This is a genomic window from Mycobacterium sp. M26, from assembly GCF_001494595.1.
In the GTDB taxonomy this organism is placed as follows: Bacteria; Actinomycetota; Actinomycetes; order Mycobacteriales; family Mycobacteriaceae; genus Mycobacterium.
Genome location: NZ_LN929908.1, coordinates 922,529 through 1,153,214 on the forward strand (window position 1 = coordinate 922,529; position 230,686 = coordinate 1,153,214).

The window sequence follows — 230,686 nt, forward strand, 5'->3', positions numbered from 1 at the left end:
GGTCGGTGTCGAGGTTGCCCAGCACGAACGCCCCGGAGTGGCAGTAGATCACCGCCGGTGCCGGTGGCGCAGCGCCGCGGTAGACCCGGACGGGCACCGGCGGTCCGTCGGCACGCTCGACGGTCACGTCGCTGATTTGCACGCCGCGGGTGTCGACGGCCGCGGCGGTTTCGCGTCGGCGTTCGTCGAGTGAAACCCGCACGGCGGCAAGGACGTCCGGCGACAGATCGGTACGGGCGGTGGCGACGGCGTGCAGTGCGGGGTCGAGTCTGCGGAGCAGCTCGGGATCGGCCTGCTGGGTCAGCCGATCTGCAGGCATTGACCACCGTCGACGACGAGCTCGGATCCGGTGATGAACGCGGCAGCCTCGGACACCAGGAACGCCACCGCATCGGCGATCTCGGTGGGCTTGCCCAGCCGTCCGGTGTAGGCGCGGGCCGCTAACCGGTCCCGGGCGGTCTCGTCGAGCATGGGTGTCTCGATGGGCCCGGGGAACACCGCGTTGACCCGGATTCCGTCGCGGGCCAACTCGGCTGCGGCTATCTGGGTCAGGCCGCGCAGCGCCCACTTGGAGGAGCCGTAGGCGGCGTGAAACGGGAACGGCCGGATCGCGCCGGTGCTGCAGGTGTTGACGATCGCGGCGCCCTCGGCGCGGCGCAGCTGCTCCAGGCAGGCCGTCATGCCTAGGAACGGGCCCAATGTGTTGATGCGCCAGGCACGTTCGAAACCCTCGGCGGTCTCCTCGCCCAGCGGGGCGCGGTGCAGCGCACCGGCATTGTTGACCAGTACGTCGAGCCTGCCGAACCGCTCGACCACAGCGGCGACGGCGGCGGTCCACTGCGCCTCGGAGGTCACGTCCAGTGTGAGGGGCAGGACGTCGGAGTCGGTGATCGCGAGCAGGTCGGCGGCAGCCACCTGGAAACCGTCCGCGCGCAGCCGCGCTGCGATCGCGGCCCCCTGGCCGCGGGCCGCCCCGGTGACAAGCGCCACCCGGCTCACTGCGCACCTTCGGCGTCAGCGAGATGGGCGGCGGCGCCGCGTCGCAGGGCCTGCGATTCAGCGGCCAAGGTGATCATCTGAAAGCCCAACGCAGCCAGTTCCTTTCCGACTTTTCCGGACCCGGCGTGCACACCGGCCACCACACCCGCACTGGTCGCCGTCTGCGCCACCCGCACCATGGCGTCGCGCACCCGCGGGTCGGCGGTGGCGCCGGCCGCGTCGGCACCCAGGGCGAGGGCCAGGTCCGCGGGACCGACGTAGACGCCGGTCAGTCCCGGCACCGCGCAGATGTCGGCGACGGCCGCCAGGCCACGGGCGGTCTCGATCATGGCGAACACGCTGACCCGGTCCTGCAGAGCGGCCGGGTCGTGGCCGAGGCTGGCGCGCAACGGACCGAAACTACGTACCCCGTCGGGGGTGTAGCGGGTGGCGGCCACCGCGTCAGCGGCCTGCTGCGGATCGTCGACCATCGCGACAATGATGGCGTCGGCCCCGGCGTCGAGCACTCGGCCGATCGGCGCGGGATCTTCCGACGGCACTCGGACCGCGGTGGCGATCGGCACGTGCTCGGTCCGGCGCAGGGCCACCGCCACGTCGGCGTCGTCGAGATAGCCGTGCTGGATGTCGAAACCGATGTAGTCGTAACCGGCGCGGGCGAATTCGTCGGGACCGAGGAACGACGGCCCGGTGATCCAGCCGCCCCACACCTGATCCTTGCCGGCCAGCGCCTGCTGCAGCCTGCTGGCCGTCATCGGTCCACGATCGCGATCTTCACCCGGCCCGGTGTTGGGCGGCAGGCGAATTCGAAGGCGTCCTGCACCTCGTCGACACCGAAGGTGTGAGTGACGTACATGCTCAGCAGGTCGGGATGCTCGCGGGCGAAGGCGTCGGCGGCATCGAGGACCCGGCGGCGTTCCAGCGTCACACCGGATTTCAGGGTCAGGTTGTTGCGCAGCATGGTGCGCATGCTGATCGGATAGCTGTCGTCGTCGGGCACCCCGAAGTAGAACACCGTGCCGCCGAACGCGGCGGCCTCCACGGCATTGTTCAGGGTGGCCACCTGGTGGCCGACCGCCTCGATGACGACGTCGGGCCGGTCGTGCGGTGAGAGGTTGCGCACCCAGCGGTCGCTGGTGGAACGCACCACGGTGTCCACGCCGAACTTCGCGGCGATGTCGTCGCGGTAGATCGGGTCGACGCCGGTGACCCGCGCGGCCCCGAAGGCCTTGGCCACGTAGGAGAACAGCAGGCCGATCGAGCCCTGGCCGATGACGGCGACATGCTGACCGCTCAGCGCCGGAAGTTGTTCGACCGCATACAGAATGCAGGCCAGCGGTTGCAGGCCGACGGCCTCGGCGGGGGACAGCGCCGGATCGTAGGGCGCCAGCCCGGCACCGTCGGAGACCACGTACTCCATCAGTCCGTTGAAGCCGGATGCCCAGCCGACGACCTGATCACCCGGGCGGTGCTGCGGGTGGGCTGAGGCGATGACCTCGCCGGCGATCTCGTGGATCGGGAAACCGGCCATCTCGGCGGCCAGCGCACCGGTGTCGCCGGGCAGTCGGCCCTGCACACCCTTGAAGCCGGGCAGGTCGCTGCCGCAGATACCGGCGGCCCGGAACTTCAGCAGCACCTGGCCGTCCTGCAGCGCGTCGGGATCCGGTGCGGGGAGGGTGACCTTCTCGAAGGTGTACGGCGCGACGAGGCGATAACACCACGTTGACAATGCCACGCCAGCAGCGTGACACTCGTGCGGTGTTTTGTAAAGGCGCACGATGAGTGTCCTGGAGTCCGGTCCGGCCCGGACGGCGCTGCTGGCCGATGGCTTCTGTTTCGGTGAGGGCCCGCGCTGGTTCGAGGGACTGCTGTGGTTCTCCGACATGCTGGGTGAGGCGGTCCACACCGTCAGCCTCGACGGCTCGGTCACCACGGTCCCGCTGCCCGGCCATGCCCCGTCGGGGCTGGGTTTCCGGCCGGACGGCACCCTGCTGATCGTCTCGACCGAACGCCGGATGGTGCTGGCCTACGACGGTGAGAGCGTCACCGAGGTGGCCGATCTGTCGGCGGTCACGCCGGCCGACCTCGGTGACATGGTGGTCGACGCGCGGGGCCGGGCCTACGTCGGCTCGCAGGCGCGGGCCGGTGGAGTCATCGTGCGGCTGGACCCCGACAACTCGGTGCGTGTGGTGGCCGACGATCTGGACTTTCCGAACGGGATGGCGATCACTCCCGACGGGGGCACCCTGATCGTGGCCGAGTCGATCGGCAGGCGGCTGAGCAGTTTCGCCATCGCCATCGACGGCGGTTTGTCGGGGCGGCAGGTGTTCGCCGATGGACTGGACGGCCCACCGGACGGGATCGCGCTGGACGCCGAGGGCGGGGTGTGGACGTCGATGACGCTGGCCCACCAGTTCGAACGTGTGCTGCCCGGCGGTAGCGTGACCGACCGGATCGACGTCGGTTCGCGTGCGGCGATCGCCTGCATGCTGGGCGGCCCGGACCGGCGCACGCTGTTCCTGCTGTCGAGTGCGGACGCCTATCCCGCGCGGATGGCCGGTACCCGGACATCGTGGGTGCAGACCGTGCGGGTCGACGTGCCCGGAATCGAGAGGTGAGCATGACCGACAGCTACTACGAACTCGTCGACCCGGCCGATCCGCTCGGGGAGAAGTTCCGGGCCACCGACATGGTTCGCAGTACCTGGTCGTCGCACATCCAGCACGGTGGGCCGGTGTCGGCGCTGCTGGTACGGGCGATGGAGCACTGCCAGCCGCGTCCCGATGCCCGGCTGAGCCGGGTGGTCGTCGACCTGCTGGGCGGGGTGCCCGCCGACGGGGATCTGTGGGTCAGCGCCACCATCGAGCGCGGCGGCAGGCAGATCGAGTTGGTCAGCGCGGTGATGCTCGGGCAGGGGCCGGACGGCGCGCCCCGGCCGGTGGCCAAGGCCAGCGGCTGGCGGTTTCAGACCGTGCCCACTGCGGACCTGCTCAGCGCGCCGGTGCCGCCGCTGCCGCCGCGCGAGCAGGGGATCAACCGCAATCTGGCCGAGAAGTTCGACCCGAACTATGTGCACAGCACCGAATGGCTCTGGCTGACCAAACCGATGGCCGCCGGCCAGGGTGAGTCATGGATCCGGCCGCGGGTCGATCTGGTGCACGGCGAGGCGATGTCGCCGCTGGAACGGTTGTTCGCGATCGCCGATAGTGCCAACGGGATCGGCACCAAGATCGACATCACCAAGTACACGTTCCTCAACACCGATATCGCGGTGCATGTGCATCGGGTGCCTGCCGGGGAATGGGTCGGGATCCGCTCGGAGACGATGTACGGCCCGGACGGGGTGGGCACGACCGTCGGCACCTTGTTCGACGATGACGGTGCGGTCGGCAGCATCGCGCAGTCGGTGCTGGTTCGCCCGCGGACGTAGCATCAGTGCCCGCCTCCGAGCGACTATCGCGACGGTGGGCGAGCACTCACGCGGTCGACAGCCGCCGGAGTCGCTCAGAGCCGGGCACGCACGGTGGGTCCCCGCCGCCGGGTACGGATGGGGCTGCTGTGATCGGCGAGGACACCGCCCGCGCGCCGACAGTAACGTGGCGGCGGTCGGACGCTCGCTTTCCCGCCGTGAGGTTACTGTCGCGGATCAGTCGAACAGGACGGCCGGGTTGAGGTAACCGGTCGGATCGAAGGCGGCCTTGATGGTGCGCATCGCGGCGATGTCGGCCGGCTCCCGCGACATCCCGAGATAGGCGCGCTTGCGGCTGCCGATGCCGTGCTCCGAGCTGACGTTACCGCCATGGGCGGCAATGAGTTTCATCATCGCGGCATACAAGTGGCTCTCCTGCTCGGCGCCGCAGCGCAGCACGTTCAGATGAAGATTGCCCTCACCGATGTGGCCGAACAGGATCGGGATGGCATCCGGGGCGTGCTCGGCCACCAGCGCAGCCGAATCCGCCGCGAACGCCGCGATCGCCGATAACGGCAGCGACACATCGAATTTCAGCGGCGGCCCAAACAGTCCGACGATCTCGGCGGTGGACTCCCGCACCTGCCACAGCCGCTGCTGTGATCCCGCGTCGATGCCGACGGCTGGTTCACCGGCCAGCTCAGCATCCTCCAGCGCATCGGCCAGCCGCTCGGTCAGGTCGATCTCACCGGCCAGTTCGACCAGCAGCAGCCAGTCACCGTCGACCGGCACCGGCACGTCGAGGTGTTCGGCAGCCAGTGCGGCCGCACGGGCGTCCAGCATCTCCAATGCCGCCACCGACTCGGTGTCGCGCAACACCCGGCCGGTGGCCACCAGTGCGTCGAGGTCGGCGAACCCGCATACCGCGGTCACCCGGTGCGCCGGCACCGGATGCAGTCGCAGGTCCAGCGCAGTGATCACGCCCAGCGTGCCTTCCGCGCCGACGAACAGGGCCGCCAGGTCGTAGCCGGTGTTATCGGCACGGACGTGACTGTGCCGGTGGACCACCGACCCGTCGGGTAGCGCGACGTCCAGGCCGATCACCTGTTCGCCCATATTGCCGTAGCGCACCGTGCGCAGGCCGCCGGCATTCGTCGAGGCCATCCCGCCGACGGTCGCCGAGTCGCGGGCCGCCAGGTCCACCCCGAACAGCAGACCCGCCCCGGCGGCGGCGCGCTGCAGGTCGGCCAGCGTCACCCCGGAGCCCACCCGGACCCGACGCTCCGTCACGTCGATCTCGCCGATCTCGGTCAGCCGCTCGGTGGACAGCAGTACGTCATCGTGTTCGGGCACGGTGCCCGCGACCAGCGAGGTGCGACCGCCCTGCACCGTCACCGACACCCCGGCGTCGCGGCATTCCCGCAGGACCGCGGCCACGTCGTCGGCCGACGCGGGCCGGACCAGGGCACTGGCCCGACCCCGGTAGCGGCCGGTGTAGTCGACGCTGCGGCCGGCCAGGACGTCGGCGTCGGTGACGACGTGCGCACTGCCCACGATGGCCGCCAGCCGGTGCGTCAGCGTTGTGCTCATGGCGAGGGTCTATCACACATGGCCAGGAACGCACCCAACTCCACCAAACCGTCGGGGGTGGACGGCAGATAGTCGGTCAGCATCGCCGAGCGCACCACCACCGCCGCGTACTTGGCCCGGCTCACTGCGACGTTGAGCCGATTCCGGTTGAGCAGGAACGAGATTCCCCTCGGCACATCGGCGATCGAGGACGCCACCAGCGAGACGAACACCAGCGGGGCCTGACGGCCCTGGAACTTGTCGACGGTCCCGGCCTGGACGTCGTCCAGTCCCGCCTCATCGAGCAGCCGGCGCAACAGCACCACCTGGGCGTTGTAGGGCGTCACGATCAGCACGTCGGAGGCGGTCAGCGGCCGGGTGCCGTGCTCGTCGGTCCACGCCCGGTCCAGCATCCCGGTGATCGCGGCGAGGATCGCCGCCGCCTCCTCGGGACTCTCGGTCGAGTTGCCGTCGTGGTTGATCGCCAGCGTGTGCACGCCCGGCTCGATCCCGTCGAACCGGCGGGCCGCGGTGGTGTCCTCGACCGACTGCAGCCGCCCGTCGTAGCTCAGGCGCGACACCGCCGCGCAGACCGCGGGGTGCATCCGGTAGGAGCGGTCCAGGAAGTACCCGAGGTCTTCGGGCAGCGTGTGCCGGCCGTCGACCAGCCAGCCCAGCGCGGAGGCGTCCACCGGCTCGGGGTGGGTGCCCTGGCTGACCTGGGGCAGCTGCTGCGGATCGCCGAGCAGCAGCAGGTTACGGGCCGCAGGGGCGACGGCGATGGTGTTGGCCAGGCAGAACTGGCCGGCTTCCTCGACGACCAGCAGGTCCAGGCTGGCCGCGGGCACCCGGTTGCGGTTCGCGAAATCCCATGCGGTGCCGCCGATCACGCAGCCGGCGTGGTCGGCGATGAATACCGGATAGGCGCCCTCGTCGAGTTCCGTCCACGGTCCGGTGCCGTTCGGCTTCTTGGCGACGACCGTCGGGTCGACCCCGGCGCCGATGATGTCCCGGAACAGGTTCTCCACCACCGCGTGGGACTGTGCCACCACGCCGATGCGCCAGTGGTGCTCGTTGACCAGGGCGGCGATCACCCGGGCGGCGGTGTGTGTCTTCCCGGTACCCGGCGGGCCGTGCACCGCCACGTACGAGGAGTCCAGGGACAGTAGCGCCGCGGTGATATCGGCGATGCAGTCACCGGTGCGGGGCAGCGGGCCGCCGGTGCGCGGCGACCGGCGTAGCAGTAGATCGAGAACCGCCGAATCCGGCAGCGCGGGAAGGCTATTGGCGATGTCGGTGGCCGCCGTCTCGAGTGACTCGCGCAGCGCCTTGGTGGAGAACGGCGGTCCCGGGGTCAGCGCGAACGGCAGCCGGTCGTAGGGGCCGCCGGTCTTCGGCTCGCGCTCGAACAGCAGAACCTCGGTGGGAGCGGCGGGGTCGTCGCACTCCAGGACGGTCACCGAGGCGTACGCGCGGCGTTCCGGATCATCGGACAGGCCGGCCGGGGTCGGCGGGTCGTAGAGCGCATACATGTCGCGGCTGAGTTCACCCGCGGCCATCGAGCCGGTCAGCCTCAGGCGCCGCTGCGGCTTGCGGGCCCGCGGCGGCACATGCCAGTCGGTGTCGATCTGCGGATCCTCGACCAGGAAAACCCCTGCGGTGTCCGACCATTCGTCGAGCGGACTGTTCAGCCGGTCGAAGTGCCCCCACCAGAACGGCTTGTCCTCGCGTCGGTGATAGCCCCGCGCCGCGGCGATCATCGCGACGGCCCGCTGCTCGGGGGTGCGCGCGCTGACGTCGTCACCGACGAATCGGGCCATCCGCTTGGCCACGTCGTCATCGACCTCCACCTGCCCGCTGTCGCGGACCGGCTGCGGGCCCAGCGGCGGCACACCGGACTCGAAAGCCCGCTGCAGCAACCAGTCCCTCAGCTTGCGGGTGGACCGGCAGTCGTAGAGGTTGTAGTCCTCGATCTCCTTCAGCACGGTGGCGGCCTCGTCGTCGCGGCCCTCGGCGCGCAATTCGCAGTAGCGCGCGTACATGGTGATCGAATCCGTCGCGGTGGTGACATCCCCGGTGCGCAACTCCGCACCCATGTACAGCGGCTCCAGTGACTTCAGGCTGTAGTTGCCGGTACCGACCCGAATGCTCTTGCGCACCAGGGGATACAGATCCACCAGCACACCGTTGCGCAGCAGGTCGTCGACCTCGTCCTCACCCTCGCCGTACCGGCCGGCCAGCCGCAGCAGCGCGGTCTTCTCATACGGCGCGTAGTGGTAGATGTGCATCTTCGGGTAGCGCTTGCGCCGTTTGCGCACCATGGTCAGGAAGTCACGCAGCGCTTTGCGTTCGGCGCCGCGGTCATGCGCCCACAGCGGCCGGAACTCCTCTTCTGCTCCGAGCACCCCGAACAAGTACTCCAAGCCCCAGTCGCGCCCGTCGGCCGTCCACAGGGGATCGCCCTCGAAGTCGAAGAACAGGTCGCCCTTGTCGTGATCGGGCAGCAGCATCAACGGCTGCGGGTCGACGACCTCATACGGCGGCTTGCCGTCCTCCCGCGGGGCGATCTGCAGGCGGGCCTGGCTGCCCAGTGCCGTCACAGTGCGGGCGGGCAGACCCGGCACCGGGCCCTGGTGGGCGGCCAGCTCGGTCCTGGTGGTGATACCCGCATCGATCAGCCGGGCCCGCTGGCTGACCCGCATCCCCGCGACCAGCAGCAGGTCATCGGTGGCGCGGACCTGCTCCTCGCACTCCGGGCAACGCATACAGGCCCGGACGCGGTCATCGGCCCAGTCGACCGCAACACCGCCCGCGTAGTGCCGATCCAGCAATTCCTGCAGTTCGGCCCGCCGCGAGCGGTAGACCGGCAGCAGCTCGTCGACCCGGAAACTCATCGTGGTCTGGTTTCCGAGGACCAGCTCCACCTCGTCATGCACCGGCACCCCGTCGGCGCTCAGCGTCTCGGCGTAGGCGGCCAGCTGGAGCAGCGCCTCGACCTTCACCGAGCGGGCCAGTTTGGTGTCCCGAAGCCGGTAGCGGTCTCCGTCGAGCACCAGGAAGTCGGCGAAGCCGACGAAGCGCCCGTCGAACATCGCGGCCTGGTAGATCACCGGCGCGCGCTGCTCGACGGCGCGACGCGTGGCGTCGGCGGCGGCGCTCAGCCCGGCCAGTGAGTAGGCAGGCCTGCCGATGACCACCACGTCACTGCGTTCCCGCAGCGCGTCGAGGTGCCGCTGCTCGTGGGCGTCACCGAGGTCGGCGGTGCGGGCCAGCAGCTCGTCGACCGTCGAGACTGCCGGGGCGCGGCCCAGTTTCGCGTCGAACGAGCGCAGCAGCGCATACTCGCAGCGGGCAGCCGCGGCGAGGTCAGAGGCGCTGTAGACCACCCGGTCGTCGATGACGAGCACAGCCCCACTCTAGGCGGGGACCCCGACATCTCAGATCGACGAAATCGCGGGTCGGGGATCCAGCAGTGCTTCGAGTTCCTCGGCGGCCAGCGGCGGCGAGAAGTAGTTGCCCTGACAGAAGCTGCAGCCCAGCGACCGTAGCCGGGCGATCTCGTCGGCGTTCTCGGCGCCCTCGGCGATCACCTCCATACCGAGGCTGCGGGCCAGCACCACGATCGTCTTGACGATCTGCAGGCTCTCCATGTTCGTCTCCATCCGGGAGATGAACGAGCGGTCGATCTTGAGCACCTGCAGCGGGAACCGGTGCAGGTAGCTCAGGCAGGAAAAGCCGGTGCCGAAATCGTCCATGCTCAGCTGAATTCCCAGCGCCCGCAACCGGTTCAACACGTCCGCGGCGTACTCGGCGTCATCCATCGTCATGGTTTCGGTGATCTCCAGTCGCAGCTGCGAGGGCTGCACACCGGTCTCGGCGAGGATGGCACTGACCCGCTCGACCAGGTCGGGCTGGGCGAACTGGCGTGGCGACAGGTTGACCCCGACCGTCAGCGGCGGCCGGTTCCCGCGGGCGGCGTTCCACCGGCGTGCCGCCAGACACGCCTGGCGCAGCACCCACATGCCCAGCGGGACGATCAGCCCGGTCTCCTCAGCGGTGTGGATGAACTCGTCGGGGTAGCGCAGCGTGGTTGGCGACGTCCGCCACCGCACCAGCGCCTCCACTCCGACGATCTGGTCGTCGGCCAGCGACACCACCGGCTGGTAGTGCAGCTCGAACGATTCGTCCCGCACCGCCGCGCGCAGTTCGCTCTGCAGATCCAGGCGGCGGGTCGCCGAAGTCTGCATCCCGTCGTCGTACAACTCGGTGCGGCCCTTGCCGCGCGACTTCGCCTCGTACATCGCCATATCCGCGTGCCGCACCAGTTCGTCGGCCGAACAATGCTCGGCCGAACTCATCGCGATGCCGATGCTCGCGCTGGTGACCACCTCATGGCCCTCGACGCGGAACGGGTTGCCCAGCACCGCGTGGATCCGGTCGGCGATCGCGACGGCATCCTCCTTGTTGCCCACCCCGCGCACCAGAATGGTGAACTCGTCACCGCCCATCCGGGCCAGCAGCGTTCCCGGCGCTGACTCAGCGGCCAGGCCGGTGAAGTCGTGGGCACGCACCGAGGCCATCAGCCGCGCGCCGACCTGGGTGATCAGCGCGTCGCCTGCCGCATGGCCCAGGCTGTCGTTGACCAGCTTGAACCGCTCGAGGTCGATGAACATCACGCAGAATCCGGCGTGCCGGTCCAGGGAGAACTCGCGGAACGCCTCGTCCACCTCGCGCAGGAAGTGCGGCCGGTTGGGCAGCCCGGTGAGCGCGTCGTGCAGGGCGTCGTGCATCCGGTCGTTGGCGCGGTCACGTTCGATGACGCGGCCCAACTGGGTGCCGGCCTGCCGGATCATCCGGGTCAGCGCCGGATCCTCCGGCATCGGGTTGGGGCCGAAGAACTCCAGCGCCGCCACCACGTCGGGCCCGATCAGCAGCGGCACACCGAAGCCGGCGCGCAACCCCGACCGCAGCGCCGCCTCGCGACGCGCGAATCCCGACGTCACGAAGTCGTCGAGCCACACCGGGGCCGCCGACGCCCAGACCCGCCCCGGCAGACCCTCGCCCTCGGCGAAAACCGCTCCTGCCGTGGCAGTTTGGAACTCCGACAGGTCGAGTCCGGGTGCGCCGTACCAGATGTTCGACGGCCACATCCGCAAGGTCGGGCCGTCCCCGGCGACGATGTAGGCGTGTCCCGCCGACCAGCCGGTGAACTGGCACATGTACTCCAGCGCGGACTTCAGCACCTCCTGCGCCGAGCCGCCCTGGTTGGCCATGATCGTGATCTGCGAGAGGAATTCGAGCTCACGCTGTTTCTGGTACAGATCCCGCAGGCCCTGCTCGGCGATGTCCTCGGCGGTGCGCCGGATCTTGGATTCGCGGTCCAACCGCCGCCGCAGCCGCGCGTTCTCCTCGGCCAGCGCCTTGAGTTCTTCTGTGCCCCCGATGTTCACGATCCGCCCCTATGCCGCCGCGACCTCGACCAGACAGCGAGTGGACCCGTCGTGCATGCACTCCACGTGCTGCACGGTCAGGGACTCGCCGTAGTGGTCGGCGGCACCGAGGATGAAGCCGTGGGCCAATCCGCACAGCCGGCGCGGGGAGCGGTATCCGATCAGCAGTGATCCGTTCGCCGGGGAGGTGAAGTCGAAATGCGGGCAGTAGGCGCCCGCGTAAAGCTTGCGGACCTCGGGGTGAATGACGTCATTGAGGCTGCGCAGGAAGGGGACGGTCTGCTCGTGAGCGGTGAAGTAGTCCGGCCACCGTTTGACCATGTGGGGAATGGCTTGCCGGCCGAACCAGCGCAGCACTTCGTCGTCGGGCAGCGTCAGCGCCGCTCCCGCGGCGGAGACCAATCGCGTCATATCGTCATCGTCGTAGCTGCCCAGCGACGTGTAGACACCGTCGAGACCGGCGGCATCCAGCAGTTCATCCCAGGTCTGGTCGCCGTAGTTGGCGACCACCACCTCTTCCAGCAAATTGAAGAACGCGCCCTTCACGGCACCCTCCGATAACCGGGCTGCTTCCTTAACCCGCCAGTCAATCTACGCCACGAAAACTGTTTGCCACAGTTTTTGTTTCAAACCGAAGAACCAGGAAAAACCGGCAAACAGTCAGATATCGGGGAGTGCTGGCGCTAGCCGGTGTTGCCGATCAGTTCCACCCCGGCGCCGTTCCAGCGGAATTTCACCACGCTCTGCAGGCCGAGCGGGTTGAGGTAGACCAGCGCGACGGTGTCACCGGTGCTCTGTGCGGGGTCGACGGCGTTGAAGCCGAACGTGTCGGGCACCCCGGTCGGGATGTACTTACCGAGGTGGAACATCACCGCGCGGGTGTTCGGGTTCTCGGCGTTGGTGTTGGCCTTGACGATCACCGCCGACAGTTGCGCGCACTCGTTGAAGTTGCCCGCGATGGGCTCGGGGTTCCAGCCCTGACCACTGCGCGGATCGCGGGGCAGTTCGGATACGGCCTGCGCGATCGCGGGTGCGCCCAGGTTGACCGCACACGGGTCGGGTGGTGGGGGTGTGGCCGGTGCCGACGATGAGGCGGCTGAGGTGGTCGGGGCGGCCTCCGGAGTCTTGGCCACCGTGGAGTCGCCGGAGCCGCAGCCGGCCAGGACGAGGGCCGCCGCAGCTACCGCCAACCGATGCCACACACCCGCCGACGGTACCGGCCTGCGCTGCATGAAGGGGGTTACGGCGCGCTCGGGCATTAGACTGCAGGTCAATGACACTCCCGGAAGACGACGGACCCGACGCCGCCGTTAGCTCCCCCCAGACTTTCGCCGACCTGCAGATTCACCCCGCCGTCCTGCAGGCCGTCTCCGACGTCGGTTACGAGACACCATCGGCCATCCAGGCAGAAACCATCCCGGCGCTGCTGGCCGGCTCTGACGTCGTCGGCCTGGCCCAGACCGGCACCGGCAAGACGGCGGCGTTCGCCATCCCGATCCTGTCCAAGCTGGACACCGACAGCCGCCACACCCAGGCGCTGGTGCTGGCCCCCACCCGTGAGCTGGCCCTGCAGGTCGCCGAGGCGTTCAGTCGCTACGGCGCGCACCTGAAGGTCAACGTGCTGCCGATCTACGGCGGCTCGTCCTATGTGCCGCAGCTGGCCGGCCTCAAGCGCGGCGCGCAGGTCGTCGTCGGCACCCCCGGGCGCGTCATCGACCACCTGGAGAAGGGCAGCCTGGACCTGTCGCACCTGGACTACCTGGTGCTCGACGAGGCCGACGAGATGCTGCAGATGGGTTTCGCCGAGGACGTCGAACGCATCCTGGCCGACACCCCGGAGTACAAGCAGGTCGCGCTGTTCTCGGCGACGATGCCGCCCGGCATCAAGAAGATCACCACCAAGTACCTGCACGATCCGGTCGAGGTGACGGTCAAGTCGAAGACCCAGACCGCCGAGAACATCACGCAGCGCTACTTCCTGGTGTCCTACCCGCGCAAGATGGACGCGCTGACCCGGCTGCTCGAGGTGGAGCAGGGCGACGCGATGATTGTGTTCGTCCGCACCAAGCAGGCCACCGAGGAGGTCGCCGAGAAGCTGCGGGCGCGCGGGTTCGCCGCGGCGGCCATCAACGGCGACATCCCGCAGGCGGTGCGCGAGCGCACCATCAGCCAGCTCAAGGACGGCTCGATCGACATCCTGGTCGCCACCGACGTCGCCGCCCGCGGCCTGGACGTCGAGCGCATCTCGCACGTGGTGAACTTCGACATCCCGCACGACCCGGAGTCCTACGTGCACCGCATCGGCCGGACCGGCCGGGCCGGACGGTCGGGCACCGCGCTGCTGTTCGTCACCCCGCGCGAGCGGCACCTGCTCAACTCGATCGAGCGGGTCACCCGGCAGAAGCTCATCGAGGACCAGCTGCCCAGTGTTGAGGACGTCAACGCCCAGCGGGTGCAGAAGTTCCGCGACTCGATCTCCGAGGCGCTCAACGCACCCGGCTTCGACATGTTCCGCCGGCTGATCGAGGACTACGAGCGCGACAACGATGTGCCGATGGCCGATATCGCCGCGGCCCTGGCGTTGCAGTCGCGCGACGGCGCGGAGTTCCTGATGACCGAGCCGCCGCCGGAGAAGCGCCGCGAACGCCCGGAGCGTCCGGAGCGTGAGCGCGGGCCGCGCAAGACCCGCGACGACCTGGCCACCTATCGCATCGCGGTGGGCAAGCGGCACAAGGTGATGCCGGGAGCGATCGTCGGCGCCATCGCGAACGAGGGCGGCCTGCACCGCAGCGACTTCGGCCACATCAGCATCAAGGTCGACCACTCGCTCGTCGAACTGCCCGCCAGGCTCCCCAAGGAGACCTGGAAGAAGTTGGAGAACACCCGCATTCAGGGTGTGCTGATTGATCTCAAGCCCGACCGCGGCGGGCATTCGCACGATTCGCGTCCCTCCGGCGGGAAGCCCCGGCGCAAGCACTCATGACCGCCTCGCGCGAGGTCGATCAAGGGGGGCTGGAGGCGGTCTCGACCGTCGACCGGGTCGCCTCGCTGACCGGTGTGCGTGCGGTGGCGGCGCTGCTGGTGCTGGGCACTCACGCCGCCTACACCACCGGCAAGTACACGCATGGCTTTGTGGGACTGGTGTATTCGCGGATGGAGATCGGCGTGCCGATCTTCTTCGTGCTGTCCGGTTTCCTGCTGTTCGGCCCGTGGGTGAAGGCGGCGGCCAACGGGACCGATGCGCCATCGGTCGGGCGCTACGCCTGGCACCGGGTGCGGCGCATCATGCCCGCCTACGTCGTCACCGTCGTCGTGGCGTTCCTGATCTACCACTTTCGCACTGCCGGGCCCAATCCCGGGCACAGCTGGATGGGGTTGTTCCGCAACCTGACGCTGACCCAGATCTACACCGACAACTACATGTTTTCCTATCTGCACCAAGGGCTTACGCAGATGTGGAGCCTGGCTGTCGAGGTGGCGTTCTATGTGGCGCTGCCGGTGCTGGCCTGGTTGCTGCTGGTGGTGCTGTGCCGGCGGCACTGGCGGCCGTGGCTGCTGCTGACCGGGCTGGGCGCGCTGGCGTTGATCAGCCCGCTGTGGATGATCCTGGTGCACACCACGCACTTCCTGCCCGACGGTGCCCGGCTGTGGCTACCGGGCTACCTGGCCTGGTTCGTCGGCGGGATGCTGCTGGCGGTGCTGTCCGCCATGGGGATTCGCGTGTACGGCTTCGTCGCGGTGCCGCTGGCGGTGATCTGCTACCTGATCGCCTCGACGCCGATCGCGGGGGAGCCGACGACGTCGCCGACGGGGCTGGGCGAGGCGTTGGTGAAGACGGGTTTCTACGCCGTGATCGCGACCTTGGTGGTGGCGCCGCTGGCGCTGGGCAACCGCGGCTGGTACGCCCGGCTGCTGGCCACCCGGCCGATGGTGTGGCTGGGGGAGATCTCCTACGAGATCTTCCTGGTGCACCTGGTCGTCATGGAGATCGCGATGGTCAACGTCCTGCACTGGCCGGTGTACACCGGGTCGGCGCCGGTGCTGTTCGTCGTCACCCTGGTGTTGACGATCCCGGTGGCGTGGCTGCTGCACCGGCTCACTCGGGTGCGCACCTAGGAGTCGCCAAAGCCCTGCGGTGTGCGCCTGCCGGGGTGACAATTCCCTCAGCATCAATGACAGGCGGCGCCGGTGATCACCGAGGAAAACAACGTTCCCTGGACGCGCAAGCACGACGACCCGCGTACTCCGCTGATCCCTGATGCCGCCCGTGTCCTGTACCCCCGAAACCTGCATGAGCTGATCGACATCTGCGAAGCCGGTGGTGCACTGAAAGTGGCGGGCCGGCACTGGGGGTTGTCCACCGCGGCGCTGTCGGACCACACCTTCATCGAAACCAACGACCCCGACGGCACCCACCCAACGTTGAGCAGAACCCTGCACGATGTGGTGCCGGCCTGCCTCAATCCCAACTACCTGAAGTACATGGCCGATGCCGAGGACAGCTGGTATTTGATTCACGTCGAGGCCGGAAAGCGGGTGTGCCAGCTCTACGCCGAGCTCGACCAGCCGGTCGACGTCACCGATGAGACCACCCTCGGCGGTTACATCAAGAAGCACATCCGCAACACCGACAAGTTCGCCCGCCGTTGGGGTTTCGCGACCCTGGGCGGTGCTGGGGGCCAAACTATCGTCGGCGCGTTCAGCACCGGAACCCACGGCGGCGACTTCGACCGGCCTCCCATCGCCGACTCGGTGCTGGCGATTCACCTCGTCGCCGACGGCGGCCAGCAGTACTGGATCGAGCCTGACACCCACGGTGTGCCGGCCCTCGTGGACGACGCGGCACTGGAGGCGCACTACGGACCGGCCTCGGGATACCGGCCGATCAAAATCCTGCGGAGTAATAAGGTCTTCCGGGCCGCGCTGATGTCGGTGGGGCGGTTGGGGGCGATCTATTCGGTGATCCTGCGGGCGGTGCCGCAGTACTCGCTCTACGAGCGGCGGCGTCTCGACGAGTGGCAGCGGGTCAAGTCGGCGATCACCGCGCGCTCCGCCGACCTGTTCGACGCGCCCGCGCTGGTTCCGTTCGGATTCCGTCCGGTCGCTGATGTGTCTGGGCCACAACGCTTTCTGCAGATCGCGGTATGCCTGGTTCCGCTGAACAACGGGCGACGGAATCAGGTAGGCATCACGTGGCGCTGGCCGCTGGAGTTGCTCGACAACCCACCGGGGCGCGCCGAACGGGTCGGCGATATTCTCAATCCCGCCGACCTGGGTCACGCCGATCCGATCTTCTCCCGGGTCGGGCAAGGCCCGGGATTCACCCCCGACCCGAATGACCCCGGGATCGGGCGTGAACCGAGCATGCTCGAGATCGCTTGCTCCAATGGGAGTTTCTTCCGCGGGATCATCGACGGCGCGATCACCCAGATCAAGAACTTCGTGGCCTCGCACGGCGTCCAGGTTGGTGGCGGGATCGCGGCCACCGCGGCAGCCGGTGGCACTGGTCTGTTGGCGTTGCTGCCGCAACTCGCCGCGATCGCACTGCTGCTGGAGGCGTTCCTGAGCCTCATCCACGACGACACCCGATTCTCCGAGGTGCTCAACGGGTTGAGAGGGCAACTGCTCGACCCGTCGGCATCACCTGAACGCCAGGCCGCGGGGGTGTTCGTCTGGCGGATGATCTACAACGAGGTCTTCACCGGCCAGCAGAGCAACGCCGACTTCGAGGCGATCAGCTACGCGGTGATGGACAAACACCACTACGGCAATACCTGCGAGGTCAACGTCGACTCCGTCGAGGTGTTCTTCGATGCGACCGATACCCGGGTGATCGCCTATGTCGACGCGCTGATCGCCTACGAGCGATCCCAGGAGTATGACGGGAAGTCGATGGTGGGCTACGTATCGCTGCGCTTCACCGAGAGCAGCGCGGCACTCCTGGCGCCCGAGCAGTTTCCGGCCACCTGCGTGGTGGAGGTGGCAACGTTGCTCGACGTCAAGGGTGGCAAAGATCTGCTCGACTACGCGGTGGGCCTGGCGCTCAACCCGAACATGGGGGCGATCCTGCACTGGGGCCAGCGCAACGATGCGACCCGGGACGATATCGATAGGCAATTCGGCCCGCCCAGCGGTGCCGACCGGATCGGTGCTTGGCGTGACGTGCTGGACATGATGACCGACGGCGGGTCCAACAACGCCTTCTCCAGCGGCTTCACCCGCACCATCGGGTTGGAGCTCTGATGGCGTTCGATCAGCACCGCCTGCGCTTCTATGGTGACTGGCAGCTGCACACCGGTGTGATCGACGAAACCTACGGGGCAGAAAGCTCCTTCACCATCTCCGGCTCGGATGGTCAGGACGGCACCTACTATCCGCGGGCCGCTGACCCGCCCTTGACATTGACGGTGACCGGTGCGGCGTGGCTCATGTGGTTTGGGCGGCGGCGCTACGGCCTGAAGATCTGGGTCGCCGTGTCCGCCCAGCGCCTGACCACCTTTGACCCGGTCGACGGCATCAAGGTGGAGCTGGATACCCGCAATCCGTACAGCAGCGGGACGGGAACCCTGCCGGGCATGCAGATGTGGGGCACGTTGTGGGATCCGTCCACCCAGGTGCCCAATCCGCCCCCGTTCGATTTCACCTATCCCGAGTAGCGTTAGCCGCCCACGGCTTTCGGGTCGGGGCAGACCAGCGGGACGACGAATTCCTCCAGCATGGCCTGCTCGTCGTCGGGATCGTGGCCGGGGAAGATCAGCAGCGAGGTCAGCACCCGCACCAGCCAGCGGGCGCGGCGGTGCACCACGTCGGGCTCATCGGGTCGCAATGACAGCAGGAACGCCGAACTCAGCGCCTGGATGACCTCGGACTGTTCGGCCATCTCCGCCCCGATCGGCGAGTCGTTGGTCGCGAACCACGATGACAATGCCGGACTTTCGCGCACCAGCCGCAGCGCGGCGGTCAGCCCCGAGACCAAGCGCTCCCGCGGGTCTTCGATACCGTCGATGAGCTCACTGACCTGTTGGTAGAGCCGGTAGGACTCACGGTGCACGTACGCGGTGTGCAGCGCCTCCCGGTTCTCGAAGTAGCGATACAGCGTCGCCCTGGAGCACCCTGCGGCACGGGCGATCTCGTTCATCCCGACACTGGACACGTCGGCTCCGGCGAACAGCTCACCGGCGGCGTCGAGAATCCGGTCGGCGGCCACCTCCGCGCGCCGGGAGCCCAACCAGTCGGCCATCAGCGCGTCACCCGGAACGGCACCGACAGCGGCCGGCGCACGTAGCTGCCGCCGGCCCACACCACACCGGCGGTGTCGATCTCGTAATCCGGGCAGCGGGAGAGCAGTTCGGTCAGCGTCACCCGGGCCTGCATCCGCGCGGCCGCCGCACCCAGGCAGTGATGCGCGCCGTGGCTGAAGGTCAGGATGTTGCGCGGCCGACGCGCCACGTCGAGTTCACCGGCATCCTCGCCGTACTGGCGCTCGTCGCGGTTGGCCGACCCGTACAGCAGCAGCACCTTGCGCCCGGCCGGGATGGTCCTGCCGTGCAGTTCGACGTCGCGGGTGACGGTGCGGGCCAGACCCTGCACCGGTGAGGTCAGCCGCAGGAACTCGTCGACGGCGTCTCCGATGAGGTCGGGCTGCTCGACGAGCAGGCGGCGCTGATCGGGCCGCTGATCGAGCAATTGCACTGCACCACCGAGCATTCCGGTGGTGGTGTCATTGCCGCCGGTGACCATGGTGAAGGTGAAGGCCAGCACCGACAGTGTCCCGGCGATATCGCCGTCGGCGCCCACCCCGGCGGCCACCAGATGGGAGACGGTGTCGTCACCGGGCTCGCGGCGACGACGGTCGATGAGTTCGGTGAAGTAGCCCATCATCGAGCCGACGGCATCACCGACGGTCGCAAGCGCTCCGCCGATCCCGTCGGCGGAGGTGTTGGCCGCCACGATGGCGTCGGTCCAGCCGTCGAACTGGGCACGGTCCTCGTCGGGTACCCCGAGGTAGTGCGCGACGACCATCGACGGCAGTGGCTTGAAGAGTTCGGCGACGATGTCACCGCCGCCGGCGGCCCGCAGCGCCTCGATGCGTTCGACGACGAACTCGCGGACTTTCGGTTCGACGGCTTCGACCTGGCGCGGAGTGAACCCGCGCGACACCAGCTTGCGAAATTCGGTGTGTACCGGCGGGTCTTGCATGACCATCGGTGGATTGTCTTGCAGTCCAATCAGTTCCAGCTCGCCGTAGTTGACGGTCAGGCCCTGCGCGGAGGAGAACGTCTGGTGGTCGCGCGCCGCGGTCCAGATGTCCTCGTGCCGGGAGAGCACCCAGTAGTCCTGGTCGGGGTTGTTCGGGACGACGTGGTGGACCGGATCGCGGTCGCGCAGCGCGCGGTACATCGGCCACGGGTCGGCCCAGGTCTCGGCGGTGGCCAGTTCGAAGCGGGCATCCGCCTCGTGAGACACAACAGCGGTCATGTCTTATGATTACGACAGCTTTGGGGGTGTGTCAAGATTCGGCCGGTGCCGACAGTAACCTCACTGTGGCAATCGGGTCCGAAAACCGCCGTCAGGTTACTGTCGGCGCGCCAGCGCTGCAGCGGCCCAGACCTCAGACCACCGCACCCGGGTTGAGGATGTTCTGCGGGTCCAGCGCCGCCTTGATCCGGCGATTGAGTTCCATGGCTTCGGGGCCGAGCTGGCCGGCCAGCCACGGTTTCTTCAGCCGTCCCACCCCGTGCTCGCCGGTGATCGTGCCGCCCAGCGACACCGCCAGGTCCATGATCTCGCCGAAGGCGAGGTGCGCGCGTTCGGTCATCGCGGCGTCGTTGGGGTTGTAGACGATCAGCGGGTGGGTGTTGCCGTCACCGGCGTGTGCGATCACCGAGATCGTCAGGTCCCGGTCGGCGGCGATCTTGGCCACCCCGCCCACCAGTTCGGCCAGTGCGGGCAACGGGACGCCGACGTCCTCGAGGAGCAGCGGCCCCTTGGCTTCCACCGCGGGGATGGCGAAGCGGCGCGCGGCGACGAACGCCTCACCCTCGGCCGGGTCGGACGTCGAAAAGCATTCGGTGGCACCGGCTTCGGTGAACACCCGGGCCATGAACTCGGCGTCCTCGGCACCGGCCGCGCCGCGGTCGTCGGAGGCGGCGACCATCATTGCGGCCGCCGAACGGTCCAGGCCCATCTTCAGTTTGTCCTCGACGGCGTTGATCGCCACCGAATCCATGAACTCCAGCATCGAGGGCCGGATCGTGCCGGTGATCGTCACGACGGCGTCGGCCGCGGCCTCCACGGAATCGAACGTCGCCACCACGGTGCACGCCGAGGGCTGCGGCGGCAGCAGGCGCAACGTCACCTCGGTGACCACCCCCAGGGTGCCCTCGCTGCCGACGAACAACTTGGTCAGCGACAGCCCCGCGACATCCTTGAGCCGGGGGCCGCCGAGTCGCACCGCAGTACCGTCGGCCAGCACGACCTGCAGCCCGAGAACGTAATCAGTGGTGACGCCGTACTTGACGCAACATAGCCCGCCGGCGTTGGTGGCGATGTTGCCGCCGATGCTGCAGATCTCGTAGGACGACGGATCCGGCGGGTACCACAGGCCGTGCTCGGCGACGGCCTTCTTCACCTCGGCATTGAGCAGCCCGGGCTGGACCACCGCGGTGCGGGTCACCGGATCGACGGTGATGTCGCGCATCTTCTCGGTGGACAGCACGATCCCGCCATCGAGTGCGGTGGCGCCGCCGGAGAGCCCGGTGCCCGCGCCGCGCGGAACCACCGCGACGCCGTGCGCGCTGGCCCAGCGCAGCACCGTCTGGACCTCTTCGGTGCGGGTGGGCCGCACAACGGCCAGCGGGGTGCCCGCCGACGGGTCGGCGGCCCGATCGTGGCGGTAGGAGCCCAGGATGTCGGGATCGGTGACGACCATGCCGTCGGGCAGTTGCGCGGCCAGATCGGCCAGAGGGCTAGCCATTACGCCATCCTAGGTGCGAGCGCGGGCGACTCAGAGAACCTCGAACACTCGGTATTGCACTTCAGACAGTGACATCCGGTTGATCGCGACGGTGTGTACCGCGTTGATCCAGCGGTAGCGCTCGTCATCGGTGTCGAACAGCGGGCTGGACCGGGCATAGACCTCGTCGTGGCCGACCAGTTCACCGGCGCTGTAGCGGGCGGTGGCCTCCGGCCCCATCAGCACCCGGCCGCTCACCGTGACGTGGATGAGGGCACCGTCGTCAGTGCGGAGCGTGGCGCGCACATCGAGCCGGGCCACCCCGTCGCTGCCGAGTACCACCCAGTCGCCGCCGCCGGGCAGCAGGTCGCCGGCGATGCGGTCGCCCTCGACGCGACCCCGGGCGATCACGAATGTCATCCGCGTCCCGGTGGGGGTGGGAAAGATCTGCGAGGAGTCGAACTCGACGCGCATGTCGAGCAGATGCCGAAATCCCGGTTCGGCGTCGATGTCGATCAGCGTCATGGTGCGAGCTTAGGTCGGCCCGGCTCGTCGTCGAGTTCCTTGAGCGCGGGTACCCAGGGGCAGGCCAATCCGACGATCAGGATCGGTACCGCCAGCGCCAGGAAGGTGACTTTCAGGCCGAACGCGTCGACCAGCGGACCGGCCAGCATGAAGCCGACCGGGCCTGCGGCGTACGCCATCGACGTCATCACCCCGACCACCCGACCGCGCATGTTCTCCGGGGTCCGGGTCTGCATCACCGAGTTGTAGATCGGCCCGATCGGCCCGTACACCAGGCCGATCAGGGCGGCGAGCAACAGGATCACCGGCAGCGGCGGCAGGAACGCGATCCCGATGCTGGCCGCCCCCAGGGTCAGCACCGCGACCAGAACGGTCGTGCGCCTGCTCGCCACGCGGGAGAGCACCGTCCAGCTCAGCGCCCCGACCAGTCCGCCGATCGACAGCGCCATCAACACCCAGCCCAGCTGCGCGGGTTCGTTGCGGTCGGTGAAGTACTTCGGGAACAGCACGCTCTCCATCGGCAGGTACAACCCGGTGACGGCCAGCGACACCAGCGCCAGGGTGCGCAACACCCGCTCGTGCCACACGAAGCGCAACCCCTCGACGATCCCGGACACCACGCCGTCGGGGCGCTTGTCGCGGTCAGGACGGCCCGCCCCCTCCAGTCGCAGCACCGCGGCGGCGGCGATCGAGAGGCCGAAGATCGCGGCGGTCACCCACATCGTGTTCACCCCGCCGATGGTCGCGATGAGCAGACCACCGATACCCGGGCCGGTGATGTAGGCGAGGTTGAACACCGCCTCGTAGATGCTGTTCGTGTGGTCCAGCGACCAGCCGGCCCGTCGGCCCGCCTCAGGCAGCATCGACTCGCGGGCCGTTACCCCGGCGGGGTCGAAGAACGCTCCGAGGGCGGCCAGTCCGGCCAGTACGACGGTCGACAGAACCTGGGTGCCGAACGCCAGCGCGAGCACGGGGATCGCGGCCACCGAGATCGCCGACAACGCGTCGGCCAGCATCGCCACCCGCCGCCGGCCGATGAAGTCGACAGCGGTGCCGGCCACCAGGGTGGCCGCCAGTAGCGGCAGCGTCGCCGCCCCGGCCACGATCGAGGCGTCCACCGCGCTGCCGGTGCGCTGCAGCACCAGCCACGGGAACGCCACCATCGAGATGCCGTTGGCGCCCGCGGCCAGGAACGCCGACGTCAGGATCAGCAGCGCGGGAATGCGCTTGGTGCTCACCGGCGAAGCTTAAGCGTGCACAGTGGACTGGTGACTGCACACGCTCATCCGCGCACCGGTGTGCCGTTCGAATCGCCGGTGCCGCCCGGAACGGGCTGGCCGGGGGACCCGGCGGTGCCCGAGACGCCGGTGGCGACGACGCCGCGGCGGGTGGCGACGCTGGCCGCCCGGATCGCCGACGTCGACGAACTCGACGCGCTGGTCAGCGTGTGCCGGGCCTGCCCACGCCTGGTGGCCTGGCGTGAGGAGGTGGCGGTGGCCAAACGCCGCGCCTTCGCCGTGGAGCCGTACTGGGGGCGCCCGATCACCGGCTGGGGGTCGGCGACGCCGCGGATCCTGGTGCTGGGCCTGGCGCCGGCTGCGCACGGCGGCAACCGCACCGGCCGGGTGTTCACCGGTGACCGGTCGGGGGATCAGTTGTTCGCGGCGCTCTACCGCGCCGGTCTGGTCAACTCACCGTTGAGCGTGGATGCGGCAGACGGGTTGAGCACCAACGAGATTCGCATCGCAGCGGCAGTCCGGTGTGCGCCGCCGGCCAATGCGCCGACCCCGCAGGAGCGGTCGACCTGCGAGCCGTGGCTGGACGCCGAGTGGCGGCTGATCGGTCCGCATGTGCGGGTGGTCGTGGCGCTCGGCGGGTTCGCGTGGCAGGCCGCGCTGCGGCTGCTGGGTGCGCAACTGGCCGGGCTGCCCAAACCGAAGTTCGGCCATGGCGCGGTCGCTGAACTGCCGTCGGGTCTGGTGTTGATCGGCTGCTATCACCCCAGCCAGCAGAACATGTTCACCGGGCGGCTCACCCCGGCGATGCTCGACGACGTGTTCGCCGAGGCTTCCCGGCGGGCGGGTCTGACCGGCGGGGAAGCTCCCCGCGACCGGAGGCGTTGACCCAGTCATGCGCCTTTCCGTCCTCGATCTCGTTCCCGTTCGTACCGATCAGAGCACCGGCGACGCGCTGGCGGCCACGGTGCGGCTGGCGCAGACCGCCGACCGGCTCGGTTTCACCCGCTACTGGCTGGCCGAGCATCACAACATGCCGGCCGTCGCGGCCACCAGCCCGCCGGTGCTGATCGCCTACCTCGCCGCCCAGACCACGCAGATCCGGCTGGGATCCGGCGGGGTGATGCTGCCCAACCATGCGCCGCTGGCCGTCGCCGAGCAGTTCGCGCTGCTGGAGGCTGCCGCTCCCGGCCGGATCGACCTGGGTCTGGGCCGGGCACCGGGCAGCGACCCGGTGACCTCGATCCTGTTGCGCGGTACCCGCGACGACTCGGACGTGGAGAACTTCCCGCAATACCTCGACGAGGTAGCGGCGATGATGAGTGCGCGCGGGGTGCGGGTACCGATCCGCGGTCAGGACTACATCCTCAAGGCCACCCCCGGTGCGCTCAGCGAGCCACGGCTGTGGCTGCTCGGCTCGTCGATGTATTCGGCGCACCTGGCGGCGGCCAAGGGCCTGCCGTATGTGTTCGCCCACCACTTCGCCGGGCAGGGCACCGCCGAGGCACTGGCGATCTACCGCAGCGAGTTCCGGCCCTCGGCGGTGGCCGCCGAACCGGTCACGTTGATGACGGTCAACGCCGTGGTGGCGCCGACCCGGGACGAGGCCGAGGCGCTGCTGCTGCCCAACCTGCAGATGATGGCCCGGCTGCGCACCGGCCAGCCGCTGGGGGCGCTGGATCTGGTCGAGGACGCCGCGGGTCTGTCGATGCATCCGCAGGCCGAGGCCGTGATTGCCGCTGGCCGGGCCAAGGCGGTCGTCGGGGCGCCGGCCGAGGCCGCTGATCAGGTTCGCGCGCTGGCCGCCGAGTTCGGGGTCGATGAGGTCATGGTGAACCCGGTGGCATCGGCCCACCGCGGCACTGACCCGGGCGCCGCGCCGGCGCGGGAGGCGACGCTGGAGCTGCTGGCCAAGGAGCTGTTCTAGACCCTGTGCGCCGAGATTGACGTCACGCAGACGTCCACTCGAACTTTTCCTGCGCAAGTTCAATCTCGCCGGGGGCTGGCGTGACTAGCGAACCAGCCGGACCACCGGGATCGGCCGGGTCGTCAGCTTCTGGTAGGCGCTGTAGCGTCCGCCGTTCTGGTCATCGCAGATCTTCCACAACCGCGCATAGTCCGGGTCATCCGGCAGCAGCACGTGCGCGGTGACGGGCACCCGGCGCGGTCCGAGGTTGATCTCGACGTGCGGGTTGGCCCGCAGATTGTGGTACCAACCCGGGCTGCGTGGCGCTCCGCCATTGGAGGCGACGATCAGATAGTCAGCGCCATCGCGGTAGTAGGCCAGCGAATTCGCCCGCTCCGCACCGGTTTTCGCACCGACCGTGTGCAGCAGCAGCATCCGTGGCGCAAACGGCAACCGGTGCCCGATCCATCCGCCCGACCGCTTGTACAGGGTGTCGTGCACGGTCAGGAACTTCAGCATGAACTTGTCGACCGCTGATGTCATGGGATCAACTCCAGAGCCTCGCGCAGGATCCGGCCGGTGGCCTCGCGATCGGGGTCGCGGCGGATCAGCATGCCCTTGGCGAAGGACAGCTTGTCGCCGTCGCGGCGCGGGATCACGTGCAGATGGATGTGGAACACCGTCTGCATCGCCGACTTCCCGTCATTGATCGCGATGTTGTTGCCCGTGGCGCCCAGCCCCGATACCCGCGTTGCCTGGGCGATCCGCTGACCGACCGCCAGCATGCCGCCCAGCGTCTCGGCCGGAGTGTCGGTCAGGTCGACGGTGTGGCGCTTGGGCACCACCAGCGTGTGGCCGCGGGTGAACGGGCGAATGTCGAGGAAGCCCAGATGGTCGTCGTCCTCGTAGACGCGGATGGCCGGCGCGGTGCCGGCGACGATCTCGCAGAACACACATGACATTCCGCCACCGTAGCGGGTCGGATGATCACTGCCAGTCGTGGAAGGCGCCGACGAGCTGCTTGCGGAACTCCGGGTCCAGGTCGTCGGGCCGCAGCCGCCCCACGATCGCCACCGTGGTCCGAAGCTGGGCGAGGTAGCCGCGGCAGCCCTTGCAGATCAGCAGATGCAGGCGCACGCGCGCCGCCGTCGGGGCGTCCAACGCACCCGAGTAGTAGTCGCTGAGCAGCTCCACGAGGGCCGCGCAGGTCATCGGTTTCGGCATTGAAGGGGCAGTGTCGGTCGAAGCCCGATCCGTTACGGCGATACGCTGCCGGGCGTGGACCTCACCGACATCGCGTTCGCCGGCGCCGCGGAGCAGGCCCGCATGCTGGTCGCCGGCAGCATCACCGCGCCTGCGCTGCTGGACCTCTATCTCGACCGGATCGCCCGGGTGGACCGGGAGGTCCGCGCCTACCGGGTGGTGCTCACCGAACGCGCCCGCAAGGAGGCCGCGGCCGCCCAGCAGCGCCTGGACGCCGGGGAGCGCCTGCCGCTGCTCGGTGTGCCGATCGCCATCAAGGACGACGTCGACGTCGCCGACGAGTTCACCTGCTACGGCAGCAGCGCGCACGGCCTGCCGCCGACGCAGGATGCCGAGGTGGTGCGGCGGCTGCGCGAGGCGGGCGCGGTGATCCTGGGCAAGACCGCCGTGCCGGAGATGATGCTCTGGCCGTTCACCGAGACGGTGGCCTTCGGCTCCACCCACAATCCGTGGGACCTGGCGCGTGCGCCCGGCGGCAGCAGCGGTGGCAGCGGTGCGGCGGTGGCCGCCGGGCTGGCGCCGATGGCGCTGGGATCCGACGGTGCCGGGTCCATCCGCATCCCGGCCACCTGGTGCGGACTCTTCGGGATCAAACCGCAGCGCGACCGTGTCCCGATCGGTCCACACGACGATGCCTGGCAGGGACTGAGCGTCAACGGCCCGATCACCCGCACGGTCGAGGACGCCGCGTTGTTCCTTGACGTCACCAATTCCGCACGCGCACCCCGCGGCGGGTTCGTGGCGGCCGCGGCGCGCAAACCGAAGAGACTGCGAATCGCGTTGAGCGCCAAGATTCCGCCCACCATCGTGGGCAGGGTCGGCCGGGCCCAGCAGAAGGCGCTCGACGGTGTCGAGTCGCTGCTGCGCGAGCTGGGCCACGAGGTCATCTGGCGTGACCCGGACTATCCGGCGTGGGCGGTCTACGGGCACGTGCTGCCCCGGATGTGGCGCGGCATCTACGACGACGTCCAGCAGCTGCCCCATCCCGAGCGCCTCGAACCGCGCACCAAGACGCTGGCCCGGCTGGGCGGGCTGATCTCCGATCAGCAGATCGCCAAGATCCGGGCCGCCGAGGCCACACTGGCCGCCCGGGTCGGGTCGATCTTCGACGACGTCGACGTGCTCATCACGCCGGGAACGGCCACCGGTCCGTCGCGCGTCGGGCAGTACCAGCACCGCGGCGGGGTGGGCACCCTGGCGATGGTCGCCTCCCGGGTTCCGTTCCATGCGATCTTCAATGCGACGGGCCAGCCCGCCGCCGTCGTGCCGTGGAGCCTTGACGGAGAAGGGATTCCGGTCTCGGTGCAACTCGTCGGCCGCCCCTCCGACGAGGCAACACTGCTGTCGCTGAGCCACCAGATCGAAACGGCCCGGCCGTGGGCCAACCGGCGGCCGCCGGTGTCATGACCCGGCGATCACCCGCCACGCGCTGAGCTTGTCGGCGTAGCGCATGGTCTGCGCCGGACTGGTCGACGGCAGCCGCGCGAACACCACGTCGGCGTCGACGCGCACCAGCCTTGCGAAATTGCGCTCGGCGGCCGCGCCGTTGAAGTACACCCGCTCAACGTGGCGGTGCGCGGCGAAGAACGCCGGGAAATCGTTGGCCACCATGCTGTCCGGTTCGACCGCCGAATCGAGGCTGCCGATACGGCGGCAGTGTTGGAGAACGTCCCACACCGCGATTCCGCGGCGGCGCAGGGCCGCGGCGCGGTCGGGATAAGGATCGTCGGCGGCGAAGCCGAACAGCTCAGCGGTGATGCGCCAGAACGCATTTCGCGGATTGCCGTAGTACTCGCCGGCGGCCAGCGACATCACGCTGGGCATATTGCCCAGCACCAGCACGCGGGCGTGCCGGTCGGCGATCGGCGGCAGTCCCTCCAGCAGCGGAGATGAAGACATTGCATCCGACCGTATACGTTGAACCGGTGAGCGATGACGGCGACATCGAAGCGTCCGGGCTGCTCGACGGTCTGAGCGGCGACCTGCGCGCGGAGCGGGCCGAACTGATCCCGTGGCTGCTCGATCAGGGCATCACCGTCGAGGAGATCCGGGCCTCGTTCGCCCCGATGCTGCTGCCCGCCCGCCGCGCACTCGGCGACGACGGGACCTACGTCTCCGCGCGCGAGATCGCCGAACAGACCGGCCTGGACGTCGACGTGCTGACCCGTTTCCAGCGGGCCAGCGGCCTGCCGCACGTCGAAGACCCCGACGCCGCGGTGTTCATGCGTCTCGACGGCGCCACCGCTGTGCACATCAAGCGGTTCATCGACCATGGCATCGACCCCGACCTGATGCTGACGGTGGTTCGCGTTCTGGCCGATGGACTTTCGCATGCCGCCGAGGTCATGCGCACCACCGCGCTGGCCACCGTCATGCATCCCGGCGCCAGCGAGCTCGACGTCGCGAAGTCGGCGCAGGCACTGGTGGGGGAGATGGCCCCGCTGCTGGGCCCGATGATCCAGGACATGCTCATGCTCCAGCTGCGGCACGCCCTGGAGACCGAGGCCGTCAACGCCAACGAGCGCGCGGCCGGTGCGCCGATGCCCGGGGCCCGGCTGGTCGCGGTCGCCTTCGGTGATCTGGTCGGCTTCACCCGGCTCGGCGAGACGGTGCCACCCGAGGAGCTCGAGCAGCTGGCCAACAAGCTCGCCGATGCTGCCCGCGATGTGGCGATTCCGCCGGTTCGGTTCATCAAGACCATCGGCGACGCGGTGATGCTGGTGTCGAAGGACACCACCGCGCTGCTGGAGGCCATGCTGCGTCTGAGCGAGGCCATCGAGTCCGACGGTGATCTGCCGCAGCTGCGGGTGGGGGTGGCCTACGGTCCGGCGGTCAGCCGCGCCGGCGACTGGTTCGGCAGCCCGGTGAACCTGGCCAGCCGGGTGACCTCCGCGGCGCGGCCGGGGTCGGTGCTGGTGGCCGAGGCGGCCCGGGAGCAGATCGCCGACGATGCCCCGTTCAGCTGGTCGTTCGCCAAGGCCCGCCACCTCAAGGGCATCAAGGACGAGGTCAAGCTGTTCCGCGCCCGCCGGGCCGGGGAGTAACGGTCGTGCCCTCGTTTCGCCGGGAGAGAAACCCTGGCACCAGTGGTGTAACGATGTAATCATGTAATTCATGAAGCACCAACACACACATCCCCGTTCCGGCCGGCCCGGCCGCCCCGGTGGCTGGCAGCAGGCCGACCAGCCCGATGCCGGCGATGCCGGCGAATGGTTCGCCGGGCGGCTGCCCGACACCTGGTTCGACGGCGACCCCACTGTCATCGTCGACCGCGAAGAGATCACCGTCGTCGGCCGGCTGCCCGACCCTGCTGACGGCCCCGAATCAGAAGCCCGCGCGTCCGGACGGGCATCCCGGTTCCGGGAGGACACCCGCTCCGAACGGATGCGGATCGCCGACGAGGCGCAGGACAAGTACGGCCGCAAGGTGTCCTGGGGCGTGGAGGTCGGCGGTGAGCGAATCCTGTTCACCCACATCGCCGTTCCGGTCATGACCCGGCTCAAGCAGCCGGAACGCCAGGTGCTCGACACCCTGGTCGACGCGGGCGTGGCCCGCTCCCGCTCGGATGCCCTGGCGTGGAGTGTGCGGCTGGTCGGCGAGCACGCCGAGGAGTGGCTGTCCAAGCTGCGTACGGCGATGGCTGAGGTTGACGAACTGCGCGCCGAAGGCCCCGGCCTCTAGGCCTGTGTCATCGCGAAGTAGGCACCCCGCCGGGCCAACAGCTCGGTGTGGGTGCCCTTTTCGACGATCCGGCCGCCCTGCATCACCAGGATCATGTCGGCGTCCCGGATCGTCGAGAGCCGGTGGGCGATGATGAAACTCGTGCGCTCCCGGCGCAGTTCGGTCATCGCGTGCTGCACCAGCAGCTCGGTTCGGGTGTCCACCGAACTGGTCGCCTCGTCGAGGATCAGCAACTGCGGGCGGGCCAGGAACGCCCGGGCGATGGTGATCAACTGCTTCTCGCCGGCGCTGATGTTGCCGCCGTCGTCGCTGACGCGGGTCTGATACCCGTCCGGAAGGGTCTGCACGAACCGGTCCACGTAGGCCGCGCGGGCCGCCGCCAGCACCTCGTCCTCGGTCGCATCCGGCCGGCCGTAGGCGATGTTCTCGGCGATCGTGCCGGCGAACAACCAGGTGTCCTGCAGCACCATCCCGATCCGGGAGCGCAGCGATTCGCGGCTGATGTCGCGGATGTCGGTGTGGTCCAGCAGGATCCGGCCGGAGTCGACGTCGTAGAACCGCATCAGCAGGTTCACCAGGGTGGTCTTGCCCGCCCCGGTGGGCCCGACGATCGCCACCGTGCTGCCCGGCTCGGCCACCAGCGACAGGTCCTCGATCACCGGGGTGCCCTCCCGGTAGCCGAACCAGACGTTCTCGAACTCCACCCGGCCACCGCCGCTGCGCGGCAACACTTCTGCCGCATCGGGGGATTCTTCCGGCTCGTCGAGGAAGTCGAAAACCCGCTCGGCGCTGGCCACCCCGGACTGCAGCGTGTTGTACATCCCGGCCACCTGGGTCAGCGGCTGGTTGAACTGACGCACGTACTGGATGAACGCCTGGATGCTGCCCAGCGTGATCTGACCGGTCGCCACCTGGTAGCCGCCGACGACCGCGACGGCCACATAGCTGAGGTTGCCGATGAAGTTCGTCGCCGGCGCCACCAGCCCGGAGAAGAACTGGGCGCCGAAGCTGGCCTGGTACACGTCGTCGTTGCAGTCGCGGAACTTCTCCTGCGCAGCCGCGCGGTGCCCGAACGTCTTGACCACGGTGAAACCGCTGTAGGTCTCTTCGATGTGGGCGTTGAGCCGGCCGGTGTTGGTCCACTGCGCGATGAACATCTTCTGCGAGCGGCGGGCGATCGCCCGAGTCACCCACAGCGACAACGGAACCGTGATCACCGTGATCAGGGTCAGCAGCGGCGAGATGGTCAGCATCATGGCCAGCACCGCGAACACCGTCAGCACCGAGGTCAGCAGCTGGCTGATCGTCATCGACACCGACTGCTGGATGTTGTCCACGTCATTGGTCACCCGGCTGAGCAGCTCACCGCGCTGCCGGGAGTCGAAGTAGGACAACGGCAACCGGTGCACCTTGGCCTCGACATCGGCGCGCAGGGCCCGCACCGTGCGCTGCACGATCACGTTGAGCAGCCGGGCCTGTACCCAGACGAACAGTGCGGCAAACAGATACAGCACCAACGCCAGCAGTAGGGTGCGGCCCACCGCGCCGAAGTCCACGCCCTGGCCGGGCACCACGTTCATCCCGGACAGCAGGTCGGCGAAGGTGTTGTCGCCACGCGCCCGCGCCGCGGCGATGGCCTGCTCCTTGGTGATGCCGGCGGGCAGCTGACGGCCGATCACCCCGTTGAACAACAGGTCGGTGGCGTGGCCGAGGATGCGCGGGCCGGCCACGCCGAGCGCGATCCCGGCCACCGTCAGCACCAGGACGGCCACCGCGGGCCAGCGTTGCGGGGTCAGCCTCGCCAGCAGCCGCAGCGCCGAGCCCTTGAAATCCCGGGAGCGGGCCTGACGGGGGTCCTGGTTGAGCATGCGCATCCCGCCGCCGCGCATTCCGGCCCCGGTCATGACGCGCCCCCGACGCCGGCGCCCAGGGACTGGGAGTCGACGAATTCCGCATAGGTGGGGCAGCTGGTCAGTAACTCGTCGTGGGTGCCCGCCCCGACCACCCGGCCGCCGTCGACGACGACGATGTGGTCGGCCTGCATCACCGTCGAAATCCGTTGCGACACAATGATCACCGTCGAACCCGCCGACACCTCCCGCAGGGCGGCGCGCACCCGGGCGTCGGTGTGCACGTCCAGGGCGGAGAAGGCGTCGTCGAACAGGTAGATCGCGGGCCGGCGGATCACCGCCCGGGCGATCGCCAGGCGCTGACGTTGCCCGCCGGAGAAGTTGATCCCGCCCTGGGCCACCCGCATCCCCAGGCCCTCGGGATGGGCGGCCACGAAGTCGTCGGCCGCGGCGACCCGCAGTGCCGCCCACATCTCGTCCTCGCTGGCGTCACTCTTGCCGTAGCGCAGGTTGTCGGCGACGGTGCCGGAGAACAGGTAACCGCGCTGCGGCACCAGGCCGAGTGCGGACCACAGGTTCTCGGTGTCGTAGTCGCGCACGTCGATCCCGTCGACGCGCACCGCGCCGCCGGTCACGTCGTAGAGCCGGCAGATCAGCGAGATGAGCGTCGACTTGCCCGAACCGGTGCAGCCCACGATCGCCGTCGTCATCCCGGTTCGCGCGGTCAGCGAAACATCCTCCAGCACAGGCCGTTCGGCGCCCGGGTAGCTGAATGTCGCACCGTCGAGCGTGACCTCGCCGCGGATGCCGCCTGCCGGACGGGCCGGATCGGCCGGGCTGGTGATGGCGGTCTGGGTGGACAGCACCTCGGTGATCCGCTCGGCACACACCGAGGCCCGCGGCAGGATCAGCAGCAGCAGGGTGGCCATCAGCACGGCCATCAGAATCTGCATGAAGTACGACAGGAACGCGATGAGCGAGCCCACCTGCATCTGCCCGGCGTCGATGCGCAGGCCGCCGAACCAGATCAGCGCGACGCTGGAGATGTTGATGGTGAGCGTGGTCAGCGGCAGCATCAGCGCCTGCCAGCGCCCGGCGGCCAGTGCGGTGTCGGAGACCGCGGCGTTGGCGACGGCGAACCGGTCCCGTTCGAAGGACTCGCGGGCGAACGCGCGGATCACCCGGATACCGGAGAGTTGCTCGCGCATCACCCGGTTGATGCCGTCGATCAGGCGCTGCATGCTGCGGAAGATCGGCAGCATGTGCGACACCACCCAGTAGTTCGACACCGCGAGCACCGGCACGCTCACCAGCAGCAGCCAGGACAGCCCGGCGTCCTGGTGGATCGCCATCACGATGCCGCCGACGCACATGATCGGGGCGGTCACCAGCACGGTGGCCGTCATCTGGACCAGCACCTGGATCTGCTGGACGTCGTTGGTGGTCCGGGTCAGCAGCGAGGGCGCGCCGAAGCGGGACGTCTCGCGTTCGGAGAACGTGATGACGTGGTGGAACATCGCCGAGCGCAGGTCGCGGCCGAACCCCATTCCGGTGCGCGACCCGAAGTACACCGCGCCTACCGCGCACACGCCCTGCAGCGCGGTCACCGCGAGCATCAGCAGCCCGAGCCGGGTGATCAGCCCGGTGTCGCCTTTGGCCACGCCGTCGTCGATGATCGCGGCATTGATCGTGGGCAGATACAGCGAAGCCAGCGTGCTGATGACCTGCAGCACCATCACGGCCGCGACCAGCCACCGGTACGGCCGGACATACTGTCTCAGCAGCGCCAGGAGCATGCCGTTACTGTCGCACACCGCCTTCGCGGCGGAGTGCGAACCCTGTCGCGCGGCAACCTTGGAATCACCGACAAACCGGCAGGTCAAGCGGCATGTCGGTGGTTGGCTGCAGGGGTGCCCGCTACAGTGCATGCTGTGACTCGCAGCAGGTGCGCATGACAGCGGCGCGCAAACTGGCCGTGGCGGCGTTGGCCGTCGCGGCAGTGGTGGTGAGCGGATGCTCCTCGTCGGACTCCAGCGGCCCGGGCTCGCCGTCGTCGGCGCCCAACACTCCGTCGCCGGTCAACGCCAAGCACGGCCCGACCTTCCCGGAGTGTGGTGGCATCAGCGACCAGACGATGGCCGAGCAGACCCGGGTGACCGGTCTGGTGAACACCGCCAAGAACTCCGTCGGCTGCCAGTGGCTGGCCGGCGGCGGCATCCTCGGCCCGCACTTCTCCTTCACCTGGTTCCGCGGCAGCCCGATCGGGCGTGAGCGCAAGACCGAGGAGCTTTCGCGCACCAGCGTCGAGGACATCAACATCGAAGGCCACAGCGGATTCATCGCGATCGGCACTGATCCGACGCTGGGGGACAACCTGTGCGAAATCGGCATCCAGTTCAACGACGACTTCATCGAGTGGTCGGTCAGCTTCGCCGAGAAGCCCTTCCCGCCGGCGTGCGACGTCGCCAAGGAACTGACCCGGCAATCGATTGTGAACGCGAAATGAGCGCGGCGATGTGGCGGCGTCCGCTCGTCGGCGCGGTCGCGGTCCTGTCGGTGTTCGCCGCCGTCACCGGCTGCGCGCGCACCGTCGACGGCACCGCCGCCAAGTCCGGGTCCGGCCCGGTGGAGCGCAACGACAATTCCGCGCAGCAGTACCCGAACCTGCTCAAGGAATGCGACGTGCTGACCACCGACATCCTGGCCAAGACCGTCGGTGCCGACCCGCTGGACATCCAGAGCACCTTCGTCGGCGCGGTGTGCCGTTGGCAGGCCGCCAATCCGGCCGGTCTGGTGGACATCACCCGGTTCTGGTTCGAGCAGGGCAGCCTGGACAACGAGAAGAAGATCGCGGACTTCCTCAAGTACCAGGTGGAGAACCGCTCGATCGCAGGGGTGCGGTCCATCGTGATGCGCACCAACGACCCCAACGGGGGTTGCGGCGTGGCCAGTGACGCCGGCGGCGTGGTGGGTTGGTGGATCAACCCGCAGGCACCCGGGATCGACGCGTGCGGTCAGGCCATCAAGCTGATGGAACTGACGCTGGCCACCAACTCCTAGCGGGTCCTAACGGGGCACGTGGAAGGTCACCAGGCCCGCGCCGCTGAGTTGCAGCGCTGACCAGCCGACCGGTACCCGCAGCACGGCGATGGCCGAGGTGGGGAACTTCATGGAGATCTGAGCGGCCGCCTCATGGTCGGAGTCCTGCGGGTCGGCCAGGCCCAGGCTGACCTGGGACACCGTCGGTTCGTGCCCGACCACCAGCAGTGTGCTGACGTCGTCGAGCACCTGGTTGATCTCATCGATCATGGTGCCCGGGGTGGCGCCGTAGAGGCGGTCGGAGAAGTCGACAGGAGCGCTGATGCCGGTGCGTTCCAGGGTCTGTCGGGTCCTGGTCGCCGAGGAGCAGAGCACCTTCTCGATCGGCGGCAGGTTGCCGCGCAGCCAGTCCCCGGCCAGTCCCGCCTCCCGGATTCCGCGCGGGGCCAGCGGCCGCTGATGATCGCCGACGCCGCTGGGATAGTCGGACTTGGCGTGGCGCATGACGACCAGGGTGCGGGTGCTCACGCAGACAGGCTAAAGCGTGGACCGCACATGCCGGTCGAGGTCCCCGGACTTGTCGGCGGGCCGCCATACACTGCGGCCCATGCGATTCCTGCACACCGCCGACTGGCAGCTCGGCATGACGCGGCACTTCCTGGAGGGGGAGGCCCAGCCGCGTTATTCGGCTGCCCGGCGGGAGGCGGTGTCCGGCCTCGGTGCGCTGGCCGCCGAGACGGGCGCGGAGTTCGTCGTCGTCGCCGGTGACGTGTTCGAGTCCAACCAGCTCGCCCCCAAGGTCGTCAGCCAGTCACTGGAGGCCATGCGCGCCATCGGCGTTCCGGTCTACCTGCTGCCCGGCAACCACGACCCGCTCGATGCGTCCTCGGTGTACACCAGCGCGCTGTTCACCGCCGAACGCCCCGACAATGTGATCGTCCTGGACCGGGCCGGAGTGTGGCAGGTGCGCCCGGGCGTGGAACTCGTCGCCGCCCCCTGGCGGTCCAAGGCGCCGACCACCGACCTGGCCGCCGCGGCGCTGGCCGACGTGCCGGCCGACGGGACCACCCGCATCCTGCTCGCCCACGGCGGGGTCGACGTCCTGGACCCGGACCCCACCAAGCCCTCCCTGATCCGGCTGGCCGGCTTGGCCGATGCCCTCCAGCGCGGCGCGGTGCACTATGTCGCGTTGGGGGACAAGCACTCTCGCACCTGCGTCGGGGACAGCGGTCGCATCTGGTACTCCGGGTCGCCGGAGGTCACCAACTTCGACCATGTCGAGGCCGACCCAGGCCACGTCCTGGTGGTCGATGTGGACACCGACGATCCGGCACACCCGGTCACCGTGGCGTCCCGGCATGTGGGGCGCTGGCGCTTCATCACCCTGCGCCGCCCGGTCGACAACAGCCGCGATATCGCCGATCTCGACATCAATCTGGGTGAGCTGCCCGACAAGGACCGCACCGTGGTCAAGCACGCACTGGTCGGCACGCTGACGGTCACCGATCGTGCAGCGCTGGACGCCTGCCTGGACCGGCACGCCCGCCTGTTCGCCGCGCTGTACTCGTGGGAGCGGCACACCGACATCGCGGTGATGCCGGCCGACGGCGAGTTCGACGATCTCGGCATCGGCGGATTCGCCTCCGACGCAGTCGCCGAACTGGTGGAGACCGCGCGTTCCGGCGGGTCCGACGCCGGTGCAGCCCGCGCTGCGCTCGGGCTGCTGCTGCGGTTGCGAGAGGGGAGTGCGGCGTGATCCTGCACCGGCTGCGCCTGACCAACTTCCGCGGTGTGGCTGACCGCGAGATCGTGTTCCCCGATCAGGGTGTGGTGGTGGTGTGCGGTCCCAACGAGGTCGGCAAGTCCTCGATGCTCGAGGCGCTCGACCTGCTGCTGACCTACCGCGACCGTTCGGGACATCGGGACGTCAAGGCGGTCAAGCCCGCCAATGCCGATGTCGGCTCGGAGGTCGAAGCCGAGATCAGCACCGGGCCTTACCGTTTCGTCTATCGCAAGCGGTTCCACAAGAAGGCCGGCACCGAGCTCGACATCATCGCTCCCAAGCGTGAGCACGTCTCCGGCGACGAGGCCCACGACCGGGTGGAAGCGATGCTCGCCGAGACGCTGGACACCAAGCTGTGGGACGCCCAGCGGGTACTGCAGTCCGCGGCCACCGACGCGGTCAACCTGTCCGGCTCGGACTCGCTGGCCCGCGCCCTGGACGCCGCGGCGGGCGAGACCGATACCGCACCATCCGGTGACGACTCCCTGCTGATCGATCTCATCGACGCCGAGTATCTGAAGTACTTCACCGGAACCGGCCGGCCCACCGGGGCGTGGAAGGCGATCGCCGAACGCGTCAAGACGGCCGAGGCGGACGCGAATCGGTGCCTGCTCGCCGTGGAGGAAGTCAACGACCGGGTGTCTCGGCACGAGACGCTGACCGAGACGGTGCAGACGATCGACGAGTCGCTGGCGCCCGCGGGCGCGCGGCTGACCGCGGCCCGGATCACGCATGACGCCCTCACCGAGTTGCGTGACCAGTTGCGCCAGGCCCGCCAGGTGGCCGCCACGCTGACGGCGGCCAGCACCAACTCCGCGCTGGCCGACACCCAGCGCCGGCAGCTGGTCACCGACTGCCAACGGCGCGCGGAAACCCTTGTCGCACTGCAGAACCAGCTTGCTGTGGCCGAGCAGGAGGAAGCTGCCGCCCAGCAGGTGGCGCAGGCCGCGGGGACGGCGGCCGAGCAGGCCGGCACCGCACTCGACGGAGCCCGGCAGCGCTTCGATGCCGCACGGGCCGCGGCCCAGGCGTGTGTGGCCCGCGACGAAGCCGACCGGCTCGCCGCCCGGGTGACGAGCATCGATCAGGTCGAACGTGAGCTCGCCGAGGTGGCCGGGCAGCTGAGCGTCATCACGCTCACCGCCGCGATGCTGGCCGGCATCGAACAACACTGGGCCGCCGTACAACGGATCGAAGCACAGCTGCAGGCTGATGCCACCACCGTCGCGTTCACCGCACCGACTGATCTCGACATCACGGTCGACGGCCAGCCACGCACCCTGGCCGCCGGGGAAAGTTGGACGCAGCCGGCCTCGGCGGCAGTGGTCGTGGAGGTGCCAGGCGTGCTCGCCGTCCGCATCGACCCCGGTGCGAGTGCGGTCAAGCTGCACGCCGATCTCGCTGCCGCACAACAGCTTCTGGACCGTGCACTGGATGAGGCAGGTGTCGCCGACGTCGAGGCAGCACGTGCGCTGGACGCACGGCGCCGCGCACTCACCGAGAGCAGCACCACGCATATCGCCAAGCTGGAGGGTCTGTGCGCGAACGAGGACGCCGCCGTCCTGCGCGAGCGGCTGGCCGAGCTACGCGCCGCGGCATCCGACGGCGACCAGCTCGACGCCGAGACGGTGGCCGCCGAGCTGGCGGCAGCTGATGACGCGCTCCGGGCGGCTCGTACCGTCGCCGAGGCCAAGCAGAAGGCATCGGCCGAGGCGACGGCAGCCCACGCCGGAAAGTCCACGCAGGCAACGGTTCTGCGGACCCAGCACGCCGCCGCCGAGGCGGAGTCGGCCACTGTCCACGAGCAGCTGGCGACCGTGCGCGCCGCGCTCAGCGACGAGGCCGTCGCCGCCCAGGCCGCCGCGGACGCCGAGGAGCAGCGGAAGGCCGACGCGGTCGTCGCCGCCCTTGCCGAGCGGTACGGAGCCGCCGACCCGGCTGCGGTCGACGCGGAGCTCGCTGCCGCGGCGCAGGCCGTCGACGCACTGACTGCCCAGCGTGAGGCCGCCAAGCTGGAGTTGCACACCGTCACCGCCGAGTTGGGAGTCATCGGCAATGAGGGCAGGCAGAGCCAGCTCGATGACGCCCAGGCCGAGCTGAAACGGGCGCGCGCCGAGCATGCCCGCATCCAGGACCGGGCTCAGGCCGCCGCGCTGCTGCGCAACACCATGATCCGGCACCGCGACAACACCAGGCAGCGCTATGTGCAGCCGTATCGCGCCGAGCTGGAACGCCTGGGCCGCACGGTCTTCGGCCCCACCTTCGAGGTGGACGTCGATACCGAGCTCACCATCCGCACGCGCACGCTCAACGGCTGCACCGTGCCCTACGAGTCGCTGTCCGGCGGGGCCAAGGAGCAGCTGGGCATCCTGGCGCGGCTGGCCGGCGCGGCGCTGGTGGCCAAGGAGGACACCGTGCCGGTCATCATCGATGATGCGCTGGGCTTCACCGATCCCGAGCGGCTGACGAAGATGGGCACCGTCTTCGACACCGTCGGCAGCCACGGTCAGGTGATCGTGCTGACCTGCAGCCCGACCCGCTACCTCGGGGTCGAGGACGCCCACGTCATCGAACTGAGTGCCTGAGCGCTAGTCCGCGAGCGCCAGCACCTCGTCGAACCCCGCCACCAGGCAGTCGACGAACTCGTCGAAGTCCGGGATCGCCCCGGTGTCCACGTCGATTCCCAGCGAGCAGGTGTCGCAGTAGGTCAGCAACGTCACGTTGACCGCCGACCCGATGGTCGGGCCGAACGCGTACTGCATCAGCACCTTCGCGCCGCCGAGGTAGACCTGCACCGGAACCCCCGGCACGTCGCTGCACAGGAAATCGACGTGACGCAGCACCGAGCCGATGTACCAGCGCGGCATCAGGTTCAGTGCACCGGCGATCAGCTGGGTGTACGGCAGCGACTTCTCCGTGCGCACCTTCACCGTGCGTTCCCGGATCTCACTGATCCGCTGCGCGGGGTCGGCCACCCCGGCCGGAATATCGAAGCGCATCAACCCGATTCGGTTGCCGCCCATGCTGTCGCCGTCGGTGCGCAGGTTGATCGGCATCGTCAGGTGCAGATCGCCGACAGGCGCCCCGTGCTTCTCGTGATAGCGGCGCAGCCCGCCGGCCACCCCGGCCACAAACGCGTCGTTGAGTGAGCCGCCGCTGCGGTGAGCGGCCTCCCGCAGCGCAGCCAGCGGCACCTCGTGTACACCGAGGCGGCGCACCAGGGTGCGTTCGGTCATCAGCGGGGAGCCTGGCCGGCTCACCGGCCGCACGGTCCGGTACACCGACGCGGCGAGCTCGCTGGCCGCGGTCGCGGTCTGCAGTGGCCGCCGAATGGTGTTGAACAGCAACTTCGGAACGGTCTTGACAGTCTCGGTGACGGCCTTGCCGAGCAGGCCGGCGTCGTAGCGCACCGCGTCGCGGTAGCCGTCGAGCGGTTGCGCGGTGGTCACCGCCGGTTCGTCAGGCACCGCATCGATGGTCCGCGGTTCCTCGGTGAGATCGAACAGCGTCATCGCGATCTGCACGCCACCCACGCCGTCGGTCAGGGCGTGGTGGAACTTGCACAACACCGCCGCGCCGCCGTCGTCGAGCCCGTCGATCAGGGTGGCCTCCCACATCGGCCGGGCCCGGTCAAAGTCATCCATCGCGGCCAGCCGGGCCATCTCCAGCACGCCGTCGAGGTTGCCCGGCTGCGGTGCCGTCACCCGGCGCATGTGGAAGTCCAGATCGAAGTCCGGGGCCCACTCCCAGCGCGGCGGCGCCGGCGGCAGGGTCTCGACCACCCGCTGCCGGAACATCGGCAACTCCCGGCTGACGATGTCGAAGCGCTCCCGGATCAGTTCCCAGTCCGGTGAGCGGTCCAGCAGAATCACCGTCACCACGGTCGATCTCAGCCGCGGGTCGGATTCCATCGACCAGGTGAACGCGTCGGTATTACGCATGAATTCAGTCATCGTGTGCTCCGCCACAAACGTACGACGGCAGTGACACCCGACAGAAGATCACGCAGGCAACTCGGGACTTTCTCCCCTAACGGAGGTGTCCGATGACTCGGGTCATCACCCCGCGGCGTGCAGGCGGCGGCCCACGTTGGACTCCTCGGCACTGCCCAGCCCGAGGTGATCGCGCAGCGTGGTGCCGGTGTACTCGGTGCGGAACAACCCCCGCCGCTGCAGCACCGGCACCACCGCGTCGACGAAGTCGTTGAACGTGCCCGGCGTCGAGGCCGACGACACCATGAACCCGTCGGCCTCCCCGGCCAGGATCGACTCCTCGATCTGGTCGGCCACCTGCTCGGCGGTCCCGACGAACTGCGGCAGCAGCACACCCTGGGCATACCAGGCGCCGACATCGCGCAGCGTCAGACTGTCCCGGTTGGCCACCCGGCGCACCGCGTCGAAAAGCCCTTGCGTTCCGCTGACTTGGACGTCCTCGACCGGTGCGTCGAGGTCGTAGCCGGAGAAGTCGTGGTCGGTGTGCACCGACAGCGTGATCAGTCCGGAGATCGGGTCGGCCAGCTCGTTGTGATAGGCCTGCTTCTCCCGTGCGATCGACTCCGTCTCGCCGATGAACGGGATGAACGCCGGGAAGATCAGCACCGTGTCGGGGTTGCGGCCGAAGTTCACCGCCCGCGACTTGATGTCGTCGTAGTAGGCGCGCCGGCCCTCCGGGGTGGGGTCGATCTCGAAGATCGCCTCGGCCCACCGGGCGGCAAAGTCCCGGCCGGTGTTCGACGAACCGGCCTGGATCAGCACCGGCCGGCCCTGCGGCGAGTGCGGCACGTTCAGCGGTCCGCGGCTGCGGAAGTACTGCCCGTCGTGGTCGACGTGCCGGATGCGGTCCGGGTCGGCGAACACCCCGGACTGCTTGTCCTGCACCAGCGCGTCCGGCGCCCAGCTCGACCACAGTTCGAGTGCGGTGCGGACGAACTCATCGGCCCGCTCGTAGCGGAACTCGTGATCCAGATGGTTGTCGTGGCCGAAGTTCTGCGCCTCGCTCTGGGTCAGCGAGGTCACGATGTTCCACGCCACCCGGCCCCGGGTGATGTGGTCCAGGCTGGCGAAGATGCGGGCCAGCTCGTAGGGGTGAAAATAAGTGGCGGACTTGGTGATTGCCAACCCCAGATGGCGGGTAACGGCCGCGATGCTGGCCGCCACAATGGACGGGTCCAGCGTGGCGGTGGCCTGCGTGCCACGGCGCAGCGGCTCGGCGATCCCGTCGCCATAGCGGACCGGTGCGGCCAGCAGATCGGCGAAGAACAGGAAGTCGAACTTCCCGCGTTCCAGGATGCGCCCGATCCGGTGGTAGTACTCCGGGGTCAGGAAGGCCGGGTCGCTGGCGGGATGCCGCCAGGCCGCGTGCGAGTGGGTGACCTGCGAGGCGATCTGGAATCCGCCCAGGTGCAGCTGTCGGGTCATGGGGTGGTCCAATCTCGATTTGGGCGCGGTTGACGTCGCTCAGCGACGCCAACCGCGCCGAAATCGCACGAGGGTCAGAAGTAGGCGTTGGCCGGAATGGGCGTGCCGTGCAACAGGTTCTGGCCGATCACCCGCGCCTTGTAGGCCACCGGGTTGTGCAGCGTGATGGTGCGCACGTTGCGCCAGTGCCGGTCGAGATTGCGCTGACGGCTCGAGGCGCTGGCCCCGCCCAGCTCCAGCAGCCGGGTGGCCGCCACCGGGGCTACGTCGTCGAGGTGCACCTTGACCTTGGCCACCTTCAACTGGGCTTCGGTGGCCAGGTCGGCATCGGGCACGCCGTCGCGGACCGAGTCGGTGGCCGCCTCGACGGCCGCCGCCGCGTCCAGCACCGCGGCCTTGGCGACGTAGGCGGTGCTGGCCAGCTCGCCCAGCAGCCGCTGGTAGAGCGGGTCGTCCACCGGCGCTTCGGACAGCGCGTGGCTGAAGCTGCGGGTGCGCGAACGCAGCAGCTCCACTCCGTCATCGACCACGGTCTGCAGCACACCGGCCACCACCGCGTGGATGTAGAGCTGCAGCGAGGCGTACTGCACGGTCGGTTCGGGCTCGGCGTCATACGGGGAGTCCGACAGGATCTCGTCTTCGGAGACGTCGACGCTGGTCAGGATGGTGGTGCCGGTGCCGGTGCGGCGCTGCCCGAAACCGTCCCAGTCGTCGACCAGCCGCACGCCCTCCCGGTCGGCGGGGATGACGACGGTGGCCACCGAGTCGTGGTCGGTGGTGGCCGTGACGGTCAGGTAGTCGGCGAACAGCGTGCCGGTGCTGTAGTACTTCTCGCCGGTCAGCCGGTAGCCGCCGGGAACCGGCAGGAGCCGGGTGTTGAACACCAGGCTGCCCACGGCGTTGGAGCCCTTCTCGCTGAACGCGTTGCCGACGATCTTGCCCTCGGCGACCTTGGCCAGCCACTGCCGCGACCGCGCGTCGCTCAGCAAGCGCAGCCGCTCCTCGACGAACCAGAAATGCGTCCGGAAGATATGCGCCACAATGGGATCAGCGGCGGCGACGTCGATGATGGTGGAAAACAATTGACGCACAGTAAAATCCGATCCGCCGAGATCGGCGGGCAGGCGAAGCGTGCCGAAGCCGGCCCGTTTCAGCGCGTTGACTTGGTCAAAAGGGTTCTCGTCGTTGAGATCTCGATCTTTGGCGCCGGATCGGATTCTGGCGAGCAGGTCGGTGAACTCCGGCGTACCGGGCAGCAGGCGGTTGATGGGTTCGACTGTGGTCATGTCCCCGTTGTACCGACGGCACGATCGGGGGGCACTGCTTTGGATCACCCCGAACCGAACCGCGCATTCCATTCCCCGGCAACGCAGGGCAGAATCGAGTCATGGGAGACCGGCGCGGATGACGCTCAACGACAAGCGCCGTCGTGCCCATGAGAAGCTCGCCGCCCTGCCCGGGGTACGTCCGGTGCGCCGCCCGATGACCCCCGGTAGCGCCGACGAGTTCGACCTCTACTACGTCCGCTGCGGCCGCAAGACCAAGCACCCGGTCGTCATCATCCCTGGTGGGCCGGGGGTTGCCTCGATCGCGCTGTACCGCGGGCTGCGCAGGCGGGCGGCCGCCGAGGGCCTCGACGTGATCATGATCGAGCACCGCGGGGTCGGCATGTCCCGGCACGACGACCACGGTGCCGACCTGCCGCCCGAGGCGCTCACCGTCGCCCAGGTGGTCGACGACGTCGCCGCCGTGCTCGACGACGCGCAGGTCGACAGCGCCACCATCTACGGGACGTCGTACGGCACCTACATCGCCGCCGGGGTTGGGGTGCGCCACCCGAATCGGGTGCACGCGATGGTCCTGGACTCGCCGTTGCTGACCGCCGACGACATCGAGGTGGTCCGCACCGCCCTGCGCGACGTGCTCTGGCACGGGGAGGACCCGGAGACCGCGGACCTGGCCGACAAGGTCCGCCGGCTGTTCGACGACGGGGTGATGACCCCGGCCGCCGCCCAGCTGGCCGCGGCGGTGTACGGCTTCGGCGGGGTGCCGCTACTGGATCGCCAGCTCGACCTTCTGCTGCAGGGCCGGCATCTGCTGTGGACCGGCATGGGCATGGTGGCCGACCTGATGGTGGGGCGAAAAGCGCCATACCGCAACGAAACCGACCTGGTGGGCCGGATCGCCTACCGTGAGCTCAACTATGCGGGCACCCCCGACGGGCTGCCGCTGGACCCGGCGGTGGCGATGCGCGATTTTGCCCCCGGCGACACCCGGTTCGAGGCCGAACCCTTCGACCTGGTGGCCGAGATGCCGAAGTTCAGCTGGCCCACTGTCGTCATCTCCGGCGGCCGGGACCTGACCACCCCGCCGGAGGTCGCCGACCGGGTGGCCGAGTTGATCCCCGGTTCGGTGCTGGTCCGGCTGGACACCACCGGGCACAGCGTGCTCGACAGCAGGGAGCGGGCCGCGCTGCGGATCGCCTCGGCGGTGGCAGCCGGGCGCGCGGCCAGCCTGCCCGCCCAGGCCTCGGCGCTGGACGCCATGCCGGCCCCGCCTGCCCTGCGGCTGATGGTGTCGGCCATCGGCACGGCCGCTCGGGTCGAGGCGGCGCTACCCGAGGTGGTGCCGAAGCTGGTGGGCCGGGTGCAGCGCCGGCCGGCTACTTCGTGAAGCCGATCGCGCTGTAGTTCAGGTCGCCCAAGCCGGCGGGCCCGAAGTTGGCCAGATTGCTGCGGACCGCGACATTGCCGGGCGATTGGAACAGCGGCAGGCTGAACACCTCGCCCCAGATCAGCTTGTCCACCTCGTTGGCCAGTGTGCGGGCCTTCTCCGGATCCAGTTCGTCGAGCACCTCTTCCACCTTGGCGTCGATCTCCGGGCTGCTGATCTTGCCGAAGTTGCTCTCGGCGCCGGTGGTGTAGATCTGGTTGAGGCAGCACAGCGCGAATGCGTCTGCCACCCAGGAGAACTGGGTGATGTCGAAGTCGCCGACGTTGACGTAGTTGGTGAAGAAGCCGTTTCCGGGTTTGGCGTCGATCTCGAGCTTGACCCCGATCTGGGCCAGGCTGTTCTGCGCCACCAGCGCCACCTGGCGCGTGGTCTGCGCGTCGTAGAGGACGTCGCGGATCACCAGTTGCTTACCGTCCTTCTCCCGGAACTGGCCGTTGAGCTTCCAGCCCAGCGCGTCCAGTTCGGCCTTGGCCTTCTCCGGGTCGTAGGCCACCACAGCGCTGTTGTCCTGGTAGCCCTTCTGGCCTGCGACGAAGATGTGGTTGTTCAGCGGTACCGGCTTGTCCACCAGGCCGCGCTGGGTGACGTCGACGATGGCTTGGCGGTCGATGCCCTTGGCGACGGCCAGTCGCAGCGCCTTGTCCGAGAGGATCGAGCCGGGTGCGCCGTTGAAGGTGAAGTGATACCAGCTCAGGCCCGGGGTGCGCCGGATCGAGATTCCTGCGGTGCGCCGCGCGATGGTCAACTCGTCGAGCGAGGACAGCCCGGTGGCGTCGATGGTGTTGTTCTGCAGTGCCGGAATGCGCGCGGCGTCGTCGAGCACCAGGTAGGTGATCGAGTCCAGCAGCGGCGGCGTGCCCCACCACTTGGGGTTGCGGGTCAACACGATTCGCTGTGCGGTGCGGTCGATCGTGGAGATCAGGAACGGGCCCGCCGACGGGCCGGGGTTGGTGAGCTGACCTTTGTTGAACACCTCGGGGTTGGCGGTCATCGACTTCGGCAGCAGCATCGTGTTGCCGGCAAACATGCCGCGCCACTCAGCGTAGGGCTTGGCGAAGGTGACGACGGCCTGCCGGTCGTCGACGCCGCGGGTGACCGAGCCGACCCGGTCGCTGCCGTTCGGTGCGGCGATCGCGAAGGCCTTGTCCTTGCCGCTGGTGGCATTGATCTGCGAGGCGATGTCCTCCCAGGTGATCGGTGTGCCGTCGGACCAGGTGGCTTTCGGGTTGATCGTGTAGGTCACCACCTGCGGGCTGGTCGACGTCAGCTCGACGTTGGTGAAGTAGTCGTTGTTCACCTTCATCGACCCGTCGGCGGCGATGATGAACGCGCGCGGCATGGTGGGCTTGAGCATCGCGCCGGTGTCGGCCTCGTTGCCGTCGATGTTGAGGGTGTTGAAGTTCGCCGGGAACGACGACAGCGCCAGGCGAAGGTTGCCACCGTTACGCAGCGTGGACGGGTCCTGCGGGTTGATATCGCTGGTGGTGCCCACCTCGGCATTGCCGCCCGCCGAGGGCACCTCCTGCTTGCCCGAGGAACAGCCGGATAGAACCACCACGACCGCGGTTCCGGCCGCGAGCAGACGCATAATCGCGTTGCGAGGGCCTGATGAGTGCGATTTTGCGTCTGCTCGCCAGAAAGTCACGGAAACGATGCTAGCGGCGGGTCGGATCTGGTTGCGGAATAGCGGCCAGCAACTTTCTGGTGTATTCGTGCTGCGGGTTGCCGAAGATGTCGTCGGCGTCGCCGTACTCGACGATCGCGCCGCGGTACATCACCGCTACCCGGTGCGCCAGCACCTTGACCACCGACAGGTCGTGCGACACGAATAGATACGACAGGTCGAACTGGCGCTGCAGATCCAGCAGCAGGTTGATGATGCCGGCCTGGATCGACACGTCGAGCGCTGACACCGGTTCGTCGAGGGCCAATATCTTCGGCTGCAGCGCCAAGGCTCGTGCGATCCCGATCCGCTGCTTCTGGCCGCCGGAGAATTCGCCCGGATAGCGGCTGGCGTCGCTGCGGCCCAGTCCGACGATCTCCAGCAGTTCGGCCACCCGGTCGTCGATCCGGGTCTTGTCGAAACCGTTGGCCTGCAAGGGTTCTGCCAGTAGGTCGAAGACCGGCAGCCGCGGGTCCAGGGAGGCAACTGGATCCTGGAACACCACCTGCAGATCGCGGCGCAACTCACGGCGGCGGGCCGCACTCAACTCGGCGACGTTCTCACCGAGCACCGTGATGGTCCCGGCCTGCGGTGCGCGCAGTTCCAGAATCTCGTGCAGCGTGGTTGATTTCCCCGATCCGGACTCGCCGACGATGCCCACGGTGCGGCCGCGCTGCAGGTCGAAACTGATCCCGTCGACTGCCCGGACCTCACCGATCGTGCGGCGGAACACCACACCCTTGGTCAGCCGGTAGGTCTTGGACAGGTCCCGCACGCTGACCACGACCTCCGGGTCGGCGTCGTCGTCGGCGACCACCGGCTGGGTGGACACCGCGTAGATGTCGGCGGCGTTGCGGCCTGCGACGAGTTCGGTGCGGATACATGCCGCGCTGTGTCCCTCGCCGACCGACTCCAGGGCCGGTTCGGCGGTGCGGCAGTCGTCAACGGCGAGCGGGCAACGCGGGGCGAACGGGCAGCCCGGCGGTAGGTTCACCAGTGACGGAGGGGCGCCGGGGATCGGCACCAGGCGCGAGCCCTGCGGGGAGTTCAGCCGCGGCACCGAACCCAAAAGGCCTGCGGTATAGGGCATTCGGCGGTCCCGATAGAGCACGTCGACGTCGGCCACCTCGACGGCCCGCCCGGCGTACATCACCAGGGCGCGGTCGGCGAACTCGGCCACCACACCCAGGTCGTGGGTGATGATCAGCACCCCGGCGCCGGTCACGTCACGAGCGGTCTTGAGCACCTCGAGAATCTGGGCCTGCACGGTGACGTCCAGTGCGGTGGTGGGCTCGTCGCAGATCAGCAGATCCGGGTCGTTGGCGATCGCGATCGCGATGACGACGCGCTGGCGTTCGCCGCCGGACAGCTCGTGCGGGAAGGCCCGGGCGCGGCGGTCGGGCTGGGCGATGCCCACCAGCTCCAGCAGTTCCACCGCGCGGGCGCGGGCCGCCTGCTTGGACACGTCGTCGTGGTGCACCCGGATCGCCTCGGCGATCTGGTCGCCGACGGTGTAGACAGGGGTCAGGGCCGACATCGGGTCCTGGAAGACGGTGCCGATCCGCTTACCGCGGATCTGCGACATCTCCGCGTCAGACAGTCCGAGCAGTTCCCGGCCGCCCAGGCGTACCGACCCCGTCACCTCCGCGTACTCGGGCAGCAGCCCGATGACGGCCATCGCGGCCGCGGACTTGCCCGACCCGGATTCGCCGACCATCGCCACCACCTCGCGGGGCGCCACCTGGTAGCTCAGGCCGCGGACGGCCCGCAGATCGTCGGCGTCGGTGGGGAAGCCCACGGTCAGGCCGCGGACCTCCAGCAGGGGCTCGGTCATGAGCGCTTCTTCTTCCGGCGCCGCAGGTTCGCACTGCCCGGGTCCAGGGCGTCGCGCAGTCCGTCACCGGTGAGGTTGGCGCACACCAGGATCAGCACCAGCACCCCGGCCGGGAACAGGAACACCCATGGGAACGTCGTCGCCGATTTGGTGCCGTCGGCGATCAGCGTGCCCAGCGACACGTCCGGCGGCTGGACACCGAATCCCAGGAAACTCAAACCGGTTTCGGCCAGGATCGCCACGCCGACGTTGAGCGCGGTGTCGATGATCAGGATCGAGGCCACGTTGGGCACGATATGTCGGGTGATGATCCGCCAGCTCGGCACACCCATATACCGTGCCGCCTGGACGAATTCGCGCTCCCGCAGGCTCATCGTCAAACCGCGCACCATCCGCGAGCTGACCATCCAGCTGAAGCCGGCCAGCAGCACGATCAGCAGCGCGATATTGGCGGAGTTCTTGGTGCGCGGGGTGATGATCGCGATCAGGATGAAGCTGGGCACCACCAGCAACAGGTCGACGAACCACATCAGCGCCCGGTCGCGCCAGCCGCCGAAGTACCCGGCGATCGAGCCGACCGTGGCGGCGATGGCCGTGGAGATCACCGCCACGCACAGGCCGATCAGCATCGACTTCTGCATCCCGCGCAGGATCTGGGCCAGCAGGTCCTGGCCCAGGGCGTTGGTGCCGAACCAATGCTCCGGGCTGGGTGGGGACTGCAGGTTGTAGAAGTCCAGATCGGTGTAGGACCACGGCAGCAGCGGCGGCAGGGCGTAGCAGCCGATGAAGAGCAGCACCAGCACCACCAGCGAGCCCATCGCCAGCCGGTTGCGGGCGAACCGGCGCAGCACCAGGGTGCGCCGCGAGGCGAACTCCTCGGGTTTGACCCCCGAGCGGGCCGAGGTGTCGGTCATGTCACCCGCACCCGCGGGTCCAGGATCGCGTAGATCACGTCAGAGAGCAGACCGGCCAGCAGCACCACCGCACCGGAGAACAGGGTGATGGCCGCGACGATGTTGGTGTCCTGGGTGGCGATGCCCTGTACCACCCATTCGCCCATGCCGTGCCAGCCGAAGATCTTCTCGACGAACACTGCGCCGGTCACCAGACCGGCGACGCCGTAGGCGAACAGGGTGGCCATCGGGATCAGCGCGGTGCGCAGGCCGTGCTTGAACAACGCCTGGCGGCGGGTCAGGCCCTTGGCCCGGGCGGTGCGGATGAAGTCCTGGCCCAGCACATCGAGCATCGCATTGCGTTGGTAGCGGCTGTATCCCGCGATCGCCGCCAGCGCCAGCGTGGTAGTCGGCAGGATCAAATGCTGCAGCCGGTCGACGAACTGATTGAGCGGGCCACCGATGGCGTCCGGTGAGGTCTCCCCGGTGTACTCGAAAAGGCGAACGCCGAGAACGGTGTTCACGTTGAGCGCGGCCAGGATCAACAGGTTCGCGATCACGAACGTCGGAGTACTGATCACCAGTAGCGACAGGAAGGTGATGACGCGGTCGGATAATCGGTACTGCCGGATCGCGCCCCACGCCCCGACCACCACGCCGATCACGGTGCCCAGCACCGAGCCGATCACCAGCAGCCGCAGGCTCACCCCGATCCGCCGCCACAACTCGTCGGCGACGGGCTGGCCGTTGACGGTGGTGCCGAAGTCACCGCGCACCGCGCCGGCCACCCAGTGCCCGTAGCGCAGCGGGATCGGCTTGTCGAGGTCCAGCTCGGCGGCCTTGGCGTCGATGACGGCCTGCGGCGGGCGCGGATTGCGCTGTAGCAGGCTGTTGAGCGGGGCGAACGTCAGCGAGGTCAGGCTGAACGTCAGGAACGACGCCAGCGCCAGCAGAACCAGGTAGTTCAGCAGACGGCGCGCCAGAAATCGCGTCATGCGCGCCTGCCTGGCACTTGGTGCATGGAGCACAGGGTAGGAGATGGCGGCGGCGAACGACGGCAGGAGGGCGGTGGGTTTATCGCGTCGGCGCTCGGGTAGGCCCCGGGGCGTGAAGCACATCACCCATCGACTGCTCGGGGTTCTGCTGGCTGCATTGGCTCTGGGGCCGCTGGCGGCCTGCGCCGACAACGGTCAGACCGGCACCGACACGACAACCAGCCCCAGCCCCACCACCACGCACACCTCGCCGCCCGGGGCGTTGACTACCGGGCCGGCGACCTCGGAGAGTCCAGAGCCCAGCAGCACCTTCACCAGCGACCCCAGCATCACACCGCGCTCGGCTTCCCCAAGTTCGCGTCCGCCGACGGGGGCACCGTCGGGGCAGCAGCAAGTCCCCACCGGCGACGTCGACCCGCCGGGCGGACCGCCCGGGCTGCCCGGCGGTGACAACTGAGGGTACGGATAGCGCAGGTTTGCGGTCACCGGCTCGCGGTTAACCGACCAGTATGAAACCGAAGAAGCCCACACCGCATTCGCGGGTCAAGGCCTTGTCGGCGGTCATCGGGGGTAGTGCCATCGTCGCCATGGGGGCATTGACCACCGCAGTCGCCGACGAGCCTGGCGGCACCATCGTGTCGGACCCCGGGACGTTCACCTCACCGGTCACCTCGGAGATGACGACGGGGGAGACCACGTCGTCGGCGACCGATGAGCCGACGAGAGCTCCGGAGGTGGCGACGCCACCGGTGACCGCGACGACACCCGAAGCGCCGTAACGCCTCAGCTGCTCCACGATTCGGTGAACGCCGCCACCGACGTCGCCACGCGGCTGCGCACGGTGTCGAGGTCCAGCGGTGTCGGCGCGTCGGCGAACGTCACGGCAAGGCCGTCGACCGCACGGTCGGCCAGCGGCCGCCAGGCGTTCGCCCAGCCCTCGATCACCGCGCGGTTGTCCGGGTTCTGCGCGATCGCGTAGCGGGCCAGTGCCGCACTCCAGGCCTGGCTGCGGGTGGTGTCCACCCGCGACTCCTGCAGCAGGGCCGCGGTCAGGCCGTCGCCGTTGGTGCTGGCGAGGTCGACGAACGCCTCCTTGAACAGGGCATCCAGGGTTGGCTTGACCACCAGGTTCAGCGCGGTGAACGCCTCACCCCAGTCGTAGGCCAGCAGCAGCCGCTCGAGCGCCTCGCGGGCGGGCTGCCAGGCGTCGTCGAGTTCCCAGATGCGGCGGGTGGCCTCGGTGTTGGCCAGCTGGGTGCCGTGGGTCAGCGACAGCGACTTGGCGCGGTAGGCGATCCACTGCAGAGCCCGCAACTCGTCGGCGGCGCCGAAGAAGGCCGCGTTGGTGATGTAGGCGCTCGGCCCGAGCTGGCCGAGGTAGAGCGAGGTGATCTGGAGGACGTGGAAGGCGAATCTGGCTGGGAGATAGACCCGTTCGAGTACGGCCACCCACGCCGGATCCAGATTCTCGTCGTGGTTCAGCGCCTCGTAGTGGTCGACGACCCCTTCGGCGTAGACCTCGCGGTCATGCTGCAGCGCGATGTAGCGGCGGTAGTTCAGCGCGGCCGGGTCGCGGAAGCCTTCCCAGTCCGGTGCCTGCAGCGGGGATCCCTCGCGATGCTTGATATACCACTGGTTGATGTCGCTGTTCGGGTCCAGGTCGAACGGCGCCGGGGTGCGGTTGAAGTGGTAGTGGAACTTGCCGGTGACGGCCTCATACTCGGTGGGCTTGCGGCGGGTGTCGCCGATGACGCTCCAGGTCTTGAGCCGGCGGGGTGCGGCTGCGGTCATGTCAGTCCTCTCGTTCCAGGAACCAGTGCAGTTCGTCGTCGCCGACGTAACGCATCCGGCCCGCGAATCCGGCGATCGCCGGCTCTAGTGATGCCAGCGGAATAGGCTGTCCCGCTGCGTCTTCCAAGCTTGCCCGGGTGACCCGCAGGAACCACGGCGCGTGAATGCGGACGTAGCCGGCATGGTCGTCGATGGTGATCTCGGCCTCGGGGTTGTCCACCGTGATCGCTTCGGTGAGGGCGTCGACCACGTCCGGGTCGAAGCCGCGCACGATCGGCCCGACGAGTTTGGGTTCGATGCTGGTCATGTGTTGTCTCCGTTCAGCAGGACCGTGATCTGGTCGCCGTCGCGGCGCACCGGGTAGCTGCGCAGCCGGCAGCCCGGTGGGTTGACCCCGTCGCCGGTGGTCAAATCGAACTCCCAGCTGTGCGCCGAACAGGTCAGCACATCGTCGACCACCTCGCCGTCACCGAGCGGGAAACCGGCGTGCGGGCAGGTGCCCTCGTAGGCGCGGATCTCCCCGGTGCGTAAGTGCGCCAACAGGATCGGCTGATCACCCACGTAGAACTCGGCGACCTCGCCTTCCCACAGGTCGTCAACGGTGGCCACCGGGGCCCACGCCAGCGTCTCACTCATAGAACGCCTCGACGTGGTCCACAGGGCCGACGCCGGCTGCGCCGATCGGCACTGCGGGATCCAGCACGGAACCGTTGTGGCGCAGCCGGATCGGGGCGTCTCTGCGGGCCACCCGTCGGCCCACCACGTGGTGGGCGATCTGCTGGCCCACCGAGTCGACGGTGTCGCCGTCGTCGACCGGGATGAGCAATTCCAGGATGTCGCCCTCGAATAGGGCGGTCAGCGGAAGCAGTGCCATGGTGCCCTCCTACTTCTTCGCCCAGGCGTAGTCGTCGGCGTCGCGGCCCTGTTCATCAGGCGACAGGCCGAAGTACTCCAGCACGGTGCCCAGATCGGGAGGGCTGATCTCCCCGGAGAGCACCCGGTCGATCAGCGACTGGTGGCCGGCGAACCGCTCCGGACGCTGGGTGAAGATCCAGCGGCACGGTTCCGAGCAGAACAGGTACTTCCGCCCGTCGTGCACGTGGGTCAGCGGCGCGGGATCGGTGTGGGCGCCCACGAGCACCCCCGCAGACCGCACGATCGGGAGCTGGCACAGGTTGCAGGTTATGGGCAGCGTCTCGGGCAGGGTGGCGGCGATGTCGCCGGCGCGCACGTTCTCGGTGATGACGTCCCAATGCTTACCGAAGGTGCGGTTCCAGCCCGGGTACTTCTCCTCGAGCCACAGTCGTTCCTCGGCCGACACCCCGGCGTCGGGGTTCCACCACACCGTCGGGCGGTAGTTCCACACCCCGAGGTGGATGGCGTGGTGATACCAGGTCAGCTCGTCGATGAATTCCTGCCAGTACCAGGGGTATTCGAGGCCGAAATCGCGGAACTGGTCGGCGAACTGCTTGACCACCCAGTCCTCGATGAACTCCTTGAAGCTCATCCGCCGGCTCTCCAGCGGGGTGTAGTAGTCCATCGACAACCCGGTGAGCAGCGCGAAGATTCGCCACGACCGCCAGAACATGTGGTCGATCAGGAACTGGCCCCACTCCTTCTCGCCGTTGTCGATGAGCACCTTGATCGTCGGCTCGCCCTGTTGGGCGTGGCGGGCCTCGTCGGTCTGGATCGAGGAGATCAGCGCGCCGAACTCCAAATCGCCCACGTCGATCGCGTCGGCGGCCATCCCGAGGAACTGCAGATTGGTGAACCCGGTCTCCAGGGTGAACGTCAGCTGCAGCGCGATCGAGGTGGCGTCGTTGGCCACGAACATGTCGTCGAACAGGTAGCGCACCGCCAGCACGATCCAGTCGTTGGTGTGGAACGCCTTGAGTGCCCAGTCTCCGCGCGGTTCCTTGTCGAGCAGGCCGTAGGGGAAGAAGGCCTGGATCTGGCCGTGCCGGATCTCGTCGAGGGTGCCGAACGTCGCGGTGTTGCGCCACGCCGCGGCGCGGCCGAACCGGCCCATCCGCGCCTCGCCGATGGAGGCCAGGTACTCGGGCATGGTGATCGCCCCGTAGTGGGCGACGATCACCGATTTCCAGCCGGGGTCGAGTGCGTCGAACAGCTTGGAGCGTCCGATCGCGTTCTTCAGGGAGTAGGTGGTGGTGTCCTTGGTGACCTGGTTATGGACGTATTCGCGGTAGCCGATCTTGTAGGGCTCGTCCCACTTCAGCCAGCCCTCCGCGGACACGCGATGCGAGCCGGAGAGTGCCTCGGGGAACGCTTCCTCCTCGGTGACGTAGCGGAACGTCCAGTTGGTGTCGCGAGCCAGGTCGTACCAGTCGCTGCGGGAAAGTTTGGGCATGGGACGTAGGCTGCGCCAGATGCCGAGGAATCCTAACTATTGAAATCGGGATGATTCTCACTGGTGATCTGGGCCGGTGTGCGGCCTTACGATCCACCCGGAATGTTGTGTGTCAGCCGAATCAGGAGGAACCAGTGACCGTCACCGACGACTACCTGGCCAACAACGTCGAGTATGCCAAGACCTTTTCCGGCCCGCTGCCGCTGCCGCCGAGCAAGCATGTTGCCGTGGTTGCGTGCATGGACGCGCGGCTCGATGTCTACCGCATCCTGGGGCTCAAAGATGGTGAGGCGCATGTGATCCGCAATGCCGGCGGGGTGGTCACCGATGACGAGATCCGCTCGCTGGCCATCAGCCAGCGGCTGCTGGGCACCAAGGAGATCATCCTCATCCACCACACCGACTGCGGCATGCTGACCTTTACCGACGACGCGTTCAAGCGCGATCTGCAGGACGAGACGGGCATCAAGCCGGAGTGGGCGGCCGAGGCGTTTCCTGACGTGGAAGAGGACGTCCGCCAGTCGCTGCGCCGCATCGAGCTCAGCCCGTTCGTCACCAAGCACGAATCGCTGCGCGGGTTCGTCTTCGACGTGGCGACCGGCAAGCTCAACGAGGTCGTTCTCTGAGGCACGGCGAAGAACGTCACCGGAGCCTCGACTCGAAAATCGTCGGGGCGCTGGACCGCATCGGGGACGCACTGCACGTGCTGGCCCGGCGCGCGGCCGAGGCCCACGACCTGTCGAGCACCCAGCTTCGGGTGCTCAGCTGGTTGTACGTCGGCCCGCCGCCGGCCGCACGCAGCACCACACTGGCGCGCGAACTCAACGTCTCCGATCCCACGGTCAGCGATGCCATCGGCACACTGACCCGCAAGGGGCTGATCACTCGCCGTCGCGATCCTTCGGACCGGCGCAGTCACGAACTGATCCTGACTGCGGCCGGCCGCAAGGTCGCCGCCTCGGTGCACCGCTGGACCGCCCCGGCCGAGATCGCCACGTCCAAGCTGGACCGCGCTGAGAGTGAGCAGCTGCTTGACAGCCTGATCGTGGTGCTCGGGCAGTTGCACGACGCAGGCCTGCTGCCGGTGAGCCGGGCCTGCAGCACGTGCACCCATCTCGGGGTGGAGCAGGGGCGGCCGCGCAGCTACCGCTGCCTGTTCTACGACACCCCGATGGCCGTCTCCGACCTCCGGGTGGACTGCGCCGACCACGTCGCCGTGGGCTGATCGTCCATCGAGTCTGCGCACAGCGCGCGAATCACGCCGATGTCGCGAGCTGTGCGCAGGCTCGGTGCGCTCTGCGCAGTCTCGACGCATGAACACAAACCTTGACTTCGTCCACCTTGCTCGCTAGATTCCCGACTAGCTTTGTAATTCTGGTCAAACCTACCAACTTTACGAGGAAACTATGGCGAGTCCGGCTGTCGAACGCCCCCTTCCGGGGCAGTACGAGCTGAGCCACCTGCGGTCCCTGGAGGCCGAGGCGATCCACATCATCCGCGAGGTCGCGGCCGAGTTCGAGCGGCCGGTGCTGCTGTTCTCCGGCGGCAAGGACTCCATCGTGATGCTGCATCTGGCCAGCAAGGCGTTCGCGCCGGGTCGGCTGCCGTTCCCGGTGATGCACGTCGACACCGGCCACAACTTCGACGAGGTGATCTCCACCCGCGACGAGCTGGTCGAGCGGTACGGCGTGCGCCTGGTGGTGGCCAGCGTGGAGGAGGACATCGAGGCCGGCCGGGTGGTCGACAACGGACCCTCCCGCAACCCGCTGCAGACCGTGACGCTGCTGCGTGCCATCCGGGAGAACAAGTTCGACGCCGCGTTCGGCGGAGCCCGCCGTGACGAGGAGAAGGCCCGCGCGAAGGAGCGGGTGTTCAGCTTCCGCGACGAGTTCGGCCAGTGGGACCCGAAGGCCCAGCGGCCCGAACTGTGGAACCTCTACAACGGCCGGCACCGCAAGGGGGAGCACATCCGCGTCTTCCCGCTGTCGAACTGGACCGAGTACGACATCTGGGCCTACATCGGCGCCGAGGAGATCCCGCTCCCGGCCATCTACTACGCGCACACCCGCCCGGTGTTCCAGCGCGACGGCATGCTGTTGGCCGTCCACGAGTACATGCAGCCCAACGCTGACGAGCCGGTCTTCGAGACCTCGGTGCGATTCCGCACTGTCGGCGACGTGACGTGCACCGGCTGTGTGGAGTCGACGGCCGCGACCGTCGAGGACGTGATCGCCGAGACCGCCGTGTCGCGGCTGACCGAACGTGGCGCGACCCGCGCCGATGACCGTATCTCCGAGGCCGGTATGGAAGACCGCAAGCGAGAGGGCTACTTCTGATGGCAACGCTTTTGAGGATCGCCACCGCCGGTTCGGTCGACGACGGCAAGTCCACCCTGATCGGCCGGCTGCTCTATGACTCGAAAGCGGTCATGGAGGATCAGTTGGCCGCCGTCGAGCGCACCTCGCGGGAACGCGGTAACGACTACACCGACCTCGCCCTCGTGACCGACGGCCTGCGCTCCGAGCGCGAGCAGGGCATCACCATCGACGTCGCCTACCGCTACTTCGCCACGCCCAAGCGGAAATTCATCATCGCCGACACCCCGGGCCACATCCAGTACACCCGCAACATGGTCACCGGCACGTCGACCGCCCAGCTGGTGATCGTGCTCGTCGACGCCCGCCACGGTCTGCTCGAGCAGTCCCGCAGGCATGCCTTCCTGGCCTCGCTGCTCGGTGTGCAGCACGTGGTGCTCGCCGTCAACAAGATGGACCTGATCGATTGGGACCGTGAGCGTTTCGAGTGGATCCGCGACGAGTTCCACGCCTTTGCCGCCCGGCTGGACATCCAGGATGTCACCACCATCCCGATGTCCGCACTCAACGGCGACAACGTGGTCACCAAGTCCGACAAGGCGCCGTGGTACGACGGGCCGCCGCTGCTCAGCCACCTCGAGGACGTCTACATCGCCGGTGACCGCAACCTGGTCGACGTCCGCTTCCCGGTGCAGTACGTGATCCGTCCGCAGACCGTCGAACATGCCGACCACCGCAGCTACGCGGGCACGGTGGCCAGTGGTGTGCTGCGTCCGGGCGACGAGATCGTGGTGCTCCCGAGCGGAAAAACCAGCCGTATCACCACTATTGACGGACCCAGCGGACCCGTCGAGGAAGCCTTCCCCCCGATGGCGGTGTCGATCAGCCTGGCCGACGACATCGACATCTCCCGCGGTGACCTGCTGGCCCGGCCGCAGAACCAGCCGACCGCGACGAACGAGTTCGACGCGACGGTGTGCTGGATGGCCGATGATGCCGCCCTGGAACCGGGCCGCGACTACATCATCAAGCAGACCACCCGCACCACGCGCGCCCGGGTGGCCGGCCTGGACTACCGCCTCGACGTCAACACCCTGCACCGTGACAAGAGCGCAACGGCGTTGAAGCTCAACGAACTCGGCCGTGTCACGCTGCGCACCCAGGTGCCACTGCTGCTCGACGAGTACTCGCGCAACTCGGCAACCGGGTCCTTCATCCTGATCGACCCCGACACCAATGTGACGGTGGCCGCGGGCATGGTCCGTGATACCGCGCCCGCCGCCACCCGCAGTGCCACGCCGAACACGGTGCGCCACCAGTCGCTGGTGAGCGCCGGTGACCGGCTGACCAAGGGTCGCACCCTGTGGTTCACCGGCCTGTCCGGCTCGGGCAAGTCGTCGGTTGCGGTGCTGGTGGAGCAGAAGCTGCTCGAACACGGTTGCCCCGCTTACATTCTCGACGGTGACAACCTGCGCCACGGACTCAATGCCGACCTTGGCTTCACCATGGCCGACCGGGCGGAGAACCTGCGCCGGCTCGCCCATATCGCCACCCTGATGGCCGACGCCGGCCTGACCGTGCTGGTGCCGGCGATCAGCCCGCTCGAGGAACACCGGGAACTGGCTCGCACGGTGCATGCCGATCAGGGGGTGGAGTTCCTCGAGATCTTCGTTGACACCCCGCTGGAGGACTGCGAGAAGCGTGACCCGAAGGGCTTGTACGCCAAGGCGCGGGCCGGGGAGATCACCCACTTCACCGGTATCGACAGCCCGTATCAGCGGCCCAAGAACCCTGACCTGCGGCTGACGCCGGACCACAGCCCGGACGAGCTGGCCGACCAGGTAATCGAGCTGCTGGAAGCTCCGCGATGACCGATCACGACCTGGCCGCCACGCTGGCCGCCGAGGCCGGCGAGTTGCTGCTCGGCGTCCGTGCCGAGCTGGCTGATGCCCCTGCCGCCGAACGAAAAGCAGCCGGCGACAAGCGCTCTCACGATTATCTGATGGAGGCGCTGGCCAAGGCGCGTCCCGGCGACGCGGTGCTCTCCGAGGAGGGTGCCGACAATCCGGTGCGGCTGAGCAGTCAGCGGGTGTGGATCGTCGACCCGCTCGACGGCACCCGGGAGTTCTCCGAACTGGACCGGGACGACTGGGCGGTGCACGTTGCGCTGTGGCAGGACGGTGAGCTGATCGCCGGTGCGGTGGCCCTGCCCGCCCAGGGCGTCACGCTGGCCACTCCGACCGTCGCCGCCCCGCCGGCCTGGCCGCAGGCCCCACGCGTGGTGGTCTCGCGAACCCGACCGCCCGCGGTCGCACTCGAAGTCCGCGACGCACTGGGCGGCACCCTGGTCGAAATGGGTTCGGCCGGAGCGAAGGTCGCCGCCGTCGTGCAGGGCCGCGCAGATGTCTACGTGCACGCCGGTGGACAGTACGAGTGGGATTCGGCGGCACCGGTGGCGGTGGCGCGGGCCGCGGGGTTGCACACCTCGCGGATCGACGGGTCGCCACTGCTGTACAACCGGCCCGATCCGCTACTGCCCGACCTGGTGGTGTGCCGGCCCGAGTATGCCGAGGCGGTGCTGGCCGTCACGAAGTAGCGTGACGACCATGAGCGATCCCACCACCCTTCGTGCGCTGGCCGGCCTGCCCCTGGAGCCGGTCAGCCTGGCCGACTCGACGCTGATCCTGATCGACTGCCAGAACACCTATACCGAGGGTGTGATGGAACTCGAGGGGGTGCAGGCCGCACTCGACGAGACGGCGGCCTTGCTGGACCGGGCCCGCTCGGCGGGCATCCCGATCATCCATATCCAGCATGACGACGGACCCGGCTCGCTCTACGACATCACCGGGCACAGCGGTGCCATCGTGGACCGGGTCGCACCGCGGGAGGGTGAACCGGTGGTGGTGAAGAACTACCCCAACTCCTTCGTCGAGACGGACCTCGATGCCCGGCTCAAGGTGGTCGGTGCGGAAAACCTGGTGATCGCCGGGTTCATGACGCATATGTGCGTGAACTCGACCGCCAGGGGAGCGTTCAATCTCGGCTACGCCCCGACCGTGGTCGCCGCGGCGACCGCCACCCGCGCGCTGCCGGGTGTGACCGGTGAGCCGGTGCCGGCCCACAGTCTGCAGGTGACGAGCCTGGCGGCGCTGGCCGATCTGTTCGCCGTCGTGGTTGCGGACGCGAGCTCGATCCCCAGCTGACGACGGCAGCTCAGACAAGGTGTGAGTCACCTGTGAGGCGGCCTCAGATTTCCCGAGAAACCTGAGAAAACCGACCTTCGGTCCGAACGGTTCAGGCTGGGACCTTGGTCCTTAAACATGGTGACCGTGGGACAAGAGTTAGCTGTGATGCGCATCACCTTGCGATTTACCAGGGTGAATGTGGTTTTTTGCTTTACGTGTAGTTAACCGAAAATTGTGTCTATGGGAAAATAAAAAGAATTTCCCTAAAAAACGTCAATATTGGGTTCCACTTAGGTTCTTCTCAGGTAGCTTGTCCCTTGACAGTGCAGTCACCAACGGGAGGAAATCATGCAAATCTCACTTCGATCACATCTGATCGCGGGTACTGCCGCGGTCGTAGGGGCGAGCGCCATCGCGATGACCCCCGTCGTTGCGCAGCACGATCTCGCGCTGCCGGCAATCCAGGCTCCGGCCGCCTCGGCCTCGGTTCAGCTGGCCGGCTTCGACAGCCCCATCACCGAACTGCTGGGCAGCATCTTCCTGGCCAACGAGTACCTGACCGATCCCAGCACGATGGTGCCGCTGCCGGCGCCGTGGACAGGTACGGTCTCGGCCTTCGGCCTGTTGCCGCAGATCATCACCGACGCGCTGCCGATCATCCGGCAGCTGGGCCTCAACGGCTCGGATAACCTCTACTACGGCGTGGGTGGCTTGCTCGACTCCGCCTCCACCGTCAGTGAGGGCGCCTGGAACGCCATCGGTGATCTCGCTTCGCTCGATGTCCAGGGTGCCATCACCACGCTGGTGACGGCGGTTCAGACGGCTGGCGCCCAGGCGCTGGCCGCCGGCAACTACGTGCTGCAGGGCGTCATCGCCCGGGCGACCGCGGTGGTGAACAACGTCGTGCCGATCCTCGGTGCGCTGCCGCAGATCATCATCAACCAGGGCCTGGTCGCCGTGGGGAGCGTCGTCAAGATCGTCACCGACGCTGTGGATGCGCTGAGCCAGGCAAACCCGGTCGAGGGTGTCTGGAACGCGGTGGTCGACGGTCTGCTCGGTCAGGGCGGCGTCCCCGGCGCCTTGCTGTCGCTGACGATTGGCGTGGGCGTCCCGGCGCCGGCTCCCATCAGCGCCTTCGTGCCCAGCATCCGCACGGTGGCTTCGAGCCTGGTGCAGGCCGTCGCCAGCGGTCTGGCCACGCCGAACCCGGCTCCGACGCCGTTCGCGGCCGTCGCCGCCGCCAAGTCGGCTGCTCCTGAAGCTCCGACGGCCGCCTCGCTGCGGTCCGCCGCCGCGGAGGAGGAGTCGACCCCGGCTGCCGACAACTCCAAGTCGGACGAGGGCTCGACCGGTGGCAGCAGCGCCACCGCGGGTGACAACAACAACAGCGGTTCGGCCAGCTCCGATGAGGGCGGGTCGAAGGGCGGCGGCAAGAGCACCGGTGGCTCGAAGCGCGCCCACAAGGCCAAGTCCGCTGACTAACTCACTGGGCTGACAGGTGCCCCTCCTTCCCCGGAAGGAGGGGCACCTCTCTGTCTGGCGCACACACTCAACGCGGGGACCTAGGTCCCGGAATTCCGTGCCACCGCACAAAAGTCATTGACTCCGAAACGTCAATAACCCCTGTCTTCTCAGGCTCATCTCAGGTAGTTTCCGTGGCTGACGATGTCGTCAAAACAAGGGGGACCCTCATGGATATTTCGTTGCGCTCGCATCTGACCGCGGGAGCTGCGCTGCTCGCAGCCACCGCGATCGCAGTCACGCCGATCACCCAGCCCAGCCTGGTGTCGTCGGCCGACCGCGCCGCAACGCAGGCGGTGCGGCTGGCGTCGGTCGCCAGTCCGATCAACGCGATCGCCGAGGTCATCGAGGACGTCAACACCAACGTCTTCTACAACGGGGCCTGGGACGCGCCGTGGAACACGCTGCCCGACCTCGGCGACTACGCCTACGCCGGCTACCAGGGCATCCTGCCCGACATCGCGTTTTGGCCGCTGCCGCTGGCCCAGACTGTCATCACCAATGTGTCCGGGTACGCCTGGGCCGGGATCCGCGGTGTCGGCGACCTGGCTAACAAGACCCTGCAAGCGGTGTGGAATACCCCGTTCGCCGTGGTCGACGCCGCACAGTTTCTGATCGCCGGCGACCCCACCGCCGCGCTGGCCGTGCTGCAGAACCAGATCGTCCTTCCGCTGGAGAAGGGCATCAACTCGGCGCTGAACTCGGCCAACTACATCGTCAGCAACCTCATCGAGAACGTCGGCATCGTGGCTTCGGCCCTCCCGACCCTGGTCACCAATCTGGTGGGCGTGACGGTCGGCGGCACCTCCTACATCCTCAACCAGGCGATCGCGACCCTGACCACCGCATTCGGCCAGCTGACCAGCGGCCAGTTCGAAGCCGCCTGGAACACCGCGGTCAACGGTTTCCTGGGTCGCAACGGCACCCTGGGCTATCTGGAGAAGCTGACGATCGGGCCGGGTGTGGTCACCGCCGACCCGACCAACCCGGTGATCCCGAGTCTGCGGGCCGTCGTCACACAGGGCACCCGCCAGCTGGCGGACAGCTTCTATAACGCGCCCTACGACCCCGCGGCCGGCCCGTTCCAGCCCGCAGCGGCGGCGAAATCGGCGGCGCCGTCCACGGTCTCGGCGCTGCGGGCGTCCGCGGAAGCTACGACCACGGACGCCACCCCGGCCGCCGATGAGGCGACGTCCACCGGCGTGACGCCGGGCGACAACGGCAGCGCCGGGCCGTCCTCGTCGGACAACGGCTCGTCGAAGAGTGCCGGAAAAAGCACCGGCGGCTCCAAGCGGGCCCACACGGCCAGTGCCGGAAAGTCCTCCGAGTAATCCCACGGATCGTCAGGTGCCCCTCCTTCTCGAAGGGGGGGCACCTTGCTGTGGACGGCAGGTGTTTGCGTTTTGCACAGGAAGAGGCCGATGCGTGATTGGTTTCTCAGTTTCCTCTCAGGTATTGTTAAGGCTTCAAATCGGCAACAAGGCGGTGACTTCAGTGCGGCGGGGTATCGGTACGGTCCTCACCACCGGTGTGGTGCTCGTGGGCGCCACCGTCGTCGTCGCTAATCCCGTTCTGGTTCCCCAGTCCGACGTCCGGGTGCCTGCCGTCGAACTGTCGGCCGGCAGCGCCGGCTCGGGTGGCATGTTCGATCAGGCGCTGATCGAGGCCATCGCCCTGCAACCCACCGACTCCGCGCCGGTAAGTGCGCTCAAGCGGATGCTGGCCGAACTGGTCGCCAACGCCACCCTGCTCGGCGGTAAGGCCGTCGAAGAAGTCTTCGACGCCCACACCGCGATCTCGGCATCCGCTCCGACGCCGGCGCTCACTGCTGTCTCGCTGCCCTATCTCCCCGTCCAAGCGGTGCCGGCCGGACTGCTCGACGAGGTCGGCCCCATCGCCGTGCCTGCGATACCCGATGCGGTCCGCGATGTCGACCCGGTGCTGCGTCAGGCGCTGACCACGCTGGCCGATGACGTGGGCTACGTCGGTGGCCAGGTCGTGGTCGCCGCCGTGACCGCCGGGGCGCTGGTGTCCTCGGAACCCAAGCTCATCGTCGACACGATCGCCGCGCTGGCAGCCGGGGACCTGCGGACCGCGGTCGTCACCGCCATCACCGCGGTGTCGGCGCCGATCGTCGCGCCGCTGATCGTCGCCGACGCGGTCAACACCGTGGTGCGCAAGCGCTTCATCGACGTGCCGGCCGCCCAGCCCGCTGCTGCCGAGGATGCCCCGGCTCCGCGTGCGGCGACCGCGGCCGGTGTGCGACGCCACTCGGCGGCCGAGGTCAAGGCCGCTGCCAGCGCCGCGGCCGTCAGCCCGAACGGTGCCACGGACGTGACTGACGGCAACAAGGCCCGGCCGCGGGCCGGTGCCAAGGCGGGGGAGTTGCGGGCCAAGGCCAGCGCGGCCATCGAGTCCGCGCATGCCGCGGCGGACCGATTCGGTGACGCGGTGCGTACCGCACTGGGCCCGCGGGCCAAGACCGATTCGGCCACGTCGGCCGACAACTGAGCACCTGCGGCGATTGTCAGCGCCGCGGTGGCAGAATTCGCGGCATGCGAATGTCGGCGAAAGCGGAGTACGCCGTTCGCGCCATGACCCAACTCGCGTCGGTGGACGGCGGAGTGCTGGTCACGACCGAGGACCTCGCCAAGGCCCAGGGCATCCCGGCACAGTTCCTCGTCGACATCCTGTCCGCGCTGCGCACCGATCGGCTGGTGCGCAGTCACCGCGGCCGCGACGGGGGCTATGAATTGGCCCGCCCGGCAGCCGAGATCAGTGTGGCCGACGTCCTGCGTTGTATCGACGGACCGCTGGCCAGTGTGCGTGACATCGGGCTGGGCGATCTGCCCTACACCGGGCCCACGAAAGCACTGACGGACGTCTGGCGTGCCCTGCGCGCCAGCATGCGCTCCGTGCTCGAGGAGACCAGCCTCGCCGATGTGGCCAGCGGCAGCCTGCCTGACCACGTCGCCGCAATGGCCCGCGACTACCTCAAGCAGGAGAACCGCCGGGGCCACAACGCCGGGGCTTCGTAGCTGCGATGGCGACGCACTCACACGAAGTGTTGGGAAACATCGGACCCAACTGGTTCGCCTCGGTCATGGGCACCGGCATCGTGGCAACCGCGGGTGCCACGCTGCCGATCCAGTTCCGCGGCCTGCAGACCTTCACCCAGGTGGTCTGGGTAATCGCGGCCGTGCTGCTCGTCGTGCTCCTGGTCGTGGTGGGCGGGCACTGGCTGCGGCATCCCACCACCGCGCGCAGCCACGCCCGCAACCCGCAGATGGCGCACTTCTACGGGGCGGCCCCGATGGCGATGATGACCGTCGGGTCCGGGGCGCTGCTGGTCGGCCAGGCCGTGATCGGAGCGCGGTTCGCCGTGGACCTGGCCTGGGTGTTGTGGACCGCGGGCACCATCAGTGGTCTGTTCACCGCGGTGAGCATCCCGTTCCTGATGTTCACCCAGCACCATGTGGAACCCGACGCCGCCTTCGGCGGTTGGCTGATGCCGGTGGTGCCGCCGATGGTGTCGGCCGCCACCGGTGCGCTGTTGCTTCCGCACATGGCGCCGGGTACCGGCCGCACCACGATGTTCTACGGCCTGTATGCGATGTTCGGCCTGTCGCTGGTTGCGGCGCTGATCATCATCTCGATGATCTGGAGCCGGTTGGCGCTGTACGGCACCTCGGGTACCGCACGAGTGCCGACCCTGTGGATCGTGCTCGGTCCACTGGGCCAATCCATCACGGCGGCTGGGCTTTTGGGCCTGAATGCGCACCTGGCGGTGGCACCGGCGCTGGCCGAGAATTTCAATGCGCTGGCCATTCTGTTCGGGGTGCCGGTGTGGGGTTTCGCGGTGCTCTGGATCGCGCTGGCCACCTCGTTGACGGTGCGTACGCTGCGCCGCGGTATGGCGTTCGCGCTGACGTGGTGGAGCCTGACGTTCCCGGTAGGAACGTTCGTCACGGGCACCACGCAGCTTGCCGTGCACACGTCGCTGCCGGCGTTCAAGATAGCCGCCACGGTGGCCTATCTCGGGCTGCTGTGCACCTGGCTGCTGGTGGCGGTGCGCACCACCCGCGGCAGCGTGCGCGGCAACCTGTTCGCCCCGCCGCCGAACGCTGGACCCGTCCGGGCCAGCAAGGACCCCGTCACCTGACCCCCGTTGCGCCGAAACCGACACATGGGCGGGAAAGTACGGGTGGGACACGCCAAAACGTCGACCTCGGCGGCGTGCCAGAATCGCGAACGTGCAGATTGGCATGACGTTGCCGGTAATGGAGCCGGACATCGACGCGGACGTCTTGAAGCGCTGGGCCCGAGCGGTCGACGAGGGCCCGTTCTCCTCGTTGTGCTGGGGTGAACGCATCGCATTCGGTAATCCCGACTCGCTGACCCTGCTGGGCGCGCTCTCGGCGTGGACCGACCGGGTGCCGCTGGTGACCACCGTCGTGGTGCCGCAACTGCACGACCCGGTGATGCTGGCTAAGGCGCTGGCCACCGGCGACATGCTCTGCGGCGGACGACTCGTGGTGGGTATCGGTGTGGGCGGACGCCACGAGGACTACCGCGCGGTGGGGGCCGACCCCAAAACCCAGACCATGCGGGAGATGGCCGAGCGGGTAGCGGTCATGCAGCGCATCTGGTCCGGGGAGAAGATCACCGAATCCGTGCTACCGGTCGGGCCGCGGCCCGCCCAGCACGGCGGCCCGCGCCTGCTGGTCGGCACGATCGGACCCAAGACCATCCGCAGCGCGGCCCCGTGGGCCGAGGGCCTGGCCGGGATCACCCTCGATCTGGACCTGGACAAGCAGAACGAACTGTTCGACGTCGCCCGCACCGCCTGGAAGCAGGAAGGCAAGGCCGATCCCCATCTGGCGACGTCGTTCTGGTTCGCACTCGGGCAGGGGGATGCCCCGCGCGCCCAGGTACACCAGCATCTGCGCCACTACATGAACTGGATCCCCGGCGAGATCGTCGACGCGATGGCGCCCACCACAGGCTGGGCCGGAACCGACGAGGAACTCGTGGCCACCCTGCGCGGGTTCGCCGAGATCGGCACCACCGAGGTGCACCTGATCCCCACCAGCACCGACATCGACCAGTTACGCCGGGTGGCCGACCTGGTCGCCGAGGTCGCCTGAAACGAGGTACCCGCGATGACGCAGCCGTACGGCAACTACCAGATCGAGATCTACTTCCAGGGCCTCACCGGTGTGCTGCCGAGCCTGCCGATGACCTTTGCCGAGCTCGAATCGCGCGCTGCCCAAGCACTTTCCCCCTCGGTGTGGTCCTATGTCGCCGGCGGCGCCGGGGATGAGCGCACCCAGAACGTCAACGCCACCGCGTTCAACCAGTGGGGTGTGATCCCGCGGATGCTCGTCGGTGCCACCGAGCGCGATCTGTCGGTGGAGCTGTGGGGCAGGCGCTGGCCGACCCCGCTGTTCATGGCGCCGATCGGTGTCATCGGGCTGTGTACCCAGGACCAGCACGGTGACCTCGCCGCCGCCCGGGCCGCCGCCCGCACCGGTGTCCCGCTGTGCGTGTCGACGCTGACCATGGACCCACTCGAAGACGTCGCGGCCGAATTCGGCGACACCCCAGGGCTTTTCCAGCTTTACACACCGACGGACCGGGACTTGGCCGAAAGTTTCGTGCACCGCGCCGAGGCGGCCGGCTACGCGGGCATCGTGGTGACCCTGGACACCTGGATTCCCGGCTGGCGCCCGCGTGACCTGGCCACCGCCAACTTTCCCCAGCTGCGTGGCAAGTGCCTGTCTAACTACATCAGCGACCCGAACTTCCGCGCCAAGGTTGACGCGGACATCGACGCCGACCCGCGCAACGCCGTCATGCAGTGGATCAGCGTGTTCGGAAACTCGTTGACCTGGAACGACTTACCGTGGCTACGATCGCTGACGAAGCTGCCGCTGATCCTCAAGGGGATCTGCCATCCCGACGATGCCCGGCGGGCTATCGACGCCGGGGTGGACGGTATCTACTGCTCCAACCACGGCGGCCGGCAGGCCAACGGCGGGGTGCCGGCCATCGATTGCCTGCCTGACGTGGTGGCCGCCGCCGGTGACGTGCCGGTGATCTTCGACTCCGGGGTGCGCTCGGGGGCCGACGTGATCAAGGCCCTGGCCCTGGGTGCCAAGGCCGTCGGTATCGGCAGGCCCTACGCCTATGGGGCGGCGCTGGCCGGCAGCGACGGGATTGTGCACGTGTTGCGCTCGATGCTGGCCGAGGCCGACCTCATCATGGCCATCGACGGTTACCCGACATTGGCCGACCTGACGCCCGCGGCGTTGCGCGCCGTGCGACAGTAGGGGCATGTCGCACCCCTCCACCCGCGTCAGCCGCCTGGCCGAAAAGCAGAACACCTCCCGCGACCGCCTCGACGAGCTGCTCGACGTCACCCCACTGGCCACCATCGCACTGATCCGCGACGGCCACCCGGTGATCTTCCCGATCGGCTGTGCCCGCATCGACGACGAGCTGGTGATCCACGGCTCGACCGGCTCACCCTGGCTGCGCCAGCTCGCCGGCGGCGCGCAGGCGGCGATCTCGGTGACGGCACTGGACGGAGTCCTGGTGGCGCGCAGCGGGTTCGAATCGTCCTTCCAGTTCCGCAGCGCCGTGCTGTTCGGCACTTTCGAAGTGGTGCCGGATGCCGACAAGCTGGCGTATCTGGAGACCCTGACCGATACGTTCATCCCCGGACGGGTCGCCGAGTTGCGGCCCAGTAACCGCAAGGAACTCGCCGCCACCCTGGTGCTGCGAATGGCAATCACACCCGAGAACTGGTCACTGAAGATCGGCGACGGTTGGCCGGAGGATCCCGACGAGGACGTCGCTGCCGGAGCCTGGGCCGGAATCGTCCCGCTGACAACGGTTTACGGGGAGCCGCGCCGCGCCCCGGACTGTGCTGACGACATCCCGGTCCCGCCGTCGGTCAATGCGATGACGGGGGAGCTGTCGAACCGGCGGCGGCCGCCGACCCCCTAGACGCCGCCGTCGGGCGCAGCAGCATGCTGAACACCAGGGCCACCACCCCGATACCGACGCAGGTCCAGAACGCGGCCTGGAACGTCGACGGCGTGCCGGACCCGATCATCGGGCCGGCCCAGGCGAACCCGAGTGAGAAGCCGATCCCGTAGCTGGCGTTGGCGATACCGGGCAGCGCACCAGGTTCCTCCTCGGAGGCCTGCAACACGCCCAACGAACCCAGGGGTGTCAATATCACTGCGGTGCAGGTGAATCCGAACACCACCATCAGCGCGGCAATCGCGTACTTGTGCTCGGCGAACACCGCCATCAACGCCACCACCACGATCGATGACGCCACCCCGGCACGCAGCATCGTGACGAAGCCGACCCGCACCGAGAGCCGGCCGATGAACGGCGCGGTGAGCACCTGCACGATCGCGCCGGGAGTCAGGAACAGCAGGGCCGTCGTCGTCGCATTCAGGCCGAAACCGGAATCGGGGTCCTCGGCCAGACTCGGCACGATGAACCCGTTGATCACCATGAACGAGCCCATCACCAGGACGGTGACCACCAGCAGGGGCCACGCTTCGCGCGTGCGCAGGAACGCGATCTCCACGACCGGGTCGTCGGTACGGCGCGTCGAGATCAGCAGGCCGACGAAGGCCACCGCGGTGGTGGCCAGCCACACCAGGGCGGGGGTGGAGTCCCAGCCCTCGTGTCCACCGTTGGACAGGAACAGCGTGATCCCGGCGACGGTCGTCGCGATCAGCGCCCCGCCGATCCAGTCCATCCGGCCCGACTTGCGGTCATCGGAGGCGTCGCCGGGCACCGCCTTCCACACCAGAACCAGCGCGATCACACCGACCGCCAGAATCAGGACGAACAGCGAGCGGTAGCCCCACAGGTCGGTCATCACGCCGCCCAGGAACGCATCCCCGCCGGCCACACCTCCATTGATCGAGGCCATTACCCCGCAGCAGATGCCGAAGGTCGTCCCGCTGACCCGCGCCCGCAGGATCAGGAATGCCAGGCCGTAGGAGATGTTGGAGGCGCCCTGCAGGAACCGGCCGACGACGACCAATGGCAGCGAGGTGCTCAGGCACAGCACCGTGCCGATGCACAGGATCACCAGGATGCCGAGCAGGACTCGCTTGCGGCCGATGTAGTCGCTCCACCGGATCAGCACCACATTGGCGATCGCCCCGGCCAGATAGAACGGTGTGGAGATGGCGGCGAAGGCGCCGGGTCCCAGTGTTTCGTTGATGTCGCGGACGGCCGGGGCGATCATGGTGGCGTTCAGCGAGAACGACATGAGCGCGAAAACCAGTGCCGTAACCAGGAATACGATCTGGCGACGGCTCAGCGTGTCGGTCTCGGAGGACGCCGCGGCGGATGGCTGGCTCACGGCTTGCTCCTCAGGCTTGGACGCACTCGATCCAGCAACTGGGGGAATAGTAGGGGATCAGCGCCTATTCCACGGCGCAAGCAGCGTTCGCATGAGTTTCCGGAAACTCTCCGGGAACACCACGTCCTCGCCGCGTTCGGCCTCGGCGCGAGCCTTTTCCCGCTCCTCGAAGCTCTTGTTCGCCTCATCGTCGTCGGACACAAGACTCCTAGTTAACGACGGCCGGGTCCGAAGGGTCCCGGACCGATCGGGCCAGGGCCGACGGGACCGGGTCCGATCGGTCCAGGGCCGACCGGGCCAGGGCCAGCGGGCCCGACGTAGCAGCACGGATTGATGTAGACAGTCACGTCGTCGTAGTACTCACATTGGTTGGTTTCCCAGTTGAAGTACATCCCGGCGCCGCACCCGTCTTCGGCATGGCCGACGGCGGGAGTCGAGATCGCTACGACCGGAACGGATGCCAGCGCGAAGACACACCCCAGCCATTGACGTCGCCCACGCTGCATACCCCGCCCCCTTCACCGCCGTGTTCGTACGCTATCGGACACGGCGACCGGCCGGGGCGACTCCGGAAAGCTCAGGCGTGCAGGCGGGTGCTCGGGTGCCGCGACACCGCCGACAGCCACTCCGTGGTTACTCGTACGTCGTCGAGCTGGCGGTCGGTGCCGTCGAGCCGCTCGGATAACTCCCGTAGTTGCCGGGACAGCTCGGCGCGCTGCATGACCAGCCGCACCCGCATCCGTTCCAGTGCGGTCAACAAGATCCGAGCCTCGCAGCGGTCGGGGATGTGCGGTCCTGGCGCGACCATGGCGTAACTCCTTACCTCCGAGTACTTCCAGGTTGCGCCTGTCGGCAATCGGAAAGCTCGTCGTTTGGCACACCCGCAGCGGGTTGGCAGGAGGTGAGGAGATTCACCAGGTGACGGCGAGCGGCACCAGTCCGTGTGAGAGCGAATGGAAACCGGCGCCCAGGCTGGCGATCTCACCGCTCAGTTGCATCTGTGGAAACCGCGGAAGTAATTGGGAGAATACGATTTTGAGTTCCATCCGGGCCAGCGCCGCACCCAGACAGTACCGCATGCCATAGCCGAACCCGACGTGCGCGGCCCCGGTCCGGTTCAGATCGGTGCGGTAGGGGTCGGGGAAGGCCGCCGGGTCGTGGTTGGCCGATCCCGGGTCGAGGAGTACCAGATCGCCGGCCCGGATCGTCACCGGGCCGACCTCGATGTCCTCGCGGGCATACCGCGGGACGCCGATGCCGCCGGGCATCCCCACCCGCAGCAGTTCCTCGATGGCCTTGGGGATGAGCTGCGGGGACTCCAGCAGCGCCTGCCACTGGTCGCGGTGGGTGAGCAGCAGCAGGGACTGCAGCCAGATCTGCATCATCGTGGTCTCGTGTCCGGCGAACAACAGCTGCATGCCCAGCGTCGCGACCTCGAGGTCGGACAGGTCGGGCTCGTCGCACAGCCGGGAGATCACGTCGCCGGGGTCGGCGCGTTTGGCGCTCACCAGTTCCATGCCGTAGCCCAGCAGGGACACCAGCCCGTTCTCCGACTCGGAGTCGTCGGGGGCGAACGCGGCCTGCTCCACCCACACCCGGAACCGGTCCCGGTCGGAGTAGGGCACGCCCAGCAGATCGCAGATCACCAGCACCGGGAAGGGCTGCGCCAGGCTGGTCAGCAGATCGGCGGGCGGACCCGTGCGCTCCATCTCGTCGAGTAGCGCGCTGCACTGGGCCTCGAGCTTGGGCGCCAGCTCCCGCATGTGTTTGGGGGAGAAGTGCGGCTGTAGCAGCTGACGCATCCGGGCGTGGTCGGCCAACTCGGTGTCGAAGTCGCCGATCGGGCCGCCGAACAACGCCGAGGTCCGGCTGCGCGGGGCGTTGGCCGGGTCGCGGTGGGTGCGGCCCAGTCGTTCGTCGTCCATCAGGCGCCGCACCTCTGCGTAGCCCGTTACCAGCCAGGCCTCGTGACCGACGGCAGTCAGCACCTGGTGAATCGGACCGCTCGATTGCAGCGCCTGCAACTCCTCCGATGATCGCAACGGGTGGTCCTGGCGGAAGGGCAGCTGCACGGAAGCGGTCATGGGGTTCCTTCGATGCGGACGTCAGGGGATCCGTCTCGACGGTAGAACGCCAGCAGCATTTTTGGAACTACCAGTCTTGTTTGTTAGTGAGCGGTCAAATCTGTCGGTCGCGCCATTTTCGGCCCGAAAATTCGCTGCGATGGTTGACTGGCGCGCATCCGTCCCACCGCACGGGTGGGTCCCAGGGAAGGTCGCGTCTCGATGACATCTGCACGTTGGTGGCGAAGTGCCGTCGTTGCCGGAGGCCTCGTCGTGGCGGCCCCGCTGTCGCTGGCCGGCCCCGCCTCGGCCGACCCGATCACCGACGCGCTTGCTACTACACCGTGTAGCTACGCCCAGGTCTCCGCCGCCCTGAAGGCGCAGGCGCCGGCGCTGAGTCTGCAGCTGGCCTACCGGCCGGATATGCAGGCCAACCTCCAGCAGTTCCTGGCTCTGCCGGTGGACCAGCGTCAGGCCCAGATCGCCCAGCAGCAGTCGGCGATGGACCCCCAGACCGAGGCCATGCTGGCGGCTGCAGTGGGACCTGCGGTCACCAAGGTCGCCAATACCTGCATGAACTACTGAACCCGGTTTCCTGAGAGTGCCGCGGGGCGAAATTCTTACGAAATCACCCCGACATGCGGTTTCAGCAACGGAAAGCTTCGGTTACGGGATATCCTCCTTCACAGGGTTACCGGCTGGTAGGGGGGCCGGTATAAGAACGTGTTCTAAAACGGCCTCACGCCCGCGTCAATTGGTTAAAGTGCGACACCATGCGTGCGTCCTTGGCTAACTCGCGTCCTACGGACGGCGCGGCTGGTTCTTTGCTCGATCGGCACGACGTCGTCGATGCACTCACCGAAATCCGCAGACCGGTTGCCGTGGTCTCGTCGGCCCAGGGTCCCCGGCCGATCGTCCTCGATGACGCGGGACTGCTGACGCCCGACATCATGGGCCAGGACGTGCTGGCGGTGCTGCCCCCGATCTACCCCGAATGGCTCGGTGAGCGAAGCTTCACCGCCACCCACGGGGTGCGCTTTCCCTATGTGATCGGCGAGATGGCCCGCGGTATCGCGACCCCGCAGATGACGATCGCGGGTGTGCGGGCCGGCGTGATGGCCTTTTACGGCAGCGCGGGTCTGGATCTGGCGACCATCGAAGCCGGGGTCCGTGAGATTCAGGCCGCCCTGGGCCCCGATGCCGGTGGCTGGGGCGCGAACCTGATCCACAACCTGCACAACGACGCCGTGGAGATGGCCACCGTCGATCTGTTCCACCGGCTCGGCGTTCGCTACGTGTCCGCCTCGGCCTTCATGCGGCTGACCCCCGCGATCGTCTACTACGCGGCGAAGGGTCTTCGTCGTGGCCCGGACGGCCAGATCGTGCGGGCCGGAAACATCTTCGGCAAGGTCTCCCGCGAGGAGGTCGCGCGCCAGTTCCTCTCGCCGGCTCCGGAAGCCATGCTCAGCGCGCTGGTTGCCGAGGGCCGGCTGACCGCCGAGGAGGCCCAGCTCGCCGCGGGCATCCCGGTGGCCGAGGACATCACCGCCGAAGCGGACTCCGGCGGGCACACCGACAATCGTGCGCTCACCGTGCTGCTGCCCGGTCTGATCGCGCTGCGCGACGAGATCGCCGCCGCCCATGGCTACACCGTGCTGCCCCGGGTGGGTGCGGCCGGCGGCCTGGGCACACCGGCCTCGGTGGCCGCCGCGTTCGCGGCCGGGGCGGCCTACGTGCTGACCGGGTCGGTGAACCAGTCCGCGGTGGAAAGCGGGCTGGCCCCCGACGCCCGTAGCCTGCTGGCGCTGGCCCAGGCCACCGACGTGACGATGGCGCCCGCCTCAGACATGTTCGAAATGGGGGTGACGGTGCAGGTGCTCAAGCGCGGCACCATGTTCGCCCAGCGCGGCCAGCGCCTGTCGGACTTCTACCGCCGGTACAACTCCTTCGAGGAGGCCCCGGCCGAAGAGGTCCGCAACCTCGAGACCACGGTGCTCGGCCGCACCGTCGACGACATCTGGCAGGAGACCGAGGCCTTCTTCGCCAGAAGCGACCCGCGGCAGGCCGAACGCGGGCGGACCGACCCCAAGCACCGGATGGCCCTGGTGTTCCGCTGGTATCTGTTCATGGGCTCGCAGTGGGCCCGCGACGGCATCTCCGAGCGGCGCGCCGACTACCAGATCTGGTGCGGCCCGGCCATGGGCGGCTTCAACGACTGGGTACGGGGCAGTTTCCTTGAGCCGGTGGGCTCACGCACCGTCCGCCAGATCGCGCTCAACCTCCTCGAAGGCGCGGCCACCGTCACCCGGGCCGGCCAATTGCGCACCGCAGGCGTCGAAATGCCAGCGTCCGCGTTCGATTTCCGTCCCCGTCCCCTCGGATAGCTCATTCACCCGGTTCAGTAAGTCCACCTCCCCCGGATCAAAGGTGTCATGACAGACCAGAAGCAGCACCCCCTCGCCACGCCCATCGCCGTCGTAGGAATGACAGCCATCTATCCGGGTGAGCCGGGGCTGGAAGGTTTCTGGCGCACCATTACCACCGGACGGGACGCCATCGGGGACGTGCCGCCGTCACACTGGCTGATCGAGGACTATTACGACCCCGACCCCAAGGCCACCGACCGGACCTATTGCAAGCGTGGCGGATTCATCGAGCCGGTGCCGTTCGACCCGGTGAAGTTCGGCCTGCCGCCCAACGCATTGCCATCCACCGACTCAGCGCAGCTGCTCGCCCTCATCGCCGCCCGCAAGGTGCTGGACCAGGCCACCCGTTCGGGTGCGGAGGTCGACCTCGACCGCGTCGACATCGTGCTCGGCGTCGCCTCGACGACCGAACTTGTGGTGCAGATGGGCTCCCGGATGCAGCGTCCGGTGTGGCGTAAGGCGCTGCTGGAGAACGGGCTGACCGAAGCGGAGGCCGACGAGATCTGCCGCGATATCGCCGAGTCCTACCCCGGTTGGCAGGAGAGCACGTTCCCGGGCCTGCTGGGCAACGTGGTCGCGGGCCGGGTGGCCAACCGTCTTGATCTGGGTGGCAGCAATTTCGTGGTCGACGCCGCCTGCGCCAGTTCGCTCGCGGGAGTGCAAGCCGCACTGCACCGGCTGTACCTGCACGAGTCGGATCTGGTGCTGACCGGCGGTGTGGACGCGCTGAACGACGTGATGATGTACATGTGCTTCTCCAAGACGCCGGCGTTCTCGGCCACCGGGGACTGCCGGCCCTTCTCGGACTCCGCCGACGGCACCATCATCGGCGAGGGTGTCGGGATGCTGGCACTCAAGCGCCTCGAGGACGCCGAGCGGGACGGCAACGAGATCCACGCGGTGATCCGCGGGCTGGGCTCGTCCTCAGACGGGCGCGCGTCCAGCGTGTACGCCCCGCGCTCCGAAGGTCAGGCCAAGGCCCTGCGCAGGGCCTACGAGCGGGCCGGCTACGAGCCCGAGACCGTCGAACTCGTCGAAGCGCACGGCACCGCCACCAAGGCCGGTGACGTCGCCGAGTTCGCCGGCCTCAAGCAGGTGTTCACCGATCAATCCGCGCGCATCGCCTTGGGTTCGGTCAAGTCCCAGATCGGCCACACCAAGGCGGCGGCGGGCGCGGCCGGTCTCATCAAAGCCGTACTGGCGCTGCAGCATTCGACGCTGCCCGGCACGCTGAAGGTGGATCGCCCGAACCCGGCGATGCACCTGGAGGAGACGCCCTTCTACGTCAACGCGCAGACCCGGCCGTGGGTGCGCCCTGGCGATCAGCCCCGTCGTGCGGCCGTCAGCTCCTTCGGCTTCGGCGGCAGCAACTTCCACGTGACGATCGAGGAGTACACCGGCCCGCAGCGTGCCAAGCGGCTGCGCGCCCTGCCCAGCGAACTGGTGGTGCTCAGCGCGCCGTCGGAGGCGGAGCTGGCCAGCCGAGCCGCCGAGCTGGTGGCCGCCGCGGGCTCCGGGGAAACCCTGGCCCGGATCGCCTACGAGTCGGCCCGCACATTCGACGCCTCGCAGACCGCCCGCGCCGGCCTGGTGGCCACCGATGTGGCCGCGCTGCAGACGCTGGCCGAGAAGCTGCGCAAGGCGCTCGCCGACGGCACCGTCGCCCAGCTCAAAGACGCCAACATCGCGGTCGGCGTCGGTCCGGCCCGGGACGGCAAGACCGCGTTCCTGTTCCCCGGCCAGGGCAGCCAGTACGTCGGCATGGGTGCCGATCTGGCGCTAGCCTTCCCGCAGGCGGTCGCGGTGTGGGATTCGCTCGGCGGTGACCTGGCCGAGTTGCACCGGGTGGTGTTCCCGGAGCCGGCCTTCGACACCGAGACCGCCGACGCCCAGCGCGCCACGCTGACCGCGATGCAGAACGCCCAGCCGGCGATCGCCGCCACCAGCCTCTCGCAGCTCGTGCTGCTCGATGTGCTCGGTGTGCACGCCGACGCCGCGGCCGGCCACAGCTTCGGCGAGGTGTCCGCGCTGGCGGCCGCCGGTGTGCTGCCGCTGCAGCGACTGGTCGATACCGCCCGCACCCGCGGCGTGCTGATGGCCGAGGCGGGCCAGGGCCGCGACGGCGCGATGCTCGCGGTCACCGCCAGTGCCGCCGATGTGCGTGCCCTGCTCGACGCCGAGCCGCAGGCCGCGGCCGCGCTGGTGATCGCCAACGACAACGCCCCCGGCCAGGTGGTGCTGGCCGGACCGGCCGCCGACATCGAGTGGGCGGCCACCGCGGCCAAGGCGGCCGGCTGGACCTCGGTCCGGCTGCCGGTGGCCTCGGCGTTCCACTCGCCGATCGTGGCCGCGGCCTCCGAGCCGCTGACCGCCTACCTCAAGACCATGGAGTTCGGGTCCGCCCAGTTCCCGGTGTACGCCAATGCCACCGCGCAGACCTACGGTGACGGGATCGCCGAGCAGCTCGGCGACCAGGTGCGCCAGCCGGTGCGGTTCCGCGAGATGGTCGAGGCGATGGCCCGCGACGGCGTCACCCGCTTCATCGAGGTCGGGCCCAGCCGGGTGCTGACCAAACTCGTCGACCAGATCCTCGACGGCACACCGCATCTGGCGGTGGCGCTCGACGACCCGAAGGCCGGCGGACTGCGCGGCTGGCATCGCGGCCTGGCGGCTCTGGCCGCCGACGGCGTGCCGCTGAACCTGGCCGCCCTGTACGACAACTACGAAGAGCCGGCCCAGCATGTGCCGGCACCCAAGCACGCGGTTCTGGTAGGAGGAGCCAACGTTGGAAAGCCTTACCCGCCTGCGGACGGCCGCGGCTGCCGCGGTGCAGACGCTTCCCGCTGCGGCGCCGGTGTTGCCGCGCAACGGCGTTCCGGCCGCTGCACCCGCCGCGCAGGCTGCCCCTCCACCCGCGCCGGTGTTGCCGCGCAACGGCGTCCCGGCACCGGCGGTCGCACAGGCGCCGCTGTCCACCGACGCGTGGAGCATCATCGACCGCATCCAGAAGGAGACTGCGCAGCAGCACGAGCGCTATCTCGGTGCGGTGGCCGACACCCACAAGGCGTTCCTGGAGATGTCGGCCCAGATGATGGCCGAGATCGTCGGTGAGCACTCCGCTGCGCCCCAAGCGCTGGCGCCGGCACCTGCCGTGGTGGTCCACACCCCGGACGCGGTGGTGCACACCGTGCACACCGTGGCTGAGCCGGTTGCCCCCGCGCCCGCACCGGTTGCGGTCGCTCCGGTAGCACCCGCTCCGGTGGCAGCTCCTTCCCCCGCGCCGGCTCCGGCCCCCGCGCCAGTGGCTGCGCCCCCGGCTGTGGCTGCGGTGAATGCGGGTGAGGTGGTGTTGGCGATCGTCTCGGAGAAGACGGGGTATCCGGCCGACATGCTTGGGCTGGATATGGAGATGGAGTCTGAGCTGGGTATTGACTCCATCAAGCAGGTGGAGATTCTGGCGGCGTTGCAGGCGAAGTTCCCTGGGGCTCCGGAGATTCCGGCTTCGGAGTTGTCGAATCTGCGCACCTTGCAGGATGTGGTGGATTCGGTGGCCGACTTTGCCTCGGCGGGTGCGCCCGCTGCTGCTGCGCCGGCACCCGCTGCGGCTGTGCCTGCGGTGAATGCGGGTGAGGTGGTGTTGGCGATCGTCTCGGAGAAGACGGGGTATCCGGCCGACATGCTTGGGCTGGATATGGAGATGGAGTCCGAGCTGGGTATTGACTCCATCAAGCAGGTGGAGATTTTGGCGGCGTTGCAGGCGAAGTTCCCTGGGGCTCCGGAGATTCCGGCCTCGGAGTTGTCGAATCTGCGCACCTTGCAGGATGTGGTGGATTCGGTGGCCGACTTTGCCTCGGCAGGTGCGCCCGCTGCTGCTGCGCCGGCACCCGCTGCGGCTGTGCCTGCGGTGAATGCGGGTGAGGTGGTGTTGGCGATCGTCTCGGAGAAGACGGGGTATCCGGCCGACATGCTTGGGCTGGATATGGAGATGGAGTCCGAGCTGGGTATTGACTCCATCAAGCAGGTGGAGATTTTGGCGGCGTTGCAGGCGAAGTTCCCTGGGGCTCCGGAGATTCCGGCCTCGGAGTTGTCGAATCTGCGCACCCTGCAGGACGTCGTCGACTCCATCGCCGGATTCGCCTCCGGCGGCGCGCCGGCCCCGGCCGCCCCCGCGCCTGCGGCACCGGCCGCACCCGCACCTGCGGCACCGGCCGCCGATGCCGGTGAGGTGGTGCTGGCGATCGTCTCGGAGAAGACCGGGTATCCGGCCGACATGCTCGGGCTGGATATGGAGATGGAATCCGAGCTGGGTATCGACTCCATCAAGCAGGTCGAGATCCTGGCGGCGTTGCAGGCGAAGTTCCCTGGGACGCGCGAGATTCCGGCCTCCGAGCTGGCCAACCTGCGCACCCTGCAGGACGTTGTCGACTCCGTGTCGGGTGCAACGTCCGGTGGCGGATCCGAACCCGCCGCACCGGCACCGCAGACCGTGACGGCCACCGCGCCCTCCGGCGGTCTGGAATGCACCGAGGCGGCGATGCGGGAAGTCCCGCCGAGCGGCTTCGCCATGGCCGGTCTGCGTGACGGTGAAGTGCTCATCACCCGGGAGAACGCCGCCTTCGCCGAAGACCTCGAGCGCGTCATGATCAGCCACGGCATCAAGGCCCGCGCGGTTGACGTGGTGCCGCACGAGGCAGCTGCGGTGATCAGCCTGGCCGCTCTCGGCCCGGCTCACTCGACGCAGGACTGTGTGGACATTCACCTGCGTGCCTTCCATGCTGCTCGCAGCGTGGCCAAGAGTTCCTCGCGCTCAAGGCTTTTCGTGACCGTGCAGTCCACCGGCGCCCGGTTCGCCGAAGCCGACACCCCGATCGGGGTGGCCAGCGTGGCCAAGACGGCCGCCTGGGAATGGCCGAATGCCTCGGTCCGCGCCATCGACATCGAGACCTTGGACCCCGAACGCCTGACCGCCGAGCTGCTCGCCGGTGGCAGCGGCGTCGAGGTCGCGCTGCGCAGCGACGGCACCCGACTGGTGGTGGTCGACGATGTCGACGCCGCGCCCACCGGTCAGGAGATCAGCGTTCCCTCCGACGGCGTCGTCGTGGTCACCGGCGGCGCGCGCGGGGTGACCGCCCAGTCGGCGCTGGCTCTGGCCCGTCGCCACGGTCTGCGGCTGGCCCTGCTGGGCCGCACCGCGCTGCGGGAGGCCACCGCCGACGAGCCGACCGGCACTACCTCCACCGAGATCGCCACGGCACTGGCCGCATCGGCCCGCGCCCGCGGCGAGACGCTGACGCTGCCGCAGGCCCGCGCACAGGCTGAACGCCTGCTGGCCGAACGGGAGGTGCGTGCCACCCTGGCCGCGGCCGAGGCGCAGGGCACCCCGGCCCGCTACTTCGCCGCCGACATCAACGATGCCCAGTCGTTGCGCACCGTCCTCGACGAGGTGCGGGCTACTGTCGGGCCGATTGTCGGTGTGGTGCACGGCGCCGGTGTGCTGGCCGACCGTCGGCTGGAGGACCTCGACGACGATCAGTTCGTCCGGGTGTTCAGCACCAAAGTGATTGGTGCCGAGGCGCTTCTGGAGGCGACGTCGGCCGACGATCTGCGCTTCATCTCGCTGTTCTCCTCGATCGCCGCGCGTGCCGGTAACCCCGGCCAGTGCGCGTATGCGGCCGCCAACGCGGTGCTGGAGTCCATCGCGGCCCGTGAGGCCGCGCGCCGCGGCGAGAACTGCGTGGTGCGGGCGTTCGGCTGGGGACCGTGGGACGGCGGGATGGTCGACGCCACCCTCAAGAGCCGGTTCCTGGAATCCGGTGTCGGCGTGATCCCGATCGACGAAGGGGCACAGTTCTTCGCCGAGCATGCGCTGCGGCGCGATCCGGTCACCGCGATCGTGGTCGCCGCACCGGCCGAGGGTCGCCTGCGGGCAGCCCGGGTGGATTGGGATGTGTCTACTGAGAACCTGCCGGTGCTGGCGGACCATCAGGTCCGTGGCCGGGTGGTGGTGCCGGTGGTGATCGTGCTCGATGCCATGCTGCGCGCCGTGCGTGGCCTGGTGCCCGATGCCACCCCGGTGATCCGCGACTTCCAGGTGCTCTCCGGTGTCACGTTCGCCGAATGCGAGCAGCAGGCACTCACTCTGGATTTCGAGCCCACCGGCTCGGCCTACACCGTGAGCGTCCAGGATCCCGAGGGCCGCAAGCGCTACCGAGCGGTGCTGGAGACCGAAGCCCAGGCCGCACACAGCATTTCGGTGCCCGCGGTCACCGGCGGCCAGTGGCCGTTCGGGGTCGGGGAGATCTACGGCGGTCCGCTGTTCCACGGTCCGCGGTTCGCGGCCATCGAGCACCTCGAGGCGGTCGGTGCCGGCGGTGGCAGTGCCAGCCTGAAGGGCCTGGCTGAACTCGGCTGGCCGGACGGCGACTGGGCGATCGACCCGGTCAGCGTCGACGGCGGTCTGCAACTGGGCATCCTGTGGGCCAGTGCGCACGGACGGCCGCTGGTGCTGCCGGTGCGGATCGGGCGGGCGGTCTTCCACCAGCCGTCCGGTGACGGCGGCAGCCTGCGCTGCCGGGTGGCGGCCAAGCCGGTCAACGACAAGCGCGTCGACTTCGACATCGCTCTGGAGACCGCCGACGGCCGACTGGTCGCCGAACTGGAAGGCGTGGAGTTCTACGTGGCCGGCACTGGGGCGGATACGACGGCGTGAGTGGTTTCGAACCTGTCGCCATCGTCGGGCGCAGTTGTATCCTGCCCGGCGCGGCCACGCCGGAGGCACTGTTCGACGCGACGCTGAACGGACGCTGCCTGCTCACCCCCACCCGGCCCGAACACTGGCGGGGCGTGGACCCGGCGGCGCTACTGGCCAGTGACAAGCAGGGCCTGCGGGTGTCCTCGGCCACCGGCGGATACATCGACACCGCACCGGATCTCGGGGCGCTGCGCACTGCGATCAGCGAGTTCGACCGGCTGGACCCGATCAGCCACTGGCTGGCTTACTGCGCCCAGCAGGCCCTCGGCGGACCGGCCGCGGCGGCCCGGACCGGGCTGATCGTCGGCAACCTGTCCTACCCGTCGACCGGCAACACCGAGTTCGTCGAAGGGGTCTGGAACGGCACCGGTCATGCCGATCCGCGCAACCGCTTCTGCTCCGGTCTGCCGGTGCACCTGGTGGCCGGTGCGATGGGGATGACCGGACCGGCGTTCGCGTTGGACGCGGCGTGCGCGTCGTCGCTGTACGCCATCAAGCTGGCCTGCGACGCCCTGCACGACGGTGAGGCCGACGTGATGCTGGCCGGTGGCGTCAACGGCGCCGACGACCTGTTCCTGCACCTGGGTTTCACTGCGCTGCAAGCACTCAGCCCGTCGGGGCGGTCACGGCCGTTCCACACCGATGCCGACGGACTGGTGCCATCGGCGGGTGCGGCGCTGGTGGCGCTCAAGCGTTTGGCGGACGCCGAGCGCGACGGCGATCGAATTCTCGGGGTGATCCTCGGTGTCGGGCTGTCCAACGACGGACGCCAGAGTGGCTTCCTGGCGCCGGCAGTCGGCGGCCAGACCCGCGCCATGCTGGACGCGCTGGACCAAGCCGGGCTCAATCCCGCCGATATCAACTATCTGGACTGCCACGCCACCGGAACACCGCTGGGCGATGCGACCGAGCTGCAGAGCATCCTCGCCGCTTACGGCGAGGTACCGCTGCGCCTCGGCGCGCTCAAGGGCAACCTCGGGCACACCATCACCGTCTCCGGTGCGGCCAGCCTGATCAACGTGCTCTCGGCCATGCAGGCCTCCACCATCGCACCCGCGCTGTGCGAGAAACCGACAGCCGCACTGGGGGATACGTCCTTCACCTTGGCGACCACCCCCACCGCTTGGGATGGTGACATCAAGCGGGCCGCGGTCAGCAACTTCGGGTTCGGCGGCAACAACGCCCACCTGATCGTGGAGAACTACGTGCCCGGCCGCCGTCGCTCGGCGGCGCCGGTCGCCCCCTCCGGTGACATCGTCATCTGCGCACTGGGTGTGGTGACCGGTGATGCGCGCGACGTCGAATCGTTCCGCCGCCGCGCGCTTGGTCCTGAGGCGGCCCCGACGCCACTGGACACCGTCGAACTCGACCTTGTCCGCCTTGGCTTTCCGCCCAGTGAGCTCAAGTCCAGCCTCAGCCAGCAGACCACCATGCTGGCTGCCGCCGGGCAGGCGCTCGACCAGGTCGGCACCGACCCCGAGCGCACCGGCGTCATTGTCGGAATGGGCTGCGATGCCACCATCGCCCGCCAGCGCCTGCGGGTCCTGCACGCCGACGACGAGGCATGGCTGAGCACCAACAGTGAGGCCGCGCCGAAGCTGACCGCCGACGGTGTGGTCGGCACCATGCCGAACATCCCGGCCAATCGCATTCACGCGCAACGGGATTTCCGCGGCTGGGGCTTCACCGTGTCCAGTGAGGAACTGTCCGCGATCACCGCACTGCGTCTGGCGGTGCGCGCCCTGCGGCGTAGCGAGCTCGACGCCGTGGTCGCCGGTGCGGTCGACATGTGCTGTGAACCGGCCCATGAACGCGCCGCCGACGCCGTCGGTGCCGGGGGATGGGAGCCGCACGGCGACGCCGCGGTGGCCTTCGTCCTCAAGCGGCGGGCCGACGCCGAGGCCGCCGGTGACGACATCGTCGCCGTGGTGGACCCGGACGGAACCGTCAGCGCACCGGATCCGAATATCGGCGCCGAGCGGTTTGGCCGCACCCATGCCGCCGGTGCGGCGATCGAAATCGCCGCGCGTGCTGAGGCATTGCGTGCCAGGGTCCGGGTGGATGGAAACGGGGCACAGCCCACGCCCGGTGAGACACAGACCTCGATCTGGCTGGAGTCACTGGGCGGACGGGCCGACGGGGTCACTCTCTCGGCAGTGGGGCACCGGCCCCGCCCGCTGGCGCTGGGCGCGGTCCCGATCTGCGAGCGCTATGCCGGTGCGAGCCGTGACGAGGTGCTGGCCCGAATGAAGCGCCGCGAGCCCGGCGGTGCAGGCCCGGTGCGCTGCTCGGTGGTCTCCGACAGCGACGCCTCGCTGGAGACGTTGCGCACGGCGGCGATCGAGCGCCTGGACCGCGGTGAGGTTCCGGTGATCCCCGGTGTCGCGTTCGCCGACGGACCGACCGACGGAGAACTGGCCTTCATGTTCACCGGGGCGGCGGCGGCCTACCCGGGGGCGGGACGCGATCTGTTCCTGGCCTGGCCCGAACTCGGTGATGCACTGGCCTGCCGGCTCTCCGGTGTCGGTGCGCTGGCCCGTCCGCTCTACGGCGCGGGCATCACCACCCTGGATCCGCGCACTCAGCTCACCGGCTGCGCCCTGGTATGCCAGGCGCATGCAGAGTTCTCCCGCACCGTTCTCGGCCTCGCGCCGACCGCGTCGATCGGGCTGTCGTCGGGGGAGACGAATTCGCTTCTGGCGTTTGGTGTCTGGCGCGATCTGGAGGAGATGCTCGAGGAGATCGAGGCCTCCGGCATGTACGGCGAACAGCTCACCGGCAGCTGCCGGGTGGCGGCCACCGACTGGGGTCTGGGTGATCAGGCCGCGCCGTGGGAATGCTGGCGTGTGACCGCGCCGCGCACCGAGATCGAGGCCGCGCTGGCCCGCGAACCGCATGCCTATATGACGATCGTGCAGGCCCCCGACGACTGTGTGATCGGCGGTGATCCGGCCGCCTGCAAGAGGGTGATCGACTCCGTCGAGGGTGCGGCCGCGATCCCGCTGGGCCTGGACATGGTGATCCACTGCAGCGCCATGGATCCGTTCGCCGACACCTGGCGGGCCATCCACACCCGGCAGGCGCACGTCGCCCCGGGGGTGCGGTTCTACACCAACGCCGGCAACCGGGCCTACGTGCCGACCAGTGAGGCTGCGGCAGCGGCCATTACGCAGCAGGCCGTCGAGCCGATCGACTTCCCGGCCACGATCCTGCAGGCCTACGACGACGGTGTCCGGGTCTTCGTCGAGCACGGACCGCGCGCCATCCTGACCGGGTCGATCCCGAAAATCCTCGGGGACCGCCCGCACGTGGCGGTGGCCCTGGACCCGCAGGAGCGCCGCGGGCTACGGGCATTGGCCGAGTCGGTGTCCAAGCTCTGGGTACACGGTCTGCCGGTGCGGGTGGATGCCTTCGACGCCCGCCTCGATCAGCTGCGCCGACAGTCCACGCCGGCGTCGGCCGACACCCCCCGCAAGGTCACCCTGCCCGCCCACTGGCCCGACGTCGTCGCGGTGTCGCAGCCCGAGCCGGCGGCCCACCACGCGTCCGAGAATGGGAGCGCCCCAATGCCGGAAATCGACCTGCCCGAAATCGATCAAGGAACCGTGCAGACCATGCCAGCGGCACCGGCCTATCCGACGCCGCTGGTGATCCCGCAACGGGAGGTCGTCGTCACGGCCACCGAGGTGGTCCCGTCGCGCGCTGAGGTGGCGGCGGCCACTGTCAGCGGTCGCGCCGCCGCCGCGCTGAGTCTGGTCGACTCGGTGGGACAGGCGCATGCCACCTTCGTCGAGCAGCAGGCCGCCGCGCATGAGTCGTTCCTGCGGATGCGCGCCGAGATGCTGTCGATGGCAGCCGGTCGGCGCGGCCCTATGACGTTGGACGCCCCGCCGTCCCCGGTGGCACTGCTTGCCGGAGGCAACATCTCGGAGGTCTTCGGCCCCAAGTTCGCCGAACTCGACCAGTACGACCGGCTGGTCCGGATGCCCGAACCGCCGCTGCTGCTGGCGGATCGGGTGATTCTCATCGAGGGTGAGCCCGGCACGATGGGCACCGGTCGGATCGTCACCGAGACCGACGTGGACCCCGACGCCTGGTACATGCACAACGGGCGGATGTCACCCGGTGTGGTGATCGAGTCCGGTCAGGCCGACCTGCTCCTGGCGTCCTGGCTGGGCGCGGATTTCCACAACCGCGGTGAGCGGGTGTACCGGCTGCTCGGCTGCGACCTGACGTTCATGGGCGAGCTGCCCAAGGGCGGTGAGACGCTGCGCTACGACATCCACATCGACGGCCACGCCAAACACGGTGACACCCGGCTGTTCTTCTTCCACTACGACTGCTACATCGGTGATCGGTTGATGATTTCGGTGCGCAACGGGCAGGCCGGCTTCTTCTCCAACGAGGAACTGAGCCACTCCGACGGGGTGCTGTGGGACGCCGCCGACGACGTGCCGCGCCAGGGTGCGCGCCGTGACGAGCCGCCGCGGGTCACCCAGAAGCGCTCGTTCGACCGCGCCGAGGTCGACGCCTTCACCGACGGGCACGCCTACGCCTGCTTCGGCCCCGGCTTCGAACGGGCTGCGGCACATACCCGTACGCCGAAGCCGCCTCGCGGCAAGCTGCGGTTGATCGATGAGATCGCCGAGTTCCAGCCCGACGGCGGACCCTGGGGCCGCGGCTATCTGCGGGCCACCGCCTCGGTGCCCAAGGACACCTGGTTCTACGACGGTCATTTCAAGAACGACCCGTGCATGCCCGGCACCCTGATGGCCGATGCCGCCACCCAGGCGCTGTCGTTCGCGATGGCCGCCTACGGTTTCACCATCGAACGGGACGGCTGGCGGTTCGAGCCGGTTGCCGAGGAGATGGCCCGGTTCGTCTGCCGCGGACAGGTCATCCCGGACGCCGACCACGAGCTCGACTACGAGGTGTTCATCGAGGAGATCATCGACGGGCCCACCCCGACGGTGTACGCCGCGCTGCTGTGCCGCAGCGACGGGTTCAAGGTGTTCGGTTGCCGGCGGTTCGGGATGCGGCTGGTCCCGGACTGGCCGATGCCCCCCGGTGCGCCCGGCCCGATCCGAATCCTGGAGGGCACCAAGGACGTTCGCGGTGACTACGGCGCGCTGCTGGCCTGTGGTCGCGGTATGCCGTCAGACGCCTTCGGCTCGCTGTACAAGCCGTTCGACGGCACCCGGCGCGCTCCGCGGCTGCCCGACGAGCCCTACCACTTCGTTTCCCGCATCATCAGTGTCGACAGCCCGCCCGGGGTGCCGACCAAGGGCGGCACCGTCGTCGCGGAATACGACGTGCCTGCCGATGCCTGGTACTTCGAGGACGGCAAGTCCTCGACGGTGCCGCTGTCGGTGCTCATCGAGATCCTGCTGCAGCCCTGCGGCTGGCTGTCGTCCTACAACGGGTTCGCGGCCAACCGGCCCGACGATGTGGTGTTCCGCAACCTCGACGGTGACGAGGTGGTGCTGGTCAAGCCCGCCGAGGTCGGCACGTTGCGGATCACCTCGACGCTGAGCCGCTACGCCGAGGGCGGCGGGTCGACGATCGTTTTCTTCGATGTCACCTGCACCCAAGGCGATCACGTCGTGATGACGATGAAGACCGCGTTCGGCTTCTTCAGCCCCGATGCGCTGAAGAACCAGGTCGGTCTGAAGGTGGAACCCGGTCAGCTGGAATCGCTGTCGGACCCGGCCCCGATCGCCATGCCGTACCAGGCCGATGAGTTGCGCGGTGATCCGTGGCTGGCTCAGGGCCGGCTGCAGGTGATCGACCGGGTGAACTTCTGGCCCACCGGGGGAGTCGAGGGTCTGGGCCGGCTGGTCGCCGAGTACGACGTCCATCCCGAGGCATGGTTCTTCAAGGCGCACTTCTTCCAGGACCCGGTGCAGCCGGGATCGCTGGGCATCGAGGCCATGCAGCAGGCCGCCCGCGCGGCGGCCAAGCTGGCCGGATTGGGCAGCGAGGACAGCGAATTCGAGATCGTCGCCGTCGGCCAGCCGTTCAGCTGGAAGTTCCGCGGCCAGGTGGTGCCGACCAACAAGCGCACCCGCAGCGAGATTGACATCCTCTCGGTCACCCGGGAGGAGCGCGGTGTGCTGGTGGTGTTCCAGGGCTCGTTCTGGGTCGACGATCTGCGCATCTACGAGACACTCGGCATGGGTGTGCGGATCGTCGAACGGTCGCATGGCTAGCGGAATGAAGGGCATCATCCTGGCGGGTGGATCGGGCACCCGCCTGCATCCGATCACCCTGGGTGTCTCCAAGCAGCTGATCCCGGTCTACGACAAGCCGATGGTGTACTACCCGCTGTCGACGCTGATGCTGGCCGGGATCCGCGACATCCTGGTGATCACCACACCGCACGATGCGCAGTTCTTCGAGCGGCTGCTCGGTGACGGGTCGCGGTTCGGGGTGTCGATCACGTTCGCCCAGCAGCCTTCCCCGGACGGGCTGGCACAGGCCTTCACCATCGGATCGGATTTCATCGGCTCCGACAAGGTGGCGCTCATCCTGGGCGACAACCTGCTCTACGGTCCGGGGATGGGCACCCAGTTGCGGGCATTCGCCACCGTCGACGGCGGCGTGATCTTCGCCTACTGGGTGGCCGAACCGTCGGCCTACGGTGTGGTGGAGTTCGACGCCGGCGGCACGGTGGTGTCGCTGGAGGAGAAGCCGAAGGCCCCGAAGAGCAACTACGCGGTACCCGGGCTGTACTTCTACGACAACGATGTCGTCGAGATCGCCCGCGGTTTGAAGCCGAGCGACCGCGGCGAGTACGAGATCACCGACGTCAATCGCGCCTACCTGGAACAGGGCCGGCTGCGGGTGCAGGTGCTGCCGCGCGGTACCGCCTGGCTGGATACCGGCACCTTCGACCAGATGACCGACGCCGCCGACTTCGTGCGCACGATGGAACGGCGCACCGGTCTCAAAATCGGTGTACCTGAGGAAATCGGTTGGCGGCAAGGCTTTCTCAGCGATGATGAGCTGCGCGAGCGGGGCGAGACGTTGGTGAAATCCGGTTACGGCTCCTATCTTCTGGAACTGCTGGAAAGGGGTTCGTAGTGGCTCGGCTGCTGGTCACCGGAGGGGCCGGCTTCATCGGATCGAACTTCGTGCACCACGTGATCAACCACACCGATCACCACGTCACGGTGCTCGACAAGCTCACCTACGCCGGCAACCTGGCCTCGCTGGCCGGGCTGCCCGAGGACCGGATGACGTTCGTCCACGGTGACGTCGCCGACCCCGATCTGGTGGACGACCTGGTGGCCACGGCCGACGCGGTGGTGCACTACGCCGCGGAGTCGCACAACGACAATTCGCTGTCCGACCCGAAGCCGTTCCTGCAGACCAACCTGATCGGAACGTTCACGCTTCTCGAGGCGGTGCGCAAGTACGGGGTGCGGTTTCACCACATCTCCACCGACGAGGTCTACGGTGATCTCGAACTCGACGACCCGGCCCGGTTCACCGAGGCCAGCCCGTACAACCCGTCCTCGCCGTACTCGTCGACCAAAGCCGGTAGCGACATGCTGGTGCGCGCCTGGATCCGCTCCTACGGTGTGGCCGCCACGATTTCGAACTGCTCCAACAACTACGGGCCGTATCAGCACGTCGAGAAGTTCATCCCGCGCCAGATCACCAACATCCTGTGGGGCATCCGGCCCAAGCTGTACGGCGAGGGCCGTAACGTGCGGGACTGGATTCACGCCGACGACCACTCGTCGGCGGTGCTGCGGATCCTGGAGGCGGGCCGGATCGGCGAGACCTACCTGATCGGCGCCAATGGTGAGCGGGACAACAAGACAGTGGTGGAGCTGATCCTGACCATGATGGGTCGCAACGCCGACGCCTACGATCACGTCCCGGACCGCAGTGGTCATGACCTGCGGTATGCCATCGACTCGACCAAACTGCGCACCGAACTGGGCTGGTTGCCGCGGTACTGCGACTTCGAGCACGGTTTGTCGGCGACAATCGAGTGGTACCGCAACCATGAGGACTGGTGGGCTCCGGCCAAGGACGCCACCGAAGCGTTTTATGCCCGGCTGGGGCAGTAACAGGAGCGAGATGACCGAGTACGGCAAGACCCTGCGGGCGGTCAGCACGCCCATCCCGGGTCTGACCATCTGGGAGTTGCCGGTGCACGGCGACAACCGCGGCTGGTTCAAGGAGAACTGGCAGCGCGAGAAGATGATCGCCGCCGGGATGACCGACTTCGGCCCGGTGCAGCAGAACATCTCGTTCAACGACGCCGCGGGCACCACCCGCGGAATTCATGCCGAGCCGTGGGACAAGTACATCTCGGTGGGATCTGGGCGGATTTTCGGCGCGTGGGTGGACCTGCGCGAGGGGCCGACGTTCGGGGCGGTGTTCAGCGCGGAACTCGATCCGTCGCGGGCGGTGTTCGTGCCTCGGGGAGTGGGTAATTCGTTCCAGACCCTGGAACCCAACACCGTCTACAGCTACCTGGTCAACGATCACTACTCGCCCGGTGTCGCCTACCCGTCACTGCACCCCGGTGACCCCGCGGTGGGGATCGACTGGCCGATCCCGCTGGAGCAGGCCGAACTGTCGGAGAAGGATCGCGCCCAGGGCCCGCTGTCGGAGGTGACGCCGATTCCGCGGCCCAAGACTCTGGTGATCGGGGCCGGGGGGCAGCTCGGCCAGGCGTTGCGGGCAGCCTACGGCGACGCGCCGCATGTCGAGTTCGCCCAGCGCGCCGATATTGACCTGGCTTCTGGTTCGCTGGCCGACGCCCGGCCGTGGCGCGAGTACGACACCATCATCAACGCCGCGGCCTACACCGCCGTCGACACCGCCGAGACGCCGGAAGGCCGTGCCGCGGCTTGGGCCGTCAATGTCACCGGTGTGGCTGAACTCGCGAAAGTCGCTACTGCACACCGCATCACGCTGGTGCACGTGTCCAGTGACTACGTGTTCGACGGCACCGCCACCCGGGCTTACCGCGAGGACGATGCGGTGGCCCCACTCGGGGTGTACGGGCAGACCAAAGCGGCCGGCGATCAGATCGTGGCCACGGTGCCGCGGCACTACATCCTGCGGACCTCGTGGGTGATCGGCGAGGGCCGCAACTTCGTGCGCACCATGCTCTCCCTGGCTGAGCGTGGAGTGGACCCGTCGGTGGTCAACGACCAGTTCGGCCGGCTGACCTTCGCCGGCGAAATCGCTAGGGCGATAGCGCATCTCACTGAGGTGCGGGCGCCGTACGGCATCTACAACATCAGTGGCGCCGGGGCCGTCGGGACCTGGGCCGACGTGGCGCGGCGCACCTTCGCGCTGTCCGGTCATGATCCGGACCGGGTCACTGGAGTGAGTACTGCCGCCTACTTCGCCAAGGCGTCCGGCCCGGTGGCCCCGCGCCCGCCGAGCAGTGCCCTGGATCTGACGAAGATCGAATCCACGGGGTTCGTGCCGGTCGACGCCGACGAGATGCTGGCGTCCTACGTGCTGGCCGAGACCCGCGAGACCAACGGGACGCCGGTCAGCTGACGGGGCGGGGGAGTTCGACGGTCACCGCGTCCTCCACCCGGGGTTCGTTCTTCTCGAGCAGTTCGCGCACCGAGATCCGGGTGCCGTAAGGCCGCAGCATGGCGCTGGCCGGTCGCGGCCGTACGATCTGCGGCCACCAGAACCAGCGGCCCAGCAGGGCGGCGATGGATGGTGTCATGAAGGAGCGCACCACCAGGGTGTCGAACATCAGGCCCAGCGCGATGGTGGTACCCACCTGGCCGATGATCTGCAGGTCACTGACCACCATGGCGGCCATGGTGAAGGCGAACACCAGGCCCGCATTGGTGACGACCTTGCCGGTACTACCCATGGCGCGGATGATGCCGGTGTTGATCCCGGCAGCGATCTCCTCTTTCATTCGGGCGACCAGCAGCAGGTTGTAGTCCGAGCCCACCGCCAGCAGGACGATGACCGACATCGGCAACACCATCCAGTGCAACTTGATGCCAAAGATGTACTGCCAGATCAACACTGACAGGCCGAACGACGAGCCCAGTGACAAGGCCACCGTTCCCACGATCACCAGTGCGGCAATCAGGCTGCGGGTGAGGATGAGCATGATGATGAAGATCAGGCACAGGGCACCGACGCCGGCGATCAGCAGGTCGTAATTCGAGCCCTCGCGGAAGTCCTTGAACGTCGAGGCGGTGCCGGCGAGGTAGATCTTGGCCCCGGACAGCGGTGTGGTCTTGAGCGCTTCCTCGGCTGCCTGGCGGATCTTGTCGGTGCGGGCGATACCTTCGAGGCTGGCGGGATCGCCCTTGTGGGAGATGATGAATCGCGCGGACTTGCCGTCAGGGGACAGGAATGAGCTCATCGCCTTCTTGAAGTCGGCGTTATCGAAGACTTCCGGCGGCAGGTAGAAGGTGTCGTCGTCCTTGGCCGCGTCATAGGCCCGGCCCATGGCGTTGGCGTCGTTAGTGGTCTCGTCCATGACATCCAGGCTGCCGGACATGGTGGCGTGCATGGCCTGCGACATGTTTCGCATCTGTTCCATGATGGCGATCTGGCGAGGCATCTCGGCGAGCAGCTTCTGCTGCAGTTCATCCATTGTGCCGAGGGTCGGCAAGAGTTCCTGCAGTCGCTCGGTCGCGGTGTTGATCCCGTCGAGTGCATCGAAGATGCTGCGTATCGAGAAGCACAGCGGGATGTTGTAGCAGTGCGGTTCCCAGTAGAGGTAATTGCGGATGGGTCGGAAGAAGTCGTCGAATTCCGATACAGCGTCGCGCAATTGGGCGACGACGTCCGCCATCTGGGTAGTTAGTTCGATCGTCTTGTGGGTCGTGACGGTGATCTGCTTCTGAAAGTCGTACATGCGCCGGAGCACCGCGATCTGCCTGTCCATCAGCTCGGCCATCTTGCCCATCTGGTCCACCTGATCGCGCATGAACTTCATGCTCTGCTGCTGCGAAGCGCTCTGGAGACTGATCAGGAAGGGGATCGAGGTGTGCTCGATCGGGTTGCCCTCGGGCCGGGTAATGCCCTGAACACGGGAGATACCGGGGACATGGAAGATGGCCTTGGCGAGTTTGTGCAGGACCAGAAAGTCCGCTGGATTGCGCATGTCCCGATCCGACTCGATCATCAGGATTTCGGGCATCATGCGGGCCTGGGTGAAATGCCTTTGTGCCGCTGCGTATCCGACGTTGGCAGGGATGTCGTCCGGGATGTAGAGGCGATCGTTGTAGCTCGTCTCGTAGCCGGGCAGCGCGATCAGGCCCAGCGATGCCACCGCCAAGGTCGCGACCAAAATCGGCGCAGGCCAGCGGACGATCGCCGTGCCGACCCGCCGCCAACGCCGGACCCCGATCTTGCGGGTGGGATCGAACAGACCGAGGCGACCTCCCACCGCCAGCACCGCAGGAACCAACGTGATCGCTACACCGACCGCGACGACCATGCCGAGCGCACACGGCACACCGATGGTCTGGAAGATGGGCAATCGGGTGAAGCTCAGGCACAGCATGGCGCCGGCGATCGTCAGTCCCGAACCCAGCACCACGGGGGTGACGCCGCGAAATGTGCTGTAGTAAGCGGTTTCGACGTCCTCGCCTGCTTGACGAGCCTCCTGATACCGCCCGAAAAAGAAGATGCCGTAGTCGGTGCCAGCGGCCATGGCAAGGGCGACAAGCAGATTGACCGCGAACGTCGATAACGAGAACGCACCCTGCTCAGCGAGGAAGGCGACCACCGATCGGGCGACGAAGAGCTCGATGCCGACGGTGATCAACAGTGCGATCACGGTGATGATCGACCGGTAGACCAACATCAGCACCGCGAAGATGATCACCGCACCGATCACGGTCATCTTGAGGATCGATCGGTCGCCAGCGTGCGTCAGATCACTGGACAGCGCCGCCGGGCCGGTGACAAAGGCCTGCACACCCGGTGGTGCCGGCGTCTTCTCGACGATATGCCGCACTGCCTCGATGGAGCGGTGGCCCAGCGTGGTGCCCTGGTTGCCGGCCAGATTCAGTTGCACATAGACGGCTTTGCCGTCGGCGCTCTGCGCTCCTGCGGCGGTGAGGCGGTCGCTCCACAGATCCTGGACGTGTTCGACGTGCGTGGGATCGTCTTTGAGCTGCCGGATCAACTGCTCGTAATACGCATGGGTTTCGTCGCCGAGTGGCTTCTGTCCCTCGATGACGAGCATGGCGAAGCTGTCGGACTTCGATTCGTTGAAATTCGCACCGATGCGCTGCATTGCTTGCACCGCCGGAGCATCCTGCGGCGCCAGCGACACGGAATTGTCGCGGCCCACCGTTTCCAACCACGGACCCCAGAACGTCGCGATCACCGTGAATGCGAGCCAGAACAGAACAATCGGGACCGACAGCATGCGAATGGAGCGCGCGACGACTGGCCGTGAGCGTTCGGTGCTCATGCGGCCCCCAGCGGACTGCACAGCCGCCATTTACGGCTGCTGCTGATTCATGAGCAGGGCGCGCACCAGGGGTCGAGGCCCGGTCGGCCGGAGCATCGTGCTGGCCGGCCGCGGCCGTACCTGTTGCGGCCACCAGAACCAGCGACCGAGCAGGGCGGCGATGGACGGGGTCATGAACGCGCGAACAATAAGGGTGTCGAACAACAGACCCAACCCGATGGTCGTCCCAACCTGGCCGATGCTGATGAGATCGCTGACGAGCATCGACATCATGGTGAAGGCGAACACCAGACCCGCGTTCGTCACGACCTTGCCCGTGCCGCCCATCGCCCGGATGATTCCGGTATTGATCCCGGCGCCGATCTCCTCTTTCATCCGCGCGACCAACAACAGGTTGTAGTCGGACCCCACGGCCAACAGGATGATCACCGACATGACCAGTACTGCCCAGTGAATTTGGATACCGAGCAGATATTGCCAGACGAAGACGGATAGGCCGAATGATGCGCCAAGCGAAATCAGCACTGTCCCAACGATGACCAGCGCCGCGATCAGGCTCCTGGTCATGATCAGCATGACGATGAAGATCAGGCAGATCGCCGCCACCACGGCGATCATCAGGTCGTATTCCGAGCCCTCGACGATGTCTTTTGTTCCTGCCGCGGTGCCGGTGAGAAAGATCTGTGCGCCTTCGAGAGGGGTTCCCTTGAGGGCCTCCTCAGCCGCACTCTTGATCGCATCCACTTGGGCCATGCCGGCGGGTGTCGATGGGTCGCCCTTCTGCGAAATCAGCATCTGAGATGCGGTGCCGTCGGGCGAGATGAAGATGTCCATCACCCGCTTGAAATCAGCGTTCTTGAACACCTCGGGTGGTATGTAGAACGAATCGTCGTTCTGGGCGGCGTCGAATGCCTTGCCCATCGCGGTCGAGTTATTGGTGCCATCGTCCATCTGCCCGAAGACGCCCGACATGGTGCTGTGCATTGTCAGGAGCATGGTCCGCATGCTCTTCATGATCGTGAGCATTTCGGGGAACTGGGCGACAAGCTGCGGCATCAGAGCATCAAGTTTGTCCAGTTCGTTGACCATTTCACCGAGCTTGTCGGTGAGGGCGCTGACGCCGTCAAGGGTGTCGAAGATGGATCGGATCGAATAGCACAACGGAATGTTGTAGCAGTGCGGTTCCCAGTAGAAGTAGTTGCGAATGGGTCTCCAGAAATCTTCGAAATCCGCGATGTGGTCGCGCAATTCGTTGGTGATTTCCTGCATTTCATGCGTTTTGGTGACCATGTCATGGGTGGTGGCCACCAGTTGCTGCATGATCGCGAACATTCGCTCCATGATGGTGATGGTCTCGCCGAGCATGTCCGCCTGCTTGAGCAGATCATCCATGCGCACTTTCTGGAATTGCATGAACTGCTGTTGACCGGCTTGCTGCATGCTGAGCAGGTAGGGGATCGTGGTGTGGGCGATCGGGGTGCCCTCGGGCCTGGTAACCGATTGCACCTTCGAGATGCCCGGCACCGCCAGTACAGCCTTGGCCAGCTTGTTGAGGATCAGGAAGTCCGCTGGATTGCGCAGATCGTGATCAGACTGGACCATCAGAATTTCCGGCGACTTCATGGCCGATGGCGGGAAATGCCGCTGCGCGGCCTCAAGACCGAGAGTGGCGGGGATGTTCCTCGGCAGATAGTCCTGGTCGTTGTAACTCGGTTTGAAGCCGGGAAGGGTCAACAACCCCACCAGCGCGACAGCTAGTGACGCCACGAGGATCGGGCCCGGCCAGCGCACAATCGCCGTTCCGACCCGTCGCCAGCCACGGACCTTCAATATCCGCTTCGGGTCGAACAGCCCGAATCGGCCACCGGCGGCCAGCAGGGCGGGGAAGAGCGTCGTGGCGACCGCGACGGCGACCACGATGCCGACCGCACACGGAACACCCAAGACCTTGAAGAACGGCAGCCGAGTGAAGCTCAGGCAGAGCACCGCTCCGGCGATTGTCAATCCGGAAGCCAGCACCACTTTGGCGACGCTGTGGTAGGCCGTGTAGTACGCAGATTGCCGATCTTCGCCGGCTTGGCGGGCCTCCTGATAGCGGCCGACGAAGAAGATGCCGTAATCGGTTCCGGCCGCGATCACCAATGACACCAACAGGTTGACGGCAAACGTTGTCAGGCCGATGAGTCCGATATGGCCTAGGAAGGCGACGATCCCGCGGGCCACCTGCAACTCGATGCCGACCACGAACAGCAGCAGAAAGACGGTGACGATCGAGCGGTAGACGAAGAGCAAGGTGACGCAGATGACCGCCACACTGACCGCGGTGACGAGCAGCACCGTGCTGTCGCCGCTTTTGGCCATATCGGCGACGATCGCAGCCGGCCCGGTGATGTAGGCCTTGACACCGGGCGGTGGCGGTGTCTGCGCCACGATGCGCTGGATGGCCACGATCGAATCGTTGGCCTGGGCCTCACCAGGGTTACCGGCTACCGATATCTGGGCGTACGCGGCTTTCCCGTCGGAGCTTTCCGCCGCGGCCCTGGTGAGTTCGTCTCCCCAGAAATTCTGGATGCGTTTTACGTGCGTGGAATCGGCTTCCATCTGCCGAATCAGCTGGTCGTAATAGTCGTGAGCTTCCTGGCCGAGGGGCTGTTGTCCCTCCAGGACGAGGAACGCCATACTGCCTTGATCGGTCTGCTTGAACGCCTCTGCGATGCGCTTCTGGGCAATGAAGGCGGGAGCGTCATCGGGATTCAGTGACACCGAATGCTCGGCAGAGACCTGCTCGAGGGTGGGCACTGTCAGGCCGAGCACGAAGACAAGCCCGATCCACGCCAAGATTACGGGTATTGCGAAGCGGTGCAGTGTCCGCGCCACAAAAGGCTGGCGATTCTCCAGCTGGTGGTTGCTCATGCGGCCTTCAGCATGCACGACACAAAGGAACTCACCTCGTGGTAAGTCACCTTCTCCGACTTCACTTCGTCGCCGACCAGAATGCGGCAACCGATGCTGTCGCTGTCACCCTGCGCGGCGACACTTCCGATGCCTGCTGCACCCACCATCGGGAAGGAGAACGTCCACGGCAGATTCACACCTTGGATGAACTGCGGGTCGCCGTTCTCGTTGAAAAAGCTGATCTGCGCCACCGTGCCAGGCGGGCCCCAGACTTCGTACTTCAGGTACTTGGGATTGATCGGCTTGGCAGTGTCGGTCCGCGTATCGCCATAGGTGACCTGCTTCTGCGAGCCGAAAATGCCGTGCAGGCGTGACACGGTGAAACCACCCGCTGCGATAACTGCCACCACGACGAGCGGAATCCATAACCGCCTCAGCAGACCGAACGCACGGGCGCCTGCGCTGCGGCGGTTGCGAGGTCGACTGTCCCGGGGTGCCGGACCCGATGATTGACGACTCCGCCGACCAAATTTACGCGTGGAGCTAGGCAATTTGCTGGCATCCTCAGGGTTGGATGAGGTGAGGCCGGACTGGGGTGGCTCCACGTCAGGCAGGTCGCCCTCGACCACCGCATCCACCGTTTCCACCTTTCCACCGGTTCCGGTCGTCACCGCGACGCCAGCCGGGTCCCACGTGCGACAACTGCCTGTGACGCGACGCCCACGCTACACATCCCGTGGTACGCGTCACAGTGGAGGTCTCACACAGGTCACCGCCGACCAGCAGTGCTGAGCAGAACCCGACCCAATCGTTACGAGAGTTAACCATGCCGATGCCGCCCTGTGAACTGTTTCACAGGCTAACCAGTGGTACGAACGGCAGTCTCGGCGCTGCCCAGGAATGTGCCCGTCTGCTCGCACCCGTTGCCCCCGCTGGTGCCGAGTCTGGTTTTGCTACCTGTCGCGATCTTCGGCGAGTTCGTGACCAAGGCGGTGCGCCACACCGGTGGTCGTTGTCTCGGCGGGGTGGCCGTGCTGATGTGAAGTAACGCACGCCTGGTGAAGGAACTCCACACTGATGACGGTCCAGCGTTGCCGGGGCGTAGTCGACCGTGCCTCAGTCGAGGAGTCCAGTGAGCCCGAAATCGCTCAGCGCTTGCTCGACGATGGCGTGCAATTCGGCTTTTGTGGTAACTGATCCCGGGTGATAGCCGCGGACATGCAGGCCGACCTTGTTCATCTCCACCGAGGTGCCGAAGTACAGGTTCAGTTGGCTGCCGATCCGGTTGAGCCAACGTCGCGTCATGTGCTGGCTTGTCCCGCGTGCAAACGCCGAATCGCTCGGCTGGCCGTCGGCACGGATTACCGCGGGGCCGGTGTCGCCGAGGTTCGAGCACACTGCCGGTTGTTCGGGATCGTTGAGGGCGTAGTCGATCAGCTTCCTCCACGCAGACTTCGGGGTGAAGGGTGTAAGTGCGACGAATTCCGTCGACTCGTCCTCCATCTCTTTCAGCGCCTTCAACCCGGCTTTTACGGCGGCACGCGCGCCGCTGAGGTCTGTGGTCAAGTTCGTAGGGGGAACGCTGAGGCGGGCAAAGGACACCGCGACGGCCCGCACATCACCTGGGGTGCGGTCGTTGACCAGCAGCAGCATCTTGATGTCGTCGGTATCGCCGTGCTGGCGCCCCATGAGCTCATCGATCCTCGCCGTCAGAGCTACGGCGAGCGTACTACCGCTTCCCCCGAGCGCTTCCGCGCGGGCATTCCACGCGTCCATGTCCATGCGAATCCAGATGCAGGGCACGGTGACGCGCTCGTCTCCGCTGACGGTGACCGGCGCTTCGGCTGCCAACGACCTTTCTGGCCTTGCCTTGTCTGATTGGCGACGCCGTGCCTCCTTCGTCGCTGCTACCAGGGCGCGCACAGCTGATGGGAGGGCACGCGCGGCGTCGGCGGCATCCTCGACCAGCGCGCGTAGTGGCGGACGTGCCCCTGGGGGCGGATACCCCTGACCAGTGGTGTCACCCATGCTTGCCAGCGCCACCCCGACGACGGCGCCGATCCCGTCCACCACATAGTGCGAGATCACCAGGGTGGCGGCCGCAGTGCCGTCGGTGAATGAGACAACGGACAAGCGCCATCCTGGACCGTTCTCGGGATCGATAGGGAGTTGGGACCGTTCTTCAAGCCAGTCGGCCAGCTCGCTGCGAGCTCGCGGTGCTGCGGCGATATCGAGTGTGGTCGGTTGCTTGTCCCAGACCCAGCGGTAGCGGCCGAACGGAAGGGGTGACCGCTCGATGCGCCGACCCAGCAAACCGAAGGCAAGATCGTGGTGGAATCGCTTGAGGCCCACCAAGTCGATGGGGCGTTCATAGATCCAGGCGACCTGCATGACCTCGTTTTGGCCAGCTGCGCGATGGCCCGCGTAAAAGGCCTGGTCCATGATGTCTAGCCGGTTATCCACGGGCACATCACCGTTGGAGGCGGTATCGGCGTGCGATGAACGCACGCGACGTATCCCCACTGCCACTGATCAGCCTCCGATGAGACAGGGTTCGTCCGTGCCGCCGGGTGGACACGCGCTCGCACCAGCCGGCGCGGCGTCGCAGCGGAACGGTCTGGGCCCGGGCGGGCTAGAACCGATTCACCACGAGAGAGTAGCCGAACTCCATCCGCGATTCGGGCGAGACTGGCTGCACTCAGGTGTCTTGTCGGCAGCGTTGTCGGTGTGCTCCCGCCGCTGCCAAGCACGCGGGCCCGGTACTCGGCCAGACACAACCGGCGCGCTTCCAGTCGCTCAATCAATCTGGCCAAGCAGGCCGAACTCCGCCAAGGTTCGTTCGACATGCCCGCGCAACTCGGATCTGTTCGTCGCCGTGTTGGGTTGATAGCCGCTGATGTAGATACCCACTCTGTCGATCTCGACTGAGGTGCCGTAAAAGAGATGAAGCTGGCTGCCGATCCGCTCGAGCCATCGCGCTGAGAGGTGCTGGCTCGCTCCGCGGGCGAAGACGTCGTCGCATAGCGTCCCGTCGGGACGTATTGCTGCAGAGCCAGTGTCTCCGAGGTTGGAACAGACTGCCGGGTGTTCCGGATCGCTGAGCGCCGACTCAATCATCAGCCGCCACGCTCGCTTCGGCGTGAACGGCGCCAAGGCAGCGAGTTGCGCTGAATGATCCGGCGTCCCCCTATGAGCTGTGACCGCGTATTTGATCGAGTTGCGGGCTTGACGGAGGTCCTCCGTGACGCCTGATGGGTTGATATAGGCCCGTACAAACGACACCGCGATCGCGCGCACGTCGTTTTCGGTGCGGTCGTTCACCACCAATAGCACCGGCACGCCGACGGCGTCGCTATGGCAGCGGCCCATGTGCATATCGAGCCTTGCAGTGAATGCGGCCGCAAGAGTGCTGGCCGTTCCGCCGAGAGCCTCTGCGCGTGCGACCCATTCTCCGAGATTAAGTCGGATCCAAACACTGGGCATAGTGACGGAGACGTCCGCTTCGCTGCCCAACTCCGCGATGGGCCGGGCTGCTTTGGCCCGGGCGGCGTCCTCCACTCGACTTCGCGCTCCTTTTACCGCGAGCGTCATGGCTCGGATTATTGCCAGGCCGTCACGCAAGGATGCGGTGGTGTCTTCGGCCAAAGCCCGCAACCGATTTCGCGATCGCTGTGGTGGGTAGCCGAGGTCGCGGGGCAGTCCGAGGATGGCCTCTGTGACGGCAATGGCACCGCCGATACCGTCGATTACGTAGTGGGATAGCACCAGGCTGATCGCAGTGCCGCCGTTGGTTAGTGGGAGTACGCTCAGGCGCCAGCCAGGTCCCAACTCCGGATCGACCGGTACCTGCGTGCACTCGTCGAACCAGTCGACGAGCTCAGCGCGTGTGCGTGCACGGGTGGCAATCTCGATCTGCGCCGGTTGGGGATCGGTAACCCAGCGGTGCCGACCGAACGGTAGCGGTGAGCGCTCGATGAGCCGGCCCAACAACCCGTAGCCCAAGTTGTCGTGGAAGCGTTTCAGTTCGTCGGGGTCAACGGCACGGTCATAGAGCCATCCGACCTGCATGACCTCGCGTTGACCGGCTGCGCGATGTCCCTCGAAGAAGGCTTGGTCCAGCAGCGCGAGTCGATTGTCAGGTGTCTTGGCGTCTGGGGATTCGTGACGTCTTGGGGATACGCGGGCATGGCGTATCCGTTCTGTCACTGAATAGCCTCCCCGAAAAGGGTTCGCCCGTGCCGACCGGAGGCTCACAGGATCATGTGCGTCGCCACGGGATTGAACCAGTTAATCGCTCAGCGTAATCGAATGCGACGCCAGCCCGAGGAACTATGGACTTTGAAGCCGAGCTGGCCGAGACTTCGTGATTTCGGTTCGACATGCAAAGCGCCGGGCTAGGCTCCGGTGCGGCTGAGCGGCGGGGTTCGGTGCGACCTGCCGCCGAGTGGGCTCGTCTGAAGTCAACAGTCAGGAGCTACGAACACGCGATGGAAGCTGTGCTTGCCTTTTATGGAACCCGAGGTGACGTCGAGCCGGGTATTGCGCTCGGTCGTGAGCTGATGCGCCGGGGTCATCAGGTGACGATGGCGGTGCCACCCGATCTCATCGCGTCAGCGGAGTCCGTCGGCCTCACTGCGGTGCCCTACGGCCCGGACACCCAGGCTTGGTTGGAGGACACCCGGGACTTCTGGGCCTACTTCTTCCGCAACTTCTGGCGGGTGCGCGAGGTGAAGAAGCACTTCCAGGAATCGCGAGAACCCGGCGCCCGGGCGTGGGCCGAGATGAGCACGATGCTCGCGGCGCTGACTAAGGACTCCGACGTGATCATCACCGGGGTCAGCTACGAGGAACTCGCGGTGAATGTCGCTGAGTATCACGACATCCCGTTGGCCACGTTGCTGTGGTTCCCGATCCGGGTCAACGGGCATCTCGTGCCGAAACTGCCCGCGCCAGTGACGCGCGCGGCGATGAAAGCCTACGAGTGGCTGGTGTGGCTGGGGCTGAAGAAGGTCGAGGACGCCCAACGGCGGGAGTTGGGCCTGGTGCCCATCCGGGGGCCGGTGTCGCGCCGGATCGCCGAGCGCCGTGCGTTGGAGATTCAGGCCTACGACGACGTCTGCTTCCCCGGGTTGGCCGAGGAATGGGCGGGTTGGGGCGAGCAGCGGCCGTTCGTGGGCACCCTCACCCTGGAGCTGGCGACCGCTGCCGATCAGGACGTCGCATCGTGGATCGCTGCCGGGACCCCGCCGATCTGCTTCGGCTTCGGCAGCATCCCCGTGGAGTCACCGGCGGAGATGGTCGCCATGATCGCGTCGGTCTGCGACCAGCTCGGCGAGCGCGCGCTGCTGTGTGCGGGCTGGAGCGATTTCAGCAATGTCCCGCAGTTCGACCACGTCAAGGTAGTCGGTGCGGTGAATTACGCGACGATCTTCCCGGCCTGCCGCGCCGTTGTGCATCACGGCGGTGCCGGGACGACGGCCGCCAGCCTGCGGGCCGGCGTTCCCACGCTGATCCTGTGGATGGCCGACGTCCAGGTGATCTGGGGCGAGGCGATCAAGCGGCTCAAGGTCGGCACGGCTCGGCGCTTCTCGACCGCCAACGAGAAGACGATGTTGGCCGATCTGCGCACGATCCTGGCACCGGACTACGCCGTGCGTGCTCGGGCGATCGCCTCGCGGATGAACACGCCATCGGACAGTGTCATGGCGGCCGCCGACCGCGTCGAGAAGTTCGCCGCCGGCAGAGTTGGCTAACAACAGCGTCAAATCTTCGAAAACTCTTAAACAGGTGTCCAGTCGGCTCTACACTCAGCGCCGACACGCTGGCATGTGAGACAGGAACCGTCTTGACCATCACCCAACCCGATGTTCGCTCTCTGTACCTTGACCTGCTCCGACGTAATCTGACCAGGTACGGAATGGCCGAGCGGATTCCTTCGGAGTGGCCGCTGCGGCGACGTCTGCTGCTCAAGACCGTCAACAACATCCTGCCCCGGCTGTCGGGCTCTGACGCCCGTGGCCGTAACCAGCGTGAGCTGGGTCTGGACTGGCCGGCCGAGGCCGAGACCATGATCGGGATGAAGCGCCTGACGAATCTGCAGGAAGCCGTCGAAACCGTCATCAAGGAAGAGATCCCCGGCGATCTCATCGAGTGCGGGGTCTGGCGCGGGGGTGCCTGCATCCTCATGCGTGCGGTGCTAGCCGCCTACGGGGACCACACCCGTTCGGTCTGGCTGGCCGACTCGTTCCAGGGCGTGCCTAAGTCGGATACCGAGAACTACAAGGCGGACAAGGGCATCCGTGCGGAGTTCGCCGCCGGAATTCTTGGTGTCTCCGAAGCTGAGGTCCGGGCCAACTTCGAGCGCTACGGACTGCTCGACGATCAGGTGCGCTTCCTGCCCGGCTGGTTCAAGGACACGTTGGCTGATGCGCCGATCGAGACCATCTCGGTGCTGCGCCTCGACGGCGATCTCTACGAATCCACCATCCAGGGCCTGGATGCGCTCTACCCGCGGCTGTCGCCGGGCGGGTTCTGCATCGTGGACGACTACCTGGCAGTGAAGGCGTGCGAGCAGGCGGTAACCGACTACCGGACCAAGCACGGGATCACCGCCGAGATCGTCAACATCGACGGCACCGGCGTCTACTGGCGCAAGTAGCCGACGGCTCGAGAGGCGGGATCGGCAACTAGCGATCACATGGCTGAGGATGGTGCGCCGGTCCGGATCGGCATCCTGGGTGCGGCGCATATCGCGCCCGCGGTGGTGATCAAACCCGCCAAGGGCCGTTCTGACGTCGTGGTCGCCGCTGTGGCGGCCCGCGATGTCTCACGAGCGCGGGAGTTCGCGACCAAGCACGGCATCGCACGCGTCCACGACACCTACGAGGATCTGCTCGACGATCCCGACGTGGATGCCGTCTACAACCCGTTGCCGAATGCACTGCACGGCAAGTGGATTCGAGCCGCACTGGCCGCGGGCAAGCATGTGTTGTGCGAGAAGCCGCTGACCGCCAACGCCGAGGAGGCACGCGAGATCGCCGAGCTGACCAGCGCATCGGGCCGGGTGGTGATGGAGGGGCTGTACTACCGTTATCTCCCCTTCGCGGTGCGAGTCCATGCGATCATCGACTCGGGCGAGTTGGGCACCTTGCAGCGGATCGAGGCGGCCAATTGCTTTTGGCTGCCGAAGTTCTCCAATGTGCGTTACGACTACTCCATGGGTGGTGGATCCCTGATGGATCTGGGGATCTACATCGTCGACCTGGTCCGCACCTTCGGTGGATCAACGCCGGAAGTCGTCTCCGCCGAGGCTCAATTGCGTAGTCCCGAAGTGGACCGTGCCATGACAGCCGAGTTGCGGTTCTCCGACGGGCTCACCGGCCGTCTGCGCTCGTCGTTGTGGTCAAAGGACCTGCCGCACTTCAGCGCCAGGATCGTCGGCGATCGCGGGGAGTTGCGGCTGCATCCGCTGGCGCCGTTTCAGCACTTCACGGTTCGAACGAGCGAGGGTAAGCGGGTGGAGCGTTTCAGGCTGCGCGGCCTCTACGGCGATCAGCTCGCCGCCTTCGTCGCCGCGGTGTCGGGCGGCGAACCCGTCAAGACGACGCCGGCCGCGGCAGTCGAGAACATGACCGTGATCGACGCGATCTATCGGGCAGCTGGCCTGTCGGCGAGAAAGCCTGCGTCAACCCAGATCCCTTGACCTAGAGAGCGATCCGGGAGAGGGTATCCGGATCTCGCTAGGCAAGGGAGTCTGAGACAGCCAGCTGTCGACGGTGCGGGCGAACAGCTCTGGATGACGGTGGGGCCAGTCGTGGCGCACACCGGTCGCGACCATGTCGACGCCATTGGGCATTGACGCTGCGAGGAGCGTCGCCCAGCGTCGCACCAGAATGTTCTCTTCGCTGCCACTGAGAAACAGGCTCGCGCTGTGGGATTCACCCAAGCGTGCAGGAAGGGTGAAGCCCGCTGAGGCTTCGACGATGTGGGCCAACTCTGCTCCCGCGTTCAGTCGTGCGTCCTCGAGATAACCCTGACCCATTGGTAGAGGTACGTCGTGGCGGTGCCAGTGTCGGTTGATGACCAACCAGCGAAACCACGCCGTTCTGGCGAGGATTCCGACTACTCGCCGCGTCACCGAGACTCCCGGCAGCATATTGATGAACGTTCCGGACAGCACCGCCCTGTCGACGAGGTCAGGTTGGGTGGCCAGCAGTTGGACGGCAACCTGAGCTCCGAGTGAGAAACCGACGATATGCGCCCGGCCCTCCCCGGCCCGGGACCGGATCAGCGCGGCAATGGCCATGGCGGCGTTTGCCATGTCGAACGGGCCGTGCTCGAAACTCTTGCCGTACTGGGGCAGATCGGGAACCAGGCAGCGGTAGTGCTGCAGTCGTGCGACCACCGGGTCCCACGACCAGCCGCTCATGATCCCGCCGTGGAGAAAGACGATTGCGGGCGCCTCGACCGGACCGGATTCACGTACGAACAGGTCCACAAGGTCGATCGTATCCGCGCTACGGCAGAGCACGTCGAGGAAGAGCGCGGCTAACCTTCCGGTGTTATTCTGCGACGATGGGGGAGGGTCAGGCCTCTTTACAGATCGGCATCCTGGGTGCTGCCCGGATTGCGCCCGCCGCTTTGGTGAAGCCGGCATCGGAATCAAATGAAGTCGTGGTGGCAGCAGTTGCTGCGCGCGATGAGTCCCGCGCGCGGGAATTCGCTGCAAAGCACGGGATTGCCCGGGTCCATGGTAGTTACGAGGCTTTGATCCGAGACCCAGATGTGAGTGCCATCTACAACCCGTTGCCCAACGGGTTGCATGGCCGATGGACTAAAGCTGCAATCGCCGCCGGAAAGCACGTCCTGTGCGAGAAGCCGCTGACGGCTAATGCGGATGAGGCCCGAGAGATTACCGAGCTGACTGCGACGTCAAACCTTGTAGTGATGGAGGCTTTTCACTACCGGTATCACCCGCTCGCCAATCGCGTCGAGCAGATCATCGCTTCAGGAGAGTTGGGTACCCTTCAGCGGGTCGAAGCGGCTTTCTGCTTTCCGCTGCCCAGGTTCTCAGACATTCGCTATGACTACCCCCTGGCCGGAGGCGCACTCATGGACGCTGGCTGCTACGCGGTCGACATGGTGCGCACATTCGGTGGTTCGACTCCGCAGGTCGTTTCCGCGCAAGCGAAACTGCGCGGTCCCGACGTCGACCGGGCAATGACGGCGAATCTGCGTTTTGCTGACGGGCATATCGGCCGCATCCATTGCTCCATGTGGTCAAAGGATCTGCTGCGTATCACCGCCACGGTGGTAGGAGATCGTGGCGAGTTGCGAGTCATCAACCCGTTGGTTCCGCACGTGTTCCATCGATTGACGGTCCAAACTGGTGCAGGCAAGCGGGTTGAGCGTTTCGGGTCGCGCCCTACGTACTCCTACCAACTTGACGCATTCGCTGCGGCGGTCCTGCGGGGCGAGCCGGTGAAGACGACACCTGCCGAAGCGCTCGAGAACATGAGCGTGATTGACGAGATCTATCGTGCGTCGGGACTGCCGGTTCGCAAACCGACCTGAGGTTCGCCCGATCAGGGTCCGTCGATCGGCCGTAAAACTGCAGGCAGAGGCGTAGTTTCTCGGCTGAGACACGTTCATGTGTTCTCCGGGTCCCACCTGGTAGCGTCTCGGCGGTGCCTGACTGTCCGAGCCCTGTCCGAATCGGCGTACTTGGCGCTTCCAGCTATGCGCCGACGACCATCATCAACCCCGCCAAGGGAAGCAATGAGGTCGTGGTCGCTGCCGTGGGAGCCCGGGACACGGCCAGCGCGCAGGCATTCGCCGCCAAGCACGGTATCGCCAGGGCGCACGGCAGTTACGACGAGTTGATCGCGGACCCTGAGATCGATGCTGTCTATCTCCTGGTGCCGACCAGCATGCACGGCAAGTGGATGCGGGCTGCACTTGCCGCCGGCAAGAACGTGCTCTGTGAGAAGCCGTTCACCGCCAACTCTGCCGAAGCGCGTGAGATCGCCGAACTTGCTGCGGCATCGGACCTCGTAGTGATGGAGGCTGTCCAGGGCCGCTACCACCCGTTGACATTGCGCGTCGAGGAGATCATCGCCTCGGGTGAGCTGGGCAAGCTGAAGTCCGTCGAGGTTGCTCTTTGCGTGCTGCTGCCCAAGTTCTCTGGCAACTGTTACAACTACGATCTCGCCGGTGGCGCGATGATGGATGCGGGCAGTTACGTAGTCAACATGCTCCGAACGTTCGGCGGATCGACACCGGAAGTCGTTGGTGCCCAGGCGAAACTGCGTGACCCTCGGGTAGATAGGGCAATGACAGCACAGCTGCGCTACCCCGAAGGGCATACGGGTCGGTTGCGAGTTTCGCTATGGTCGACGGATTTGTTCCGGGCGACCGCCAAGGTGGTTGGCGAGGAGGGTGAACTGCGATGGCTGAGCCCGGCAGCGCCCCACCTCTTCCCGCGGCTCACCATCCGAACAGCCGAAGGCAAACGGGTGGAGCATTTTCCGCGCCGCGCCACCTACGACTATCAGCTGGATGCCTTCGCCGCGGCGGTGTTGCGGGGCGAGCCCGTTCGGACGACGCCGGAAGGTGCGGTGCAAACCATGACCGTCATCGACGCGATCTACCGGGCGGCTGGGCTGCCGCTTCGTCAACCGAGCTGACCCTCGATAGTCGTTCTATCGCAACAACGTCGATGCAGCTAGCCAGCGAACTGTTCGTTGTCGATGTGCTCGGCTACCCGCAACGCATTGGCGGCAACAGTGAGGCTGGGGTTTAGTCCGGTGCTGGATGGGAAGAACGATGCGTCCGCGACGTAGAGATTGCGGACTTCGTGCGCGCGGTTATGCGCATTGAGCACACTGGTTTTGGGATCCGACCCGAAGCGGACTGTCCCGCAGACGTGGCCAAGGGTCGTGTTGCTCTCGCCAGTCCGTAACGTGAGCTTGCGATAGGGCTTTAGTACTTCGTTCAGCTGCTGCAAGAAGATTCGGCGGCGGCCGGCTTCGTTCGGGTGTACACGGTACTGTAGCCGTAGCCGCTGGCGACCGTCCGATCTGGGCCTATTCGACGGAAGAACACGGTTGTCGAGATATGGCAGATCTTCCATTATCGCTGCAAGTACGAGACCGCCAGAGAAGAAGCGCTCGTAGATCGGTCGCGCTGCCGGGCTGGCCAAGCGCAGTGCTCGGGGCAGGAGGCCGGGGTTATTCGTCAGCATCTCCATCGGCGCCAGTGAGGCCATCGAGCCAGCTGACTGCACGGTTCCGAACTTCTGGCCCTGCCAAAAGTAGAAGTCGTTGAGCCCGATCTCCTTGTTCTCGGCAGTGATCCGCGACCCCGACTCCGGCCAGACCTCGATCCAGTCGAGGAGGTGACGCATCAGGTTACGGCCCACATAGTCAGATCCGTTGGCCAGTCCGTTCGGCCAATCACCGGATGTGGACTTCAGCAGAAGCACGGGAGTTGCCAGCGCACCGGCGGCCAACACCACGACTTTGGCCCGCAGTGCCAGTGTTCCGGTGGCGTGCGCGCAGATCACCTTCTGCACATGAGTTCGGTCGGCTTCCAGGTGCAAAACTCGGCACTCTGCCAGCAGCTGCGCCCCGTGCTCGGCGATAGCCGGTTGGACGCCGTTTCGCCCCCCGTCGTTCTTGCATGCTTTGTCGCAGAGAAACGCCTGGCACGTCCCGCACCCGTCGGTGTAGTCACAGGCCATCGGCAGGTGATAGGGGTGAAGGCCACGACCCGTCAGATAGTCGACAAGCGGCTGGTTGTCAGGCGAAAAGGGCGGCGCCGCTGGCAGTCCGGACTGGTCCGTCTCAGGCCGCAGCGGATCGGGTTGACCTCGCACGCCCATCAGCTTCTCGGCTCGGACGTACCAGGGTCGCAGCTCGTCATAGGAGATCGGCCACGCCTCCGGCACAGTGGATGGTCCGGGATTGGCGAAGTGCTGGCGTGGTGTGAAGTCCTCGGCAAAGAATCGCTCGCAGACCATGCCGTAGAGCGCCGAGGAGCCGCCGGTGCCGCTGCCGATGAACGGGACGAATCGCTTTGAGAAGCGGCCGCTGATGTCCTCGATCTCGTCGGTCGACCGCCCGCCTCGGGTCAGTGCGTCGAAGTAGGCCTCCTGGGACCGGTAGGCCTTTGGTTCGGCCAGTTCGGGCATCGCCGCGCGGATCGTGTCGTGTGTTCCGGGCAAGGTGGAGCGGCCCTTCTCGACGAACAGGACCTTGCGCCCGGCGCGCGCCAACGAATAGCCCAGAGTTCCGCCGCCCATGCCGGTGCCGACGACAATCACATCCCACGCAACGCGCTCTGCCTCGTGGGCGTCCACTTCGCCGTCAGGCACTATCGAGCTCCTCAGCGTGATGGCCCGGAGCATGCGCTGGTCTGGGCTGGTCGGGATCGTAGCATTCGTTGCTAGCGGCTAGGCCGCGGCGTGAAACCTGAATTACAGACGCCGCCGTTCGGCGTCGTTAGCAGCTCGCTGTGAAGACGGTGAACCTCCTATTTGCTGGAAAAGACGGGTGTTATCGTCGAGCGGTTAGATGCGTGTCCAGGCAAGCGGGGAATCTGGATTTCAAGCTTGCGGTCGAATGCCTGTGGAGTTGATTTTGCTGAGCACGGCAGCCTTTGGGGCCTCGGTCACCGCATGGGCATAACGGGACCGCGGCAACCCCTGGTGGTGGCCTCAGCGCTGCTGGGTGCCGTCGTGCTGGGCGCGGGTTCCATGGGCTCTGCGGTTGTGACACCTATGGCGTGGGGCACCACGTCTGCACTCATCATGGGTGGCACCGGGCATTCGCTGGCCACACCTCCAGACACCGTGTCGTACGTCGAGCAGTTCATCAGTGCGACCGTTGACAATTACATCGCACCGTCGTCGACGGTCAGTCCCTCGACCGGAATTCCTCAGGGCCCGTACAACGGTGTCGCGGTGATCACCCCTGAGGAGGCTTCGCCCACGTACGGCTCGCTGACGGTCGATGAGTCGGTTGCGCTGGGTTTGGCGGCCCTGCACAGTTGCCTCACGTCGACGGTGTGTGACTACAACCAGGACGTCGGGTCGGCGGCACCCTCGCCATCGGACTCGCTGGTGGTGTTCGGATATTCGCAAAGTGCCGTCATCGCCATGCTCGAGAAAGCCCAGCTTGCGGCCGAGTATGCAGCAGGTGAGGGACCCGCCGTGTCGTTCGTGGTCGTGGGTGACACCAAACGGCCGAATGGCGGCCTGTACGCGCGCGACCCTAACGGGATGTTCGTTCCCGCGGTTCTCGGTGGCGGATCGACATTTGGTGGGGCGGCGCCGACCGACACCCAGTACTCAACGGTGGACGTTGCGCTCCAGTACGACGGCTTGGCGGATTTCCCCGTCAACCCGCTGAACCTGCTAGCGGTCGTCAATGCGTACGTGGGTATGTCGTTGATCCACTCCACCTACGGCGAGCACAGTCTGACGGAACAAGGAATCGTCGATCAAGGCCAGTATGGAGACACTCACTACTACCTGATCCCGACACCCGTCCTCCCGCTGCTCATGCCACTGCAACAGGTGCCACTGGTGGGTTCGGTGCTGGCCGACATGTTGGATGCGCCGCTGCGGGTGCTGGTAGAGGCGGGTTACGACCGTACGACCAGTCCCGGCCAACCGACGCCGTTCAATCTGCTGTACTTCCCCAACCCACTGAAGACAACCCTGGATTTTCTGGTTGCGATCCCCACCGGCCTTGACAACGGCTTCGAGGACGTGTTCGGAGTCCGACCGTTCGGTACACAGCGTCCGGGACCCTACGGCGTAGGTGGGCCGGACAGTGACTGCGACTCCGCCGACACAGCTGCGACGAGCCCGACCGCGACGTCCACAACGGTGACCTCCCGCGGCAATCCGGCTGCAGCGGGCAGGACCGGGCGAAGTGCAACGACACCCAAGGGTGATGTGGCAGAGCCTGATTCGATAACCATATCCAAGGTGGTTCCGCCATCTCGGCTGAGTAACCGACGAACCCGGAGTGGGTCTTCTTCGGCCTCCTCTAGCGCATCGAACGCGTCTGACTCCGGCGGATCGGGCAGCTCGACAGGGCGCAGTGCCCGCTAGCCGGAAGGTCGTGCCGACCGGAACCACCGATAGTAAGGGCGACTCAGTACAGACCAAGGATTCCGATGAGTTCGTCATCGTGGCGGTCCCTGCCGAAGCGTTGGGAGGACTCGACCGCGCCGACGGCAAGCTTGCGACGCAGGTTCTCGTCTGAGTGCAGCATCATCAGATTGGCCGCCAGAGCGGCTGCGTCACCGGCGGGGCTCAACAGTCCGTTGACCATGTGTTCGATGATCTCGGGTGTGCCGCCCGAGTCTGTTCCACACACTGGCAGGCCGGCCCTCATCGCCTCTACGGTGACGCGGCCGAACGCCTCGCTCTGGCTGCACATCAGGCCCACGTGGGCGGCGGACCAGTAGGGCCCTAGATCACTGGATGGACCGTGAACCGTCAGCAGGTCGCCGACGCCCAGGCGTCGGGCAAGCATCTGAAGTGGCTTATGCCTGCCGGTGCCAACGAGTGTGAGTTCGATGTCGACGCCGGCTTTTCGTGCGATGGCGACCGCTTCGATCGCCAGGTGTTGTCCTTTGCCGGGCGAGAAATATCCGACCAGGACGGTGCGCATACGCTCGCCGGCTCCCCGCTCCGAAGGGGTGCGCAGTGGGGTTTCGATGACGGGATGAACCACGGCGGTCTTCATGGTCGAATCTATTGCAAGCAGAGCCTTTTGGACTGCGAATGAATTGCATATAACCGTCTCCGACAGCCTCCCGATCCATCGGATCGTTCTGCGGTAGCCGAAGAGGAACCAGAACCCGTGGTCATCCCTTCCGAACTCGCGGACTATCCAGTAGTGCGGAATGCCAAGGAGTTTAGCGGCGATTGCGTGGGACGGAATTGTCATCGTATTGCTCAGCACCAGTGTCGCGTGCAGTCGGCGGAGAAGAAGAACTGCTTGCACGATGCCGGGAACCAGGAACGTCACGTAGGGGACCCAGCCGACCACCGCGTGCGGGTCGATCCGCGGGACTTGCCACCACTTGCCAAAGGCCCACCACGGTACCCACGAGATTTTGGTTGGGATACCGCGCCGCGTGCAGTCCTCGGCCACGTCGCCGTGACGCGGCAGAACGGCGAGGAGTCCCGCGTCGGGTCGCATTCTCCGAATGCCCAGGAGAATTTCACGAAACCCGACGACACCGCCGCCGCCGAAGCTGCTGACGTTCGAAACCACAACGATCTGTTCAGGGCGGTTCTTGGCGCTGCAGTTGGTGCTGGCAGACTCCTGCGGATCCCTGCGACCCGACCCCTGAGTAGCGAACATGCCCAAAGTGTATGGCGCAGTGGATCGCTTCTTGTCCGTATGGCCTGCGCGGGCCGTTTCGTCCACACCACACAGACTGGCTAGTCGGGTCAGGCTCATGTCGGTCACCACTCTGTCTGACCCTGTTCGGGATAGTGCTCACGACGGTGGCGGGCATTCAGCTAGCCTCTGTCGGATGACGAACGTCCTCCCACTGCCCGAGACTGCGATGGTGACGTTGTGGTGTCGCGCAAGCGAGGCTCGTCGCGCCGACGGCATCCTCCACGATCCGTTGGCGATCGAACTGGTCGACTCAATCGACGTCGACTTCGCCAAGTTCAAGTTGTCAGCCGATCGCCAAGACCTGGCATTGCGAGCGCTCGCGTTCGACAACAGCACCCGCCGCTACCTTGCCTCCCATCCGAATGGCACCGTCGTCGCCCTGGGCGAAGGCATGCAGACCAGCTTCTGGCGTCTTGACGCTGCCGGTGTCGGGCATGACTTTCGTTGGCTGACAGTCGACCTGCCAACGATCGTCGACCTGCGCGGTCGGCTGCTCCCGGAATCGCCGCGAGTGTCGACATGCACCCAGTCGGTACTCGACTTCAGCTGGATGGATCAGGTCGAGCGTCCTGAGGAGGGTGTGTTCATCACCGCGGAGGGCTTGCTGCCTTATCTGGAGCCGGACGAGGCACTGAGGGTGATCGGGGAATGTGCGCGCCGATTCCCTAGCGGTCAGATGATGTTCGATCTGCCTCCGAAGTCCCAGGCCCGGCTGGCTCGCCATCGGTTATGGACGGTTTTGCGCGGTGACTGGCCACGCACCCCCTTCAGCCTCACAGTGAACGAGTTGGCTGCGCTCCACGAAACGGTGCTCGGGGTTCGGGCCGTACATGATCTTCCGCTGCCGCGCGGACGTGGGCCGCTGTTTGGCTCGCTGCTGCAACGAACCCACGGGCACCCGATCTACCGGCCCCTGCGGCGCCTTGTCGGGCTCAACTGGCCGACGATCGCCACGCTGACTCTGCTTGAGTTCGACGATCGAAAGCCGGAGTCAACGAGCTAGCGCGAGGGGCTGCCGGCTGAGCAGAATGTCCGCTGACTTGCGTCGATAGAAATCTTCGTAGGTTGCGGCCGTGATCGACGGAACCTTGCGCTCATAGATCCAGCGATAGTCGTTGTGTAGATCGTAGATGTGGAAGCCCTGCTGCTTGAAGGGCATCAGCGTGGCCTCGATCTCGCTGCGTACCTCAAGTGCCACTACGAGTCTGGGGTGGGTGAACCCTGTGACGATGTCGGGAGCCAAGGCTGTTTCGGCACCCTCGACGTCGACTTTGAGAAATGACACCGCACTTGCATCTGCGCCTAGGAGCGAGGTCAAGGTATCGGCGACCACGGTCACCGGAGTCCACTCCAGGCCCCGGCGGTGGTCCCACTCTCCCTTGGTAGGTGGGGTCAGTCGGGAACACCCGTCGATAGTCGGGTGCAGGTAGAACGTCATCTCGCCTTTCTCCGGGGCGCATGCAGCCTCCACGACCTCGACGATCCGTTGCACTCCATTGAGCTCGATATTGGTCTGAAGGAACCGTGCGGTGTCGGGAGCGGCCTCGATTGCGACGACCTTGCCGGACGGCCCCACGCGCTGAGCCAGCAACAGAGAGAAGTAGCCGATGTTGGCGCCGGCATCAACGCAGGTATCGCCCGGTTGGACGTGGCGCAGAATGAACTCGGAAAGCACAGGTTCGTAGACGTCGCGGAATCGCAGCCAGAAGGTGACGACCGAACTGTCGGCATCGGCTGCGAACTTCGTCCCGTATCGGGACTCGACCGGAGTCTCGTCGGGATCGGTGCCCAGCAGCCTGAGCAGCCCGCCGCGGGGCTCGATGTACGGCCCAGCGGCCAGCATGACGAAAAGCTGCTTGAAGAACAGGGGGATTCGATCGTTCTCGACGACCCTGCGCATGGACTTGACCAGGGTTCGGCGTCCGCTCGGCCTGGTCGAGTCGAGAGTGGGCACATCTGCCTCCGGGTTGTCGCGGGCCGTCAACTGGTGAAGTGCGCCATCGTCACGTGCTCGGCCACCCGCAATGCATTGGCCGCCACGGTCAGACTGGGATTGAGCCCCGCGCTGGACGGGAAGAACGAGGTGTCCACCACGTAGAGGTTGTCCACCTCGTGGGCCCGGTTCTGGGTGTTGAGCACGCTGGTCGCCGGGTCGGTGCCGAATCGGCATGTGCCGCAGACATGCCCGAGGTTGGAGTTGTCCTTGCCGCTGCCCAGCGGCAGGGTCCGGAACGGCTTGAATACCTTTTTGAGCTGTCGCAAGAAGACGTCGCGCCGGGCGATCTCGTTCGGATGCAGTCGATAGTGCATCTGCATGCGCTGACGCCCGTCGGCGCCGGGCCGATCCGACGGCAGGACTCGGTTGTCCAGATACGGAAGGTCCTCGGTCATCGCGGCCAGGATCAGGCCACCGGTGAAGAACCGCTCGTAGACCAGTCGCACCGCAGGGCTCATCAGCCGCATGCCCGTGGCTCGCCAGCCGGGTCGGTTGGCCAGCCACTCCATCGGCGGAATGGCCCCGAAGCTCTGCACGGTGCCGTACTTCTGGCCTTCCCAGTAGTAGAAGTCGTTGAAGCCGATCTCCTTGTTGGCAGCCGTGATCCGGCTTCCGCGTGACGGCCAGACCTCGATCGGGTCCAGCAGATGGCGCATCAGGTTGCGGCCCACATAGTCCGAACCGTTGGCCAACCCGGCTGGCCAATCCCCGGAGCGCGACGTGAGCAGCAACATCGGGGTTGCCAAGGCTCCCGCCGCCAGCACCACCACAGTGCCCTTTAGTGCCAGCACACTGCCGCGGTGCTCGCAGATCACCTGCTGCACGCTCGAGCGGTCGGCCTCCAGGCGCAGCACCCGGCACTGATCCAGCAGGGTCGCGCCGTGCTCGGCGATCGCCGGCTGCACCCCGTTGCGGGCTGAATCGCGCTTACAGGACTGCGGGCACAGATAGGTCTGGCAGGTGGTGCATCCGTCGGTGTAGTCACAGGCCATCGGCAGGTGATACGGGTGCAGTCCGCGGCCCTGCAGGTAATCGACCATCGGCTGGTTGTCGGCCGAAAAAGGCGGCGCGGCAGGCAAACCCACCGCAGCGGCTTCCGGTCGCAGCGGATCGGGCTGACCGCGCACCCCGAGCAGCTTCTCCGCTTGGGCGTACCAGGGGGCCATGTCGTCGTAGCTGACCGGCCATGCCTCCGGCACGGTCGACTCGCCGGGATCCAGGAAGTTCTGCCGTGGTGTGAAATCTCGGGCGAAGAAGCGCTCGCACACCATGCCGTAAAGCGCCGAGGATCCACCGGTCCCGCTGCCGATGAACGGGGTGAACCGCTTGGACGACCGTCCGCTGATGTCTTCAACCTCGTCAGTCGAACGCCCGCCGCGGGCCAGTGCATCGAAGTAGGTCTCGGCCGACCGTGCCGCCTGAGGTTCGGCGAGCTCAGGCATCGCAGCACGGATAGTGCCCGGCACTCCGGGCAGGGTGGAACGGCCCTTCTCGACGAACAGCACTCGCCGCCCGGCTCGGGCCAGCGAGTACCCCAGTGTCCCGCCACCCATTCCAGTGCCCACGACAATGACGTCCCAGTGGATGCGCTCGGCCTCGTGGGCGTCCAGATCGCCGTCGGCCAAAATCTAAGCTCCTCAGCGCATGATGCCCAGATCCTGGCCCGGGCGAAACGATTCGCGATCGTATCAGCACACGTCGATGTACCGAACCCCCTTTCGGCGGTCGCGCAACCGGTAATAATGGCCGGTGCTCCAGACGTTGTCTGGGTCGTGTCCCGATGGAAAGGCCGCCGCTGCGATGAAGTTCGTCCTCGCCAGTTACGGGGGCCGCGGCGACATCGAACCGGCCGTGGTCGTCGGGCGTGAGTTGCTCCGTCGCGGCCATGACGTGCTGATGGCCGTTCCGCCGAACCTGATCGGCTTCACCGAGGACGCCGGGTTGCCGGCCGTCGCCTACGGCGTGGATTCCGGCCCCATCCTGGAACTGCAGCGCCGCTACTTCACCGTCTACTCCCGCACACCCTGGAAGCTCAAAGAACTGAGTCAGATGAGCCGCGAAACCGAGGAGTTCGCGACTAAGTGCTGGCAGGAGATGACGACGGCCCTGGCCGCGATCGCCGAGGGTGCCGACGCTCTGGTGACCGGCTTGATTTTCGAGCAACCCGCGGTCAACGTGGCCGAGCGCTTCGACATCCCGTTGGTGACTCTGCACTATTTTCCAGTCCGGGCCCACGGCCAACTCCTACCGGTGGCACCGGCATTTCTGAGCCGGGCCGGAATGAAGATCAACGATTGGCTGGCCTGGCGCGGCACTCGTGCCGGCGAGGACGCGCAACGCCGGGGACTGGGCCTGCCGCCGGCCTCCGCGCCCGCGCCGCAGCGGGTCGCCGAGCGTGGTTCGCTGGAAATCCAGGCCTACGACGAAGTGTGTTTTCCGGGTCTCGGTGCCGAATGGGCCCGCTGGCGCGAGCTGCGCCCCTTCGTCGGCGCCTTGGCCATGCAGTCGCCGACGTCGGCCGACGAGGAGGTCGCGGCCTGGATCGCCTCGGGTAGCGCGCCGATCTTCTTCGGGTTCGGCAGCGTGCCGATCGGCTCGCCTGCCGAGACGGTCGCCATGATCGCCGCCGCCTGCGCGCAGTTGGGGGAGCGGGCCCTGATCGGCGCCGGCGGCACCGACTTCGGCGACCTTCCGCACTTCGACCACGTCAAGGTCGTCGGCCAGGTCAATTACGCCACGATCTTCCCGCTCTGCCGGGCTGTGGTTCACCACGGCGGCGCGGGGACGTTGGCCGCGTGCCTGCGGGCCGGGGTTCCGCAGCTGGTGCTGTGGACCCTGCCCGATCAACCGTTCTTCGCGGCCCAGCTCAGACGGCTGAAGGTGGGTGCCGGGCACCGCTTTGCCACCACCACCGAGAAATCGTTGGTCAAAGGTCTGCGCCGGGTGCTGGATCCGCGCTACCGGATCCGGGCACGTGAATTGGCTCCCCGGATCACCACACCTGACGAGAGCGCCGCAGCCGCGGCCACCCTGGTCGAGGAGTTCGCACAGTCCCGCAGCCTGCGCTGATGGCGACGTTCGCTTTTCGGCTTCAGCTGCGTTGTCGCGGATCGGAGCAAACATTCCGATTTCAGATCGGCTGCGCGGTTGATCTACTAAGCTGCCGACGGGTTAGTCGGGGATGCCAACCCCCGTGCCCGCTGCACCGAACACGCACGGGGAACTGAAGGGGCTCAGGAGCGCAATGGCTGAAGGCGTGTTTGGGCGGACCGACGCTGAGATCGACCTGCTGGTCCGCGGCATGCAGTCGGGTATCGCGGTCGTCGGATTCGGCTACATCGGCACCGTGATCGGCGCTGTCCTGGCCGACCGGGGCTGGCCGGTGACCGGAATCGATGTGCGTCAGAACGTGGTTGATGAGATCAACGCCGGCAAGTCCCATGTACCCGAGCCCGGACTCGACGAACTGGTATCCAACAGTGTGCGTGTCGGCCAGCTGAAGGCCACCACCGACTTTGGCGCCATCGCCGACAACGACTTCGTCATCGTCACGGTCGGCACGCCGCTGGGCCCGGACTTCGAGCCGATCGTCGATGACATCAAGGCCGCGGCCCAGGCGGTGGGTGAGCATCTGCGGGCCGGTCACCTGGTAATCCTCAAGAGCACGGTGCCGCCGGATACCACCGAGAAGCTCGTCCGCCCGATCCTGGAAGAAGCCTCCGCTTTGAAGGCCGGAGTCGACTTCGGGTTGGCGTTCTGCCCCGAGCGACTGGCCGAAGGCCAGGCCATTCACGAACTCACCTCGATCCCGGTGGTCGTCGGCGCCGTCGACGAGCGCAGCGCCCGCGCCTGCTCCACGCTGTGGCGTCATGCGCTGGGTGTCGAGTCCGTGGTGGTCGACGACCCCCGGACCGCGGAAATGGTCAAGCTTGCCGACAACCTGTGGGTTGACCTCAACGTCGCACTGGCCAACGAGCTCGCCAAGGTCTGCGACCGGCTGGGCATGGACGCCCTGCAGGTGATCGAGGCCGCCAACACCATGCCCAAGGGTGGCGGCCTGGCCAACATCCTGCGGCCGAGCATGGGTGTCGGCGGCTACTGCCTGACCAAAGACCCCTGGTTCGTCAACCATCTGGGCGAGACGCTCGGTCTGGAGCTGTCGATCCCGCGGACCTCGCGCACCGTCAACGACACGATGCCCGGCTATACCTACGGGCTGCTGACACAGCTGCTGGCCGAGCAGGGCAAGTCGATCGAGAACAGCAAGATCGCGGTGCTGGGCATCGCCTTCAAGAACAACACCGGCGACTGCCGCCTGACACCCACCAAGTACGTCCTGGAGTTCCTCGAAGATTCGGGATGTCAGCTCTCCGTTCATGATCCGTGGGTGCCCGAAGAAGAGGCGCACACGGTCACGAACATTCCGCTGACCGCGGACATCGAATCGGCGGTCAAGGACGCTGACGCTTTGGTGGTCCTCGCCGGCCATCGAGAGTTCCACCAGATCCCGTTGGTGCGCCTCGCTGATCTGACGGCCTCCGGCTGTGTCTTCCTGGATGGACGTAACAGCTTCGACCCGGCGGCGGTCCGTGCGGCCGGCTTCACCTACAAGGGAATCGGCCGATAAGAGCTCGACCCCCGCGTGTCCATCGCCGCATCCGGCTACCTGAAACGAGAGAGCACAGATGTCCAATGTCGTCGTAACGGGCGGCTACGGTTTCATCGGATCCCACCTGGTCTCAGCGCTGCTGGACCGCGGGGACTCGGTCACCGTATTCGACTTCGCCAAGAACACCCGCGACACCAGCATCGACTTCGACCGGCACCCCAATTTCCGATTCGTCCAAGGCGATGTCACCGATCCGGCTGCTCTCGAACAAGCCTTGACCCCCGAGGTGGACACCGTGTTCCACCTCGCGGCGGTCGTGGGTGTCAAGAACTACATGGACGACCCGTTGAAAGTCTTGGACGTCAACGTGATCGGGACCCGCAACGTGCTGGAGCTCAGCCAGCGCCACGGCATTCACGTTGTCTTCGCCAGCACATCTGAGGTGTTTGGCAAGAATCCGAACCCTCCGTGGGCCGAGGACGACGACCGGGTCTTGGGCTCGACCAAGACCGCCCGCTGGAGCTACAGCACCAGCAAAGCGATGGCCGAGCACCTGGTATTCGCGATGCACGCCGCCTACGGGCTGCCAGTGACGGTGGTGCGCTACTTCAATGTCTACGGGCCGCGGCAGGCACCGATCTTCGTGGTATCGCAAAGCGTGCATCGCATCCTCAATGGCCTGCCGCCGCTGCTCTACGACTCGGGCGAGCAGACGCGGTGCTTTACCTACGTCGACGACGCCGTGGCCGGCACCCTGCTCGCCGCGGAGCACCCGGCCGCCGTGGGTGAGGCCTTCAATATCGGCAGCATGACCGAATCCACGATGCGCGAGGTCGTGGACCTGGCGATCAAGATTGCCGACGTCGACGGGGTCTCCAGTGCCGAGGCGGTGGATACCGGGGCCCGCTATGGACAGCTGTATGAGGACATCCCGCGGCGCATCCCGGATTCGACCAAAGCGCAGCGTGAACTGGGCTGGCGACTGCAGGTCGATGTCGAAGAGGGCATCCGCCGCACCATCGAGTGGGCGCGAGCCAATCCCTGGTACCTCCAAGGACAAACTGCTAGCGAGTAGACAAATCTGAGTGTCTGTCTTGTCGGGGGCAAAATCCGTGTGTATGTTTTTGTCGGCTCGGTCAATTCGTTGCGGCTTTTGGGTGATCGGCCTACAAAGTTGAGGGGTCGGGTTTTCTTGGGCTTAGAGGCTCGAATCCGCAAAGAGCGGAAGGGTAAGCGTCCTTCTCAATGAAGTTTGTGTTGGCCAATTGGGGTACCCGCGGCGAGGTGGAGCCTTTCGCCGCGATCGGTCGTGAATTGGTACATCGTGGGCACGACGTACATATGGTCGTCGCACCCGAGATGGTCAGCTTTGCCGAGTCGGCGGGACCCGCGGCGGTCGGCTACGGACCGACCTTGCAGTCCATCGACGACCCTCACCACGAGTACTGGAAGTTGTTCTTCAAGCAGCCATGGCGGCTAAAAGAGTTGAACGGGTTATTGAGCGAGCTTGCGGAGATGCTGAGCCGGTACCGGTCGGACGTCCGGGAGAAGCTGATATCAGCTGCCGCCGGTGCCGACGTGCTCCTCACCGGGATGAATTACGAAGACGTCGCCGCCAACGTCGCGGAGTATTGCCGCACGCCGTTGGCCACTCTTCAAATCTTCCCGCTACGTGCCAATGGCCGCTTAGTACCGTTGCTGCCTGGGCCGTTGGGAAGGGCTGTAATGGCCGCTTTCGAGTGGTGGGAAGCCCACGAAAAGAAGCCCGAGATCGACGCCGAACGTAGGGAACTCGGCTTGCCGGAGGTGAGCAGTCGATGGCCGCGGCGTGTGGCCGAGCTTGAAGCGATGGAAATCCAGGCTTACGACTCCGTGTGCTATCCAGGCCTGGCGGAGGAGTGGGCCGCCTGGAACAGCCAGCCCATCCCGCAGAGACCCTTCGTCGGCGCGCTGACGATGCAGCTGGCCGCGCAGGACGATGAGGAGATCGCGGCCTGGATTGCCGGCGGTAAGCCGCCCATCTTCTTCAGCTTCGGCAGCATGCCGGTGGACTCTGCCGCCGACACACTCGCCATGATCGCGCGAGCCTGTGCCTCGCTCGGTGAGCGGGCATTGATAGGCGCTGGGTGGACCGACTTCAGCCACGTGCCGCACTACGACCACGTCAAGGTCGTGGGTGCAATGAACTACGCGAAGGTCTTTCCGGCTTGCCGTGCGGTCGTCCACCACGGTGGTTCGGGCACTACGCATGCAGGCCTTCGCGCTGGGCGTCCCACCTTGATTCTGTGGATGCTGCCGGACCAGGCTTGCTGGGGGGGGCGCGTGAAGGACCTGAAGGTTGGCACTAGCCGCCGTTTTTCGGCTACTACTGAGGAATCGCTGGTATCGGATCTTCGCAAGGTTCTCAGCCCGCAATGCGCTATCGCAGCTCAAGAGCTTGCCGCGCGAATGACCAAGCCCGCAGAAAGCGTAGCCGCCGCGGCCGACCTATTGGAGAACTTCGCCCACTCGCGCGGGCGCTGAACTCAACCGCCTGAGCCGCCGGACTCAGCTGCGGCTCGATAGCCGCGGACTGCAAGTGGTCCGACGACGGCTGCCAAACCGACAGTCCATAGCGCGCCTAGCAGCAACTGCACCCCCGGAAAGGCGCCTAGTGCAAGGCTACGCATGGAATCGACGATCGGCATCATCGGCTGCAGTCGAAGCAACGGCCACATCCACGATGGCAACGATTCGACGGGAGGTGAGCCGGAGCTGGCGAACACCGCACTGATCGCCGGCAGGCCAAGAAGAATGAGCACGGTGCCGTGCTTGGCGCGGACCGCGATAGCGATGACTGCCATCGCGAAGACAAGCACCACCATCACTGGCACCAATAGGAACATGATCAGCTCAAAGATGTTGCCGTGGAAGCGAAGTCCAAGAACTAGGCCGACGGCGGTGATCACGATAGTGCTCACCAGCGTGCGGGCAGCCTCGGCGAGTAATCTGCCTGTCAGTGCGCTGGCGCGGTGAACGGGGAGCACCCACATCTGGCTCAGCATTCCCGACTCGCGTTCAATCGGGATGGTGATGCCGACCGCAAGTGCGCCGGAGAATGCGCCCGCGATCGCGCAGGTAGGAACCAAGCCGTAGAGACTGTCCGTACCGGTGATGCGCATAACCGACTTGCCGACCAGCAGGTAATAGGTGATCAGCAGGAAAGACGGGAAAAGAATGGCCTGGACCACCACCATCGGATCTCTGCGCCAGTGCGTGAATAGCTGTCCGGCGAAGATCAGGCTTTCGTTGACCAGCGAATGGCGCAGCGGTGTGTGTGTCGTCATGCTGTCCGCCTTTGCATCCGCACTGCGATCGTTCCGAACAGCGCGAACATTCCAAGACACCACGCGAGACTCGCCGCCATGCTGGTGGCCGTGACATGCCCGGAGGCCAACTCCCGCAGCGTTTCCGTCACTTGGGAGACGGGCTGATAACGGACGAATCCATGCAACCAGTCGGGGAATGACTCGACGGGCGCCATTCCGGTGGACAGCATGACCAGTAGGAGTTGCGGGACGAGGAGCACCTGGCTGGATGCTCCGCTCTTTCCGATGGTGGCTCCCGAGATGCCTACCCCGATCGCGTCGGCGCCTAGTGAGAGTGCCAGCGTCAGCGTCAGGACAAGGCAAACGAAGGTGACCAAATAGGCGGGGCCGCCAAACATTCGAAAGCCGAATGCGTATCCGACGGCAATCGTGGCGAGCAGGGCTATAACGCCACGGATGAGGCAGTACATCATGCGGGCCGCTAGTGGTGTCACCGACGCGATAGGTAACGTCCGAAGTCGAATTCCTAACTCGGACTGATGGTCTCGGGCAGCTCGGTCGACGGTCGTCAATGCGCCGAGCAATGTCACCTGAATGATGATCACGGGCAGCAGATATTGCGGATAGCCGATCCCGCCGGTGTCGATGACATTTCGTAGCGCGAGATTGAAGATCAGAAAGTTACCGGCCGGCGCGAGGATGGCGAAGGGCAAATCGTCTCGCAGGCTGTCACGCACGATGCGCTCAGTGAGAACGGCGAGTGCGGTCACGCTGTGACGCTACCGGTGAGGTGGAAGAACACCTCGTCCAAGGACGGTCTGCGCAACGAGATGTCGGCGAGTTCGACATCGAGCTGATCAACTCGGCGGAACACTTCGCTGAGGGTGGCAACCCCGTTGGGTGCCAACACCGAGACGGTGTTGGCGTCGTGGTCGACCTGGGCGTCCTGCAGGTCCGAAACGGCGTCGAAAACCTTGGACAGGTCGCCCGGATCAACGGGACTCACCGTGCAGTAGCTGGATCCCACTCGGCGCTTCAAATCGTCGGCGGTGCCACTTGCCACAACCCGACCGTGATCGACGACGACGATCGAATCACTGAGAACGTCGGCCTCTTCCAGATACTGGGTGGTGAGCAGCACGGTCACACCTTGCGTTGCCAACTCGGATACCAGGTCCCATACCGCCCGGCGACTGCGCGGGTCCAAACCGGTCGTCGGCTCGTCGAGGAAGAGCACCTTGGGGGGCACCACAAGCGCCGCGGCAATATCGATACGCCGCCGCATTCCACCGGAGTAGGTGAACACGCGACGGTCGGCGGCATGTGCCATGTCGAACTGTTCGATCAGGGCGTCGGCACGGGCGTGAGCGTCCCTGCGCCGCATTCCGTGCAGCCGGCCGAACATCACCAAGTTCTCGCGCCCGGTGAGTTGCCAATCCAGGGCCGCCTGCTGTCCCGTCATCCCGATACTCCCGCGAACCTGGGAGGCCTGTCGAACGACGTCGTACCCGGCGACGACCGCATGGCCCGCAGTGGGCCGGATCAGCGTGGACAGAATCTTGATCGCTGTCGTCTTGCCGGCGCCGTTATGGCCCAGCAGTGCGCAGACTTTTCCCGTGTCGACCGAGAAGCTCACGTCCTGAAGCGCGTGTACTTGGCCCCCGTACGTCTTCGCTACCCCGTCAAGCTCGATCACGAATGCACACCATAGCGTGGGCACAGTCGGTTCGGGCTATGTTGCGGCTCGTTCGCCGTAGGTGTGGATCTCATCGTCATGTTCTGTTTCCGACTCACTGATGGATGTGGGGCATTGGCGGGCTGGACGGTCTATTGCGGCTGACTGCCGATCCAGTCGAGCAGCGACCGCATGCCGTCCTCGAGCGTCCACTTCGGCTGCCAGTCGAGTTCGGCCACGGTCGCCGACACGTCGCACCGCGCGGCACGCACATCACCGTCGCGGAACTTGCCGACCACGGCCGGTTCGGGCGCCCCGCAGATGCCGGCGAGCGCCCGGGCCAGCTCATGGATGGTGGTCGGAACACCGGATCCGACGTCGACATAGCGGGCCGGTGCCGCCGGCTTGGCGATGGCGGCGAACAAGGCGTCGACCACGTCATCGATGTAGACGAAGTCGCGCAGAATCCGGCCGTCCTCATAGACCTCGAGTGCCTGCTGCTGCCGCGACAGCCGGGCGAAGAGCGCCACGATTCCGGTGTAGGAGTTGGTCAGCGATTGGCCCGGCCCGTACACGTTCTGCAGGCGAAGAACGCTGAGCTTGGTGTCATGCGCGGCCGCCCACGCTGCCAGGATGTGCTCCTGCGCAAGCTTGGTCGCGGCGTAGATATTGGTGGGCCGCGGTTCGGTGCGCGCAGCGCTGCTCGCCAACGGATGCGCAGGCGCTTTGGTCGGCCCCTGCGGGTCCCAGATGCCGGCTTCCAACTGAGCGTGGCTGCGGGGTGCCGGGTAGAACACGTCGGAGCCGGATTGCCAGGCGCCCTCCCCGTAGACGGCCCGCGACGACGCGAGCACGAGCTGATCGGGTACGTGCCCCGCGCGGCTCAGGGCATCCACCAGTTGGGTCGTCCCGACCACGTTGACCGAGCCGTGCCGGGTAGCCGCCGATAGCGACTGTGCCGTCCCGGTCTCGGCCGCCAGATGCACGATCTGGGCGGGCCGGAACAACCGGAGCACGGCATCCACATCGGGACCGTGCGTGACATCCCCGGTGAACAACCGCACCGACGGCGGCAGTGTGATCGCCGCGTGCTCGCCATGCACCTGTGGGTGCAGGATGTCCATCACGGCCACGTCGTAGCCGGCATCGACAAGGCGGCGGGCGAGTGCCGAGCCGATGAATCCCGCCCCGCCAGTAATCAGCACTGGTGTAGACAAAGCCGACCTCCGGTCGTCTCGTGGGGCCGGTCACCCCGTTGGTCGTAGTGCGAGGGCGTCCGGGCCGTCACCGTTGTGCGAGCGCGCGATCAGCCAACGCTCCAATGACGGGTGCCAGTATTCGGGAGTATTGGTATGTCAGGTGGCTTTGGTCAAGGTAGACCAACGTATTGCCGACGATGACGGGGCATCGTTGCTTCGTGCAGAAGAGGTCGGTGAGATCGGCGTACTGCCCGTCACTTGCCGCGGTAGCTGCGGCCTCGGCCGCAATGCCCTCTCGGTTCACAGCCTTGGATATCGGAGGCGAGCACGACGTCGCATCGTCGAGGTGCAGCGTGAGGCAGTCCGGTACCGCGGACTGCGGATCCGGAATCGGCCCGAGGACCAGAACTTGCGCACCGGTATCGCGAAGTTGACGCACGAGCCGGGCGACGCTGTCGACCCACGCCGATTCGTACGACGTGTAGCCGACGCCCCAGCCATATCGGACACCGTAACGCCGCATCACGCTGAGCACGATCAGCGTCGGCCGCTCTGCCTGAAGTCTTGCAATGACCCCATCGCGCCACTGCCCGCACTCGGTGTAGTCCCGGCCGAGTACGGGATTGAGGGTGGGCAGATCCAGCATCGGGCAGCTGACCTTTGTCATGGTCTCCAGCCGCCACTTTCGACGTCCGGCGAGGTCTTGAAAGGCCGAGTCCCACATCGCGGCATTGGAATCGCCTACCAGGGCCACTGTGCTACCCGAGGCGGCGTCGCCAGTGGCACATTCCGGCTGTGCGACTTCGAAAAACGTGCGAATGCAACCATCCAGAGCCCTCGGGTTGTCCGAGGTCAGGTTTGCCAGGGGCGGCGCGAGATTCGACGGGACGGCCTGAAGATCGACCGAGGCCGCCACCGCCGCCTCTACTTGGGCGAACGCCTGCCGCACCGCGCGGTCATAGGCCTCGATGGGTGAGCCCGCTGGGACAGGTTCGGTAACCACCGCTAGCGGTTGGCCCGGGGTGCCGCGACCGACGGGGTCGGGAACATGAAGGACGAGCCCTACCGCGACGGCCAGTGCCGTCGCAGCGCCACCCAACGCCAGACTGCGCCCTGCAGAGTTTCGTATCGGTGCTGCGAACCGCAGGGGGTTTTCGATGATGCGCGTCGTGAGGACAGCGAGCCCGACCGACAGTGCGATACCGGCCAGGGCCAACAACAGGGTATGTCCGGTGACGGGCGCGATCGCCCACAGAGCCATCAGAAGTACCGGCCAGTGCCACAGATACAGGGAGTAGGAGATCCGCCCAATCGCACGCATCGGTGCCAGTCCCAGGACGCTGCCGCAGCCTCGGTTCGGCAGTCCGCAGCCGGCTCCGATCACCAGTGCCGCACCGAGGGTCGGGAGCAGAGCCGCGGTCCCCGGATAGTGGGTGGTCGGGCCGAGCGAGACGCAGGCTAGGACGATCATTCCGAGCCCGGACCATCCGGCCACTGAGAGCACCGCTGTCGAAAGCCGTTGCCAGTGGGCGGCGGTCAGGGCCACCAACCCGCCGACGGCGAGCTGCCATGCCCGCGTCGGTAGAGAGAAGAACGCCACCGGCGGTGCCCAATGCGTGGCCGCGATCGACAACGCGAATGAGGTGACGGCAAGCGCGAGCAGAACCGACAGATAGGGACGTTTCGAGGCAGTAGCCGCCGTCTTGTTGCTGCGGCGGATTGTCCGGATGGACCATGCGGTACCCAGAATGAGCGCCGGCCAGATCAGATAGAACTGTTCCTCGACACCCAACGACCAGTAGTGCTGGAAAGGCGACGGCGGCGCGTTGGATGCCAGGTAGTCGACGTCTTGGAATGCGAAGCGGTAGTTGCTCACATAGAGGGCGCTGTAGATCCCGTCGGTGAGGACGGTCCGAGCGTGTAGCGGGGGCAAGAGAAGCGCCGCCAGGACCATGGTGACGATGCCGACGAAAGCAGAGGCGGGCAGCAACCGGCGGGCGCGGGCGCCGTAGAAGTTGGCCAACCGGACCCTGCCCGACGCGTGGACTTCGCGCCACAGAATCCGGGTGATCAAGAAGCCGGAGATGACGAAAAAGACGTCGACTCCGACGTAACCACCGCCAATCCCAGGTATCTGGGCGTGAAACAGAACGACCGCTGTGACGGCGACAGCTCGCAGGCCCTCGATGTCGGGGCGGAAGCCGGACTCGATCGATTGCTGCTTGTGCAGGTCGCCGGCAGGGCTAACGCTGTCGGCTTTGCGCAAGATCACCTACTTGATAGAAGAGTCGTCCGTCGAGTCGAGGCATTCTTACATTCGCGCGCGTTAATTAGGGTGGCTTTCGAAATCCAGATCACGCGTTCGAATCGCGAGCATCCCGTCACGCCGCAGCCATCGCCCGGTCAGCAAGTGCTGCCATCACAGGTGCCAACGTCCGGGAGTATTCGACTGTCAGGTGGTTCCAGTCGAAGTACACCAGCGTGTTGCCGATGATCACTGGGCAGCGACTGTCGGTGCAGAACAAGTCGGTGAGGTCCGAGTAGTAGCCGCCGCCGAACTCGGTTGCGGCAGCCTCGCGTGAGATGCCCAGTTGATTGACCGCAGTCGAGCGTGACGGCGCGCATGCTGTCGCGTCATCGAGATGCGAGGACAGGCAGATCGGCACGACCGATTGTGGATCTGGGATTGGCCCGAGCACCAATACCTGCGCACCTCCGGCGCGCAGTTGCTGCACGAGGCGGGTGAGGCTCGCGAGCCACGCTGGGCCGTAGGCCGGTGTATTCGAGAGAAAGTTGCCCGATCCGTAGCCCCTCCACATGCTGACCACAACCAGCCGCGGATGCGATTCCTGTAACTGGGCCATCGCTTTACTGCGCCAGTCGTCACACTCGCTGTACTCGCGGTGGAGTTGGGGGTTGGTGACGGGCACGTCTATCACTGGGCAGCCGGCCATACCCACAAACTGCAACCGCCAGTGCCGCTCCTCGGCGACTGTCTGGAACGCCGGATGCCACATCGCTGCGTGTGAGTCGCCAACCAGAGCCACCGTTGTGGTCGAGGCGGTGTCTCCAGCTACGCAGTCAGGCAGCTTGCCACGGCTGAAGGCCAGCCGCAGACAGCCGTCGAGGTGCGTGGCCTTGTCTTCGGCTGCCGCCTCCGCCAGTGGAGGTTCGAGGTTCGATGGAACGGCCGTGAGGTCAGCTGATGCCTCCACCGCAGCCTGCACTTGGGTGAATGCGTTCTGGACTGCCGCATCAGCCGTCGAGATTCCCGAGGCGGCCGAGGCCGGCATCGTAGTGATTCTGAGCGTGGCGGCCGGCGAACCGGCCCCAACTGGCTTCGGGACGACGAGGGCGACCGCAAGACACACAGCTACCGCAACTGCGGTCGCCGCACCTCCGAGTAACAGACTCCGCCGTGGAGACTCTCGTATCCGAGGTGCGAAGCGCAGCGGGCTCTCGATGAAGCGCCACGTCAAGACAGCCAGCCCGGCGGACAGGAGCGCGGCGGCGAGCCTGGCGGCAAGCCCCAACGGCTGACCAAGCGCCACGGGGGCCAGCAGCAGTATCGGCCAGTGCCAGAGGTACCAAGAGTAGGAGATTCGACCGATTGCACGCATCGGCGCCAAGCTCAGGAGCCGGCCGCACCCGCGCGTCGGTATCGCGCAACCGGCGCCGATGACCAGTGCTGTGCCTAGCGTAGGCAGCAGTGCCGCGGTCCCAGGATATAGGGTCGTCGGACTGAATAGGTTGCAGGCCAAGATGATTGAACCCACACCGCCGAACCCGGCCAACGCCGCGATCCGCGGTGACAGGCGTCGCCACTGATCGGCGGTGAGGGCTATGAGTCCGCCGACAGCCAACTGCCAGGCGCGCGTGGGCAAGGAGAAGAACGCCACAAATGGGGCCCAATGGCAAACCGCCAGGGATAGTGCGAACGAGATGGCCGCGACTAGCGCCAGGACCAATAGATATGGACGTTGCGTCGGCGCACGGACGGCCTTGCGTCGACTGAGGCGCCGAATTCCCCACGCCGTCAGGATAATTAGCGCCGGCCACACCAGGTAGAACTGCTCCTCGACGCCCAACGACCAGAATTGCTGGAACGGCGACGGAGGCAGGAATGGCGCGGAGTAATCGACGCCTTGCATGATGAACCAGTAGTTGCTGACATAGAGTGCGCTGGCGATGCCGTCAGCAGCGACGGTCGGAATCTGCAACGGCGCCAAGAGGACAACACTGGCGATCATGGTGGCAACGCCGACCATGGCCGACGCCGGTAGCAGACGACGCGCCCGCGCCCCGTAGAAGCGACGTAGCCCTACGGTCCCGGATGTCCTCACCTCCCGCCATAGCAGGCCGGTGATCAAGAAACCGGAGATGACGAAGAAGACGTCTACGCCGATGTAACCGCCGTCGAGCCCAGGTACCTCGGCGTGGAACAGCACAACGGCCAGCACGGCGACGGCGCGCAGCCCCTCGATATCCGGGCGGAATTGCTTCTGGCCCGAGTTCTCCCCGGCTACTTGGGCGGCCAGGCCCGGCACGTCAGTCGCCTGCCATCGCGCGATCGGTCAGCGCCCCGAGCACCGGCGCCAACACCCTCGAGTACTGCAACGTCAGATGGCTGACATCCAGGTAGACCAAGGTGTTGCCGACGATGACGGGACAGGTTTGCGGGGTGCAGAAGAAGTCACTGAGGTCGGCGTACTGCCCGCCGTTGCCGGTAGTGGCGTTGGCTTCGGCAGTGATACCGGCCTGCTCGACGGCCTTGGCGCGCGACAGCGCGCAGGCCGCCGCGTTGTCGAGATGCCCGGAGATGCAGATCGGTACGTTGGCGTGTGGTGCGGGAATCGGGCCGAGCACCAACACCTGGGAACCAGTGGCGCGCAGATCCTTCACCAGCCGGCCCACGCTCTCGATCCACGCGCTGTTGTAGCCGGTGAAACCCGTCATCGTCTCGTCGATCCCGTAGCCGCGCCACACACTGACCACGACGAGCTTCGGACGTTCGGCCTTCAGCCGGGCCATCACCCCGTCGCGCCAGCGCTGACAGTGCTGGAGGGCTTCGATCATGCGGCGGAAGTGGCCGTCGACATGGATATCGAGGATCGGGCAGGCTTCCTTGGCCATCAGTTCCAGCCGCCACCCCCGCTGGGTGGCGATCTCCCGCAGCGCGGGGGTCCACATCGCGGCGTGCGAGTCGCCGACCAGAGCCACTCGAGTCGACGAGGAGGTATCGCCCATCGCACACGCCGGCTGCCCATCCTGATACGGCGTCAGCACACAACCGCCGTAGGTGTAGTCACCCTGCTCGGCAGCCAAATTGTTCAGTGGTGGGAGCCCGAGTCCGGTGACGACGGCCAGGATGGTGGCGATGGCACCCAATGCCAGGCTGCGCCAAGCGGATTGGCGAATTTTGGGGGCGAAGCGCAGCGGGTTTTCCAGGTAGCGCAGGGTGAGCCAGGCCAGCCCGGCTGACAGCAGTGCGGCGGTGATGCGGGCACCCAGTCCCAGGGGGTGGCCCAGCAGGGCCGGTGCGAGTACCAGGACCGGCCAGTGCCACAGGTACCAGGAGTAGGAGATCCGGCCGAGGGCGCGCATCGGTGCGGTGCCCAGCAGTCGCCCGCAGCCCTCGTTGGGGGTGGCGCAGCCGGCGCCGATGACCAGGGCCGCGCCCAGGGTGGGCAGCAGCGCGGCGGTGCCGGGGAACGGCGTGGTCGGGGTGTACCAGAAGCAGGCCACCACGATCATGACCAGTCCGGACCAGCCGGTGAGTGCGGCGGTGCGGGCGGAAAGTCGTTGCCAGGCAGGGACAGTCAGGGCCAGCAGTCCACCGGCGGCCAGCTGCCAGGCGCGGGTGGGCAGGGAGAAGAACGCTGCGGCGGGCACGACGTAGGTGATCACCAGCGACAGGGCGAACGAGGCGGCGCCGACCAGTGCCAGCACCACCAGGTAGGGGCGGCGTGACGCCGCGACCGGTGCGGTCTTGTCGCGCCGGAACCGGCGGATCACCCAGGCGGTGCCCAGCACCAGGGGCGCCCAGACCAGATAGAACTGCTCTTCGACGCTCAGTGACCAGTAGTGCAGGAACGGCGAGGGCGTCAGAAGGTCGGAGAAGTAATTGACGTTGTCGAGGATGAACCAGTAGTTGCCGACGTAGAGGGCGCTGGCGATGCCGTCGTAGAGGACGGTGGGCACGCGTAACGGGGGCAGCAGTAGTAGCGCGGCGATCATGGTGACGATGCCGACGAACGCCGAGGCGGGCAGCAGTCGGCGGGCGCGGGCGCCGTAGAAGGAGCGTAGTTTGACCGTGCCGGTGGAACTGGCCTCGCGCCACAGCAGACCGGTGATCAGGAAGCCGGAGATGACGAAGAAGACGTCGACGCCGACATAGCCGCCACCGATACCGGGAATCGAGGCGTGGAACAACACCACGCCCAGGACCGCGACCGCGCGCAGTCCCTCGATATCCGGGCGGAACCCCGTCGATGCCGAACGCCGGTCGGGGACTCCCTGTACAGAGTCGACGCTATTGGCCTGGCGCACGCTCACCCATCTGGTCTTCACCACACGACCCGATCACCGAGTCGAGGCATTCTTGCACCGAGCCGGATTCGGCGCGCTGCGTTTCGGGACCGCACGTCAACCCGCCACCAACGCTCGGTCGGCCAGAGCCGCAACCACCGGTGCGAGCGCCCGCGAGTACTCCAGCGTCAGGTGATTCTCGTCGAGATACACCAGGGTGTTCCCGACGATCACCGGGCAGCGATCGGCGGTGCAGAACAACTCGGTGAGGTCGGCGTACTGACCGCCGCCGGCAGCCACCGCCGCCGACTCTGCCGCGATACCCGCCGCGTTCACGGCCGTCGCCCGATGCGGGGTGCAGGCCTGCACATCGTCGAGGTAGCCGGACAGACAGATCGGCACCACGAACTGCGGATCGGGGATCGGACCGAGCACGAGCACCTGCGAACCGTTGTCCCGCAGTTCCCGAATGACACGGGTCAGCCGGTCCACCCACACCGGGTCGTAGGCCTGATAGCCCGACAGCGATTCATCGCTGCCGTAGCCGCGCCACAGACTGAGCACCACCAGCCGCGGCCGTTCGGCGCGCAGCCGGTCCAGGATCTCAGCCCGCCACTGTTGGCAGTGCTGGAGTTTCTCGGCCAGCTGGCGCAGCGGATTGCCGATCGGCAGATCGAGCAGCGGGCAGGCGCCCTTGCTCAGAAGTTCCAGGCGCCACTGCCGCTGGGCCGCGATCTTGTCGAAGGCCGGAAACCACATCGCGGCATGCGAATCGCCGACCAGCGCCACCGTGGTCACTGAGCCGGTGTCACCGCTGGCGCACTCCGGCTGACCACTCTCGAATGGGGTGCGCAGGCATCCGCCGAACAGCAGGGCGGACTTCTCGGCGGGCGCCTCGGCCAGCGACGGGGTCAGGTTCGACGGCACGCTGGTGAGGTCTGCGGACCCGGCGACGGCCGCCTGAACCTGGGCGAATGCCTGCTGCACCGCCTCGTCGTAGGCGGCCGGGGCCGAGCCGGGCGGGACCGGGGCCGCGGTGATGGCCAATGCCGGCGCGGGAGTGCCGCGCCCCACCGGGGTCGGCACCGCGGTCAGCAGCACCAGGCCGGCTACCACCGCAGCGGCCGTCGCGCCGGCGCCCAGCCCGAGGCTGCGCCACGCCGAGGTGCGGATCTTCGGCGCGAAACGCAAGGGGTTCTCCAGGTACCGCAAGGTGAGCACCGCGAGCACCCCGGACAGGGCGGCGGCGAACAACCGGGCGGGCAGCCCGAGCGGATGGCCGACCAACGCCGGCGCGAGCACGAGCACCGGCCAGTGCCACAGATACCAGGAATAAGAGATCCGCCCAATTGCGCGCATCGGGGCCAGCCCCAGCAACGTCCCACATCCGCCGGCGGGCAGGGCACACCCGGCACCGATCACCAGTGCCGAGCCCACCGTGGGCAGCAGCGCGGCGCTCCCGGGATACAGCGTCGACTCCGTCAGCACGGTGCAGGACACCAGGATCATCGCCAGTCCAGCCCAGCCCACCACAGCGGCGGTGCGCGCTGAGAGGTCGCGCCATCGGGCGGCGGTCAGTGCGATCATGCCGCCCAGTGCCAGCTGCCAAGCCCGGGTCGGCAGCGAGAAAAACGCGGCGGCCGGGGCGACGTAGGTGGCCACGAACGACATCGCGAACGACACCACGGCGATCACCGTCAGCACCACCAGGTACGGGCGCTGTGAGGCGGTGGCCTCGGTTCGGTTGCGCCGCCTCACCTTTCGGATCAACCATGCGGTGCCCAGGATGATGGCGGGCCACACCAGGTAGAACTGTTCCTCCACGCCCAGTGACCAGTAGTGCTGGAACGGCGACGGCGGAACGTGGCTGGCGAAGTAGTCCACCCCGCGCATCACAAACCAGTAGTTGCTGACGTAGAGCGCGCTGGCGATCCCGTCGCCGATGACGCTGCGCACCAGCAGTGGGGGCAGCAGCAGTGCCGCGGCGATCATGGTGACGATGCCGACGAAGGCCGACGCGGGCAGTAGTCGCCGGGCCCGGGCGCCGTAGAAATTGCGCAGCCGCACCGTTCCCGAGCCGTGCGCCTCGCGCCACAGCAGGCCGGTGATCAGGAATCCGGAGATGACGAAGAAGACGTCGACACCGACGTAGCCGCCGCCGAGTCCGGGCACCGCGGCGTGGAAGAGCACGACGGCCAGGACGGCCACCGCACGCAACCCCTCGATGTCTGGACGGAACGTCGACTTCGCCGGTTGCGGACTATTGAGCCCTTCGGCGGGGCTCACGCTGTCGGCCTGCGTCACACTCACCCGTCTCGGTAACTGGAACACGTTCTAAGAGTCGAGGCATTGTGGCACCACGAACGTCGCAATGGGTTCGTTTAGGTGTGTTCGGCGATCCACTCCGTGGTGAACGCCAGCACCGACGGGATGCTCGCCGCCAGGCTCGAGCCGATGGTCTTCTCCAGCTGGCCACCAACCAACGGCACCTTGACCTTGACCTTCACCGCGGCCCGCAACTGCGATCCGGTACCGGCCGGGGTGAGCAGATTGTCGGCCAGGCTCGATCCCAGACCGCCGGCCGCCGACACCCGGACTTCACCGCGAACCTGCCTGTCGCCCGCGGGTTTCCATGTCTCGCTGTAGAGCAGATTCAGCTCGCCGGGCACCACCTTGGCCATCAATCCGGTCAGCCCGACGATGCGCTGGGTGAGCTTGACCGCCACGGTCCCGTCGTCGGAGACGACCAGGGAATCCAGCGTCGCGTTGCCGTCACCGGCCAGCCTGGCCAACCAATAATCCTCGCGCCCGAACGCCGCGTAGATCTGCTCGACGCGGGCGCCGGAGTCGGCGACGATGTCCAAAGAGTGCGACATAGCCGTCCATTCTTATCGCAGCGGATCGGGCCGATTCGAGCGCGACCCGGGAATTTACCCTCTTGTCAGCGCACCGGTTCTGTGGGCAGGATCGTCGCCGTGAACTTCAACGACAGGCTCACCATGTTGGTGGATGCCCTGCCCGGCGTGAACCGGATCAAAGCGGTGCAGCGCGCGCTCGACGGGCGGACCAACCCCGTCTACCTGGAGATCGGGGTCTCCAAAGGCCTGGCGTTCCGGCAGATCAGCGCAGACGAGAAGATCGCCGTCGACCCCGCGTTCCGGCTCTCGCCGGAGACCCGCGAGCAGGCGGACGCCAAGGGGCGCGCCACCCACTACTTCGAGGTCACCAGCGACGACTTCTTCGCCGAGCAGGCCGACTTCCTGGCCCAGCGGCCCATCGACGTGGCGCTGATCGACGGCATGCACACCTACGAACAGGTGGTGCGCGACGTCGAGAACACGCTGCGGTTCCTGCGCGACGACGGCGTGATCTTCCTGCACGACTGCAACCCGCCGTTCGAACTGGCCGGCCGGCGTGCCGAGTCCTGGGACGACTTCATCGCCGGGCAGTCCGGTCCGCTGGTCATAGGACTGTGGAACGGCGACGTCTGGAAGGCGATCGTCCACCTGCGCAGCACCCGGCCGGACCTTCTGGTCGGCGTGCTCAAGTGCGACCAGGGCGTGGGCTTCGTGCGCAAGGGAGCACCGGAGACCACGCTGCCGTACTCGGTCGATCAGATCGAGGCCCTCACCTACGCCGACCTCAAGGCCGACCGCAAGCGGTTGCTCAACCTGAAGTCGCCGCGCTATCTCGACGAGTTCCTCAGCGCGGGCGCCGGTTCTGCCCGCAACTGACATCCCACGATGAAATTCGTGCTGGCGACGTGGGGGAGTCGCGGCGATATCGAGCCGAGCCTCGCCGTCGGCCGGGAACTGGTGCGGCGCGGCCATGAGGTGATCATGGCCGTGCCACCGGACCTGGTGGACTTCACCGCGGCAGCCGGGCCGACCGCGGTGGCGTTCGGCCCGAAGTCGCGCGCCATCCTCGATGCCCACCGCGACTTCTGGACCTGCTTCTTCAGCAGCCCGTGGAAGCTGCGCGAGATGGCCAGGGCACGCGGTGCCATCGCCGGACCGCTGCTGCAGGGGTGGCAGGAGATGAGCTCCACGCTCATGACGCTGGCCGACGGCGCGGATCTGATCTTCTCCGGCATCAACTTCGAGGACGCCGCCGCCAACGTCGCCGAGCACTACGGCATTCCGCTGGCCACGCTGCACTACTTCCCGTTGCGGCCCAACGGCCAGGTGCTGCCGTTCCTGCCATCGAAGCTGGGCCGCGCGGTGGTCAAGGCGTTCTGGTGGGTGTCGTGGCGGGGGACGAAGAAGGTCGAAGACACCCAGCGCCGCGAGCTCAGCCTGCCCGCGGCGAAGGGGTCGGCACCCCGGCGGATCACCGAGCGCGGGTCGCTGGAGGTCCAGGCCTACGACGCCGCATGCTTCCCAGGCCTGGCCGAGGAGTGGGCCGCCTTCGACCGGCAGCGCCCCTTCGTCGGCACCCTGACCCTGGAACTGGCCACCGACACCGATGACGAAGTGGCGTCGTGGATCGCCGCCGGCACCCCGCCGATCTTCTTCGGGTTCGGCAGCATCCCCGTCGAATCCCCGGCCGACACCATCGCCATGATCTCGGCGGCCTGCGCGCGGCTCGGGGAGCGGGCCCTGATCGGGGCGGCCGGCACCGACTTCGGCGACGTCGAGCTTCCGGAGAACGTCAAGGTGGTCGGCGTGCTGAACTACGCGACGGTGTTCCCCGCCTGTCGCGCGGTGGTCCACCACGGCGGATCGAGCACCACGCCGATCGTCATGCGGGCCGGCGTGCCCCAGCTGATTCTGTACTGGGACATGGTGCACGCGATCTACGGCGCCGCCGTCAAGCGTTTGAGGGTCGGCACCGCGCGGCGGTTCTCGACCGCCACCGAGGAGTCGCTGGTCACCGACCTGAGGGCGATTCTCGCCCCGGACTCGGTGGCCAGGGCCCGCGAGTTGGCCACCCACATCACCGAACCGGCGAAGAGCGCTGCGGCGGCGGCGGACGCATTACAAGATTTCGCTCAATCACACCAGTCCCGTTTATCTGAATAAGCATCATTCCTGCTCAGGCCAATTTCCGAATACCGCCCCTGATGTGCTCAAATAATTGCTGCTAATCGTGACTGGGGTCACACGCAACTGCGTGACAGCGGTCACATCACGACGTATGGTTTAGAACTTGTTCCAGTTATTGACGCAATAGTCGGGAGACTTGGTGAGCATCAATCCGTTTGACGACGACGGCGGCAGCTTTTTCGTCTTGGTCAACGACGAGGAACAGCACAGTTTGTGGCCGGCCTTTGCCGATCTGCCAGCGGGTTGGCGCGTGGTGTTCGGTGAAGCCGATCGGGCCGCATGCCTGGAGTACATCGAGACGAACTGGACCGATATCCGGCCCAAGACATTGCGAGAGAGGTTAGCCGGGGCCCCAGCGGACGGTCGCTGAGTTACGCAGGTGCCGGGGATATCCATGGAACGTGACGATCGCACGCTGCCTTTGACGCGCGCGCAACTAGACATCTGGCTTGACCAGGAGATGGGCCACTCCGGTACGGAATGGCAGGTCGGTCTGCTGGTTCACATCGAGGGCGCCGTCGACCTCGACGCCCTGCAGTGGTCGATCACCCGCGTCATGCAGGAAGCCGAGCCGCTGCGGGTCACCTGCTTCGAGGACGACGGCCAGGTCTTCCAGCGGCCGGTCGAGTACCCGGAGATCGACATCGAGTTCCACGACCTGACCGGCACCGAGGATCCGGTGGCCGAGGCGCGGGCGCGGGCGCTGGCGATCCAGCGCACCCCGATGCCGTTCTCCGGGCCGCTGTTCCGCTACGCGATCTTCCAGACCCGCGCCGCCGAGTACTACGTGTTCGGCTGTTTCCACCACATCGTGATGGACGCCGCGGGCATCGGTCTGTTCGGCAACCGCGTCGCTGCCGTGTACTCCGCGATCGTCACGGGTGAACCCATCCCGCCGGCGTACTTCGGCTCGCTGCAGGATCTGGTCGACTTCGAGTCGGCCTACGAGGCGTCGCCCGACTACGCCGCCGACCTGGCCTACTGGACCGAGAACCTGCCCGCCGAGTCCGGTTCTGCCAACCCGTCGACCCCGGTGTCCGACGAGCAAGATCCGAACTTCAGCTCCGCGCCGGTCGAGCTGGACCCCGCCGTGCTGCGCCGGGTCCAGCAGCTCGCTGACCGCTGGAACATGCCGCGCTCGTCGGTGATCACCGCCGCCTCGGCGATCCTCATGCGTCCGTGGTGCGCCGAAGGTTCCGAGGTGGTCCTCGACTTCCCGGTCGGCCGCCGGGTGGCGCCGGAAGCCAAGACCATGCCGGGCATGGTGGCCGGTGTGGTGCCGCTGGTGCTGCAGGTCGCCGCGGGGTCCAGCGTCACGGACTTCTGCGCCCACGTCGACGCGCGGATCCGCGAGGCCCTCGAACACCAGCGGTTCCCGGTGCAGGCCCTCGGCCGCAAGGCGCACCTGCGCAACTCGGGCCAGTCGGCCGAACGGGTGGTCGTCGACTTCTTCCCGAACGCGTTCGCCCTCGACTTCGGCGGGATCGACGCCACCGCGACGATGACCAACTCCGGATTCGTCGGCGACTTCGGCCTGATCTTCTCCGGCGTGGGCGACGAGCTGTTCCTCGGCACGCTCGGCGCCGGCCGGCTGTTCGCGAAGTTCGACGCCTCCGATCTGGCCCGCCGCCTGGAACGGGTACTGGTGGCCATGACGGCCGACCCGGCCCGCCGGCTTTCCACGGTCGACGTGCTGGATGCCGCCGAGCACGACCGCTCCGATGAGGCCGGCAATCGCGCGGTGCTGTCCCGGGCACAGAGCGCACCGGTATCGATCGCGGCCGAGTTCGCCGCCCAGGTGGCGCGTACCCCGGATGCGGTCGCTCTGACCGCCGACGGGCAGTCGCTGGCGTACCGGGAACTCGACGACGCGTCGAACCGGTTGGCGCATGCGCTGACGAGCCACGGCGTGGGACCCGGGCAGCGGGTCGCCGTTCTGCTGCCGCGGTCCGTCGGATCCATCGTCGCGATCCTGGCCGCGGTGAAAATCGGCGCGGCCTACGTGCCGATCGACCCGGCGGTGCCCGTCACCCGCATGGACTTCGTGCTCGACGACTCCGCACCGGCCGCCGTCATCACCAACTCCGACCTCGCCGGCCGCCTCGACGGTCGAGAGGTGCTCGTTGTCAGCGTCGACGACCTGGACCTGGCCGGCCACCCGGGCACCGCGGTGCCCGAGCCGTCGGCCGACGACACGGCCTACATCATCTACACCTCGGGCACCACCGGTAAGCCCAAGGGCGTGGCGATTCCGCAGCGCAACGTCACCCGGCTGTTGGAGACCCTGGACGCCGAGATGAACCTGGCGGGCCTGGTATGGAGCCAGTGCCACTCGCTGGCGTTCGACTACTCGGTGTGGGAGATCTGGGGTCCGCTGCTCTACGGCGGCCGCCTGGTCGTGGTGCCCGATGCCGTGGTCCGCTCGCCGGAAGACTTCCTGGCGCTGCTGGTCGACGAACAGGTCAGCGTGCTCAGCCAGACGCCGTCGGCGTTCTATGCCCTGCAGGCCGCCGACGCGCTCAACCCCGAACTCGGCGGCCGGCTGGCGCTGCAGGCCGTGGTGTTCGGTGGGGAAGCCCTTGAGCCGCAACGCCTTCGGGGCTGGCTGGACAACCATCCGCACGCCCCGCGGCTGATCAACATGTACGGCATCACCGAGACCACGGTGCACGCGTCGTTCCGCGAGATCACCGCCGCCGACGTCGAGACCGCCGTCAGCCCGATCGGTGTGCCCCTGGCGCATCTGGGTTTCTTCGTCCTCGACGCCTGGCTGCAGCCGGTGCCCGCTGGTGTGGTCGGCGAGCTGTACGTGGCCGGCGCCGGCCTGGCCGACGGGTACGTGGGCCGGCCCGGGCTGAGCGCGACCCGGTTCGTGGCGTGCCCGTTCGGTGAGCCCGGTGCCCGGATGTACCGCACCGGTGACCTGATGTGGTGGGGTGCCGACGGGCAACTGCGCTACGTCGGCCGGGCCGACGAGCAGGTCAAGATCCGCGGTTACCGCATCGAACTCGGCGAGGTCCAGGCTGCGCTGAGTGCGGTTGACGGGGTGGGCCACGCCGAGGTGATCGTGCGCGAGGACCGCCCCGGCGACAAGCGCCTGGTCGGCTACGCCACCGGTGACGTCGACCCCGCCGCAGTGCGGACCGCGATGGCCGCCCGTCTGCCGGAGTACATGGTGCCCGCCGCGATCGTGGTGATCGACGCGATGCCACTGACGGTCAACGGCAAGCTCGACAAGCGGGCGCTGCCCGCCCCGGAGTATCAGGACAGCGAGTCCTACCGCCCGCCCGCCGACGCCGTAGAGCAGATCCTGGCCGATATCTACGCCCAGGTGCTGGGTCTGGACCGGGTCGGTGTCGACGAGTCGTTCTTCGAACTCGGCGGCGACAGCATCCTGTCGATGCAGGTGGTTGCCCGGGCCCGGGCCGCCGGTGTGCTGTGCCGCCCGCGCGACATCTTCGTCGAGCAGACCGTGGCCCGGCTGGCGCGGGTCGCCACCGTCAGCGACGGCTCGACCGATGTGGTTGACGAGGGTATCGGAGCGGTGCAGGCCACCCCGATCATCCGCTGGCTGCAAGACGTTCCCGGCCCGACCGGCCAGTTCAACCAGACCTTCCTCATCCAGGCACCCGAGGGTGTCGGCGAGGCCGATGTGGTGGCGGTGCTGCAGGCGCTGCTCGACCGGCACGCCATGCTGCGGGTGCGGGTCGGCGACGACCGCTCGCTGACGGTGCCGGAGCCCGGGTCCGTTGCTGCGCAGTCACTGCTGAGCACCACCGACGTCGTCACCGACGAGGCGGTGGCTGCGGCGCGGTCGCGGCTGAATCCGGCTGCGGGCGTGGTGCTCTCGGCGCTGTGGGCCACCGAAACCCGGCAGCTGGCGCTGATCATCCACCACCTCGCCGTGGACGGCGTCTCCTGGCGGATCCTGCTCGGGGATCTCAATGTCGCCTGGACGCAGCACCGCAGCGGGCACGACATCGTGCTGCCCGACCCGGGAACCTCGTTCCAGCGTTGGGCCACAATCCTTTCCGGGCATGCCCACGACGACGATGTGGTGGCGCAGGCGCGGACCTGGAAGCAGATGGCGAAGGTGCCCGCGGCGTTGCCGCCGGTGCAGCCGGAGGTCGACACCCTCGAGAACGCCGGGACGCTGTCCTTCGACCTCGACGCCGAGACCACCCGCACGCTGCTCGGTGAGGTACCGGCCGCTTTCCATGCCGGGATCCACGAAATCCTGTTGATCACCTTCGCGCTGGCGGCCGACGTTGTCTTCGGCACCGGCGGGGGCACCGTCACCATCGACGTGGAAGGCCACGGCCGCGAGGAGGAACTGGCACCCGAAGTCGACCTGTCCCGCACCGTCGGCTGGTTCACCACCAAGTACCCGGTGGCGCTGACACTCGACGCGCTGGACTGGTCGCAGGTCTCCAACGGCAGCGCCGCGTTGGGCAGCCTGGTCAAGGACGCCAAGGAACAACTGCGCGCTCTGCCCGACGGCTTGACCTACGGTCTGCTGCGCTACCTCAACGACGAGGTGGACCTCGACGGGGATGATCCGGCGATCGGCTTCAACTATCTCGGCCGCATCGGCGGCGCCGCAGTGGCCGAGGACATCTGGGAGATGCGACAGGACGACTGGTCGGTCACCAGCGCCGCCGCCTCGATCCCGATGCCGTTGGTGCACACCCTGGAACTCAACGCCGGCGTCGTCGACACCGGTGCCGAACCGCAACTGCGGGCCCAGTGGACGTGGGCGAAATCCGTGCTCAACGACAAGCAGGTCACCCATCTGAGCAAGCTGTGGTTCGACGCCCTCAAGGGTGTGTGCGCGCATGTCGCCGGCGGCGGTGGGGGCCTGACGCCGTCGGACATCGCAGTGGGACTGAGTCAGCAGCAAATCGACGAGCTTCAGCGCCAATATGCGGATCGCTGACGTCCTACCGCTGACACCCCTGCAGCAGGGGTTGCTGTTCCACGCCAGCACGGCGCAGGGCAGTGACGATGTGTACGCGGTGCAGCTGCAGATCTCGGTGGAAGGCCTGCTCGATCAGCACCGACTGCACGACGCGGTCAACGCGGTGGTGGCTCGGCACCCCAACCTCGCCGCCCGGTTCTCCGACAAGTTCGACGTGCCTGTCCAGATCATCCCGGGAGATCCCGAAGCACCCTGGCGCTTCGTCGAATTGGCGGCCGGTGACGTCGACGCGCAGATCGAGCAGATCTGCGCGCAGGAGCGGGCCGCGGTCAGTGAACTCGCCGACCAGCCACCGTTCCGGGCCGCCCTGGTGCGGATCGCACCCGACCAGCACCGGTTGGTGCTCACCAACCACCACATCGTGCTCGACGGCTGGTCACTGCCGATCTTGCTCGGGGAGATCTTCGCCGGGTACTACGGCCAGCGGCTGCCACCGGCCATCCCGTACCGCAGATTCGTCAACTGGCTGGCCGGCCGCGACCTCGATGCCGCCCGCACCGCCTGGGGTGAGGTGCTGTCCGGGTTCGAGACGCCCACCCTGGTGGGTCCGGCCGACCGGATGGAGACCGGCAGCCGCACCGTCGAATCCTTCGTGGTGCCCGAGGACATCACCCGGGCCCTCGGCGAGCTGGCGCGCTCCCAGCACACCACCGTCAGTACTGTTCTGCAGGCTGGCTTTTCGCAGCTGCTGATGTCCCTGACCGGACAACACGACGTCACGTTCGGCACCACGGTGTCGGGCCGCCCCGACGAACTCTTCGGCGCGGACAACATGGTCGGGCTGTTCATCAACACCGTGCCGGTGCGGGCCACCGCCACTGCCACGACCACCACCGCGGACCTGCTCGAGCAGCTGCAGAACTCCTACAGCCACACCCTGGACCACCAGCACTTAGCGCTGGCCGAGATCCATCGGATCACCGGGCAGGACCATCTGTTCGACACGTTCTTCGTCTACGAGAACTACCCGCTGGACGCCGCCGGACTCTCCGGCGGTGACGGGCTGGCGATCACCGACATCACCCATCGCGAGTACAACCACTATCCGATTGCGGTACAAGCACTTCCGGGCACCGAACTGAGCCTGCGCGTCGAGTTCGACACCGACGTGTTCTCGGTGGCCGACGTGCACTCGATCATCGAGCGGTTCACCCGGCTGCTGGCCGCGATGGTCGCTGACCCGAACCGGCCGCTGTCCGCGATCGACGTCCTCGACGCCGATGGGCACGCCCGCCTGGACGGCTGGACCAACCGGGCCGTGCTCGACAAGCCTGCTGCCACAGTGCAATCCATCCCGGCGCTGTTCGCCGCCCAGGTGGCGCGGGTGCCCGACTCGCTGGCGCTGACCTGCGACGGGCAGTCGATGACCTACCGCGAACTCGACGAGGCGTCCAACCGGGTCGCCCACCTGCTGGCCGCGCGCGGGGTAGGCCCGGGCCAGCGGGTCGCGCTGCTGTTCACCCGGTCGTCCCAGGCGATCGTCGCGATCCTCGGCGTGCTGAAGGCCGGTGCGGCCTACGTGCCGATCGACCCCGCGGTGCCGTTGACCCGCATGGAATTCATGCTCGGCGACAGCCTGCCGGTGGCCGCCATCACCACCACCGACCTCGCCGACCGGCTCACCGAGTACGACCTGAGCGTGATCGACATCAACGATCCCGCCGTCGCGGCCCAGCCGACCACCGCCCCGCCTGCGCCCGCACCGGACGATATGGCCTACATCATCTACACCTCCGGCACCACCGGCGTGCCCAAGGGTGTGGCCATCACCCACCGCAATGTGATCGGGCTGCTGGACTCGCTGGACACCGAGCTGATCCCCGAACAGGTGTGGTCGCAGTGGCATTCGCTGGCGTTCGACGTGTCGGTGTGCGAGATCTGGGGTGCGCTGCTCTACGGCGGCCGGCTGGTCGTGGTACCCGAGTCGATCGCGCGGTCTCCCGAGGAGTTCCACGCGCTGCTGGCCGCCGAGCAGGTCAATGTGCTCAGCCAGACCCCGTCGGCGTTCTACGCGCTGCAGTCCGCCGACGTACAGCAGCCCGAGATCGCGCGCCAGCTTCAGCTCTCGGCGGTCATCTTCGCCGGTGAGGCCTTGGAGCCGCAGCGGCTCACCCAATGGGTGCAGGACCACCCGGACGCACCGCGACTGCTCAACCTCTACGGCACCACCGAAACCACGGTGCACGCGTCGTTCCGGGAGATCTTCGCCGCCGACACCGCGAACCTGGCCAGCCCCATCGGTGTTCCGATGGACCACCTCGCATTCTTCGTCCTCGACACTTGGCTGCGCCCGGTGGCCCCCGGCGTGGTCGGTGACCTGTACGTGGCCGGTTCCGGTGCGGGGCTGGGGTATTGGCGCCGCCCGGGCCTGACCGCATCCCGGTTCGTCGCCTGCCCGTTCGGCGGCGAGGGTGCTCGGATGTACCGCACCGGCGACCTGGTCTACTGGGGCACCGACGGAGAACTGCGCTACGTCGGTCGCGCCGACGAGCAGGTCAAGATCCGCGGCTTCCGCATCGAACTCGGCGAGGTGCGCGCCGCGCTGGCCGCCCTCGACGGTGTCACCCAGGCCGAGGTGATCGCCCGCGAGGACCGCCCCGGCGACAAGCGTCTGGTGGGCTATGTGACCGGCGCCGTCGAGCCGGCCGAGCTGCGCGCCCGGCTGGGGGAGAAGCTGCCCGCCTACATGGTGCCGTCGGCGATCGTTGTGCTGCAGGCACTTCCGCTGACCGTCAACGGCAAGCTCGACAAGCGCGCACTGCCCGCCCCGGAGTACCAGGACGGGGAGGACTACCAGGCGCCGGCCACCGCGGTCGAGGAGATCCTGTCGGGGATCTACGCCCAGGTGCTCGACGTCGAACGGGTGGGCCGCGACCAGTCGTTCTTCGATTTGGGTGGTGATTCGCTGTCGGCGATGCGGCTGGTGGCCGCGGTCAACGCCGCATTGGATGCCGGGCTGTCGGTGCGCACCCTGTTCGAGGCGCCCACCGTCGCCCAACTGGCCCCCCGCATCCGCGGTGGCGAGAGCGAACTCGAACCTCTCACCGCTGCCGAGCAACGCCCCGATGTGGTGCCACTGTCGTTCTCGCAGAACCGGTTGTGGTTCCTCGACCAACTGCAGGGCGCCTCACCGGCCTACAACATGGCCGTCGGTCTGCGGCTGCAGGGCCCGGTGAACGTCGAGGCACTCGGCGCCGCCCTGGCCGACGTGGTAGCCCGTCACGAAACCCTGCGGACCGTGTTCACCGCCCCGGGCGGCGTACCCCAGCAGGTGGTGGTGCCCGCCGAGCAGGCCGACTTCGGCTGGGAGGTCGTCGACGCCACCGGCTGGACCGAGGCGCAACTGGACGAGGCCATCGACGCGGTGGCCAGCCACGCGTTCGACCTGGCCACCGAAATCCCCATGCAGTCAAGGCTTTTCCGGATCAGCGACAGCGACCACGTCGTCGTATCGGTGGCCCACCACATCGCCGCCGACGGCCTGTCGATCTCGCCCCTGGTCCGCGATCTGGGCGTGGCCTACGTCAGCCGCTCGATGGGGCTGCCGCCGTTCTGGTCCGACCTGCCGGTCCAGTACATCGACTACACGCTGTGGCAGCGTCAGCAGTTCGGTGATCTCGACGACGACAACAGCCTGATCGCCGCCCAGCTGGCCTACTGGGAGAAGGCACTGGCGGGGATGCCCGAGCGGGTGCAGCTGCCCACCGACCGGCCCTACCCGCCGGTGGCCGACCAGCGTGGCGAGAACATCGTCATCGACTGGCCCCCCCCCGCCCGGCCCTACCCGCCGGTGGCCGACCAGCGTGGCGAGAACATCGTCATCGACTGGCCCGCCGAACTGCAGACCCAGATCGCCCGGGTGGCCCGCGAACACAACGCCACCAGCTTCATGGTCATCCAGGCCGCCCTCGCGGTGTTGCTGAGCAAGCTCAGCGCGACAACCGATGTGGCCGTAGGCTTCCCGATCGGCGGACGCCGCGACCCCGCACTCGACGACCTGGTGGGTTTCTTCGTCAACACCCTGGTGTTGCGGGTGGACGTGAACGGTGATCCCACCGTCGCCGAACTGCTCGCCCAGGTGCGCGCCCGCAGTCTGGCCGCCTTCGAGCACCAGGACGTGCCCTTCGAGGTAGTGGTCGAACGGCTCAACCCCACCCGCTCGCTCACCCACCACCCGCTGGTGCAGGTGATGCTGTCCTGGCGCAACCTGCCCGCCGAAGCCAGCGACGACATCGTGATGGCCCTGGGTGATCTGCAGATCACCCAGATCCCGCTGGAAACCCATACCGCCAAAGTCGATTTGGCCTTCTCGCTGGCCGAGCGGTGGACGCGGGCCGGTGAAGCCACCGGCATCGGTGGCGTGGTGGAGTTCCGCACCGACGTCTTCGACGCCGCCAGCATCGAGGCGATGGTGCAGCGGCTGCAGCGGGTGCTGGCGTCGATGACCGCCGACCCGAGTCGCCGGCTGTCCTCGGTGGATCCCCTGACCGAGACCGAGCACGCCCACCTCGACGAGGTCGGCAACCGCGCGGTGCTCAGCGCACCGGCACCCCCGGACAAGTCGGTGCCCGAGCTGTTCTCCGAGCAGGTCGCCCGCGCACCGCAGGCGGTGGCGCTGGTCGCGGGGGAGACCTCGCTGACCTACGCCGAACTCGACGAAGCCGCAAACCGGTTGGCGCATGTGCTGACCGACCGCGGTGTCGGCGCGGGCTCGTGTGTGGGCCTGCTGCTGGAGCGCTCCACCGAGGCTGTCGTGGTGATGCTGGCCGCACTCAAGACCGGGGCCGCCTATCTGGCGATCGACCCCGCGTTGCCGGAGGGCCGGATCGACTTCATGCTCGCCGACGCCGCCCCGGGCATCATCGTCACCACCGCCGCCCTGCGCCCGCGGCTCGACGCCGACCTGGCCGTCCTCGACATCGCCGACCCTGCCATTGCGGCCGCGCCGGCCACCGCGCTGCCGGCACCGGACCCCGGCAACGTGGCCTACCTGATTTACACCTCGGGTACCACCGGCACGCCCAAGGGGGTGGCGGTCACCCACCGCAACCTCGCGCACCTGCCCGCGTCTACGCCGGAAACGCTTCCCGCCGAACAGGTGTGGACCCAGTGCCACTCGTATGCCTTCGACTTTTCGGTCTGGGAGATCTGGGCTGCGCTGCTCGGCGGCGGCCGCCTGGTCGTGGTACCCGAGTCCGTCGTCGGCGCGCCCGACGAGTTCCACGACCTGCTGATCGCCACCGAGGTCAACGTCCTGACCCAAACCCCGTCGGCGGTGACCGCATTGTCGCCGCAGGGGCTCGAGTCGGTGGCGCTGCTGCTCGGCGGCGAGGCCTGCTCGGCCGAGGTGGTCGACCAATGGGCGCCGGGCCGGGTGGTCATCAACGCCTACGGACCCACCGAGGCCACCGTGTACGCGTCGATGAGCGCACCCGTGACCGTGGGATCCGGCGCCGCACCGATCGGCTTCCCGGTGTCGACGGCCGCGCTGTTCGTGCTCGACGAGTGGCTGCGGCCGGTTCCCACCGGCGTGGTCGGCGAACTGTATGTGGCCGGCCGCGGTGTGGCGATGGGATATCTGGGCCGCTCCGGACTGACCGCGTCGCGCTTCATTGCCTCGCCGTTCGGCGGACCGGGCACCCGGATGTACCGCACCGGTGACCTGGTGCGCTGGCGGGCCGACGGCCAACTGCAGTACATCGGCCGCGCCGACGAGCAGGTCAAAATCCGCGGCTACCGCATCGAACCCGGTGAGGTCCAGGCCGCGCTGGCCGCCCTCGACGGCGTGGAACAGGCGGTGGTGATCGCCCGCGAGGACCGCCCCGGCGACAAGCGTCTGGTCGGCTACCTGGTGGGCACTGCAGAACCGGCCAAGGCCCGCGCGGCGCTGGCTGAACGGCTGCCCGCCTACATGGTTCCCGCCGCGGTCATCGCGATCGACGCACTGCCGCGCACCGTCAACGGCAAGCTCGACACCCGCGCACTGCCGGCACCGGAATACCGCGACGGCGAGAACTACCGCGCCCCGTCCACGGCCACCGAGGAGATTCTCGCCGGCATCTTCGCCCACGTGCTCGGCGTCGACCGGGTGGGCGTCGACGACTCGTTCTTTGACCTTGGCGGCGACTCACTGTCGGCGATGCGGCTGGTGGCCGCGGTGAACAGCGCTGTGGAAGCCGGACTTTCGGTTCGCACCCTGTTCGAGGCGCCCACCGTCGCCCAACTCGCGCCGCGGGTCGCCGGCGGGCATGAGCAGTTGGAGCCGCTCACTGCCGGTGAGCGCCCCGACGTCATCCCGCTGTCATTCGCCCAGAACCGGTTGTGGGTCATCGACCAGCTGCAGGGGCCGTCGCCGATCTACAACATCGCGGTGGCGCTGAGTATCCGCGGCTACCTAGACTCTGACGCGCTCGGTGCTGCACTGGCCGATGTGGTGGACCGCCAGCAGAGCCTGCGCACTCTGTTCCCGGCCGCCGACGGGGTGCCGCACCAGGTGGTGATCCCGGCCGCGCAGGCCGACTTCGGCTGGGAGGTCGTCGAGGCCGACGGCTGGGGTGAGCCGCATCTCGACGAAGCCGTCGAGCACGTCGCGGCGCACGCCTTCGACCTTGCGACCGAGATTCCGTTGCGGGCCAAGCTGTTCCGACTCGCCGACGACGAGCATGTGCTGGTGGCGGTGGTACACCACATCGCCGCCGACGGCGCCTCGATCGCGCCGCTGGTCTCCGATCTCGGTGTCGCCTACGCCGCCCGCACCGCCGGCGAGGCTCCCGGCTGGGCCGACCTGGACGTGCAGTACGTCGACTACACGCTCTGGCAGCGTTCGCAATTGGGCGACCTGTCCGACAGCGACAGCCGCATCGCCGCTCAGCTGGGCTACTGGGACACCGCGCTGGCGGGGATGCCCGAACACCTGCAGCTGCCGGCCGATCGACCCTACCCGCCGGTCGCGGACTACCACGGCGCGAGCGTGCCCGTCGACTGGCCCGCCCACCTCCAGCAGCAGATCGCAACGCTGGCCCGCGAGCACAATGCCACCAGCTTCATGGTGGTGCAGGCCGCGCTGTCGGTGCTGCTGTCCAAGCTCAGCTCGAGTTCCGATGTGGCCGTGGGCTTTCCGATCGCCGGACGTGGGGATGCCGCCCTCGACGAGCTGGTCGGCTTCTTCGTCAACACCCTGGTGTTGCGGGTCGACCTGGCCGGTGACCCCACCGTCGAGGACGTGCTGTCCCAGGTACGCCGGCGTAGCCTGGCCGCCTACGAGCACCAGGACGTGCCGTTCGAGGTCCTGGTGGAGCGGCTCAACCCCACCCGCAGCCTGACCCACCATCCACTGGTGCAGGTGCTGCTGTCCTGGCAGAACTTCGCCTGGCAGAGCAGCCAGGCCGCCGGCCTGAACCTCGGTGACCTGGACGTCACCCCGCTGCCGGTGGACACCCACACCGCCCGGATGGACCTGTCGTTTACGCTCGCCGAGCGCTGGGATGACGCCGGCAAGCCCGCCGGTATCGGCGGCGCGGTCGAGTTCCGCACCGATGTGTTCGACGCGGCCACCATCGAGACCCTGATCGAACGGCTCGAGCGGGTGCTGGCGGCGATCACCGCCGACCCGGCACGGCGGCTCTCCTCGATCGACGTCCGCGACGCCGACGAGGTTGTCCGCCTGGATGATTGGGGCAACCGCTCTGCGCTGGACGCCCCGGTCGCGGCTCCGGTGTCGATCGCCGAGAAGTTCGACGCCCAGGTCGCGGCGACACCTGAGGCGGTGGCGGTGCGCAGCGAGGGTGTGTCGCTGACCTATCGAGAACTCGACGAGGCAGCCACCCGGCTGGCGCATGTGCTGGCCGAGCGCGGGGTGCGAGCAGGGCAGCGGGTCGCGCTGCTGCTGCCGCGGACCGCCCGCGCGATCGTCGCGATGGTCGCGGTGGTCAAGACCGGCGCCACCTATGTACCGATCGACCCGGCGGTGCCGGAAGCCCGGATGAACTTCGTCCTCGACGACTCCGCCCCGATCGCCGCGATCACCATCACCGAACTCACCGACCGGCTGGCCGGCCGTGACCTGGCGGTTGTCGACCTCGACGCCCTCGACACCGAAACCGGCAGCGCCACAACGCTGTCCGGTCCGGCGCCCGACGACATCGCCTACATCATCTACACCTCCGGCACCACCGGAACCCCGAAGGGTGTGGCGATCCCGCACCGCAACGTCACCCGGCTGCTGGACACCCTCGACGCCGACATGGGCCTGCCCGGCCACGTCTGGTCGCAATGCCATTCGCTGGCGTTCGATTTCTCGGTGTGGGAGATCTGGGGTGCCCTGCTCTACGGCGGTCGCGTGGTCGTCGTCCCCGACGTGGTGGTCCGCTCCCCGGAGGATCTGCTGGCGCTGCTGGTCAGCGAAGAGGTCACCGTCCTGAGCCAGACGCCTTCGGCGTTCTACGCCCTGCAGGCCGCGGAAGCCGCCGCGCCCGAACTCGGCCGCCAGCTCACCCTGCAGGCCGTCGTGTACGGCGGTGAAGCCCTTGAGCCGCAACGGCTCCGGGGCTGGCTGGACAACCACCCCGAGTTGCCGCGGCTGCTGAACCTGTACGGCATCACCGAGACCACGGTGCATGCGTCGTTCCGCGAGATCACCGTCGCTGACGTCGACAGCGTGGCCAGCCCGATCGGCGTCCCGCTGAGGCATCTGGGCTTCTTCGTTCTCGACCGTGCGCTGCAGCCGGTTCCCGTCGGAGTGGTGGGGGAGCTGTACGTGGCCGGTGCCGGCCTGGCCGCCGGCTATGTGGGCCGCCCCGGCCTGAGTGCCACCCGTTTCGTCGCCTGCCCGTTCGGTGAGCCCGGTGCCCGGATGTACCGCACCGGTGACCTGATGTGGTGGGGAGCCGATGGGCAGTTGCGTTACGTCGGCCGGGCCGACGAGCAGGTCAAGATCCGCGGTTACCGCATCGAACTTGGTGAGATCCAGGCCGCGCTGGCCGCGCTCGACGGCGTCAGCCAGGCGACCGTCATCGTGCGCGAGGACCGCCCCGGCGACAAGCGACTGGTCGGCTACATCGTGGGCGACGCCGATCCCGCGGCGTTGCGAGCCACCCTGTCCGAACGGCTGCCGTCCTACATGGTGCCGACTGCCATCGTCACGCTGGCCGCGTTGCCGTTGACCGTCAACGGCAAGCTTGACACCAAAGCCCTGCCTGCCCCGGAGTATCAGGACGCCGAGTCCTACCGCGCCCCGGCCGATGCCGTCGAGGAGATCCTGGCCGACATCTACGCCCAGGTGCTCGGACTGGACCGCGTCGGCGTCGACGAATCGTTCTTCGAACTCGGTGGCGACAGCATCCTGTCGATGCAGGTGGTGGCCCGCGCTCGGGCCGCAGGCCTGGTCTTCCGGCCGCGCGACATCTTCGTCGAACACACCGTGGCCCGGCTGGCCCGGGTGGCCGCCGTCGCTGTCGAGGACGACAAGGAGATCGACGAGGGCGTGGGAGCCGTTGCGGCGACGCCGATTATCTCCTGGCTGAGCAGTGTTGAAGGGCCTATCGACCAGTTCAACCAGACCCTGGTGGTGCAGGCCCCGGTCGGGGTGACTGAAGACGATGTGGTGACCGTGCTGCAGGCCCTGCTTGACCGGCACGCCATGCTGCGCCTTCAGGTAGGCGATGACGGTGCCGGCGGATGGTCGCTGACCGTGCCCGAACCCGGCACCGTGAATGCCCGGTCCTGTGTGCAGCATGTCGACGTGGTCACCGAGGAGGCGGTGGTGGCCGCGCGCTCGCGGCTGGACCCGGCCGCCGGTGTGATGGTCAGCGCGCTATGGGAACCCTCGGTCGGCCACCTGTTGATGATCGTCCACCACCTGGCCGTCGACGGGGTGTCCTGGCGAATCCTGCTGGAGGACATCAACCTTGCCTGGGCGCAGATCCATGGCGGCCAGCCCGTGAGTCTGCACCCCGCTCGAACCTCCTTCCAGCGCTGGGCCACACTGCTCACCGAGCATGCGCACCGGCCTGAGGTGGTGGCGCAGCTGGACACCTGGAAGCAGATCGCAGCCATCCCCGCGGCGCTGCCCGCCGTGCAGCCCGAGGTGGACACCTACGCCACCGCAGGCAGCCTGTCGGTAGACCTCGACGTCACCACCACCCGGATGCTGCTCGGTGAGGTACCGGCCGCTTTCCATGCGGGAATCCACGAGATCCTGCTGATCGCGTTCGCGCTGGCGGTCGCCGAATTCGGCGGTGGTGCAGGCGGTCCCGTCGCCATCGATGTGGAAGGCCACGGCCGCAACGAGGGGCTGGCCCACGACGTCGACCTGTCCCGCACGGTCGGCTGGTTCACCACGAAGTACCCGGTGGCCGTCACCGTGGGCGGACTGGACTGGGCCCAGATCAGTTCCGGTGCAGCACCATTGGGTGCGCTCATCAAGGATGCCAAGGAACAGCTGCGGGCGCTGCCGGACGGCCTGACCTACGGCCTGTTGCGCTACCTCAACGGCGACGTCGACCTCGGTGGCGCCGACCCGGCGATCGGGTTCAACTACCTGGGCCGCCTCGGCGGTGCCGAAGCATCCGGCGACATCTGGGAGATCCGGCAGGACGGCGGGCCGGCCGCGGGTATCGCCGCGGCGATCCCGATGCCGCTCATGCACACCGTCGAACTCAACGCCGGCACGGTCGACGTCGGCTCCGGACCACAGCTGCGGGCCGGATGGACCTGGGCGCCTTCGGCGTTGACCGGAGAACAGGTCGGCCGGCTAAGCCGGTTGTGGTTCGACGCACTGGCCGGCATCTGCGCGCATGTGCGGGCCGGCGGCGGTGGTCTGACCCCGTCCGATATCGCCCCTGCGCGGTTGACCCAGCCGCAGATCGACGAACTGTGCACCACGCAGCAGATCAGCGACATCCTGCCGCTGACACCGCTGCAGGAGGGTCTGCTGTTCCACGCCGGCACCGGCGGCGGGGATGACGACGTCTACGCCGTGCAACTGAACATCACGCTCTCGGGCCGGCTCGACCAGCACCGCCTGCGCGACGCTGCCCGCACGGCCATCGGCCGCCACCCCAACCTGATGGCCCGGTTCTGCTCGCGCTTCGACCAGCCGGTCCAGCTGATTCCGGCCGACCCGGACGTGACGTGCCGCTCCATCGAGCTCGATCCGGCCGCCGGTGATCTCGAGGAGCAGATCGACCGGATCTGCGCCGCCGAACGTGCTGCCGTCTACCACCTGACCGAGCAGCCCGCGCTGCGGATCGCGCTGATCCGCATCGCCGACGACACCCACCGGTGCGTGGTGACCAACCACCACATCCTGCTCGACGGCTGGTCGCTGCCCATCCTGCTGCAGGAGATCTTCGCCGGCTACTACGGGCAGCGACTGCCCACCCCGGTTCCGTATCGCCGGTTCGTCGACTGGCTGGACAGCCGCGACCGCGACGCGGCCCGGGCCGCATGGGCCGAGGTCTTCACCGGCTTCGGTGCCCCAACCCTCGTGGGGCCGACCGATCCGTTGGGCCACGCGCCACGAAAGGTGGCTTCGCTCAAGGTGTCCGAGCACAGTACGCGTGCGCTCGGAGAGTTGGCCCGCTCGCACCACACGACGGTCAGCACCGTGTTGCAGGCGGCGTTTGCCCAGGTGCTGATGTCCATCACTGGTCACGGCGACGTAGCGTTCGGTTCGGTGGTGTCGGGCCGGCCAGCCGAAGTCACCGGTGCCGAGCAGATGGTCGGGCTGTTGATCAACACCGTGCCGGTGCGCGCCACCGTCACCGGTGAGACCACCTCATCCGACCTGCTCGACCAACTGCGCACTACGCACAACCACACGTTCGAGCACCAACACCTGGGGCTCAACGAGATTCATCGCGCCACCGGGCACCGCCAGCTGTTCGACACGGTGTTCGTCTACGAGAACTATCCGACCGACCCGGCCTCGCTGTCAGGGGTGGACGGCCTGACGATCACCGACATCGCCGCCCGCGACTACTACCACTACCCGCTGGCGGTCCAGGCGGTGCCGGGGCCGGAACTGGATCTGCGTTTCCAGTACAGCACCGCGGTGTTCGGCGCCGAGGAGATCGAGACGGTGATCGAGCGGTTCCGGCGGGTGCTGTCGGCGATGACGACCGATCCCGCTGAGCCGTTGGCGGTGGAACCCCTTGGCAGTGGTCCGGTTTCACCGGAGCAACGCCACCACCGCGTTGATGCCGATCGCGGCCCGGCGACGCTGGTCGGGCAGATCCTCACCGACATCTACATCCAGGTCCTGGGCGTCGACCGGGTGGGCGTCGACGACTCCTTCTTCGACCTCGGCGGGGACTCGCTCGCGGCATTGCGTGCCGTTGCCGCCATCAATGCCGCACTGGGCACTGACCTCGCGGCGACCATTCTGGTCGAGGAACCCTCGGTACGCGGCCTCAGTGAGCGGTTGGGCGAGGAGCCCAGCGAGCAGACCGAGGTGTCGGCCAGCGAAAGCTGAGGCTCAGGCCGGTTGATTACCTGCCGCGGTGTACCACCGCGTGACGTCATAGCCGGCGTCGTAGCGGGCCAGCCATTCGGCAGCCAGGGCCGGCAGCTTCTGGCGGGCCGGATTGTGGCCGGGGATCTGGCTGCGGAACACACCGAACGCGGCGGCTGCCTGTTCGCGCAGTGGGACGTGCGGGTACGGCTTGCCGAACGGGCCAAACTTGGGTGAGCCGATGAACGGCAGCTTGTGTGCTGACGGAAAGCGCTGCGTCAGAGCAGTTTTCCAGCGCTGGTTACCGAACATCGACCCGGCGTCGACCTTGCGGATCGCGGTCGGTACGTGCCGGTTGAACCCCTCGGCAGCCTTAACCATCACCGATCCGGCGTGCGCGAACACCGAGGGCGCCACCCTCATCCGGTACCACCGATTTTTCACTACGGCGTCGTAGATCCGCAGTGCGGAACTGCGATGCTCGACCTCTTCGACGAAGTGCCACACGAACAAGGAGGCGACACGGTCGTCACCGGGTGCGAACAGGGTGTCGGCGTTGTCGAGCATGAGCTTGAACGACGGCGTGAAGGTGGCCTCGAGGTCGGCGATGTAGGCCAGCCGGTAGTGCAGCGACTTACGCGCAGTCAGTCCCTCGTAGGTCGACACCATCTCGTCGAGGGTTTCCTTGAGCGGCGGGTGAGTCTTGATCAGCCCCTTGGCGTGCTGCCGGTGGGCCAGGGTGTGTTGGGCCTCCTGCCGCACGAACGCCCGAGCCTCGTCGGCCACGTCGGAGTCGGTGATCAGCGGGAGGGCGTCGTTGACCGCGGCCACGATCATCTTCTCGACGGCGATGAAGAAGAACGACATCGCGTTCGTTGCGCTGGAGAAGGCTGGGTCGGATGGGTTCCACAGATAGGGGACCGCCGCGTCGGCGAAGCCGAACCGCAGTTTGCGGGTGTGCAGGTGTGTCATCGCCGATTTCCGCCGAAGCTCGTCACCACATCCCCGGAACCAGGCGATAGCGGACGGTTTGGGTGTACTCGAGATAGCCGTCGAGTTCCGCGCGCAGCAGCTTCTCCTCGTCGCGGATGCGCACGCCGAGGACGAGCAGCCCCGGGATCACCAGCAGCAGACCCCAGTAGGACCCGAGTGCGAGCGGGATGCCGGTCATCATGACGACGTTGCCGGTGTACATCGGGTGGCGCACCAGGCCGTAGAGGCCGGTGGACGCCAGCTTCTGACCGGCCTCCACCCGCACGGTCGACGCCGCGTAGTTGTTCTGCATCACCACCAGCATCGGGGCGGCCAGACCGATCGCGACCAGCACATTGCCCAGCACCGAGACCGCGGCCGGCACGCTGGACCACCCGAACCGGTGGTCGAGCGCGCTGACGATCAGCATGGTGGCCAGTGACAGCCACAGCCCGCCCATAACGCGCTTCTGCACCGGCCGGGGCTCGGCGGCGGGGCCGCCACTCATCCGGCGTTGCAGGGCTTCGGGGTTGGCCTTCAGCAGGTAGATGCTCGACGTCCAGGTGGTCACGGCGAAGACCGCCAGCAGCACCCAGGCCTGCCAGTAGTTCGTGGTGCCCGCGGTGAGGAACACGATCAGGCCGGACACCACAGGCTCGGTGAGCCCGTTCACCAACAGTTTGAGAACGGTGTGCACCGAGCCTCCTCATAGGTTGTCCGGACCAACACGCCCACAACACACGTCATGCGCCGGACAGCGGTTACCGCGACTTACGGTTACGTAACCGAATGTCGGCAGATATTTCTGCGGCGCAGTTCCGAAAATACCGTCCTCAGGGCAAAGATGTGTGCGTATCGAGACTTTGGTTCGTCCGCTTTGCGAATACCGCGGACGCGCGGTGCGAAGCGCAGCTCTCAGCGCATCTGTAGATGACGTACAGGGTTTTTGGCGCAGGACGTAGTCGCCAACCACTGCATGATCGCAGCAATCACCTGGCGACCCACCGCAGACTGGTATTCGCGCAGGTACTGCTCGCGCGCCGGGTCATCGTCAGCCAACCGATGAGTGAGCGGGTGCGGGGTCTTCCACACCGCGTCCTGAGCAGCCTCACCCACTGCAACCTGGAAGTCGATCTTGTTCATTGGTTCCCCCCAATCCCGAACCGCTACCGACCGGTAACCGCAATTGTGCGACTGGCAACCTGGGAATGCAACGAAAATTGGTTTTTCGTAGTCCACGCATATTTATGCACGACAAAACATTCGTGCCGTCAGTATTCAAATACTGAATCCGACTATCCGCCGTCTTCCGTAAGAGCGGCGCTTGCGCGGTGGTCAGCGGGCCGGTGTCGTCGGGCCCGAATCGGCTCAGCCGGTCATCGTGGCCGACAGCTTTTCACACAACAGATCCGCCAGCCCCCGAACCGTGCCCGCCGCCAGGTCGCCGGCGGTCAGACGCACGCCCGTCTCGGTCTCGATGCGCGTCCGCAGTTCCAGAGCGCCGAGCGAGTCCACACCGTACTCGGACAGCGGGCGGTCCGGATCGACGCTGCGTCGCAGGATCAGGCTGATCTGGTCGGAGATCAGGCGCCGAAGCCGGGTCGGCCACTCGTCCTGGGGTAGCTCGCTGAGCTCGGCGCGCAGTTTGCTTGTCCCCGTGCTGCTTTCTCCCACCGAGCGGAACGCCTCGGCGAAGGGACTGCGTTGCGCGAAGGCGGTCAACCAGCCGGCCCCGATGAGCGGGGCATAGCCGGTGTAGCCGCGATCGTGGCGCAGCATGGCCTCGAATGCGTAGGCGCCCTCGTCGGGGCCGATGGCGGCACCGGCACCTTCGGCGAACTCCGTGGCGCGGCCGATCTGGCCCCACGCGCCCCAGGCGATCGACGTGGCGGGCAAGCCCTGGGCCCGCCGCCACCGCGTGAAGGTGTCCAGCCAGCTGTTGGCCGCCGAGTAGGCGCCCTGTCCCGGCGAGCCGACGAGTGCGGCGGCCGACGAGAACGAGCAGAACCAGTCCAGCGGCTCCTCGGTCACTGCGGTGTGCAGGTGCCAGGCGCCGAAAACCTTGGGCGCCCAATCCCGTTCGATGAGATCGTCGGTGACGTTGGCCAGCGTGGCGTCCTCGACCACCGCGGCGGCGTGCAGTACGCCGCGCACCCGCAGGCCGGTGGATGTCGCGGTGGTCACCAATTGCCCTGCGGTGGACGGATCGGCGATGTCGCCACAGACCACCACGACGTCGCTGCCCATCGAGCGGATGAGTTCGATCGTCTCCAGCGCCTTGAGCGTGGGCTGCGAGCGGGAGGTGAGGACGATCCGTCCACACCCGGCGGCGGCCATCTTCTCGGCGAGGAACAGGCCCAGCCCGCCCAGGCCGCCGGTGACGATGTAGGCACCGTCACGCCGGAACGGCTCGGTCTGCTGCGGCGGTACCACCACCTCGCGCTGACCTGTCCGGGGCACCTCGAGTAGCAGCTTGCCGACGTGCTGGGCCGCACTCATCACCCGGATCGCCGTGGCCGCTTCGGCGAGCGGGTAGTCGGTGTGCCGGGCCGGTGGCAGTTCGCCGGCCGCGGTCAGGGCGTACACCTCACGCAACAGCTCGCCGACCCGCTGCGGATGCGTGAGCGACATCAGCGCCAGGTCCACGTAGAAGAACGTGAGGTTGTGCCGGAACGGGAACAGACCCAGGCGGGTGTTGCCGTAGACGTCGCGTTTACCGATCTCGACGAACCGCCCGCCGGTGGCCAGTAGCTCGAGCCCGGCCCGCTGGGCGGCACCGGTCAGTGAGTTGAGCACGATGTCCACGCCGTAGCCGTCGGTGTCGCGGCGAATCTGCTCGGCGAACTCGGTGCTGCGCGAGTCGTAGACATGCTTGATTCCCATGTCGCGCAACAGTTGCCGGCGTTCCTCGCTGCCCGCGGTGGCGAAGATCTCGGCGCCGGCCGCCCGGGCGACCCCGATGGCGGCCTGCCCCACACCACCGGTGGCGGAGTGGATCAGCACCTTGTCGCCGGCGCCGATCCGGGCCTGATCGTGCAGGCCGTACCAGGCGGTGGCCGCGGCGGTCGCGACCGCGACGGCCTGATGCTCGGTCATCTCCGGTGGCAGCGTGGCTGCCAGCCGGGCGTCACAGGTGACGAACGTGCCCCAGCAGCCGTGTCGGGAGAATCCGCCGACCCGGTTACCGACCCGATGCTCGGTGACATCAGGGCCGACGGCGGTGACCACTCCGGCGAAGTCCATGCCCAACTCGGGGAGGTTGCCGTCCAGGGCCGGGAACAGACCCATCGCCACCAGGACGTCGGCAAAGTTGATGCTCGAGACGCTGACCGACACCTCGATCTGGCCTGGGCCGGGCGCAACCCGTTCGCAGGCAACCCATTCCAGGGTCTCCAGGTCACCGGGGGTGCGGATCTGCAGCCGCATCCCGTCGCTGTCGTAGGAGCCGTTTCGGCTGTAGCGGTCTTCGGGCCGCAGCGGCGCCGGGCTCAGCCGCGCGGTGTACCACTGCCCGTGGCGCCAGGCGCTCTCGTCCTCGTCGGATTCGCCGAGCAGTTGTCGGGCCAGGTGCTCGGCCTCGGTGGCATCGTCGAGGTCGATCTGGGTGGTGGTCATATGCGGGTGTTCGGCGGCGATCACCCGGATCAGACCGCGCAGGCCACCCTGTTCGAGGTTGGCCAGATCACCGTCGACCACGCTCTGCGCGCCGCGGGTCACCACCACCAGATTCGGGACCTGCCCGGAGGTCTGGGCCAGCTCGCGGGCGATGTGGACCAGATGCTGCACCTGTTCCAGTCCACGCTGCGGCGAGTGCGCAGCGCTGTCGCCGGACGACCGCCCGGTCAATACCACGGCGCCGGTGAACTGATCGCCGCGCAGCACCGCAGCGAGTTCGTCGGCGCTGGCCTGTTGGTCGGCGCGCGGCGTCCAGGACAGGGTGGTGCACTGCGTGCCATGGCTTTTCAGCGCGTCAGCCAGGGCGGTGCCCAGGGTGTCGGCTGCGGAGGTGTCGATCAGAAGCCAGTTGCCGGTGGCCGTCTCGGGCAGTTCGGGAAGCTCGCGCTGCTGCCACTCGATGGTCAGCAAGCGGTCGGCGAGCATCCGGTCCTGTTGCGAGGTGTCGGATGCTCCGGTGCCACAACGCAACCCGTGCACGCTGAGCAGGACGGCGCCGTGCTGGTCGAGCACGTCGATATCGGCTTCGATGCCCGCGGCGTCTACGTTGGTTACCCGGGTGTAGCAGTAGTGGGCGCCGCGGGTCGAGCCGTAGGTCCGCAGCCGACGGGCGCCCAATGGCAGTGCGAGCGCGCTCTCGCCAAGACCCTGAACCTGAGGGCTGGCTGCGACGGACTGGAAGCAGGCGTCGAGCAGGGCCGGATGCACCCCGTAGGCGCTCTGCTGGGAGCGGATCTGGCTGGGTAGTGACACCTCGGACACGACGGTTCCGCCGGCCTGATCGCCGGTGCGCACCACCACCAGCCCGGAGAATGCCGGTCCGTAGAGCACACCGCGCTGGGCCATGCCCGCACGCACCTCGGCACCCTCGACCGAATCAGGATGTGCAGCAAGCAATTCGGCGATTTCGTAGGTTGCCGGTAGCTCGTCTGAATCAGTGGCATGCAGTGTCGCGGTGGCCTGTCGGGTCAGGGTCCCGCCCTGATCGGACTCGACGACGAACTCCAAAACCCCGGGCGAGGAAGCGGTGGTGGACGCGCCGACGGTAGTGTGCTCGTCGAGCAGCAGCGCCTGTTCGAAGCTGATGTCGCGGACCTCCGCGGTCTCCCCGAGCACCGAGCGGGCCGCGGCCAGCGCCATCTCGCAGTACGCCGCTCCGGGCAGCACCGCGACGTTGCGGATCTGGTGTTCAGCGAGCCACGGGTGGGCTGCCGTGCCGATCTCGGCCTGCCAGACGTGGCGCTCCGGCTCCTCCTGCAGGCGCACGTGCGGGCCGAGCAGCGGGTGCACCGACACGGTGTGCCCGCCGTGCGAGGACGCCTCCTGGCCGTCGTGGCTCAGCCACAGATGACGGTGTGACCAGGTGGGCAGCGGGGCGTCGACCAGAAGGCCGGTCGGGTAGGGCACCGCAAAGTCGACGGCGGCACCGGCGCTGTGCAGATCGGCGAGGAAACCCCGAAGTCCTTGTGGGAGTTCCTGTTCGCGGCGCACCGCTGCCAGCGTGGCCAGCGGGACGTCGAGGTTGTCCGCGGTCTGCTCGACGGCGTGGGTGAGCAGCGGATGCGGCGCCAGTTCGGCGAACACCCGGTAGCCGTCTTCCAGGGCGGCGCGTACCGCGGCGGCGAACCGTACGGTGCGGCGCAGATTATTGACCCAGTACTTGGCGTCGCAGATCGGATCCTCGCGCGGGTCGAACCCGGTCGCCGAATAGAACGGGACCTGCGGTGTCATCGGCGTGATGTCGGCCAGTGCCTTGACGAGGTCGTCGAGGATCGGGTCCACCTGAGGCGAGTGCGAGGCGACGTCGACGGCGACCTGACGGGCCATCACATCACGTTCTTCCCACCCGGAGATCAGATCCTTGACGGTGTCGGTGGCACCGCCGATCACTGTCGAGGTGGGGGAGGCCACCACCGCCACCACCACATCCTTGATCCCGCGCATGGTGAGCTCGGAAAGTACTTGCTTGGCTGGCAGTTCCACCGATCCCATCGCACCGGAACCGGCGATGGTGGCCATCAGCTTGGAGCGCCGGCAGATGACCCGCACGCCGTCCTCCAGTGACAGGGCACCCGATACCACCGCCGCGGCGGTCTCGCCCATCGAGTGGCCGATCACCGCACCGGGGCGCACTCCGTGCGCCTTCATCGCGGCGGCCAGAGCGACCTGCATGGCGAACAGGCTCGGCTGGACCCGGTCGATACCGGTGACCACCTCCGGTGCGGTGATCGCCTCGGTGACCGAGAAACCCGACTCTGCGGCGATCAGCGGCTCGAGTTGAGCGATGGTGTCGGCGAAAACCGGTTCCTTGGCCAGTAATTCGGTGCCCATGCCGGCCCACTGCGAGCCCTGCCCGGAGAACACCCACACCGGTCCGCGGTCGTCGCGTCCGACGGCGGGCTGATAGAGGGCGTCACCCTCGGCGATCTGGCGCAGTGCGTCGGCCAGTTCGGATCGGTCGGCGGCGGCGACCGCGGTGCGCACCGGCCGATGCGCGCGCCGGCGCGCCAGCGTGTACGCCAGATCCGGCAGTGCCACGTCCTGGCGCTGCTGCGTCCAGTCGGCCAATCGGCCTGCGGTACGGCGCAGTTCGTCAGCGGAGGTGGCCGACAGCGGGAAGAGCAGCGGCGCCGCCGGCTCTGTCTGGGCGGGCTGCGCCGACGCTTCCGGGGCCTGCTCGAGGATCGCGTGCACATTCGTGCCGGAGACGCCATAGGACGACACCGCCGCCCGGCGGGGGTGCCCGGTAGTCGGCCAGTCGGTATTCTCCTGCGGCACAAACAAATTGGTGGTTATCTTGGCCAGATCGTCGGGCAGGCGGTTGAAGTGAAGGTTGCGGGGGACCACACCGTGCTGCAGCGCGAGGACCGTCTTCATCAAGCCGAGAATGCCCGAGGCTGACTGGGCATGGCCGAAGTTTGTCTTGACCGAGGCCAGCGCGCACCGGCCTGCGACGCCGTAAACCTCACTGAGGCTGCTGAATTCGAGAGGGTCGCCGACCGGGGTACCGGGACCGTGGGCCTCGATCATGCCGACGGTGGCGGCGTCTACATCCGCCGTTTGCAGCGCGGTCCGGTACAGCTCGGCCTGCGCGACCGCCGACGGGGTGGAGATGTTGACGGTGTGACCGTCCTGATTGGCGGCCGTCCCGCGGATGACCGCGAGGATCCGGTCACCGTCGCGCACGGCGTCGGACAGGCGCTTGAGCAACACCACGCCGGTGGCCTCGCCGCAGACGTAGCCGTCGGCGGCCGCGTCGAATGCCCGGCACCGCCCGGTGGGAGAGAGGTGGCTCTGCGCGGTGCCTGCGACGTACTTGCGCGGTTCGAGAAGCACGAACGACGCCCCGGCCAGCGCCAGGTCGCTTTCGCCGTCGTCGAGGCTGCGGCAGCCCATGTGTACCGCGAACAGGCCTGACGAGCACGCGGTGTCGAGGGTCAGCGCGGGTCCGTGCACGCCGAGGGTGTAGGAGATCCGCCCGGAGGCCATGGCCAACGTGCTGCCCTCGAAGCCGTAGGGGCCTTCCATCTCCTCGGAGTCGGCGTTCACCAGCTGGTAGTCCAGGTGGGTCAATCCCATGAAGACACCGGTCAAGGAATCGCGGATCGCCTCGGGCGTCAGACCGGCGTGCTCCATCGCCTCCCACGATGTCTCCAGCAACAGCCGATGCTGCGGGTCGAGTGCGGTGGCCTCACGGTCGTTGATGCCGAAGAACTCCGCGTCGAACCCGGCAACGTCGTCGAGAAAGGCGCCCCACTTCGACACCGTCCGACCCGGCACACCGGGTTCGGGGTCGAAGTACTCATCGACATCCCAGCGATCCCGGGGAATCTCGGTGACCAGGTCATCACCGCGCAGCAACGCCTCCCAGAGTTGCTCCGGGGAGGTGATGCCGCCTGGGAGGCGGCAGGCCATGCCGATGACAGCAACCGGGGTACTCGGCTGGCGGGTCATCGTGGGAAGAGGATTCGCGCACGCCGAGGGGTCTGCCCGATCATCGATCGCACCGAGAGGAACCATCCCATCTGATTGACTCGCATTCGGCACCTCGTTGACCAGCCGAATTGCTATTCGTGGCCGGACTGGTGCCGTGCCCATGTCGGCGTCGGTCGACGCGTGATGACGTGCCGAGGTGGCAGGGCGAAGTCATTATGCAGCCGACCTACATGTTGGTAAAGCGTTTCGCGGCTTAACCAACTGTGGGTTAGCTACTTCTTGTTCGCATTCTGTACCGCGGCCTTTCTATCTCCTACCTTCCAGTAATTGACGGTTCCGTCTGCGCTAGCCTGTGGTCCGTGACACAGGCGGTTGAGACCTCGTTTCCGGCACTGTTGCGCGAGCGCGCGCTGCTGCAGCCAGACGACACGGCACTGACGTTCGTCGACTTCGATCAGGACTGGGCGGGCGTCCCGCTGAGCCTGACCTGGCCGGAGCTGTACCGACAAGCCCTCAACGTGGCCCGCGAACTCAGCACCTGCTCCAAGCCCGGTGACCGGGCGATGATCGTCGCGCCGCAGGGGCTGGAGTACATCGTGGGATTCCTGGGCTGCCTGCAGGCCGGTCTGATCCCCGCCCCGCTGGCGGTGCCGTTCGGCGGTGTGGCCGACGAGCGCGTCGACTCGGTATTACGCGACGCCCAGCCGGCCGCTGTTCTGACCACCTCGGCGGTGGTCTCCGAGGTGGTCCGCAGCCTCACCCCGCCGCCGGGGCAGCCGACGCCCGCGGTCATCGAGGTCGACCGTCTGGACCTCAACGCTCCGGTGCGCTCGGACACCGGTGACGGCGACTTCCACGGCTACGAGGGTCCGGCCTATCTGCAGTACACCTCCGGGTCGACTCGCTCACCGGCCGGCGTGATGATCTCCTACAAGAATGTGCTGACCAACCTTCAGCAGATCTGCACCGACTTCCTCGCCGACGGCGGTGTGGTGGCCCCGCCGACCATCGTGTCGTGGCTGCCGTTCTATCACGACCTCGGTCTGCTGATGGGTATCTGCACACCGGTCGTCGCCGGGTTCCCCACGGTGCTCACCAGCCCGGTGTCGTTCCTGCAGCGGCCGGCTCGCTGGATGCACCTGGCCGGTGGCTACGAGCGTGCCTTCACCTCGGCGCCCAACTTCGCCTTCGACGTGGCGGCCCGCAAAATCTCCGACGACGACATGGCTGGTGTCGATCTCAGCGAGATCTTGCTGATCCAGAGCGGCGCCGAGCGGGTGCAGCCCTCCACGGTCAAGCGCTTCATGGACCGCTTCACCCGATTCGGCTTGCACGACAACGTCATTCAGCCCTCCTACGGTCTGGCCGAGGCGACTCTGTATGTCGCCACACCCGATCCGGCCAAGGCCCCGACGATCGTGTCGTTCGACTCCGAGAGCCTGGCAGCCGGGCACGCGAAACGGGCCGAGACCGGTACCCCGCTGGTCAGCTACGGCGCCCAACGGTCCGCGCTGTCGCCGGTGGTCCGAGTCGTCGACCACGACAGCGGTGTCGAATGCGAGCCCGGTGTGCTCGGCGAGATCTGGGTGCACGGCGACAACGTCGCTGCCGGCTACTGGGAGAAGCCGGAGGAGACGGCCCGCACGTTCGGCGCCACCCTGGCTGGCGCGACGGGGGATACCCCCGAAACCGGGTGGCTGCGGACCGGCGATCGCGGTTTCATCTCCGACGGTGAACTTTTCGTGGTCGGCCGCATCAAAGACCTGCTGATCATCTACGGGCAGAACCACGCTCCCGACGACATCGAGGCAACGGTCCAGGAGATCACCCGCGGCCGGGTGGCAGCGATCGCCGTCACCGACGACGGCGAGGAGAAAGCTGTCGTGGTTATGGAGGTCCGCAAGCGCGGCAACTCTGATGAGGAGATCGCCGAGAACCTGGCCGCCATCAAGCGGGAAGTGACGGCGGCGATCTCCAATGCGCATCGGCTGGCCGTCTCGGATCTGGTTCTGGTAGCGCAGGGGTCGATCCCGGTGACCACTAGTGGCAAGGTCCGGCGATCGCTGTGCGTTGAGCACTACACGCGAAACCACTTCAACCGGTTGGACGCTTAGCCTCGTAATGCTTGTGGCTGTGCGGTTTTAGCCGCCGGCGCCACCTGTTCCCGCGGTTCCGCCGCTACCGCCGGGGCCACCTGTCGTGCTGCTGGGTCCGGTTCCGGCGGTGCCGGCGCCTCCGGTGGTTCCCGCCTTGCCTGCGCCGGTCACCCCGGTTCCGCCGGTGCCGCCGGTGCCGCCGGTGCCACCCGTGCCACCCGTGCCGCCACCGCCATTGCCGTTGCCGCCGGAACCACCAACACCACCGGTGGCCCCGTTGCCGCCCTTGCCGCCGGTGCTGACAAGCGCGTTGCCGCCGTTGCCGCCCGCGCCGCCAACCCCGCCCTGGCCGCCGCTGCCGCCGACGCCGGTGTTACCCGTGCCGGCACCGCCGAGGCCACCGACGCCGGCCGCGCCGCCCGTGCCGCCGGCACCGCCGACGATCACCAGCGTGCCTCCGCCTGCCCCTGCCGCGCCGCCGGCACCACCCTGGCCGCCTTGTCCGCCCGCTCCGCCGGCCGTCCCGGTGTTGGCGCCGCCGGTGCCGCCCTGTCCGCCGACGCCGCCGACGCCACCTTGGCCGCCGGCGCCGCCGCCGACTCCGCCGATGCCTGCGCCGCCGGTGCCACCGGCGCCTGCTGCACCGCCCGCGCCGCCGACGCCGCCGGTGCCTCCGGCCGCGGCTGTGGTGGACGCGGTGCCGGTGGTGCCTTGGCCGCCCTGGCCGCCGGTGCCACCCTTGCCGCCAGCGCCGCCGGATCCCGTGGAACCTGTTGCGCCGCCACCGGTTCCGCCGGTGCCTGCCGCACCTGCAGTGCCGCCGGTGCCGCCTTGGCCACCCTGACCGCCGGCCCCGCCCGCGGTTCCGGTGTTGGCGCCGCCGGTACCGCCCTGGCCACCTTGACCGCCGACACCACCCTGGCCGCCGGCACCGCCGCCGACTCCGCCGATGCCCGCGCCGCCGGTACCGCCTTGGCCGGCCGTGCCGCCCTGTCCACCCTGACCGCCTGCTCCCGCAGCCGAAGCGGTGGCCGAGTCAGTGCCGGTCGTACCGGTACCGCCGGTGCCGCCGGCGCCGCCCTTGCCGCCTTGGCCGCCGGTTCCGGTGGTTCCTGTTGCGCCACCGCCGGTTCCACCCAGACCGGCTGCACCCGCGGTGCCGCCAGTGCCACCCTGGCCACCAGCGCCGCCTTGTCCGCCGGTGTTGCCGGTGTTGTTGCCGCCGAGACCGCCCTGGCCGCCGGTGCCGCCGACACCGCCCTGACCGCCTGCACCGCCGCCGACGCCACCGATACCGGCACCACCGGTGCCACCAGTACCCGCTGTGCCGCCTTGTCCGCCTTGGCCGCCCGCCGTCGGCGCGGTGGCCGAATCGGTGCCGGTGGTGCCTGTGCCACCTTGGCCGCCCTTGCCACCGGTGCCACCGGTGCCGCCGGTGCCGGTGGTTCCTGTTGTGCCGCCGCCTGTTCCGCCGGTGCCCGCTGCGCCGGCCGTGCCGCCGGTGCCGCCCTGGCCGCCGGCGCCGCCTTGTCCGCCGGTGTTGCCGGTGTTGTTGCCACCGAGACCGCCTTGGCCGCCGGTGCCGCCGACGCCACCTTGGCCGCCCGTGCCGCCGCCGACGCCGCCGATGCCGGCACCACCCGTGCCGCCTTGGCCTGCTGTGCCGCCTTGTCCGCCTTGGCCGCCCGCGGTCGGCGCTGTTGTGGAGTCGGTGCCGGTGGTGCCGGTGCCGCCTTGGCCGCCCTTGCCGCCGGTACCACCGGTTCCTCCAGTACCGGTGGAACCGGTGGTGCCACCGCCGGTTCCACCGGTGCCCGCTGCGCCGGCCGTTCCGCCGGTGCCGCCCTGGCCGCCGGCGCCACCTTGTCCGCTGGTGTTGCCGGTGTTGTTGCCGCCGGTGCCGCCCTGGCCACCCTGACCGCCAACGCCGCCCTGGCCGCCGGAGCCACCGCCGACGCCGCCAATACCGGCACCACCCGTACCGCCGGCGCCCGCCGTTCCGCCTTGTCCGCCCTGTCCACCGGTTGTCGGGGCAGTAGTGGAGTCGATGCCGGTGGCGCCGGTTCCACCTGTGCCACCGGTGCCGCCCTTGCCGCCTTGGCCGCCGGTACCGGTGGATCCTGTTGCACCACCGCCTGTTCCACCCAGACCGGCTGCGCCGGCGGTTCCGCCGGTGCCGCCCTGGCCGCCGGCTCCGCCTTGTCCGCCGGTGTTGCCGGTGTTGTTGCCACCGGTGCCGCCCTGGCCGCCGGTACCACCGACGCCGCCCTGACCACCAGCGCCGCCGCCTATGCCGCCAATACCGGCACCGCCCGTACCACCGGTACCCGCCGTTCCGCCCTGACCGCCTTGCCCGCCCGCGGTGGGCGCCGTGGCCGAGCTGGTGCCCGCCGTACCTTGGCCGCCGGTCCCACCAGTACCGCCCTTACCGCCTTGACCGCCGGTACCGGTGGATCCTGTTGCACCGCCGCCTGTTCCACCCAGACCGGCTGCACCTGCGGTTCCGCCGGTGCCACCCTGGCCGCCGGCTCCGCCTTGGCCGCCGGTGTTGCCGGTGTTGTTACCACCGGTGCCGCCCTGGCCGCCGGTACCACCGACGCCGCCCTGACCACCAGCGCCGCCGCCGACTCCGCCGATACCGGCGCCGCCGGTGCCGCCCTGCCCGGCGGTACCACCTTGTCCGCCCTGTCCACCCGCGGTGGGTGCCGTCGTGGAGTCGGTGCCGGTGGTGCCGGCACCGCCTTGTCCACCGGTGCCGCCCGCCCCCGTTACCGCCCCTGCCGCCGGACTGCAGAGCCACGGTGGTCGACCCGCCTGCGCCGCCGTTGCCCCCGTGGCCCAGCCATAGTGCCGACCCACCATTGCCGCCGGACTGGCCGGACTGCCCGGCGCCACCGTTGCCGCCATTGCCGATGATTCCGGACGTCCCGCCGTTACCGCCGCCCCAGCCACTGCCACCGTTGCCGTACAGCAGGCCCGCGTTACCGCCGTTGCAGCTGCCCGAGGCCGCGGTGCAGTCCCCGACCACCGTGCCGTAGCTGTAGCCGTTGCCGACGAGCAGGCCGGCGTCCGGGTGGTCGGCGGTGCCGTCGCCGATCAGCTGCGACATGAACGAGCTGAGCGTGCCTACCCAGGGCAGGCTCGGGAAGGTCGGCAGCAATGGCACCGCCGACACCGAGTACGCGGTCGGGGTGGCGGCCGCGGGCAGCGGAGTCGTGAGTCTGAGCGCCGGAGCGGCGGTATCGGTCGACGTCGCGGCGGCTGGTGACACGGTGATGGTCCTGGACACCGATGCGGGCAGGGCGGCGCGGCCGGTTGTCGCGCGGCTTGCCGCGGAGGGGGCAGAAGTGGGCTGCGAATTCGCTGCTCGGGTGTGTGGCCGGGGCTTGCCGGTGGAACCAGAGCTGGCCTTCGGTGCGCTGGCGGCACCACCGCTGGCCTGGGATTTGGCACCGGCGGTGGCGTGCTGTGATGACGAGTCGTCGTCCGGTGCGGCGTTGGCGACGCCGGTGGCACCCGCTAGTGATGCGCAGAAACCGACCGTGAGGGCCCCGGCACCGAGCCAGGTGGAGACATCACTGTGCTGCTCGGGAACGCGATGGCGGGCGCGACTGCGCTGTGCCTTGGCCTTCCCGTTAGCCGCACGGTGTTTTGCTGTCACAGCGCGTTTCCGGTCTCCTGTCACCCCAGGGGTCAAATGCTAACAAGGGGACAAGCAATTTCAGCAAATGGTTGTGCGGTTTCTTAGAGCCCATTCAATATGTGACCGTACATTTCCCCTATAGGTGTATGGTCAGCGCGCACGATGATCGATATGCGCACGTATTGTGTGCGTTTTCATAGGTGATGATCGGCAGTGCTCAGTGGTTCTCTACGGCCAACGTCTGGGACCAGGTGCTTGGGTTTTGACATGCGTGGACTGGCATTATCGCGGGTCGCTTTTGAACGGCTATTTAATCGTCCCGGCGACGACTTCAATTCATTCATTATCGAAAAACAGACGATATTCCGGTTTAGCTGAGTGCCGGCGTGAGGAGCGCGATTGCGGTGGGGTGTGGCCGTCCATGTTCGGCATCGGGCTACATTCGGGTGCTGCTCGCAAACAATGGTGCGCAGTTGTGTACCCATGTACGAGCCTGGGGTGGGCGGCCTGAAACAGCCTTGCTGGACAAGGAGACTCGGGAGCAGCGCCGGGTAGCGGCTGAAATTTTCCACGGTGTCAAATACCGATGTGATTCGACGGCAACCGCTTTCGACGGGCGGCCGAGTCAAGCGCCGTGTTTCGTCAGCGTGCCAGCGTGCGAATCATGGCGCATACCAACGCCGTACACGTGTGACCTGGGTAGCGGCTATGTAGTGCCGGTCGTACCGCCAGGCCCGATGGAACCGTTGCCCGCCAGACCGGTGCCCGCTGAGCCGCCGATCCCGGCGACCGCGTTGGCGATCAACAATGCGAACGCGCTACCGCCGATCCCGCCCCCGCCGCCGGTCGAGCCCGCGTTGACACCGGGACCACCTGCGCCGCCGTCGCCACCGAACGCCACTCCACCGACGAGGTTGTAGGAGGTGCCGCCCTGTCCGCCGGTTCCCCCTGTCGTGCCACCGGAGCCGCCGTCGCCGCCGTCGCCGCCGATGGCATTGCCCGCGGTTCCGAAGAGGTAGTAGCCCATTACGCCGATGCCGCCGTCGCCGCCATTACCGCCGGTCACGGTGCCGGTTCCGCCGTCTCCGCCGGTGCCGCCGATGACGTTGCCGTAGCCGACGCTGATGGCCGCTCCGCCGGTTCCGCCATTACCGCCGATGACACCGCTGCCGCCATTACCGCCGGCTCCGGCGGTCAGGACACTGCCGCCGCCCGTGCCGCCGTTGCCGCCGGTGCCACCCGTGCTGTTACCACCGTTGCCGCCGGTGCCTGCAACACCGGGGAGGCCGGAACTGCCGCNGGTGGAGGTGGAGGCGGAGTCGGCGGTGCTGTGATTCGACGTGGAGTCGTCACTGGACGGGGCGGCGTTGGCGACGCCGGTGGCACCGGCTAGTGAGGCGCAGAATCCGACGGTGAGCGCGCCGGCGCCGAGCCAGGTAGCCAGGTCGCCGTGCTGCTGGGGAGCGCGATGCTGAGGCCGCTTGCGTTGCGTCTTGGCCTTCTTGCTCGCCGCACGGTGTTTTGCTGCCACTGTTCTTTTCCGGACCCCTGTTACCCCGGTCACAGATCGTAACAGGGCTCGCTGGGAGCCCCAGCAAATGCCTGGTCAGGCCGTTGGGAACCGGGTGTCATTGTGGCGATACAGACTTTTCGTCGGTTATCGCACCCTGAGCGAACTCCGAGTTTGTCCAGCGACGTGCGTGCGCTCATGCGCCGGCTACTTTCGGTGCCGCCCGCCGCCGCCGGTGCTCGAGCCCGACGAGTCGGACGCCTTGGCGTGACGTGCCGTGCTGCCGGAGGGCTTCGCGGCGTGCTTGGGGCCGCTGCTCACGGTGTCGTCGGCTGTCGTGGTGGCTGCGGCGGCACTGGTCGTGGTGGTGCGGTTACTGCCGAGGGTGGCCGCCGGCCGGCCGACGGCGATGCCGTTGATGTTGAAGCCGGGGCCGCCGGCCTCGTTGGTGGCACCGTTCTGCCCGATGGATCCCGCGAGCGCCGCAGCGCCGGGTCCTGCGGTGACTTTGTTGCCGTTGCCGAGCGCATTGAAGGCGCCGAGCAGGATCGAGGGAACAGCCGAGTTCCCGGCCGTCACCGTGGTGTCGTTGCCGCTGATGTTGGCTGCGCCGGTAAGGATGCCGGCAGTGGTGACGTTGTTGTTGCCGGTGTCGCCGGAGAGGTTCACCGCCGCAGTGCCGACGCCACCGGCAGCGGTGGTCTGGGTTCCGTTGTCATTCGGCAGGAAGCCGACGGCGATGTTGAGGCCACCGACGGTCGACGTGGTGCCGGGCCCGAGCTGCAGGGAGAAGTTCAGCAATCCGGCGGCGCCGGTGGTTTGGGCACCGCCGCCGGTGGGGTTGATACCGCTGGCGAAGTTGAACAGTCCCAGTGTGGAGGTCGTGCCGTTGCCCAGCTGGTAGGAGATGTTGGCGATGCCGATCGCCCCGGCCTCCGACGCACCGGTGCCGGTGTTCTGGCTCACGACCAGGTTGAGCGCTCCCCAGGTGGAGGCGGTACCCGCGCCTAGTTGCAGCGCGGTGGAGAAGAAGGACACCAGCGACCCGGCCGAGGCTGCATTGCCGATCGCGGCCGCCCAGGTGAAGGCACTCAGGACGGTCGAGGCACTGGCGCCGTCGCCAATGGCGATCGCGCCGTTCATGAAGCCGCCGGCGGCGGCTGTCGCGCCAGTGCCGATGCCGATCGCGAAGGTGGTCAGGTTGCTCGTGCAGCCGTTTCCGTTACCGATTCCGAATGCCGAGAAACAGTCTGCTTTGGCGGCCGGGGGAGCGCTGAGTGTCCCGGCGCCGAGTGCGCCGGTGACCAGAGCCCCGAGTAACACGCCGCCTTTGACTCGAGCCTGATCCATCGGCGTACCTCGTTGTTCGTCGGTGTCTTTGCCGGTAAGGACGGTACCTTGACCCGGCTCGGGGCAGAAACACTTTGGGACAACTGTTTGCCACATTCATAGCTGGCGCACACATAAGGCCGGTGAGCTGCGACGGACTGGCGTCGTCGCCGGTTGCGACGACAGCGTTGTGTGCGCGTGTTGCCAGTGAGTCGGACGGGGCGGCGGAGTTTGGGTTGGTAGCCGGGACTTGACGCTCCCGACACGTCTACCGACGCTGCGCCTGCGTACAGAGTGAGGTATCCCGCGATTCGACGATCTGACCGCAGACTCGATGCGCGGAGACGGTGAAAAATTGAGTGCCCCCGGCAGGATTCGAACCTGCGGCCTTCTGCTCCGGAGGCAGACGCTCTATCCCCTGAGCTACGGGGGCGCATCACTGTGAACTGCGCCGTTGGGCGTGCACAGCCTAACCCATCCCGGTGCCCACTGACCAAAGCCCCCGGGTCGCTCGCCGGTCCATTCCCCGGGTGGCTGCGGTGTGGGATACGGATGCGGGCTCTGACCACGTCAGACCATAGGATGGACCCCCGTGACCCCCGCCGACCTCGCCGAGCTGCTGAAGACCACCGCTGCCGCGGTGCTGGCCGAGCATGGCCTCGATACCGACGCACTTCCTGCGACGGTCACCGTCGAGCGCCCGCGTAATCCAGAGCATGGTGACTACGCGACCAACCTGGCGCTGCAGGTCGGCAAGAAGGTCGGCACCAACCCCCGTGAGCTGGCCGGATGGCTGGCCGAGGCCCTCACCGCGGCGGACGGCATCGCCTCCGCCGAGGTTGCCGGGCCCGGCTTCGTGAACCTGCGGATCGAGGCCGCCGCCCAGGGCGTCATCGTCCGCAACGTGCTCGATGCTGGCGCCGCCTACGGCCAATCCGCCCTGCTCGACGGACAGAAGATCAACCTCGAGTTCGTCTCGGCCAACCCGACCGGCCCCATCCACATCGGTGGCACCCGGTGGGCCGCGGTCGGCGACGCCCTCGGGCGGCTGCTGTCCACCCAGGGCGGCGACGTGGTGCGCGAGTATTACTTCAATGACCACGGCGCGCAGATCGACCGGTTCACCAACTCGCTGATCGCCGCCGCCAAGGGCGAACCGGCTCCCGAGGACGGTTACGCCGGCGCCTACATCAACGACATCGCCGACCAGATCCTGGCCAAGGCTCCCGACGCGCTGAGCCTGACCGGCGAGGAGCAGAGCGAGACTTTCCGGTCCATCGGCGTGGACCTGATGTTCGACCACATCAAGGCCTCCCTGCACGAATTCGGCACGGACTTCGACGTCTACACCCACGAAGACTCGATGCACACCAGCGGGCGAGTGGACCAGGCGATCGCCAAGCTGCGCGAGAACGGCGCCATCTACGAGAAGGATGGCGCAACCTGGCTTCGCACAACGGAATTCGGCGACGACAAGGACCGCGTGGTCATCAAGAGCGACGGCCAGCCGGCCTACATCGCCGGTGACCTCGCCTACTACCTCGACAAGCGTCAACGCGGATTCGACCTGTGCATCTACATGCTCGGCGCCGACCACCACGGCTACATCGCGCGCCTGAAGGCGGCCGCCGCCGCCCTCGGCGATGACCCCGACACCGTCGAGGTGCTGATCGGCCAGATGGTGAACCTGGTCCGCGACGGCCAGCCGGTGCGAATGAGTAAGCGGGCCGGCACGGTAATCACCCTCGACGACCTGGTCGACGCCATCGGCGTCGACGCTGCGCGCTACGCTCTGATCCGCTCGTCGGTGGACACCCCGATCGATATCGACCTGGCGCTGTGGTCGTCGGCGTCCAGCGAAAACCCGGTCTACTACGTGCAATACGCGCATGCCCGGCTCTCGGCACTGGCCCGCAACGCCGCCGAGCTCGGCCTGGCCCCCGACACCGCGCATCTGGATCTGCTCACTCACGACAAAGAAGGCGTCCTGATCCGCAACCTGGGCGAGTTCTCCCGGGTGCTCAAGGCCGCCGCGTCGTTGCGCGAACCGCACCGGGTGTGCCGCTACCTGGAGGATCTGGCCGGCGACTACCACCGGTTCTACGACTCCTGCCGGGTGCTGCCGATGGGCGATGAAGAGCCCACGGATCTGCACCGGGCCCGCCTGGCGCTGTGTGCGGCCACCCGTCAGGTGATCGGCAACGGGCTGGGCATCCTCGGAGTATCCGCACCGGAGCGCATGTGAACGCTCACCCGGCCGGCCCACGGCACGCCGAGGAGATCCACCACGGCGGTACACCGCCGCGACCCATCAGTGCGGCAGACGCGATGGCCTTGGCGCCGAAAGTATGGCCCCGCAACCTGATCCGCACCACAACCGGTGAAGTGACGATCGCCGGCGTCGCCGTGACGGACCTGGCTGCCGAATACGGCACCCCGCTGTTCGTCATCGACGAGGACGACTTCCGCAGCCGCTGCCGGGAGATCGCGGCGGCCTTCGGCGGCGGTCACAACGTGCACTACGCGGCCAAGGCTTTTCTGTGCAGCGAGATCGCGCGCTGGGTTGCCGAGGAAGGCCTGTCGCTGGACGTCGCCAGCGGGGGAGAGCTCGCCGTGGCGCTGCATGCCGGGTTCCCGTCCGAGCGAATCGCGTTCCACGGCAACAACAAATCCGTCGCCGAACTGACCACCGCCGTCAAAGCCGGTGTGGGTCACGTCGTGCTGGACTCGATGACCGAGATCGAACGCCTCGACGCCATCGCCGGGGAGGCCGGTGTGGTGCAGGACGTGCTGATCCGCATCACCGTCGGTGTGGAGGCGCACACCCACGAGTTCATCGCCACTGCCCACGAGGACCAGAAGTTCGGCCTGTCCCTGGCCAGCGGCGCCGCCATGGCTGCGGTGCGCCGGGTGTTCGCCACCGACCACCTGCGACTGGTCGGACTGCACAGCCATATCGGCTCGCAGATCTTCGATGTGGCCGGATTCGAACTGGCCGCCCACCGGGTGATCGGCCTGCTGCGCGACGTGGTCGCGGAATTCGGGGTGGACAAGACCGCCCAGATCGCGACCGTCGACCTCGGCGGCGGCCTCGGCATTTCCTATCTGGCACAGGATGATCCGCCGCCTGTGCAGGACCTGGCCGCCAAGCTCGGGGCGATCGTCGCCAACGAGTCCGCAGCCGTCGGGCTGCCCGCCCCGCGACTCGTCGTCGAGCCCGGCCGTGCCATCGCCGGCCCCGGCACGGTCACGCTCTACGAGGTGGGCACCGTCAAGGACGTCGCGATCAGCTCGGGCTCCTCGCGGCGCTACATCAGCGTCGACGGCGGAATGAGCGACAACATCCGCACCTCGCTGTATGGCGCCGAGTACGACGTACGCCTGGTGTCCCGCGCCAGCGATGCCCAGCCGACACTGGCCCGTGTCGTCGGAAAACATTGCGAGAGCGGGGATATCGTCGTGCGCGATGCCTGGATTCCCGATGACATCCGCCCCGGAGACCTGCTGGCGGTAGCCGCCACCGGAGCCTACTGCTATTCGATGTCGAGCCGGTACAACCTGATCGGCCGCCCCGCGGTGGTGGCCGTGCGCGACGGGCGGCCCCGCCTGATCCTGCGCCGGGAGACCGTCGACGACCTGTTGAGTTTGGAAGTGAGGTAACCATGAGTACATCTGAAAAGCCCATCGGCGTCGCGGTATTGGGTCTGGGCAACGTCGGCAGCGAGGTCGTGCGCATCATCGAGGAGAGCGCTGTCGATCTCGCGGCCCGCATCGGGGCGCCGCTGGAGCTGCGCGGTGTGGCGGTGCGCCGGGTCGCCGACGACCGTGGCGTGCCGGTCGCCCTTCTGACTGACAACGTCGAGGAGCTGGTGTCCCGCGACGACGTCGACATCGTCGTCGAGCTGATGGGTCCGGTCGAACCGGCCCGCAAGGCCATCCTGTCGGCCCTCGAGCAGGGTAAGTCGGTGATCACCGCCAACAAGGCGCTGCTGGCGCAGTCCACCGGCGAGTTGGCACAGGCCGCCGAGCGTGCTCACGTCGACCTGTACTTCGAAGCCGCCGTGGCAGGGGCGATCCCGGTGATCCGGCCGCTGACCCAGTCACTGGCTGGCGATTCTGTGCTGCGGGTGGCCGGCATCGTCAACGGCACCACCAACTACATCCTGTCCGAGATGGCCTCCACCGGAGCCGATTACGCCTCGGCCCTGGCCGACGCGAGCGCGCTCGGCTACGCCGAGGCCGACCCCACCGCCGACGTCGAGGGCTATGACGCCGCGGCCAAGGCGGCGATCCTGGCCTCGATCGCATTCCACACCCGCGTGACCGCCGACGACGTCTACCGGGAAGGCATCACCAAGGTGTCGCCGGCCGACTTCGAGGCCGCCAAGGCGCTGGGCTGCACCATCAAGCTGCTCTCGATCTGCGAGCGCATCACCACACCCGATGGCCAGCAACGTGTTTCGGCGCGCGTGTACCCGGCGCTGGTGCCCCTGACCCACCCGCTGGCCACCGTCAACGGCGCTTTCAACGCCGTCGTCGTCGAGGCCGAAGCGGCGGGCCGGCTGATGTTCTACGGCCAGGGCGCCGGTGGTGCGCCGACGGCGTCGTCGGTGATGGGTGACGTGGTGATGGCCGCGCGCAACCGGGTTCAGGGCGGCCGCGGCCCCCGTGAATCCAAGTACGCCCAGCTGCCGATCGCCCCGATGGGCGTCATCCCCACCCGCTACTACGTCAGCATGACGGTCACCGACCGCCCCGGCGTCTTGGCCTCGGTGGCCGACGAATTCGGCAAGCGTGAGGTCAGCATCGCCGAGGTGCGTCAGGAAGGGCTCACCGACGAAGGTGGTCAGCCGGCAGGTGCGCGGATCGTGGTGGTCACCCACCGCGCCACCGACGCCGCATTGTCGGAGACTGTTGCCGCACTCGCCGATCTCGATGCCGTGCAGAGCGTGAACAGCGTTCTGCGACTGGAGGGAACCACCGAATGAGCACGACCAAAGTCCACACGCCGTGGCCCGGCCTGATCGAGGCCTACCGGCACCGGCTGCCGGCGGCGGCCGACTGGACCCCGGTGACTCTGCTGGAGGGCGGCACCCCGCTGGTCCCTGCGCCCCGGTTGTCCGAAAGGACCGGCTGCACAGTTCATTTGAAGGTCGAAGGCCTCAACCCGACCGGTTCGTTCAAGGACCGCGGGATGACGATGGCCGTCACCGACGCCGTCGCCCGTGGGCAGAAGGCGGTGCTGTGCGCCTCGACCGGTAACACCTCTGCTTCGGCGGCGGCGTACGCCGCGCGTGCTGGAATCACCTGCGCGGTGCTGATTCCGCAGGGCAAGATCGCGATGGGCAAGCTCGCCCAGGCAGTCATGCACGGCGCCAAGATCATTCAGATTGACGGCAACTTCGACGACTGTCTGGAGCTGGCCCGCAAGCTCACCGCCGACTACCCGACCATCTCCCTGGTCAACAGTGTCAACCCGGTGCGCATCGAGGGGCAGAAGACGGCGGCATTCGAGATCGTCGACGCGCTGGGCACCGCCCCCGACGTCCACTCGCTGCCGGTCGGCAACGCCGGCAACATCACCGCCTACTGGCGCGGCTACACCGAGTATCACCGCGACGGCGTCAGCGACAAGCTGCCGCGGATGCTCGGTACCCAGGCCGCGGGTGCGGCACCGCTGGTGCACGGCAAGCCCGTCAGCCATCCCGAGACCATCGCCACCGCCATCCGCATCGGATCGCCGGCCTCCTGGGACGGCGCGGTGACCGCGCAGCAGGAATCCGGGGGTCGCTTCCTGGCCGCCACCGATGACGAGATCCTGGCCGCCTACCACCTGGTCGCCCAGGCCGAGGGCGTGTTCGTCGAGCCCGCGTCGGCGGCGAGCATTGCCGGCCTGCTCAAATCGGTCGAGGACGGCTGGGTCAAGCCGGGTTCCACGGTGGTGTGCACCGTGACCGGCAACGGACTCAAGGATCCGGACACTGCGCTGCGCGGCATGCCGACCGTGACCGCCATCCCCGTCGATCCCGCGGCCGTCGTCGCCGAGCTCGGCCTGGACTGAGGACGGATTGTCGGTGACCCTGAGCCTGCCTGCCGGACTGACCGCCAGCGCATCCGTCGCGGCCTCCAGCGCCAACCTCGGCCCGGGTTTCGACAGCCTGGGAGTGGCGCTGGGTCTCTACGACGAGATCCTGGTCGAGACCACCGATGACGGCCTGGTCATCGAGGTCGAGGGGGAGGGGGCCGGTCAGGTCCCGCACAACCACGACCATCTGGTGGTGCGCGCGATTCACCGGGGCCTGCTGGCCGCCGGTGCCTGCGCCCCCGGCCTGGTGGTGCGCTGCCGCAACGTCATCCCGCATTCGCGTGGTCTCGGCTCGTCGGCGGCCGCCGTAGTGGGCGGTCTTGCAGCCGCGAATGGCCTTGTGGCACAAGCAGATCTGCAGCTTCTGGATCAGGATCGGCTGATCCAGCTGTCCTCGGAGTTCGAAGGTCACCCGGACAACGCCTCGGCCGCGGTGCTCGGTGGGGCGGTGGTGTCCTGGACCGACACCCACACCCAGCCGCCGACGTACGCGGCGGCGCCGGTGCGGCTGCACCCGGATATCCGACTGTTCTCGGGGATCCCGGAAGTCCGGTCGTCCACCGCGGAGACGCGGGTGCTGTTGCCCGAACAGGTCAGCCACACCGCCGCCCGGTTCAACCTGAGCCGGGCCGCATTGCTGGTGGTGGCGCTGACCGAGCGCCCGGACCTGCTGATGGCCGCCACCGAGGATGTTCTGCACCAACCGCAGCGCGCTCCGGCGATGCCGGCCTCGGCGGAATTTCTGCAGGTCCTGCGACGTTGTGGAGTTCCAGCGGTGCTGTCCGGCGCCGGACCCTCGGTGTTGGCGCTCTCGACGGGCGCTGATCTGCCTGCCGAGGCCGTCGAGTTCGGCACCGCCCACGGATTCACGGTGACCGAGCTGGGGGTCGGCGATCCTGTTCGCTGGAGCTCCGGCGTTGCCGTCCGCGGCTGACTTGGCCACACGCCGGTGGGTATTTCTTGCTTTCCTGCCGCAAAGAGGGCTATTCTCGGTGCCGTCCAGGCAATCGCAGCGTCTGCACCTGCGCCGAGACTAGGACGACCACCAATTCTTCTTGTGTTCAAGTCGTTGACTGACGGTTCGCCATGTGGTCGCGAATCCCGACCGTCACCGTTGGCACTCAGATGACGGTGAGACTTCACATTCAGCGAATCGGCTGAATGCCAGAACCCCTGACGTGACGAAACGCGGGGGAAGAAAGGAAATCCGTGACCGATACGGACCTCATCACGGCTGGAGACAGCGCACCGGCAGCGGATGCGCCCGCCGTGGATTCACCCACCTCGTCGGCACCCGAGCAGCCCGCCCGCACCGCGAGCGCCGGCGCTTCCGGATCGCTGTCGACGATGGTTTTGCCCGAACTTCGCGCACTGGCCAATCAGGTCGGCGTCAAGGGCACCTCCGGCATGCGCAAGAGCGAACTGATCGCCGCCATCCGGGACGCCCAGAACGGCGGCAGCAGCTCGCACAGCCCGGCCAACGGAGGCGCCCCGGCTGCCGCCGAACCGGCCCCGGCTGCCGTCGAGCCCGCACCGGCTGCCGAGCCCGCTGCGCCGGCCGCCGAGCCGGCTGCTGACACTCCCGCCGAGCAGCCCCGCCGCGAGCGCCGTGGCGCCAACCGCGGCGCCGGTGCCCCCGGCGAGAACGCCGAGCAGCAGAAGCCTGCCGAGCAGTCCGAGAACAAGTCGGACAACACCGGCGAGAACAAGGCCGACCAGCCCCGCAACGACAACAGGGGCGAGAACCGTCAGGCGAACCGCGAGTCGAATGACTCCGGTGGCGACGGCCAGGGCGGCGGCCAGAATCGCAACAACAACAACAACAGCAACGACGACGACGAGCGCGGTGGCCGTCGTGGCCGCCGGTTCCGGGATCGCCGGCGCCGCGGTGAGCGCCAGGGCGGCGAAGGCGGCGGTGGCGGCGAGTCCGAGCTGCGCGAGGACGACGTCGTCCAGCCGGTGGCCGGCATCCTCGACGTGCTCGACAACTACGCCTTCGTGCGGACCTCCGGCTACCTGGCCGGCCCGAACGACGTGTACGTCTCGATGAACATGGTCCGCAAGAACGGCCTGCGCCGCGGCGACGCGGTCACCGGTGCCGTGCGGGTGCCCAAGGACGGCGAGCAGAACAACCAGCGGCAGAAGTTCAACCCGCTGGTTCGCCTGGACAGTGTCAACGGCGGACCGGTCGAGGCGGCCAAGAACCGTCCCGAGTTCGGCAAGCTGACCCCGCTGTACCCGAACCAGCGGCTGCGTCTGGAGACCACCACCGAGAAGCTGACCACCAGGGTCATCGACCTGATCATGCCCATCGGTAAGGGCCAGCGCGCCCTGATCGTGTCCCCGCCCAAGGCCGGTAAGACCACGATCATGCAGGACATCGCCAACGCGATCACCAAGAACAACCCCGAGTGCCACCTGATGGTGGTGCTGGTCGACGAACGGCCCGAAGAGGTCACCGACATGCAGCGCTCGGTCAAGGGTGAGGTCATCGCCTCGACCTTCGACCGGCCGCCGTCAGACCACACCCAGGCCGCCGAGCTCGCCATCGAGCGGGCCAAGCGCCTCGTCGAGCAGGGTAAGGACGTGGTGGTCCTGCTGGACTCGATCACCCGCCTGGGCCGTGCCTACAACAACGCCTCGCCGGCTTCCGGTCGCATCCTGTCCGGTGGTGTGGACTCCACCGCCCTCTACCCGCCCAAGCGGTTCCTGGGCGCGGCCCGCAACATCGAGCACGGCGGCTCGTTGACGATCATCGCCACCGCGATGGTCGAGACCGGCTCCACCGGTGACACGGTGATCTTCGAGGAGTTCAAGGGCACCGGTAACGCCGAGCTCAAGCTGGACCGCAAGATCGCCGAGCGCCGGGTGTTCCCCGCGGTCGACGTCAACCCGTCGGGCACCCGCAAGGACGAGCTGCTGCTCTCGCCGGACGAGTTCGCGATCGTGCACAAGCTGCGTCGCGTGCTGTCCGGTCTGGACAGCCACCAGGCCATCGACCTGCTGATGAGCCAGCTGCGCAAGACCAAGAACAACTACGAGTTCCTGGTTCAGGTGTCCAAGACGGCGCCGGGCGGTCCCGCCGGCGCCATGGACGTCGACTAACAGGCGCCTCAGGCCTGCCGCAGAGCCTTCATCTCAGGTTCCAGCAGGTCGTCGATCGCCGACCACGGCACCGTGATCACCGGCGTGCCCGCGACGAACTGGTGATCCGCGAAGTGGATCTCCAGGCCGGCCGGCGTCGGGATCCAGCTGTCGAAGTTCTCCAGCAGCGGCTTGTTGCCCGGGTGGTTGGGCATGGGCGTGGCGGTGACACCCATCGCCGGCGGTAGCAGCATCTTGGTCTGTTCCGCGAGCCGATTCAGCCCCGCCTGGTCGTCGACGAACAGTTCTTTGAGCGTGATCTGCCGCCCGGACCGGGAATCGATCACGACGTTGAGCACCGAGCCGATCGGATGATCCGCACCCTCGACCGTGTAGGTGGCGCTGATCAGGGCCGACACCGACGCCGGGGCGAAGAAGATTCGCGGTGAGGTCTCGAAGGTCCAGTGGGCCGCGGTGTTCGCGGCCGTGGCGTCGTCGAGCAGTCGCTGCGCCGCGGTGTGCACCGCATCGTTGAAGGTCTCAGCCACCCGCGGGTCACCGCCGGAGAGGGTCTCGATGGTCAGATTCCAGTGCCCCGCGCTGCCGTCGGCGGGTTCACCTGACGAGGTCGAACGGTCCACCGTGTAGGCCTTGCCGTTGGACACCCCCGTGCTGACCGGTGTCGCGGTCACTGACGAGGTCACCGGGGCGCTCTGCCCGCCTTCGGGCTGCGCACAGCCGGCGATCAACACGGTCAGCACCGTCGCCAGCATCACCGACCGGTGGCTGGCGGAGATCATGAAGGGCATTCTGACAGGTGTTGACCGGTTAACGAAATGGATCGGTGATTTGCCGTAACTGCATCAGTGTGGCGCGCATCTCCTGATAGCGCTTGGCGCCCAGATTCTTTCGCCATTGACGCTCTACGGATGAGATTTCACTGGCCGCGGCGTGGCAGACGGCATGGCCCTTCTCGGTGAGCATGACCAGTCGCGCCCTGGCGTCGGTGGGATCCGGCACCCGGGTGACGTAACCGGCGGCCTCGAGTTGTTCCACCAGAGCGCCTGCAGTCTGTTTGGTGACGGCCGCCCGCTCCGCGAGCTCCGTGATGCGAATTCCGTTGGGGTTCAACCTCTGTAGCATCCGCGACTGTGCCAGTGTCAGGTCGTCCCACCCACCTGCGGCCAATGCGGACATCACCTGCAACTCCGCGGCGCGGTGCGCGATGAACATCAGCGTGGGAGTGCTGGGCGCGTCGGGGGTCATGCGTTGACTTTAGTACGTTTACCTGTCTAATTTGGACAGGGCAACTGACTACAGGGCGGACCGATGGACACCGACGAGATCTGGCACAACATCGACGAGCAGCGCGCGAGCCTCGCCGATCTGCTCGATACTCTCAGCCCCCAGCAGTGGGAGCAGCAGTCGTTGTGCCGTGGGTGGAAGGTTCGCGATGTCGCCGCGCACCTCACGCACTCGCAGATGGGCCCCCTGCAGGCGATGGTCGAAGCCGCCCGCTCCGGCTTTCGGTTCGACCCGATGATCAACCGGCTGGCACTGGCCGACACCCGTTCCCAGGCCGAGATCGTTGCTGCCCTGCGAGCCTCGGTGGGCTCGCGTAAACACATCATCGGCACCAAGCCCGCCGACCCGTTGACCGACGTTCTGGTGCACGGCCAGGACATCACGATTCCGCTGGGCATCGACCGGCCCGTCCCCGCCGCGGCGGGCGCAGCGGCGGCACATCACCTGTGGCACATGGTGTTTCCGATGCGGCCGGCCAGCCGGGCCAAGGGAATTCGGCTGACGGCCTCCGACGCGGACTTCGTCGCGGGGGACGGCTACGAGATCAGCGCACCGGTCCGCGACATCCTGCTGGTGCTGACCGGCCGTCGAACTGCGATCTCCGACGAGGTTGACGCCCACCGGACCTGAGCATCACTGCGCGGGCGGTGCCTGCAGTCCGGGAAGCACATAACGGCGCATGTAGCGCCGTACCGCCTCGTAGTCGTCGGCGTCGAGCGTGTCGCCCGGCACGGTGCCCAGACTGATCTGTACTCGGGCCACCCATTCGGCGGCCTCATCCAGTTCGGTGTCGGGGTGAATCTCGCCGCTGTCCCGTGCCGCCTCGAGATACGGCCGCCAGAACTGGCCGAGATCGGGCAGCAGGCCCTGCACACCGGCTCCCGCGCAGGCGGCGAATTCCTCGGGCTCGTCGCGCCGCAACTGCATCACCAGTGCTCCGGGGCTTTCATGCGCGCTGCGCCCCAGCCGCACACCCACGGCCAGCCGCTCTTCGAAACCCGTGAGGGCGGCCAGAGTCTGGTTGGACTCCTCCCAGAACGCCTCGTTGAGCCGGACCAGGGCCGCGCCGAGCAGCGACACCTTGTCGGGGTAGTGCCGGTAGAGCCACCCGCGGGACACCCCGGCGGCCTCGGCCACCTCCGAGACGGTGGTGGCGCGGATGCCTTTGGCCCGCAGACAGACCTCAGCGGCGTCGATCAGTCGCTCCCGGACCGTCTTCGCGGCGGTCCGGCTGGCCGCGTCGGCGCTTGCGGTCACCCCGGCTTCTCCTTCGACGTCATCCAACATGCCCCGTCATCCTGTCAAACCTGCTTACCAGCCGCCGAGACTGTGGAGTAGACAGATTGCTAATCCTGTTTACCCTGGGCCTCTATTCTGACCTGTGCCGCCCGCGAAATCGGCGGTAAAACCTCAATTCGACGGGAGTCCGATGGCCGAGACGGTCCAGCAGCTGCTCCGGGAACGCCGCAGCGACACCGGCCCCGCGGTGAAGTTCGACGATCAGGTGTGGACCTGGCAGGAGCATCTCGGGGAAGCCGAACGCCAGGCGGCCGCCCTGATCGCCCTCGCCAACACCGACCGGCCGTTGCATGTGGGCACCCTGCTGGGCAATACCCCCGCGATGCTGACCGCGATGGCCGCCGCCGGCCTCGGCGGCTACGTGCTCTGCGGAGTGAACAACACCCGTCGCGGTGCGGCGCTGGCCCGTGACATCGCCAAGGCGCACTGCCAGATCCTGCTGACCGACGCCGCCCACCGTGATCTGCTCGACGGACTGGACCTGCCCGGTGTCCGGGTGGTCGACGTCGATTCACCGGACTGGCAGACCCTGCTCGACGGCGCGGGGGAGTTGGTTCCGCACCGTGAGGTCAGCGCCACCGACACCTTCATGCTGATCTTCACCTCGGGCACCAGTGGCGAGCCCAAGGCCGTTCAGGTCGCCCACATGATGGTTCCGTTCGCGGGGGTGGCCCTCGTCGACCGGTTCGAGATCACCACCGCCGACGTCTGCTACCTGTCGATGCCGCTGTTCCACTCCAATGCGCTGATGGCCGGCTGGGCGGTGGCGTTGTCGGCCGGAGCGGCCATGGCACCGGCCAGCTTCACCGCCTCCGGTCTGCTCGACGACCTGCGCCGCTACGGCGCCACCTACATGAACTACGTCGGCAAGCCACTGGCCTACGTGCTGGCCACCCCCGAGCGGCCCGATGACCATGACAACCCGCTGCGGGTCGCGTTCGGCAACGAGGCCACCGACCGGGACATCGCCGAGTTCGGCCGTCGCTTCGGCTGCACGGTCTGGGACGGATTCGGCTCCACCGAGGGCGCGGTCATCATCACCCGTGAGGAGAACTGCCCGCCGGGATCAGTCGGCCGGGGCTTCCCCGGGGTGGCCATCTACAACTCCGAGACGCTGCAGGAATGCGCGACGGCCCAGTTCGACGCCACCGGGGCGCTGGCCAACCCGGACGAGGCGATCGGCGAGATCGTCAACACCACCGGTGGCGGCATGTTCGGGGGTTACTACAACGACGCCGGTGCCACCGACGAGCGGCTGCGCCACGGCATGTACTGGTCCGGTGACCTGGGGTACCGCGACGCCGACGGGTGGATCTACCTGGCCGGGCGCACCGCCGACTGGATGCGGGTGGACGGCGAGAACATGGCTGCTGCCCCGATCGAGCGCATCATCCTGCGGCTGCCCGAGGTGAGCCAGGCCGTGGTCTACCCGGTGCCCGACGAGCATGTCGGTGACCAGGTGATGGTGGCCCTGCTGCTCACCGAACAGGCCAAGCTCACCCCGGAGGGTTTCGGCGAGTTCCTGGCCGCCCAGCCCGACCTGTCGCCGAAGGCCTGGCCCCGCCACGTCTGGATCGCCGACGAACTGCCCACCACCGCCACCAACAAGGTCCTCAAACGCGAGCTGATCACCCGCGGTGCCCACCCTGAGGGCGGTGAACTGTGGTCCCGCGGGGCCCGCGACAAGGTCTACCGCGTCGTCACCCCGGAATAGCGCCGGCCGATGACGCGTTTGGGCAGGTGACGGTCAACCTGGCATACTGGGCCGTCGACCACCTCAGGTACCGGTTCACGCCCGTTGACTAGGGACTTCCCAAGGGCGACCCGGCGACCTACGAATGAAGAGGACACCATGAAGACAGGCATTCATCCTGCCTACGCCGAGACCACCGTGGTCTGCGGCTGTGGCAACAGCTTCACCACGCGTAGCACCAAGGAAGGCGGCCACATCGTGGTCGAGGTCTGCTCGCAGTGCCATCCCTTCTACACCGGCAAGCAGAAGATCCTCGACAGCGGCGGCCGCGTGGCCCGCTTCGAGAAGCGCTACGGCAAGCGCAAGACGAACGAGTCGGCTGACAACTAGCTGCCTTACCGACGCCCGATCTGTCGCGAATTTCAGCGAGAGGCCGGGCGTCGGTCTGCGTTCGGGCACAGTTGAGGTGAAGGAGGGTTGATGGCGCAACAAGCCGCGATGGCAATCGATACCGTGCTCGCCGAGCACGCGGACCTCGAGCGTCAGCTGTCCGACCCCGATCTGCACGGTGACGCCGCCAATGCCCGCCGGGTTGGGCGGCGCTTCGCCCAGCTCGCGCCGATCGTCGCCACTTACCGCAGGCTGGAGACGGCGCGCGGTGACCTGGAGGCCGCCCGCGAACTGGCCGCCGAGGATGCATCCTTCGCCGCCGAGGTCCCCGAGTTGGAGACCCGGGTGGCCGAACTCGACGCTCACCTGACCGACTTGCTGGCCCCCCGTGACCCGCATGACGCCGACGACATCGTGCTCGAGGTGAAATCCGGTGAGGGCGGCGAGGAGTCGGCTTTGTTCGCCGCGGACCTGGCCAGGATGTACATCCGCTACGCCGAGCGGCACGGCTGGACGGTTACCCTGCTCGACGAGACCACGAGCGACCTGGGCGGCTACAAAGATGCGACGCTGTCCATCCGCAGCAAGGGTGACTCGGCCGACGGGGTCTGGGCGCGACTGAAATTCGAAGGCGGCGTGCACCGCGTGCAGCGGGTGCCGGTCACCGAATCGCAGGGCCGGGTGCACACCTCGGCGGCCGGCGTGCTCGTCTACCCCGAGCCCGAAGAGGTCGAGCAGGTCGCGATCGACGAGTCGGACCTGCGCATCGACGTCTACCGGTCCTCCGGCAAGGGCGGCCAGGGCGTGAACACCACCGACTCCGCGGTGCGCATTACCCACCTGCCCACCGGCATCGTCGTCACCTGCCAGAACGAACGTTCGCAGCTGCAGAACAAAGCCCGTGCCATGCAGGTGCTGGCCGCGCGGCTGCAGGCACTGGCCGAGGAGCAGGCGCAGGCCGACGCCTCGGCCGACCGGGCCAGCCAGATCCGCACCGTCGACCGCAGCGAACGCATCCGGACCTACAACTTCCCGGAGAACCGGATCGCTGATCACCGGATCAACTTCAAGGCGCACAATCTCGACCAGGTGCTCGACGGTGACATGGACGCGCTGCTCGACGCGCTGGGCGAGGCCGACAAGCAAGCCCGGCTCGCGCAGGCCTAAGCCAGCCGATCGTGACGAACCGAGCCACCGGCCTGAGCCGGCTGCGCCGAGCCATCGACTCCGCCGCCGCATCCCTCGCCGGGGCCGGGATTGACTCGGCGCGAACCGATGCCGAGCTGTTGGCCGCCTATGTGGCCGGTACCGAACGGAGCCGGCTGACGATGATCGACCCGCCCGGCCCGGACTTCTACCACCATTACGACCAGGTGATCGCCCGGCGTGCGCAACGCATCCCGGTCCAGCATCTGACCGGTACCGCGGCGTTCGGGCCGCTGGAGTTGCAGGTCGGCCCCGGCGTGTTCATCCCGCGCCCCGAGACTGAGGCCCTGCTGGAATGGGCTGTGGCCCAACAGTTGCCGGCCCAACCCGTGATCATCGACCTGTGCACCGGATCGGGGGCACTGGCGGTCGCACTGGCCACCGCACGGCCCGACGCCCGGGTGATAGCGGTGGACGACGACCCCATCGCCCTGGAGTACGCCAAGCGCAACGCCCGGGCCACCGCCGTCGAACTCGTGGCCGCCGACGTCACCGCAGCCGGGTTGCTGGCCGAGCTGACCGGTACGGTCGACCTCGTGGTGTCCAACCCGCCCTACATCCCGGCCGGTGCCGTGCTGGAACCCGAAGTCGCCCAGCATGACCCGGCGCACGCCCTGTTCGGCGGCCCGGACGGGATGGCCGTGATCGGTCCGATCACCGGCCACGCCGGGCGCTGGCTGCGGCCGGGTGGCTGGTTGGCCATCGAACACGACGACACAACATCGGATCAGACGGTTGAAACCATCAGCCGCACTGGACTTTTCACAGCGATCACGGCACGCCGCGATCTGGCGGGCCGGCCGCGTTTCGTGACGGCTCGTAGGACGGGCATGGAGGAGCCAACGTGACCCAGGTATTCGACTGTTCGGACAGCGCCCGGCGCTCCGAGGCGATCGCGGCGGCCGCCGCTGCGGTCAAGAGCGGCCGGCTGGTCGTCATGCCCACCGACACCGTCTACGGTCTGGGCGCCGATGCGTTCGACAGCAACGCCGTCGCCAGCCTGCTCGCCGCCAAAGGGCGCGGCCGGGACATGCCGGTCGGCGTGCTGGTCGGGTCCTGGCACACCATCGAAGGCCTGGTCTACACCGTTCCGCACGCCGCCCGAGAGCTGATCCGGGCGTTTTGGCCCGGCGCGCTGAGCCTGGTCGTTCGCCAGGCGCCGTCGTTGCAGTGGGACCTCGGTGACGCCCGGGGCACCGTCATGCTGCGGATGCCGTTGCATCCGGTGGCCATCGAACTGCTTCGCGAGACCGGCCCGATGGCGGTGTCGAGCGCGAACATCTCCGGGCGGCCGGCGGCCAACACGGCTGAAGAGGCCCAGCACCAGCTCGGTGATCTGGTCCAGGTCTACCTCGACGCCGGCCCGTCTCAGGCGCAGGCTGCTTCCACCATCGTCGACCTCACCGGTCCGGCACCGCGGCTGCTGCGGGAAGGACCCATCAGCGCGCAGGCCATCGCCGAGGTGCTGGGCGTCGACGTCGAGTCACTGACCGCCTGATCGGCTCCACGTCGGTCACAGCTTGGTGCAGTACGGTTTGTCCAAATGGTCAGCGGATCCGAAGTCGTTCTCGCGCTGTCCGACCGCGGCGCCGGTGTTCCGTTACGGGAGCTCGCGCTCGTCGGCCTGACCGCGGCGATCATCACCTATTTCGCGACCGGCTGGGTTCGGGTGCTGGCCACCCGCGCCGGGGCCCTGGCCTACCCGCGCGAGCGTGACGTCCACACCCGCCCCACCCCACGAATGGGCGGGCTGGCGATGTATCTGGGTGTGGTGGCCGCCGTCTTCCTGGCCTCCCAGCTTCCGGCACTGACGCGCGGCTTCATCTACTCCTCGGGAATGCCGGCGGTGGTGGTGGCCGGCGGACTGATCATGGGCATCGGGTTGATCGACGACCGCTGGGGTCTGGACGCTCTGACCAAGTTCGCCGGCCAGATCACGGCCGCCAGCGTGCTGGTCACCATGGGCGTGGCCTGGAGCGTGCTCTACATCCCGTTCGGGGGAGTGGGCACCATCGTGCTCGACCAGGTGTCCTCGATCCTGCTGACGCTGGCGCTGACGGTGTCGATCGTCAACGCGATGAACTTCGTCGACGGGCTCGACGGCCTGGCCGCCGGGCTGGGGTTGATCACCGCCTCGGCCATCTGCATCTTCTCCGTCGGACTGCTCCGCGACCACGGCGGCGACGTGCTGTTCTACCCGCCCGCCGTCATCTCCGTCGTGCTGGCCGGCGCCTGCCTGGGCTTCCTACCGCACAACTTCTACCGGGCCAAGATCTTCATGGGCGATTCCGGCTCAATGCTGATCGGCCTGATGCTGGCCGCCGCCTCGACCACCGCGGCAGGCCCGATCTCGCAGAGCGCGTACGGCGCCCGCGACGTCTTCGCGCTGCTGTCGCCGTTCCTACTGGTGGTCGCCGTCATGTTCGTGCCGGCCCTGGACATGCTGCTGGCCATCGTGCGCCGCACCCGGGCGGGGCTCAGCCCGTTCAGCCCCGACAAGATGCACCTGCACCATCGGTTGCTGCAGATCGGGCATTCGCACCGGCGCGTGGTGCTGCTCATCTACTTGTGGGTCGGCATCGTCGCGCTCGGCGCGGCGAGCACGATCTTCTTCGATCCGCGCTACACCGGGGGCGTCATGCTGGCCGCCATCGTGGTGGCGGTGGTGGTCACTCTGATCCCGTTGTTGCGCCGCGGAAGCGACGACTACGACGAGATTTACGACGCGGAGTAGTAGACGTATTTAGGGCTGTCTACCATGTGGTACGGTGCTGGCAGAACCCGAAAGAAACCTCGCGGGTTGCCGGCCCCCGGCCCGTCGGACTCACCTCCGATGAGCCGCTTTATGACCGACAAAGGGAGCTGCCCCTTGGGTGATTCCAGCGCGCCCGTCGCCGTCCGATACGCTCGGCGGGCCACGCACGAATCGCTCGGCCAGCTCTCGACAACGCAAGATTGAGGTGAACCTGTGACGACGCCAGCGCAAGATGCGCCGTTGGTGTTTCCGTCCGTTGCCTTCCGGCCCGTTCGGCTGCTTGCGATCTGCGTTGCCCTGACCGCCGTCGCCGTGGGCTTGGCCGCCTGGGCCGGCTACGTGATGTTCGGCGTGTTCTTCGGTGTGGGTCTGGCGCTGGGCCTGACCAACGCGATCCTCGTCCAGCGCTCGGTCGAGTCGATCACCGCCGGTGACCACCCCCTCAAGCGCAAGATGGCGCTGAACTCCGCCACCCGGCTGCTGGTCATCAGCGCTATCGGCCTGGCGATCGCCTTCACCTTCCGGCCGAGTGGCCTCGGGGTCCTGTTCGGCCTGGCTTTGTTCCAAGTTTTGCTTGTTTTGAGTACTGCGCTGCCGGTGTGGAAGAAAATTCGCACGGGTGACGACAGTGACGTTGTAGCCGCGGGGTCGGGCACCCCAGACGAAGCACCGAAGGATTGAGCACACCATGAGTGAACGAATCCTCGCCGAGGGCGCGATCGAGGTCGGCCATCACACCGAGGCCACCTGGTTGGGAATGACGGTCAACGTCGACACCATCCTGGCCACCGCCGTCGCGGCCGTCATCGTGATCGCGCTGGCCTTCGTGCTGCGCGCCAAGGTCACCTCGACCGGCGTGCCCAGCGGTGTGCAGCTGTTCTGGGAGGCGTTGACCACGCAGATGCGCGGCCAGATCGAGTCGGCCATCGGGATGAAGATCGCCCCGTTCGTGCTGCCACTGGCCGTCACGCTGTTCGTGTTCATCCTGATCGCCAACTGGATCTCGGTGCTGCCGGTGCAGTACGGCACCGCCGACGGCGGCACCCACGAACTGCTCAAGCCGCCGGCCGCCGACATCAACTTCGTGCTGGCGCTCGCCCTGTTCGTTTTCATCTGCTACCACGCCGCCGGTATCTGGCGCCGCGGTCTGCTGGGTCACCCGGTCAAGCTGCTCAAGGGTCACGTCGCGTTCCTGGCGCCGATCAACCTGGTCGAGGAGATCGCCAAGCCGATCTCGCTGTCGCTCCGACTTTTCGGCAACATCTTCGCCGGCGGCATCATGGTCGCGCTGATCGCGCTGTTCCCGCCGTACATCATGTGGGCGCCCAACGCGATCTGGAAGACCTTCGACCTCTTCGTCGGCCTCATCCAGGCGTTCATCTTCGCCCTGCTGACGATTCTGTACTTCAGCCAGTCCATGGAACTGGATGAGGAGCACCACTAAATAGACGTGTTCGACCCCCGAACCACCCACAGCCTGGTAGGTGTCCTACCAGCAATCAAGGAGGATAAGGAATGGCAGACCCCACCATCGTTGCCGGCGCCCTGATCGGCGGCGGACTGATCCTGGGCGGCGGCGCCATCGGCGCCGGTATCGGCGACGGTATCGCCGGTAACGCACTGATCTCCGGCATCGCCCGCCAGCCCGAGGCGCAGGGCCGCCTGTTCACCCCGTTCTTCATCACCGTTGGTCTGGTGGAAGCGGCGTACTTCATCAACCTGGCGTTCATGGCGTTGTTCGTCTTCGCCACCCCCGGCGCCTCCTAGCCGGCATGGGGGAGCACAGCGTCACCTTGTTGGCGGCTGAGGAAGGCGGCGGCACGTCGAACTTCCTCATCCCCAACGGCACCTTCTTCTTCGTGCTGGCCATCTTCTTGATCGTGCTCGGCGTGATCGGCAAGTTCGTCGTGCCGCCGATCCAGAAGGTGCTCGGTGAGCGCGAGGCGATGGTCGTCAAGACCACCGAGGACAACCGCAAGGCCGCCGAGCAGGAAGCCGCCGCCGACTCCGATTTCCAGAAGGAGATGCAGGCGGCCCGCACCGAGGCATCGGGTATCCGCGACGAGGCTCGGGCCGAGGGCCGGGCCATCCTCGAGGAGATGCGGGGCCGCGCCAACGAAGAGGTCGCGGCCACCCTGCAGCAGGCCTCCGACCAACTCAAGGTGCAAAGCGATGCGATCGCGACGGACCTGAGGTCGTCGGTGGAGACCCTGTCGGCGACCCTGGCCAGCCGGGTCCTCGGGGTCGAGGTTTCCAGCACGTCGGCGTCAGCGCCGGGACGGTAGGAGAATGTCAACCTTCATCGGACAGCTCATCGGCTTCCTGGTCATCATCTGGATCATCTGGCGGTACGTGGTACCGCCGGTGAAGCGCATGATGGCCAACCAGCAGGAGGCCGTGCGCAACCAGTTGGACGAGAGTGCCAAGGCCGCCAAGCGCCTAGCTGATGCCGACAAGCATCACGCCGAGCGTCTGGCGGAGGCCAAGGCCGAGGCAAGCAAGATCATCGAGGAGGCCCGCGCCGATTCGGTGCGAATCTCCGAGCAGCTTCGGACGCAGGCCGACGTCGAGGTCGAGCGGATCAAAGTCCAAGGCGGACAACAGGTAGCGCTGCTGCGCGCCCAGCTGGTCCGCCAGCTCCGCCAGGAGTTGGGCAGCGAGTCGGTGGCCCGGGCCGGTGATCTGGTCCGTGCGCACGTCGCCGACCCGCAGGCGCAGGCCGCGACCGTCGACCGGTTCCTCGACGAGCTCGACTCGATGGCTCCGGCCGCGTTCACCCCCGAGGTCACCTCGGATCTGCGATCGGCCAGCCGGGATGCCCAGGCCGCGGTGGTCTCGAAGTTTGATTCCCTCTCCTCCGGGATGTCCGGTGATGCCCTCTCGGCCCTGTCCGATGAGTTGGCTGCCGTGTCGAAACTGCTTGTCGCCGAACCGATCCTGGCCCGCCACCTGGCGGAGGCCACTGGTGAGGTGGAGGCCAAGAAGCAGCTTTTGCAGCGGCTGTTCGCCGGCAAGGTCTCCGACACCACGCTGGATGTGCTCAACGCCGCGGTCGCGGTTCGGTGGTCGCAGACTTCCGATCTGATCGACAGCATCGAGCACATCGCGCGGTTGAGCCTGCTGGTCCGCGCCGAGCGCGACAACCAGGCCGACGAGGTCGAAGAGCAGCTGTTCCGGTTCAGCCGCATCCTCGACGAGCGGCCGCAGCTCACCTCGCTGCTCAGCGATTTCACCAAGCCCGAGCAGGGCCGCGCCGATCTGATCCGCAACATCATGAGTCACGGCGGCAACGCCACCGCGACCGCGCTGCTCACCCAGACCGCGGGGCTGCTGCGCGGCGAGCGGGCCGATGAGGCCGTGCTGGCGCTGGCTCAGCTGGCCGTGGCCCGCCGCGGCGAGATCGTGGCGCAGGTCAGTGCCGCAACGGATCTGACCGACGCGCAGCGCACCCGGCTCACCCAGGTGCTGACCCGGATCTACAACCACCCCGTGTCGGTGCAGCTGAACATCGATCCCGACGTGCTGGGCGGCCTTTCGGTCGCCGTCGGCGACGAGGTGATCGACGGCACGCTGTCCTCACGGCTGGCCGCCGCAGTCACCAAATTACCTGAATAGCCGACCGACTAGCCGGCGAACCACCCAAGACCCAAAACAAAGGCAGGAAGACGAAAAGCCATGGCAGAGTTGACAATCTCGGCTGACGACATCCAGGGCGCCATCCAGGATTACGTCTCTAGCTTCGAGGCGGACACCGGCCGCGAGGAAATCGGTACCGTCGTCGACGCCGGTGACGGCATCGCCCACGTCGAGGGCCTGCCCTCGGTGATGACCCAGGAGCTGCTCGAGTTCGCCGGTGGCGTCCTCGGCGTCGCGCTGAACCTCGACGAGCACAGCGTCGGCGCGGTCATCCTCGGTGACTTCGAGAAGATCGAAGAGGGCCAGCAGGTCAAGCGCACCGGCGAGGTGCTCTCGGTGCCGGTGGGTGACGCCTTCCTCGGCCGCGTCATCAACCCGCTCGGCCAGCCGATCGACGGCCAGGGCGACATCGAGGCGGAGACCCGCCGCGCCCTCGAGCTGCAGGCGCCCTCGGTGGTGCAGCGCCAGTCCGTCAGCGAGCCGCTGCAGACGGGTATCAAGGCCATCGACGCCATGACCCCGATCGGCCGCGGCCAGCGTCAGCTGATCATCGGCGACCGCAAGACCGGCAAGACGGCCGTCTGCGTGGACACCATCCTCAACCAGCGTGAGGCCTGGGAGACCGGTGACCCCCAGCAGCAGGTGCGCTGCGTGTACGTCGCCGTCGGCCAGAAGGGCTCCACCATCGCCAGCGTGAAGCGGGCGCTGGAAGAGGGTGGCGCGATGGAGTACACCACCATCGTCGCCGCACCCGCTTCGGACGCCGCCGGCTTCAAATGGCTTGCCCCCTACACCGGTTCGGCCATCGGCCAGCACTGGATGTACAACGGCAAGCACGTCCTGATCGTGTTCGACGATCTGACCAAGCAGGCCGAGGCCTACCGCGCCATCTCGCTGCTGCTGCGTCGCCCGCCGGGCCGCGAGGCGTACCCCGGTGACGTCTTCTACCTGCACTCCCGTCTGCTGGAGCGCTGCGCGAAGCTGTCCGACGAGCTCGGTGGCGGCTCGATGACCGGCCTGCCGATCATCGAGACCAAGGCCAACGACATCTCGGCCTACATCCCGACCAACGTCATCTCGATCACCGACGGCCAGTGCTTCCTGGAGTCCGACCTGTTCAACCAGGGTGTGCGCCCGGCCGTGAACGTCGGTGTGTCGGTGTCCCGAGTCGGTGGTGCGGCACAGATCAAGGCCATGAAGGAGGTCGCCGGCTCGCTGCGCCTGGACCTCTCGCAGTACCGCGAGCTGGAGGCGTTCGCCGCCTTCGCCTCCGATCTGGATGCTGCTTCCAAGGCCCAGCTGGACCGTGGTGTGCGCCTGGTTGAGCTGCTCAAGCAGCCGCAGTACAGCCCGCTGGCCGTCGAGGATCAGGTGGTCGCGATCTTCCTGGGTACCCAGGGCCACCTGGATTCGGTTCCCGCCGAGGATGTTTCGCGCTTCGAGTCCGAGTTCCTCGAGCACGTCAAGGCCAGCCACGCCGACATCCTCACCGGCATCAAGGAGACCAAGAAGCTCTCCGAAGAGGCCGAGGAGAAGCTGGTCTCGGTGATCAACGACTTCAAGAAGGGCTTCCTGACCACCGACGGCAGCTCCGTGGTGGTGGGTGACGAGCACGCCGAAGCGCTCGATCCCGAGGACCTGGAGAAGGAATCGGTCAAGGTCCACAAGCCGGCCCCCAAGAAGGCCTAGGTAACCGATGGCAGCCACACTGCGCGAACTACGCGGACGCATCCGCTCCGCTTCGTCGATCAAGAAGATCACGAAGGCTCAGGAGCTGATCGCTACGTCGCGGATCGCGAAGGCACAGGCACGGGTCGACGCGGCCCGGCCGTACGCCTCGCAGATCACCAACATGCTCACCGAGCTTGCCGGTGCCAGCGCGCTGGACCACCCGCTGCTCGTCGAGCGGTCGGCCCCGAAGCGGGCCGGCGTGCTGGTGGTGTCGTCGGACCGCGGTCTGTGCGGCGGTTACAACGCCAACGTGCTGCGCCGTGCCGAGGAGCTGTTCTCGCTGCTGCGGGAAGAGGGCAAGACGCCGATCCTGTACGTCGTCGGTCGCAAAGCCCTGGGCTACTACAGCTTCCGTCAGCGCAAGGTGATCGAGTCGTGGACCGGCTTCTCTGAGCGGCCCACCTACGAGGACGCCAAGGCGATCGCCGACACCCTGGTGACGGCGTTCATGTCGGGTGCCGACGACGAGGGCGATGACCCGGGTGCCGACGGCATCCTCGGTGTCGACGAGCTGCACATCGTGTCGACGGAGTTCCGGTCGATGCTGTCGCAGACGGCTCAGGCATTGCGGATCGCCCCGATGGTGATCGAGTACCTCGGCGAGCCGGACACCGGTCCGCGCACGCTGTTCTCGTTCGAGCCCAATGCCGAGGAACTGTTCGACTCACTGCTGCCGCGCTACATCGCCACCCGTGTGTACGCGGCGCTGCTCGAGGCGGCGGCATCGGAATCGGCATCGCGGCGGCGCGCCATGAAGTCGGCCACCGATAACGCCGACGAACTGATCAAGGCCCTCACGCTGGCGGCCAACCGCGAGCGGCAGGCGCAGATCACCCAGGAAATCAGCGAGATCGTCGGCGGCGCCAACGCGCTGGCCGACGCCAACTAGGCCTCATCAGGAAAGCGAAGAGAGATATGACTGCTGCTGTAGACACCAAGACCGCAGGTCGCGTTGTCCGCATCACCGGCCCGGTGGTGGACGTCGAGTTCCCCCGCGGTTCGGTGCCCGAACTGTTCAACGCGCTGCACGCCGAGATCTCCTATGGTGCGCTGTCGAAGACCCTGACGCTCGAGGTTGCCCAGCACCTCGGCGACAGCCTGGTGCGCACCATCTCGATGCAGCCCACCGACGGCCTGGTCCGTGGCGTCGAGGTCACCGACACCGGCACCTCGATCTCGGTGCCCGTCGGTGACGGCGTCAAGGGCCACGTATTCAACGCCCTGGGTGACTGCCTCGACGAGCCCGGCTACGGCAAGGACTTCGAGCACTGGTCGATCCACCGCAAGCCGCCGGCCTTCGCCGACCTCGAGCCCCGGACCGAGATGCTCGAGACCGGTCTGAAGGTCGTCGACCTGCTCACCCCGTACGTGCGCGGCGGCAAGATCGCCCTGTTCGGCGGTGCCGGCGTGGGCAAGACGGTGCTCATCCAGGAGATGATCAACCGCATCGCCCGCAACTTCGGTGGTACCTCGGTGTTCGCCGGCGTGGGGGAGCGCACCCGTGAGGGCAACGACCTGTGGGTCGAGCTCGCCGACGCCAATGTGCTCAAGGACACCGCGCTGGTGTTCGGTCAGATGGACGAGCCGCCCGGCACCCGTATGCGCGTGGCCCTGTCGGCGCTGACCATGGCCGAGTACTTCCGCGACGAGCAGGGCCAGGACGTGCTGCTGTTCATCGACAACATCTTCCGGTTCACCCAGGCCGGTTCGGAGGTCTCGACCCTGCTGGGCCGCATGCCTTCCGCGGTGGGTTACCAGCCGACCCTGGCTGACGAGATGGGTGAGCTCCAGGAGCGCATCACCTCGACCCGTGGCCGTTCGATCACCTCGATGCAGGCCGTGTACGTGCCCGCCGACGACTACACCGACCCGGCGCCGGCCACCACGTTCGCCCACCTCGACGCCACCACCGAGCTGTCGCGTGCGGTGTTCTCCAAGGGCATCTTCCCTGCGGTGGATCCGCTGGCCTCGAGCTCGACGATCCTGCACCCCAGCGTCGTCGGCGACGAGCACTACCGCGTCGCGCAGGAAGTCATCCGAATCCTGCAGCGCTACAAGGATCTCCAGGACATCATCGCGATCCTCGGTATCGACGAGCTGTCCGAAGAGGACAAGGTGCTGGTGTACCGCGCCCGCAAGATCGAGCGCTTCCTGAGCCAGAACATGATGGCAGCCGAGCAGTTCACCGGTCAGCCGGGCTCGACGGTTCCGCTCAAGGAGACCATCGAGGCGTTCGACAAGCTGGCCAAGGGCGAGTTCGACCACCTGCCCGAGCAGGCGTTCTTCCTCATCGGTGGCCTCGACGACCTGGCGAAGAAGGCCGAAAGCCTCGGCGCCAAGCTGTGATGAATGCGACGACAAGCCGAAAGGTGATGTGAGATGGCCGAATTGGACGTCGACATCGTCGCTGTCGAGCGCAAGATCTGGTCGGGTAAGGCGACGTTCGTCTTCACCCGCACCACATCCGGCGAGATCGGCATCCTGCCCCGGCACATCCCGCTGGTCGCCCAACTGGTCGACGATGCGATGGTGCGCGTAGAGCGCGAGGGCGAGGACGATCTGCGGATCGCCGTCGACGGTGGCTATCTGTCGGTAACCGAAGATGGCGTCACGATCCTCGCGGAGTCTGCGGCGTTCGAATCCGAGATCGACGCTGACGAGGCGAAGACGGATGCCGCCAGCGACGATCCGGAGGTCGCGGCCCGCGGCCGGGCCCGGCTGCGGGCCATCGGCCAACTCGACTAGCCCGGGGACAGCGACCGATGAGCGCGACGACGATTGTCATGGGCGCGCTCATCAGCGTGCTGGCACTGGTCGTCGTCGCCCTGAGCTACCGGTTGTGGAAGCTGCGCCAGGGCGGGACGGCCGCGATCCTTCGCGACATTCCCGCGGTCGGCGGTCACGGCTGGCGGCACGGCGTCGTGCGCTATCGCGGGGATGAGGCCCGGTTCTACCGGCTGTCGAGTCTGCGGTGGTGGCCTGATCGCCGGCTCGGCCGGCGCGGACTGGACATCGTGTCCCGGCGTGCGCCGCGCGGCGACGAGTTCGACATCATGACCGAAGAGATCGTCGTGCTAGAACTCAACGACACCACGACCGAACGCCGCCGCGGCTACGAGATCGCGCTGGACCGCGGTGCGCTCACCGCGTTCCTGTCCTGGGTGGAGTCGCGGCCGTCGCCGCGATCGCGCCGGCGCGCGGTCTGAGCGTTAGGGCTTCGCCGGCCGTTCGGCGTCGGCGCCGCCCGGCTGCCACAGGACGTCGCCGTCCGGGTTGGCCACCCGCGACAGGATGAACAGCAGGTCCGAGAGCCGGTTGAGATAGCGGGCCGGCAGCGGGCTGACGGTCTCGGGGTAGGCCTTCACCGCGATCCATGCCGATCGCTCGGCGCGCCGGGTCACCGTCCTCGCGACGTGCAGTAATGCCGACAGCGCTGTGCCGCCTGGCAGGATGAACGAGTTCAGCGCCGGGAGCCCCTCGTTGTAGTGGTCGCACCACGCCTCGAGGCGCTCGATGTAGGGCGCGGTGATCCGCAGCGGCGGGTATTCCGGGTTCTCGACCACCGGCGTCGACAGGTCCGCACCCGCGTCGAACAGGTCGTTCTGGATCTGCACCAGCACCTTGCGCAGCGACTCCTCAGGCTGGCCCACCGCCACTGCCACACCGAGGGCGGCGTTGGCCTCATCACAATCGGCGTAGGCGATCAGACGCGGATCGCTCTTCTCGACGCGTGAGAAATCACTCAGCCCCGAGGTCCCGTCGTCGCCGGTACGGGTATAGATGCGGGTCAAGTGGACTGCCATGGATAAAACCGTACCGGCGACTGTCCCGGGCAACAGTGTTGCCTCCACTAAACTCAACGTCCGTGGGCGAGCGTTTCGTGGTGACCGGCGGCAACCGGCTGTCGGGTGAGGTGGCGGTAACCGGCGCCAAGAACAGCGTCCTGAAACTGATGGCCGCCAGCCTGCTGGCTGAGGGCACCACCACGATCACCAATTGCCCCGACATCCTCGACGTGCCGTTGATGGCCGAAGTCCTGCGGGGCCTGGGCGCCAACGTGGAGCTCGACGGATCGGTCGTGCGCATCACGTCTCCCGACGAACCCAAGTACGAAGCCGATTTCGCTGCGGTCCGGCAGTTCCGCGCGTCGGTGTGTGTGCTCGGGCCGTTGGTCGGCCGGTGCAAGCGGGCCCGGGTGGCGCTTCCCGGTGGTGACGCGATCGGTTCCCGGCCGCTGGACATGCACCAGTCGGGCCTGCGCCAGCTCGGCGCCGAGTGCAATATCGAGCACGGCTGTGTGGTGGCCTCGGCCGATCACCTGCGCGGCGCCGAGATTCAGTTGGAGTTCCCGTCAGTGGGTGCGACGGAGAACATTCTGATGGCGGCGGTCGTCGCCGAAGGGGTCACCACGATCCACAACGCCGCGCGGGAACCCGACGTTGTCGACCTGTGCGAGATGCTCAACCAGATGGGCGCCCAGATCGAGGGCGCTGGTACGTCAACGCTGACGATCACCGGGGTGCCCAAGCTGCATCCCACCGAGCACCGGGTGATCGGTGACCGGATCGTCGCGGCGACGTGGGGGATCGCGGCGGCGATGACCCGCGGCGACATCTCGGTCACCGGTGTGGATCCGTCGCATCTGCAGTTGGTGCTGCACAAGTTGCATGACGCCGGCGCTACCGTGACCCAGAGCGACGATGGGTTCCGGATCGTCCAGTACGACCGGCCCAAGGCCTGCAATGTTGCGACGCTTCCGTTCCCGGGATTCCCGACCGACCTGCAGCCGATGGCGATCGCGTTGGCATCGGTGGCCGAGGGGACGTCGATGATCACCGAGAACGTGTTCGAAGCGCGGTTCCGGTTCGTGGAGGAGATGATCCGCTTGGGTGCTGACGCGCGGACCGACGGTCACCATGCGGTGGTCCGCGGGCTCCCGCAGCTGTCCAGCGCGCCGGTGTGGTGTTCCGATATCAGGGCTGGTGCCGGTCTGGTGCTGGCCGGCCTGGTCGCCGACGGCGAAACCGAAGTGCACGACGTGTTCCACATCGACCGTGGTTATCCGCTGTTCGTGGAGAACTTGGTCAGGCTCGGCGCGGAGATCGAACGGGTGGTCAGTAGCTGAGCTGACCAGCAAGGTTGACTTCCCTGCTAGCCTTGTACTACGTTGACACGGCTGCCTTGCAGGCGCGGACCCTCTCCGGAGCGGTCCGAAACCCGAGGTTGACACTCCCGCCGGATTTATACTAAGCTGGCAGGGTTGCCCCGAATCGGGGAAACAAGCAGGTGTGTTGTTTGAGAACTCAATAGTGTGTTTGGTGGTTTTTGTTTGTTGTTTTTTGCCATGCTCTGATACCCCCGTGTTGGGGTGTGGTTTTTGATGCCAGTTTTGGTGTCGTTTTTGTTAGGTCAGATTTTCTCTGATTGTGAATTCCACTTGTCCCTGTTGGGGTGGGTTGTTTTTGTTTGGAGAGTTTGATCCTGGCTCAGGACGAACGCTGGCGGCGTGCTTAACACATGCAAGTCGAACGGTAAGGCCCTTCGGGGTACACGAGTGGCGAACGGGTGAGTAACACGTGGGTGATCTGCCCTGCACTTTGGGATAAGCCTGGGAAACTGGGTCTAATACCGAATACACCCTGCTGGTCGCATGGCCTGGTGGGGGAAAGCTTTTGCGGTGTGGGATGGGCCCGCGGCCTATCAGCTTGTTGGTGGGGTGATGGCCTACCAAGGCGACGACGGGTAGCCGGCCTGAGAGGGTGACCGGCCACACTGGGACTGAGATACGGCCCAGACTCCTACGGGAGGCAGCAGTGGGGAATATTGCACAATGGGCGCAAGCCTGATGCAGCGACGCCGCGTGAGGGATGACGGCCTTCGGGTTGTAAACCTCTTTCAATAGGGACGAAGCGCAAGTGACGGTACCTATAGAAGAAGGACCGGCCAACTACGTGCCAGCAGCCGCGGTAATACGTAGGGTCCGAGCGTTGTCCGGAATTACTGGGCGTAAAGAGCTCGTAGGTGGTTTGTCGCGTTGTTCGTGAAAACCCACAGCTTAACTGTGGGCGTGCGGGCGATACGGGCAGACTTGAGTACTGCAGGGGAGACTGGAATTCCTGGTGTAGCGGTGGAATGCGCAGATATCAGGAGGAACACCGGTGGCGAAGGCGGGTCTCTGGGCAGTAACTGACGCTGAGGAGCGAAAGCGTGGGGAGCGAACAGGATTAGATACCCTGGTAGTCCACGCCGTAAACGGTGGGTACTAGGTGTGGGTTTCCTTCCTTGGGATCCGTGCCGTAGCTAACGCATTAAGTACCCCGCCTGGGGAGTACGGCCGCAAGGCTAAAACTCAAAGGAATTGACGGGGGCCCGCACAAGCGGCGGAGCATGTGGATTAATTCGATGCAACGCGAAGAACCTTACCTGGGTTTGACATGCACAGGACGCCGGCAGAGATGTCGGTTCCCTTGTGGCCTGTGTGCAGGTGGTGCATGGCTGTCGTCAGCTCGTGTCGTGAGATGTTGGGTTAAGTCCCGCAACGAGCGCAACCCTTGTCTCATGTTGCCAGCACGTTATGGTGGGGACTCGTGAGAGACTGCCGGGGTCAACTCGGAGGAAGGTGGGGATGACGTCAAGTCATCATGCCCCTTATGTCCAGGGCTTCACACATGCTACAATGGCCGGTACAAAGGGCTGCGATGCCGTGAGGTGGAGCGAATCCTTTCAAAGCCGGTCTCAGTTCGGATCGGGGTCTGCAACTCGACCCCGTGAAGTCGGAGTCGCTAGTAATCGCAGATCAGCAACGCTGCGGTGAATACGTTCCCGGGCCTTGTACACACCGCCCGTCACGTCATGAAAGTCGGTAACACCCGAAGCCGGTGGCCTAACCCCTTGTGGGAGGGAGCCGTCGAAGGTGGGATCGGCGATTGGGACGAAGTCGTAACAAGGTAGCCGTACCGGAAGGTGCGGCTGGATCACCTCCTTTCTAAGGAGCACCACGAGAACCAGGTCCGCCCGCATCGTGTGGGAGTTCGGAGTTCTGGTCGATTCGTTGGATGGCCTGTTCACCTGTAGTGGGTGCAGGTCTGGTGCACGACAAGCAAAGTAACCAGGACCGGGGCCTTGAGGGTTTTCCTTGAGCGGTTTTTGGTGCTGCCAAACACACTGTTGGGCTTTGAGACAACAAGCCTGTGCCCCTGTCGGGGGTGGCCCTGCGTTGGTGGGGTCGGCGTGTTGTTGCTCCATCTTTGGTGGTGGGGTGTGGTGTTTGATTTGTGGATAGTGGTTGCGAGCATCTAGCACGCAGGAGACCTTTTGGGGTCTGTTGTGTGTTGATGTGCAATTTTTCCTAATCTCATTTTTTGGTTTTGTGTTTGTAAGTGTTTAAGGGCGCATGGTGGATGCCTTGGCACTGGGAGCCGATGAAGGACGTGGGAGGCTGCGAAATGCCTCGGGGAGCTGTCAACCGAGCGTTGATCCGAGGATGTCCGAATGGGGAAACCCGGCACGAGTGATGTCGTGTCACCCAACGCTGAATATATAGGCGTTGGGGGGGAACGCGGGGAAGTGAAACATCTCAGTACCCGTAGGAAGAGAAAACAATTGTGATTCCGTGAGTAGTGGCGAGCGAAAGCGGAGGATGGCTAAACCGTATGCATGTGATACCCGGCAGGGGTTGTGTGTGCGGTGTTGTGGGGCTTGTCTTCCTGGATCTGCCGGTCTGGGCTGCAGTGAGAAAAGAATGTGTTAGTCGAAGTGGCCTGGGATGGTCTGCCGTAGTGGGTGAGAGCCCCGTAGGCGAAAACATGTTCTCTGTAGTGGCGAGTTCCCGAGTAGCAGCGGGCCCGTGGAATCTGCTGTGAATCTGCCGGGACCACCCGGTAAGCCTGAATACTTCCCAGTGACCGATAGCGGATTAGTACCGTGAGGGAATGGTGAAAAGTACCCCGGGAGGGGAGTGAAAGAGTACCTGAAACCGTGTGCCTACAATCCGTCAGAGCCCTCGACTTGTCGTGGGGTGATGGCGTGCCTTTTGAAGAATGAGCCTGCGAGTCAGGGACATGTCGCGAGGTTAACCCGGGTGGGGTAGCCGTAGCGAAAGCGAGTCTGAATAGGGCGTATCCAAGTCGTAGGACTTGGTGTAGTGGTGTGTTCTGGACCCGAAGCGGAGTGATCTACCCATGGCCAGGGTGAAGCGCGGGTAAGACCGCGTGGAGGCCCGAACCCACTTAGGTTGAAGACTGAGGGGATGAGTTGTGGGTAGGGGTGAAAGGCCAATCAAACTCCGTGATAGCTGGTTCTCCCCGAAATGCATTTAGGTGCAGCGTCGCGTGTTTCTTACCGGAGGTAGAGCTACTGGATGGCCGATGGGCCCCACAGGGTTACTGACGTCAGCCAAACTCCGAATGCCGGTAAGTCCAAGAACGCGGCAGTGAGACGGCGGGGGATAAGCTCCGTGCGTCGAGAGGGAAACAGCCCAGATCGCCGGCTAAGGCCCCTAAGCGTGTGCTAAGTGGAAAAGGATGTGCAGTCGCAGAGACAACCAGGAGGTTGGCTTAGAAGCAGCCACCCTTGAAAGAGTGCGTAATAGCTCACTGGTCAAGTGATTGTGCGCCGATAATGTAGCGGGGCTCAAGCACACCGCCGAAGCCGCGGCAACGTAGTAATACGTTGGGTAGGGGAGCGTCCTGCACCCAGTGAAGCAGCCTGGTAATGGAGCTGTGGAGGGTGTGGGAGTGAGAATGCAGGCATGAGTAGCGATAAGGCAAGTGAGAACCTTGCCCGCCGAAAGACCAAGGGTTCCTGGGCCAGGCCAGTCCGCCCAGGGTGAGTCGGGACCTAAGGCGAGGCCGACAGGCGTAGTCGATGGACAACGGGTTGATATTCCCGTACCCGTGTGTGAGCGCCCAATGATGAATCCATTGTGCTAACCGCCCAAAACCTGTTCCACCAAGTCCTTCGGGACGCGGGGAACGGGGGCTGCGCGGGACCCTGATGGGTAGTAGTCAAGCGATGGGGTGACGCAGGAAGGTAGCCGTACCAGTCAGTGGTAATACTGGGGCAAGCCCGTAGGGAGTCAGATAGGCAAATCCGTCTGGCACATATCCTGAGAGGTGATGCATAGCCGAGTGAGGCGAATTCGGTGATCCTCAGCTGCCGAGAAAAGCCTCTAGCGAGCACACACACGGCCCGTACCCCAAACCGACACAGGTGGTCAGGTAGAGAATACCGAGGCGTACGAGTGAACTATGGTTAAGGAACTCGGCAAAATACCCCCGTAACTTCGGGAGAAGGGGGACCTCCTACTGTCATGGCCCTCGCGGCCGGCAGCGGTGGGGGGTGGCACAAACCAGTGAGAAGCGACTGTTTACTAAAAACACAGGTCCGTGCGAAGTCGCAAGACGATGTATACGGACTGACGCCTGCCCGGTGCTGGAAGGTTAAGAGGACCCGTTAACCCCTCGGGGTGAAGCGGAGAATTTAAGCCCCAGTAAACGGCGGTGGTAACTATAACCATCCTAAGGTAGCGAAATTCCTTGTCGGGTAAGTTCCGACCTGCACGAATGGCGTAACGACTTCTCAACTGTCTCAACCATAGACTCGGCGAAATTGCACTACGAGTAAAGATGCTCGTTACGCGCGGCAGGACGAAAAGACCCCGGGACCTTCACTATAGCTTGGTATTGGCGTTCGATACGGTTTGTGTAGGATAGGTGGGAGACTGTGAAACTCACACGCCAGTGTGGGTGGAGTCGTTGTTGAAATACCACTCTGATCGTATTGGACTTCTAACTTCGGACCGTATATCCGGTCCAGGGACAGTGCCTGGTGGGTAGTTTAACTGGGGCGGTTGCCTCCTAAAATGTAACGGAGGCGCCCAAAGGTTCCCTCAACCTGGACGGCAATCAGGTGTTGAGTGCAAGTGCACAAGGGAGCTTGACTGCGAGACGGACATGTCAAGCAGGGACGAAAGTCGGGACTAGTGATCCGGCACCCCCGAGTGGAAGGGGTGTCGCTCAACGGATAAAAGGTACCCCGGGGATAACAGGCTGATCTTCCCCAAGAGTCCATATCGACGGGATGGTTTGGCACCTCGATGTCGGCTCGTCGCATCCTGGGGCTGGAGCAGGTCCCAAGGGTTGGGCTGTTCGCCCATTAAAGCGGCACGCGAGCTGGGTTTAGAACGTCGTGAGACAGTTCGGTCTCTATCCGCCGCGCGCGTCAGAAGCTTGAGGAAAGCTGTCCCTAGTACGAGAGGACCGGGACGGACGAACCTCTGGTCCACCAGTTGTCCCACCAGGGGCACCGCTGGATAGCCACGTTCGGACAGGATAACCGCTGAAAGCATCTAAGCGGGAAACCTTCTCCAAGACCAGGCTTCTCACCCATTAAGTGGGATAAGGCCCCCCGCAGACCACGGGATCGATAGACCAGACCTGCAACCGTAGTAATACGTTAGGGAACTGGCACTAACCGGCCGAAAACTTACAACAACCAACAACCCCACAAAATGGGGGAAACGTTGACACACAATGCCTCGCAACCACACCACAGCGGTCAAACAACACGACCACACCCCACCACCAAAACACACCTCCCCACACACGGGGAATCACTGAAAAAGTGAATAGAGTTACGGCGGCCATAGCGGCAGGGAAACGCCCGGACCCATCCCGAACCCGGAAGCTAAGCCTGCCAGCGCCGATGATACTACCCAACCCGGGTGGAAAAGTAGGACACCGCCGAACACAATTTAAGTCCTGGGCCCCCAATTTCGATTGGGGGCCCAGGCATTTGTGTATTCGAATTCGATTCTCATGCGCGCCCCTTTTTACAGTGCGCCCGCTCCTGAGTAAATAAGCGCACCGCCGAGCAGGCCGAAAACGATAACCGTTAATACACGCTGACGTCGCTGCATCCAATCGCGGAACGACTCGAGGAAACGGTCGATGCGATGTGTCCAGACGGCGTAGCCGAGAATGGGTACAGCTGCGGTGGAGCCGCCGGCGAGGGTGAAGAAAGCGACTGCGCCCGTAATTCCGGCGGCATTCAATGGCGCGGAGCCGATGAGGTAACCCGCAGCAGCGCAAGCCGCCACGACCTTCACGTTGATAATCGTCAGGACGACGCCCGTCACTGCGGCACTGGCCGGCGTGATTCGTTTAATGCGCTCGGCCCAGTGGGGAGCATCGGTAGTGACCTTCGACCGTCGCCAGTACATGATTGCGGCGGCCAGCGACAACACCCCCAAACCGATACGTAACCATCCCGTCCACGACGGCGCCGGTCCCTCCAGCTTGCTCACCAGCTGTGGCACCTGCAGGAACGCCACCGTGATAGCCGCCTTGCCGACCAGCCAGCCGGCGATGAAGGCCAGACCGACCGGACGGGGACGGTCACTGTGCACCACGAGCGCGATAGCGGGGATGACCGTAAACGGGGACAAGGCCACCACCGCGGCCAGAGCGGTCAACTCGCCGAGCAACGCCAACCAGCCGTGCCACATCGTTGTTCGTCGCCTCCTGCGAATCGGCGTCAAAGTAGCATCGCCGACACCACCGCGTAGGTCGAGCGCCCGGTCCCATTGGACGTAGCACCCGTGCCGCACCGCGATGAACTGCGGGCTCGGCGTGTTCCGCTCGGATCAGCACAATCGTTCTCGGCGAGCAGAATTCGGCAGAAGTTCAGTCGAACAGTGTGGCCGACTCCCGCATGCGCTCGAGGGCCAGCAGCTGGCGCTTGCGGTCCAGCCCGCCGCCGTATCCGGTGAGGCCGCCGCTGGCGCCGATCACGCGATGACACGGCACGATGATGCCGATCGGGTTTCGCCCGTTGGCCAGTCCGACCGCCCTCGAGGCGCCGGGAGATCCGATCTGCTCGGCGATCTCGCCGTAAGACCGGGTCTCGCCGTAAGGAATGGTGCACAGGGCTGCCCACACCTTGCGCTGAAACTCCGTTCCCACCAACTGCAGCGCGACATCGAATTCGGTGAGCTCACCGGCGAAGTACGCGCCCAGCTGCTCGACCGCCTCCGGGAAGGCGGTGTCGTCGGCGTCTACCCAATCCGAGCGGTCGGGTTCGTGCGTCTGATCCACCATCCGCAGATGCATCAGCGTCGCGTCCTGGCCGGCCAGGGTCAACGGACCCACCGGGCTGTCGATGGTCCGGTAGCACAGCGTCGTCATGGCGTCGTCTCCTTCGGGGGCCACTGATTGACGGAATGGTCGAGGGTGGTCCACAGGTGCTGAACCGCGTAGGACCGCCATGGTCGCCAGCGCGCACTGTGCGCCGACAGAGCCCGCGGCTCGCCGGGGATGCCGAGTTGTTCGGCGGCTAACCGCACACCGAGATCGGTGGCGGGGAACGCATCCGGGTCACCGAGGCCACGCATGGCGACGATCTCCGCCGTCCAGGGCCCGATGCCGGGTACGGCAAGCAGTTGGGTGCGGGCCCGATCCCAGTCACAACCCGGATCGAGCACCACTTCGCCGGCGGCCAGGGCCGAGATAAGCGCCGTCAGCGAACGTCGCCGGGCCGCCGGGACAGCCAGATGCTGCGGATCGATCTCACTGAGCTGGTCTATGCCGGGGAAGGTGTGGCTGAGCCCGCCGGTGGGATCGGCCACCGGGCTGCCGTAGGCCGAGACCAGACGCCCGGCATGGGTGCGGGCCGCTTTGGTCGACACCTGCTGGCCCAGCACCGCCCGCAGCGCTAGCTCCTGTTCGTCGACCGTGCGGGGAACCCGTTGCCCCGGTGCCTTGCTCACCACATCTCGAAGGTCGTCATCGACGCTCAGCGCCTCGATGACGGCTTCGGGGTCGGCGTCGAGGTCGAGCAGCCGGCGGCAGCGGGCGATGGCGGTGGCCAGGTCGCGGACGTTCTCCAGCACCAGGGTGCAGGCGACGTGATTGGGTCGCGGTGTGAGGCTGACGATGCCGTAGCCCGACGGCAACCGCAGGGTCCGCCGGAAGGCGCCGTCGCGGACCTCCTCGCAGCCCGGTACTGCGGTGGCCGCAAGGTGGCCGAATACTCCTTCATAGGCGAAGGGGGTCCGCACCGGCAACCGCAGGGTGAGGACTTGGCCGCCCGGCGCTAGATCGTGGCCACGGCGGCGGGTCGCGTTGTCCCGCAAGGCGGTTGGCGTCATGTCGCAGGCGGCCCGAACGGTGTCGTTGAACTGTCTGATGCTGGCGAAGCCGGCGGCGAACGCGATGTCGCTGAATGCCATATCGGTGGTCTCGATGAGGACCCGTGCGGTCTGAACCCGTTGTGCCCTGGCCATCGCCAATGGGCCGGCGCCGACCTCGGCCTGCAGCATGCGCTCCAGTTGGCGCGTGGTGTAGCCGACGCGGGCGGCCAGCCCGGTGACGCCCTCCCGGTCGACTACGCCGTCGCCGATCAACCGCATGGCGCGGGCGACGGCATCGCCGCGCGCATTCCACTCCGGGGAGCCCGGAGACGCGTCGGGGCGGCAGCGTTTGCACGCCCGGAAGCTGGCTCGCTGGGCGGCGGCCGCACTCGGATAGAAACGCACATTGCGGGCCAGCGGCAGCCGGACGGGGCAACTCGGCCGGCAATAGATCCCTGTCGTCAGCACCGCGGTGACGAACCAGCCGTCGAACCGGGAGTCCCTGGATTGGACGGCCCGGTAGCAGCGGTCGAAATCGTCGTGCATGCCTCGACTCTTACACGTGGCCACCGACAGCACTAGCGGAAAACCGACATCGTGGGCGGCGGGTGAAAGTCTGGTTTCGCAGCCGTTGGGGTGTGCGTTCGGTAGACAGACTTATGATCGAGCAGATTCCTCGACGACGAGCGCTAAGGAGTGCCGTGCCGCGCATACCACTGGTGGATTACCTCGTCCTCGACGATCAACCCCACCTCGTCGCCAACGAGTGCACCAGCTGTGGAGCCCGCTTTTTCGACCGGCGCAGCGGCTGTGCCAGCTGCAGTGGTCGGGACTTCCGCCCGGTGCGGATCGCCGACACCGGCACGCTGCGGACGTTCACGATTGTGAGCTTCGCCGCCGAAGGAGTCGATGTGCCGTTCGTGGCCGGCGTTGTCGACTGTGATGGCACCAGCGTGCGCGGCAACATCGTCAACGTGCCGCCCGACCCCGAACACGTCACCACGGGAATGAAGGTGCGGTTGACCACCGTCCCGGTGGGCGTGGATCACACGGGTGTTGAAGCGGTCGGATACGGCTTCGAGCCGGCGGAATAGGAGTCACCATGGCTGACAACGTGTGGATCCTCGGCATCTACATGACCAAGTTCGGTAAGCACAAGGACTCCGATGTTCTCGACCTGGCCTCGGAGGCCGCCTTCGGGGCGCTTGCCGACGCCGGGGTCTCGATCAGTGACATCGGTGTGATCGGTGCCGGAAACCTGATGGGGCCGCCCGGTTTCGGGCAGACCCTGCAGAAGCAGATCGGTCAGACCGGGGTGCCGGTGTTCAACGTCAACAACGCCTGTGCCACCGGAGCGACCGCCTTGCGGGTCGCGATCATGGCGATCAAGGCGGGGGAGGCCGACCTGGGCCTGGCCGTCGGCGTCGAGAAGCTGGCCGGTGCCGGCCTGCTGACCGGCAATGCTCGCTCGGCCGAGGGTGATCAGTGGGTTCCGAAAGGACGCTTCGGTGCCGTGGCGCCGCTGGACGGCCGGGTCGGCACCGAGACCATGCCGGGGGTGTTTGCCCAGATCGGTATGGAATACGGGCACCGGTACGGTGGTGCGGACTTCGAGCTGTTCGCCTCGATCTCGGAGAAGAACCACGCCCACTCGACGCTGAATCCCAAAGCGGCCTACCAGAAGCGCTTCACCCTCGAGGAGATCATGAACGACATCATGATCGCCTACCCGAACACCCGGCCGATGTGTTCGGCCAACTGTGACGGTGCCGCCGCGGCGGTCGTGGTCAGCGAGACCAAACTGCGCACGCTGTCCCTCGAGCAGCAGCGCCGGGCCGTGAAGATCAGCGCGTCGATCCTGACCACCGACCCGTACCAGGAGGCCTGCCAAATCCTGCCGGACGTCAACACGCTGACCCGCCAGGCCGCGAAGCAAGCCTTCGAGCAGGCCGGTATCGGTCCCGAGGATCTGGATCTGGTGGAGTTGCACGACTGCTTCGCCACCGCCGAACTCGTGCACTACGACAATCTTGGGCTCTGCGAACCGGGTGGCGCGGTGGACTTCTTCAAGTCTGGCGCCACCTGGCGAGACGGCCGGCTTCCGGTCAACGTCTCTGGTGGCCTGGAGTCCAAAGGGCACCCCATCGCGGCGACCGGCATCGCCAACATCTGGGAGATCGCCACCCACCTGCGCGGTGAGGCGGGTGAGCGCCAGATCGAAGGGGCCAGGGTCGGTCTGGCACACGTCATCGGACTGGGCTCGGCGTGCGGCATCCACGTGCTGGAGAAGTCGGCACTCTAGGGGCGGTGCGCACCGTAGGATCGCCACGGTGTCCGAACTGGTGCAGCGCTACCTCGATCAGGTCGTCGCGGAGTTCGCCGGGGTCACCGACGGGGCGCTGGCCGACTACATCCCGGAGTTGACTGAGGTCGACCCCTCCGGCTTCGGATTAGCGGTGTCTTCCTCGGATGGTTTCGTCTACGAATCCGGCGACGCCCGAACCGAATTCACCATCCAGTCGATCTCCAAGCCGTTCACCTACGCCCTAGCCCTCGACCAGGTCGGGGAGGTCGCCGTCGACGCCAAGATCGGTGTCGAACCCTCGGGTGAGGCATTCAACGAGATCAGCGTCGACGACACCACCAAGACTCCCAAGAACCCGATGATCAACGCCGGGGCGATCGCCGCCGTCGCACTGGTGCCCGGGGCCAGCCCCGACGAGCGGTTCGACACGATCCGGGACTTCTACTCGGCCTGTGCGGGCCGACCGTTGGAACTCGACGAAGACGTCTACCACTCCGAGAAGGCCACCGGCAGCCGCAACCGTGCGATCGCCTACATGCTCGACAGTTTCGGCGTGCTTGCCGACGATCCCGACGACGTGCTCGACGTGTACTTCCGGCAGTGCTCGCTGCGCGTCACCAGTGTCGATCTCGCCCGGATGGGCGCGACCCTGGCCCGCGGCGGAATCAACCCGCAGACCGGTCGACGGGTCACCAGCACGCGGGTAGTGCAGCGCACGCTGTCGGTGATGGTCACCTGCGGCATGTACAACGCCGCCGGCGACTGGGTCAGTGCGGTGGGCCTGCCGGCCAAAAGTGGCGTTGGCGGCGGGATCGTCGCCGTGCTGCCGGGACAGCTGGGCATCGGGGTCTACTCGCCGCTACTGGATTCTCGCGGCAACAGCGTGCGGGGAGTCCTTGTGTGCCGCAGTCTTTCCGAACAGCTGGGTCTGCACTTTCTGACCGTCAGCCGCGAGTCGCGCTCGACGATCCGCGCCATCTACGAGCCCGTCACGGGCATCCGGGTCTACGAATTGCACGGCGACCTGATGTTCGCCGGCGTGGAACAGGTGGCCCGTACGGTGCAGCGCAATGTTGCCGATTTCAAGGTGGCCATCGTCGACGTCACCCGCGTCGACGATATCAACGACTCCGCCCGCGATCTGCTCGCCGGGGTGAGCCGGGCGCTGCGCGACGCCGGCAAGCAGGGCTTCGTCGTCGACCCCGACCGGGTGGTGATCAGGCCCGAGCGCGGCTACGACGACGTCGTGTTCAGCACGGTCGAGGATGCCCTGTCCACCGCCGAAAGAGTGTTGCGCACCAACCCGATTCGCTAGCCGAGCTGGGCCAGCGTGGCGAGTTGGGTGGGCTGCTCGTAGCCGCGCAGCGTGACCGCCTCCGCCAGTTCCCAATAGCGGCTTTCATCGTCGTCGGCCGCGGTCACTGTCACCGCCGAGGCCAGTACCCGATGCGGACGGTTCTTGGCCAGTTCGGATAGTCGCGCCGCCTCGTTGACCGGCTCACCGATCACGGTGTATTCGAAACGTTCGTTGGCGCCGACGTTTCCGGCCACCACCTGCCCGGCAGCCACCCCGATTCCCGCCGGGCACTCCGGTACCTCGCGCTCCAGGCGGGTGACGATCGCCCGGGCCGCGGCCAGCGCGTCGTCCTCGGGGGTGTCCAGGGTGACCGGTGCGCCGAAGATCGCCAGCGTCGCGTCGCCCTCGAACTTGTTGACCAGTCCGTGGTGGCGGTTAACCTCTTCGACGATCACTGAGAAGAACCGATTGAGCAGGCTGACAACCTCTTTCGGGGGCAGAGTGCTCACCAGTTGGGTCGACCCGACGATATCGACGAAGATGACGGCGACGTGGCGCTCTTCGCCACCGAGGGTGGGCTTCTGCTGCTCGGCCGCCGCGGCCACCTCGCGGCCGACGTGGCGGCCGAACAGATCGCGTACCCGTTCGCGCTCCCGCAGCCCGCCGACCATGGAGTTGAACCCGCGTTGCAGTTCCCCGAGTTCGGTGCCGTCGAACACCACCAGGTTGGCGCCGAGGTCGCCGTCCTCGACGCGCTTGAGTGCCTCGCGTACTACCCGCACCGGAGTTGCGATGAGCCAGGCCAGAATCCAGGTCAGCAGGAAACCGAAGATGAATGTCGCCAGCGAGGTGATCAGGATCGCGACTTCCAGCTGCGTCTTGGTGAGGTTCTGCAGGATGAGCGAGAACAGCGCCACCAAACCGATGCCGATCACCGGGAGACCGGAGCCCAGCAACCATACGGTCATGGTGCGGCCCATGATCCCGGGGGCCAATCGGTGCGGTGGGGGACCCGCCGCCAGCGCCTGGGCGGCCACCGGACGGATCGCGAACTCGGTCAACAGGTAGGCACTGGTCGCCACGATCACCCCGCATACCCCGACGCCGAACGCCAGACGGGGGATGAAGTCGGAGTCGTACATGCCGTAGAGGATGGTGAACACCGTCGTGCCGACCGCCCAGAGCACGAGCTGGGCGCTCGCGACACGCCACGGCGTGAAGAACGCGTTGCGCTGGTCGGCGCGCGTCGGTGGCCTGCCGTCGATGGCCCAGCGCAGGTCGTTGACCGTGCGGGTGGTAATCCACCAGCTACCGAACGCCAGCGCTGCGGCACCGTAGGCCGGGACCACTGCGAACGTGAGCCAGCCGGGTGCGTCACGAAACACGCTGGGCACCGGGAACGTGACCGTGACCAGCAGGATCGCGACCGCGATGCCGATGAGGTTGACCGCGAGCATGAAGACGGTGATCAGGGTCTGGATCCGCACCCGCCGCTTGGCGGGACTCTCCGAGACTTTGCCCAGCAGCAACGATCCGTACGCGGGGGTGCTGGCCAGCCGGCCGCTCTGCCGGGTAACCCGCTCCAACACGCGGCCCAACCGCTGCGCGACACTCGGGCTGGCACTCATGGTGGCGTCAGCCTAATTCGTCAGGGCCCGGACGCCCTAAGCTTGGCCCGTGCGCCTCGTCATCGCCCAGTGCACCGTCGACTATGTCGGCCGGCTCACCGCTCATCTGCCGTCGGCTCGACGACTGCTGCTCGTCAAGGCCGACGGATCGGTCAGCGTGCACGCCGACGACCGTGCCTACAAGCCGCTGAACTGGATGAGCCCGCCCTGCTGGCTGACCGAGGACGGTGACGGCCCGCAGCCGGTCTGGGTGGTGGAGAACAAGGCCGGGGAGCAGCTGCGCATCACCCTGGAGGCCGTCGAGCACGACTCCAGCCACGAGCTGGGTGTCGACCCAGGTCTGGTCAAGGACGGGGTGGAGGCTCACCTGCAGGAGCTGCTGGCCGAGCACATCGAACTGCTCGGTGACGGCTACACCCTGGTGCGCCGCGAGTACATGACAGCGATCGGCCCGGTGGACATCCTGGCCCGCGACGAGCAGGGCCGCTCGGTGGCCATCGAGATCAAGCGGCGCGGGGAGATCGACGGCGTCGAGCAGCTGACGCGGTACCTGGAGCTGCTGAACCGGGACAGCCTGCTGGCCCCGGTCAGCGGCGTGTTCGCCGCCCAGCAGATCAAGCCGCAGGCCCGCACGCTGGCCACCGATCGCGGAATCCGCTGTGTCACACTCGATTACGACAAGATGCGCGGCATGGACAGCGACGAGTTCCGGCTGTTCTGATGCCGCGCCGCCGACCGGACCGCCGCCAGGGCACCGGTCTGCCGCCGCTGCCGATGCAGCGCCGCATCGAGGTCGGCCCGGACGGTTACGACTACCAGGTCCGCCCGGTCGCGGCGGCGCGCGCCGTCAAGACCTACCGATGCCCGGGATGTGATCACGAGATCCGTTCGGCCACGGCACATGTCGTGGTGTGGCGCGTTGATGATGGCGAGGCCGGGCTGGAGGACCGCCGACACTGGCACACTCCGTGCTGGGCCAACCGCGCATCGCGCGGGCCCACCCGGAAGTGGTCCTGAAGGACTTAGTGCTCAGCGGCCTTTTCGACGAGCTCCACCAGAACGCCCCCGGCGTCCTTGGGGTGGATGAAGTTGATCCGCGAGTTCGCGGTGCCGCGGCGCGGGGCGTCGTAGATCAGCCGGACACCTTGGCTGCGCAGCTGCTCGGAGATGGCGTCGAGATCGCTCACCCGGTAGGCCATCTGCTGGATGCCGGGGCCGCGCTTGTCGATGAACTTTGCGATGGTCGAGTTCTCGTCCAGCGGAGCCATCAGCTGGATCTGCGCGCACTCGCTGCCCGCACCCTTCAGCGACAGCATGGCCTCGCGGATGCCCTGATCTTCGTTGATCTCCTCATGGACGAGGATCATCCCCAGGTGCTCGTGGTACCACTGGATCGCGGCGTCCAGATCGGGCACCGCGATGCCGATATGGTCAACGGCCGTGACGAGCGCGCCGGCCAGGACGGGACGGGCATCAACTTGCTCAGCGGTCATAACGCAAAGGTAACCTAACGACATCGGATCCAACACTGCGGGATCTGTGATTAGCCGCATACCAGCGGCTCGAAACGCCTGTGGAGGTAGTCATGACGACGTCTGTGATCGTTGCTGGGGCGCGCACGCCCATCGGCAAGCTGTCGGGTTCGCTCAAGGGCTTCTCGGGCAGCGATCTGGGCGGGATCGCCATCAAGGCCGCCTTGGAGAAGGCCGGAGTGCCTGCCTCGCTGGTCGAGTACGTGATCATGGGCCAGGTGCTGACCGCCGGCGCCGGCCAGATGCCCGCCCGCCAGTCGGCGGTGTCCGCCGGGATCGGCTGGGATGTGCCGGCACTGTCGATCAACAAGATGTGCCTGTCCGGGATCGACTCGATCGCCCTGGCCGACCAGCTGATCCGCGCCGGTGAGTTCGACGTCGTCGTTGCCGGTGGTCAGGAGTCCATGACCCGCGCCCCGCATCTGCTAATGAACAGCCGCGAGGGCTACAAGTACGGCGACGTGACCGTGCTGGACCACCTGGCCTACGACGGCCTGCACGACGTGTTCACCGACCAGCCGATGGGTGCGCTGACCGAACAGCGCAACGACGAGGACAAGTTCACCCGCCTCGAGCAGGACGAATTCGCCGCCGAGTCGCACCAGAAGGCCGCTGCCGCCTGGAAGGACGGCGTGTTCGCCGACGAGGTGGTCCCGGTGTCGATCCCGCAGCGCAAGGGCGACCCGATCGAGTTCGCCGAGGACGAGGGCATCCGCGCCAACACCACCGCCGAGTCGCTGTCCGGGCTCAAGCCGGCGTTCCGCAAGGACGGCACCATCACCGCCGGCTCGGCGTCCCAAATCTCCGACGGCGGTTGCGCTGTCGTGGTGATGAACAAGGCCAAGGCCCAGGAGCTGGGCCTGAGCTGGCTGTGCGAGATCGGCGCCCACGGCGTGGTCGCCGGACCGGACTCCACCCTGCAGTCCCAGCCCGCCAACGCAATCAAGAAGGCCGCCGCCCGCGAGGGCATCAGCGTCGATCAATTCGACGTCCTCGAGATCAACGAGGCGTTCGCCGCCGTCGCCCTGGCCTCGACCCGTGAACTGGGCGTCGACCCGGCCAAGGTGAACCGCAACGGCGGTGCGATCGCGGTGGGCCACCCGATCGGGATGTCGGGCGCGCGGATCACGCTGCACGCGGCGCTGGAGCTGTCCCGGCGCGGTTCGGGCTACGCGGTGGCGGCGCTGTGCGGCGCCGGTGGCCAGGGTGACGCGCTGATCCTGCGCGCCGGGTAACCCGGTCTCGTCAACGACGGCGCGTAGTAGCTGGGCGCGCTCTCCGGCACAATGGCGCCATGACGAGCACTTTCGACATTCGCAGTACCGCTGGACGGTTCCGGTTGGTGGCGCTGGCCGAAGCGCTGACATGGGTCGGGCTGCTGATCGGCATGTACTTCAAGTACCTGGGCAGCCCGCGCACGGAGATCGGCGTGAAGATCTTCGGTATGGCCCATGGGCTGGTGTTCATCGCATTCGGAGTGACGGCCCTACTGGCCGGTATCGCTTACAAGTGGCGCCCGGTGACGTGGTTGCTGGCGTTGCTGGGCAGCATTGTGCCGCTCGGCAGTGTGATCTTCCTCATATGGGCCGATCGGACCGCGAAACTGGGTCCGGAAACCGGCTCTGAGCACCAGCGCGAGGGGTCTGCGGCGGCGGCGAATTCGGCGCCCTCGGCGACGTGACAGACTTGTGGGCGTGACACGTCCACGCCCATCGATTCCGGCCGCACTGGCCGGTGCCGTCGACCTCTCCGGTCTCAAGCAGCGGGCCCAGGCCCCCGCTGGCGGGAGTGCTCCCGCCGGCGGCGTCGAGATCACCGAAGCCAACTTCGAAGCCGAGGTGCTGGTCCGCTCCGGGCAGGTTCCGGTGGTGGTGGTGCTGTGGTCGCCGCGCAGTGAGGTCTGCGTCCAGTTGATCGAGGTGTTCGCCAGCCTGGCCGGCGCCGACAACGGCACGTGGTCGCTGGCCACCGTGAACGTCGACGTCGTGCCGCGGGTGGCGCAGATGTTCGGCATCGAGGCGGTACCCACCGTGGTCGCGCTGGCCGGGGGCCAGCCGCTGGCCAGCTTCCAGGGTCCGCAGCCGCCCGAGCAGCTGCGGCGCTGGATCGACTCGCTGCTGTCGGCGACGGCCGGAAAGCTCTCCGGGAGCGGCGAATCCGATGAGGTCGAGCAGGTCGATCCCGCGGTGGCCCAGGCCCGTGAGCACCTGGAGGCCGGTGACTTCGACGCCGCTGCTGTCGCCTATCAGGCGATCCTCGATGGCGACCCGAACCATGCCGAAGCCAAAGGTGCGCTGCGCCAGATCACCTTCCTGCAGCGCGCCACCGCGCAGCGTCCGGACGCCCTCGATGCTGCCGCCGCAGCACCCGACGATGTCGAGGCGGCCTTCGCCGCGGCCGATGTAGAGATCCTCAATCAGGATGTCAGCGCGGCCTTCGACCGGCTGATCGCGCTGGTGCGCCGGACTGCCGGTGACGAGCGCACCGCGGTGCGTACCCGGCTGATCGAGCTCTTCGAACTCTTCGACCCGGCCGACCCGGACGTCATCGCGGGCCGCCGCAATCTCGCCAACGCGCTGTACTAGCCGCCGAGATCGACGAATTGGTGCGATCTACTCGCACTGTTGCGCCCGTTTGTCGGGTTGGGCGAAAAGGGGGCTAGGCGGGTTCGAGCCAGATCGCCGAGGTGGGCGGCAGCACCAGCGTCGCCGACGCAGGCCGGCCGTGCCACGGATCGTCGGTGGCCTCGACCGCACCGAAGTTGCCTGCGCCCGCGCCGTTGTAGATCGTGGCATCGCTGTTGAGCACCTCACGCCAGGTGCCGGCATGCGGCAGGCCCAGCCGGTACTGGCCGTGTTCGGATCCCGAGAAGTTGAACACGCACGCCACCACTGACCCGTCACTGCCGTAGCGCAGGAAGCTCAGCACATTGTTGGCCGAGTCGTTGGCGTCGATCCAGGAATAGCCTTCCGGCTTGGTGTCCTGACTCCACAACGCGGGACGGGTGCGATAGATCTGGTTGATATCGGCGACGAACTTCAAGATGCCGTCGGAGAAGCTGTTCTCGTCGAGCTGAAACCAGTCGAGCCCGCGTTCCTCGGACCATTCGGCGCGCTGGCCGAACTCCTGCCCCATGAACAGCAACTGCTTACCCGGGTGTGCCCACTGGTAGGCGAGCAGGCTGCGCAACCCGGCCGCCTTGACGTGGTCATTGCCGGGCATCCGGCCCCACAGCGTGCCCTTGCCGTGCACCACCTCGTCGTGGCTGATCGGCAGCACGTAGTTCTCGCTGAACGCATAGAGCATCGAGAACGTCATTTCGTGGTGGTGAAAGCTGCGGTAGATCGGGTCGCGGCTGATGTAGTCCAGGGTGTCGTGCATCCACCCCATGTTCCACTTCATCGAAAAGCCAAGTCCGCCAAGATTTGTCGGCCGGGTGACCCCCGGCCACGAGGTCGACTCCTCGGCGATCGTCACGATGCCAGGTGCGACCTTGTGCACGGTGGCGTTCATCTCCTGCAGGAATTGGACTGCCTCGAGGTTCTCCCGCCCACCGTAGATATTGGGCGTCCACCCGTCGGCCGGGCGCGAGTAGTCCAGGTAGAGCATCGAGGCCACGGCGTCCACCCGCAGCCCGTCAACGTGGTACTCCTGCAGCCAGTACAGCGCGTTGGCTACCAGGAAGTTGCGCACCTCGGGCCTGCCAAAGTCGAAGACGTAAGTGCCCCAGTCGAGTTGCTCACCGCGGCGCGGGTCGGAGTGCTCGTAGAGTGCCGTGCCGTCGAAGCGGCCCAGCGCCCAGCCGTCCTTGGGGAAGTGGGCCGGCACCCAGTCCACGATCACCCCGATGCCGGCCTGGTGCAGTGCGTCGATCAGGTACCGCAGATCGTCGGGGGAGCCGAACCGCGAGGTCGGGGCGTAGTACGACGTCACCTGGTAGCCCCAGGAGCCGCCGAACGGATGCTCGGCCACCGGCAGGAACTCCACATGCGTGAAGCCCTGGGCCACCACGTAATCGGTCAGCTCTCGGGCCAGCTGGCGGTAGCTGAGCCCGGGGCGCCACGAGCCGAGGTGCACCTCGTAGGTGCTCATCGGTTCGAACACCGGATTGTGGTTGGCCCGCCGCGTCATCCACTCGCCATCGGCCCACGTGTAGTGCGACACGTTGACCCGTGACGCGGTCTGCGGGGGGACTTCGGTGGCGAAGGCGAACGGGTCGGCGCGGTCGACGACCGATCCGTCGATACCGTGCACCCGGAACTTGTAGAGCCCGTCGGTGGGGAAGTCCGGCCAGAACAGCTCCCAGACTCCCGAGGAACCCAGCACCCGCATCGGTGCGTCGTTGCCGTCCCAGTGGTTGAACTCGCCGATCAGGCTGACGCCCTTGGCATTCGGGGCCCATACCGCGAACGACACGCCCTCGACCACACCGTCTGGCGTGGTGAACGATCGCGGGTGGGCTCCCAGGATCTCCCACAGCCGTTCGTGGCGGCCCTCGGCGAACAGGTGCAGATCCATCTCGCCCAGGGTGGGCAGGAACCGGTAGCCATCGGCCACGGTCATGGTGTGCCCACCCGGGTAGGTGACCTCGAGCCGGTAGTCGGCGAGGTTGGTGAACGGCAGGGCCGCCGCGAACAGCCCGGCGTCGATGTGGCTGAACTCGTAGCGTTGGTCGCCGACGATCGCGACCACCTTTTCGGCGTGCGGGCGTAGCGCACGCAGCACGGTGTGGTCGTCGTACTCGTGGGCGCCCAGGATGCTGTGCGGGTCATGGTGCACCCCGGCCACCAGGCGGGCCAGCTCACCGGGATCCGGTGCCAGATATGGACTGGCGAGCTTGTCTGATCTCGTCATGTGCCTAGGCTCCTCTCGTCCCCGTCATTCCCGGCGCAGCAGACTCGCCCGCTGGTCGGCAGGGATCAGCGGCATGTTCAGGATGTGCGCGACGGCCCGCGCGGGCTCGATGCGCACGTAGTTGCCCTGGCCCCATTGGTATTCCTCCCCGGTGATCTCGTCACGCACCCAGAAACGGTCGTAGGGCTGCATACCCAATGCGGCCATATCCAGCCACACCGTTCCCTCTTCGGGGCCGAATGCGTTCAATGTCACCACCACCAGGACGGTGTCGCCGGTGACCGGGTCGAACTTGCTGTACGCCAGCAGTGCCTCGTTATCCATGTGGTGGAAGGTGATGGTGCGCATCTGGCATAGCGCCGGGTGCACCCGGCGGATCTCGTTGAGTCGCTTGAGGAAAGGCTCCAGTGACTGCCCCCGGGCCAGGGCGCCGTCGAAGTCGCGCGGACGCAATTCGTACTTCTCTGAGTCCAGGTACTCCTCGCTGCCGTCCCGGACCGGCAGATGCTCGAAGAGTTCGAAACCGGAGTACACCCCCCACGACGTGCCCAGGGTCGCGGCCAGCACCGCTCGGATTGCGAACATGCCCGGGCCGCCCACCTGCAGGCTCTCGTGCAGGATGTCGGGGGTGTTGACGAACAGGTTAGGCCGCGCATAGTCGGCGTGCTCGGCGATCTGGCGGCCGAACTCCTCGATCTCCCACTTGGCGGTCCGCCAGGTGAAGTACGAATAGGACTGGGTGAAGCCGAGTTTGGCCAGCCCGTACATCCGCGCCGGACGGGTGAATGCCTCCGATAGGAACAGCACGTCGGGGTGGGTGGACTTGACCTGACTGATCAGCCACGCCCAGAAGTTCGGCGGCTTGGTGTGCGGGTTGTCGACCCGGAAGATGTTGACGCCGTGGTCGATCCAGTGCCGGACCACCCGCAGCACCTCGTCGTAGAGACCGCCCGGGTCGTTGTCGAAGTTCAGCGGATAGATGTCCTGATACTTCTTCGGCGGGTTCTCGGCGTAGGCGATCGTCCCGTCGGGCAACTCGGTGAACCACTGCCGGTGGTTCTTGGCCCACGGGTGATCGGGTGCACACTGCAGCGCCAGATCCAGCGCCACCTCCATGCCGTTGTCGCGCACCGCGGCCACGAACCGGTCGAAGTCCTCGAGGGTGCCCAGGTCTGGGTGGATGGCGTCGTGGCCGCCCTCCTCGCTGCCGATCGCCCACGGCGAGCCGACATCGCCGGGCTCGGCGGTCACGGTGTTGTTGCGGCCCTTGCGGTGCACCTTGCCGATCGGGTGGATCGGCGGCAGGTAGACCACGTTGAAACCCATCTTCGCGATGCGGGGCAGCGCCTCGATCGAGGAGGCGAACGTGCCGTGCACGGGGTGGCCCTCCCCGTCCCACCCGCCGGTGGAGCGGGGGAAGAACTCGTACCAGGCGCTGCACCGAGCCAGCGGACGGTCCACCCAGACGCCGTAGGTGGCGCCGCGGGTGACCAGTTCGCGCAGCGGGAAGGTGGCCAGCAGGTCAGTGACCTCATGCGACAGCGCGAGCGCGGCGCGGGTGACGGGATCGCCGGGTTCGCGCAGTGCGGCGCTGGCGTGCAGCAGCGGGGTGCGACGGTCCCGCGGCACACCGGTCGCAGCCCGCTCCAGCAGCCGCGCCCCCACCAGCAGGTCATTGTTCAGTTCGGATTCACCCTGGCCGGCGTCCAGTTTCGCGGTGACCGCGTGGCGCCAGGTGGTGATCGGGTCACCCCAGCCGTCGATCCGGAACGTCCATAAGCCCACCCGGTCCGGGACGAACTGGCCGTGGAAGAGGTCCGGCGTGCGGCCCAGTGCCATCGGATACAGCTGGGGTTTGACCCGGTTGGCCGCTGCGGGACTGGCGGCTGCCTCGGCCGCCTCCAGCGCCTTGACCCGCCGGGCCGGGTTCTGTCCTAGTTGCGGATACGCCGGACCGAGGTAGCGGACCACCAGCGTCGCTGCCACCGCGTCGTGCCCTTCGCGCCAGACCGACGCGCAGACCGGGACCACCTCGCCGACGACAGCCTTGGCCGGGTAGGTACCGCAGGACACAACGGGCGCGACGTCATCGATCTCGATACGACCGGGCACCCAACCACTCCCATTTCTGACTTGTACGACGTGGCCCGCGCCGCGCCGGATCCGTGCCTTCTCGGGTAACCGCATCACGCTCTGTTCACACCGTAGTGGGCCGAGTCGATGCGAGTGGAAGAAGCGCACGCACACCTGTCGGCCTCAGTAAGGTTGGGTCACGTGAAGGCGCTACGGAGGTTCACGGTTCGGGCCCACCTGCCCGAACGACTCTCGGCCCTGGGCCGGTTGTCCACCAACCTGCGCTGGTCGTGGGATAAACCCACGCAGGATCTGTTCGCGTCGATCGACCCCCAGCTATGGGCCCAGACCGGCCAGGATCCCGTCGCCCTGCTGGGTGCGGTGACTCCCAAGCGGCTCGACGAACTCGCCGAGGATGCCGCCTTCCTGGGCGGCCTGGACCACCTCGCCGACGATCTCGACGACTACCTGGCCCGCCCGATGTGGTACCAGGAGCAGGACCCGGCGAGCATGCCGACCGGGATCGCCTACTTCTCGATGGAGTTCGGCGTGGCCGAGGTGCTGCCGAACTACTCCGGCGGCCTGGGCATCCTGGCCGGCGACCACCTGAAGTCGGCTTCGGACCTCGGCCTGCCGCTGATCGCGGTCGGCCTCTACTACCGCTCCGGCTACTTCCGGCAGTCGCTGACCGCCGATGGCTGGCAACGCGAGAACTATCCGTCGCTGGACCCGCAGGGCCTGCCGCTGCGGCTGCTCACCGATGCCACCGACACCCCGGTGCTGGTGGAACTGGCGCTACCGGACTCCAAGCAGTTGCGCGCCCGGGTCTGGGTGGCCCAGGTCGGCCGGATCCCGCTGCTGCTGCTGGACTCCGACATCCCGGAGAACGAGCACGACCTGCGCAACGTCACCGATCGCCTGTACGGCGGTGACCAGGAACACCGGATCAAGCAGGAACTGCTGGCCGGTATCGGCGGGGTGCGGGCCGTGCGCGCGTTCACCGCCGCGGCGGGCTTGCCCGCCCCCGATGTCTTCCACATGAACGAGGGCCACGCCGGATTCCTCGGCGTGGAGCGCATCCGCGAACTGATGGCCGCCGAGCGGCTGGACTTCGAGACCGCGCTGACCGTGGTGCGCTCCAGCACGGTGTTCACCACCCATACGCCGGTGCCGGCCGGAATCGACCGGTTCCCGGTGGAGATGGTGCAGCGGTACTTCGGCGATGACGGCCCGAACGGTCTGCTGCCCGGTGTGCCGGTGGCGCGGGTGCTGGCCTTCGGCGCCGAGGACGATCCGACGAAGTTCAACATGGCGCATATGGGGCTGCGGCTGGCTCAGCGGGCCAATGGGGTGTCGTTGCTGCACGGCCGGGTCAGCCGCGAGATGTTCGACGAACTGTGGCCGGGTTTCGATCCGGCCGACGTACCCATCGGGTCGATCACCAACGGCGTGCACGGGCCGACGTGGGCGGCGCCGCAGTGGCTGCAACTGGGTCGTGAACTCGCCGGCTCCACCGAGGCGCTGCGGGAACCGCAGGTGTGGGCCCGGCTTCAGGAGGTCGAGCCCGGCCACATCTGGTGGATCCGCTCGCAGCTGCGGGCCTACCTCGTCGAGGACGTCCGTCGCAGGCTGCGCCGCTCGTGGCTGGAGCGCGGCGCCTCCGATGCCGAACTCGGCTGGATCGCAACGGCTTTCGACCCCGACGTGCTTACCATCGGATTCGCCCGCCGGGTGCCCACCTATAAGCGGCTGACGCTGATGTTGCGCGATCCGCAGCGTCTGGAGGCGCTGCTGCTCGATCCCGAGAAGCCGCTGCAACTGATCGTCGCGGGCAAATCGCATCCCGCCGACGACGCCGGCAAAGCACTGATCCAGCAGGTGGTCAAGTTCGCCGATCGGCCCGAGGTCCGGCATCGCATCGCGTTTCTGCCCGACTACGACATGTCGATGGCCCGCTCGCTGTACTGGGGATGCGATGTCTGGCTGAACAATCCGCTGCGGCCGCTGGAAGCGTGCGGCACCTCGGGTATGAAGAGTGCGCTCAACGGCGGGCTCAATCTGTCCATCCGTGACGGCTGGTGGGACGAATGGTACGACGGCGAAAACGGTTGGGAGATACCGACTGCCGACGGTCTGGCCGACGAGGGACGCCGCGACGACCTGGAGGCCGCCGCGCTCTACGACCTGCTGGAGCATTCGGTCGGCCCGAAGTTCTACGACCGCGACGAGCGCGGTGTTCCCACCCGCTGGGTGGAGATGGTCCGGCACACCCTGCAGTCGCTGGGCCCCAAGGTGCTGGCCTCGCGGATGGTGCGCGATTACACCGAGAAGTACTACGCCCCGGCCGCCCGGTCGTTGCGCCGCACGCTGGCCCCGGTCGACGGGCTGCCGTTCGGGGCGGCGCGCGAGCTGAGTGCCTACCGGTTGCGCGCTCGTGAGGCGTGGCCCCAGGTGGCCGTCACCGACGTCGACAGCACCGGCCTGCCCGATACTCCGCTGCTGGGCTCACAGCTCACCCTGACCGCGGCCGTGCAGTTGGCCGGACTCACCCCGGACGAGGTCGTCGTCCAGGCCGTGCTGGGCCGTGTCGACGCCACCGACGTGCTGCAGGACCCGACGTGTGTGGAGATGACCCACACCGGACCGGGCGACGGCGGCACCGAATTGTTCTCGACGACGACACCGCTGCCGGTGGCCGGATCGGTCGGCTACACCGTGCGGGTGCTGCCACATCACCCGCTGCTGGCCGCCGACAACGAACTCGGCCTGGTGAGGATGGCGTAACGCTGACGGTTCCGGATCCGGTTAGCAGGTCAGGGGAGCCGCATGTAGGTTCCCAAAGGGAGTGCCGACCGGTACCGCATCGGGGCGGGCTGTCGGATTCCCGGGAAGGCGTTCGGGGCAGTGTTTGTGCGAGGCGTGGCCACAGTGGCACTGGTGGGTGGCTTGTTGTCGGCCGCGATGGCTCCTGCGTCGGCTGATCCGGACTCCACCGCGCCCGACGCGGCGCAGCCCGTGTCGGCCGAGGTGCCCGATCCCGCGGCCGCACCGCCGGTCGACGACGGCCGGGTCGAGTCCACCCCGCCCGCGACCACGAAGTCGCCCGACGGGTGGACGCTGACCATCTCGGCCAAAGACGAGATCCAGATGCCGGTCGCCCCGCTGACCACGGCGATCTCGTCACGCGAGTACGTCGTCGGCGGCGTCTACAACGGCGCACTGGCCGGCGACGGCTCCACCCCCAAGGGTGTCTTGGAGGTCGGCTACCAGATCGGCTGCGGTATCGACATGAGCACCTCCAACGGTGTCTCGCTGACCGGCACGGCCGGTATCAACCCGTCGATCGGCTACTTCGGCCTGGACTTCTCCAACACCATCGCCGACGGTCTGACCCCGGGTATCGGCGCCAACATCGGCGGCGGCATCACCGTGGGCCTCAAGCCCGGCATCATCAACATCGTCCCGGTGACCAAGAAGGAGTACAAAGGCTCCGCACCGTGGGTGTCGATCAGCAACTTCCACGTCAAGATCGACGGCTGCGTGGGGGAGTCGTTTATCCGGTCCTACGCGACGCTGACGAAGTCCACCGACGAGGGTGACGCCATCCTGTCCTGGTACGGGGTCACCAAGAAAATCTGATCCCGCTACGGAAAGCGCTTGATGCAGCGCTCCTGATCGCCGAGTACGCCAATGCGGAACGCGTCGATGCGGGAGAACCCGGCGGGCACCGTCTCGCCGTTGACGTCGCTGGCCGCCAGGCCGTTGGTCAGCAGCCCGGACACCGCCTCGTCGATATCGCCGGCCGTCAGTGCCACGGTGTTGCCGTCCGGCGTGGTGACCTCTTTCGAGAGCTTGGTGGTGGCCACCCCGGTCAGGCACGCGGTGCGCAATCCGGCCTCGGCGTTGTCCAGCACCAGCCCGCCCTGCTGGTGCTGCAGCGCCAGCATGTAGCGCGATACCAGCGCCGAGTAGGCGGTGTTGTCACCTTGGACCAGCGAGGTCTCATCACCCTCGTTCGAGGTTCCCATCTTCTCCAGACCGGCCAGGTCGACGGCGATGGTGTTGGTAGACGGGCAGAACGACACCGGCGGGCTGGGCCGGGCATCCGGGCACGACGCGGTCTTGCTGGTGTCGAACGTCAGCTGCGGCGGGTTCTTCGGTTCGAAGAGGATGTTCATCGCATCGACGATGGCCTTCGTCGACTCCTCGCTCACCGGCCATTCCCCGCTCTGATCGGACTGCAGCTCTACGGGCAGGTCACCGCGGCGCTGCCCGATCTCCTGGGCGTCGATGGTCGCGCACGACGATGCCCCGTCGGTGAAGCCGAACTGGAAGGCCGAGATCCGCTCGAAGGCCGAACCGTGCTCGTCGCCGGTGTCGTAGTAGTCGTCCTGGCTCAGCAGCGGGTCGCGGAACGAGATCATCGCGGCCAGCAGATTGTTCAGACCGTCACCGGTGGACAGGGTGAACCGCGGCGAGTTGCCCTCGGCGACCCAGCGCATGTACACCCCGGCCAGGCAGTCGGCCTGCTGCTCGGCCACCAGCGTGGGCGTGCCCTTCTTGTTGAGCTTGGCCAGCTTCTGGATGGCGTGGCCGTATTCGTGCGCCAGCACCATCGTGATGGCCATGTCGCCATTGGCCTGACGCAGCGAGGGCATGAGCACGCCACGGTCCCAGCCGATGGTGTTGTCGTCCTCGCAGAAGGCGGCGTTGATCAGTCCCGCCGTCGACTCGTCGCAGAACGTGCCGTCGTAGTCGTCGGAGTTCCACGAGATGACGGCCTTCACGGGCTTGAACTCAAACTTGAACGTCTCGCCGTACGCGCTCTCCCAGAACGTTTCCAGATCCGACACCGACTGGACCGCGATCTCGTCGACCTCGCCGCCGTCGCCGTCGGTGACCTTGCGGGTGGGCGGCTCGGCGTTGGGGCGCAGCCCGCTGCTGCCGTCGACGGCCTGCAGGCCGGCCACCTTGAACGGGTCGTCGAAGATCGACACGGCTTTGCCCTGCACGGTCGACCCGCAACCGGCCAGGACCACCGCGGTGCCCGCAACGGCGAGCAGGCGCCCCAGGTGTCGTGCGCGCATGAGTAGTGCCTCTCCACAGCGTCGGCGGGCTCGGTCGAAGTTCGCTATCACAATAGTGCCGTGGCTCGGTCCCGGCCGCTGTTCGCTCACCGCGGACTGTCGGCGCGTAGCCGTTGAAGTGCTTGTTTGGCTCGCTGCGCGTCGGTGGTGGTCCAGAACGGCGGGAGCGACGCCCGTAGGTAGCCACCGTAACGGGCGGTGGCCATCCGCGAGTCGAGCACAGCGACCACACCGCGGTCGTCCGCGCGGCGGAGCAACCGACCCGCGCCCTGGGCCAGCAGCAGCGCGGCGTGTGCGGCGGCCACGGTCATGAACCCGTTGCCGCCGCGTGCGGCCACCGCGCGCTGCCGGGCGGTCAGCAACGGATCGTCAGGGCGGGGGAAGGGGATGCGGTCGATCAGGACCAGCGACAGCGACGGCCCGGGGACGTCGACGCCCTGCCACAGCGAGAGCGTGCCGAACAACGACGTCTCCGGGTCTGCAGTGAACTTCGTCACCAGTGCTGCGGTGCTGTCCTCGCCCTGACACAACACCGGGGTGTCCAGCCGGGCGCGCATCGCCTCGGCAGCGGCCTTGGCCGCACGCATCGACGAGAACAACCCCAGGGTCCGGCCGCCGGCCGCCTCGATCAGCCCGGCGATCTCGTCGAGTTGGGCGTCGGTGCCGGTGCCTTCACGGCCGGGTGGCGGCAGATGGGCGGCGATGTAGAGGATGCCCGACTTGGCGTGCTCGAAGGGCGATCCGACGTCCAGGCCCTGCCAGGCCGGGCCGTCGGCCAGACCCCAGGAGCGGGCCATCGCCTCGAAGGAGCCGCCGATGGTCAGCGTGGCCGAAGTGAGCACGGCGGTGGCGGTGTCGAACAGTCGGCTGCGCAGCAATCCCGACACCGCCAAGGGGGCCACCCGCAGCACCGGCCGGAGGGCGCCCGACGGTCGGGTCTCCTCATGGTCGAGCCACACCACATCGGTCCGGTCCGGGATGGCCGGGACGAACGAGTCCAGCACCCGCGCGGCGGTGTCGCCGATCTCGGTCAGCGCCGCGATCGCCTCGCTGCGGGCGGCCGCCGCCTTGGGGTCCTTGGGCGAGGGGTCGATATCGGTGCGGGCCGCGTTGGCGGCATCCCGCAGTGCGGTCAGATAGGTGGCCATCTCGTCGTCGAGGAAGTCCATCCGCCCCGGCGTGCCGTCGTGGATGGCCGAGGAGAACGTTGCGACCGCCGCCTCCATCCGCTGGCTCAGTTCCGGCCGCACCAACCGGGAGATACGGCGAGCCGCGACACCCAATGGCGCCGGCGTCAGCTCACCGGTGGCCACCGACGTCACCCGGTCGACCAGCTCGTGGGCCTCATCGACCACCACGTAGTCGTGCTCCGGCAGCACCGAGGCCTCGGCGATCGCGTTGATCGCGAGCAGCGCGTGGTTGGTCACCACGATGTCGGCGGTGCCGGCAACACCGCGGGCCTTCTCCGCGAAGCAGTCGGCCCCGTATGGGCAGCGCGCCATCCCGAGGCACTCCCGGGCCGACACACTGACCTGCGACCAGGACCGGTCGGCCACGCCGGGGCTGAGTTCGTCGCGGTCGCCGGTCTCGGTCTCCGAGGCCCACGCCGTCAGCCGCGCCACGTCACGGCCCAGCGCGGAGGCGGCCATCGGCTCGAACAGCTCCACCTGCGACTCGTCCGGCTCGCGATCGTCTGCTCCGTGAATCTTGTTCAGGCACAGATAGTTTCGCCGCCCCTTGAGTAGGGCGAAGCGCGGCTTTCTGGGCATCGCCCCGGCCAGCGCATCGACCAGGCGGGGCAGGTCACGGTCGACGAGTTGGCGTTGCAGGGCGATGGTGGCGGTGGACACCACCACCGGTGTCTCCTCGGAGATGGCGCGTGCGATCGCCGGGATCAGGTAGGCCAGCGACTTGCCGGTGCCGGTCCCGGCTTGCACCGCCAGGTGTTCGCCGGACTCCAGCGCGTGGGCCACCGCCTCGGCCATCTGCACCTGGCCGGGGCGCTGGCTTCCGCCGAGTGCGTCGACCGCGGTGGCCAGCAGGTCGGCGACCGGGGGGAGATCCTGCGCGCTCACCGACGACGCACCGGCACCTGACGGGTCGGGATTGCCGGCTCGCCCTGGGACAGGGCCAGTCCCTCCCACGGCAGGCTGCGCAGACCGGCCGCCACCAGTTCGCGGGCCGCGGTCAGATCGGACTGCACCACCGGCTCGCCGTCACGCACCAGTGCCACGGTCAGCCGACGTGACGGCTCGGTGGTCTGCGGCGCCTCGTCGGCGGAGTGGACCACCTCTTCGATGACCGTTCCGGTCGGCTTGGCCAGCCGGGTCGCCGCCTTACGGCCGCCATGGGATTCCTTGTGGCTGCTGCGTTTCTGCACCGGGATGCCGTCGACCTCGACCAGCTTGTAGACCATGCTCGCCGTCGGTGCGCCCGAGCCGGTGACCACCGAGGTCCCGACGCCATAGCTGTCGACGGGGTCGGCGCGCAGCGCGGCGATGGCGTACTCGTCTAGATCACCGGACACCACGATCCGGGTGCCGGTAGCGCCCAGCGCATCGAGTTGCGCGCGGACCTGCCGGGCCAGCACCCCGAGGTCACCGGAGTCGATGCGCACCGAGCCCAGGCCCGGGCCGGCGACGGCGATCGCGTTGGCCACCCCGGTGGTGACGTCGTAGGTGTCCACCAGCAGCGTGGTGTCCAGCCCGAGTGCGTCGACCTGGGCGCGGAACGCGGACTGTTCGTCGGGACCCGACTCGGTGGTGTGCAGCATGGTGAAGGCGTGCGCGCTGGTGCCCAGCGCAGGTACGCCATAGCGTCGGCAAGCCTCCAGGTTGGAGGTGCCCGCAAAGCCCGCGATATAGGCCGCCCGCGCGGCGGCCACCGCGGCCTGCTCGTGGGTGCGCCGCGAGCCCATTTCGATCAGCGGCCGACCCTCCGCTGCGCTGACCATGCGCGCCGCCGCCGAGGCGATCGCGGTGTCGTGGTTGAAGATCGACAGCGCCAGCGTCTCGAGCACCACGCACTCGGCGAAGGTGCCACTGACCGACAGGATCGGAGAGCCCGGGAAGTACAGCTCTCCCTCGGTGTAGCCGTCGATGTTGCCGCGGAACCGGAAGTCGTGCAGGAAATCCAGGGTGGCCGGGTCCAGGAACGGCGACAGCGACTCCAGCGCCACCTTGTCGAAGACGAACTCGCCCAAGGCTTCCAGGAACCGGCCGGTACCGGCCACCACGCCGTAGCGGCGGCCGTCGGGCAGCCGGCGGGCAAACACCTCGAAGGTGGTGCGGCGCCCGGCGGTGCCGTCCCGCAGGGCCGCTGACAGCATCGTCAGCTCGTACTTGTCCGTCAGCAGCGCGGCGGTCACAGGGCAACGGTATCGGCTGCCACGGCATTGGGTTGTTATTGCGGCGGCTCGCTATCCTTGACGCCATGGGCGCGTCAGCAGCACCGACCCGGCCGGGCACCAGCGGGCAGCAGCACACTGATCCCGTTGACGTCGCGGACCGCCCCTGGGTGACCATCGTCTGGGACGATCCGGTGAACCTGATGAACTACGTGACCTATATCTTCCAGAAGCTCTTCGGCTACAGCGAACCGCAGGCCACCAAACTGATGCTGCAAGTCCACAACGAAGGTAAGGCCGTGGTGTCGTCGGGCACCCGGGAGTCTATGGAGGTCGACGTCACCAAGCTGCACGCGGCCGGGCTGTGGGCCACCATGCAGCAGGACCGCTGAGCCCGGTTCGGATGCGCAAATGGAAGCGGGTGGAGACCGCTGACGGCCCCCGTTTCCGCTCGGCCCTGGCCCCGCACGAAGCGACCCTGCTGAAGAACATGGTGGGCTCGGTGCACGGCATGCTCACCGAACGCGAAGACACCGCGCCCTCGGATCCGCTGGCCCAGCTGACCGGGATCCGGACCGGGAACTCCCAGCCGCCCGAGGACTCCACGATGCGCCGGCTTCTGCCGGACTTCTTCAAGCCCCAGCGCGAGCACCCGGCTGGCTCGGCCGCCGCCGAAAGCCTCAACGGCGCGTTGCGAAGCCTGCACGAGCCGGACATCATCGACGCGAAAAAGGCTGCCGCCCAACGACTTCTGGACACCCTGCCGGACGACGGCGCACGCTTCGAGCTCACCGTCGAGGACGCGAACGCCTGGATCACCGCCGTCAACGACGTCCGGCTGGCGCTGGGCACCCTTCTCGAGATCGGCCCGCAGGGCCTCGACCGGCTGCCGCCCGAGCATCCGCTGGCCGGCCATCTCGACGTCTACCAGTGGCTGACCGTCCTGCAGGAGTATCTGGTGCTCGGACTTATGGGTAAGCCGATCCGATGAGCGCGGGTTCGATCACCGACGTCGCAGGCATTCTCGTCGGCCAGCATCACCGGCTGGATCCGGATGCGACGCTGGGCTCGGGCTGGGCCTGTGGCACCACCGTCGTCGTCGCCCCGCCGGGCACCGTCGGGGCCGTCGATGTCCGCGGCGGTGCACCCGGAACCCGGGAGACCGATCTGCTAGACCCAGCCAACAGCGTGCGCCATGTCGACGCCGTCGTGCTCACCGGCGGCAGCGCCTACGGCCTGGCCGCCGCCGACGGCGTGATGACGTGGCTGGAGGAGCAGGGCCGCGGCGTGAAGATGGACGGCGGTGTGGTGCCGATAGTTCCGACCGCGGTGATTTTCGATCTTCCGGTCGGCGGCTGGGCGTGCCGGCCGACCGCCGAATTCGGCTATCAGGCCGCCCACGCGGCGGGCACCGAGGTCGCCGTCGGCACCGTCGGAGCCGGTGTCGGCGCGCGGGCCGGGGTGCTCAAGGGCGGGCTGGGCACCGCGTCGGTCCGGCTCGACAACGGGGTTACCGTCGGTGCGA

Annotated in this window: 170 protein-coding genes, 1 tRNA gene, 3 rRNA genes and 1 pseudogene (1 of these 175 only partly in view); 97 read left to right on the forward strand and 78 right to left on the reverse strand. The window is 67.2% G+C overall.

What is annotated here, in order from left to right; genetic code table 11:
* The 4 genes and pseudogenes from BN3385_RS28605 to BN3385_RS13955 form a co-directional block, all read right to left on the reverse strand.
* A pseudogene (locus BN3385_RS28605) lies at positions 1-319 on the reverse strand (alpha/beta hydrolase); the annotation flags it as partial.
* Complete coding sequence (locus BN3385_RS13945; protein ID WP_059017314.1) at positions 301-999, reverse strand: SDR family NAD(P)-dependent oxidoreductase; 699 nt, start codon at positions 997-999, stop codon at positions 301-303. The gene BN3385_RS13945 and the pseudogene BN3385_RS28605, both read right to left, overlap by 19 nt.
* Complete coding sequence (locus BN3385_RS13950) at positions 996-1,751, reverse strand: HpcH/HpaI aldolase family protein (protein WP_059017315.1); 756 nt, start codon at positions 1,749-1,751, stop codon at positions 996-998. The genes BN3385_RS13945 and BN3385_RS13950 overlap by 4 nt, the downstream gene beginning before the upstream one ends.
* Positions 1,748-2,731: a zinc-binding dehydrogenase gene (locus BN3385_RS13955; RefSeq protein WP_231748732.1), complete on the reverse strand. Its 984-nt coding sequence runs from the start codon at positions 2,729-2,731 to the stop codon at positions 1,748-1,750. The genes BN3385_RS13950 and BN3385_RS13955 overlap by 4 nt, the downstream gene beginning before the upstream one ends.
* A gap of 43 nt (positions 2,732-2,774) precedes the next feature.
* Here BN3385_RS13955 and BN3385_RS13960 point away from each other — a divergent pair, with 43 nt between their 5' ends.
* Complete coding sequence (locus tag BN3385_RS13960) at positions 2,775-3,614, forward strand: SMP-30/gluconolactonase/LRE family protein (protein WP_059017316.1); 840 nt, start codon at positions 2,775-2,777, stop codon at positions 3,612-3,614.
* Between the two features lie 2 nt (positions 3,615-3,616).
* Positions 3,617-4,426, forward strand: a complete 810-nt coding sequence (locus BN3385_RS13965; protein ID WP_059017317.1) for a thioesterase family protein — start codon at positions 3,617-3,619, stop codon at positions 4,424-4,426.
* A gap of 216 nt (positions 4,427-4,642) precedes the next feature.
* On the opposite strand, the gene BN3385_RS13970 is transcribed toward BN3385_RS13965, so the two are convergent.
* The 5 genes from BN3385_RS13970 to BN3385_RS13990 all read right to left on the reverse strand — a co-directional run bounded on the left by BN3385_RS13970 (position 4,643) and on the right by BN3385_RS13990 (position 12,656).
* The gene (locus tag BN3385_RS13970; RefSeq protein WP_059017319.1) at positions 4,643-5,995 is read right to left on the reverse strand and encodes an FAD-binding oxidoreductase; all 1,353 of its coding nucleotides are present in this window, start codon (positions 5,993-5,995) and stop codon (positions 4,643-4,645) included.
* On the reverse strand, positions 5,992-9,381 hold the full coding sequence (locus tag BN3385_RS13975; RefSeq protein WP_059017321.1) for a TM0106 family RecB-like putative nuclease: 3,390 nt from the start codon (positions 9,379-9,381) through the stop codon (positions 5,992-5,994). Before BN3385_RS13975 ends, BN3385_RS13970 begins: the two co-directional genes overlap by 4 nt.
* A 30-nt stretch (positions 9,382-9,411) precedes the next feature.
* Positions 9,412-11,424: a putative bifunctional diguanylate cyclase/phosphodiesterase gene (locus BN3385_RS13980; protein ID WP_059017324.1), complete on the reverse strand. Its 2,013-nt coding sequence runs from the start codon at positions 11,422-11,424 to the stop codon at positions 9,412-9,414.
* Between the two features lie 9 nt (positions 11,425-11,433).
* Positions 11,434-11,970: a heme NO-binding domain-containing protein gene (locus tag BN3385_RS13985; RefSeq protein ID WP_059017326.1), complete on the reverse strand. Its 537-nt coding sequence runs from the start codon at positions 11,968-11,970 to the stop codon at positions 11,434-11,436.
* A gap of 137 nt (positions 11,971-12,107) precedes the next feature.
* Entirely contained in the window at positions 12,108-12,656 is a 549-nt protein-coding gene (locus tag BN3385_RS13990; RefSeq protein WP_197415300.1) for an LppP/LprE family lipoprotein, read from the reverse strand.
* 41 nt (positions 12,657-12,697) lie between these two features.
* Between BN3385_RS13990 and BN3385_RS13995 the strand changes: the two genes are divergently transcribed.
* The 4 genes from BN3385_RS13995 (at position 12,698) to BN3385_RS14010 (ending at position 18,080) form a co-directional block, all read left to right on the forward strand.
* On the forward strand, positions 12,698-14,407 hold the full coding sequence (locus BN3385_RS13995) for a DEAD/DEAH box helicase (protein WP_059017328.1): 1,710 nt from the start codon (positions 12,698-12,700) through the stop codon (positions 14,405-14,407).
* Entirely contained in the window at positions 14,404-15,540 is a 1,137-nt protein-coding gene (locus tag BN3385_RS14000) for an acyltransferase family protein (protein WP_059017331.1), read from the forward strand. Before BN3385_RS13995 ends, BN3385_RS14000 begins: the two co-directional genes overlap by 4 nt.
* Positions 15,541-15,612: 72 nt before the next feature.
* On the forward strand, positions 15,613-17,667 hold the full coding sequence (locus BN3385_RS14005) for a hypothetical protein (RefSeq protein WP_059017333.1): 2,055 nt from the start codon (positions 15,613-15,615) through the stop codon (positions 17,665-17,667).
* On the forward strand, positions 17,667-18,080 hold the full coding sequence (locus tag BN3385_RS14010; protein WP_059017335.1) for a hypothetical protein: 414 nt from the start codon (positions 17,667-17,669) through the stop codon (positions 18,078-18,080). The genes BN3385_RS14005 and BN3385_RS14010 overlap by 1 nt, the downstream gene beginning before the upstream one ends.
* 2 nt (positions 18,081-18,082) lie before the next feature.
* Here the strand turns inward: BN3385_RS14010 and BN3385_RS14015 are convergent, their stop codons facing one another.
* The 5 genes from BN3385_RS14015 to tap all read right to left on the reverse strand — a co-directional run bounded on the left by BN3385_RS14015 (position 18,083) and on the right by tap (position 23,142).
* Positions 18,083-18,667, reverse strand: coding sequence for a TetR/AcrR family transcriptional regulator (locus tag BN3385_RS14015; RefSeq protein ID WP_156432918.1), 585 nt, complete (start codon positions 18,665-18,667; stop codon positions 18,083-18,085).
* Positions 18,664-19,902: a cytochrome P450 gene (locus tag BN3385_RS14020; protein WP_059017336.1), complete on the reverse strand. Its 1,239-nt coding sequence runs from the start codon at positions 19,900-19,902 to the stop codon at positions 18,664-18,666. The genes BN3385_RS14015 and BN3385_RS14020 overlap by 4 nt, the downstream gene beginning before the upstream one ends.
* A 133-nt stretch (positions 19,903-20,035) precedes the next feature.
* On the reverse strand, positions 20,036-21,400 hold the full coding sequence (locus BN3385_RS14025) for an FAD-binding oxidoreductase (RefSeq protein ID WP_059017338.1): 1,365 nt from the start codon (positions 21,398-21,400) through the stop codon (positions 20,036-20,038).
* A gap of 30 nt (positions 21,401-21,430) precedes the next feature.
* Positions 21,431-21,904: a DUF3237 domain-containing protein gene (locus tag BN3385_RS14030; protein WP_059017341.1), complete on the reverse strand. Its 474-nt coding sequence runs from the start codon at positions 21,902-21,904 to the stop codon at positions 21,431-21,433.
* Positions 21,901-23,142: a multidrug efflux MFS transporter Tap gene (gene tap, locus BN3385_RS14035; protein WP_059017343.1), complete on the reverse strand. Its 1,242-nt coding sequence runs from the start codon at positions 23,140-23,142 to the stop codon at positions 21,901-21,903. The genes BN3385_RS14030 and tap overlap by 4 nt, the downstream gene beginning before the upstream one ends.
* Positions 23,143-23,172: 30 nt before the next feature.
* Between tap and BN3385_RS14040 the strand changes: the two genes are divergently transcribed.
* Both BN3385_RS14040 and BN3385_RS14045 read left to right on the forward strand, forming a co-directional pair.
* Positions 23,173-24,027 carry a uracil-DNA glycosylase gene (locus BN3385_RS14040; protein WP_059021945.1) on the forward strand — a complete coding sequence of 285 codons (855 nt, stop codon included), beginning with the start codon at positions 23,173-23,175 and terminating at the stop codon, positions 24,025-24,027.
* 7 nt (positions 24,028-24,034) lie between these two features.
* The gene (locus BN3385_RS14045; protein WP_059017345.1) at positions 24,035-25,066 is read left to right on the forward strand and encodes an LLM class flavin-dependent oxidoreductase; all 1,032 of its coding nucleotides are present in this window, start codon (positions 24,035-24,037) and stop codon (positions 25,064-25,066) included.
* 84 nt (positions 25,067-25,150) lie between these two features.
* On the opposite strand, the gene BN3385_RS14050 is transcribed toward BN3385_RS14045, so the two are convergent.
* The 3 genes from BN3385_RS14050 to BN3385_RS14060 are packed head-to-tail and all read right to left on the reverse strand — an operon-like array spanning position 25,151 to position 26,269.
* Positions 25,151-25,588, reverse strand: coding sequence for a nitroreductase family deazaflavin-dependent oxidoreductase (locus BN3385_RS14050; RefSeq protein ID WP_059017348.1), 438 nt, complete (start codon positions 25,586-25,588; stop codon positions 25,151-25,153).
* Entirely contained in the window at positions 25,585-26,007 is a 423-nt protein-coding gene (locus tag BN3385_RS14055; RefSeq protein WP_059017349.1) for an HIT family protein, read from the reverse strand. The genes BN3385_RS14050 and BN3385_RS14055 overlap by 4 nt, the downstream gene beginning before the upstream one ends.
* Before the next feature lie 25 nt (positions 26,008-26,032).
* A complete protein-coding gene (locus BN3385_RS14060) occupies positions 26,033-26,269 on the reverse strand; it encodes an anti-sigma factor family protein (protein ID WP_082690467.1) in 237 nt (78 codons plus the stop codon).
* 54 nt (positions 26,270-26,323) lie between these two features.
* Here BN3385_RS14060 and BN3385_RS14065 point away from each other — a divergent pair, with 54 nt between their 5' ends.
* A complete protein-coding gene (locus BN3385_RS14065) occupies positions 26,324-27,715 on the forward strand; it encodes an amidase (protein WP_059017352.1) in 1,392 nt (463 codons plus the stop codon).
* Here BN3385_RS14065 and BN3385_RS14070 read toward each other — a convergent pair.
* Complete coding sequence (locus BN3385_RS14070) at positions 27,710-28,207, reverse strand: DNA-deoxyinosine glycosylase (RefSeq protein WP_059021949.1); 498 nt, start codon at positions 28,205-28,207, stop codon at positions 27,710-27,712. The two genes, BN3385_RS14065 and BN3385_RS14070, sit on opposite strands and share 6 nt — an antisense overlap.
* Between BN3385_RS14070 and BN3385_RS14075 the strand changes: the two genes are divergently transcribed.
* On the forward strand, positions 28,198-29,352 hold the full coding sequence (locus BN3385_RS14075) for an adenylate/guanylate cyclase domain-containing protein (RefSeq protein WP_059017353.1): 1,155 nt from the start codon (positions 28,198-28,200) through the stop codon (positions 29,350-29,352). The two genes, BN3385_RS14070 and BN3385_RS14075, sit on opposite strands and share 10 nt — an antisense overlap.
* 70 nt (positions 29,353-29,422) lie before the next feature.
* Positions 29,423-29,989, forward strand: a complete 567-nt coding sequence (gene abmR / locus BN3385_RS14080) for an ATP-binding transcription factor AbmR (RefSeq protein WP_059017355.1) — start codon at positions 29,423-29,425, stop codon at positions 29,987-29,989.
* On the opposite strand, the gene BN3385_RS14085 is transcribed toward abmR, so the two are convergent.
* Complete coding sequence (locus BN3385_RS14085; protein WP_197415301.1) at positions 29,986-31,878, reverse strand: ABC transporter ATP-binding protein; 1,893 nt, start codon at positions 31,876-31,878, stop codon at positions 29,986-29,988. The two genes, abmR and BN3385_RS14085, sit on opposite strands and share 4 nt — an antisense overlap.
* An 11-nt stretch (positions 31,879-31,889) precedes the next feature.
* A complete protein-coding gene (locus tag BN3385_RS14090; protein WP_059021951.1) occupies positions 31,890-33,635 on the reverse strand; it encodes an ABC transporter ATP-binding protein in 1,746 nt (581 codons plus the stop codon).
* Between the two features lie 155 nt (positions 33,636-33,790).
* Between BN3385_RS14090 and BN3385_RS14095 the strand changes: the two genes are divergently transcribed.
* Positions 33,791-34,345: a DUF3558 domain-containing protein gene (locus BN3385_RS14095; RefSeq protein WP_059021954.1), complete on the forward strand. Its 555-nt coding sequence runs from the start codon at positions 33,791-33,793 to the stop codon at positions 34,343-34,345.
* Positions 34,346-34,353: 8 nt separating this feature from the next.
* On the forward strand, positions 34,354-34,899 hold the full coding sequence (locus BN3385_RS14100; protein WP_059021956.1) for a DUF3558 domain-containing protein: 546 nt from the start codon (positions 34,354-34,356) through the stop codon (positions 34,897-34,899).
* Between the two features lie 6 nt (positions 34,900-34,905).
* Here the strand turns inward: BN3385_RS14100 and BN3385_RS14105 are convergent, their stop codons facing one another.
* Positions 34,906-35,382: a SixA phosphatase family protein gene (locus BN3385_RS14105; RefSeq protein ID WP_059021957.1), complete on the reverse strand. Its 477-nt coding sequence runs from the start codon at positions 35,380-35,382 to the stop codon at positions 34,906-34,908.
* 103 nt (positions 35,383-35,485) lie between these two features.
* Here BN3385_RS14105 and BN3385_RS14110 point away from each other — a divergent pair, with 103 nt between their 5' ends.
* Together BN3385_RS14110 and BN3385_RS14115 are read left to right on the forward strand one after the other, a co-directional pair.
* Positions 35,486-36,634, forward strand: coding sequence for a metallophosphoesterase family protein (locus BN3385_RS14110; RefSeq protein ID WP_059017359.1), 1,149 nt, complete (start codon positions 35,486-35,488; stop codon positions 36,632-36,634).
* Entirely contained in the window at positions 36,631-39,246 is a 2,616-nt protein-coding gene (locus BN3385_RS14115; protein ID WP_059017360.1) for an AAA family ATPase, read from the forward strand. The genes BN3385_RS14110 and BN3385_RS14115 overlap by 4 nt, the downstream gene beginning before the upstream one ends.
* A gap of 3 nt (positions 39,247-39,249) precedes the next feature.
* Here the strand turns inward: BN3385_RS14115 and BN3385_RS14120 are convergent, their stop codons facing one another.
* From BN3385_RS14120 to BN3385_RS14130, 3 genes are all read right to left on the reverse strand, one after another.
* Positions 39,250-40,614 carry a wax ester/triacylglycerol synthase domain-containing protein gene (locus BN3385_RS14120; protein ID WP_059017362.1) on the reverse strand — a complete coding sequence of 455 codons (1,365 nt, stop codon included), beginning with the start codon at positions 40,612-40,614 and terminating at the stop codon, positions 39,250-39,252.
* A 105-nt stretch (positions 40,615-40,719) separates the two neighbouring features.
* Complete coding sequence (locus tag BN3385_RS14125; RefSeq protein WP_059017364.1) at positions 40,720-42,078, reverse strand: LLM class flavin-dependent oxidoreductase; 1,359 nt, start codon at positions 42,076-42,078, stop codon at positions 40,720-40,722.
* A gap of 74 nt (positions 42,079-42,152) precedes the next feature.
* Positions 42,153-43,364, reverse strand: coding sequence for an acyl-CoA dehydrogenase family protein (locus BN3385_RS14130; protein ID WP_059017366.1), 1,212 nt, complete (start codon positions 43,362-43,364; stop codon positions 42,153-42,155).
* A 118-nt stretch (positions 43,365-43,482) separates the two neighbouring features.
* Here BN3385_RS14130 and BN3385_RS14135 point away from each other — a divergent pair, with 118 nt between their 5' ends.
* Positions 43,483-44,751, forward strand: coding sequence for an alpha/beta fold hydrolase (locus BN3385_RS14135; RefSeq protein ID WP_059017368.1), 1,269 nt, complete (start codon positions 43,483-43,485; stop codon positions 44,749-44,751).
* Here BN3385_RS14135 and BN3385_RS14140 read toward each other — a convergent pair.
* From BN3385_RS14140 to BN3385_RS14155, 4 genes are all read right to left on the reverse strand, one after another.
* Complete coding sequence (locus tag BN3385_RS14140) at positions 44,741-46,399, reverse strand: ABC transporter family substrate-binding protein (RefSeq protein WP_059017371.1); 1,659 nt, start codon at positions 46,397-46,399, stop codon at positions 44,741-44,743. The two genes, BN3385_RS14135 and BN3385_RS14140, sit on opposite strands and share 11 nt — an antisense overlap.
* A 67-nt stretch (positions 46,400-46,466) precedes the next feature.
* On the reverse strand, positions 46,467-48,308 hold the full coding sequence (locus BN3385_RS14145) for a dipeptide ABC transporter ATP-binding protein (RefSeq protein ID WP_059017373.1): 1,842 nt from the start codon (positions 48,306-48,308) through the stop codon (positions 46,467-46,469).
* Positions 48,305-49,222: an ABC transporter permease gene (locus BN3385_RS14150; protein ID WP_059017375.1), complete on the reverse strand. Its 918-nt coding sequence runs from the start codon at positions 49,220-49,222 to the stop codon at positions 48,305-48,307. The genes BN3385_RS14145 and BN3385_RS14150 overlap by 4 nt, the downstream gene beginning before the upstream one ends.
* On the reverse strand, positions 49,219-50,196 hold the full coding sequence (locus BN3385_RS14155) for an ABC transporter permease (RefSeq protein WP_059017377.1): 978 nt from the start codon (positions 50,194-50,196) through the stop codon (positions 49,219-49,221). Before BN3385_RS14155 ends, BN3385_RS14150 begins: the two co-directional genes overlap by 4 nt.
* A gap of 112 nt (positions 50,197-50,308) precedes the next feature.
* On the opposite strand from BN3385_RS14155, the gene BN3385_RS28195 reads away from it, so the two are divergent.
* Positions 50,309-50,653, forward strand: coding sequence for a hypothetical protein (locus BN3385_RS28195; protein ID WP_156432752.1), 345 nt, complete (start codon positions 50,309-50,311; stop codon positions 50,651-50,653).
* Between the two features lie 39 nt (positions 50,654-50,692).
* Here the strand turns inward: BN3385_RS28195 and BN3385_RS14160 are convergent, their stop codons facing one another.
* The 6 genes from BN3385_RS14160 to BN3385_RS14185 are packed head-to-tail and all read right to left on the reverse strand — an operon-like array spanning position 50,693 to position 54,355.
* Positions 50,693-50,992: a hypothetical protein gene (locus BN3385_RS14160; RefSeq protein WP_059017379.1), complete on the reverse strand. Its 300-nt coding sequence runs from the start codon at positions 50,990-50,992 to the stop codon at positions 50,693-50,695.
* On the reverse strand, positions 50,980-51,987 hold the full coding sequence (locus tag BN3385_RS14165) for an aromatic/alkene monooxygenase hydroxylase subunit beta (protein WP_059017382.1): 1,008 nt from the start codon (positions 51,985-51,987) through the stop codon (positions 50,980-50,982). The genes BN3385_RS14160 and BN3385_RS14165 overlap by 13 nt, the downstream gene beginning before the upstream one ends.
* A gap of 1 nt (position 51,988) precedes the next feature.
* The gene (locus BN3385_RS14170) at positions 51,989-52,294 is read right to left on the reverse strand and encodes an MmoB/DmpM family protein (protein ID WP_059017384.1); all 306 of its coding nucleotides are present in this window, start codon (positions 52,292-52,294) and stop codon (positions 51,989-51,991) included.
* Positions 52,291-52,623: a Rieske (2Fe-2S) protein gene (locus BN3385_RS14175; RefSeq protein WP_059017386.1), complete on the reverse strand. Its 333-nt coding sequence runs from the start codon at positions 52,621-52,623 to the stop codon at positions 52,291-52,293. The genes BN3385_RS14170 and BN3385_RS14175 overlap by 4 nt, the downstream gene beginning before the upstream one ends.
* Complete coding sequence (locus BN3385_RS14180; protein ID WP_059017388.1) at positions 52,616-52,861, reverse strand: toluene-4-monooxygenase system B family protein; 246 nt, start codon at positions 52,859-52,861, stop codon at positions 52,616-52,618. The genes BN3385_RS14175 and BN3385_RS14180 overlap by 8 nt, the downstream gene beginning before the upstream one ends.
* A gap of 9 nt (positions 52,862-52,870) precedes the next feature.
* Positions 52,871-54,355, reverse strand: a complete 1,485-nt coding sequence (locus tag BN3385_RS14185; protein ID WP_059017390.1) for an aromatic/alkene/methane monooxygenase hydroxylase/oxygenase subunit alpha — start codon at positions 54,353-54,355, stop codon at positions 52,871-52,873.
* A gap of 134 nt (positions 54,356-54,489) precedes the next feature.
* Between BN3385_RS14185 and BN3385_RS14190 the strand changes: the two genes are divergently transcribed.
* From BN3385_RS14190 to BN3385_RS14255, 14 genes are all read left to right on the forward strand, one after another.
* Entirely contained in the window at positions 54,490-54,981 is a 492-nt protein-coding gene (locus BN3385_RS14190) for a beta-class carbonic anhydrase (protein WP_059017392.1), read from the forward strand.
* 77 nt (positions 54,982-55,058) lie between these two features.
* Positions 55,059-55,580, forward strand: a complete 522-nt coding sequence (locus tag BN3385_RS14195; protein WP_082690468.1) for a MarR family winged helix-turn-helix transcriptional regulator — start codon at positions 55,059-55,061, stop codon at positions 55,578-55,580.
* 181 nt (positions 55,581-55,761) lie between these two features.
* Complete coding sequence (gene cysD, locus BN3385_RS14200) at positions 55,762-56,691, forward strand: sulfate adenylyltransferase subunit CysD (protein WP_059017395.1); 930 nt, start codon at positions 55,762-55,764, stop codon at positions 56,689-56,691.
* Positions 56,691-58,541 (forward strand): adenylyl-sulfate kinase, encoded by a 1,851-nt coding sequence (cysC, locus tag BN3385_RS14205; protein WP_059017397.1) that lies wholly within the window; start codon positions 56,691-56,693, stop codon positions 58,539-58,541. Before cysD ends, cysC begins: the two co-directional genes overlap by 1 nt.
* Positions 58,538-59,266: a 3'(2'),5'-bisphosphate nucleotidase CysQ gene (locus BN3385_RS14210; RefSeq protein ID WP_059017400.1), complete on the forward strand. Its 729-nt coding sequence runs from the start codon at positions 58,538-58,540 to the stop codon at positions 59,264-59,266. The genes cysC and BN3385_RS14210 overlap by 4 nt, the downstream gene beginning before the upstream one ends.
* A gap of 10 nt (positions 59,267-59,276) precedes the next feature.
* Positions 59,277-59,876 carry a cysteine hydrolase family protein gene (locus BN3385_RS14215; protein WP_059021961.1) on the forward strand — a complete coding sequence of 200 codons (600 nt, stop codon included), beginning with the start codon at positions 59,277-59,279 and terminating at the stop codon, positions 59,874-59,876.
* A 399-nt stretch (positions 59,877-60,275) separates the two neighbouring features.
* The gene (locus BN3385_RS14220; protein ID WP_059017401.1) at positions 60,276-61,340 is read left to right on the forward strand and encodes a hypothetical protein; all 1,065 of its coding nucleotides are present in this window, start codon (positions 60,276-60,278) and stop codon (positions 61,338-61,340) included.
* 209 nt (positions 61,341-61,549) lie between these two features.
* Positions 61,550-62,710, forward strand: coding sequence for a hypothetical protein (locus BN3385_RS14225; protein WP_059017403.1), 1,161 nt, complete (start codon positions 61,550-61,552; stop codon positions 62,708-62,710).
* 163 nt (positions 62,711-62,873) lie between these two features.
* Positions 62,874-63,890: a hypothetical protein gene (locus BN3385_RS14230; RefSeq protein ID WP_059017405.1), complete on the forward strand. Its 1,017-nt coding sequence runs from the start codon at positions 62,874-62,876 to the stop codon at positions 63,888-63,890.
* Between the two features lie 44 nt (positions 63,891-63,934).
* Entirely contained in the window at positions 63,935-64,417 is a 483-nt protein-coding gene (locus BN3385_RS14235) for an Rrf2 family transcriptional regulator (RefSeq protein ID WP_059017407.1), read from the forward strand.
* A 5-nt stretch (positions 64,418-64,422) separates the two neighbouring features.
* Positions 64,423-65,541 carry a TDT family transporter gene (locus BN3385_RS14240; protein WP_059017409.1) on the forward strand — a complete coding sequence of 373 codons (1,119 nt, stop codon included), beginning with the start codon at positions 64,423-64,425 and terminating at the stop codon, positions 65,539-65,541.
* A 103-nt stretch (positions 65,542-65,644) separates the two neighbouring features.
* A complete protein-coding gene (locus BN3385_RS14245; RefSeq protein ID WP_059017411.1) occupies positions 65,645-66,526 on the forward strand; it encodes an LLM class flavin-dependent oxidoreductase in 882 nt (293 codons plus the stop codon).
* Between the two features lie 15 nt (positions 66,527-66,541).
* Positions 66,542-67,711 carry an alpha-hydroxy-acid oxidizing protein gene (locus tag BN3385_RS14250; RefSeq protein WP_059017413.1) on the forward strand — a complete coding sequence of 390 codons (1,170 nt, stop codon included), beginning with the start codon at positions 66,542-66,544 and terminating at the stop codon, positions 67,709-67,711.
* 4 nt (positions 67,712-67,715) lie between these two features.
* Positions 67,716-68,390: a pyridoxamine 5'-phosphate oxidase family protein gene (locus tag BN3385_RS14255; RefSeq protein WP_059017416.1), complete on the forward strand. Its 675-nt coding sequence runs from the start codon at positions 67,716-67,718 to the stop codon at positions 68,388-68,390.
* On the opposite strand, the gene BN3385_RS14260 is transcribed toward BN3385_RS14255, so the two are convergent.
* The 4 genes from BN3385_RS14260 to BN3385_RS14270 form a co-directional block, all read right to left on the reverse strand.
* A complete protein-coding gene (locus BN3385_RS14260; RefSeq protein ID WP_059017418.1) occupies positions 68,338-69,777 on the reverse strand; it encodes an MFS transporter in 1,440 nt (479 codons plus the stop codon). The genes BN3385_RS14255 and BN3385_RS14260 overlap by 53 nt on opposite strands.
* 57 nt (positions 69,778-69,834) lie before the next feature.
* Positions 69,835-69,978 (reverse strand): hypothetical protein, encoded by a 144-nt coding sequence (locus BN3385_RS28200; RefSeq protein WP_156432753.1) that lies wholly within the window; start codon positions 69,976-69,978, stop codon positions 69,835-69,837.
* A gap of 376 nt (positions 69,979-70,354) precedes the next feature.
* Positions 70,355-70,585: a hypothetical protein gene (locus BN3385_RS14265; protein WP_059017420.1), complete on the reverse strand. Its 231-nt coding sequence runs from the start codon at positions 70,583-70,585 to the stop codon at positions 70,355-70,357.
* A 103-nt stretch (positions 70,586-70,688) separates the two neighbouring features.
* Positions 70,689-71,861 carry a cytochrome P450 gene (locus BN3385_RS14270; protein WP_059017422.1) on the reverse strand — a complete coding sequence of 391 codons (1,173 nt, stop codon included), beginning with the start codon at positions 71,859-71,861 and terminating at the stop codon, positions 70,689-70,691.
* 201 nt (positions 71,862-72,062) lie between these two features.
* Here BN3385_RS14270 and BN3385_RS14275 point away from each other — a divergent pair, with 201 nt between their 5' ends.
* The 8 genes from BN3385_RS14275 to BN3385_RS14305 all read left to right on the forward strand — a co-directional run bounded on the left by BN3385_RS14275 (position 72,063) and on the right by BN3385_RS14305 (position 90,551).
* Positions 72,063-72,425 (forward strand): hemophore-related protein, encoded by a 363-nt coding sequence (locus tag BN3385_RS14275; RefSeq protein ID WP_082690469.1) that lies wholly within the window; start codon positions 72,063-72,065, stop codon positions 72,423-72,425.
* Positions 72,426-72,664: 239 nt separating this feature from the next.
* Entirely contained in the window at positions 72,665-74,224 is a 1,560-nt protein-coding gene (locus tag BN3385_RS14280; RefSeq protein WP_231748734.1) for a PfaD family polyunsaturated fatty acid/polyketide biosynthesis protein, read from the forward strand.
* 48 nt (positions 74,225-74,272) lie between these two features.
* Positions 74,273-77,377 (forward strand): type I polyketide synthase, encoded by a 3,105-nt coding sequence (locus tag BN3385_RS27660; RefSeq protein ID WP_082690470.1) that lies wholly within the window; start codon positions 74,273-74,275, stop codon positions 77,375-77,377.
* Positions 77,358-80,975 carry an SDR family NAD(P)-dependent oxidoreductase gene (locus BN3385_RS28975; protein WP_286141858.1) on the forward strand — a complete coding sequence of 1,206 codons (3,618 nt, stop codon included), beginning with the start codon at positions 77,358-77,360 and terminating at the stop codon, positions 80,973-80,975. The genes BN3385_RS27660 and BN3385_RS28975 overlap by 20 nt, the downstream gene beginning before the upstream one ends.
* Complete coding sequence (locus BN3385_RS14290) at positions 80,972-87,226, forward strand: type I polyketide synthase (protein WP_059017431.1); 6,255 nt, start codon at positions 80,972-80,974, stop codon at positions 87,224-87,226. The genes BN3385_RS28975 and BN3385_RS14290 overlap by 4 nt, the downstream gene beginning before the upstream one ends.
* A 4-nt stretch (positions 87,227-87,230) precedes the next feature.
* Positions 87,231-88,100: a glucose-1-phosphate thymidylyltransferase RfbA gene (gene rfbA / locus BN3385_RS14295; protein WP_059017433.1), complete on the forward strand. Its 870-nt coding sequence runs from the start codon at positions 87,231-87,233 to the stop codon at positions 88,098-88,100.
* On the forward strand, positions 88,100-89,098 hold the full coding sequence (gene rfbB, locus BN3385_RS14300; protein WP_059017434.1) for a dTDP-glucose 4,6-dehydratase: 999 nt from the start codon (positions 88,100-88,102) through the stop codon (positions 89,096-89,098). The genes rfbA and rfbB overlap by 1 nt, the downstream gene beginning before the upstream one ends.
* A 10-nt stretch (positions 89,099-89,108) precedes the next feature.
* Complete coding sequence (locus tag BN3385_RS14305) at positions 89,109-90,551, forward strand: sugar nucleotide-binding protein (protein WP_059017436.1); 1,443 nt, start codon at positions 89,109-89,111, stop codon at positions 90,549-90,551.
* On the opposite strand, the gene BN3385_RS14310 is transcribed toward BN3385_RS14305, so the two are convergent.
* The 5 genes from BN3385_RS14310 to BN3385_RS14330 all read right to left on the reverse strand — a co-directional run bounded on the left by BN3385_RS14310 (position 90,544) and on the right by BN3385_RS14330 (position 100,557).
* Entirely contained in the window at positions 90,544-93,456 is a 2,913-nt protein-coding gene (locus BN3385_RS14310; RefSeq protein WP_059017438.1) for an MMPL/RND family transporter, read from the reverse strand. The two genes, BN3385_RS14305 and BN3385_RS14310, sit on opposite strands and share 8 nt — an antisense overlap.
* A 30-nt stretch (positions 93,457-93,486) precedes the next feature.
* The gene (locus BN3385_RS14315) at positions 93,487-96,369 is read right to left on the reverse strand and encodes an MMPL/RND family transporter (protein ID WP_059017440.1); all 2,883 of its coding nucleotides are present in this window, start codon (positions 96,367-96,369) and stop codon (positions 93,487-93,489) included.
* The gene (locus BN3385_RS14320; RefSeq protein WP_059021963.1) at positions 96,366-96,788 is read right to left on the reverse strand and encodes an MmpS family transport accessory protein; all 423 of its coding nucleotides are present in this window, start codon (positions 96,786-96,788) and stop codon (positions 96,366-96,368) included. The genes BN3385_RS14315 and BN3385_RS14320 overlap by 4 nt, the downstream gene beginning before the upstream one ends.
* Positions 96,789-97,467: 679 nt before the next feature.
* A complete protein-coding gene (locus tag BN3385_RS14325) occupies positions 97,468-98,859 on the reverse strand; it encodes a condensation domain-containing protein (protein WP_156432757.1) in 1,392 nt (463 codons plus the stop codon).
* A 288-nt stretch (positions 98,860-99,147) separates the two neighbouring features.
* Positions 99,148-100,557: a hypothetical protein gene (locus BN3385_RS14330; protein WP_156432758.1), complete on the reverse strand. Its 1,410-nt coding sequence runs from the start codon at positions 100,555-100,557 to the stop codon at positions 99,148-99,150.
* 281 nt (positions 100,558-100,838) lie between these two features.
* Between BN3385_RS14330 and BN3385_RS14340 the strand changes: the two genes are divergently transcribed.
* The 3 genes from BN3385_RS14340 (at position 100,839) to BN3385_RS14350 (ending at position 104,053) form a co-directional block, all read left to right on the forward strand.
* Positions 100,839-102,104: a glycosyltransferase gene (locus tag BN3385_RS14340; protein WP_059017449.1), complete on the forward strand. Its 1,266-nt coding sequence runs from the start codon at positions 100,839-100,841 to the stop codon at positions 102,102-102,104.
* Positions 102,105-102,196: 92 nt separating this feature from the next.
* Positions 102,197-103,009, forward strand: a complete 813-nt coding sequence (locus BN3385_RS14345) for a TylF/MycF family methyltransferase (protein WP_082690471.1) — start codon at positions 102,197-102,199, stop codon at positions 103,007-103,009.
* Between the two features lie 39 nt (positions 103,010-103,048).
* On the forward strand, positions 103,049-104,053 hold the full coding sequence (locus BN3385_RS14350) for a Gfo/Idh/MocA family protein (RefSeq protein ID WP_059017451.1): 1,005 nt from the start codon (positions 103,049-103,051) through the stop codon (positions 104,051-104,053).
* Here the strand turns inward: BN3385_RS14350 and BN3385_RS14355 are convergent.
* Positions 104,036-104,848, reverse strand: a complete 813-nt coding sequence (locus BN3385_RS14355; protein ID WP_197415215.1) for an alpha/beta fold hydrolase — start codon at positions 104,846-104,848, stop codon at positions 104,036-104,038. The genes BN3385_RS14350 and BN3385_RS14355 overlap by 18 nt on opposite strands.
* 77 nt (positions 104,849-104,925) lie before the next feature.
* Between BN3385_RS14355 and BN3385_RS14360 the strand changes: the two genes are divergently transcribed.
* Both BN3385_RS14360 and BN3385_RS14365 read left to right on the forward strand, forming a co-directional pair.
* Positions 104,926-105,924 (forward strand): Gfo/Idh/MocA family protein, encoded by a 999-nt coding sequence (locus tag BN3385_RS14360; protein ID WP_059017454.1) that lies wholly within the window; start codon positions 104,926-104,928, stop codon positions 105,922-105,924.
* Between the two features lie 113 nt (positions 105,925-106,037).
* Positions 106,038-107,036, forward strand: a complete 999-nt coding sequence (locus BN3385_RS14365) for a Gfo/Idh/MocA family protein (protein ID WP_059017456.1) — start codon at positions 106,038-106,040, stop codon at positions 107,034-107,036.
* Positions 107,037-107,074: 38 nt separating this feature from the next.
* On the opposite strand, the gene BN3385_RS14370 is transcribed toward BN3385_RS14365, so the two are convergent.
* Positions 107,075-108,724, reverse strand: a complete 1,650-nt coding sequence (locus BN3385_RS14370; protein ID WP_059017458.1) for a GMC oxidoreductase — start codon at positions 108,722-108,724, stop codon at positions 107,075-107,077.
* Positions 108,725-109,060: 336 nt separating this feature from the next.
* On the opposite strand from BN3385_RS14370, the gene BN3385_RS14375 reads away from it, so the two are divergent.
* Positions 109,061-110,470: a PE-PPE domain-containing protein gene (locus tag BN3385_RS14375; protein ID WP_231748735.1), complete on the forward strand. Its 1,410-nt coding sequence runs from the start codon at positions 109,061-109,063 to the stop codon at positions 110,468-110,470.
* Positions 110,471-110,513: 43 nt separating this feature from the next.
* Here BN3385_RS14375 and BN3385_RS27665 read toward each other — a convergent pair whose 3' ends face one another.
* A complete protein-coding gene (locus tag BN3385_RS27665) occupies positions 110,514-111,734 on the reverse strand; it encodes a glycosyltransferase family 4 protein (protein WP_197415216.1) in 1,221 nt (406 codons plus the stop codon).
* A gap of 175 nt (positions 111,735-111,909) precedes the next feature.
* Between BN3385_RS27665 and BN3385_RS14385 the strand changes: the two genes are divergently transcribed.
* Positions 111,910-112,779 carry a class I SAM-dependent methyltransferase gene (locus BN3385_RS14385; RefSeq protein WP_059017465.1) on the forward strand — a complete coding sequence of 290 codons (870 nt, stop codon included), beginning with the start codon at positions 111,910-111,912 and terminating at the stop codon, positions 112,777-112,779.
* Here the strand turns inward: BN3385_RS14385 and BN3385_RS14390 are convergent.
* Together BN3385_RS14390 and BN3385_RS14395 are read right to left on the reverse strand one after the other, a co-directional pair.
* Positions 112,768-113,760: an FkbM family methyltransferase gene (locus BN3385_RS14390; RefSeq protein WP_156432761.1), complete on the reverse strand. Its 993-nt coding sequence runs from the start codon at positions 113,758-113,760 to the stop codon at positions 112,768-112,770. The two genes, BN3385_RS14385 and BN3385_RS14390, sit on opposite strands and share 12 nt — an antisense overlap.
* Positions 113,757-115,397: a GMC oxidoreductase gene (locus BN3385_RS14395; protein ID WP_059017469.1), complete on the reverse strand. Its 1,641-nt coding sequence runs from the start codon at positions 115,395-115,397 to the stop codon at positions 113,757-113,759. Before BN3385_RS14395 ends, BN3385_RS14390 begins: the two co-directional genes overlap by 4 nt.
* A 175-nt stretch (positions 115,398-115,572) precedes the next feature.
* Between BN3385_RS14395 and BN3385_RS14400 the strand changes: the two genes are divergently transcribed.
* The 4 genes from BN3385_RS14400 (at position 115,573) to BN3385_RS14415 (ending at position 120,904) form a co-directional block, all read left to right on the forward strand.
* A complete protein-coding gene (locus tag BN3385_RS14400) occupies positions 115,573-116,841 on the forward strand; it encodes a glycosyltransferase (protein ID WP_059017471.1) in 1,269 nt (422 codons plus the stop codon).
* Between the two features lie 175 nt (positions 116,842-117,016).
* On the forward strand, positions 117,017-118,399 hold the full coding sequence (locus BN3385_RS14405; RefSeq protein WP_059017473.1) for a nucleotide sugar dehydrogenase: 1,383 nt from the start codon (positions 117,017-117,019) through the stop codon (positions 118,397-118,399).
* Positions 118,400-118,457: 58 nt separating this feature from the next.
* The gene (locus tag BN3385_RS14410) at positions 118,458-119,456 is read left to right on the forward strand and encodes an NAD-dependent epimerase/dehydratase family protein (protein WP_059017475.1); all 999 of its coding nucleotides are present in this window, start codon (positions 118,458-118,460) and stop codon (positions 119,454-119,456) included.
* Between the two features lie 170 nt (positions 119,457-119,626).
* Complete coding sequence (locus tag BN3385_RS14415; protein WP_059017477.1) at positions 119,627-120,904, forward strand: glycosyltransferase; 1,278 nt, start codon at positions 119,627-119,629, stop codon at positions 120,902-120,904.
* 2 nt (positions 120,905-120,906) lie between these two features.
* Here BN3385_RS14415 and BN3385_RS28210 read toward each other — a convergent pair whose 3' ends face one another.
* The 9 genes from BN3385_RS28210 to BN3385_RS14460 form a co-directional block, all read right to left on the reverse strand.
* On the reverse strand, positions 120,907-121,707 hold the full coding sequence (locus BN3385_RS28210; RefSeq protein ID WP_059017479.1) for an ABC transporter permease: 801 nt from the start codon (positions 121,705-121,707) through the stop codon (positions 120,907-120,909).
* Positions 121,704-122,459, reverse strand: coding sequence for an ABC transporter permease (locus BN3385_RS28215; RefSeq protein ID WP_059017481.1), 756 nt, complete (start codon positions 122,457-122,459; stop codon positions 121,704-121,706). The genes BN3385_RS28210 and BN3385_RS28215 overlap by 4 nt, the downstream gene beginning before the upstream one ends.
* The gene (locus tag BN3385_RS14430) at positions 122,456-123,385 is read right to left on the reverse strand and encodes an ATP-binding cassette domain-containing protein (RefSeq protein ID WP_082690475.1); all 930 of its coding nucleotides are present in this window, start codon (positions 123,383-123,385) and stop codon (positions 122,456-122,458) included. The genes BN3385_RS28215 and BN3385_RS14430 overlap by 4 nt, the downstream gene beginning before the upstream one ends.
* 131 nt (positions 123,386-123,516) lie before the next feature.
* Positions 123,517-124,569, reverse strand: coding sequence for an NAD-dependent epimerase/dehydratase family protein (locus tag BN3385_RS14435; RefSeq protein ID WP_059017485.1), 1,053 nt, complete (start codon positions 124,567-124,569; stop codon positions 123,517-123,519).
* A 79-nt stretch (positions 124,570-124,648) separates the two neighbouring features.
* Positions 124,649-126,829, reverse strand: a complete 2,181-nt coding sequence (locus BN3385_RS14440; RefSeq protein WP_502688066.1) for an acyltransferase family protein — start codon at positions 126,827-126,829, stop codon at positions 124,649-124,651.
* Positions 126,830-126,944: 115 nt separating this feature from the next.
* Positions 126,945-129,110: an acyltransferase family protein gene (locus tag BN3385_RS14445; RefSeq protein WP_059017486.1), complete on the reverse strand. Its 2,166-nt coding sequence runs from the start codon at positions 129,108-129,110 to the stop codon at positions 126,945-126,947.
* Between the two features lies 1 nt (position 129,111).
* Positions 129,112-131,133, reverse strand: a complete 2,022-nt coding sequence (locus BN3385_RS14450) for an acyltransferase family protein (protein WP_502688067.1) — start codon at positions 131,131-131,133, stop codon at positions 129,112-129,114.
* Between the two features lie 75 nt (positions 131,134-131,208).
* On the reverse strand, positions 131,209-133,395 hold the full coding sequence (locus BN3385_RS14455; RefSeq protein ID WP_059021970.1) for an acyltransferase family protein: 2,187 nt from the start codon (positions 133,393-133,395) through the stop codon (positions 131,209-131,211).
* 77 nt (positions 133,396-133,472) lie between these two features.
* The gene (locus BN3385_RS14460) at positions 133,473-133,967 is read right to left on the reverse strand and encodes a DUF2505 domain-containing protein (RefSeq protein WP_059017488.1); all 495 of its coding nucleotides are present in this window, start codon (positions 133,965-133,967) and stop codon (positions 133,473-133,475) included.
* A 99-nt stretch (positions 133,968-134,066) separates the two neighbouring features.
* Between BN3385_RS14460 and BN3385_RS14465 the strand changes: the two genes are divergently transcribed.
* The 5 genes from BN3385_RS14465 (at position 134,067) to BN3385_RS14485 (ending at position 153,586) form a co-directional block, all read left to right on the forward strand.
* Positions 134,067-134,825: a class I SAM-dependent methyltransferase gene (locus BN3385_RS14465; protein ID WP_231748736.1), complete on the forward strand. Its 759-nt coding sequence runs from the start codon at positions 134,067-134,069 to the stop codon at positions 134,823-134,825.
* A 9-nt stretch (positions 134,826-134,834) separates the two neighbouring features.
* Positions 134,835-136,112, forward strand: a complete 1,278-nt coding sequence (locus BN3385_RS14470; protein WP_059017490.1) for a glycosyltransferase — start codon at positions 134,835-134,837, stop codon at positions 136,110-136,112.
* Between the two features lie 163 nt (positions 136,113-136,275).
* Positions 136,276-136,506 carry an MbtH family protein gene (locus tag BN3385_RS14475; RefSeq protein WP_059017491.1) on the forward strand — a complete coding sequence of 77 codons (231 nt, stop codon included), beginning with the start codon at positions 136,276-136,278 and terminating at the stop codon, positions 136,504-136,506.
* Between the two features lie 24 nt (positions 136,507-136,530).
* Positions 136,531-141,072 carry a non-ribosomal peptide synthetase gene (locus tag BN3385_RS28640; protein WP_197415217.1) on the forward strand — a complete coding sequence of 1,514 codons (4,542 nt, stop codon included), beginning with the start codon at positions 136,531-136,533 and terminating at the stop codon, positions 141,070-141,072.
* Positions 141,059-153,586 carry a non-ribosomal peptide synthetase gene (locus tag BN3385_RS14485; protein ID WP_197415218.1) on the forward strand — a complete coding sequence of 4,176 codons (12,528 nt, stop codon included), beginning with the start codon at positions 141,059-141,061 and terminating at the stop codon, positions 153,584-153,586. The genes BN3385_RS28640 and BN3385_RS14485 overlap by 14 nt, the downstream gene beginning before the upstream one ends.
* A gap of 3 nt (positions 153,587-153,589) precedes the next feature.
* Here BN3385_RS14485 and BN3385_RS14490 read toward each other — a convergent pair whose 3' ends face one another.
* From BN3385_RS14490 to pks2, 4 genes are all read right to left on the reverse strand, one after another.
* Positions 153,590-154,537 carry a metal-dependent hydrolase gene (locus BN3385_RS14490; protein ID WP_059017495.1) on the reverse strand — a complete coding sequence of 316 codons (948 nt, stop codon included), beginning with the start codon at positions 154,535-154,537 and terminating at the stop codon, positions 153,590-153,592.
* A 22-nt stretch (positions 154,538-154,559) separates the two neighbouring features.
* Positions 154,560-155,234, reverse strand: a complete 675-nt coding sequence (locus tag BN3385_RS14495) for a methyltransferase family protein (protein ID WP_059017497.1) — start codon at positions 155,232-155,234, stop codon at positions 154,560-154,562.
* Between the two features lie 218 nt (positions 155,235-155,452).
* Positions 155,453-155,680 carry a hypothetical protein gene (locus BN3385_RS14500; protein ID WP_059017499.1) on the reverse strand — a complete coding sequence of 76 codons (228 nt, stop codon included), beginning with the start codon at positions 155,678-155,680 and terminating at the stop codon, positions 155,453-155,455.
* Between the two features lie 225 nt (positions 155,681-155,905).
* The gene (gene pks2 / locus BN3385_RS14505; protein ID WP_059017501.1) at positions 155,906-162,166 is read right to left on the reverse strand and encodes a sulfolipid-1 biosynthesis phthioceranic/hydroxyphthioceranic acid synthase; all 6,261 of its coding nucleotides are present in this window, start codon (positions 162,164-162,166) and stop codon (positions 155,906-155,908) included.
* Between the two features lie 341 nt (positions 162,167-162,507).
* On the opposite strand from pks2, the gene BN3385_RS14510 reads away from it, so the two are divergent.
* Positions 162,508-164,262 carry an AMP-binding protein gene (locus BN3385_RS14510; RefSeq protein WP_059017503.1) on the forward strand — a complete coding sequence of 585 codons (1,755 nt, stop codon included), beginning with the start codon at positions 162,508-162,510 and terminating at the stop codon, positions 164,260-164,262.
* Positions 164,263-164,289: 27 nt separating this feature from the next.
* Here BN3385_RS14510 and BN3385_RS29220 read toward each other — a convergent pair whose 3' ends face one another.
* Positions 164,290-167,151 carry a PE family protein gene (locus tag BN3385_RS29220; protein WP_156432762.1) on the reverse strand — a complete coding sequence of 954 codons (2,862 nt, stop codon included), beginning with the start codon at positions 167,149-167,151 and terminating at the stop codon, positions 164,290-164,292.
* Between the two features lie 200 nt (positions 167,152-167,351).
* On the opposite strand from BN3385_RS29220, the gene BN3385_RS28225 reads away from it, so the two are divergent.
* Entirely contained in the window at positions 167,352-167,948 is a 597-nt protein-coding gene (locus tag BN3385_RS28225) for a hypothetical protein (protein ID WP_156432763.1), read from the forward strand.
* Between the two features lie 1,656 nt (positions 167,949-169,604).
* Here BN3385_RS28225 and BN3385_RS14525 read toward each other — a convergent pair.
* Positions 169,605-170,747, reverse strand: coding sequence for a hypothetical protein (locus BN3385_RS14525; protein ID WP_059017507.1), 1,143 nt, complete (start codon positions 170,745-170,747; stop codon positions 169,605-169,607).
* A 339-nt stretch (positions 170,748-171,086) separates the two neighbouring features.
* A tRNA-Arg gene (locus tag BN3385_RS14530) sits at positions 171,087-171,159 on the reverse strand.
* A gap of 159 nt (positions 171,160-171,318) precedes the next feature.
* Here BN3385_RS14530 and argS point away from each other — a divergent pair.
* The 6 genes from argS to rho all read left to right on the forward strand — a co-directional run bounded on the left by argS (position 171,319) and on the right by rho (position 179,916).
* The gene (argS, locus tag BN3385_RS14535) at positions 171,319-172,971 is read left to right on the forward strand and encodes an arginine--tRNA ligase (RefSeq protein WP_059017510.1); all 1,653 of its coding nucleotides are present in this window, start codon (positions 171,319-171,321) and stop codon (positions 172,969-172,971) included.
* 83 nt (positions 172,972-173,054) lie between these two features.
* Entirely contained in the window at positions 173,055-174,386 is a 1,332-nt protein-coding gene (gene lysA / locus BN3385_RS14540) for a diaminopimelate decarboxylase (protein ID WP_197415304.1), read from the forward strand.
* Between the two features lie 2 nt (positions 174,387-174,388).
* Positions 174,389-175,714 (forward strand): homoserine dehydrogenase, encoded by a 1,326-nt coding sequence (locus BN3385_RS14545; RefSeq protein ID WP_059017514.1) that lies wholly within the window; start codon positions 174,389-174,391, stop codon positions 175,712-175,714.
* Positions 175,711-176,787, forward strand: coding sequence for a threonine synthase (gene thrC / locus BN3385_RS14550; RefSeq protein ID WP_059017516.1), 1,077 nt, complete (start codon positions 175,711-175,713; stop codon positions 176,785-176,787). Before BN3385_RS14545 ends, thrC begins: the two co-directional genes overlap by 4 nt.
* A 13-nt stretch (positions 176,788-176,800) precedes the next feature.
* Positions 176,801-177,745, forward strand: a complete 945-nt coding sequence (gene thrB, locus BN3385_RS14555; protein ID WP_059017519.1) for a homoserine kinase — start codon at positions 176,801-176,803, stop codon at positions 177,743-177,745.
* Positions 177,746-178,020: 275 nt separating this feature from the next.
* On the forward strand, positions 178,021-179,916 hold the full coding sequence (gene rho, locus BN3385_RS14560; RefSeq protein WP_059017521.1) for a transcription termination factor Rho: 1,896 nt from the start codon (positions 178,021-178,023) through the stop codon (positions 179,914-179,916).
* Between the two features lie 8 nt (positions 179,917-179,924).
* On the opposite strand, the gene BN3385_RS14565 is transcribed toward rho, so the two are convergent.
* Together BN3385_RS14565 and BN3385_RS14570 are read right to left on the reverse strand one after the other, a co-directional pair.
* Positions 179,925-180,695, reverse strand: a complete 771-nt coding sequence (locus BN3385_RS14565; protein WP_156432764.1) for an RsiV family protein — start codon at positions 180,693-180,695, stop codon at positions 179,925-179,927.
* Positions 180,696-180,723: 28 nt separating this feature from the next.
* On the reverse strand, positions 180,724-181,161 hold the full coding sequence (locus BN3385_RS14570; RefSeq protein WP_059017525.1) for a MarR family winged helix-turn-helix transcriptional regulator: 438 nt from the start codon (positions 181,159-181,161) through the stop codon (positions 180,724-180,726).
* Between the two features lie 63 nt (positions 181,162-181,224).
* On the opposite strand from BN3385_RS14570, the gene BN3385_RS14575 reads away from it, so the two are divergent.
* Positions 181,225-181,830: a maleylpyruvate isomerase family mycothiol-dependent enzyme gene (locus BN3385_RS14575; protein WP_059017527.1), complete on the forward strand. Its 606-nt coding sequence runs from the start codon at positions 181,225-181,227 to the stop codon at positions 181,828-181,830.
* A 3-nt stretch (positions 181,831-181,833) separates the two neighbouring features.
* On the opposite strand, the gene BN3385_RS14580 is transcribed toward BN3385_RS14575, so the two are convergent.
* Positions 181,834-182,487 (reverse strand): TetR/AcrR family transcriptional regulator, encoded by a 654-nt coding sequence (locus tag BN3385_RS14580; RefSeq protein WP_059017529.1) that lies wholly within the window; start codon positions 182,485-182,487, stop codon positions 181,834-181,836.
* 142 nt (positions 182,488-182,629) lie between these two features.
* Here BN3385_RS14580 and fadD1 point away from each other — a divergent pair, with 142 nt between their 5' ends.
* From fadD1 to BN3385_RS14660, 16 genes are all read left to right on the forward strand, one after another.
* A complete protein-coding gene (fadD1, locus tag BN3385_RS14585) occupies positions 182,630-184,213 on the forward strand; it encodes a fatty-acid--CoA ligase FadD1 (RefSeq protein WP_059017530.1) in 1,584 nt (527 codons plus the stop codon).
* 138 nt (positions 184,214-184,351) lie between these two features.
* Positions 184,352-184,582, forward strand: a complete 231-nt coding sequence (gene rpmE / locus BN3385_RS14590; RefSeq protein ID WP_059017532.1) for a 50S ribosomal protein L31 — start codon at positions 184,352-184,354, stop codon at positions 184,580-184,582.
* A gap of 90 nt (positions 184,583-184,672) precedes the next feature.
* The gene (gene prfA / locus BN3385_RS14595; RefSeq protein WP_059017534.1) at positions 184,673-185,749 is read left to right on the forward strand and encodes a peptide chain release factor 1; all 1,077 of its coding nucleotides are present in this window, start codon (positions 184,673-184,675) and stop codon (positions 185,747-185,749) included.
* 32 nt (positions 185,750-185,781) lie between these two features.
* The gene (gene prmC / locus BN3385_RS14600) at positions 185,782-186,636 is read left to right on the forward strand and encodes a peptide chain release factor N(5)-glutamine methyltransferase (RefSeq protein WP_059021974.1); all 855 of its coding nucleotides are present in this window, start codon (positions 185,782-185,784) and stop codon (positions 186,634-186,636) included.
* Complete coding sequence (locus tag BN3385_RS14605; protein ID WP_059017536.1) at positions 186,633-187,286, forward strand: L-threonylcarbamoyladenylate synthase; 654 nt, start codon at positions 186,633-186,635, stop codon at positions 187,284-187,286. Before prmC ends, BN3385_RS14605 begins: the two co-directional genes overlap by 4 nt.
* Before the next feature lie 45 nt (positions 187,287-187,331).
* On the forward strand, positions 187,332-188,522 hold the full coding sequence (locus BN3385_RS14610) for a glycosyltransferase family 4 protein (protein WP_059017539.1): 1,191 nt from the start codon (positions 187,332-187,334) through the stop codon (positions 188,520-188,522).
* 234 nt (positions 188,523-188,756) lie between these two features.
* Positions 188,757-189,224 carry an ATP synthase subunit I gene (locus BN3385_RS14615; RefSeq protein ID WP_059017540.1) on the forward strand — a complete coding sequence of 156 codons (468 nt, stop codon included), beginning with the start codon at positions 188,757-188,759 and terminating at the stop codon, positions 189,222-189,224.
* 7 nt (positions 189,225-189,231) lie between these two features.
* Entirely contained in the window at positions 189,232-189,987 is a 756-nt protein-coding gene (atpB, locus tag BN3385_RS14620) for a F0F1 ATP synthase subunit A (RefSeq protein ID WP_059017542.1), read from the forward strand.
* Between the two features lie 71 nt (positions 189,988-190,058).
* Positions 190,059-190,310, forward strand: a complete 252-nt coding sequence (locus tag BN3385_RS14625) for a F0F1 ATP synthase subunit C (protein ID WP_005148260.1) — start codon at positions 190,059-190,061, stop codon at positions 190,308-190,310.
* A gap of 5 nt (positions 190,311-190,315) precedes the next feature.
* The gene (locus BN3385_RS14630; RefSeq protein WP_059017544.1) at positions 190,316-190,828 is read left to right on the forward strand and encodes a F0F1 ATP synthase subunit B; all 513 of its coding nucleotides are present in this window, start codon (positions 190,316-190,318) and stop codon (positions 190,826-190,828) included.
* A gap of 4 nt (positions 190,829-190,832) precedes the next feature.
* Positions 190,833-192,158 (forward strand): F0F1 ATP synthase subunit B/delta, encoded by a 1,326-nt coding sequence (locus BN3385_RS14635; protein ID WP_059017546.1) that lies wholly within the window; start codon positions 190,833-190,835, stop codon positions 192,156-192,158.
* 60 nt (positions 192,159-192,218) lie between these two features.
* Complete coding sequence (gene atpA, locus BN3385_RS14640; RefSeq protein ID WP_059017548.1) at positions 192,219-193,868, forward strand: F0F1 ATP synthase subunit alpha; 1,650 nt, start codon at positions 192,219-192,221, stop codon at positions 193,866-193,868.
* A 7-nt stretch (positions 193,869-193,875) separates the two neighbouring features.
* Positions 193,876-194,799 (forward strand): F0F1 ATP synthase subunit gamma, encoded by a 924-nt coding sequence (locus tag BN3385_RS14645; protein ID WP_059017550.1) that lies wholly within the window; start codon positions 193,876-193,878, stop codon positions 194,797-194,799.
* Positions 194,800-194,825: 26 nt separating this feature from the next.
* A complete protein-coding gene (gene atpD / locus BN3385_RS14650; RefSeq protein ID WP_059017552.1) occupies positions 194,826-196,256 on the forward strand; it encodes a F0F1 ATP synthase subunit beta in 1,431 nt (476 codons plus the stop codon).
* Between the two features lie 33 nt (positions 196,257-196,289).
* Entirely contained in the window at positions 196,290-196,655 is a 366-nt protein-coding gene (locus BN3385_RS14655) for a F0F1 ATP synthase subunit epsilon (protein WP_059017554.1), read from the forward strand.
* A 17-nt stretch (positions 196,656-196,672) separates the two neighbouring features.
* Positions 196,673-197,116, forward strand: a complete 444-nt coding sequence (locus tag BN3385_RS14660; RefSeq protein ID WP_059017556.1) for a DUF2550 domain-containing protein — start codon at positions 196,673-196,675, stop codon at positions 197,114-197,116.
* A 3-nt stretch (positions 197,117-197,119) separates the two neighbouring features.
* Here BN3385_RS14660 and BN3385_RS14665 read toward each other — a convergent pair whose 3' ends face one another.
* Positions 197,120-197,713: a cob(I)yrinic acid a,c-diamide adenosyltransferase gene (locus BN3385_RS14665; RefSeq protein ID WP_059017558.1), complete on the reverse strand. Its 594-nt coding sequence runs from the start codon at positions 197,711-197,713 to the stop codon at positions 197,120-197,122.
* A gap of 62 nt (positions 197,714-197,775) precedes the next feature.
* Here BN3385_RS14665 and murA point away from each other — a divergent pair, with 62 nt between their 5' ends.
* From murA to rrf, 4 genes are all read left to right on the forward strand, one after another.
* On the forward strand, positions 197,776-199,035 hold the full coding sequence (gene murA / locus BN3385_RS14670) for a UDP-N-acetylglucosamine 1-carboxyvinyltransferase (protein ID WP_059017559.1): 1,260 nt from the start codon (positions 197,776-197,778) through the stop codon (positions 199,033-199,035).
* A 338-nt stretch (positions 199,036-199,373) separates the two neighbouring features.
* Positions 199,374-200,895, forward strand: a 16S ribosomal RNA gene (locus BN3385_RS14675).
* 388 nt (positions 200,896-201,283) lie between these two features.
* Positions 201,284-204,403 (forward strand): 23S ribosomal RNA (locus BN3385_RS14680).
* Between the two features lie 141 nt (positions 204,404-204,544).
* Positions 204,545-204,658: ribosomal RNA gene (gene rrf, locus BN3385_RS14685) — 5S ribosomal RNA — on the forward strand.
* Together the 16S, 23S and 5S rRNA genes form the textbook arrangement of a ribosomal RNA operon.
* Positions 204,659-204,741: 83 nt before the next feature.
* On the opposite strand, the gene BN3385_RS14690 is transcribed toward rrf, so the two are convergent.
* The 3 genes from BN3385_RS14690 to BN3385_RS14700 all read right to left on the reverse strand — a co-directional run bounded on the left by BN3385_RS14690 (position 204,742) and on the right by BN3385_RS14700 (position 207,585).
* Complete coding sequence (locus BN3385_RS14690; RefSeq protein ID WP_059017561.1) at positions 204,742-205,416, reverse strand: GAP family protein; 675 nt, start codon at positions 205,414-205,416, stop codon at positions 204,742-204,744.
* 178 nt (positions 205,417-205,594) lie between these two features.
* Positions 205,595-206,095, reverse strand: a complete 501-nt coding sequence (locus tag BN3385_RS14695; RefSeq protein WP_059021976.1) for a methylated-DNA--[protein]-cysteine S-methyltransferase — start codon at positions 206,093-206,095, stop codon at positions 205,595-205,597.
* Entirely contained in the window at positions 206,092-207,585 is a 1,494-nt protein-coding gene (locus tag BN3385_RS14700) for a DNA-3-methyladenine glycosylase 2 family protein (protein ID WP_059017564.1), read from the reverse strand. Before BN3385_RS14700 ends, BN3385_RS14695 begins: the two co-directional genes overlap by 4 nt.
* A gap of 155 nt (positions 207,586-207,740) precedes the next feature.
* On the opposite strand from BN3385_RS14700, the gene BN3385_RS14705 reads away from it, so the two are divergent.
* Genes BN3385_RS14705 through glsA form a run of 3 tightly spaced genes read left to right on the forward strand, consistent with a single transcriptional unit; the run spans position 207,741 to position 210,659 of the window.
* The gene (locus tag BN3385_RS14705) at positions 207,741-208,133 is read left to right on the forward strand and encodes a Zn-ribbon domain-containing OB-fold protein (RefSeq protein WP_502688068.1); all 393 of its coding nucleotides are present in this window, start codon (positions 207,741-207,743) and stop codon (positions 208,131-208,133) included.
* 8 nt (positions 208,134-208,141) lie between these two features.
* Positions 208,142-209,341, forward strand: coding sequence for a thiolase family protein (locus BN3385_RS14710; protein WP_059017568.1), 1,200 nt, complete (start codon positions 208,142-208,144; stop codon positions 209,339-209,341).
* 28 nt (positions 209,342-209,369) lie between these two features.
* Positions 209,370-210,659, forward strand: coding sequence for a glutaminase A (gene glsA / locus BN3385_RS14715; RefSeq protein WP_059017570.1), 1,290 nt, complete (start codon positions 209,370-209,372; stop codon positions 210,657-210,659).
* On the opposite strand, the gene BN3385_RS14720 is transcribed toward glsA, so the two are convergent.
* The gene (locus tag BN3385_RS14720) at positions 210,656-212,269 is read right to left on the reverse strand and encodes an adenylate/guanylate cyclase domain-containing protein (protein ID WP_059017572.1); all 1,614 of its coding nucleotides are present in this window, start codon (positions 212,267-212,269) and stop codon (positions 210,656-210,658) included. The genes glsA and BN3385_RS14720 overlap by 4 nt on opposite strands.
* Before the next feature lie 49 nt (positions 212,270-212,318).
* On the opposite strand from BN3385_RS14720, the gene nucS reads away from it, so the two are divergent.
* Complete coding sequence (gene nucS / locus BN3385_RS14725; protein ID WP_059017574.1) at positions 212,319-212,990, forward strand: endonuclease NucS; 672 nt, start codon at positions 212,319-212,321, stop codon at positions 212,988-212,990.
* Complete coding sequence (locus BN3385_RS14730; protein ID WP_059017576.1) at positions 212,990-213,286, forward strand: Rv1322 family protein; 297 nt, start codon at positions 212,990-212,992, stop codon at positions 213,284-213,286. Before nucS ends, BN3385_RS14730 begins: the two co-directional genes overlap by 1 nt.
* Positions 213,287-213,291: 5 nt before the next feature.
* On the opposite strand, the gene mce is transcribed toward BN3385_RS14730, so the two are convergent.
* The gene (mce, locus tag BN3385_RS14735; protein ID WP_231748738.1) at positions 213,292-213,786 is read right to left on the reverse strand and encodes a methylmalonyl-CoA epimerase; all 495 of its coding nucleotides are present in this window, start codon (positions 213,784-213,786) and stop codon (positions 213,292-213,294) included.
* Between the two features lie 68 nt (positions 213,787-213,854).
* Here mce and BN3385_RS14740 point away from each other — a divergent pair, with 68 nt between their 5' ends.
* From BN3385_RS14740 to BN3385_RS14750, 3 genes are read left to right on the forward strand one after another with little or no spacing between them, the layout of a single operon-like run.
* Entirely contained in the window at positions 213,855-215,036 is a 1,182-nt protein-coding gene (locus tag BN3385_RS14740; protein ID WP_059017580.1) for an acetyl-CoA C-acetyltransferase, read from the forward strand.
* 59 nt (positions 215,037-215,095) lie between these two features.
* Entirely contained in the window at positions 215,096-215,482 is a 387-nt protein-coding gene (locus tag BN3385_RS14745) for a DUF3817 domain-containing protein (RefSeq protein WP_059017581.1), read from the forward strand.
* Positions 215,483-215,495: 13 nt separating this feature from the next.
* A complete protein-coding gene (locus tag BN3385_RS14750; RefSeq protein WP_059021978.1) occupies positions 215,496-216,386 on the forward strand; it encodes a tetratricopeptide repeat protein in 891 nt (296 codons plus the stop codon).
* Positions 216,387-216,459: 73 nt separating this feature from the next.
* Here BN3385_RS14750 and glgB read toward each other — a convergent pair whose 3' ends face one another.
* Both glgB and BN3385_RS14760 read right to left on the reverse strand, forming a co-directional pair.
* Positions 216,460-218,655 (reverse strand): 1,4-alpha-glucan branching protein GlgB, encoded by a 2,196-nt coding sequence (gene glgB, locus BN3385_RS14755; RefSeq protein ID WP_059017583.1) that lies wholly within the window; start codon positions 218,653-218,655, stop codon positions 216,460-216,462.
* 24 nt (positions 218,656-218,679) lie between these two features.
* Positions 218,680-220,767 carry an alpha-1,4-glucan--maltose-1-phosphate maltosyltransferase gene (locus BN3385_RS14760; protein WP_059017585.1) on the reverse strand — a complete coding sequence of 696 codons (2,088 nt, stop codon included), beginning with the start codon at positions 220,765-220,767 and terminating at the stop codon, positions 218,680-218,682.
* A gap of 162 nt (positions 220,768-220,929) precedes the next feature.
* On the opposite strand from BN3385_RS14760, the gene glgP reads away from it, so the two are divergent.
* Both glgP and BN3385_RS14770 read left to right on the forward strand, forming a co-directional pair.
* Positions 220,930-223,512, forward strand: a complete 2,583-nt coding sequence (gene glgP, locus BN3385_RS14765; protein WP_059017587.1) for an alpha-glucan family phosphorylase — start codon at positions 220,930-220,932, stop codon at positions 223,510-223,512.
* Between the two features lie 120 nt (positions 223,513-223,632).
* Positions 223,633-224,367, forward strand: coding sequence for an MspA family porin (locus BN3385_RS14770; protein WP_059017589.1), 735 nt, complete (start codon positions 223,633-223,635; stop codon positions 224,365-224,367).
* A gap of 5 nt (positions 224,368-224,372) precedes the next feature.
* Here BN3385_RS14770 and BN3385_RS14775 read toward each other — a convergent pair whose 3' ends face one another.
* The 3 genes from BN3385_RS14775 to BN3385_RS14785 form a co-directional block, all read right to left on the reverse strand.
* Positions 224,373-225,815 (reverse strand): neutral zinc metallopeptidase, encoded by a 1,443-nt coding sequence (locus BN3385_RS14775; RefSeq protein WP_059017590.1) that lies wholly within the window; start codon positions 225,813-225,815, stop codon positions 224,373-224,375.
* Positions 225,816-225,901: 86 nt separating this feature from the next.
* Positions 225,902-227,890: an ATP-dependent DNA helicase gene (locus tag BN3385_RS14780; RefSeq protein WP_059017593.1), complete on the reverse strand. Its 1,989-nt coding sequence runs from the start codon at positions 227,888-227,890 to the stop codon at positions 225,902-225,904.
* Positions 227,887-229,221: a nicotinate phosphoribosyltransferase gene (locus tag BN3385_RS14785; RefSeq protein WP_502688102.1), complete on the reverse strand. Its 1,335-nt coding sequence runs from the start codon at positions 229,219-229,221 to the stop codon at positions 227,887-227,889. Before BN3385_RS14785 ends, BN3385_RS14780 begins: the two co-directional genes overlap by 4 nt.
* A 26-nt stretch (positions 229,222-229,247) precedes the next feature.
* Here BN3385_RS14785 and clpS point away from each other — a divergent pair, with 26 nt between their 5' ends.
* The 3 genes in view from clpS to BN3385_RS14800 are tightly spaced (at most 11 nt apart) and all read left to right on the forward strand, a layout consistent with a single transcriptional unit that may run on beyond the window.
* The gene (clpS, locus tag BN3385_RS14790) at positions 229,248-229,553 is read left to right on the forward strand and encodes an ATP-dependent Clp protease adapter ClpS (protein ID WP_059017597.1); all 306 of its coding nucleotides are present in this window, start codon (positions 229,248-229,250) and stop codon (positions 229,551-229,553) included.
* 11 nt (positions 229,554-229,564) lie between these two features.
* Positions 229,565-230,152 (forward strand): oxidative stress transcriptional regulator AosR, encoded by a 588-nt coding sequence (aosR, locus tag BN3385_RS14795; RefSeq protein ID WP_059017599.1) that lies wholly within the window; start codon positions 229,565-229,567, stop codon positions 230,150-230,152.
* Positions 230,149-230,686, forward strand: the 5' portion of a protein-coding gene (locus BN3385_RS14800; RefSeq protein WP_059017601.1) for a P1 family peptidase. It continues 503 nt past the right edge of the window; the window shows 538 of its 1,041 coding nt (coding positions 1-538); it begins with the start codon at positions 230,149-230,151; its stop codon lies off the right edge, out of view. The genes aosR and BN3385_RS14800 overlap by 4 nt, the downstream gene beginning before the upstream one ends.

Coding starts and splice junctions, on each gene's coding strand:
- BN3385_RS14075 (WP_059017353.1), top strand. CDS start 28,198: ATGAAGACATTGCATCCGACCGTATACGTTGAACCGGTGAGCGATGAC.
- BN3385_RS14085 (WP_197415301.1), bottom strand. CDS start 31,878: ATGCGCGGCGGCGGGATGCGCATGCTCAACCAGGACCCCCGTCAGGCC.
- BN3385_RS14070 (WP_059021949.1), bottom strand. CDS start 28,207: ATGTCTTCATCTCCGCTGCTGGAGGGACTGCCGCCGATCGCCGACCGG.
- BN3385_RS14460 (WP_059017488.1), bottom strand. CDS start 133,967: ATGTCGCACTCTTTGGACATCGTCGCCGACTCCGGCGCCCGCGTCGAG.
- BN3385_RS14525 (WP_059017507.1), bottom strand. CDS start 170,747: ATGGATCAGGCTCGAGTCAAAGGCGGCGTGTTACTCGGGGCTCTGGTC.
- BN3385_RS14740 (WP_059017580.1), top strand. CDS start 213,855: ATGACGACGTCTGTGATCGTTGCTGGGGCGCGCACGCCCATCGGCAAG.
- BN3385_RS14720 (WP_059017572.1), bottom strand. CDS start 212,269: ATGAGTGCCAGCCCGAGTGTCGCGCAGCGGTTGGGCCGCGTGTTGGAG.
- BN3385_RS14210 (WP_059017400.1), top strand. CDS start 58,538: ATGACCGATCACGACCTGGCCGCCACGCTGGCCGCCGAGGCCGGCGAG.
- BN3385_RS14545 (WP_059017514.1), top strand. CDS start 174,389: ATGAGTACATCTGAAAAGCCCATCGGCGTCGCGGTATTGGGTCTGGGC.
- BN3385_RS14700 (WP_059017564.1), bottom strand. CDS start 207,585: ATGCACGACGATTTCGACCGCTGCTACCGGGCCGTCCAATCCAGGGAC.
- BN3385_RS14270 (WP_059017422.1), bottom strand. CDS start 71,861: ATGACCGCTTCCGTGCAGCTGCCCTTCCGCCAGGACCACCCGTTGCGA.
- BN3385_RS14575 (WP_059017527.1), top strand. CDS start 181,225: ATGGACACCGACGAGATCTGGCACAACATCGACGAGCAGCGCGCGAGC.
- BN3385_RS14710 (WP_059017568.1), top strand. CDS start 208,142: ATGGCTGACAACGTGTGGATCCTCGGCATCTACATGACCAAGTTCGGT.
- BN3385_RS14400 (WP_059017471.1), top strand. CDS start 115,573: ATGAAGTTCGTCCTCGCCAGTTACGGGGGCCGCGGCGACATCGAACCG.
- BN3385_RS27665 (WP_197415216.1), bottom strand. CDS start 111,734: ATGTTCGCTACTCAGGGGTCGGGTCGCAGGGATCCGCAGGAGTCTGCC.
- BN3385_RS14660 (WP_059017556.1), top strand. CDS start 196,673: ATGAGCGCGACGACGATTGTCATGGGCGCGCTCATCAGCGTGCTGGCA.
- BN3385_RS29220 (WP_156432762.1), bottom strand. CDS start 167,151: ATGGCGGCAACGGTGGCGCCGGGCAGTCCGGCCAGTCCGGCGGCAATG.
- BN3385_RS14730 (WP_059017576.1), top strand. CDS start 212,990: ATGCCGCGCCGCCGACCGGACCGCCGCCAGGGCACCGGTCTGCCGCCG.
- BN3385_RS14645 (WP_059017550.1), top strand. CDS start 193,876: ATGGCAGCCACACTGCGCGAACTACGCGGACGCATCCGCTCCGCTTCG.
- BN3385_RS14125 (WP_059017364.1), bottom strand. CDS start 42,078: ATGACCCGACAGCTGCACCTGGGCGGATTCCAGATCGCCTCGCAGGTC.
- BN3385_RS14500 (WP_059017499.1), bottom strand. CDS start 155,680: ATGAACAAGATCGACTTCCAGGTTGCAGTGGGTGAGGCTGCTCAGGAC.
- BN3385_RS14150 (WP_059017375.1), bottom strand. CDS start 49,222: ATGACCGACACCTCGGCCCGCTCGGGGGTCAAACCCGAGGAGTTCGCC.
- BN3385_RS14130 (WP_059017366.1), bottom strand. CDS start 43,364: ATGACCACAGTCGAACCCATCAACCGCCTGCTGCCCGGTACGCCGGAG.
- BN3385_RS14565 (WP_156432764.1), bottom strand. CDS start 180,695: ATGATCTCCGCCAGCCACCGGTCGGTGATGCTGGCGACGGTGCTGACC.
- prfA (WP_059017534.1), top strand. CDS start 184,673: ATGGCGCAACAAGCCGCGATGGCAATCGATACCGTGCTCGCCGAGCAC.
- BN3385_RS14100 (WP_059021956.1), top strand. CDS start 34,354: ATGTGGCGGCGTCCGCTCGTCGGCGCGGTCGCGGTCCTGTCGGTGTTC.
- BN3385_RS28640 (WP_197415217.1), top strand. CDS start 136,531: ATGGAACGTGACGATCGCACGCTGCCTTTGACGCGCGCGCAACTAGAC.
- BN3385_RS14025 (WP_059017338.1), bottom strand. CDS start 21,400: ATGGCTAGCCCTCTGGCCGATCTGGCCGCGCAACTGCCCGACGGCATG.
- BN3385_RS14655 (WP_059017554.1), top strand. CDS start 196,290: ATGGCCGAATTGGACGTCGACATCGTCGCTGTCGAGCGCAAGATCTGG.
- BN3385_RS14470 (WP_059017490.1), top strand. CDS start 134,835: ATGAAATTCGTGCTGGCGACGTGGGGGAGTCGCGGCGATATCGAGCCG.
- lysA (WP_197415304.1), top strand. CDS start 173,055: ATGGCCTTGGCGCCGAAAGTATGGCCCCGCAACCTGATCCGCACCACA.
- BN3385_RS14635 (WP_059017546.1), top strand. CDS start 190,833: ATGTCAACCTTCATCGGACAGCTCATCGGCTTCCTGGTCATCATCTGG.
- BN3385_RS14170 (WP_059017384.1), bottom strand. CDS start 52,294: ATGACCAGCATCGAACCCAAACTCGTCGGGCCGATCGTGCGCGGCTTC.
- BN3385_RS13950 (WP_059017315.1), bottom strand. CDS start 1,751: ATGACGGCCAGCAGGCTGCAGCAGGCGCTGGCCGGCAAGGATCAGGTG.
- BN3385_RS14630 (WP_059017544.1), top strand. CDS start 190,316: ATGGGGGAGCACAGCGTCACCTTGTTGGCGGCTGAGGAAGGCGGCGGC.
- BN3385_RS14485 (WP_197415218.1), top strand. CDS start 141,059: ATGCGGATCGCTGACGTCCTACCGCTGACACCCCTGCAGCAGGGGTTG.
- BN3385_RS14140 (WP_059017371.1), bottom strand. CDS start 46,399: ATGCGTCTGCTCGCGGCCGGAACCGCGGTCGTGGTGGTTCTATCCGGC.
- BN3385_RS13965 (WP_059017317.1), top strand. CDS start 3,617: ATGACCGACAGCTACTACGAACTCGTCGACCCGGCCGATCCGCTCGGG.
- glgB (WP_059017583.1), bottom strand. CDS start 218,655: ATGACGAGATCAGACAAGCTCGCCAGTCCATATCTGGCACCGGATCCC.
- BN3385_RS14360 (WP_059017454.1), top strand. CDS start 104,926: ATGGGGGAGGGTCAGGCCTCTTTACAGATCGGCATCCTGGGTGCTGCC.
- BN3385_RS14020 (WP_059017336.1), bottom strand. CDS start 19,902: ATGACCGCTGTTGTGTCTCACGAGGCGGATGCCCGCTTCGAACTGGCC.
- BN3385_RS14110 (WP_059017359.1), top strand. CDS start 35,486: ATGCGATTCCTGCACACCGCCGACTGGCAGCTCGGCATGACGCGGCAC.
- BN3385_RS14415 (WP_059017477.1), top strand. CDS start 119,627: ATGAAGTTTGTGTTGGCCAATTGGGGTACCCGCGGCGAGGTGGAGCCT.
- BN3385_RS14340 (WP_059017449.1), top strand. CDS start 100,839: ATGGAAGCTGTGCTTGCCTTTTATGGAACCCGAGGTGACGTCGAGCCG.
- atpD (WP_059017552.1), top strand. CDS start 194,826: ATGACTGCTGCTGTAGACACCAAGACCGCAGGTCGCGTTGTCCGCATC.
- BN3385_RS27660 (WP_082690470.1), top strand. CDS start 74,273: ATGACAGACCAGAAGCAGCACCCCCTCGCCACGCCCATCGCCGTCGTA.
- BN3385_RS14090 (WP_059021951.1), bottom strand. CDS start 33,635: ATGCTCCTGGCGCTGCTGAGACAGTATGTCCGGCCGTACCGGTGGCTG.
- BN3385_RS14030 (WP_059017341.1), bottom strand. CDS start 21,904: ATGACGCTGATCGACATCGACGCCGAACCGGGATTTCGGCATCTGCTC.
- BN3385_RS14120 (WP_059017362.1), bottom strand. CDS start 40,614: ATGACTGAATTCATGCGTAATACCGACGCGTTCACCTGGTCGATGGAA.
- BN3385_RS14695 (WP_059021976.1), bottom strand. CDS start 206,095: ATGACGACGCTGTGCTACCGGACCATCGACAGCCCGGTGGGTCCGTTG.
- BN3385_RS14135 (WP_059017368.1), top strand. CDS start 43,483: ATGACGCTCAACGACAAGCGCCGTCGTGCCCATGAGAAGCTCGCCGCC.
- cysD (WP_059017395.1), top strand. CDS start 55,762: ATGGCGAGTCCGGCTGTCGAACGCCCCCTTCCGGGGCAGTACGAGCTG.
- BN3385_RS14095 (WP_059021954.1), top strand. CDS start 33,791: ATGACAGCGGCGCGCAAACTGGCCGTGGCGGCGTTGGCCGTCGCGGCA.
- BN3385_RS14275 (WP_082690469.1), top strand. CDS start 72,063: ATGACATCTGCACGTTGGTGGCGAAGTGCCGTCGTTGCCGGAGGCCTC.
- BN3385_RS14775 (WP_059017590.1), bottom strand. CDS start 225,815: ATGCGCGCACGACACCTGGGGCGCCTGCTCGCCGTTGCGGGCACCGCG.
- BN3385_RS14045 (WP_059017345.1), top strand. CDS start 24,035: ATGCGCCTTTCCGTCCTCGATCTCGTTCCCGTTCGTACCGATCAGAGC.
- BN3385_RS14245 (WP_059017411.1), top strand. CDS start 65,645: ATGACGTTGCCGGTAATGGAGCCGGACATCGACGCGGACGTCTTGAAG.
- BN3385_RS14010 (WP_059017335.1), top strand. CDS start 17,667: ATGGCGTTCGATCAGCACCGCCTGCGCTTCTATGGTGACTGGCAGCTG.
- BN3385_RS14580 (WP_059017529.1), bottom strand. CDS start 182,487: ATGTTGGATGACGTCGAAGGAGAAGCCGGGGTGACCGCAAGCGCCGAC.
- BN3385_RS14745 (WP_059017581.1), top strand. CDS start 215,096: ATGACGAGCACTTTCGACATTCGCAGTACCGCTGGACGGTTCCGGTTG.
- BN3385_RS28225 (WP_156432763.1), top strand. CDS start 167,352: ATGAACGAGCTGAGCGTGCCTACCCAGGGCAGGCTCGGGAAGGTCGGC.
- BN3385_RS14610 (WP_059017539.1), top strand. CDS start 187,332: ATGGTCAGCGGATCCGAAGTCGTTCTCGCGCTGTCCGACCGCGGCGCC.
- BN3385_RS14175 (WP_059017386.1), bottom strand. CDS start 52,623: ATGAGTGAGACGCTGGCGTGGGCCCCGGTGGCCACCGTTGACGACCTG.
- BN3385_RS14235 (WP_059017407.1), top strand. CDS start 63,935: ATGCGAATGTCGGCGAAAGCGGAGTACGCCGTTCGCGCCATGACCCAA.
- BN3385_RS14410 (WP_059017475.1), top strand. CDS start 118,458: ATGTCCAATGTCGTCGTAACGGGCGGCTACGGTTTCATCGGATCCCAC.
- BN3385_RS14055 (WP_059017349.1), bottom strand. CDS start 26,007: ATGTCATGTGTGTTCTGCGAGATCGTCGCCGGCACCGCGCCGGCCATC.
- abmR (WP_059017355.1), top strand. CDS start 29,423: ATGAAGCACCAACACACACATCCCCGTTCCGGCCGGCCCGGCCGCCCC.
- BN3385_RS14490 (WP_059017495.1), bottom strand. CDS start 154,537: ATGACACACCTGCACACCCGCAAACTGCGGTTCGGCTTCGCCGACGCG.
- BN3385_RS13990 (WP_197415300.1), bottom strand. CDS start 12,656: ATGCAGCGCAGGCCGGTACCGTCGGCGGGTGTGTGGCATCGGTTGGCG.
- BN3385_RS14350 (WP_059017451.1), top strand. CDS start 103,049: ATGGCTGAGGATGGTGCGCCGGTCCGGATCGGCATCCTGGGTGCGGCG.
- atpB (WP_059017542.1), top strand. CDS start 189,232: ATGAGTGAACGAATCCTCGCCGAGGGCGCGATCGAGGTCGGCCATCAC.
- BN3385_RS14050 (WP_059017348.1), bottom strand. CDS start 25,588: ATGACATCAGCGGTCGACAAGTTCATGCTGAAGTTCCTGACCGTGCAC.
- thrC (WP_059017516.1), top strand. CDS start 175,711: ATGAGCACGACCAAAGTCCACACGCCGTGGCCCGGCCTGATCGAGGCC.
- BN3385_RS28975 (WP_286141858.1), top strand. CDS start 77,358: ATGGCCGAGATCGTCGGTGAGCACTCCGCTGCGCCCCAAGCGCTGGCG.
- BN3385_RS14145 (WP_059017373.1), bottom strand. CDS start 48,308: ATGACCGAGCCCCTGCTGGAGGTCCGCGGCCTGACCGTGGGCTTCCCC.
- BN3385_RS13995 (WP_059017328.1), top strand. CDS start 12,698: ATGACACTCCCGGAAGACGACGGACCCGACGCCGCCGTTAGCTCCCCC.
- BN3385_RS14255 (WP_059017416.1), top strand. CDS start 67,716: ATGTCGCACCCCTCCACCCGCGTCAGCCGCCTGGCCGAAAAGCAGAAC.
- BN3385_RS14240 (WP_059017409.1), top strand. CDS start 64,423: ATGGCGACGCACTCACACGAAGTGTTGGGAAACATCGGACCCAACTGG.
- BN3385_RS13960 (WP_059017316.1), top strand. CDS start 2,775: ATGAGTGTCCTGGAGTCCGGTCCGGCCCGGACGGCGCTGCTGGCCGAT.
- clpS (WP_059017597.1), top strand. CDS start 229,248: ATGGGCGCGTCAGCAGCACCGACCCGGCCGGGCACCAGCGGGCAGCAG.
- BN3385_RS14315 (WP_059017440.1), bottom strand. CDS start 96,369: ATGAGCAACCACCAGCTGGAGAATCGCCAGCCTTTTGTGGCGCGGACA.
- BN3385_RS14690 (WP_059017561.1), bottom strand. CDS start 205,416: ATGTGGCACGGCTGGTTGGCGTTGCTCGGCGAGTTGACCGCTCTGGCC.
- BN3385_RS14250 (WP_059017413.1), top strand. CDS start 66,542: ATGACGCAGCCGTACGGCAACTACCAGATCGAGATCTACTTCCAGGGC.
- atpA (WP_059017548.1), top strand. CDS start 192,219: ATGGCAGAGTTGACAATCTCGGCTGACGACATCCAGGGCGCCATCCAG.
- BN3385_RS14060 (WP_082690467.1), bottom strand. CDS start 26,269: ATGCCGAAACCGATGACCTGCGCGGCCCTCGTGGAGCTGCTCAGCGAC.
- BN3385_RS14625 (WP_005148260.1), top strand. CDS start 190,059: ATGGCAGACCCCACCATCGTTGCCGGCGCCCTGATCGGCGGCGGACTG.
- BN3385_RS14310 (WP_059017438.1), bottom strand. CDS start 93,456: ATGAGCACCGAACGCTCACGGCCAGTCGTCGCGCGCTCCATTCGCATG.
- mce (WP_231748738.1), bottom strand. CDS start 213,786: ATGTCGTTAGGTTACCTTTGCGTTATGACCGCTGAGCAAGTTGATGCC.
- BN3385_RS14405 (WP_059017473.1), top strand. CDS start 117,017: ATGGCTGAAGGCGTGTTTGGGCGGACCGACGCTGAGATCGACCTGCTG.
- BN3385_RS14385 (WP_059017465.1), top strand. CDS start 111,910: ATGACGAACGTCCTCCCACTGCCCGAGACTGCGATGGTGACGTTGTGG.
- BN3385_RS14215 (WP_059021961.1), top strand. CDS start 59,277: ATGAGCGATCCCACCACCCTTCGTGCGCTGGCCGGCCTGCCCCTGGAG.
- BN3385_RS14185 (WP_059017390.1), bottom strand. CDS start 54,355: ATGCCCAAACTTTCCCGCAGCGACTGGTACGACCTGGCTCGCGACACC.
- BN3385_RS14665 (WP_059017558.1), bottom strand. CDS start 197,713: ATGGCAGTCCACTTGACCCGCATCTATACCCGTACCGGCGACGACGGG.
- BN3385_RS13970 (WP_059017319.1), bottom strand. CDS start 5,995: ATGAGCACAACGCTGACGCACCGGCTGGCGGCCATCGTGGGCAGTGCG.
- BN3385_RS14225 (WP_059017403.1), top strand. CDS start 61,550: ATGGATATTTCGTTGCGCTCGCATCTGACCGCGGGAGCTGCGCTGCTC.
- rfbA (WP_059017433.1), top strand. CDS start 87,231: ATGAAGGGCATCATCCTGGCGGGTGGATCGGGCACCCGCCTGCATCCG.
- BN3385_RS14305 (WP_059017436.1), top strand. CDS start 89,109: ATGACCGAGTACGGCAAGACCCTGCGGGCGGTCAGCACGCCCATCCCG.
- BN3385_RS14165 (WP_059017382.1), bottom strand. CDS start 51,987: ATGACCGCAGCCGCACCCCGCCGGCTCAAGACCTGGAGCGTCATCGGC.
- BN3385_RS14570 (WP_059017525.1), bottom strand. CDS start 181,161: ATGACCCCCGACGCGCCCAGCACTCCCACGCTGATGTTCATCGCGCAC.
- cysC (WP_059017397.1), top strand. CDS start 56,691: ATGGCAACGCTTTTGAGGATCGCCACCGCCGGTTCGGTCGACGACGGC.
- BN3385_RS14220 (WP_059017401.1), top strand. CDS start 60,276: ATGACCCCCGTCGTTGCGCAGCACGATCTCGCGCTGCCGGCAATCCAG.
- pks2 (WP_059017501.1), bottom strand. CDS start 162,166: ATGACCCGCCAGCCGAGTACCCCGGTTGCTGTCATCGGCATGGCCTGC.
- BN3385_RS14155 (WP_059017377.1), bottom strand. CDS start 50,196: ATGACGCGATTTCTGGCGCGCCGTCTGCTGAACTACCTGGTTCTGCTG.
- BN3385_RS28210 (WP_059017479.1), bottom strand. CDS start 121,707: ATGACGACACACACACCGCTGCGCCATTCGCTGGTCAACGAAAGCCTG.
- rpmE (WP_059017532.1), top strand. CDS start 184,352: ATGAAGACAGGCATTCATCCTGCCTACGCCGAGACCACCGTGGTCTGC.
- fadD1 (WP_059017530.1), top strand. CDS start 182,630: ATGGCCGAGACGGTCCAGCAGCTGCTCCGGGAACGCCGCAGCGACACC.
- BN3385_RS14265 (WP_059017420.1), bottom strand. CDS start 70,585: ATGGTCGCGCCAGGACCGCACATCCCCGACCGCTGCGAGGCTCGGATC.
- BN3385_RS14180 (WP_059017388.1), bottom strand. CDS start 52,861: ATGGCACTGCTTCCGCTGACCGCCCTATTCGAGGGCGACATCCTGGAA.
- BN3385_RS14105 (WP_059021957.1), bottom strand. CDS start 35,382: ATGCGCCACGCCAAGTCCGACTATCCCAGCGGCGTCGGCGATCATCAG.
- BN3385_RS14000 (WP_059017331.1), top strand. CDS start 14,404: ATGACCGCCTCGCGCGAGGTCGATCAAGGGGGGCTGGAGGCGGTCTCG.
- aosR (WP_059017599.1), top strand. CDS start 229,565: ATGCGCAAATGGAAGCGGGTGGAGACCGCTGACGGCCCCCGTTTCCGC.